Source organism: Citrobacter freundii complex sp. CFNIH9, assembly GCF_002903305.1.
Classification (GTDB): domain Bacteria; phylum Pseudomonadota; class Gammaproteobacteria; order Enterobacterales; family Enterobacteriaceae; genus Citrobacter; species Citrobacter portucalensis.
In genome coordinates, this window is sequence record NZ_CP026238.1 from 3091362 (window position 1) to 3322047 (window position 230686).

The window sequence follows — 230686 nt, forward strand, 5'->3', positions numbered from 1 at the left end:
TACTGAATCGGGAATTGCGTCGGTAACACCCATACGTACCGCCCACCAGCATAGCTCCGCCAGCGACAGTTCTCTGGAAGGATCCTGATTCAGCGCCACCATAATGCTGTTGATAATCCAGCTAATAACATTACATCTCGCCAGCTCTGCAAGTTGTTCGCTGTAGTGGTCGCGCAAATGGTTATCACAATGTCCACACAGAAGAACCGATCCGGGTTCATGGCGCAGGATGGTTAACTCGTGATAATGGTAATCGCTGTGTGGCCACTGACAGCATTGGCCGCCATAACGCATAAGCCAGTAATCAAGGCCACTCAAACCACCAGCAGCCTTAATAACTTTTTCATCCAGGAAGAACAGTCTCAGGGACTCGTCACACGCAAGCGGCTGGCGAACGTCAGGAACACGGCCAGCAGGCAACCGTTCCATCCCTGCCGGCTGGCTTTCCACCAGCACACGCTCAGAACTGAATAATGACATCAGCTCACTGCCCGGCTTGAGCAGCACAATTCCAAGCTCACACGCAACCACGGGTTTAAGCAACGCCCTCATTCTGCTATCTCCCCGATAATTATTTGTCCCTTCTCTCCCCATAATTTTGTTACGCGTGAATCCCAGATGTGAGCGTCATCTTCGTAAATAGCATCCATCAGGGCTTTCATCATGTTGTCGAAATCAGGTTTAGCCTGGTGTGGTTTACCGTTGAACTCAGCCCGTTTCTTTTTGCTCCAGCTCGCTGGCATCGGAAGAATGAAGGTGACATGCGACCCGCTTTCCGCCAGCTCAACACGCTGCAAACGAACTTCATCACAGAAAGCCCGGTAACGCAGAACCTCGGGGCGCTTTTTCCATTTGTCAGCGCGCGTCATTCTGGGCTTGCCCATTGGGGTGATATCGTAGACTTTCACATTCACCTCCAGATCCGTTGTTGCCAGGTTCTGTCCTGGCGAGGAGGCTTAGATGCTTCTGGCAAGAACGCGCTGATCGTCCAGTGAATGAAGTCATTATCCAGACTACGCTCGGTCTTAATATGCTTTGCGCGATAGCGGGCTTCCAGTTCGTCAGCCTGGTCAGTGGTGAGTTGAGTATGTAGAAACCAGCTTTTCTTCATAACGCACCTCTGGATGCGGCAAAAAGAAAATCGCTGGCGTTGGTTAACGTCAGAATGAGGGATTGCTTGAATTGATCTTGCGCCATGGGGCTTTTCTCCTGTGGCGCAGCAGGTATAGGTTGTTCAGGCCTAAGACGGGAGTGTAACAGATTTTTGGGTAACGCGATAACCAGCCCTTTCCAGCATCTGAGTAAACAACGTAGGTGTACCAATAATTTCATTATCCTGAAGAGGCATGAAAGACACCATGTTACCGCGACGGTACATCAGGGCGCGCTCACACTCAGGAAATGATTGCAGCCTGGCAACGATAACTCCATCGTGACATCTTATGACTGCGTAGCCTTTTTTGGGCAATTCTGATTTTTCTTTCACTTAAACTCCCCCATGCAAACGGGATCAAAGTAACACCCAAAATAATTAATAAAACCAGTCGTCAGCACTTTCCCAGGTTTCCTGGAGAATAGTCTCTATTTTCTTTTTATCTTCCTTGTCACCCCCAAACACACTTAAACCATCGGAGCCTGCACGTCGTATGCTCAGGCTGCAGTTCTCATAGTGGTTGCCCAACCTTTTAAGCAATTCTTTCTCCAGTGCCGGAACAGCTCCCTTTGGAAGATCTTTAGTACTATCAATGGTTAGTTCAACTATCATATTAGCCCTCACTGCATATACTGTATGTTTATACAGTACATCGATACTTTGAAATGATCAATGACTTAAGAGCACAAATTGTTAACCTTAGCCTATAGATTTGATGAAAAAAAACCCGCCGAAGCGGGTTCATTTCTATAAGGACTTGTTGTTTTAACACCATTGCAAGTACGGAGCTATCAACGTCCTTAAATTTGGATAACATTTTTGATTAGGAGTGATTTCACAACGTTCATATGCTCGCCCCCTGCAATCTTCACTGGTTCTGTCTAGGGAAGGTGCGAACAAGTTCCTGATATGAGATCATCATATTCATCCGGAGCGCATCCCAGAGGGACATCATGAGCCATCAACTCACCTTCGCCGATAGTGAATTCAGCACTAAGCGCCGTCAGACCCGAAAAGAGATTTTCCTCTCCCGCATGGAGCAGATTCTGCCATGGCAGAATATGACCGCTGTCATCGAGCCGTTTTATCCCAAGGCGGGCAATGGCCGACGGCCCTATCCGCTGGAGACCATGCTGCGTATTCACTGCATGCAGCATTGGTACAACCTGAGCGACGGTGCCATGGAAGATGCCCTGTACGAAATCGCCTCCATGCGCCTGTTTGCCCGATTATCCCTGGATAGCGCCCTGCCGGATCGCACCACCATCATGAATTTCCGCCACCTGCTCGAGCAGCATCAACTGGCCCGTCAATTGTTCAAGACCATCAATCGCTGGCTGGCCGAAGCAGGCGTCATGATGACCCAAGGCACTTTGGTGGATGCCACCATCATTGAGGCACCCAGCTCTACCAAGAACAAAGAGCAGCAACGCGATCCGGAGATGCATCAGACCAAGAAAGGCAATCAGTGGCACTTTGGCATGAAGGCCCACATTGGTGTCGATGCCAAGAGTGGCCTGACCCACAGCCTAGTCACCACCGCGGCCAACGAGCATGACCTCAATCAGCTGGGTAATCTGCTTCATGGAGAGGAGCAATTTGTCTCAGCCGATGCCGGCTACCAAGGAGCGCCACAGCGCGAGGAGCTGGCCGAGGTGGATGTGGACTGGCTGATCGCCGAGCGTCCCGGCAGGGTAAAAACCTTGAAGCAGCATCCGCGCAAGAACAAAACGGCCATCAACATCGAATACATGAAAGCCAGCATCCGTGCCAGGGTGGAGCACCCGTTTCGCATCATCAAGCGGCAGTTCGGCTTCGTGAAAGCCAGATACAAAGGGCTGCTGAAAAACGATAACCAACTGGCGATGTTATTCACCCTGGCCAACCTGTTTCGGGTGGACCAAATGATACGTCAGTGGGAGAGATCTCAGTAAAAACCGGAAATAACGCCAGAAATGGTGGAAAAAATAGCCTAAATAGGCTGATTCGATGTGTTTGCGGGAAAAAAATCGGCCCAGATCCGCGAAATTTTAATCAGCGAGTCAGCTTGGGAAGAAATGACCTGCTTATTCGCACCTTCCCTAACAAAATACTTGCCAGTACGGAAACTGTAGCTGCTATAACAGCGTATAGCAGGGTCACTTTCCAACCAAAAGTAACCCACATCAGACCAATGATTATCGGGTTAAACAGAGGCGAAACAAACAAGAATGTAAGTGTTGGACCAAAGCCTGCTTTTGCTGATAAGAGCCCGCGTAACATGGGAATTGTAGAGCAACTGCAAAACGGTGTTACAGCTCCTAACAACGATGCAAGAATGTACCCTTTCCCCTTTTTCGCACCTAACATTTTTTGAATCTTATGGTCGGGTATCTTTTGTCTTATAAGGCTAACACCTGCACTAATCAGAAAAAAAAGGACTGATAACTCGACAGCCAGAAACAGGAACATCTCTGCTGCGCTAGTAAACATAGAAATCAAGCTATTCATAAAACCTCCAATAAACCACATTTCTAGAATATTCGAATTATATGTGTAAGAGCAACATATTTCTGGTATTATCGAAATATTACTGAATGAGGAAGGCACCATGCAGCTAGAAGAAGTCGCCAAAGCTATGAAAGAGCTAGGCCATCCGACACGTTTGTTTATATTCAAACACCTTGTTAAAGCCGGTGAGCAAGGTTTACCTGTAGGCGATCTACAAAAACAACTTGCGATTCCTGCTTCAACACTGAGCCATCATATCTCCGCTCTAGTTTCTGTAGGATTGGTTAAACAAAATCGCGAAAGCCGCTCCTTAATCTGCGTTTCTCAATATGACAAGTTAGAGTCGATTATTGATTTTCTACGCGAAGAATGTTGCATCAACAGCCTAAAGAATTAAATTGAAGCATTACATTGTTTTCATTTGATAAAGGAGCCACCCAATTATAGGCGGCTCTTTTGTAGGCTATTTCAGTCTTTTACCTGAATCATCAACGACTTTTTCACCGTCTTCCTTGGCGAAAGCTGCTTTCTGAGCATCTGGAAGGATATCCAGAACCACCTCGGAAGGACGACATAGTTTAGTACCTAGTGGAGTCACCACAATCGGGCGGTTAATCAGGATCGGATGCTGCAGCATATAGCCGATTAACTGATCGTCAGTAAACTTATCTTCGGCAAGCCCCAGTTCTTCATAAGGCTCGACATTTTTACGCAGCAGCGCCCGTACTGTAATCCCCATATCCGCAATAAGTTTGACCAGTACATCGCGAGACGGTGGATTTTCAAGGTAATGAATAACGGTCGGCTCATTACCACTGTTGCGGATCATCTCAAGCGTGTTACGCGACGTACCGCAGGCCGGGTTGTGATAAATGGTGATGTTGCTCATATCAGTATCTCATTACAAAGTGAAAGAGAGACGTAGCGCCAGCGCGGCCAGCGTTACAAACAGCACAGGCAGAGTCATGACGATCCCGGTGCGGAAATAGTATCCCCAGGTGATGGTCATATTCTTCTGTGAAAGGACGTGCAGCCAGAGCAGCGTTGCCAGGCTACCAATAGGTGTAATTTTCGGGCCCAGATCGCAGCCAATCACGTTGGCGTAGATCATTGCCTCTTTAATAACGCCAGTTGCAGTGCTTCCATCGATAGAAAGAGCGCCAACCAGCACGGTAGGCATGTTGTTCATGATGGAAGACAGGAAAGCCGTCAGGAAGCCAGTACCCAGCGTCGCAGCCCAGAGTCCTTTATCCGCCAGTACGTTCAGCACACCTGAAAGGTATTCGGTTAGCCCGGCGTTGCGCAGACCGTAGACCACCAAGTACATCCCCAATGAGAAGATGACAATCTGCCATGGCGCACCGCGCAGCACTTTGCCGGTGTTAATGGCATGGCCTCGTTTAGCTACTGCAAACAGGATCACAGCTCCAACAGCCGCAATTGCGCTAACGGGAATACCGAGCGGCTCGAGGACAAAGAACCCAACCAGCAGAAGAATTAAAACTATCCAGCCGGTTCTGAAGGTTGCCAGATCTTTAATCGCCTTTGCCGGTGCTTTCAGGAGAGCCAGGTCGTAAGTCGGTGGAATATCTTTGCGGAAGAACAGATGCAGCATCACCAGCGTGGCGATAATAGCGGCAATATCCACCGGCACCATTACCGACGCATACTCAGTGAAGCCCAGTCCAAAGAAGTCCGCCGAGACTATATTCACCAGGTTCGACACGATAAGCGGCAGGCTGGCCGTATCGGCAATAAAACCGGCAGCCATGACGAATGCCAGCGTGGTGCCTTTGCTGAACCCTAATGCCAGCAGCATGGCAATGACTATCGGCGTCAGAATAAGTGCCGCACCATCGTTGGCAAACAGTGCCGCCACCGCCGCACCGAGCAGGACGATATACGTAAAGAGCAAACGTCCACGACCATTACCCCAGCGGGAAACGTGCAGCGCTGCCCATTCGAAAAAACCGGACTCATCAAGCAGCAGGCTGATAATAATTACGGCAATAAAGGTCGCCGTCGCGTTCCAGACGATATTCCACACCACCGGAATATCGCCCACATGCACAACGCCTGATATCAGAGCCAGTCCCGCGCCCAGCATTGCACTCCAGCCGATCCCTAATCCCTTCGGTTGCCAGATAACCAAAACAATGGTCAGGACAAAAATAGCGCCTGCCAGTAACATAAAACCTCCTGACAGGGCGACTTTGCCGCCCTGTATATGCCAAAAAATTAACTCATCAACTCTCTGAGCTTTTCAATACCGGCGGGCTCTGACGCCAGCACCGGAACAAGCGCTATACGCTCAGCGTGCTGATTCTTAACAGCCTCAATCTGAGGCCGTTCCTGCCGGGCGCGCTGGCAAAGCAACGGAGAACGCGTATCCGCAATGGAAAGGCTGTTATTGATAATCCAGCCCCACGGATGAATCCCCGCTCTTTCAAGGTCAGCCTGCAGGTTTGCAGCTTCCAGAACCGGTGTGGTTTCAGGAAGCGTAACAAGCAGAACTTTGGTTCTATCCGGATCCTGAAGCTGCATCATTGGGGTAGTAAAATGACCTTTACTCCCCATTTTTTTGGCAATCTCTCGGTGGTAAGCCCCGGTCGCATCCAGCAGCAACAGCGTGTGTCCGGTAGGGGCGGTATCCATGACAACAAACCGTTTACCCGCTTCACGAATCACCCAGGAAAAGGCCTGAAACACGGCAATTTCTTCAGTACAGGGAGAGCGCAAATCCTCTTCCAGTAGCCGTTTCCCTGCTTCGTCCAGATCTCTTCCCTTCGTCTCAAGAACATGCTGGCGATAGCGTTCGGTTTCATCGTGAGGGTTGATGCGGCTGACCTGAAGGTTTTTGAGGCTGCCGTTCAGCGTTGTACTCAGGTGCGCAGCAGGATCAGAGGTCGTGAGATGCACGTCAAATCCCATGTCTGCCAGCCTGACGGCGATAGCCGCTGCCATCGTGGTTTTACCTACGCCACCTTTGCCCATCAACATAATCAGGCCGTGCTCACTGCGAGCGATATCATCGACCAGGCCAGAGAGCGATAAGTTTTCAGGCGTGTACTGGATGTTCGTTACCGGGAGCGGTAATGCCTCAGAACCGGTATCCAGCAGTCCCTTCAAGGCTGAAACACCAACCATATTGACTGGCTGTAGTAATAGGGTATCTGTCGGTAGCTCAGATAAACCGGCAGGAAGATTTGCCAGTGCCTCCTGCTCACGTTGCCATATCGCAGCGGCCAGGGAGTCATGTTCAGCTTCGGCTTTAGGCAGCACACCATTAATCACCAGGTATTGGTTTTTCAGGCCAATTGCGGCGAGTTCTTCATGGGTGCGGGCGACTTCCTGCAGCGTAGATTTTTGCAGTCGCGCAACCAGAACCAGGCGGGTACGTTCAGGATCGGATAACGCCTCTACCGCATGAGCATACTGCTCACGCTGCTTTTCCAGCCCGGCCATTGGGCCAAGACAGGAAGCACCATCTGGATTACTTTCAATGAAGCTACTCCAGGCTCCGGGAAGCTGGAGAAGGCGAATCGTGTGGCCCGTCGGCGCTGTATCAAAAATGATATGATCGAAGCGGGTCAGCAGGGAAGCGTCTGTCAATAAGTCGGTGAACTCATCAAACGCCGCAATCTCAGTGGTACAGGCTCCTGAAAGCTGCTCGCTGATACTGTTAACAACGTCATCAGGCAAAAGACCTTTGATAGGATCAACGATTCTGGAGCGGTATTGTTTGGCGGCTTCCTGCGGGTCGATTTCCAGAGCGGAAAGTCCATGAACTGCTGTCACAGGGCGAATGGTGTTACCGATAGCCTGATCGAATACCTGGCCGACATTGGAGGCCGGATCTGTACTGACCAGCAAAACCCGCTTACCTTGTTCGGCAAGGCGGATAGCCGTCGCGCAGGAAATGGACGTTTTTCCTACGCCTCCCTTGCCAGTAAAAAACAGGTAAGGCGGGATGTTCTCTAAGAATTTCATATGTCCTCCTGACATATTCAGCAACAGGAAGTATTACCACCACAGCAGCTGGTGGGAGCTAACCCTACCTTCTCCAGCGGAATACCGAACCAGCGAGCCAGCTCAGCGCGTTTTGGGTATCGCCCAGCCATCACCGTTTCACCGTCCAACAGCAGTAGCGGAAGCCCTTCTGCTCCAGATGCTTCGAGGAATGCTTTCGCTTTCTCATTCTGAACAAAGCTCATGGGCTGCTGCGCCAGGTTGTAACGTTCAACCTGTACGCCACGTCCTTTCAGCCACTGCACATCAGCAGAGAAATCAACCAGAACCTGATCGACATCTGAGCCACATACGCCGGTACTGCAGCACATTGCCGGGTCAAACACCGTTAACGTCTTCATTCTGAATACCTCACATTCGGAAAATCATATATGTTCAGGCAAATTTTTTAGATGCAAACAGCCTTACCGCTACCAGAGCAGTTTGCAGATGCCAGCTTACGGGCGATGGCCTGTACGTCGTCCTGTTGGCTTAACCAGGCCTGCTCAATTACCTGAGCAGCCCATGAAGGAATATGCGGAGATAAGCGGTAGTGAACCCACTTGCCCTGCTTGCGATCCAGCAATAGTCCACTTTCCCGGAGCATTGCCAGATGACGGGAGATCTTGGGCTGCGACTGATCCAGCGCCGTACAGAGATCGCACACGCATAGCTCTCCCATTTCTCTAAGCAGCAACACGATGCCCAGCCGAGTTTCATCGGAAAGGTTTTTGAAGAGTTGTAGAGAAGTTAGTTCAGCCATTTTAGTCTCCTGAATTCTCTCCGTAGTTTCCTGCAATAGTTGAGTGTCGTCAACCATCACATTCGAAAATTCGAATATGATGGCTATGTGGTTTTAATATCAGATTTACTGATTGTTCATTATTCAATTTGTTAATCCTGCCGCTTTTCGACGCCTGTATTCATCTATCAGTAATTGTGCTGGCGTTGGTCCTGCCGGATGGCGCGGCGCTTCCAGTTGACGTCGAATTGGTGGGACACTTAGTCCATTACCAACATGCTTCGACCACTTCGTGAGTAACTTTTCTGCCAGTCGTTTCAGCTCCCCCTCTGTCATTTGTCGTTCTACGCCCGTTCTGCGCATTTCGATGCAGATGTGATACAGCACGGGCTGAGGCCATGGATATTTATCGCTTCCTGAATACCGATATGACTCATTGCGCCAGCGCCGGTATTCCGTCATAACCTGCTCCGATTTCAGTCCGAATGGATTCGCCCCACTCTCTGAAACCAGAGAAACAAACTCAGCCAGGTCAGGCGGCCATGTATTTCCCATCGCGCAGCGCTCCATGCATTGCTGACAGACCAACCTAATTTGCTGTTCAGTCATCGAACCTATCTGGGCTATCCAGATAGGCGAAGGCTCCGCCCCGTTCTTCTGGGTCCATCGGTTCGAATACACCTCCCCCATGACCTGCCACAGTCGCCAGGCTGTTTCCGTCGCCATCAAGTCCATTCCTGCGGCGCCACTCTGCGTGTGCTGACTGAATTTGCTGAACTGCCCGGGATGCTGTTGGTTCTGATCCTGCTCCCACATGACTGTTACCTCCGGTTTCTGGTTTTACCTGCGTTCTCACCCGGGCTACATGTCGGGCAAATTTTTGTTCCCACTGGATTTGTGTAAAAACTTTCCCTTCCGACTCCCAATACGCGGTGAATTCTGCGAGTTCAGTCAGAAGGTAATCTGGTTCAGGCAGGGTGATACCCCACGATGCGGCGCGCTGTCGGAAGTCTCTGGAGGGAAGCCAGCTATCTGCCATGCTGAATTTCCCGATCGGTTCATCAACACCGTCCAGGTATCGGGGCATGGCCGGGGATGGCAGTTCATCCCCATTCAGATTTTTCATCGCACCCGCGTTAAGAGAGGGGTTTAAGATCTGTTTACTGCTAACTGCTTTCTGGATACCTGATGGCAAAGGTTTAGCCAAAGACTTAGCCTTATCCTTAGGCAAGGCGAAAGCCTTATCAAAAGCCATCCCCATAGCGTCAGAAACCCCGTAGCAGGCGGCTTTGAGAGCTTCATATGCTTTATCTTTCAGTGAACATTCAGGCAGTAATTCAAACGATCTTGCCCAGGATTTGATCACGTTTACTGATGCTGGCGGGTTATGTTTCACCGCATTAGGCAACCAAAAAACTCTGGCTTTAAGATCGGCTTCCACCATACCTAACGCTATGGCTTCACCTAAGGCTAAGTCGAAGGCTTCGACATCCCAGTTTAATTCTTCGGCCATAGCCGCCCTTCCCGCCTTATACAGCCCGGGAATAATCCCTGTGAATGGTCCAGTAAGCAGGTAAATAAACAGACTCTGCCCACTTGGCGGGAGTGGTGATAAGGCTCGAAACTTAGGATCATCCCACATGGTAATCTTCACCTTACGGTAAGGCTCGTTACTAGCCTTACTCTTAGGCATGGCCTTAGCCAAAGGATTAGGCATACTTCACCCCGCGAGTTGCAGTAATAATGGTCATTGGTCAAAACTCGATTAAAACAATTGCGGCGCTACGGCGCTTATACTCGCCAGTAGTGGTCCCGCCGCGTCAGCAGGTAGCATGTTGAACAATGCGATTGCCGCTTCACGAATCTCCTTCTCGAGCTTCTGTAACGGAGCACCGATTAATTTCGCCTGGTGTGCCTCACTGCATTCTTTGATAGCGTTAGCCACCAGCTCCGCCTCTGTGCTCGCATTACTTAACCCGTGCTTCCTGGCAATCTGAACTGGCATAGCGGCGATGATTGAGCCTGACAGCTGCATCACGTAAGCCGTGTACTTTTCTGACCCTCCTCCGTTTTTCAGATATCGAAATAAATTCTGTTTATTAACAGCAATTCCACGACCATCTGCCTTGGCCCACTCTTCAGCCACCAGCTGAGCGATCCGTTCCTGTGCCTGTCCTGGTAATGTCGATTCCCATTCACGAACGGCTGCCAATATGACGCGGTGCTGAATGCTGTCGCGTCGCTGGGGTTTAAATTGATTTTGCGATTTCACCGCAGCGGCTACTCGTGGTTTATTATGGGTATAAGCTACTGATTGCATCTTTCAGACCTCGCTTTGTGGCGGAAATACACTATCAAGAGAGCAGGTGCGCCCTAACTCGTTAAGCTTCTCCACAATCAATCTGCATTCCGGTAGGCCAGGCTGACGTGTTCCGTTCTCATAATTTGAGAGCCTTGACTGACGCCACCCGAATAATTTGGCTAATTGCTCTTGAGTTAAACCGAGCGCTTGCCGTTCTTTGGCGATGTTGTTCATCTTGTCCTCACATCTAGTGTTTAGCTGAATTAAACACATAATGTGTTAGATAGTCAAGACGAAACGTTCTTTGAGCGTTAACACGTAACGTGGTAAAAATCAGTAATGAATATAAACACTGCAATTGCCGCCAGACTGAAGCAGCTACGCGAACAGAAAAATATGTCGCAATCTAAACTCGCAGAGTTATGTGGGTGGGCTCAGTCACGCATCGGGAACTATGAAGCGGGTCGCCGCAATGTGGGCGTTGACGACGCTATAACGATATCTAAAGCTCTCGGAATTAGCCCGGCTGAACTGATGTTTGGTGATGATCACGCCGAATCATGGTTAACGCCAAAACATCGTAAGTTGATTACTCTTTTTGACCAGTTGCCGGAGTCTGAACAAGACAGAATGATCGATACCTTTCAATTGCGGCTGAAAGAAATTGATGAGTATGTCGAGAAGTACCTTCGGGGACGATTAAAGCCAACTGACGATTAAGCTACAATTTTTAACAATCTAACCAGCCTACTTGGCTGGTTTTTTTATGCCTTTCACCTTCCCTTTTCCCATATCGTTATCATCCTCGCCACCTTAAACACATGCCGTGTTGACTTTTAAACACATTTGGGGTTTAAATATAAACACAGTTTGAAAAGCGTCATCAAGGCAGGACGCCCACGAAGTAGCTGCCGGCGGCATACGAATCACCGGATGAGATGACAAGCATTAACACGCAGCAGGTTCAACGTTCCGCCAGCCTGGCGACAAGGGCAAAGCAAGAGGATAAATCCATGATCGATTTCGCACGTAAACCAGTGCGGTGTCAGGCCGTACATCTAAACCGTATTGAAGTAATCATTCGACTGATTTGCTACATGCTCGCCCAGAAGGGCGACCCGTCTGCCGACCAACAGACTTCAGTTCGTTCATAACGAGTTTGACCAATGGCTGTTGCCAGCATCAGTAAGGAAGTGACTATGGAGTTTGGAATGAAACGTGTGGTGGCATCTGTTCAGGTGGTTGCCATCCTCAACAGGGTTTATAACGGCAGCCCTGTTTCCGTCGCATCTATCAGTAAGGAATCAAAGCTGTCTGTATCTTACCTCGAGCAGATTTTCTCGAAGCTGCGCAGCAGTGAAATCGTCACCAGCCAGCGTGGCGCTGGTGGCGGGTACCACCTTAGCAAAGCAAACCCCAGCGTGGCTGACGTCGTTCGCGCCGTTACTCACACGCCTGATTCATTTGAACCCGTACTGAATGCTCTGGAGTGGGTCCCCGTTGCACAGCTGGTGCAGGGAAAATCCCCTACCCCATAAAGCACAAAACCCGCGCTTGGCGGGTTAAGTACCCGGTCAGCCGACCAAAGCTTTCCGGAACGAGTTTTGACCAATAACCACTACCTTAGGCGGCGATCATCAGCTGCCGGGTATCTTACAATCCTATGGAGCCCGAACGCAATGTTAACGTATGCGTATCTTATTAAAGCCAAAGCGAAAGCAACTGAGGCAAAAAACCTGTTTTGCTGGATCTCTGCGAAATCAGATTCCCGTGCAGAACGCGAAATCCTCAATATTCTCGAAGACAACAATATTGCCGTCGGTCGTGGCGCCGACTATCAATTACCTGTCCGCACCAACTGGTTTGTTGTTGACGATCTTCCTGAGGAAAGCACACTTGATGACACATGGTGCGATCGTTACGAACTGGCAGAAGACCAGCAAACGTGGCAACTGAAACAGAAGCAGGATAATGAAAATCTGGAGGCTTCCAGCCAGCAAAAACCTGAAACCTCCAGTGCCAATGTACCCACCAGCGATGCGCCAGCATTGCTCCGCCCCATATCTCGCCTGCGCCTGTCTCAGCGGCTGATTGCGCACCTGTTAAATGACGGTGAAGAGAAGGAAATCAGTGAAGCGCGGCACGTCCAGATCGGACAAATGGAACTGGACGAAAATGATCTCTATATACAAAACCTGTTACTGGCCGTTGCAAATGTGCCAGCGGCGAAAGAGCTTTCTGCTCATGTCGAGTGGAACCTGGCAAACGCAATAAAAGAAGTCTTCGACCGTGAGCAGGTCTATAACATTGCTTCATTTGAGGAATTTATTACCGAATGGATTGCGGAACCGAAAGCGCGGACTCAAACCGTGCAGGAGTGGGTTATCGATAAGAAAGCACGAATTGTGGGTGATGAGCCCACCGTTCCACCTGTAACGCCAGAACTCATTACCGTTGCGACTCTCCCGCTACGCCAGCGCCTTTTGGCTCAGTTTATTTCTGATGAATATGCTTACCATATTGATACTGAACAGAAGAAAACCATTCAGGAACTTGAGCTGGATGTGGATAACAGCTATGTGCAGAACCTGCTGCTTGCCGCCGAGAATGTAGAACCATTCAGGAAAGCGCCAGAGATCGATATCTGGAAAATTGTCAGCGCGCTAAAAACTATTTTCCCGGTTGATGGTAAACGAGTGGATCTGTCTACCGTAATTCAGTTTTTTAAGGCCTGGTTCAGTACTGAACACATTGACCGCGGATTGCTGGTTAAAGAGTGGTGTAAGGGAAATCGTGTGTCGCAGATTCAGCGCACTGATACTGGAACGAACGCTGGTGGTGGCAATAAGACTGATCGCAATACCGATTATGCTCATACACTGGATACGCTCGACGTTGAGATTGCGCTGGCCACTCTTCCAATGGATTTCAATATCTACGACATCCCGGGTGGGGTCTACCGCCGGGCAAAAGAGAGCGTCACCAAAAAAGAGAGTCCTTTTAAGGAATGGTCGGAAGCACTGCGAAAAAGCGCTGGCATTCTGGACTATTCGCGAGCCGCTATCTTTGCGCTTATCCGCGGTACATCATCCGAACTGGTTAAATTTCCTGGTCGGCTGCAGGCCTATATCAACGCAAACCTGACAGAAAGCAACCATGAAACACCATGCCAGGAAACCCTGCTGGCGGCTGGTCATGTGCCAGAAAAAAGCTGGGAAAACGAGGTTAACGAGAAAGTCACAGCTGAACAGAAGGCAGGAGTCGAACAACCAGAAATCGCTAACATGGGCAACGGCGTGTTCTCCATCGATGGCCTGATGGGTAACCAGCCAGCACACGCACTTTCTGTCGTAGACCAGGTACGCCAGCGCGCCGTCGAGAATAAGTTACATAATACCAATACAGAGGAAGCCACCAGCAATGTGCAGATGGAAGAAACTGACAACAACGAAATCAAAGCTAATCCTGAAGTGTCTCAGAGCGAAACAACAGTTTTGCCAGTTAAAAGCGCTGATGCAACTGGTGACGCGTCAGCTTCTCTGAATAATGAACCCGTTCACCATATTGATACGGATCCCCTGAACGCTTTTTATACTCACCTGATGGTTGATATGGAAACTATGGGCAACAGTCCTGATGCCCCAATAGTCTCTATTGGCGCAGTATTTTTTGATCCTTCAACTGGTAACACTGGTGCCGAGTTTTACCAGGTTGTCAGTCTGGAGTCATCGATGTCGTTTGGCATGAAACCGGATGCGTCGACGATTCAGTGGTGGTTGAAACAATCATCTGAAGCCCGCTCTGCCATTCTTGTTGATGAAGCCATGGGGTTGCTTGAGACCCTCGAACTCCTGGCTGACTTTATTGCTGAAAACGCTGCTAACGGAAGCCACACAGTTCAGTTATGGGGTAATGGTTGCTCGTTTGATAACGTCATTCTTCGCCGCGCATACGCGTTAACAGATACCCCCTTCGCTGTTCCGTTCTGGAATGACAGGGACGTAAGGACCATGGTCGAACTGGGTAAATCTGTCGGTATAAATCCGCGCTTCGACATCCCGTTTGAAGGTGACATGCACAATGCACTTTCTGATGCCCGGCATCAGGTCAAATACGTATCAGCAATCTGGCAACGTCTGACCGCAAATTGATTTTCTAATTTCACAATTTATGGATCCTGCCTGGTATGTTTTTACAGGCAGGCCATCAGAGAGATGAGCTATGCACGAACTTACACTGTCTCCTCAGGAAATTGCAGAAATTACTGGCTATCAGCGCTACACCCACCAGCAGCGACAACTGCGGTGTCACGGCATACCGTTCACCACTGATGGGCGGAACCGCCCAATTGTATTGCGCAGAAGTATTGATCCCGGAGTTTCTGAATTACCTAAGGTCGATGAATATGTTGCACTTGAGCCAAATTACGACGCAATCAATGGGCAGACCAAGAAAAGATCCTAAAGACAAGCACCTCCCGCCACGCGTAACTAAAAACCGTTATAGCTATGTGTGGAAGCCAAAAGGAACAAAACAAAGCGTAACTCTTGCACCTATTACCGGGACAAGTATGTCCCGGCTATGGGCGCGCTATGAGGAAGAAAAAGCCAAGCGTTCAGACGTAATGACATTTTCTAAATTATGGAAGTTATTCACCAGCAGCCCAGCTTTTGCTGAACTGGCTCCGCGGACACAGACTGATTACAGGTCATATGAAAAAAACCTGGTCCCAGTGTTCGGGAATATGCGAGCAGATGACATAAAAATTGAGATGGTCAGGATCTATATGGATAAACGGGGCCAACGCAGTATTAACCAGGCAAACCAGGAACTCGGCGGGATGTCGCGAGTTTTCTCATGGGGATATGAACGAGGGTATGTGAAAGGAAATCCGTGCAAAGGAGTACGCAAGTTCTCTTTAAAAGCCCGTGACGTGTACGTGACAGACGAAGAATATCAGGCAATTTATGAAGAGGCGGCACCAGCTCTCCGGGTTGGCATGGAGATATCTTACTTATGTGCGGCTCGCGTTTCCGATGTTCTTTCTCTCAAATGGTCGCAAGTAAGCGAGGAAGGCATTTTTATCCAGCAGGGAAAGACCGGGACTAAACAAATAAAAGTCTGGACCGAGAGGCTACATAACGCCATCGAACTTGCAAAGACTCTGGGTGGACGGGAAACCGTTGTTTGTAGCAGTAAAAAAACTAAGTATTCAAAAAGTGGGTTTAACGATCTGTGGGAAACTGCAAGGGAAGCAGCAGGAAAAAAACTAGATAGAAAACTGCCGTGTACATTTCATGATCTCAAAGCCAAGGGAATATCTGATTACGAAGGCTCGAGTAAGGACAAACAACTATTCTCAGGTCACAAAACTGAAAGCCAAGTTGTGGTTTATGACAGAAAAGTGAAAATTTCTCCCACATTGGATCTTCCAGTATTGGGCAAATCAGAAGATGATGATGGCGAGTTTTATACCAAGTGAATATACCAACACTATACCAAGTGTGACATGAGTCGTTGAAAGGAATTGAGCTAAGTGTTTGAATAGTGGCGGAGAGAGGGGGATTTGAACCCCCGGTAGAGTTGCCCCTACTCCGGTTTTCGAGACCGGTCCATTCAGCCGCTCTGGCATCTCTCCGTTTTGGCGGTTGCCATGATGCCAGGTAATTTGGCATTTTAACAGACCCCGTTCCGTCAATTTCGTTCAAGTGACGAGTTTGCGAGCAAAACGATGATTAAGTGGCCCTGGAAAGAGCAAGAAACAACCCGGAGTGACGACTGGCCGTGGGACGACGCCCTGGCTATTCCTCTTCTGGTGAATCTCACCGAGCAAGAACAAGCCAGGCTTATCGCCCTGGCCGAGCGCTTTTTACAGCAAAAAAGATTGGTAGCGCTTCAGGGGTTTGAACTTGATCCACTAAAAAGTTCGCGCATTGCGCTGCTTTTCTGTTTGCCTGTTCTGGAATTGGGGATCGAGTGGCTCGACGGGTTTCATGAAGTTCTCATCTACCCTGCCCCGTTTGTCGTGGACGATGAATGGGAAGACGATATTGGGCTGGTACATAATCAACGTGTTGTACAGTCCGGGCAGAGCTGGCAGCAAGGTCCGATAATCCTCAACTGGCTCGACATTCAGGATTCTTTTGATGCCTCCGGCTTCAACCTGATCATCCATGAAGTGGCACATAAGCTTGATATGCGTAATGGCGACCGCGCCAGCGGTATTCCGGCGATCCCTCTGCGAGATATTGCCAGTTGGGAGCACGACCTGCATGCCGCAATGAATAACATTCAGGATGAAATTGATCTGGTCGGTGAAACCGCGTGCAGTATAGATGCCTACGCAGCGACCGATCCTGCCGAATGCTTTGCCGTTCTATCGGAGTATTTCTTCAGTGCCCCTGAATTATTTGCACCACGTTTTCCGGCATTATGGCAACGTTTCATTCAGTTTTACCGCCAGAACCCCATGGAGCGGTTACGCGATACCCGCTAAGGTGGCCATTGTCGCTCACCAAATGTGCATTAACGCTGAATTTGAAGATTAATTAACCAATTGAAATGACGCGCTAATTTTACTGTTGACACCTCATGGTGAGGTCAGTAATATGCGCCTCGTTCACACGATTCCTCTGTAGTTCAGTCGGTAGAACGGCGGACTGTTAATCCGTATGTCACTGGTTCGAGTCCAGTCAGAGGAGCCATTTTCAAGAAAGCAGACGTTCACTAACGTCTGCTTTCTGCATTTCTATCAATTGGTTATCCCCTCTCAGTCGTTCACCCTCGTTCATTAAAAACCACTCGAAGCCATATCATTTTGATGGTAAAAATGCTGGTAATGCTGGTTCGATTTCCCTTTTACCAACAAATGAGGGGGTGTTTTCATGTCACTGACTGATATTAAAGCAAAAAATGCAAAACCCCTTGAGAAGGAATACAAGCTTACTGATGGCTTTGGTATGTTCCTTCGTGTTACCCCTAAAGGTTCGAAATACTGGCAAATGGCTTACCGCTTCGAAGGGAAACAAAAACTCTTCTCTATTGGTGTTTACCCTGCAGTTTCTCTTTCTGACGCAAGACAACGCCGTGACGAGGCCAGAAGGCTTCTGGCTCAGGGTATTGACCCTAATGCAAAGAAACAGGCAGAGGTTAAAGAGCTTAAAGCCAAACGTGATAATACACGCTCCTTCAGAACAGTAGCCAAAGCGTGGTTCTCCACGAAAACAAAATGGTCTGATGATTATGGTGATGCCGTATGGAAGCGCCTTGAAACTTATGTCTTCCCGGTAATCGGTGACAAAGATGTTGCCGAACTGGATACGGGTGATCTGCTGGTTCCGGTGAAAAAAGTTGAGGCTCTTGGTTATCTTGAAGTTGCCATGCGCATTCAACAATACATTACGGCAATCCTGCGTCATGCCGTCCAGCAAAAGCTGATACGCCATAACCCAGCCTATGATATGGAAGGTGCAGTTCAGAAACCACAAACTGAACACCGCCCTGCACTTGAGCTGGAAGAAATACCCCAGCTACTGAACAAAATTGCCGAATACAAAGGCCGCAGGTTAACCATACTGGCAATACAGCTCAATCTGATGATTTTCATTCGTTCCAGTGAGTTGCGTTTCGCTCGCTGGTCAGAAATTGATTTCAAAAGTAAGTTATGGGTGATACCCGAACAGCGTGAAGCAATTGAAAACGTCAAACATTCGACTCGTGGGGCTAAAATGAAGCGTAAGCACTTCGTTCCCCTTTGTAAGCAGGCCATGAAGATACTCAAAGAGATCCGACAACTGACTTATGAAGAAGGTCAAGATGATGGGTTAATCTTTACTGGCTGTTATGACTCGTTTAAACCCATGAGTGAAAACACCATCAACAAAGCCCTGCGTAATATGGGATATAACACGAAGCAGGACATCTGTGGACACGGTTTCCGCACTCTGGCCTGTAGTGCCTTAATTGAGTCCGGGCTATGGTCAGAAGACGCTGTAGAGCTTCAAATGAGCCATAAGGAAAGCAACAGCGTCCGTGCTGCTTATACCCACAAGGCAAAACATCTTGATCAGCGTCGTCTGATGTTGCAGTGGTGGGCTGATTTCCTTGATGCTAACAGCAACGATATGGTCAGGCCGTTTGAGTTTGCTTCAAATAAATAAAGGGAAAGGCCGTTCGCGGCCTTTCAACTTCATGCTTAATTACAGTCTATGCTGAATATGATACTGAATCTTTCTCTATCGCTAAACCAGCGATTTTTTCCAGCATTATTTCCCAGAGTGCGTATTTTCTTTTGTGCTCAATAAACAGAGATTTTAAATACTCTTCTGTTGAAGGGATTTTTTCAGTCCATGTAATATCTTTACTGTAATCAATGCTTTTTTTCATATCAGATGCCGCATAGCTGTAGTATTTACTCTGAGAACGGCTGATACTGTCCTCTGCCAGCACTCTACGGAGCAGAGTTGCAGAACATGCATAGCCATGCCTGTAAAGCTCACTCGATAAGGTACGAACAAAAGAACTGCGTAATAAAGACATCATCTCTGCGATTTCATTTTCACTCGCATTCATGACTTCAGAATCAAGTTTTCCATAACTATCTGTCCCGGACAAGAAAAGAATAACAAACGGAAAGCCTTTTTTCTTTGCTATGCCAGAGAACAAATCCAGTGAGTCATTATTTTTCTCTACCCGATTATAGATATTATAAAAAATAACATCACACCTGTTCTTAAATCCGTCTATACAAATTGTTTTTGCCTGCTGAATCTCGCCTTCTTCAATCAACGCCAGAGCCAACACCTCAGTCCATTTATCACGAAGCCCTGCCTGATCAACTGATTTATCTTCTTTGATTTTATTGAGAACCTGAATGGCTTCCTCAGTACACAGTTCATCAACCAGCAACTCAGCAAACTTAATGATGTATTCTGGCTGGTTCAGTTTTCTTTTCTCAAAGCATTGCCTGATGAAATCAACATCCCTGATATACAGACTTAACTCAACAGCACCATTGACATCACCTGTCTTAAGAAGACTTTCCCTTAAAACACGAATAACATTGTATCCCAGTTCTTTTTTATACTTATCAAAAATATCAAAGTTAAAATACACATCACCTTTAAGTACGGAAATTATTTTATCCGCAATAACATCAATGCTTTTGTCTTTTTGTAGGGACAGGGATTTTAACCATATTTCGACAGCACCATTATAATAGTCCATCCATGATCCATCTGATGTATCAGCAATTTCGCTGACTTTATCAAATGAGAGCAGTAAATCATGGCAAAACGCCTCGGTTTTTTCAGGCAGCGTTGATACCGTCTTTTCAAGTGGAAATATGACATTCCTGTATAGCCCCTCAAAAAAAATCGCTGCTTCATAATAATCATAAAAGCGTTTTGTTTTAATTACCCTTTTGTATTCAGCCTCAGCCTTTTTCAGTGATTCTTCTGGAGTTAACAGATATTTATTAATAAGAAAGGATTTTGCCTGACCATTATCCTCTGCAATATCACAAATTATTTGCATGAGTTGATCGGCAGGTATTTCTTTGAGTAAAGCAAGTTGTTTCTTGTTCAGTTTAGCCATCATCACATCCTGATAATGTTTGGTAGACGCAGAAAAGCTAATTGTACTAACACGAGGACAGAACATTCAATAAAAGCATTAACATAATGATTTAAAAAGAAATCTGTAGCACGCTGTTCATTGATGAAATGCACTATTTACCGTAAAATATCCCCCATCACACAGTAACCTGATACAGATACGTGGAATGGTCAATGAACAAACTTTCGCCTGAAATGCCCGAACTGCAATCAATGAATATCACTGCTGATAACATCACCAAGCTTAAATCATTGTTTCCTGAAGCTTTTAATGAAGGCAGTGTTGATTTTGAGGTTTTAAAGCAGCTTTTGGGTGAGAATGTAGACGACAAAGAAGAACGCTATGGCCTGAACTGGCATGGTAAGCGTCAGGCTCGTCAGCTTGCGCTTACCCCTTCTCGTGGCACCTTACGCCCATGTAAAGATGAAAGTGTTGATTGGGATAACACCAAAAATCTCATGATCGAAGGTGATAACCTTGAAGTGTTAAAACTTCTTCAAAAAAGTTATGCCGGAAAAGTTAAGCTTATTTATATCGATCCTCCTTACAACACCGGGAAAGATTTTGTTTATTCTGATAACTTCCAAGATAACATGAAAAATTATCTTGAAATGACAGGACAAACAGAAGATGGGGTACGAATCACCACAAACGCAGAAACCAGTGGGCGTTATCACACAGACTGGTTGAATATGATCTACCCACGTTTAAAAGTCGCTCACAACTTACTCATCAAAGATGGTGTAATATTTATATCCATAGATGATTCAGAGTTATACAACTTGAAGGAAGTATGTGATGAAATATTTGGAAGTGAAAATTTCATTGCAACATTAATTTGGGAAAAAGGACGTAAAAATGATGCTAAACTTATTTCCGTAGGGCATGAATACATACTAACTTATGCCAAAAACAAATCATATCTACTTGAAAAAGAAGTAAGATGGCGCGAAGCTAAACCCGGAGCACAAGAAATTCTTGACGAGTACTTAAAGCTTAGAAAAAAATATGGTAACGATAATAAGGCTGTTGAGAGTGGAATCCGTAATTTTTACGAAAGCCTTCCGTCGAACCATCCATCGAAAAACATGTGCGCTATAATAAAGTTGATGACCGCGGGGTGTGGCGTGATGACAATATGTCTTGGCCCGGCGGTGATGGTCCGAAGTATGATCTAATCCATCCTAAAACAGGGTTACCTTGTGCTATCCCTGAAGGTGGTTGGCGTTATAGTACACTCGATAAAATGCTTGAAATGATAAAACTCGGAAAAGTTGTTTTTCGTGATGATCATTCTGAACCTCCGATCAGAAAAACTTATCTTGTAGAAGTTGATGAACTACTAGAAGATGATGAAAATGACTCTGATGAGCAAAACGATGATTTGCCTATTCAGGTAGCTGGAAGCTACTTCTATCGAAGTGCATTGCAAGCAACCAAGGAACTAAGTTCTTTATTTGGAAGTAAGGTTTTTAATAACCCAAAAGATAAAGAAACACTTATTAGATGGTTTTCGTATGTCAATGTAAAATCAGACGACATAATTCTAGATTTTTTTGCGGGTTCTGGAAGTACAGGACATGCTGTATATGATTTGAATGTTAAAGAAGATAAGAATATTCGTTTCATTCTCGTTCAATTACCAGAGACTATTGACCCTAAATCAAAAGGTGTAAAACCAGCTATTGCATTTTTAAATGGTCTTAATAAACCAACAAAGATAAGTGAAATAACCAAAGAGCGCCTACGCCGTGCAGGTAAAAAGGTTAGTGAAGATAATCCAGAATGGAATGGTGATGTCGGTTTTCGTGTGTTTAAACTTGATACATCTAATATTCGTCCGTGGGAAGCCTCCGCCGAAACACTTTCACAACAGCTTGATGCTTATGTAAGCCCAATCCTTGAAGGTCGTAGTGAAGAAGACTTGCTGACTGAACTGATGCTTAAGCGTGGTATTGACCTGAGCGTAAACGTTGAAACCCGGCAATTTGATGGGTTGACCGTTTCTTGTGTTGACGGTGGCAAATTGTTTACCTGCTTTACCAGTCAAATCCCTGCATCTTCAGTCGAAGAACTGACCAAGGGGATCCTTGACTGGCATAAAAGCTTGAAGGCTGGCAAAGATACGGTCTGCTATTTCCTTGATGACGCATTTGAAAATAACGTTGCTAAAACAAATCTTTGCGCCATTCTGGAACAACATGGCCTGACAAACTTGCACAGCCTGTAAGGGAATGAGATGAAACTACATTTTGAATCAGACCTTACCTATCAGCAAAACGCCATAACTTCGGTCTGTGATTTGTTTGTGGGACAGGAGAAGTGGGAGAGCGAAATGACTGTGCTGGCACCAGCTCAGGGCGTTCTCTCATTTGAAGGTTCAACGGGTTCAATGCCTGTTAACCCACAAATACCCGAAGATGATGTTCTGCTGAAAAACCTGAACAATGTTCAGTTAAAAAACCAGCTTCCACCTTCACCTGTGCTCGACAGCCATGATTTTACTGTCGAAATGGAAACAGGGACAGGTAAAACGTATGTTTATCTTCGCACCATGCTGGAGCTGAATAAACGCTATGGCATGAGTAAATTTATTATTGTTGTTCCTTCAGTTGCTATCAAGGAAGGCGTTTATAAAACACTACAAATAACTGAAGAACATTTTAAAAGCCTTTATGCGGGAACTCCGTACGAATACTACCTGTATGATTCAGCAAAACCTGCGGATGTGCGAAATTTTGCAACCAGCTCTGTTATGCAGATCATGGTAATGACTGTGGGTGCGATTAACAAAAAAGATGTTAACAAGCTCTATCAGTCCAGTGAAAAAACAACTGTGGACGATCTGGATAAGCCCATTGATTTAATCCGTGCTACACGTCCAATTATCATTGTCGATGAACCGCAAAGTGTTGATGGTGGCTTGAACGGTGCGGGTAAAACCGCACTTGATGCTATGCACCCCATGTTCACCTTACGCTATTCAGCAACACATGTTCATAAACATCATATGGTGTACCGCCTTGATGCCATTGATGCTTACAATCAGAAACTGGTGAAACAAATCGAAGTTGCCGGGCTTGAAGTCCAGAATGCAAGCAATAGCCCCTATGTAAAACTGGTCAGTATTAACAGTAAGAAGAATAGCATTAGCGCGACTGTTATTGTTGATATAGCCGATAAAAAAGGGAATGTAACTCGTTCTGAAATTACCGTGCATGACGGTATGACACTTGATGACGAAACGGGGCGTGATATTTATCAGGGATACAGGATAAGTGAGATCCGCACGGGCAAAGAAGGCTATCTGACACTGGAGACGCCTTCTAATACCTACTATATGCAAGTGGGTGATGTCGTGGGTGATATTGACCCGATGCTCATCCAGCGTCATATGATTAGGCGTACAATTCGTGAACATCTTGATAAAGAACTTCGCCTGAATTCCCAGCAAATCAAGGTTCTCACCCTGTTCTTCATTGATAAGGTTGATTTCTATCGCCAGACTAATGAAGAAGGACTTCGTGAACCGGGTGAATATGCTCGTATCTTTGAAGAAGAATATCTAAAAGCGATCAAAAGCCCCGCATATAAAGATTTGCTCCCTTCTCATCCAGAACATGCTAAAGACGTTCATGATGGTTATTTCTCCATTGATAAAAAAGGTGGATGGGCTGAAACAACCGAAAGCAATAATGCAGGCCGCGAAAATGCGGAACGCGGTTATAACCTCATCATGAAAAATAAAGAGAAGCTTTTGAGTTTCTCGAATCCAGTGAGGTTTATTTTTTCACACTCTGCTTTGAAAGAAGGCTGGGATAACCCCAATGTATTCCAGATCTGTAGCCTTCGAGAGATGGGAAGTGAACGAGAACGTCGTCAAACATTAGGGCGTGGTCTTCGCCTGTGTGTTAACCAAGAGGGTGAACGTGTTCGTGATGACAGCATTAACATTCTGACTGTAATTGCCAGTGAAAATTATGAAGCCTATGCTGAACGACTACAGAGTGAAATTGAGAACGAAACAGGCATCCGTTTTGGTATCATCGAAAAAGATGCGTTTGCACATCTGATCGCCTCTGATTACCCGCAAGGTGTAGGTATCGCAGGTTCACATGAGATTTGGGCTGAACTCCAGACTGAAGGTTATCTGGAAAAGTCGGGAAAAATAACTAAAGCACTGAAAGAAGCCCTTTTCAAAAACACTTTTGCTGTTGGCGAGAAGTACGCCTTACTACAGGAACAAATTGAAACTATCCTACGTAAATCAGCAGGGCGACTCAATATAAACAATGCTGATGAGCGTAAAACAATCAAATACCGGAAAGAAGTCTTAAACAGCCCGGAATTCGAAGCGTTATGGCAGCGCATTTGTCAAAAAACGCTGTACCGTCTGGCATTTGATGAAGATGAATTGATTAAATCCTGTACGAAATCACTTTCTGAAATGCAGCCTGTAGCGAAAGCAATGGTCAGTTTCAGCAAAGCAACAATCAAACAAAGTCAGTCAGGTCTTGATGTTAAGGCGAAGACTAATGGTACGACAAGCTCTGTTATTGATGTTGCAGAGCAGCCACTACCAGATATTCTTGGTGTTCTACAGGAAAAAACCGGACTGACAAGACGCAGTTTATGCACCATCCTGAAAGAGAGTGGAAGACTCGCTGATTTTGCTAAAAATCCACAGCAGTTTATCAGTGAAGCTATAGGCCGAATCAACTACTGCAAACGCCTGTCAATTGTTGATGGTATTAAATATTATCCACTAAAAGGCGAGGTGTATGCGCAAAGTCTCTTTATGGATAAAGAGCTAACAGGATATGCCCGTAATCTTTTTGAAACCTCGTCTAAGTCAGTTTACGAATACGTTCCTAAAGATTCTGAAGTCGAAAGCCGTTTCGCTCAGGAACTCGAAGAACAGGATGAAGTTAAGCTTTATGTGAAGCTGCCGGGATGGTTTAAAATCCCGACACCATTAGGGACTTATAATCCTGACTGGGCCTTAGTCATTGAGGACAATGGTGAAGACCATATTTACTTTGTTGTTGAGACAAAAAGTAAACACGTTGGTCTTGGTAATGAAGAAGATGCGAAAATAACTTGTGGTAATGCTCATTTTATCTCACTCAAAGATCAGATGAATAATCCTGCTAGATACATGCGCTCTACCAATCTAAATGAGGTTGTGAGCAGCATATAAAAGAAGGGGGCCAAGCGGCCCTTTCTTTTTATTTTTTGAATTAAACCAACTCGATTTCCGTGCCCTTACCCCCAGATAGTGGTGAGTGATTATTTCATGCTCAGGTCGAGACCTGTTATCAAAACTCTTTCAATTATAGTAAGTAAGAGTTAATCTCTTAATTTACAATTCTTATTGCAAAACATCTAACATTGTCCACTGAACAATTATTCCCGTCCTCAGTACAAGCATCAGACCCACTTGCGACCCAACCTTGTGCTGCCATTCCATTACTATTAATGTTGGATTGACAAATATCTCCATAATTACTACCACTAGAAACTAAAAATTGAGTTCTCTCAATTCTTGCAGAACTACTTTTCCACACACCATTAACACAAGATAAAATAGCCCCTTCTGGCGTTCTTCCCTGTAATCCATTAGGTGAACACGTAGCCCCAACCGTAGCCTGACCATTAAGCTGTATAAATTCTCCCACCGTAGCGCGTCCGGTGGATTCTAATGTAGCACCTTTGACATTTTCAGTGGCAGTTATATTACCACTTGCTGTAAGATCCCCCCTGAACTAATCGCACCATTTACCCTAAAAACTACCGTTGATTTTCTATCAGCGACTGGAACTTTAGGAGAATGTATCGTTAATCGTTTTGGAGACTGGAGATTTATTTCATAATCATCGCCAATTGCATCGCCACCCATTCCAATAACGTCACCATAACCATTTTTAGCATAAACCCAATTTCCTGCTGAAATATTACCTCCAGCATCAATTTTTCCAGTAGCTTTAATGTTTCTTGCTTGTAGGTCGCCTGTCGTCGTAATGTTGCCAGTGGCATTGAGCGCATCGACATTGTTGATATTATGCCCATCTAAGTTTAAATCGCCAGTCATTGGCAATGTTCCATCACGTCTTAAATATACAGAATATAACGCACTATTAAAACCAACTCTAAATGCTAACTGTCCAGTGGATGTGATATTATTAAAATTAGCAGACGTTTCTGTCCATTGACCGCTATAACCGTAAGCAATAGATGTTGTTTTAGTCATACCGCTATCTATACCAGCGGTTTGCATGGCATTCCCTAATAAATCATAACGTGTTTTACCGCCTTCAATCCATGCCGTCGATGTCGTTATAAGACCATTAATAACAAAGTTAGGTGAAGTTCCATCTCGTTTTAATATGATTTTATACGAGGATTTATTAGCATTAGTGCCTGTGTAGGTTGAAGGTAGCAAACCTTCGTTAATCAATGTCTGGTAAGTAATTTCACATACTGAACCTGAACAGGTTCTTGGACCCGGATCGGTTCCTGTTCCGGCAGCATTGGATAAGGTTGACAACTTATCATAACGGATATTTATATAGCCATTGACTGCTTCACCGATCTGTTTCATTTGTTGACCGACAGCAGAAGCCAATATACTCTCCTGTTCATTTTTCATATCCTGAAACTTCATAAAAGCCACCATCGTCCCAACACCTAAAACAAGAGTTAATTCTAGTAAAGAGAATCCTTTTTTAATTTTCATTTTCATCGCCATTTTTATATTCACGTATAAATCAATTATCAAATAACAAACAAAAATCAAGATGGAAGAAGAACTATATATAGAAGAATAAAAACCAATAGATGATTAAAAAGGCCCCTTTAAATAAGGAGCCAAAAAAATAATTTATTAAAACATTGTTGTTAAATAGAAGTGAAGATCAATGTATTATCATTTCCACCATTTTGACACTGTGTAGCCGTTCCTGCGACATCCAGCACACCGCCAGCAGGTTTAACATTACCGACCGTGCCTACTCCTGCCGTATAGAAATTGCCTGCCGCTGCTGTAATAATTTTTGTACATTCTGCTGCAGGGACATTCTTATATGTTATGGTGAATGATGACCCTTGCGCTGATGAAGGACCTGTATTTGCTGATTCAACGACAACGTCACCCTTAAAGGCATTAATAGGTGTTGCTGAAGAACCAGAACCACTTAACATGTTATCTGGGAATATTTTCGCCTGAACAGCAACAGTATTTGTCAATCCGGTAAAACTGGATGCTGAAGTATAAAGCGCCTTAACACCCGCTTGGATTGTTGCTATGTTATTACTTTCAGCCTGTGCACGTTGAGAAGCTTGTACTTTTGGATAAACGATAAAAGCAGCTACTACTAATGCTGCGATAATACCAAGAACAAGTAATAGTTCTAAAAGTGAGAAACCTTTTTTACTTTTTCTTTTTTTAATTAACACTGTATTTTTCATTTCTTTTATATCTCCATTGTTTAATAAAATGATATAAAGAAAATAATAAATTTAAAAATAAACGCAACCACTTAAACAATATTATATACAAAGTAGCCGATAAGCGGATTACTTAACAGAAAATAAAAAGACCGCGAGTGAACACGGCCTCTTTATCGGGAGGATACCCCCATGACTTTATTAAATACCACCACAGCTTACAAGATTTGAATATGGAGTTATTCATCTGTGATGATAAAAATAAAATACAATTAATATAAAATAATGTCAAATTTAATTCAATGAAAGTTGAATACATATAACATTTTATATTTATACAATGACTTCTATATTCCATTAAGTTTTTCGGCCTTTCATACTAGCCAGAAATAACATTCCGCTTCTTTTAAATCTTTCTTTATCATCTGGATGTAGGTGAGGTATCTCTAGTAGCATACCTAAAACAAGATCCTTATCTACCGTAAAAATATCACAATCAAGAACCTTGGCAACTTCCGCACCTAAAATTATTTTCTGGCGTGTTTCTATCTGTTTAGACTCTTTCTTAGACTTATGTTGTAAACGATTTAAACGCATCTGAGCAGATGCTAATTGCTGTTCCAGTGTCTTTTTGATTCGTGGTTTCTTTCTGGTTTGTTCTTTATCTGAAATATCACTCATTTTCTATCCTCCTATAGTTCCATGATACATATATATTTCTTATATATATGTTAGTCAATGAGGATATTTGAAAAATTGGATTATTATTTCTTTTTATACGATGGGAACTTTTCTTTTAAAATGTTAAAGCAGTTGATAACATTTTCATGCTCTACTGAAAAATGATCTACACTCCTTTTCAGAAGATCATTGGCAATATCAACGATAAATTGACTTTGTTCACTATGATTATAGACAGTAAATACATCAGCTATCCAGTGGTAGCAGCAAAGCGTCAACAAGATACAATAGTCCTGATACTCTTTAATGCCTGATAAAAAAGTATATCCGTTATAATCTACTTGCCTTGTTCTTCTATAGTATTGTCTAAGCGTGGGTTTCATTATTATTAAATTGTTTTTAACTATATCATAGTGAATGTCATCCTGAACGTAGCCGTTTTTAAGAAAGAAGTTATTGCTATGAACATATAAAGCATAGGCAATTGTTTCAGTAGAGATTCCATATTTCTCGCATAGAGCCGTTGAGACAACAGGATTGTTTTCTATATGTCTTATAAACTCACTTTCCTTCAAGTTTTTTGTTTTGGTTTTCTTCATATATTTCTCACCATTATTATATCCGATTAACGACGGAAGGTTTCTGGTCTTTTCCACTCAAACACTTCAGAATGTTTTTCTTTAGGTCTTACACTTTTAATCTGATTGGCTTTACGCTGAGAACGAATTTGCTCACGCGCCACACCCAACACTTTTCTTCGTTCTTCATCAGTCAACCTCGACTCTTTTACTTTCGTGGCTTCTGATACTGCATCATTTAAAAAATTTCTTTCTGAGAATGAAACTTTTCTCAATCGACCATAGTTGTCTATATTTCTAACTCTTGGTTTTCTTTCTTTTTTTACTTTAATATCATCAGAAACATCCACTTCACTTACTATTTTTTGTTCTGGTACAACATTGTCTTTATTGTTTTTAATCCTATTTGCTTCTCTTAGAGCACGAACAATATCACGAGACTTGAACATAACTTCACGTCTTTCTTTTGGCTTTAATTTTTTACCTTTTGCTATTGTTGCCTCATTCAGCATATTATCAAAAATTGATTTTTCATATTCAGTAAGGATTTTTATCCATCCTTTTCTTTGCTTCGTCTTTTTCTCAATTTTATTTTCCACTTTTTTATCCTTTTTATTTATATTTATTACTTAATACAATTAAAAACCAAAAAACTCAAATTGATCCATGCACTATATTTAGTTTATAAGCCTACTTACCTTTCGTTAGTGCCTTGATGAAATGGCACCTACCTACTGATATTTTTAAAATTATTTTTGTACTAGTAGTACTAGAATTTTATTAGATTAGGTTCTGGGGTTTTAGATGGCGACTTTCAGTCGTAGTAGTTTTCCGTCAGGAAAACTTAGTTTTTCTTGGAGCATTCCCCCCCCTCCCCCCGCGCGAAAAATGGAAATCGCTAAAGAAGATAGAGAAAAGAAAAAGAATGCTCATTGCGCTTTGATTACTCAAAAAGTATTCAAACCGTTTCCAGTCTGATACTCCCCCCCACGACCCGCGCAAACCTTACCATGATCCTTTAAGCACTTCTCGTTTTACTAAAGAAGCTATAATGCTTTATAAATTTTAGGTAAGGCGATTCAGGCTGACAACATCGCTCCCGGTTAACCGTTGTCGCAATAACTATAAGATTCACCATCACTTGAGGGACCTTCGTATTCTTATACCTGATACAGCAGGTTTTAATGTTATTGCTTTCGAGAACTAAAATGTTTTTGGAAATGGTATTTGAAAGGCTTGTAAAAAAGTTGCGATTTAGATTTGACAAATATGAAAAGATTATTTAATACTTTATTATATTTGTAATCACGTTGTCTCTTAACTGATTACAAGGCTTCAAAAGTCGGCAAAACTTTTTTAGTCCTTAAAAAGTCAACTTTGATAAGTTGGCTTTTTTTGTATCTTTATTTTATTTACAACACAATATTTTACTTGTCAAATAAAACAACCTAACTTTATTAAAAAATAAAAAAGACCAGATAAACATATAGTCTTTTTCTCTCTGTTATATTTCACCATACTACTTTAAAACGTTCTGTATGCGATTTTAAGAGGATATTTTTATAGCTTTAGTATTTATATCATTTTTATTCATGTGCTTCCCATAAATGATCTACGCTTGAAATATACTCATCCACCGATTTATTATAAACAACATCGTCTCTGCAAATTAGAGACGTTAAAAAATTATCAGCCCTACCTTCCTCAAGGTATACAAACGATATTAAATAGTAGAAACTTCTGTGTTCTTTACCAATATCATCAAATGAAAAACCATTTAACGTTGACATATAATAGAAGTATCTTGCTAAAACTTCAAACTTAAAATCTTTTGACATGTTTTTTAAAAGTCTTTCAGACATTATTAACCCCTCCATGAAATGGACCTGTATTTCATGTGTTTTATTATTTTTATTCATAAGTATCCTTTTCACATGTAATAACCTGACTGAATCCCCGATAAAACTCCATTCAGGAACACCAATCTATCTTCAAGCGTAGTTTTATAATCATCAAGATCATTCAAATCTTCTTCAAAATTGAAACAAACATCATAGTTCACCATTGATCATAACTCTTCTTCGATATCTTCTATTTCATCCTCGATTGTTTTTATATCTACCATTTGAAACCATCCTTATCTGTTTTTAAGGAGTTAATACAACATTAAACACACCACGTCAAAATTAACATTGAAAATAAATCACTGTATTTTTATTTGATTTTTATCATTTAATAAGCAATAAATTAAATCTAGAAATTAAAGAGGTTGTGAATGAAAGAGAAGATCATAAAAATATCATGGGGTAAAACCTTAGATGGGAAAGTTATCAATGTGAATGATGCTATAAGAGATAAAGATTATTATTGCCCGTGCTGTGATGAAAAGTTAACATTGAGAACAGGAAATATAAAAAGAAAACACTTTTCACACAGGAATGATTCTAAATGCGATCCAGAATCTGTCTATCATAAACTGGCTAAGTTTCTTATTTGTTATGCTATTGATGAAAACTCAAAAGGTCTTAAAAAAATAGAAGTTGTTAGTAAATGTCATGGTTGCAAGAAAGATCATAAAAAAATAATAAAGCCTTGTATTTTCTCAAATGCTAAAGAAGAGGTTCCTATCGATAAATATCGTTGCGATATTGTCGCTTACCTGAATAATGGTAATAAAGTAGCAATTGAGATTTTCCATACTCATGAAATAGATGAGAAAAAAAAGGAAAACCTATCAATACCGTGGATTGAGTTAAAATCTGAAACAGTAATTGAAGATCCTTTTTTGTGGATTTGTGATGACTTTAAATTTAAATTAAGTTTTTGTAGTGATTGCATAAAACACTTCAAAAAAATCATTTCTGTATGTGATAAGTACAAAATAGACAGAAAACTCTATACACCATTGAACATACCTAATGATGAGAAATACAATTATATTGCCGACTTAATTACATGTTATCGTTGTAAAGCTATCACGCCAGTATTCTTTCATAATAATGGAACCGAATATGATGCCCCACATACATTAAAATTTATCAAGACACCTAAAGTTCCAAAAGGCTATTTCACTAATACTTGCGCTAAATGTGGTACAATATTAGGCATGAAATATGTATTTGGGGAAGCATCACACATAAATAAACTTCAAGATTTCGAAATTTTTAGAGACATAGAATTAGAGTCCTTATTCTACGAGAAACAACAGTGGTTTGGAAATATAAGTTCTAAGCAAAAAGAGTTAAACCTGATAAGATGTAAATTAATGGAGAATTGAAAAGTTACTGTACTACCACGTTCAGGCAGCACTTTGTGATTATTTACGATAATCACTGGCTGATAACAGGCTCGTCCTGTTATAGATTGGATTTATCCAAAAATGGTGTTTACAAGAATCTGCACAAAAATGCAACACCACCTGCAAGTAATTACACAACACATATGTATGCAAACACTAACCTTAAACGTCTAACACTCATCGCGTTACTTATTTTATCTCATTCATGATTTTAAAATCACTTCTTAATTCCTGACAAGAATTTCACACATTAATCTATTCTAAATTATCTTTTATCATGTTTTTATAAAATTTATCTTTCCCGCCTACGGCGGGAGACTAATTTAACTACTTTTGCCCTTACGGGCGCTATCTAAAACCCAAACATTCAATATTATTACTCTACCTCAACCGTTTATCCGATTCTAGCCCTGTTAATTTCACAGTCTGTAAAACTAGAGTTATTATTTAACTATAGAAAAACTTAAAACATTGTCGTTATTTTTAGCTCCTTTAGGAGATATAAAAATAAAGCAATGCCCACCTATACACTGCTACGCAGTGTGTGGGGTCTACCGACGGTTGCCTGCCGCAGGCTAACACCGTTTCCTTCGGAAACAAGGTCAACGTCAACACCAGAGTTTTTCTTGCGAAAAACTAAAACCAGCATAGTCGCATTGGAGAGTTATATTTTGGTTTGATATTTAAATTTATATTGAGGTTGTTTTTATTGTATGGCTATTTTTCATCTTGATTTTAAAATTGTGAAACGTTCAGAAGGCAGGTCTTCCGTTGCGAAGGCTGCCTATCATGCTCGTACACGTATAACAGATGAAAGAACAGGTGATACGTATGATTACAGTCGCCGTACTGATTTATATGGGCATTTCATATTAGCTCCAGTTAATGCACCGGAACATATCATAAAAGACTCTACAGCATTGTGGAATGAAGTTGAACGGGTCGAGCGTCAGCAAAATGGTCAAACATCTCGTTATTTCGATGTTGCTATTCCCACCGAGTTAAACAATGACGACAAGAAAAAACTTGTCCTTGAGTATTGTCAGAAAAATTTCGTTGATAAAGGCATGATTGCCGATATCGCTTTTCATGATCTTGATAGCGATAACCCACACGCTCACGTTATGTTGACATTAAAAACCATAGGCCCTGAAGGTTTTGGTAAAAAAGAAAGAAGCTGGAATGACAGAAAAATGTCTGTCCTTTGGCGTGAATCATGGGCATCTATGGCTAACAGCTACCTTGCTGCTGCTGGTTCGTCAGAACGTATTGATCATCGTTCCCTTCAGGCCCAGCATGAAGAGGCATTAGAAAAAGCGGCGGTTGCTCTGGATAATGAAGAAAAAGCACTATGGCTTGCTAAAGCCGCAGAAACAAACCGCCCTGCAATGAAACGTATCCACAGTGCCAAATGGCGTAGTAAGGCTGCTCAGGAGCAAAGGGCCGCAGAACAGGCTGTTCGTGATGCAGCTAAACAGGAAGCTGTTGAAGTCTATAAGACATTCAGTGAACTTGACCTTGAAATTGTTCTTGATGTCAGAAGCTTTACGATTACACATCTTGCTGAACCAGAAGAGGTCATTCTTCTCGACTCCCCAAAAGCAGAAAAACAACAACCGGCTCTTGGAGCACCTGAACCATACAGAAGGCCAGTCGTAAAATCTTACCGCGATCCAAACAAATCCAGTAAGGTTGGTATGGCTGAAGAAGAAACTCCTGTTCTAATTGCTCCTGAGCCAAAAAAATCCACTAAACTGAAAATCCCTTATTCTCAACATACCAGAGCGAGTAAACGCGCTCCTGTTAAAAGTAAGAGGAAGCAGGTTAAATCCCATCATCGTGGCATATTTAGGCGTTTAACCACCTATATCGTCGATTTTTTCAAAGAGAAATTTATCTGGGCCAAGAAGGAACCTGTCCCTATTCCCGTTGATGCTGAACACGATAAGTGTATTGCTGAAAACTATGTCTTTGATGAAGTGCTGGGTGTCTATATTCCACGCTCTACACATGAAAGACGAGTCAGATTTAACAGTGATGACTACAGGCCAACACCTGATGAGGTCAGACGTTTTCCACGTCGTCCGGTTAGCCCAAAACAGTCTGATAGGAAACTAGACTATATACCAACACTAGTAGCAGACAGAAAAAAGCCAATACCTAAATTGAAACCACCGGGTTATTATAACGATTAAACATACAAAATGATCAGCAAAACTCAACAATAACACAAATTATAAATTATTTTATTTAGATGAAGGTATTAGTCTGCCCCCATCGAATTCATCTATGTAAGATGAAGGATGACAATCAATGACATCTATTTTAAAACCATTTATTCAGCCATTATTTATTCGTGCATTAGCTAAATCACAGAGGTATTTGTTTTTATATCCCCCATGTTCCAAGTACATATATGCAGGGCAATTCCTACATGCAGCGTTTAAAACACATTGACCACACTTACTATCATAATATATTTTATGGAAATGTTCACTGATAGAGTTTAGCTCTGCCCATACATCATTAATGTTTCCGTCAATAATATTATATTGCTTCTTTCTGTATACAGCACAAATAGATGCGCGACCAAACTGATCAACAAACAAACTCGAATAACCCCCTGAGCATTTCTTAAAATAGTCTAAATTATCCATTGGTATATTACCATCTTTAATTTTCCGTTCCATTGCAAGATCATTTTCAATCTTAACAATTTCATTCGGTTCCAACCTCTCTTCTAAATTATTTTGATAGTTTAATGATGGAATAAGGTATGTGTTTATCTCAATTTTGTTTTCCGAAAAGAAAGCTAGATCTGATGAAGATACAGATATTGATTTACATAGGGTTAAACCTTTGTATATTGTAATGCCTAACTGTTCTAATCTGGATATATTCGACATTATCCTATGAAGGCTGGCTCTTTTATTTTTAGAAAAGCTACGAAGCTCTCTATTATCTTTGCCATATATAGAGACAGAAACAGAACTTGGTGGGTATTTTCCGAATAGTTCAAAATGTTTTTCAGTCATTAAACTCGCATTAGTAAAGAGTGAAATATCGATTCCCTGCTGATGAATGAATGTATATAATGAAATGAAGTCTTTATAAAGAAGAGGCTCACCTCCAGTAATAATTAATTTCCTGCATCCTTTTAGCATTAATTTAGTTATCACGTTTTTCCATTCGTTCACATTTAATCCTAATGAGGTTTTATTATCAAGATAACAATGCGGACATTTAAAATTACATGATGTTATAATTTCAATGGTAGCAGATGTTAAATCTTTCATTATACCTCCGTAAACGCAGAAATTCTGCGTTGTGCTAACTCGCACATAAAATCTATCGGTTCTGATGAATTTCCATGTTCCAAATTGGCATATGCCGCACACCATCTGCAAATGGATTTTTGATCACATGTAGAGCATTTGCTATTGATATAATAACTTTGCATTTTATTATGTGAATCTTTCAAGTATTTCCTTATGGTTTTCTCATCATTACTCAAAAAACTAATTTTATCTTCCACATATAAAGAACATATAGATGCATATCCTCCAGCATCTATTGAAAGGCTATTAATGCCACCACCACATTTAATACATGCTTGTGAAGTCATATTAGATATTGATTTCCTCCAGAAACTTACAGTTTCTGGATTACTATGCTCAAAGTTAATAATATCATCAATACTAGCTCTTTGAGATAGTTTACCTCTCATTAAATCTTTTTGTGGGAAAATTATGGCATCATACATAATTTCTTTTTTATAAACTCTAGCAATATCATCAAACTTTCCTTCCAAAGCTGCTGGTATGGTTTCTTTTCCTATAATTGCTTTCAACATGAAATCAATATTATTAGAATATAAAAACTTTATATTTTCGATCACTCTTTTAAAAGCACTTTTATTTATAGTGAACTTTGCGTATTCGTCAGCACCAGTACCATATAACGTAATCATGATAACTTTGGGTGGGTATTTGATAAGAATTTTTTTAGTCACATCCGTTATGTAAGATAAATTTGACATAATCGAGATGATAAATCCTTTATTTTTTGCATATGTATATATCTCATCAAATCTTTTATATAAAAAAGCCTCACCACCAGTAAATGTAAGGTACAAAACTCCCATGCTGTATAATTTATCGATACATGCAATAACATCATTATAATCCATATGAACTTTTTTCGTTGGACAATAACAATGGAGACATTTAAAATTACAATGCTGAGTTAACTCAATACTGGCGGTTATTAAATGTTCTCTTTGAAATGCTTTTTCTTTCAAGGAGTCATGATTCATTTAGCTTACCATATATTTTATCTAATACGTTTTGGATTTGAATGTCATCAAATCCATATTTCTTTTCCAACTTATTGTTTTTTATTTCAGTTGAATACATTAAAACATCAAATACTAGTTCGTTAACATTATAGCACTTATTATTAGATTGATTGATGACAATATATTCATCCATTATTTTTCTTGGTATATATATGCTTTTCATCTTAATTTATAACTATCCAATATAATATAAGAGCAATAACCACATTGCTCTTATTTGAGTTATTTTATTTTAACATTGGTTATACCCATCATCTGGGCTAGGCCCCCAACATCCAAGAGTCTTTCTTTTGGATACAGGATCAATATCCTTTACTTCCTCAAACTCACAGATATCAATCTCGTAGTTGTCTACAGTTTGTTGCTCGTTAACATTCATCTTACTTCCTCTCTACATGATACATTCTTTAAATATATATCTCTTGCATGAGAACACATTGACATTAATCAAAAAACAATGATTCTAGAGGAAGTAGACACACTTACTATAAAAAATTCAATTCAGCCAATGACAAAATAAACACAATCTCATGACGCACATCACAAAAATAAACTTAAGCTCTATGTAAAAATGCCGTATAAAATAACTACACAACTTTTTCAAAACACATTAAATAGAAATTAACAAATCATACTTAGTAATAAATTTTCATCCATTTTAAACAATATAATAGAAAAGCTCTCCCCGTGCCATTTACCGACCTTAGGTCGGTTTTTTCCTTCTCATAATGCTAAAGTTGAGCATCGCACATACTTTTTTTTCTGAATCAGGATAGACAGGCCGAAGGTCAATAATATAACCACGAAAGCATACCAGCCGGGGAATGCTCCATCTAAAACCTCAAACAAGGCATCCGGAAGCGCCCCTTACAGTGAAAGAAAGCATAAGACCACTCCACGTCAGGGTAATATCTTTAAACGTTTTACAGCTCTTATGGTTTATTTTATCAGATATAAATTCATATAGCCCAAATGAAATTAAAAAGAGCTATGATAAAACATAGCTCTTTTCACTTTAACTTCTACATCCTTCTCCTGAACACAACATTATCAGAGAAGATCGCCTTACCTGCGACAAACCCAACAGCCGCAATTATCGGTAGGCTGATAGTAGCTCCCGCCATACCTGTAGACATTCCGATCAGAATAGACAGGCCGAAGGTCAATACTATAACAATGAAAGCATACCAGCCGGGGAAGGTTCCATACAGAACCGTCGCCATGCAGCCAGTACAAACATGCACACCGCGCTGGCTCTCTTTCAGGCAAAACGGACACTGGATTGTATTGTTTTCCATGATAGACCCCTTAGAGCGCTTTCCAGCCATTGCTTGTTTTAACTAAATTAATTGCGCCATCTTCAGGTTCATTCATACCCTTGACGTTTGCGAATGCTTTTTTATCCACCCATGAAGGAACATCCGCCAACTTCCATGTATAACTAACATGAACAACCTGCTGATTACCGTTGCCCGGCTCAGTCCATTCCTTCACTTCATCAACTTCACGATGACCAATACACGCACCTTCTGCCCGGTTCCAAAACTCAACATTTTGCCCTTTGTCTGTTACTTCCAGAACATCGACACTGCTAAAGCCATTTGCCTGTTGTGAAACAGTGAGCAACCCTTGTTCAGCAAGTCCTTTAAGGATTTCATCACTAACATTGTATCCTGCAGAACGGTAGCCATGATTAACCTTTATAGGAAAACCTTTATTGAATGCAAAGTCATTGTTCTGCAGTGAGTAGCACAGCTTTGATTGTGAAATTTTCGCGTTGATCGCTTTCTCAAAATCGCCTTTTTCACCGCAGCCTGATAGCAACACAGCAAGGCCAGCAATGGCTAAAAATTGACGCATGGTTCTCATCCCTTTTAATGATTGATAGTGCCGTTTCTCAGAACAACCAGACGAACTGGCATATCGGCATTGTTTACTGTGGCAAATCCACGAACTTCGAAATTGTTTACCGTTCCAGTAACGCTGACTTTCTGGCCTTTCTTGTAAGTAAGAACGGCATCATCAATACCAGAGTAGTAATCCAGCCAAACCATACCGCCGCAGTAGCTTGTATCGGCAGTTTTAAAGAGCAGGTAATAGTGGGGGGCTGATTTGGGCATACCCGTCATCATATCGCTTGCACTTCTGCCCTTAGTAACTTCCAGAACTGTGGCATTGCTGATAGAGATCCTTTTGCCTGTCCATTTCTTTTCTGCTGCCATTGCGTTTTCTTCATAGTCTTTGCAGACAGCACCCAGACCTGATACTGGTGATGCTGGACCAAGATTTTGAGTGGCGGTACTTCCATTCAGCGCTTTACCTACTGAAGACAAAGAAGAGCTGATTGCCCCATTGACTTTACTCACGCCATCGTTGAGTTGCTGGCATCCTGTCAGTGCGGCAGCAGACAGCACCAGTGGCATCACTATCCGTAATTTCATATCTATCCCCAATGTGTGGAAACTTTATATCAAAGACAGCCCTACCCATAGGTTGGTCTCTCTGGGCTGTAAAAAAGCATTAATCAATTGATAGGATTCAATTTATTTTTCTGTTCGTCATATCGTTTGTATCGATCGAATTCAAATCATTTGATAGATTAAAACTATCATATATCTATAATCGATCGATATAAACAATTAAAACACCGATCAATTGACGCTAATTTGATAGTTAAAATCTATCAAATGCAGTTTATTGATCTTTTATATCGATCAATAAGACGTGTAATGTACACGAAGAGCCATGTCAGTAGCTGTTTGCACATGGATGGAGATAGAAAGGTATAGGTCGGAACAGATAATACCCTGTCGACCATTACGCAGACAGGGATTGTTAGATCTCAGGTAATGTAGCTATCTTCAGATATGGTGTTGTAAAAACCTGTATGCAACGCATGTTTTAATATACTGTTTCATATGGAATGGTAGCTACCATTCAGATTTTTCAATCATCTTCCAAAGCACTCACACCACTTGCCGGGAAATTGGTTTTCATATTATTCGATATCTTCGGAACTAAGGACTCTATTGTTTCTTCGCTAACTTGGCTGAGTTCAGAAATCAATCTTCTGTATGTATTAATCATTCGTTCCTGATCAAACTCATTTGCTGATTCTGATAAGAAGAAATAGCCATAATCTTTGACATGGATATTATCACCACTTTCCAAAGTGAGTTTTATTCCTTGTTCATTTTCTTCAACATCTTTAACAATACAAGTCATAAATGGTATTTTTTTATTTGTATGAAAGAGCGTAATAATCTTAATGTTGTTCATCCTTTATTTTCCTTCTTTTTTTATTATTTAATACCATATCGAATCGGTAAAAATCAAATTTAACTCATTTAATAAACGTTCTACCTGTTTTTATTATTCTTTTGAAAAGATATTTATCTTATGAGCTAACGCTCATGTGCTGACGCACGGCTACGCCCTAACGCTGTAAAATATATTTAACGATTTGACAATGGTATTTGCTATGTTTTAGGGGAAAGCCAAAAGGATCAACATCTATTCTTTTATTCATGATTAAATATTTTAGATCCTATATTTCATAACAGTATTAGCACTAAAAAATATAGTATTTGCTCTTAAACGCATAGGAAAACTATATTCATAGAAGCAGCACTTAGTGATTGTTCAAAACAATCACATTGCTGAAACAGGGTTCATCCCTGTTAATGATGGATTTATCAATGAAGAATTGCGGCGACAGCCGCCAATAAAATAAAGGTAAGCAATTGCAGTATTCCTGAAACATCAGCAGCGCTGCGTGATTGTATGAAACAATCACTTCGCTGAAAATACACCCCAAGAAAACCATATGTTTTTACGTAAAACGCTCTGCACATAAGATAAAAGGAAAACTAGACTCTCTTAACTTCTTACTAATTATTTAATTATAAGCACTATCCCAGCCCAATAAAATCGGGGCTTCACACCTTTTTTTCCTATGTTTAAACATAGCAGACACCTATGTTTAAACATAGAACCCTCCTATGTTTAAACATAGCGGAATCTATGTTTAAACATAGTTTTTTTAACATATAGCAACATCATAATAATAAAAGTTCTATTTTATTTATAGTTTAACTATTGACTTTCATTTTTCTGCATAGTATTAAATAGGCATAATAAGAACTATAAGAGAGAATAATATGAATACTAATGACACTGAACTACTTCGCTTATTTGAAACATTAACCACAGAGCAAAAGATTGATATCGCAAGACACTTGCTACAAAACAAAGATATAAAATCAACCACCGTTATTGCAACAGAAGAAGATAAAGCGATCTCATTTGCACAGCCTTATGTTTTTGCTTTTACTTCAAACTTTCGTGTTTTTTCTGATCTGGATATATCTAAGAATGAATTCCGCGTGTTGACTTATATCTTAGAATATATGGAGTTTGGAAACCTAATCAACCTCTCACAGTCATCACTCTGTAAAGCGTTGAATATCGCATCCGGTAATATGTCAAACATATTCAAAAAGCTAAAACAAAAAGGTATTCTCGTTGAACATCATGGACACCTGTATATCAACTCTAATATTTTTGCCAAGGGTATGAGTCATCAACTTGATGAAAAACGTAAAGAGCATTTGAGTAATGCAAAAAGCCTCAATGCTGATATTGAACAATATCCAGAGCATTATGCAGATCTTTCACAGAAAGAAAGACGAAACTTATCTTTGGAAACTGAAAATAAAGAGATCTACACAGATGCCTTTGTTTTTAGCAAGAAGAAGAAAAATAATGCTGTTCCTAATGCTAAAAACAGTGTCCAGATCGATAAGCCGCGAAAGGTATATAAAAGAACAAAAGAAAATGAAGCGGCAAGAAAAGACGTAGGTGATATCGACATCTATTTAAAAGCTGCATCCTAAAACAGGACAACAATAATGGAAAAAACATACTTGATAGTTTTTATTCTACAAAAGTAAAAAAAAATATTTAACCCTTTCCTTAATTTGACACCTTCTCTATACACCTTAATATATAAATATATCCACTATTTATTAACGAGGTATATATGAGAAAAGTACAATTAGACAACACTGATTTATTAGCTTATTTTAATACGATTGAAGAACTCAAAAATCATCCATCAATGGATGAATATAGAGCAGGATATAGTAAGCTACGTGATGATGATGATACATTTGCATATGAAATAAAAAAATATAGGTCTGCACATACCACACTGCGCAGGCTTGATAAGAAAAGACAATCTCTTTTGGATAGCTTTATTAGTGAGCTTAATCCTATAAGTTACTCAGCAGCTAACACCGCTGCTAAATCATCAGGAAACTTTGATTTAATTAATGAACGAATACTTTACAGAAAAGCCATTGAAGAAAAAAGTGATACAGAAATCATTGCTCTGGTGATAAAACAACGCACAGAGGCCGCTCTTGAATTCCAGCGCTCTGTTGAGCAGAGTCTGGAACAGCTTTCTTCTATCTCATCAGATTTTGAGTCCTCAAATAAAAAAAGAAGAAAATTGTCTTTTTAAATGCATCAGTTCTGCATTAATCTGGCATTTACCAAGTATGAACTTAATATATGCCAGAGGAATAACAGTGTAATTTATCTACGCTTGCCTTTTGGATTTTATTTGAGAGAACGTTATCAACGTTTGGCAAAATGCAACTACATCACCCATTGTTCTCAGTGAATGTAATGCAGGTCCCCAATCCGCAGGCTCTCCCTCATAGTGGTGCACTTGTAGCCATCCGCCATCTTGTGCCGACGGATGTGTTGAATGTCTAATTTGAAATGCGATACCGTGCTTTTCTCTAGCAAAGTAAACATCAAAAACTGCATCTTGAGGATTACCAGATACCTGATACTCATATTCCGAACCTACAGCTCTTATTAATTTTTTTGCTAAATCTCGGTCTAAAGATTTCATTTCACGACCTATTTAGAATAGTTAAAAGCCAGAACTGAAAATTATCACCATACAAACATCATTCAGGTATTTTTTCTTCAATGAAAATATTACGGGATATATTCCCAATAGTATTGGTGGATACACTATCAAATGTAGCACCAACGACACCACCAACTAGTGGTATTGCTTTACCAAGATTAATAGCACCTTTTTGCCCAAACTTAGTTATAAGCCTAAATCCTACCGCTTTATTTATAGCTTTTATTGTTTCACCAGAAATATTTTTAATTAAGGTATTTGTCATTTTTGTACTAATTGTTATACCTATATTTTTCACTATATCCTTCGCAGCATTTCCGGTTAAACAAGTATATACAAGTGTCTTAACACGGTCATCTTTTAAATCATACCCGCCCATATGTGCAATTGCTGCGATCATACGAACTTGTATAAATATGACGCTTGAAATGTTAGCTGGAATGGCCACCGGGAGCGTTATTATTCCACCAAGGCCGGTGATAAAGCCTGATGTTCCCGCTTTTGTATTTTGCCATCGTATTAGCGCATTAACCTTATCAACAAGTTCTCCATCACCATTCAAATATGGTGCAGCAAGCTCTTGCGCCGAATCCAAACCTACAACACCATTACAGGCTTTATCATAGGCCCAGTCCAGTACCTGCATGACTTTTGATTCAGTGATTTCACCATCCTCACTTTGGGCGGTATCTTTTTTTGCAAGAACTTTCTTACCGATGCTGCCTAATGCCCCAAAAGCTGCCGTTGCACCTGAAAATTTACCTGATTTTTTATCGTCAGAATCCATAATGACCTCAGAAAAGATAATATTCAGGATAAGTATCGGCAATCACAGATAAAACTTTAGTATTAAAAATCAAACACACACGATCTTGTTAATTGTCATTAACCTATAAGATCCTCCGGTGATACACGATCACGCCCCATTTTCTCAAGCAACTGTTGTAATCTCTTAGCCCTCAAATTTTGTGCTTTCTTCTCACCAATCTCCTGATAGTATTCTTCCCGACGCTCCGCAACAACTTTGCGGAACTTCTTCAAAAGCTGTTCCAGTGTTTTGATGTCGGTAGTAGCAGCTTCAGCTTGGATTTTTTTATACATATACATAACATTGAACTCATCAATCATATTGGTTATCTCCGTTTCATTACAGGATTATTTCCCTCTGCACGAGGGAATATTGCCATTTTCAATACTGATTCACAGTCATTTTTAACTTCCAGTAAATATGCTCATCTGCATCATCCGGTTTTATGTTTTTCAATACAAGCTCAATGACATGCTCTTTATGCCAGTATAAAATCGTTTCCTTTAACTCATCTATATTGATCTCAGATACATCTTTGCCTCGTCCTCTTTTAACATAATCTTCAACTTCACAGGTAATCAAAACATCATAAAGTATCTCTGATAATACCTCTCCTGTTAAAATACTCATGGCTGTTTCAGGTTGCTTTTCGGATATGCTATAGATCGTTTCGCAATATCCCTGTAATACATTTGTAATAATATTTATTGTCATTTTATTACTTTCATTTAAAATAATTTCTTTCATACTGATTCCTTTTATTAAGTTAAATATTAGATACTATTTTGATGATTACAGAACCATATTCCAGATCCATCTCATCATACAGTGTCTCATTTACATAACGATTTAAATCATCTAACAAGGTCTTGTCATTCATGATTTCTTCGACAGAGCTACCTCTTAATGCGATAAATATATCCAAGCTTTCTTGGATAAGACTCATCACTTCAGGTGTTTTTTCACATAACATACTTACGATTACTGTCATATCATTCTTCATCTGTTTTTCCTTTTGTTTATAGTTGGCCCCTTGCGGGGCAAGACTAGTTCTTACTTTCTAAAGTTTTCTGAATACCCTACCAGCAGGGCTGCTACTTGTTCAAAGTTGACCTGATTAATATCACCACAGCTTCCTTCTTGTGTGGTAAATCTTTCAAAGTTATTCTGAATATGGTCAATCACATAAATAATAAATGGACTCATAAAATCCGGATCATCCAGATAGTCATTGGCATCTCCATCACCATTGACTTCCATGAACAGATTCCAGCTTGCGGAAAACGATCTACATGCAAGGTCATAGAACAGTTCGGTTGATTTATTAACACCTATCTTCTCTTTAGACATATTTATACCCTCATAATTAAATGCTTATTTAATTCATTGTGTTTTTTATTAGCCCCTTTCGGGGCCGAATATGCTGTTGTTAACTCATGCTAAAAAGTAATACTTGAGTATGAACATATCTCATTTCATGCATAACTTTATCCATATCAACATAAATCAGTCTTTCTCTTTTACCCATTTCTTCCATGTGTTCATCAAAGCGTTTTGCCAGATAATCTTTAACATGCGAAAGATATAACTCTGTTCTGTCGCTATCCAACATAATAGCCGCTAATACCTCAAGTTCTCCTTGTTCTTTATATATACGTATCCCCGAGATATAAAGATTCTTTGCCATAGTAGTAAAAATATTGGTAGATGACTCATTGATATTTTTCATTTTATTTCCTCTTTTTGTTATTAAAATATTTGTTATTCAGATATAGGTCGTGAATCAGAGATGATTTTTTCAATCCATGCATCAATCTCACTTTCTATAAAGGCAATAGACCTTAAACCCGTTTTAACTTGCGATGGAAAGAGTCCTGCTTTAATAAGCGTATAAATCCATGTCTTTCCAAATCCTGTTCTTCTAATCACTTCTGGTAAACGAATAAGACGTTGTTTTTTATTTGCTACGATTTGAACCATATTTATCTCCTGTGCATTTGATGGAAATAATTGTATGGATATCGCTTGTGAGAAACTAGGTTGGTTCACCAGCCCTGAACAGGCGGGAAGTTCAGGACCAGTGAATTTAGGGGATTTTTATGAACGGCGAGTACCGGGGACGTTCAGGCTCAGCGAACATCCCTTGTTTTCTTTTTGTCTTCAGGTTTGTCATTCATCCCGATGACAGCAAGGATATCGGAACTTTTCACATGCATGTTTTTTATGAAAAAATCATTCAACGACTTGAAATAATTATCATTGTTCAAGAACTCATAGGCTAGAGGGTAATCAGTGTCTTTGATTTGCTCGCTGCCTCTGGCATAACGTATATCGGGGTGCAGGATGCCAGCCAATACTGGATAAGGGATTTTCTGCTTGTTGAGCTGTTCCCAACCGATGAGATCCATCAACGGGATGATTTTGTAATCCAGTATCTTTTGGAATGTTTTATGACCAAAACGGAAATCTTTTTCCGGTGGCTTAGGCACATTCAGGTGCTTCTGCCATTGAGTGATAAGCACTTTTAGGTGTTCTGCCAGATCGTCACTGCTGGCTTCATCCAGATCAATTTCAATCAGCATCTTGTTAGAAGGATTCAGCCCTCCCTGTTTCAGGTATTCAGATATGTATTCAGAACTCACTGATACATCATCTTTAGGCACGTTGTTTTCCAGACGATACATAGCCCGTCCATAGTTAAACAACGAAGTCCTTGTCATTGGCCTGACAGCATAACTGTGTGCCAGCATATGGCTATCAGAAACCCATTTCGTCTCATGTATGACTTTACCTGAACGGATTTGGGCATCATGGTAGATCGCCAGCATTTGGTTCTCTTCGCCTGCTGTTTCCCACTGTTGTCTTGCTTTGTAGGCAAAAATCCGTCTTTCCAGTTCGGCATAGATTTGTTCTAGCATTAAGTCTTTCAGCACATCGTAACGGCTTACATCAAACCACTCGCTTAATGCTTCGACGATTTCCGCTTTAGGCATCTTTTTTGTCATTTTTTTCTCTATAAATGTTGACTTTTAGTTGTGATAACGCTATCTCATTTAACAGAATAGAGAAAGTGAAAAAAATGTCACTCAGCCTAAGATAAGGACATTGAAGAGTTGAATGTAACTTGGCCCCCTTTTGCACATGACTTGACCAATGCTCGCAAATCACTTGCTCATTCATACCTTCAAGAAGTTTAGCCGTGGCCTAAACTGTTCTTCTGCTGAGTGCCAGAAAAAGATATTAAATCGATATTTAGATAGGGTCTCAGAAAGGTAGTGGCATATTATATTAAATAACAATATACTGAATAGCTTCTCATAATAGCGCTACACTTGCAGAAGATGACATCCCGCCAGCGCTGGAGCCGCAAAATGATAGGTGGAGTATCAATGCGAGAAGCTATTTAGAAGAAATGGGCATCATTGAATTCCAAAAGGATATATTAAATGTCATTTAAACCTCAAAGTAATATTATTAGTTTAAAAGAAAAAATTGTAAAAACATTTCAAGATAATATTAATTATTCAAATCCTAATCAAGCAGTAAATCAAGCTGACTCTCTGGATGCTTTATCAAAAGACCTATATGCTGACTCTAAACGTTTCATTTATGAGCTATTACAGAATGCTGATGACTCAGCTGTTGATGGCAAATCCGTTAATGTATGGATAAAAATTATAGGCAATAATTTAATTGTTTCGCATTCTGGAAAACCGTTTGATGAAAGAGATATTCAAGGAATTTGTAATATTAATAATGGTACAAAAAAATCTGATATTACAAAAACTGGTTATAAAGGAATAGGCTTTAAATCTGTATTTGGACAGTCACAAAAAGTAATTATCTTTACTAATAGTGAGTATTTTAAATTTGATGCTAATTATAAACACAACTGGCAGTGGGAAGAATCCTCACAGGATAAATGGGAAAAAGAAAATGATAGAAAATTTCAATATCCTTGGCAGATTATTCCAATTTATCTTCAGTCAAACGAGATAGAGACAAACATACATGAATATCTTCAGTCTATTAAAGCAACTGTTGCAACGGTCATTGAGTTAAAAACTAATAATGACATCATAGCTTCTCTTCAAGAACTTTCTCAAAAAACAAATATGTATCTTTTTCTTAAAAATATTTCTAATATTATTTTTGACACCGAACAACGTGTTAATATTGCGATAGATAGGAAAGCTAATGGTAAAATTCACTTAGAGTGTAATAATAGTTGTCAATCTACTTGGTTATCAAAAACTTTCGAAATTTCAATCCCTAAAGAAATCAAAAATTCTCTATCTTATGACCAAAATATTCCTGATAAATTTAAGTATATTGATAAAGTAGATCTTACTTTATCTGCGCAGGTAAAAGATGGCTCCATTGTTAAACTACATCGTACAGATAAACTACTATATTCTTATTTGCCAACAGATGAAACAAAATATGACTTTCCAGTTTTAGTGAATACGAGTTTTCTGACTACCGCAAATAGAGAGTCTCTTCATGCCAGTTCAACGTGGAACCAATGGTTGTTTACACAAATTGGCACTAAACTATTTGAGTGGATAGCAGAATTAGTCCAATCAGAATATCAATTCCAAGCTTATAATTTACTTCCAAATAAAATTCTTAGTGATACTTTAGGTCAACATTTTAACAAAGCTATGGATATAGCTTTACAAACCATTTCTTTTATACCTGTTAAAAATGGTAATTTAGTAAAAGTAAAAGATGCTATTGTAGATTTCACTTTTTTATCTGATAAGGATTACATTGGTGAAGAACCAATCAAAAAATTATTAACGGCAGAGGATAAACATTTCACTAAAAACACAGGATATGGAAAAAAACTTAATGAGTTAGGAGCAACAACTTTTGAATGGAAAAATGTGCCAGACTTACTTCTTTCAGTTTTTTTTCAAAGTAATCACTCCACTAAAAACAATATTGATTTAATAAATCACTTTCACTATTTATGTCATCTTGAAAAAACCACTGATGTGAAGGCAGAAGATATGAAAAACATATCTTTTATTCTCGATCATAAAAAGGTATTGTGCGTCCCTCAACAAATATCCTTTCCATCATCAGATGATACAAAATGGAATGATCAAACAACTTCTCTATCGTTTGTCCATGAAGATATCCAAATATGGCTTCGGAATAAACCAGATATAAAAAACTGGCTAGAAAGTTTAGGTGTAACTGAAAAAACTGATACAACCTATATTGAGCAAATCATTATTCCTAATATTGAGACATACATTACGAGTGAAAATGCTATTTCAGCCATGCAAGATTTGTTTCGCCTATATGAGAAAGGAGATCTTAAAAGAGATCTAATTGAACGATTATCACAGATTAGGTTATTAACAAAAAACGGCAGTTTAAAGCCAGCAAATGAATGTCATTTATCTAATTTTTATGACCCTAGATTCGCAATAGAAGAAATATCAGATTTAGATATTTTTGTAAGTAATTTATATTGCATAGATGAAAGTAATAGAAGTGGCTGGAAACTTTTTTTTAAAATGATGAGGGTGAGAGATAGCACAACTATTGTATCTTATCCACAAAGAAGGAATAAAAATGACTTCATTAAGGAAGGATACCGTTCAGAGTATTTTAATGCTGAAGATAAACGCTTCAGCCCCTTTCAAAGTACTTTTAGCTCTGATGCATTCCAAAATATTATAGTTATAAGCTACATTGAGGCTATACAAAATAATATAAAATTTTCACGTTTGTTTTGGCGGGATTTTATATCAAATAATGAACCATCTATAATCAGCAATCGTGCGACTGCATTCTGGGGGTATCATGGGAGGCCGGGGCAAAGAAGCGGAGACCCAGTTGGTAACTATATCCCATGGTATATAGAAAATATTTCTTGTATTCCAACCACTGATGGTAATTGTTATTCATCCCCCAATGTTTTTTTAAACACACAAGAAATTATAGATATAGGCACTAATTATTTACCAATATTTGATTGTATAGATCTTACTCCTGAATGGCGTGCTTTTTTTAATTTTAACACTAAATTAGAGTTAAAAGATTACTTATCTGTTTTAGCTAAAATTTCACAAGACACAGAAGATAAGGGAGTAGTAAAAAAAAGCAACATCCAAAGAATTAATATTATTTATAAAAACCTCCTGAATCAATGTCTAAATTGGGGGGGTAATGAAATTACAATAATAAAAACATGGATTGAGTCAAATAAATTATTAAATACCCATAATCAATTTACAAAATGCTGTTCTTTAAAATATTTTATAGATGGCAATGAATCAATCTTTCAAGAGCAATTTAGTTTTATCAATCTTGACGCTGAAAATCGACAACATCCTCGTTTAGAAACACTTTTGAATTACTTAGGCATACAGCTTTTAAGACAAAGTGATTTTGAGTTAATCCCAATAGACAAATCTAAATGTATTGAACTAGAAAAACATTTAACAAACATTATTCCTTATTTTAGAATTTGGATTGAGCATGATGTAAATCATAACATTGAGACATTAAGAGCGTTAGAAGACTTACAGTCTAATATCAATAAATTAAGTATCAATCACGCTACAGAACTAAAAATACAATATTCAGAGATTAATTTTACAAAAGATACAAATGTTCATTTTGATAGGGAGGCGGTGTATGTAACAAATCCTTGGCATTCAAATAGCGTTTTATTAACATTACCTACTCAATTATGTCGTTTTTTAGGTTTGCAAGGGCATGATAAAAAATTGGATTTTTTACTTAGGTCTAAAATTGAAGAGATACAGAAATATTTTTTACAAGAAAATATCACTATTTCTGAAGAAATTTTAAGTCAATATACGCATCAAAACCAAAACAATCAAACAATTACCAGTATTTCAGGGGCCAAATCATCACTAGCAACACATAAAAAAGTATCTTCAGAATATTTCCATATGAGTGAAGCTGATTTAGAGAAATTTAGATATGCAGAATCTATTATTTCTCGATCTATGGCAAAAATTCTTCAGTATCTTAGCACTCATAACGATTATGATTGTACCAACCATTATGAAATTACTAATAGTATCATTGGCGGTATTAAAAAAAATGGACATGAAATTGCTATAGTTGCTCGGCCATCAGATAACAATCAAGTCATACTTTATGATGGATCAGAGTTTGATGTGTTATCACATGCTGATGCGGAGTTTTGGCATGAAGATGGCGAAACTCCACCTAGACAAATACGTATAGGGCAATTAATTACGCAACTAGATATAAATAGAATACCTATCAGAAAGGTAAATATCTCTACAAATAATTTGACAGCATCATTGAAAGCTAAGTCTAAAGTTTTAGATTTTGATGTAATTCCATTTGTTCCAGCAAAAATGGCACGAGTAATCGCATCTTTTGCAAATACTGATGGAGGAAAAATTATGTTTGGAGTTAAAGAAAACACAACAAATTCAGTAGAAATAGTGGGGCTAGATATAAACATTGATGTGGTCGGAATGGTTCAGAAAGCTATTTCAATGTTGTCACACATCCCAATAATTAACTATGAGTGGGTACATGTAGAAGGAAAAAATATATTTTTAATTGAAGTGGAAAAACAAAATAATAATAACATTCTATTGAATGACATGAAGTACATTAGAGCAGGGGTTTCGTCTATTTTAGAAAAGGGCGATACTAATAAAAAAACTCTAAATAACCCTGATATTAAAAGAACTTTTGCCATCATAATATCTATCGAAAATTATGCCCCAAGAGGTGAAAAGACAATTTCACCAGTGAAATATGCAAATAATGATTCGCTAGAGTTCGAAAAATTATTAATTAACAGTATGAATGTGAAGGAAGAGGATATTTATTCATTCACCGATAGTCAGGCCTTAAGATCTGACTTACAGAATGGTTTGAAAAGCATATTTTTTCAACTAACAGAGAATGATCGTTTAGTTTTTTATTATGCAGGGCATGGATTTCATAATGGTATTACAAATTACTTAACTACCTATGATACTTATCCATCAAACTTATTGGATACAACGGTATCTTTACGTGAAATTTTATTAGACCCTCTGAAAGGCACATACTGTAAAAATGCCTTGATATTTATTGATTCTTGTGCAGAACACCTACAAAAAGACAGTCAAAGAAACACCGTTTTTAATATGGATTATGAGGAGTTCATGTTAATAGCAAGTGAGTTTCCTAGCTACAGCATTTTCCTTTCTTGCCAAACTGGAGAAAGTTCATTCTCTTGTGATGAATTAAAACACGGCGTATGGACATACCATTTAATTAAAGCGTTATCAGGTGATGTTAAAAAAATTAATAACTGCGAATTTATTACTGATAAATCATTGCGAGACTATTTATCGACACATGTCTCTAAATATGTAAACGAACAACTCCATCTAAGTCAGAATCCAAAAGCCATATTAGAATCAAGCTATGAAAATATCATCATTTAAAATGTGAAAGTATGGAATTAATATGATCTGACCTCGTTTTTATAAAGAGAATAACGTCACCTCCAGCTCAAAACACTCTGTTGCATAGCATGTCGGTGTTTCAGATGTTGCTGGAGCTGATCGACTGGTTGCGGATCCTCACTCATAGTGAACTCAGCTCCAACCTGCATCAGCTCCAATCTGATGGACAATGTTAAAAATCGTGCTGTCAGTTAATAATCATCTGCTTAGAACGGCATAAAAATCATAATAATGCTGTCAGCGTGATGTTGTTCATCAAGCCTTTACAAGGCAGCAACAGACAACAGGTAATGACAACAACCAATTGTTTTTAATTGACATTTTATGGTTACAGATTAAATAATGATGGTAAAAGTGCTGGTAAAAAATCATAGTATTTCAACAAAACCACTAATAACAGGAGTTATAGATGAAGTTCGAGTCCAGTCAGAGGAGCCATATTTAAGAAGCCTGCTTAGGAAACTAAGCAGGCTTTTTGCTTTTCAGGTCGCTATAAAATCCCTCTCATAAGCCCCCTGCCTGCTCTGCACCGCTGTTACATGCCGCATCACAACGTTGATTAAAGTTATGTAAATGTAAATCGTTTAAACTTTGCAATTATTGTAAGTGCTAGTGATTATCATTTATTGTACGCGAGCCAAAGGAACGAGCCCCCCGCTCGGTTCACTGTACGTTCCAATTACTCTGGGATATAAACGATGAATTCTCTGCCTCGCGCCGGACTGCGCCGTATCACCCTTGCCTCTGCCCTGGTCTTCTCTGTTAGCCTACCGGCTTTCGCTCAGGATACGTTAACGCTCTATACCACCCGTGAACCGGGTCTGATCCAGCCTTTGCTTGATAGCTGGACCAAAACCAGCGGCATCAAAGTCAGTACGGTCTATATCAAGGACGGTATGCTTGAGCGCGTTAAAGCTGAAGGTAAAAATTCACCTGCCGACCTGCTGATGACCGTCGATGCCGGTAACCTCATTGATTTAGTGGAAGCGGGTGTAACTCAGCCAGTAGAGTCAGAAGCACTGAAAACCGCTATTCCGGCTAATCTGCGCGGCGCAGATAATCAGTGGTTTGCGCTGTCGATGCGTGCCCGCGTGCTGTATGCCGAGAAGTCACTGCCAATCGATAACTGGCATTACGAACAACTCGCCAGCCCTGAGTACAAAGGTAAAGTTTGTATTCGTTCCGGACAGCACCCGTATAACACAGCGCTGATCGCCGCAATGATTGCTCATCACGGTGAAGCAAAGACCGAAGAATGGCTGCGCGGTGTGAAAGCTAACCTTGCGCGTAAAGCTACCGGTGGCGACCGCGATGTAGCTCGCGATATTCTCGGCGGCATTTGCGATATTGGTCTCGCCAACTCCTATTACGTCGGCCATATGAAAAACGCCAAAGAAGGCAGTGATGCACGTCAGTGGGGCGATGCGATTAAAGTCGTTAAACCCACCTTTGAAAATGGCGGTACACACGTCAACATCAGTGGCGCAGCTGTAGCCCGCTATGCACCAAATAAAGCCGATGCCGTTAAGCTGATGGAATATCTGGTTTCCGCACCTGCCCAGCAGCAGTATGCGAAAGCGAACTTCGAATATCCGGTATTGAAAGGCGTGACGCTTGACCCGGTTATCAGCGCTACCATCGGTGAAATCGACGTCGATAAAACGCCGTTAACCGAAATCGTTAAATATCGTAAACAAGCTAGTCTGCTGGTAGATAAAGTTGGATTCGATCAATAAACCTCTGCAGTTTCCGACGTTACGCGGCCTGGTTTCCGGGCCGCAGTCATTATTAACGCCGCTACATCTTGGCGCGCTGTGCGTAGCGCTTGGCGTTCTGACACCGATCATTGCGCTGATTTGGCAGGCTACCCAGGCCGATTTATCTCACTGGGATAATCTCCTGACGTATGTACTGCCTGCCGCACTAAAAAATACCGTGCTGTTATTAGCCGGTGTCGCGGTGATAGTCGGCGTGATTGGCGTAGGCAGCGCATGGGCGGTAACGGCATGGAATTTTCCTGGACGTAAAATACTAAGCTGGGCGTTACTGTTGCCGCTGGCGATGCCTACCTACATTGTGGCTTTTGCGTGGCTCGATCTGCTGCATCCGATTGGCCCCCTGCAAACCTTTATCCGTTTTTTATTGGGTTTTGACAGCCCAAGACAGTTCCGACTGCCTGATTTACGCTCACTTTCCGGCGCAATCATCCTGCTCGGATTAGTGCTGTACCCATACGTGTATCTGACAACCCGCGCCATGTTTATTAGCCAACCGGCTCATTTACTGGAAGCCGCACGAACGCTGGGATGCAGCGCAACCGGAACCTTCTTTCGTGTTGCTTTGCCCATGGCACGTCCGGCGTTAGCCGTTGGGATCAGTCTGGCACTGCTGGAAACGCTCAACGATATTGGCGCATCGGAGTTTCTCGGTGTACAGACGTTAACCGTTACCGTGTACACCACATGGATCTCGCGGTCTGATTTATCTGCCGCGGCACAAATTGCCTGCATGATGCTGATGTTTATATTCCTTATTCTGACGCTGGAATTTTATGGTCGCAGAAAACAAGGATTCAGCAGCCGCAGCCTGCGGGAGATTCAACCTACGCGCGTGCAGGGCTGGCGTGGTTGGCTGCTCGGTGGCGTTATTTCACTGCCGGTTGTGCTGGGTTTTCTGGCTCCGGTACTGTTTTTAATGTGGGAAAGCGCCAAACGTATAGGTGATGAGAACCCCCTTTCCTCTTCGTTACTATCAGCATTGCAAAATACGCTATCGCTGGCAGCGGGAACTACGCTAGTGGTGGTTTGCGTCAGTATGCTGGTGGCCTGGAGCGCGCGTCATAGCGCCGCAGACAACGCCATGCCGGGATTTCGTCGCGGCGTGATGCGTCTGGCCTCTTTAGGCTATGCGGTTCCCGGCACAATTCTGGCGATTGGCTTTTTAACCCCCGCCATGGCTGTCGACCGCTGGCTGGCAGATTTACTGGATGTTCGCGGCCTGCCGCTGATGTCCGCCGGGATCCTGCTGGTAATTTGTTGTGCCATGCGATTCCAGGCGATTGCCATTGGCGCGCTGGATTCTGGTCTGGGCCGCATTCCACCTTCGCTGGAACAGGCGTCTCGTCTGTTGGGTGAGAATGGTGCGGGGACGTTTGCACGAGTCCATTTTCCCCTGCTGCGCCCGGCGTTAGTCAGCAGTGCCCTGCTGGTTTTTGCTGATGCCATGAAAGAGCTGCCAACAACGTTGCTTTTGCGCCCGGTCAATTTTGAAACGCTGGCAACGTTGCTGTATGCGGAAGCCGCCCGTGGAACCTATGAAGAAGGTGCTATCGCCGCGCTAATGATTGTTTTAGCTGGCACGCTACCGGTTATTTTGTTGGTGCGTCACCAAATGACTCGCCGTGGTTAAGAGAGCAACAATGTCAGAAATTGCATTACGACTCCAGGATGTACACGTTGCTTATGGCAACAGCCAGCAATCGGTACTGAGCGGATTTTCAATGTCGGTACGTAAAGGTGAAATTGCCTGTCTGCTGGGCGCTTCAGGCTGCGGAAAAACCACGGTGCTACGCGCAGTTGCCGGATTTGAACGCCTGCAAAACGGAGAGATCTATGTTTCACAGCGACGTGTTGCCGGTCCCGGCGTTCATCTGCCACCGGAAAAACGTCATGTCGGCATGGTCTTCCAGGAATATGCGTTATTCCCCCATCTGACCGCGCAGCAAAATGTGGCCTTTGGATTGCGTCGCATGCCGCGTGAGGAACAACAGGCCAGAGTGACTGAGCTGTTGAAAATGGTGGAGTTACACAGCCATGCCAACCGCTATCCGCATGAGCTTTCCGGCGGGCAACAACAGCGTATCGCCCTTGCGCGCGCGTTGGCGCCACATCCGGAAATCCTGTTGCTGGATGAACCCTTCTCCAGCCTTGATAAGCGCACGCGTGAGCGTCTTGGCAACGAGGTACGGGATATTTTGCGCGCCGCCGGGCAAACGGCGCTGTTGGTTACCCACAGTGAACACGAAGCCCAGCTAATGGCTGACCATATTGGCGTGGTAAAAATGGGGCAGTATCAAATTAAAAAAGCGACCCATCCGACCTGAAGGTAAACAGGGTCGCCCTGAAAATTAATAATGCTTCTGTACCAGGCTGATGTTCACCGGCATACCGGAACGTCTTTCCAACGCCTGGCTCCCGCGGCTCACATCCACGTCATTCCCGCTGATAAAGGTGCGCAAAGCGGGAGTGACTGGCAAAGGCACCTTTCTGTCAGACTCGTATTCCGAACGGTTTCGTGACAGCGGCTCATGTACTTCCACCCAGCGACTACCGTCCGGCTCTTCGCTGTATTTCACCGGTCGGTCAATTAATTGTACACGCGTCCCTACAGGCACCGTATCAAACAGGTACTTGATGTCGTCATTCCGCAAACGGATGCACCCCTGACTTACCCGCAGACCAATACCGAAATTGGCATTTGTCCCGTGAATGGCATAAAGCCTGCCAATATAAATTGCATACAGGCCCATCGGATTTTCTGGTCCGGCAGGAACAAATGCCGGCAAGCTTTCCCCGCGAGCGGCGTATTCACGTCGGGTATTTGGCGTCGGCGTCCAGCTTGGTGCTTCCTGCTTACGTTCTACCGCTGTCACCCAGTTACGCGGCGTTTCTCTACCCGCCTGACCAATGCCAATGGGTAAAACCTCAACCGTATTGCTGCCAGCAGGATAATAGTAAAGCCGCATCTCGGCGACGTTGATGACAATCCCCTCACGCACGGTATCCGGAAGTATCAGTTGCTGTGGCACAACCAGCGTTGAACCCGATTTAGGCAGAAAAACATCGACGCCCGGATTGGCTTCAAGCATATTGCTCAACCCCTGCCCGTACTGAGCGGCAAATGCCTCCAGCGGCTTGGTGTTTCCTTGTGGAACCGTAATAGTCAAAGTGCTACCCACCAGGCGACTCCCCTCTGGCGGCAGCGGATAACTCACCGCCTGCACTCCCTGACTCGCAAGTAGCATAATGAGTGAACAAAGCAGTTTTACACGACGCATCTTTTTCCTTTCCTTCGTCGCAACAGATATCCGTTAAGTATAGCTTTTATTATCTGTTTTAGTGGGTTACGACATATTTGCGCATAAAAAAACCTCGCCATCAGGCGAGGTTCAGGTTGAACGGTAACTACGCTTCCTTACCATCTGGAAGCACGATGTTACTGGCGGCGAGCTGCCCCATATTTTTGTACATCGCACAGGCAGCTTCAATAATCGGCATCGCCAGCGCGGCCCCGCTACCTTCGCCCAAACGCATCCCCATATTCAGATAAGGATCCAATTCAAGATGCGCCAGCGCGGTGCGGGCGCCCTTCTCAGCGGAGAAGTGTGACGGAATTAAGTAGGGTTTAATCTGCGGCGCAATCTGGCTGGCCGCCAACGCAGCAGAATACGAAAGAAAACCGTCCAGCACCACAGGCAGACCACAGGAGGCCGCCCCAAGCATCACCCCCGCCATACCGACAAGATCAAACCCGCCAACCTTAGCCAGCACATCGACACCGTCATGGCGATCAGGTTGATTGACGGCAATTGCCCGGCGCACAACGTCTACCTTATTCCCCACCCGAGAAAGAGGAAGGTTAGCGCCAATACCCACGACTTCCTCAGCATCACTGCCGGTCAGCACGCTGACAATGGCCGCCGCAGGTGTGGTATTTGCCATACCAAGCTCCCCGACGCCAAACAGCGTTACACCGTCTTTTGCCAGTTCATGGGTATAGCGGATGACTTCCAGCAACAGCTCCTCGGCCTGCGAACGGCTCATTGCCGGACCTTCGGCTATATTGCCGCAGCCGCGTGCCACTCGCATATTCACCACACCGGGAATAGGTTCAGCATCAATCCCAACATCTATCACATGAACCTTCGCCCCAGCCTGAGCGGCCAGGACGCAGACGCCGGTCGTTCCACGCGTCATATTGGCAGCCTGTATAGCCGTGACAACTTTAGGCGAAACGGCAACCCCTTCATCCCACACGCCGTGATCGGCGCACATCACCAGCATCGCTTTGCCGTTCACATGCGGCACACCCTTCAGGCCAGGCATCCCGGCCAATTGTACGGCGAGAGATTCGAGTCGCCCTAAACTTCCCGGCGGCTTAAGCAAGCCGTCAATATGCTGCTGTGCACGCAGCATCGCGGCACTGTCGGGTGATGGGATCGTGCGGAGTAAAGAGGTTAAAGTCTGCATAAGGGTTCCAGTATGTGGGCTGACTCAGAGCAGAGCCAGCAAGAAAATCAACTCGCCAAGTTCAATGGCAGCGCCCAGCGTATCGCCGGTTTGCCCACCCAACGTGCGTTTTAATAACTGCCCAAGAATAAAAATCGCCACTATTGTGACAACCAGCGCTGCCACGCCGCGCATGCCGGGAAGTAGCACGGCGGCAAGGATCGCCGCTAATCCCAACGTAACGCCGGTTTGACGCCCGGTGACTTTGCCAATAAAAACGTTGCCCAGTCCTTCTTCGCGGGCATAGCGATGCCGATACATCAGCAACACCGCCGTTCCTCTCCCGGCGACACATGCCGCTGCCAGCGCGGCCAGCATCGGCGTGCCACGCAAAGCCAGTTCACTCACCACCAGTACCTTCGCCAGTAAAACGAAAATTAACGCCAGCCCACCGTGGGTGCCCAGACGACTGTCGCGCATGATTTCCAGCATCCGCTCGCGTCGGCGCGCCGAAAAAATGCCGTCACAGGTATCCGCCAGACCATCCAGATGAAATCCCCCGGTCAGCAATGCCAGTGTCAACACCGCAAAAAGGGCCGCCAACGGAATACCGCACCAGGGCTGGAGCGCCATAAAGACCAGCCCCGTCAGCCCTCCCAACACGACGCCAATCAGGGGAAACATTACAATACCGCGGGAATAGTGCTCGAAATCCAGTCCTTGCGACCAGCGAGCAGGAACGGGCAAGCGACTGATAAAAGAGAGCATTGCCCAGAACAACTTACTCATTTAATTTTGACTCCAATTCCTGATACCACCAGCCAGACCTCATCAGCTGCCGCCGCCAGTCGCTGGTTCACGCGTCCTGCAATATCACGAAAATGCCGCGCCAGACGGTTCTCCGGCACAATCCCCATTCCCACTTCGTTAGTGACCAATACGATCTTTGCCGGGCAGCGCTGACAGGCTGCGATCAGCGAACGGATTTCACCTTCGATAGACTGCTCCATCGCCGCGTAATCCCAGCTGTCCGGATCGCTTTCACCGCCCAGCGCAAACAGCAAGTTGGTCACCATCGTGGTGATGCATTCCAGCAGAATAGCTTCCTGAGGATCGTTCATGTCCGTGATCAGTTCATCAAGATGTTGCCAACGTTCGGCTGTCCGCCAGTGCGCAGGACGCCCATCGCGATGATGCTGAATTCGCGCAGCCATCTCCTCATCAAAAATCTGCGAAGTCGCAATATACAAAACGTTTGGGGAATCAGCGATCAGCGCTTCCGCATGCCGACTCTTGCCGCTTCGCGCGCCGCCAGTAACCAGAATCATCATACTGGCTCCCGATGTTGCTGCATGATGGTATAAATTTTTTCAATATCGATGTGTTGTCGCATCGCATCCGCCAGCAGATCAAACTGCTGCGATTTATATTGCGCGTAATGGAAGGTGGAATCCAGCGGAGCTAACCCTTTACGTTCTCGCAGGCCATTGACCAAGGCTCGGGTGAAATCATCGCTGTCGAAAAGACCGTGAAGATAAGTGCCGAACGCCAGACCATCCGGAGTAACCGCGCCGTCAACAACGTTGCCGCCGTCTTTGTGCAACGTCATCACCGACTGGCATTCATCGGTTAATGCTGTTTCGCCCATATGAATTTCATAACCGCGAACGGATAACCCCGCCGTGCCCGCCAGCCAGTCAGGCAGCGATGAAGACATTTGTCCCTCAACCAGGGTCGTGGTTTTGTGCTGGGCAAAATGGGTGACTGTATTAAGTAAGCCCAGACCCGGCAGCGTACCGAGGCCCGACTCTACTTCATCAATGATGGTGTCGCCGAGCATTTGATAGCCGCCACAAATCCCCACCACCGGTACGTTATTACGATGTAATTGCACGACGCCATGCGCCATCCCACTTTCACGCAGCCATACCAGATCGCCAAGGGTATTTTTGCTGCCCGGCAAAATCACCAGATCGGCCCCCGCCAGCTCTTCAGGCTGGCGAACATAGCGCACGCGCACATCCGGCTGCGCAGCAAGCGCATTGAAATCAGTAAAGTTAGAAATGTGCGGTATTTGAACAACGGCGATGTCGATGTCGCGTTTGTCAGTGCGCAAATACTTGCCCTTTTGCAGCGCAACGCCGTCTTCATCTTCCAGATCAACATCCAGCCATGGCATCACGCCCAGTACAGGAACGCCGGTCAGCGCTTCAATTTGCTCGATACCGGAGTGCAGCAGCGTCACATCACCGCGAAACTTGTTGATGATCACCCCTTTTACCCGCGCGCGCTCGTGATCGTGCAACAGCGCCAGCGTGCCGTAAATGGAGGCGAACACCCCGCCACGATCGATATCCGCCACCAAAACGACAGGGCACTGCGCCATCTCGGCCATACCCATATTGACGATATCGCGATCGCGCAGGTTAATCTCTGCCGGGCTCCCCGCTCCTTCCAGCACCAGCACATCGAACTCCTGCGCCAGGCTGTTATAAACTGACAGGATCTGTTCCCGCAGACGTGGCTTGTACTCGTGGTAACTCACCGCGTCCATATCGGTTGCCACTTTACCCATCAGCACTACTTGCGCTTTTCGATCGCTGGTCGGTTTAAGCAACACCGGGTTCATACGCACATCTGGCGTAATGCCTGCGGCTTCGGCCTGAAAAATTTGCGCGCGGCCCATTTCTTTTCCCTCTGGCGTAATGCCAGAGTTCAGCGCCATGTTCTGCGATTTGAACGGCGCGGTATGCAGTCCATCCTGATAAAAAATACGACACAGCCCGGCGACCAATACGCTTTTACCCACATCAGATGCCGTTCCCTGCAACATTATTGCCTGCGTCATGACGCCTCCTTCAGTGCGTTCTCTCGCATACAGCTAAAAAATTTAGCCTCTGTTTTACACAGCGGGAAGCCCAACTCTGTATGCAGCTTCACCAGCCAGGGCTGAGTTAATCCCGCTTGTTCAATAAGATCCGTACGGGCGAAAACGTCGCCTGGCGTACCGTGCGTGAGCACTTCGCCCCGGCGTAAAACGTACACCGCATCGCTGACTTCATAGATAAGATCGATATCATGGCTGGAAATTACGACGTGGTTTCCTTGCGCAACGATGCGTTTGATTATCTCAATCATCTGCGTGCGGCCTGACGGGTCGAGGCCCGCAGTAGGTTCATCCAGCAGCAGATACTGCGCCTGCAACACCAACGCCCCGGCAATCGCTACGCGTTTTTTTTGCCCATGGCTTAAACACTGAATGGGCTGATGGCGAAAATGCTGGGCGTCGACCAGCGTAAGCGCATCTTCCACGCGGCGAGCGATTTCAGCTTCATCCACCCCAAGATTGCGCAGGCTAAAGGCGATATCGCTGTCGATATCGGTATAAAAGATTTGCTGGTCGGGATCCTGAAATACCGTTGCCACCTGTTGACGCAGCGCCAGCAGGCCGCGCTTGCTGTAATCCAGCGGTTTGCCCTGCCACATCACCGCGCCTTGCTGTGGGCGCAGTAAACCACTCAGGTTCATGAACAGCGTAGATTTCCCGCAGCCATTAGCCCCTACCAGTCCGGTGACGGCATGCGTCGAAAAATCCAGCGTTAGCCCTTTGAGGATCGGGTCATCCTGATAGCGAAACCAAAGCGCTGAGGTGGCAAGCATACTTTTCCTTACAGGTGAAAATCACCCTGATACAGTTTGATATCCAGTGTGGTGGTCATTTGCTGGTAGCGGATCAACACACGGGTAAACAGCAATCCCACCAGCATTGCCAGAGAGCGGTAGCCCAACGGCAAGCTACGATAACCAAAACGCAGCGTTTGTGCGCGATGAATAGCCAGCGCCTCGTCTAACAGGATAAAAATAAACCGCCAGGTCAGCAGGATCTGCTCAGTTAGCAGGCGAGGAACGTGCGCGCGTTTGAGTAAGATAATTAATTGCGGAAACGGCAGATTCAGTACCAGCCAAAAAGTTGCCGCCAGCGCGGCAAGGCTGCGCCAGAAGGTTTCATTGGCGGTTACCAGGCCAGGTGCGCTGATCCCCAACCAGTAACTTCCCACAGGTATGCTGGCCAACAGCGTCTGTGGATCGCGGCTGATGCTAAACAAAATGGTCACCACGCCAACCGTGAGAAAACCAAATGGCAATGCCATCCAACGGCACCAGCGCCAGAAGGAAATACGCAGCAGCCAGCAGCTCAGCGCGGCAATAAGTAAAAGCTCAATACCCTGCCCCAATGGGGGCAGAGTAAACGCCAGAATCATCATCACCAGCCAGAGCAGAAATTTCCGCACCGGCGAGACATGAACCCAACGGCTTTGATAGCTAAGCCTGTCAAGCCCGGTCATCACGGCGTTGCCTGCCCTTGGTGTAACCCAGGATATAGAAAATCACGGCTGCGCCAAGCGATCCCTGGAGCGTAAACAGCAGACTTTCAATTTCACCGCTTGCGGGTTCATACAACGGCTGGAACCAGGGCTCATAATGCGGGGCAATAGCCTGAATCTGGCTTTCCGCCTCACCATCTGAACCGCCGTACTCCCCACCGTGGTTGATAAAGAACGGCAGGATCACCAGCGCCACTACCATGCCCAATATAATCAGCGTCTTTTTCATCGTTAATGCCCTTGTGCGGTTATCAACTGGCGTTTGGTTAGCTGATCGTAAATCAGCACGGTAAGTAACCCTTCCGCAATCGCAATTGGGATCTGCGTCAAGCAGAAAATCCCCATGAACTTAATGATTGAGCCGGTAGCGCCAGCAGAGGGATCTGGGAACGCAACGCCCAACTGTACAGAAGTCACAAAATAGGTGACGAGATCCGCCAGCATTGCACACAGGAAGACGCAGACATCACGACGCAATCCGGCGCGGCAGGCCATTTTCCACACCATGTAACCCACTACCGGGCCAATTACCGCCATCGACATGCCGTTCGCGCCGAGCGTAGTCAAACCACCGTGTGCCAGCAACAGAGCCTGGAACAGCAGGACAATCGCCCCAAGGATGGCTACCACGCCCGGTCCAAACAGGATAACCGCCAGGCCTACACCGGTAGGATGTGAGCAGCTTCCGGTAACGGAAGGAATTTTCAGCGCCGACAGCACAAAAATAAAAGCGCCACACAGGGCCAGCAAAACCTTCTGGTGGTTATCCTCCTGCACAATTTGACGCAGACGTACCAGCCCGTACCACAGGCAGGGTAAAAACAGCAGCCACCAGGCCAGCGCCCACATCGGCGGCAAGAAACCTTCCATAATGTGCATGGCGAACGCTTGTTCAGGAACAATCATCAGTAATAGCGCCGCAGCCAACCCGCTGAAAGACAGCTGTTTTAGCTGTTGTTCAAGCTTCATTGTGCATACTCCCACTGTTTATTGACCAGAATGGTCGAGAAATAAGGCAGCGGCTGATCGTCGCTCACCTCATCGAGATGACGCCAGCACTGTTCACCTGGCAGCGTGGCTTCAGACATCATTAATGCACAGTCCAACAAACCCTCTTGTTGTAGCAGCGCTTTAATACGCGCAAAACGACCGTACACTTTCATCAACACCAGACTGTCATGCTGTTTTAATGCCTGCTGGATTTCCGCTTCCGGTGCGGTACAGGAGACCACCGCCAGTGACTGCTGCTCCATAGCGAGCGGCGTTTTGGAACGCGCGGCAATCGCGGCGAAAGACGTGACGCCAGGAACGATTTCCAGCCATTCAGGACAACCAATACGCTGAAGTAAAAAGACCCAGGTGCTGAACAGCATCGCATCGCCGAGAGTGATAAACCCCACCTGCTTACCGGCCTCGACTTCCTGAACCAGCGCGGCAGCAACTTCATCCCAGACGGCCTCTTTTTCAGCGCTATCGGCACTCATAGGAAAATGGCAGCAGCGGACTTCGGTCTGTTCACCGATATACTCACGTACAATCGACAATGCCAGACTGTCACCGCCTTTACGCCCGGCAGGCGCATAGAGAATATCCAGCGCGCCCAGCGTGCGTGCGGCACGCACGGTAATCAAGTCGGAAGCACCTGGCCCGGTGCTCAGTGCATACAGTTTTCCGCTCATGCTGCTTCCTCCAGCGCCACATTAAGCGCCTGCTGTAAATGTGCCACGAACATGGCGCGAACCGCCGGGTTCTCACCCAGACCACTAAGCCACGGCGTAGCCGGTATCCCTGCTGCATTGAACAACGTTTTCCAGGAATCATCTTCATCGGAGGCCATATCGTTGATGGCATGGTCGCCAGCGACTAACATCAGCGGCATCAGATGCACCGCCGTCACCCCTTCCTGAGATAAACTTTCAATCAGCACATCCACTTCCGGATAGCTTTCCACCGCCCCAACCCGCGCCGGAAAGCGCTGCGCCGTCATCATGTGGTCGAGACAGGCATAGGCGGCAAAAGCATGGTGGCTGGCGCCGTGTCCCATAAAGACCACTTTTTCACTTTCGCCAAGCGCCGGCATCTGCTGTTGCAGCGCCAGCATCAACTGTGCGTAATCTTCATGGCTGCTCAGCAGCGGTACGCCGAGCGTCAGGCGTGAAAACAGCGGACGCATACTTTGCACTTCGCGGACAATTTTTTCGTATTCGTCACCATTAATAATGTGCAGTGACTGAATAGCCACATCCTGATACCCCTGCTCCGCCAGTTTTTGCAGCGCCTGCAGCGGCGTGTCGATTTCAATACCATCTCGCTGCTTGAGCTTGCGGATTATCATCCCGGAGGTAAACGCCCGGAACAGGTCGCGGTCAGGGCAGCTAGCTGCAAGATCGCGCTCACAGGCCACGATATTTTTCTCGCAGGTGTCGTGATAGCTGGTGCCAAAGCTGACCACCAGAAGCGCCTTTTTCATTTCAAACTCCTTAAGCAGTGGCCAGCCAGCGCGTTAAACGCGCCCCAAAGGCGGCCTGACTTTCCAGTAACTCTTCTCCCGTCACCAACGGTGCCGGACGTGTAATCACGATGCAGGGGATTCCGGCATCCAGACAGGGTTGAACCTTTTCCTGATAACCACCTTCAGCGCCAGATGCTTTGGTGATCACCACATCAGCCTGGCACTGGCGATAAAACGCGGCGTTGAACTCGGCGCTAAACGGTCCGCACAGTGCGAAGATTTCACCGACGCCAAATCCCAGATCCGCGCATTGCTGAATGACCTCAGGAACAGGCAGAACACGCGCCAGCAGCGTTTTTTCAGGCAACCCTTCGCGCCAGATAGCCAGATCTTTACTGCCGGTCGTGAGCAGCACGCGATCGCCGAAGCGTCGCGCCAACTCACAGGCTTGCTGAATGCTTTGTACGGTATACAGGTGCGGGTGAGTTAAACCACTCAACTGCTCAGGACGCTGGTAGCGGCTCAGCAGTACGCCCGCCGCTTCGCAGGCGCTCATGATGTTGCGGCTCACCACCTCGGCGTACGGATGCGAGGCATCGATCACCCAGCGCGTCCGATTTTCCTGTAGCCAGGCAATCATTTGTTCGCGCTCCAGACGCCCGCAGCGCACCTGGCCTTTGATATCTCCCGCCAGTTGTTTCCCTGTTGGGGTTGCAACTGACAGGGTATAGGCCACGTTTGCCGCATCCAGTTGCTGGCACAGCATGCGCGCATCGCTCGTACCGCCCATGACCAGCACATCACCGTAATTCACAGCACATAACCTCGTGGCGTGATCATCAGGCCGTCCTGAACATAGGTTGTTTTGTTACCCACGATCACAAGGCTGGTCATATCAACCGGTTCGAAATCCATTTCACCGAGCGTGGTTAACCATTTTTCCTGCTTTTTACGTCCGGCAGACTTCACAATACCCACCGGCGTTTGTGCGCTTTTGCTGGCGGAAAGCAGCTCAAATGCGCGCGCCAGATGACCTTCGCGACCCCGACTGCGCGGGTTGTAGAAACAGATAACAAAGTCTGCCTCACCGGCGGCAACGATGCGTTTTTCGATAACCGGCCATGGCGTTAACAGATCGCTTAAGCTGATGTGGCAGAAGTCGTGCATCAGCGGCGCACCCAGCAAAGAGGCCGCGGCAATACTAGCGGTCATGCCAGGTATTAGCCTGACCTCAACATCCAGCTTTTGCTTGCTAACCAGTTCGAGCACCAACCCGGCCATACCGTAAATCCCCGCGTCACCGCTACTGATCAGCGCCACGTTGTGACCCGCCTGTGCCAGTTCGATCGCTGCCTGGCAGCGTTCAATCTCTTTGCACATTCCGGTTTTGATCACCTGCTTGTCACCCGTGAACGCTTTTACCAGATGGGTGTAGGTTTTATAGCCAACGATGATTTCCGCTGCCTGCAGTGCTTCAACGGCTTCCATGGTCATCATTGCCTGCGAGCCAGGGCCAATTCCAATTACGCTTAACATCAGTGTGAAACTCCCAAAGTGATAGTGACGCCCTGTTCTCGCAGGGTCTCGCCTAACAGTTTTCCGTGGCTCAACAGCCAGGCTGCAGGACCGGAAACGCTTCCTGTACCCACCGTTTTGCGAACAAACGATGAAGCTGGAAAACGGTGCTCATGCTCACGCAGCGCGTCAGCAGTAAAGGTTTCGAAAGGAACGCGGCAGCACGAAGCCAGTTGGATAAGTCCCTGTTCATCTTTTTTCAGCGTGATGCTGCCAATCGCTTTTAGCGCCAACGGATCGAGCTGTTGAGCTTCAAGTTGCCGGGCAAGCAGCGCAGCCAGCAGAGGGAACGGCGTATCACGGCGACAGCCAATTCCGGCCACAACCCGCTGTGGCACCAACTTCCAGTGCGGAACAGGCAGGTCAGGTAAATTGGTGCGTAAGGTGATGCACACCAACGCATCCAGTTCAGGGAGCTGGTTGAGATCGGTAACCGTGATAAACCCGCGCCGGTCGCAATGGCTGACATCCTGCGTCAGTTCGTCATCCCACCACAAACCAACCCGCTTATTGCTGACCAGCATCTGGTTCACGATCTTCACCGCCGAACGGAAATCACTCATCCGGGCATTCAGTTGAAATGCCAGCGTATCCAGTGCCGCCATATCGTTCACATCCGTCGCGGTAGTGATAACCGGGTCAGCGCCCAACATGCCCGCCAGATAACGCGCCAACGCATTGGCACCGCCCGCGTGGCCGGAGAGCAGGCTGATGACATGCTGGGCACGTTCATCAATGACCACCACCGCCGGATCGCAAAACTTGTCGTTGACCAGCGGGGCCAGTACGCGCACCGCAATACCGGTCGCACCGATAAAAATCAGCGCTGAGTAATTCGTAAACGCTTCGCGGGCGGTATTCGCAAAGCCGTTTTCAAAGGGAATAAACCCCTCCTCCAGCAGCTTTTCACTGGTAAAACAGGTAACCGGCAGCATAGCTGCCAGACGTTTCGCCAGCACAACGCCGCCAGGAGTCAGGCAAAAAAGCGCAATTGACTCAGGCTTTACGGTATTCATGGCTAAAGTCCGCCGCATAGAGTTTGGAGTAGTGATACTCCGAGCCCAGGAAATTACCGACCAGAATAAGGGCCGTTTTACGGATGCCCGCATCGCGAACCTTGTCGCCAATATCCGCCAGGGTCCCGCGCACGGTCTGGCTTTCCGGCCAGGTCGCTTTATAGATCACCGCCACGGGCGTGGTCGCCGGATAGCCGCCTTCAATCAGACGCTCAGCCACCCGATGAATGCGCTGGACGGAAAGATAAATCGCCATTGATGTCTGGTGGCTGGCAAAAGACTCCAGCTGTTCACGCTCTGGTACCGGGGTGCGGCCTTCCAGGCGCGTAATGATCAGGCTCTGTGAAACTTCAGGTACGGTGTATTCCACGCCCAGCTCCGCCGCCGCGCCGAGGAACGCGCTGACGCCGGGCACCACCTGCCAGTCAATCCCGCGTTTGGTCAGCTCCTCACCCTGCTCGCGTACGGAACCGTACAACGAGACATCACCGGTTTGCAGGCGCACAACGGTCTTGCCCGCTTTCACTCCGGCCTCCATCAGATCAAGGATCTGCTCCAGATGCAGTTCGGCACTGTCGTGACATTCAGCACCGGCAGGGCAATACTCCAGCAATTCAGTGTTAATCAGCGATCCGGCGTAGATAACAACCTGCGCCTGCTGCAGCAACCGGTAACCTTTGAGGGTAATCAGCTCGCGATCGCCAGGACCTGCGCCAACAAACCACACGCTACGGGGATCAAAAATCTCAGACATGGTTTCCTTCCTTCTGACAGGCGATAACAAATACGGGGTTATTCGGTTTAAAATAGTGACCATTGCCAAGCGTGGTAAGCGAGGAAACCTGTAGCTGCAGGCAATCCACTCCCTGTACGCCAAGATGATCCAGATGTGCCAGCGCGGTGTTGAGGTTTTCCTGGAGGATAAACGTCATCACCAAACGCCCTGCGGGATGCAATTGGCGCATCGACCAGTCAATCAGTTCGGTCAGATGGCCGCCGCTGCCGCCCATAAAAATGGCATCGGCTTTTTCCGCGATAGTCATGGGAGCAACGCCGGGAAAAATATCGATATTTGCGCAGGCAAAATGCTGGCGGTTTTCATCCAGCAACCTGAGTGCCGCCGGGTTACGTTCGATGGCCGTTACACGTAATCCGGGATATTGCAACGCGGCTTCTATCGACACGCTGCCGGTTCCGGCACCAATATCAATCAGGTGACTGGCGCGGTGTAATTCAAGTTTTGAGAGGGCAAGTGCGCGTACCGCTTCTTTGGTCATCGGCACTTTCTCTCCACGCAGAAACAGCTCATCTTTCATCAAGGATCACCACTGCATTCATGTCATAGTCAGCGTTAACTTCACGCACAGGCAGGAAATGGATCTGTTCGTTTTCCATCGCCAGGTTTTCGCCAATCACCATCCAGCGATGCCCCTTGCCTCGGGCAATGAGCTGCTGCGCGATTTCACGCGGGCCACACAGCGCATCAGTCACCATCGCCACCTTGTTATGTCGCGCCAGCTCATCAAAACAGACGCTGCGGCCATGGCTACTGGTCAGCCACATATCGTTCATATCAATACCGGACTGCGCGCACAGGTACTGCACCGCACTAATGCCGGGAATAATCCGCACATTCTCAATACCAAAATGCGCCACCATGCGCGTCCCGATGCCGTAAAACAGGGGGTCGCCAGACGCCAGTACCACAACGTGCTTCTCCTGGTGCGCGCTAATCCAGCTCAGGAGTTCCGGGATATTGGCGCCAAGAGCAAACTGTTCACCGGTAAAATCCGGGAATTGCTGCAAATGCCGCTTTCCACCGACCAGAACATCCGCCGCCGCGACCGCTTCACGTGCCGCAGGCGTCATCAAATGCAAACCGGCGGGGCCCATCCCTACAACGGTTAACATTGCATCTCCTCAGCAATCTCTGCGACCGGACGATTACTTCCAAGAACCTGATTATCAAAAGAAAACATGATGGCATCGCAGGTCGGGGGATTTTTGGTAAAGCGCAATGTTTGCAGGACACGCATACAAATGCGCTGAGCCAGATGGTCATAAATGTGCTGGAAACCGTACGCGTCGATATGTTCCATCGCCGCTTCGGTGGTATCGCACTCGCTGACCAACGTCAGCAGTTCCAGCGGTGCGCCAAGTAGCGCGAGGTGGGCCACCAGCGTTTCCATGCGGGCATCGGCAATATGGCTATGGGTATGGAAGATCCCCGCCGCGATTTTGACGAGCTTACCGGGGTGCCCCACCAGTACGATTTGCCGGAACCCCAGACGTACAGCTTCTTCAATCATGTAACCGACAAAGTTGCTCATGGTAACCACAACCTGGGTGTCGATACCCATCTGCTCGCGCACAAAACGCTCGCCGTGGTTTCCCGGCACCAGTACAACACGCTCCAGCCCTGCCGCCCGCTTAATTTCCAGCTCAAGCGACAGCGAACGCTTCCAGCTCTCTTCTGACATCGGCGTGACAATACCCGTGGTGCCGATAATCGAAATGCCGCCAAGAATGCCAAGGCGAGAGTTGTAGGTTTTTTGCGCCCGTTCTTCGCCTTCTGGCGCGAAGATTTCAATCTGCGCCCCACGATTTGGGCCAATCGCTTCGCGGACGGCTGATTCAATGGTCTGGCGAGGTGTACGGTTAATCGCCGAACTGCCCACCGGCAGGCCAATCCCTTTGCGGGTTACCGTACCGACCCCTTCACCGCCCTGTAAGGCAATCACGCCACTATCGTCTAACGTCACGCGGGCAAAAATCAGCATGCCGTGGGTGGCGTCCACATCATCTCCACCGTCTTTGCGGATGGCCGCTATTGCCTGCTGCCCTTCGATATGCGGTGACTCCACGTTCAGGCACAGCGTCACCCCGGAAGGCGTCACGATGGAAACCTGATGGATGAGGTGTTGGCGCAATACCATCAACGCGGCAACTTTTGCCGCCGCCGTGGCGCACGATCCCGTGGTATACCCTTTACGCAGCGCTTTACCGTTGTGCCACACCGGCGTATCGAAGGCCTCGCTCATCGCGCCCCCTGCATGTGATAAAGCATGGCGTTGACGATAGCGGCGGCGACATTGCTTCCCCCTTTGCGGCCTAACGCTGCAATGGCGGGCAAATTGCTTTGGGTCAGGGCATCTTTCGACTCTTCAGCACCAACGAACCCGACCGGTACACCTACCACACCGCTGACGGCAACATCATGCTCAAGCAGGCGGAACAGCGCAGTCGGCGCGTTGCCAAAGACAAACAGCTTTTCCCCCTCTTCCTTCACCGCAATGTCGACTGCCGCCATGGACCGGGTAATACCCTGCTCTTTTGCCTTACGCACAACCCGCGGGTCGCTGATGTAGCAGCGGCATTCACCGCCGAATTTTGCCAGCAGCGTTTTATTGATCCCGGAAAGCGCCATCGTGGTATCGGTGTAAATCACGCTCGAACGGCTAAGCGCCGCACAAAACTGCTCCAGCACATCACTGGAAAACCACAGAATGTCCAGCCAGTCGAAATCTGCCGTCGTGTGAATAACCCGCTTGATAATGGCTTCATGTAACGGACTGGCAAACTGATAGTCCGGACGGGTTTCACGGATGATCTCGCCAATAATGTCGAAACTTTTGGCTTCAATCGCCTGGGGTTGCTGGATGTATTGCATTATGTTGTCCTCAGGCTACACCGACCCACAGCCACCGCAGCGCAATAAACAGCGCCAGTGCCAGCGTCGATGCCACCCACATCAGTCGAATCGTATGGGAAATGTCGTCTACCGAAATGTCGCGTTGTGCATCACCGATCCACGGTTTCTCAACGCGCTCGCCAAAGTAGTCATTAGGACCACCCAGCCGAATGCCTAATGCCCCGGCTACAGATGCCTCTGACCACGCACAGTTTGGGCTGCTGTGGTTATAGCGATCGCGCCAGCCAATCTGTAAAGCTCGCGAGCCGTCTTTACGGCATAAAAATGCCGCCACGCCCAGCAGCAGCCAGCTCAGTCTTGCAGGAATAAAGTTCGCGACATCGTCCAGACGCGCGCTGACCATACCAATAGCGCGGTATTTTTCATGTTTGTAACCCACCATGGAGTCAAGGGTGTTTACCGCTTTGTAGGCCATCGCCAGGGGCGCACCGCCGAGGAGGAGAAAGAACAACGGCGCGATAATGCCGTCTACGGTGTTTTCAGCCACGGTTTCCACCACCGCGCGATTGATCTGCTGCGGTTGCAGCTGTGAGGTATCACGCCCCACAATCCATGACAATTTTTCCCGACTCACAGCAAGGTCACCGGCCCGTAGCGGACGTTCGACATCCTGCGCGGCCTTTGCCAGGCAGCGTCCGGCCAGCACGGTAAAGATCATCCATACCTCTACCACCCACCCCAACCAGGGATGAATAGATTCTGCCAGTGCCAGCACGCCCCAGGACACAGCCCAGGTCAGACCAACCACCACAATCCACATCACCGCGCCGCCGATGCGCAGCGCACGGTCGCTATGGCAATAACGCCGAATAACTCGCTGCACGGCAGAAATCAGATTGCCGATCCAGCGCACCGGATGTGGCCAGTTCTGCGGATCGCCGATGATAAAATCAAGCAGCCAGGCAACACACCATGCAAGGATCGTCATAGCGCACTCCTCGCAGCTGCCAGCCAATGGTTAAGCATCTGCGGACGTTGAGCAAAATGAACGTGTAGATAGCTGGCGAAGGTGTTTCCGACCTGCCAGCCGCCGGACCAGGCTTGCAGCGTTTTACCATCGCGCACTTTGCGACAGTTCATCACCGCTGGCGTTTCAGGGGTAAAATCGGAATAGTGGAATTCATGCCCGCGCAGCACTTCGCCTTCTGCAGCTAACAATGTTTGCTGCGCGGCCTGCGCTTCGCAGTAGCCAAATCGGGTCAGACGTTTCCCCATTTTGCTGTGGCCGGGAATGATATCCGCCATCAGCCAGGTATCGCCGTTGCTGTCCTCAAGCGAACTGCCGAGATACATCAGCCCCCCGCACTCTGCATAAATCGCGACGCCACGTTGATGTGCCTCTCGCAGTTGATTCAGCATCGAGACATTGCGAGCCAGCGCCGCAGCGTGTAGCTCTGGATATCCGCCACCTAACCAGATCATCTGACAGTCCGGTAAACAGGTGTCGTGCAACGGGCTAAAACGGACAACTTTAAGCCCCGTACGTTCCAGCAGCGTAATGTTATCCGGGTAGTAGAAGTTGAAGGCTTCGTCATCGGCAATGGCAACCGTTAGCCCTGCTCCGGCGTCTGCGGCAGGAAGCGCGGGCCATTCGCCAGCAGGAAGATTGGTTGACTGGCTTAATGTCAGAAGTGCGTCGATATCAAGGGTTTGCTCCAGCGTCGCGGCAAAAGCCTGCCACGGTTGCTGATTGATAACCGACTCACGTGCGGTTACTAAACCCAGATGACGTTCGGGAAGGGCAACACCCTCCATACGGGGTACGTAGCCCAAGACGGGTACATCGCAGTAACGTTCGATTGCGACTTTCAGTAACTGGTAATGCGTTTCGCTGTTAACCCGATTAACAATAACCCCGGCGATGTTCAGGGTGGGATCAAAATGCTGAAAACCCATTACCGTTGCGGCGATTGAAGTGGAAACGGCTTTGCCATCAACCAGTAAGATGACCGGACAGCCTAACTGTTTAGCCATCGCGGCGGTGCTGCAGTAGTTTGGGTCGGTACCATAGCCGTCATACAGCCCCATCACACCTTCAATAACGGCGATATCCGCATGTTGCATCTGCTCGTTGAATAGAGCGTTCAGCGTGGGGACGGGAAGCATGAAGCTATCAAGATTGCGGGAAGCGGTACCGCATACCGCTGTATGCCAGCCGGTATCAAGGTAATCAGGACCCACTTTGCAAGGCTGGACGCGCAAACCGCGTTTTTTCAACAAGCTCAACAAGCCCAGCGTCACCGTGGTTTTACCACAGCCGCTTCCGGTACCTGCAAGAACAAATGCGTGAAAATTGGCCGCCATACCCTGATCCTGTTCAGGGTGGTAGGGGTGTAGAGATACCCAGTCTCTCGACTGTATGCATCTGAACCACCCACTTCCCACCGAAGTTGTTGGTAGTCACTGACAGGCAGGTCTTCTGGCTTAGCGTCATCCTCACCCGTCCTTCCCAATCTTGCGATCAGTGGTCCATACGGGGTCGTCAGCATCACAGCAGCGGGGGCTGCGGGGGATTCTCACCCCCTTCCCTACCACAAATGTGGCAAACCTGTCAGTTCAAGAGCCTGGTTAATTAAGCTCTCTGTTATGAGGTAAATTCACGACCTCATGACAATAATTCAATTTAATATCTTTCCGAGTTCATTCAGCCAATTTTCTGGCCTTAACCCACTTATTCACACGTTCACTTTTTGAATGAAAGTATCAGCTAAGAATAAAGAAAGTCATTCACACAGACACTGTATCTCATCACAAAAATAAAAACTGGTGCAGTTTATCCCTCTAATACCATTATTTTGTTGCGCTATGACAATTTATTGACTGCTGTTGTCACATTTCATTTTATAATGACTAACATAGCGCCCGATATCAAAAATCGGCAATAGCAAAATATTGCTATTTAAGCGGATTCACCACGTGAAATGACATTTATTTGCTGGCGAAATGCCTGCGGCGTAACCTGATAGGTCTGGCGGAAAACTTTGCAAAAATAACTTGTTTGCGAAAAGCCTAAATTACGCGCAATGCTGGCTATGCTCCAGTCACTGTGACAAAGCAGCTCTTTGGCACTGGCCATTCTTTGCTGGTTTACCCATGCGTTAAAACCAATACCCTGATATTTTTTGAACAATTTGCTGAAATAGTACGGGCTAAGGAAAACATGAGAGGCAACATCTTCCAGACGTAGATCGTCTGATAAATGTGCATCAATATAGCGCAGGGCTTTTTTCATTTTACTGTCATGAGGGTTAGTACTACGGTTAGCGCGTACCGGCTCTGACTGCTGCGGGTTATCTTTGATAACAACAAAATTAAGTTGTTTCTTAAGGCAATTTTCGACGATGAGCTTGAGTAAATCCGCTGAAGCAATGACTCGAGAATAGTCCATTTCAGGTACATTACGGAACTCGTTGACCAGTTCGGGATCGGCTTGCCAGCGGTCATCGACGTTCAGAATATCAACGAGGCCTACATCGTTACTTAAGCGTACTTGTCCACAAAGCACGAACCCTACCAGGTGTCCCGCGATGACCAGCGGAATTGAGAAATCGGTAAGCCCGGCATGGCAGCGATAAATGCAGGGTTGATCGGATTTAGAGGCTTCCAACCCTCCACAGCGGTCGCTCATACGACAACGCGTACTATGCTGAGGATGCTGGCGCATCAACTGGCAAAAAGGAGTGAAATTAAAAAGCTCAGAAATTTCATCACCGTGAATATTGACAACCACAACAGCCAGACTGGTGGCCTGTGCAAAATCCTGTGCGATTTTATTAATGAGTTCTGAGTTCAGGGCACTCGCAGAAATCATGATAAAACCTCTCAGTTAATTTATTGTTATAAATAAAACATATTATTCACACATTCATTTTCATCTCGCGATCCAGCGCTCTGATGAAAGTCAGCATTGAACATAACAAAAGTCTCCCATTGTTGGGAGACTTTTTAAGCCGTTCAGGAAACCGGATCACGAAAACAGTTTTTACCTTTCAATAATAAACATCTTTCGTGAAGCTAGCTCTCGTTTTCCTCCAACTTACACGAATTACACGGTAAATTTTTGCCAATAAAATAACGATAAATTGCTGCGCCCGCACAGGCGCCGATGATGGGTGCCACAATCGGCACGATGAAATAAGGGATATAGCGCCCCCCGGTCATCGCAACATCACCCCACCCGGCCATCCAGGCAAACAATTTAGGACCAAAGTCACGTGCCGGGTTCATCGCAAAGCCGGTAAGTGGACCGGTTGATGCGCCGATAACAGCAACCAGAATACCAATCAGCAGTGGTGCTAACGGGCCTTTGGGAACACCGTTACCGTCATCCGTTAGCGCCATAATCATCCCCATCAGAATGGAGGTAATCACCACTTCGACCAGTGCGGCCTGCCAGACACTCAGTGCGGCGGCAGGATACGTACTAAAAATGCTGGCAAGTTGCAGGCTTTCCAGACTACCGCGTACCATTTGATGGGCTGATTCATACTCAATAAATAAGCTGCCGTACAACAAATAGGCCAGCATAGCGCCACCAAAGGCCCCCGCTATCTGAGCGACAGAATAAGGTAGTACCTTACGACCCGGAAAACAGGCAAACAACCAAAGTGCGATGGTAATAGCGGGATTGAGATGGGCCCCAGAAATCCCGGCTGTCAGGTAAACTGCAAGCGAGATCCCCAAGCCCCATATGATGCAGATCTCCCACAATCCCAAACTGGCACCCGCGACCTTCAGGGCGCTCAGGCACCCAATACCAAAAAACAAAAATAGTCCGGTACCTAAAAACTCAGCAATACATTGCGCTCTTAGTGAATCGTTCATTGTGACACCTTCTAAGCAGAGTTCGTGTCTTTACCAGCGGACTCCTTGCTGGCAGGAAGATTACTTCAAGGCTTACTATAAAAATCTGTATCGGCAAATTGTTGGCAATCTGCAAGCGACATGCCCTTAAAAATCGTGTTGTGATAGCAAATTCTTGCTATCACCTTTATTAAAGCAGGCGGTAAAACGAGGATTTACCCTATTAAAAGTACATTTTCAAAATAATAAAATATTGCGAAAAGCAGAATTCTATTTTCAAACGATCATCACAATTTCATTTTTCTCGCATAGCAAATGATATTTAAACTGTCACTCGGAAAAGTGTAAATATGGAATTAACATAACCAAATAGTCACATTACTTAAACTAAAAATAACCAACAAAAACAAATTGTTATGATGACATATAGCAATTTTATCTCACCATAACCCCACTATTTTTTCACTCTTACTTTCAACTCAGCCATTCTTTTTCCTCGCTTCTTTTTATAGTCATGAAAATCGGGACAACCCAGGCGAGGTCTTTATGCAACAAGAAGCGTTAGGAATGGTAGAAACCAAAGGCTTAACTGCAGCCATAGAGGCCGCAGATGCAATGGTGAAGTCAGCCAATGTAATGCTGGTCGGCTACGAAAAAATTGGTTCGGGGCTGGTAACAGTCATTGTCCGTGGCGATGTCGGCGCAGTCAAAGCAGCAACAGATGCAGGTGCCGCCGCAGCCCGTAATGTGGGAGAAGTGAAAGCCGTACACGTCATCCCACGCCCGCATACCGATGTAGAAAAAATCTTACCGAAGGGAATTAGCTAATGAGCAGCAATGAGCTGGTTGAACAGATCATGGCGCAGGTGATTGCTCGCGTGGCAACGCCGGAACAGCAGGCTATCCCTGAAAATAATCCTCCAACACGAGAAACGGCTATGGCAGAGAAAAGCTGCAGTTTAACGGAGTTTGTCGGTACCGCGATTGGCGACACCGTCGGTCTGGTAATCGCCAACGTAGACAGCGCCCTACTGGACGCGATGAAACTTGAAAAACGGTATCGCTCCATTGGCATCCTTGGCGCCCGTACTGGCGCAGGCCCGCACATCATGGCCGCCGATGAAGCGGTAAAAGCCACCAATACTGAAGTCGTCAGTATTGAGTTACCACGTGATACCAAAGGCGGCGCAGGTCATGGTTCGCTGATTATTCTTGGCGGCAACGATGTTTCCGACGTGAAACGCGGCATTGAAGTCGCACTGAAAGAACTGGATCGCACCTTTGGCGATGTTTATGCCAACGAAGCCGGTCACATCGAAATGCAGTACACCGCACGCGCCAGCTACGCGCTGGAAAAAGCCTTTGGCGCACCGATTGGCCGTGCCTGTGGCGTTATCGTCGGCGCGCCAGCATCCGTTGGTGTCCTGATGGCCGATACGGCCCTGAAATCCGCCAACGTGGAAGTTGTGGCCTACAGCTCCCCTGCCCATGGCACCAGCTTCAGTAACGAAGCCATTCTGGTTATTTCGGGTGACTCTGGCGCTGTTCGTCAGGCCGTTATCTCCGCCCGTGAAATCGGTAAAACCGTACTCGGGACCCTCGGCTCAGAGCCGAAAAACGATCGTCCGTCCTACATCTGATATCAGTGAGGCTGATTCATGAGATCGAAAAGATTTGAAGCACTGGCGAAGCGCCCTGTGAATCAGGATGGTTTCGTTAAGGAGTGGATCGAAGAAGGCTTCATTGCGATGGAAAGCCCGAACGACCCCAAACCGTCGATTAAAATCGTCAACGGTACAGTCACTGAACTGGACGGTAAATCCGCCAGTGAATTTGACTTAATCGACCATTTCATTGCCCGCTATGGCATTAACCTGGCGCGCGCTGAAGAGGTCATGGCGATGGACTCGGTCAAACTGGCCAATATGCTTTGCGACCCTAACGTGAAGCGCAAAGACATTGTGCCGCTGACCACCGCAATGACGCCGGCAAAAATTGTCGAAGTGGTGTCCCATATGAACGTCGTTGAGATGATGATGGCGATGCAGAAAATGCGTGCTCGTCGTACACCATCTCAACAAGCGCACGTCACTAACGTCAAAGATAACCCGGTGCAGATTGCCGCTGATGCCGCTGAAGGCGCATGGCGCGGGTTTGACGAACAGGAAACAACCGTTGCCGTTGCACGTTATGCGCCATTTAACGCCATTGCGCTGTTAGTCGGCTCACAGGTTGGACGCCCGGGCGTATTAACCCAGTGCTCGCTGGAAGAAGCTACCGAACTTAAACTCGGCATGCTAGGCCACACCTGCTACGCGGAAACCATCTCCGTCTATGGTACTGAACCTGTCTTTACCGACGGCGATGACACGCCATGGTCGAAAGGCTTCCTCGCCTCGTCCTATGCTTCCCGTGGTCTGAAAATGCGCTTTACCTCCGGCTCTGGCTCAGAAGTTCAAATGGGTTACGCCGAAGGCAAATCAATGCTTTATCTGGAAGCCCGCTGCATTTACATCACCAAAGCTGCGGGTGTACAGGGCCTGCAAAACGGTTCAGTAAGCTGCATCGGTGTCCCTTCCGCCGTGCCGTCAGGCATTCGTGCAGTGTTGGCTGAAAACCTGATCTGTTCCTCTCTGGATCTGGAATGCGCCTCCAGCAACGACCAAACCTTTACCCACTCGGATATGCGTCGTACTGCGCGTCTGCTGATGCAGTTCCTGCCGGGTACTGACTTCATTTCTTCTGGTTATTCCGCGGTGCCGAACTACGACAACATGTTTGCGGGTTCGAACGAAGATGCTGAAGATTTTGACGACTACAACGTTCTCCAGCGTGACCTGAAAGTAGACGGTGGTCTGCGCCCGGTTCGCGAAGAAGATGTTATCGCCATTCGTAACAAAGCGGCACGTGCGCTGCAGGCCGTCTTTGCCGGGATGGGATTACCACCAATCACTGATGAAGAAGTGGAAGCTGCGACCTACGCCCACGGTTCGAAAGATATGCCGGAACGTAACATCGTTGAAGACATCAAGTTTGCACAAGAGATCATCAATAAAAACCGTAACGGTCTGGAAGTGGTGAAAGCCCTAGCTCAGGGCGGATTTACCGATGTCGCTCAGGACATGCTCAACATCCAGAAAGCCAAGTTAACCGGGGATTACCTGCATACCTCCGCCATTATCGTTGGCGACGGACAGGTGCTATCCGCCGTCAATGATGTTAACGACTATGCCGGTCCGGCAACAGGTTATCGCCTGCAGGGCGAACGCTGGGAAGAAATCAAAAACATCCCTGGCGCACTTGATCCCAACGAGCTTGGCTAAGGGGTGAAAAATGGAAATTAATGAAAAACTACTGCGCCAGATAATTGAAGATGTGTTGTCTGAAATGCAGACCAGCGACAAACCCGTCTCTTTCCGCGCATCTACAGCGGCAAGCGCACCTCAGGCTGCGGCGACACAGGGAGACAGCTTTCTGACCGAGATTGGTGAAGCCAAACAAGGCCAGCAACAGGACGAAGTGATTATTGCCGTAGGGCCGGCATTCGGGCTCTCGCAAACCGTCAATATCGTAGGTATCCCGCATAAGAATATCTTGCGCGAAGTGATTGCCGGTATTGAAGAAGAAGGTATTAAAGCGCGCGTTATCCGCTGCTTTAAATCCTCCGATGTGGCGTTTGTCGCCGTTGAGGGGAACCGTCTGAGCGGTTCCGGGATCTCTATCGGCATCCAGTCAAAAGGTACCACGGTTATCCACCAGCAGGGGTTACCGCCGCTTTCAAACCTGGAGCTGTTCCCTCAGGCACCGCTTCTGACGCTGGAAACCTATCGTCAGATCGGTAAAAACGCCGCGCGTTATGCCAAGCGTGAATCTCCGCAACCGGTCCCTACTCTGAATGACCAGATGGCCCGTCCTAAGTACCAGGCGAAATCAGCCATTCTGCACATTAAAGAGACCAAATACGTTGTGACAGGCAAAAACCCGCAGGAACTGCGCATGGCGCTTTGATAAAGGATACCTCCATGAATACCGACGCAATTGAATCGATGGTTCGGGATGTGTTGAGCCGGATGAACAGCCTGCAAGGCGAGTCTGCGACTCCGCCCGCGGCGAGTTCATCAGCACATACCGCGAAAGTCACGGATTACCCTCTCGCGAATAAACATCCTGAGTGGGTAAAAACTGCGACCAACAAAACGCTGGACGACTTCACGCTTGAAAATGTTCTGAGCAACAAAGTGACCGCGCAGGACATGCGCATCACCCCTGAAACACTGCGCCTGCAGGCGGAAATCGCCAAAGATGCCGGACGTGACAGGCTGGCGATGAACTTCGAGCGTGCAGCCGAGCTAACCGCTGTTCCTGACGATCGCATTCTTGAGATCTACAACGCGCTGCGCCCGTACCGCTCAACAAAAGATGAGCTGATGGTTATCGCCGACGATCTCGAAAATCGTTATCAGGCAAAAATCTGTGCAGCTTTCGTTCGTGAAGCGGCAGCGCTGTACGTTGAGCGTAAAAAACTCAAAGGCGACGACTAACTCAGGGAAAGGATCATGCGATATATAGCTGGCATTGACATAGGCAACTCATCAACGGAAGTCGCTCTGGCAACTCTCGATGAGTCTGGCGTGCTGAGCATCACCGGCAGCGCGCTGGCAGAAACCACCGGAATTAAGGGCACATTACGTAATGTGTTTGGCATTCAGGAGGCCCTTACGCTGGCGGCAAAAAACGCCGGTATCAATGTCAGCGATATTTCGCTCATCCGTATTAACGAAGCCACCCCGGTCATTGGCGACGTGGCGATGGAAACAATAACCGAAACCATCATCACTGAATCCACCATGATCGGCCATAACCCTAAAACACCGGGCGGCGTCGGGTTAGGCGTGGGCGTCACTATTACGCCGGAAGACCTTCTCAGTCGCCCGGCGGATACGCCCTATATTCTGGTGGTGTCATCGGCATTTGATTTCGCCGATGTCGCTACGATGATTAATGCCTCCGTCCGTGCCGGATACCAGTTGACTGGCGTTATTTTGCAGCAGGACGACGGTGTGTTGGTCAGTAATCGTCTGACTCATCCCCTGCCCATCGTCGATGAAGTCCTTCATATCGACCGTATCCCGTTGGGGATGCTGGCTGCCATTGAGGTCGCCGTACCAGGAAAGGTCATTGAAACCCTTTCTAACCCCTACGGCATTGCAACTGTCTTTGGCCTCAATGCTGATGAGACTAAAAACATTGTTCCGATGGCACGGGCGCTGATCGGCAACCGTTCAGCCGTGGTGGTGAAAACGCCGTCAGGTGATGTGAAAGCACGAGCGATTCCTGCCGGAAATCTGGAGCTACAGTCTCAGGGTCGTACCGTACGGGTCGACGTTGCCGCGGGCGCCGAAGCGATTATGAAAGCGGTCGGTGAATGCCCAAAACTGGATAACGTGACCGGAGAAGCTGGCACCAATATTGGCGGCATGCTGGAGCATGTGCGCCAGACGATGGCTGAATTAACCAACAAACCCAGTCATGAAATTTTTATTCAGGATCTGCTGGCGGTCGATACCTCGGTACCCGTTAGCGTGACGGGTGGACTTGCCGGTGAGTTCTCGCTGGAACAGGCTGTCGGCATAGCCTCCATGGTGAAATCAGACCGCCTGCAAATGGCGATGATTGCCCAGGAGATCACGCAAAAGCTCAACATTGATGTCCAGGTTGGCGGGGCCGAAGCCGAAGCTGCCATTCTGGGAGCCTTAACAACTCCGGGCACAACACGACCACTGGCTATTCTGGATCTCGGCGCGGGTTCAACCGACGCTTCTATCATCAATCCTAAGGGCGAAATTATTGCCACGCACCTGGCAGGCGCAGGCGATATGGTCACGATGATCATTGCCCGTGAACTGGGCCTGGATGACCGTTATCTCGCTGAAGAGATTAAAAAGTATCCGTTGGCGAAAGTTGAGAGCTTGTTCCACCTTCGCCACGAAGACGGCAGCGTTCAGTTCTTCCCTGCGCCTCTCCCACCAACGGTTTTTGCGCGCGTGTGCGTAGTGAAACCCGATGAACTGGTGCCACTGCCTGGTGAACTGGCGCTGGAGAAAGTACGGGCCATTCGTCGCAGCGCCAAGGAGCGCGTTTTCGTTACTAACGCACTCAGAGCGCTACGTCAGGTCAGTCCGACCGGGAACATTCGGGATATTCCCTTTGTGGTGCTGGTTGGCGGCTCATCTCTGGATTTTGAAGTTCCACAGCTGGTCACCGATGCTCTGGCGCATTATCGACTGGTTGCCGGGCGCGGCAACATTCGTGGTACCGAAGGTCCGCGCAATGCGGTTGCGACAGGACTGATTCTCTCCTGGCATAAGGCATTCGCTCATGGAAAGTAATCTCACCACACCAGCCATCGTTATCTTCACCAGTGCTGACTGTGCTGACGTCTGGAATGACGTACTGCTGGGTATTGAAGAAGAAGGGATCCCCTTTGTGATTCAGGAGAGTAGCTCAACTGACGTTATCCACAACGCATGGTTGGCCGCCTGCCAGTCTCCATTGCTGGTCGGTATTGGCTGTAGCCGCGAAAAACTGGTCGTGCACTACAAAAACTTACCCACATCAGCACCACTTTTTACGCTGACGTATCAACAAAATAGCCACGATCGCCGCAGCATTGGTAACAACGCTGCGCGGCTGGTTAAAGGCATTCCGTTCCGGGAATGCCACTCATAACCCACAGGAGAAAAGCAGTATGAATAACGCACTGGGACTGGTTGAAACAAAAGGGCTTGTCGGCGCTATTGAAGCCGCTGATGCCATGGTGAAATCCGCAAACGTGCAGTTGGTTGGTTACGAAAAAATCGGCTCTGGCCTTATCACCGTTATGGTTCGCGGTGATGTCGGCGCAGTGAAAGCAGCCGTAGATGCAGGAAGCGCAGCCGCAAGCGCCGTTGGTGAGGTGAAATCCTGCCACGTTATCCCGCGTCCGCACAGCGACGTTGAAGCCATTTTACCTAAATCCGCATAAGTCGTTGCAACCAAGGAGCACAGCGTGAAGCAATCACTGGGATTACTTGAAGTTAGTGGTCTGGCATTAGCCATCAGTTGCGCGGACGTCATGGCGAAAGCCGCCTCCATCACGCTGGTGGGCCTCGAAAAAACCAACGGCTCAGGCTGGACGGTGATCAAGATAATCGGGGATGTGGCCTCCGTCCAGGCGGCCATTTCCACCGGTGTCAGTTTCGCTGACCAGCGAGATGGACTGGTGGCTCACAAAGTCATTTCCAGACCCGGGGATGGGATCCTGTCGCATAGCGTTGTCCTGGAGCCTGAGCCAACGCCCGAACCCATACCAGCCGTAGCGCATGAAGAGATATTTGTAGACCATGATGTACCCGAAGCACCGCAAGATGCAGAGTTGATTAGCTGCAATTTGTGTCTTGATCCTGCCTGCCCTCGCCAAAAAGGCGAGCCGCGCACGCTTTGTCTTCACTCTGGCAAACGAGGTGAAGCGTAATGGATAAACAGCAACTGGAGACCACTGTCGCTAAGGTTCTGGACGAAATGCGCGGGCGCCCGATTCCGCTGGGGATCTCTAATCGTCATATTCATCTGTGCGCTGAAGATTACGGTCGCTTGTTTCCCAATCACCCCATTAGTGAGAAAAAAGGGCTGCTGCAGCCAGGACAATATGCAGCAGAGCAGACTGTCACGCTGGTGGGGCCAAAAGGTCAGTTAAAAAATGTGCGTTTACTCGGCCCGCTACGCAGTACCAGCCAGGTCGAAATTTCTCGTACCGACGCCCGCACGTTGGGGATTGCTGCTCCGCTGCGGATGTCGGGCAATATTCAGGGCACACCCGGTGTTCGTCTCGTCAGCCCATTTGCTGAACTGGACTTAGCATCCGGGGTGATCGTCGCCCAACGGCATATCCATATGTCTCCGCTCGATGCTCTGATTCTGCGGGTTTCCCATGGCGATAAAGTTTCGGTCGCCATTAATGGCGATGAACGTCGACTGATTTTCGATAACGTCGCCGTACGCGTTTCGCCGGATATGCGCCTCGAAATGCATATTGATACAGACGAAGCCAATGCTGCAGGCGCTGATAATCCCCAGGCATTCGCCACACTGGTGACCTCACGATGAACAACGAACTGCTGCAACGCATTATCGAGGAGGTTGTTTCCCGATTAAAAAAACGCGCGGAAAGCACGCTCACTCTTAGCGTCGCGCAGTTACGGGAAATCGATTCACGGACAGTATGCTGCCAGTACTCGTCGCTCCATCTCCAGCAAGTGGATCTGCCATTACTGGAACAAATTGTCGAAGGCTGCCCAGCCAACATGTCGGTGGGAAAGATTCACGACGCGCTGGCATGCGGAGTCCGCGTGAAAATTTCACTACAACACCGATTGTTACCCGCAATCCCCGTGAAAAAACTCGCACGTCTGCCGCTGGAGTTCAATGACGAACGGGGACGAATCATCTTTTTGCATCCTGAGAAGCTTCTCAGCTATGCCGACGTCGCCCAATTAAGGGATGGCGTACTGGTGTTGCGCCGTCGGTGTGTTGTGACGGCTCTGGCTCAGGAAGCAGTCAGTCTGCGAAATGTCCAACTAATTAAGCAGGAGTGAGCTATGCATCTGGCCCGGGTTACAGGCGTTGTGGTTTCCACGCAAAAATCCCCATCACTGGTGGGAAAAAAACTGTTGCTGGTACGTCGGGTAAGTGCTGACGGAGAGCTTCCTGCATCCCCGGTGAGTGGAGATGAAGTCGCTGTTGATTCTGTCGGCGCAGGGACCGGCGAACTGGTATTACTCAGCAGCGGATCCAGCGCCAGACACGTTTTTTCTGGCCCTAACGAGGCCATCGATCTGGCTATCGTCGGCATTGTCGACACGCTTTCTCGCTAGGAGGAACTATGGCGATTTATACCCGCACTGGTGATGCCGGAACAACAGCCCTCTTTACCGGACAGCGCGTGAGCAAAACGCATCCACGCGTGGAAGCCTACGGTACGCTGGACGAACTGAATGCGGCGCTAAGTCTGTGCATTTGTGCAGCGAAAAACCCGCAGCACCAGCAGTTACTTGAGAATATCCAGCTGCAGCTTTTTTGGTTCAGCGCCGAACTGGCAAGCGAAAGCGAAGAACCAACGCCAGAGCAGCGCTACATCAGCTCGGAAGAAATTGCGGCACTGGAAGCTGCCATCGATACCGCAATGGGAAGAGTACCGCCCCTGCGCAGCTTTATTCTACCTGGCCGCAGCGAAGCCGCCAGCCGACTGCACTTTGCCCGTACGCTGGCACGCCGTGCAGAGAGACGACTGGTCGAGCTCTCCACCGAGATATCCGTCAGACACGTGCTGATGCGTTATATCAATCGCCTGTCCGACTGCTTATATGCGCTTGCACGAGCAGAAGATCATGACGCCCATCAAAACGACATCATTCAGAAAGTGGCTGAGCGCTATCTCGCTGCCGTTCAAGCACCAGCCATAAAGGAGCCGACTATGTCTCTGTCTTTTCAGGAGCTCCACCAACTCACTCGCGCTGCGGTGACGAGAGCAGAAGAACTTCAGGTTCCGGTCGTCATAAGCATTGTTGATGCGAACGGGACCCAAACGGTGGTCTGGCGCATGCCTGACGCATTACTCGTGAGTAGCGAACTGGCACCCAAAAAAGCCTGGACTGCCGTGGCGATGAAAACCGCCACACATGAGCTGACATCGGCAGTGCAACCCGGCGCTGTGCTTTACGGTCTGGAAAGCCATATGCAGGGAAAAGTCGTCACCTTCGGTGGCGGGTACGCATTATGGCGTGAGGGTTTACTCCTCGGGGGTCTTGGCATCAGCGGAGGAAGCGTTGAACAGGATATGGACATTGCAGAAACGGCCATTGCGGCGATTAACGTGAGAACACATCAATGAATACTTCAGAACTTGAAACCCTTATTCGTAACATTTTGAGTGAGCAACTCGCCCCGGCAAAAACAGAAGTTCAGGGTAACGGTATTTTTCCGTCCGTTGGCGAAGCTATCGATGCAGCGCATCAGGCTTTTCTGCGTTACCAGCAATGTCCATTGAAAACCCGCAGCGCCATCATAAACGCCCTACGCGAAGAACTGACGCCTCATCTTGCTTCACTGGCCGCTGAGAGCGCTACCGAAACGGGTATGGGCAACAAAGAGGATAAGTTCCTTAAAAATAAAGCCGCGCTGGACAACACCCCGGGTATCGAAGATCTCACCACCACGGCGTTAACCGGCGACGGCGGCATGGTGTTATTCGAGTATTCACCGTTTGGCGTGATTGGTTCTGTCGCCCCCAGTACAAACCCGACAGAGACCATTATTAACAACAGCATCAGCATGCTGGCGGCAGGGAATAGCGTTTACTTCAGTCCGCATCCGGGTGCTAAAAAGGTTTCACTCAAGCTGATTGCCATGATTGAAGATATTGCTTTCCGTTGCTGCGGAATTCGTAATCTTGTCGTCACGGTCACAGAACCCACTTTTGAGGCTACCCAGCAGATGATGGCGCACCCTAAAATCGCAGTTCTGGCGATTACCGGTGGCCCTGGCATTGTTGCTATGGGCATGAAAAGCGGGAAAAAAGTCATCGGCGCAGGCGCAGGAAATCCACCCTGCATTGTTGATGAAACGGCCGACCTGGTTAAGGCGGCGGAAGATATCATCAATGGCGCATCCTTTGATTACAACCTCCCCTGCATTGCTGAGAAGAGCCTGATTGTTGTTGATGCCGTTGCCGAACGACTGGTTCAACAGATGCAGTCTTTTGGTGCGATGCTTCTCAATAGCGAAGAGGTAGACAAACTGCGCGCTGTCTGTCTACCAGAAGGCATAGCCAATAAAAAACTGGTGGGTAAAAGCCCGGCAACCTTACTGGAAGCAGCAGGAATACCGGTTCCGGCAAAAGCACCTCGACTACTGACAGGCATCGTCAAGGCTGACGACCCGTGGGTTACCAGCGAGCAATTGATGCCAATGCTCCCCGTCGTAACGGTGAGCGATTTTGACAGTGCATTAACGTTGGCCCTGAAAGTTGAAGAGGGATTGCATCACACCGCCATTATGCATTCGCAAAATGTGTCACGTTTGAACCTTGCCGCGCGCACGCTTCAGACCTCCATCTTTGTGAAAAATGGCCCCTCTTACGCCGGGATCGGCGTTGGTGGTGAAGGTTTTACAACCTTCACTATTGCGACGCCAACCGGTGAAGGAACAACATCTGCGCGCACTTTCGCACGCTCTCGTCGTTGCGTGCTGACAAACGGTTTTTCTATTCGCTAATGGGGCCGTTATGAATAGCTTTTCACTGCAAACTCGATTGTACAGCGGCCAGGGAAGTCTGGATGTACTCAAGCGTTTCACGAATAAGCATATCTGGATTATCTGCGATGGTTTTCTCGCACGTTCTCCCCTGATTGAAAAGCTGCGCAACGCTCTGCCAGCGGATAACCGCATCAGCATTTTCAGCGATATCACCCCCGATCCCACCATCGGTACGGTAGTACAAGGGATTGCACAAATGCAGTCCCTGCGACCGGACGTCGTGATGGGTTTTGGTGGCGGCTCAGCACTGGACGCCGCAAAAGCCATCGTCTGGTTCAGCCGACAGTTCGGTATTGAAATTGAAACCTGTGTTGCAATTCCCACCACCAGCGGCACAGGCTCCGAGGTAACCAGTGCCTGCGTGATTAGCGATCCGGATAAAGGCATTAAATATCCATTGTTTAATAATGCACTTTACCCGGACATGGCCATCCTTGATCCAACGTTGGTTGTCAGCGTACCACCTGCCATCACCGCGAATACCGGCATGGACGTGTTAACGCATGCGCTGGAGGCTTACGTGTCCACGAAGGCCAGCGACTTCACAGACGCACTGGCTGAAAAAGCGGCTCAAATCGTCTTCCAGTACCTGCCTGTCGCCGTCAGCAAAGGCGACTGTCTGGCAACCAGGGGGAAAATGCACAATGCATCAACGCTCGCGGGAATGGCATTTAGTCAGGCTGGACTGGGGATCAATCATGCGATTGCCCATCAGTTGGGGGGTCAGTTTCATCTGCCGCATGGACTTGCCAATGCGCTGCTGCTGACCCATGTCATTCATTTTAATGCCCGCGACCCGCGGGCTGCGAAGCGCTATGCCCGTTTCGCTAAAGCCTGCCATTTATGCCCGGATAACGCGAACGATACAGCGGCATTGAATGCGCTCATTCATCATATCGAGCTACTGAAAAAACAGTGTGCGTTGCCTTCTTTTGTTGACGCGCTTAAAGACGGAAAGCAAGCCTGGTCACAACGTATCCCATTGATGGTTCAGGCCGCGCTGGCTGACGTCACGCTGCAAACCAATCCTCGTGTTGCTGATGCCAGTGCCATGCAGGAACTGCTTGAGGAATTATTATGAAGACAGCCATGACGGCAGAGTCCACGCTTTATGATGCGCAGAACATTCGCGAACGCGTTCGCGCAGCGGGTGTTGTCGGAGCCGGAGGCGCAGGCTTTCCTGCTCACGTAAAATTACAGGCGCAGGTCGATACATTTCTGGTCAATGCGGCTGAATGTGAGCCAATGCTGAAAGTTGACCAGCAGTTGATGGCCGTCCAGGCTGAGCGACTTATCCGCGGCGTTCAATATGCCATGACGGCGACCGGAGCCAGTGCCGGAATTATTGCGCTCAAAGAGAAATACCAAAAGGCTATCAATGCATTAACGCCCCTTCTGCCTGCCGGGATCCGCTTACATATTTTGCCTGATGTCTACCCGGCTGGTGACGAGGTTCTGACCATCTGGATGGCAACAGGTCGGAGAGTTCCGCCTGCCGCGCTGCCGGTTAGCGTCGGTGTGGTGGTCAATAACGTCCAGACCGTGCTCAACATCGCCAGAGCAGTTGAGCAGCAGTACCCCGTGACGCGTCGTACCCTGACTGTTAACGGCGCAGTCGCCAGTCCCATCACACTCACTGTCCCTATCGGAATGTCTTTACGTGACGTTCTGGCGCTGGCCGGTGGCGCAACCGTTGACGATCCCGGCTTTATTAACGGTGGTCCGATGATGGGCGGCCTGATTACTTCACTGGATACCCCCGTAAGCAAGACCACCGGGGGCCTGCTGGTTTTGCCTAAGTCTCATGCGTTAATTCAGCGGCGGATGCAGGATGAACGCACCGTGCTTTCTGTAGCAAAAACCGTTTGCGAGCAGTGCCGTTTGTGTACGGATTTGTGCCCAAGGCATTTGATCGGCCATGAATTATCCCCGCACCTGTTGGTTCGTGCGGTTAATTATCAGCAGGCGGCCACACCGCAGCTGCTGCTCACGGCCCTGACCTGTTCAGAATGCAACGTGTGTGAAAGCGTAGCCTGCCCGGTTGGGATTTCACCGATGCGCATCAACCGTATGCTGAAACGCGAGCTGCGGGCGCTCAACCATCGTTATGAAGGGCCGCTAAATCCTGAGGATGAAATGGCGAAGTACCGGCTGATCCCGGTTAAGCGCCTTATTACCAAACTGGGTCTTAGCGACTGGTATCACGATGCGCCACTGGCTGAGACTGATTATTCCACAGATAAAACGACGCTGTTGTTACGCCAGCATATTGGTGCCAGCGCCATCCCATGTGTAGAACAAGGCGAACGCGTTGTTCGCGGTCAATGCGTTGCCGATGTGCCGTCCGGTGCATTAGGCGCGCCTGTTCACGCCAGCATTGACGGTATTGTCAGCGAAATCACTGAGCAATCTATCACGGTAATTAGAGGTTAATCATGTCTCAGGCTATAGGGATTTTAGAACTCACCAGCATTGCCAAAGGGATGGAAGCTGGTGATGCCATGTTAAAAAGCGCGAATGTGAATTTACTCGTCAGCAAGACCATCTGCCCGGGAAAATTTCTACTCATGCTCGGTGGTGACGTAGGTGCCGTACAACAGGCGATTGCCACTGGAACATCTCTTGCTGGCGATATGCTCGTTGACAGTCTGGTACTCCCCAACATTCATGCCAGCGTACTCCCCGCAATCAGCGGACTAAACAGCGTGGATAAGCGTCAGGCTGTTGGAATTGTCGAAACATGGAGCGTTGCTGCCTGCATCTGCGCCGCCGACCGGGCGGTTAAAGCCTCCAACGTCACGCTGGTACGTGTCCATATGGCATTTGGTATTGGCGGCAAGTGCTACATGGTCGTTGCTGGCGATGTATCCGATGTGAATAACGCAGTGACGGTTGCCAGTGAAAGCGCGGGTGAAAAAGGCCTGCTGGTTTACCGCTCTGTCATACCCCGCCCGCATGAAAGCATGTGGCGACAAATGGTGGAGGGATAATGGAAAGACAACCCACCACGGATCGAATGATTCAGGAATATGTACCTGGCAAACAGGTCACGCTGGCGCATCTTATTGCTAATCCAGGTAAAGATTTGTTCAAGAAGCTGGGATTACCAGATGCGGTTTCCGCAATCGGTATTCTGACCATTACCCCCAGCGAAGCCTCAATCATCGCCTGTGATATCGCCACGAAATCAGGGGCGGTAGAGATTGGTTTTCTCGACCGGTTTACCGGTGCGGTGGTACTGACGGGTGATGTTTCCGCCGTTGAGTACGCGCTGAAACAGGTAACCCGAACGCTGGGCGAAATGATGCGTTTTACCGCGTGTCCCATCACCCGGACGTAATCTCATGAAACGTATCATGCTAATTGGCCCCAGCCAGTGCGGTAAAACATCGCTCACGCAGTGCATGCGGGGAGAAGCGCTTCACTATCAGAAGACCCAGGCCATAGTCTGGTCTCCTACGACAATAGACACACCGGGTGAATATCTTGAGAACCGCTGCCTGTACAGTGCGCTGCTGGCCAGCGCCTGTGAAGCAGACATTATTGCGCTGGTACTCAATGCTGACGCGCCGTGGTCACCATTTTCTCCCGGTTTTACCGGACCAATGAACCGACCCGTTATTGGCCTCGTTACCAAAGCCGATTTAGCCAATCCGCAGCGTATTTCTCTTGTGGAGAGTTGGTTAGTTCAGGCTGGTGCGCAAAAAGTATTTGTCACCAGCGCGCTGGAGAATACTGGGGTCGATGAGATGTTCATTTTTCTGAATGCAAAGGAACCTTCATGTCTCACAAAATAATGGCCATTAATGCAGGTAGTTCCTCGCTTAAATTTCAACTACTGGCGATGCCGCAGGGTGAAATGATCTGTCAGGGGTTGATTGAACGTATCGGTTTGTCTGATGCGCAGGTCACCCTAAAAACGCCAGCGCAGAAATGGCAGGAGACTTTGCCCGTAGCCGATCATCGTGAAGCCGTAACGTTGCTCCTGGAAAAACTGCTCAACCACCACATTATCAACAGTCTGGAAGAGATCGACGGCGTGGGTCATCGCGTCGCGCACGGCGGAGAATCTTTTAAAGACTCCGCGCTGGTAACTGATGAAACGCTGGCAGAAATCGAGCGACTCGCGGAACTGGCCCCTCTGCATAACCCGGTAAATGCGTTGGGGATCGCGGTATTCCGCCAGCTATTGCCCAAAACACCAGCCGTTGCGGTGTTCGACACCGCCTTTCATCAAACGCTTGATGAGCCTTCTTTCATCTATCCCCTGCCCTGGCGTTACTATGCAGAGTTGGGTATTCGTCGCTATGGTTTTCATGGTACCAGCCACAAATACGTTAGCTCACAGCTTGCTGAAAAACTGGGTGTACCACTCAGCGCCCTGCGCGTTGTTTGTTGTCATCTGGGCAACGGCAGCAGCATCTGCGCCATCAAAGGCGGACAATCGGTGAATACGTCAATGGGCTTTACGCCGCAGTCTGGCGTGATGATGGGCACGCGAAGTGGCGATATCGATCCGTCCATTTTACCGTGGATTGCCCTGCGAGAAGGCAAAACACCGCAGCAGCTCAACCAATTGCTCAACAATGAGTCCGGATTGCTCGGTGTTTCTGGCATCTCACCTGACTACCGCGACGTTGAACATGCCGCAGATACGGGCAATCACCAGGCTGCGCTGGCGTTGACGCTTTTTGCTGAGCGCATTCGTGCCACCATTGGTAGCTATATTATGCAGATGGGCGGTCTGGATGCCCTGGTGTTTACCGGTGGTATTGGCGAAAACTCCGCACGGGCGCGCGCTGCGATTTGTCGTAACCTGAATTTCCTGGGGCTGGCCGTTGATGAGGAAAAAAATCAGCGTAATGCCACCTTCATTCAGACGGAAAATGCGATGGTCAAAGTGGCGGTGATTAATACCAATGAAGAGCTGATGATTGCGCAAGACGTTATGCGTTTAGCGATATCTGAAACTGTGACATTGGACATTCCTGCATAATACTGCCGCACCGCAAATTGCGGCAAATCATGGTAATAGCGCGATCGCCATGACACTATGCGCCGAAGATTTCTGATCACATAGGTGAAGACGTGGCTGTTGCGCAATGTCCCGCATCGTGCGGAGAACTTATCCAGGGCTGGATTCTGGGCAGTGAGAAATTGGTCTCCTGCCCGGTTGAATGGTATAGCACCGTTGAGGTCACTTCAGGTTCACCGCTGACAGATGAACGTCCACTTTCGCGGGCGATGGTTGAGAGGTTATTGCTGCACTGGCAATACTCGGCACAAATGAGTCAGGATATTCGAATTGATGTCCAGTCAACCATTCCTGTCGCTAAAGGGATGGCCAGCAGCACAGCGGATATCGCCGCCACGGCAATCGCCACGGCGCAGTATCTGGGTCATCAGCTAGACGAATCCACTCTGGCGCAGCTTTGCGTTTCGCTGGAACCTACCGACAGCACCGTTTTCCGCCAGCTTACGCTGTTCGATCACAACGACGCCTCCACGCAAATTGCCTGTGAAGCCCAGCCTCAACTCGATCTGCTGGTTCTCGAAAGCCCGGAAACCTTGCTTACCGCTGATTATCACCGTACTCCACGCCAGTCAGGGTTACTTGCAGGCGCTCCAGCGCTGAAACGCGCATGGGAAAAGGTACAGGAAGCATGTATCAGTCAAAATCCTTATCGGATGGGTGAAGCCGCCACGCTGAGCGCGATCGCCAGCCAGTTGCTGTTACCTAAACCAAATTTTGATTCACTTTTAGCGCTGGTAGAAGAATGTGATTTATACGGTGTCAACGTTGCGCACAGTGGCAGCGTAGTCGGTCTGATGCTCGACAGAAAGCGTCATGATGTGGACTACATTAAATGGATGCTGACGCAGAAAAAATTAACGGAACACTGGCCGGAACAGCATTTGTTGCGGATGGTAACTGGCGGGGTCGAACTGCAATAAGGGCCGCCGCTATGCAGCGACCCGGACAAGCATAAAATCGTTACTCGGCTTTCGCTTCGCCGTTTTTCACTTCGCCCATCGCTTTCAGCTTTTTAGAGATGTCGCGGCGCTCTTTAGAGATCTCAGCGTTTTTGATGATGTAATCATCAACACGATCTTCATAATCGCTTTTCATGCTGGCGATAATGCCCTGAATCGCTTCCACGCTCATTCCAGGCTTGATGTAGTCGCTCAGGTTGTCCAGCAGCAGAACACGTTTCTGGTTGTCACGGATCTTTTTCTCAACGTCCTGGATTTCACGTTGCAGTTTGTTTTTACGACGGAACAGACGAACAAATTCCAGCACGTCCTGGAAAGAAGGCTTGGTAGTTTCCATTTTTACACCCCTGATAATGTGAGATTCGGATTCGTTAAAACAACGGCTAAAGTGGGTCAACATTACTTTCATGCCCGCCATACTTCAAGTTGCATCTGCATCGACCATGCATGGTTGAAACCTGAATTATCGAGGGTAAAGCCATTGCAGTTACCAATGGTTTTAGCCTTTTTCAGTATCATACCTCTATTCGTTGCTGAATCGAAGCAGCAGTAGAACCAATCCCCTCATCTGCTCTTTATTTGCGCAGCGCGCGACAGATCAAATGAGAGAGCAACTCCAGCTGTCGCGCCATTTCCATATTTAGCCAAACGTAGCCGTGAATGGGCGTTTCAGCGACATTATCGCCCTTATGCTCAGCAATAAGCTGACGTAACTCCACCACGGTGTCATTGAGTTTTTCCGTATTGGCAAGCACCGGTTGTGGATTACCTTCATACAATGCGTGGGTTATCGTCAGTAGCGCCTGTTGTGTCCTGAGCTGTGTTTCACGCAAAGTATGCGCATTCAACATAACAAAGTGGCTTGTACGGCTGGCCCAGAGCGCATTGATTTGCAGCTCAAGCATGCAGACCAGGTTACGATTAACCGTCTGAATAGCTTCAAAGATTGATTTTTGAATGCGGGTTTCTTTGCTGGCAGGAACGATGAGCCCACGCATTTTGACAACATCGCTTAAAAGCTGTTGTAAATGCTTTTCCAGTCGCGGTTGCTCCAGCAGGTTGGGAGATAGCGCAGCCTGATACACCCGATTGTACCCCGTTACGCAATGCGCCAGCTGAATTCGCCAGTGTATAAATGCCCGCTGCGGCCAGATACCGGTAAACAGCATTGCCAGTAATGAACCCAGAATAACATCGCCACCGCGCCATAACGCTGTGTTCATATCTCCAGCGGGGGCACCCACAACGACCGCAAGCGTTATACCAATCAGCAACGCCTGATACGGCTTTTTACCCAGTGCCAGCCAGCCGCAGAGAAACATCGCCACCGCGCACCATATCAGCATTAGCGGAAGTGAAAAGAGTTCCAGACGAAGAGCCACCAGCCCAAGTACCGAACCCAGAATTGTCCCGCCAATACGCTCAAACGCTCTGGGGACAACGTTCCCCCAAAAGGAAATAGGCCCCATAATTACCACCAACGTAATCAGAGGCCATGTACCTTCAGGAATGTTCAACAGGCGAACCAACAGAAAAGTAAAAAGAAACGCCAGCGCAATGCGAACACCATGCACCACACGATAATGACGATACAAACGAATTTCAAAAGGACTCAGTGACTTATCTGCACGCACTCATGCACTCCGTCAGGGAATTGCAAAGAACAGAATTGTACCTGTTTTTTGAGTGAAAACATCACCCTGATGACCAGGACATTCATCCTGATTTACACCAAAAACAGTTACTTCGACTGTACCGGCACGTACATTTCAATGTCCCAGTAGCCGTCCTCCATGCCATTGTTCATATAAACTTCAAAGCAAGGTTTAGCGGCTATCGCATACGTCGAATCCTGCAGCAGGCGCTCAAAGAACTGATACCACGGCGTCGCGAAGTCATGATTTTCAACGCGCGCAACGGCGATAGCATAGTCGCCCCCCGCCAGTTCGGTCTGGATCACCCCCTCGCTGTTTTCTGGGATCTCAAAACCTTCAGGCACAGACACCACGGTATCACAACGCAGTTTTTCCGCCGGAACAACGTCAGGATTGTCGTAATAAACAGCTATCCATTCCAGCGGTACGATCTGCTTACCGTCGACCCACATCATTAACTGCTCGAAACCCTGCTTTACCGTTTGTTCCCACGGTCCAACCATGTGAAAACCGGCAATTATGCGTTTCTCGACCTGCTTTATCTCGTACTCCATATAACCTCCGTTATTACACTGTATTTATATACAGTGTAATTTTTAGGTATGACGGCCACAAGGAATCAGTGATTATTATGTGAGCAGATTCGCACTCTTGCCAGTCAGGCACATCAGGAAAAACTACGCCTTGTGGTGGAAGTAATCGCTCAAACGCGAGAAGACGCCGCCTTCGTTGACAGACTCCAGCGTAACCAGAGGCCAGTGCGCCACCAGTTTATCCCGATCGTAGAGTTCAATTTCCCCCACACGTTGATGGGCAGCAATGGGGGCAACCAGTTCTTTCTTATCAAGAACATATTTTGCCTTGATATTAGCGACTTCGGCTTTAGGCAGGGCCATCCAGAAATCCTGCTCTGTGCCAAGGCTAATTTTTTCTTTATCGCCGTACCAGATCCGTTCAATACCAACCTGCTTACCGCTACGTAATACCTGCACGGTATCGAAGTTCTGTTGTCCCCATTGCAGCAGTTTTCGCGCCTGGTCTTCACGCCCTTTCGCACTCTCCGCCCCCATCACAACTGCAATCAGGCGGCGCTGCCCATCAACGGCAGAAGCAATCAGGTTGAATCCAGCGCCGGAGGTATGCCCAGTCTTCAGACCGTCGACGTTCATGGTTTTATCCCACAACAAACCGTTACGGTTTTGCTGCGTAATTCCGTTCCAGGTAAGGCTTTTTTCACTGTACATATGGTAGAAATCCGGCTCTCCATGGATGATAGCTCTCGACAGCACGGCCAGATCGTAAGCTGAGCTATGCTGACCTGGCGCATCCAGACCATGTACCGTTTCAAAATGCGTGTCCCGCAGGTTCAGCTTTTGCACATAGTTGTTCATCATCGCGACAAACTGCGGCTGCCCTCCGGCGATGTAATCCGCCAGCGCCACACAGGCATCATTACCGGAATCAACAATTAGCCCGCGACTCAGGTCGCGCACAGAAACGCGATCACCTTCTTTCAGGAACATTAAGGATGAACCGACAAATACCGGATTATCTTTCGCCCAGGCATCGCGCCCTACGGTGACAATATCTGTCGGACTAATACGCTTGCTGTCGATTGCGCGATCGACAACATATCCGGTCATCAGCTTGGTCAGGCTGGCAGGGTTGCGCTGCTGGTGTTCATTTCCGGCTGTCAGGATTTGGCCCGTAGTGTAATCCATTAATACCCACGCACCGGCATTAATTGCTGGAGGCTGTGGAGCGAAACTGGCGACGTCGGTCGCGTACGCGGGCGAAAAACTCATCGCAAATAGTGAAGCGGCAATAAACAAACGGCGTTTCAACAGCATGTCCTCAGGAAATGGAGAAATAGCCGTTCTTTTTACGGAAGTTCTGGCGAACAAACATGGATAAATTGCAAGAAAATGTGACATAAGGCACATTTTCTTGCTGTAAGGAAAGGATTTCAGATATCGACCGCGTCTGGCGTTACCCTTTGCGCGGTGCTGTCTCTGCGTGATGGCTGCGATGACGATGATAGCCATCTATCATGCTGCGGAAAATTTGCCCCGGTGTGTCACCCAGCGTGCACAGGTAAATATGTGCACAGATGAACAGTAAGCCGACAATCGCCAACACCATATGCAGCACCAGCATCAAAGGCCCAGCCCCTACCACCTGCGGGTAGAGGCATAACAACCCGGTGATGATTAGCAGCGGAATCAGCGCATACATGATGGCCAGATAAGCCAGCTGTTGTAGCGGGTTAAATTTACTCTCTGCCGTTGCGGCAAACGGGTGTGGTTCACCCTTCATGATGCCATACAGATAAAAGCGCGTTTGCAACAAGCAGCGTGATATCAACCCGTTAAACTTCACCCGGTAATGACAACCGTTGCCGCTGGTTGCGTTGATTAGCACAAAACCAACCCAGAAGGCCAGCAAGGCGAAACCGCACCAGGTATGTACCTGCACCATCAATGCCACCGGTCCGACAGAGAAGTGACCAAACAGGCCACTCAGCAAAAGCAGGATAAAAAGCAGCGCATTACCCCAGTGCCAGCGGCGGACTGCCAGAGAATAAAGGTAATCCCGGTGCTCTTCTCCGGTTGCCGTCTTGGGTGCCAGCATCCGACGTAACAGCGCGTGCATAACCAGGCCCGCAATCATCAGCACAACAACAACGCCTGCATAAATGAGCCACAGCGGCCAGTAGTCCGGCGCATAGTTAAGCTCTGCTCCCCAGATAGAATTCATGCTTTACCCTCCTGATGGATCTCTTTACGCCGATAAACACTCACCGGACCGCTACGCGTATCCTGCTGGCGATAAACCTCTTTTTGATTTATCCAGTGCTGAATTTCCGGATCGTCACGACGACCAAATTTCAGCGCATCCGTCGGACAAACGGAAACGCAGGCGGGCGATTGACCGCTCTCGAGTCGGGTATCGGCGCAGAAGTTACATTTGTCGGCAATTCCCGTTTGCGGATTGAGATAACGGACATGGAACGGACAAGCGGCAACGCAGTAGTCACAGCCAATACAGCGAGACTTATCCACTTGCACAATGCCATTTTCGTCGCGAAATGATGCACCGGTCGGACAAACGCTGACACACGGCGCATCTTCACAATGCTGACAGGAAACGCGAACAAACTGGAAGTGGGACAGCACCTCGGGTTCATGTTCGGGTGAACGGATCTGCACCTGTAGACGGCTAAATCCCTCTGGCACATCATTCAGAACTTTGCAGGCAACCGTACATGCCTGACAGCCGATACAGCGTTTCTCGTCATGCAGCATGACATAAGGGTTCGTAGATTGATTCATGATGTTCTCCTTTCTCATGCCCGACGAAGCGTAACGCCAGCGGTGTGGACCACCGTACCGGAAACCGGACTGGTAACATGCGGAAGCAAATTACCGCAATGGATACCGTGCGTTGTCGCTGCGGTTTTGGCTCCCGCCTTGGCGCCAAATCCCATATAAACAAACAGCGTATCGGGCCGAATTCCGGCGGTGACCAGCGCTTTGCCTTTTTCCTTGCCGGTCGCATTTTCCAGCCAGATGTCATCACCGCTTTTGATGCCTTTTTCACGGGCCGTTTGCGGGTGGATCCACACCGCGTTATCCCACATCAACTCGCTAAGCAGTGGCACGTATTGCGTCGCACCGTTGGTATGAACCGCCACTTTTCCCTGGATAAAATAGAGTTCGCTGTCGCCTTTAAGCGCAAAATTGCGCGCGCGCGGAATACCGTATCCAGGCAGGAGCGTTTCCAGCTCTTCGGAATAGAGTTCGATTTTTCCTGACGGAGATTTAAAGCGCAGTTGCTCGCCATAGGTACCGTCGCTGTCAACCGCCACCGCGCCCGGATAGCGTTCCACAAACTGACGCACCGCTTCAGGTTCACGCAGCAGCAACGGAACACCCCACTCCCGATACCCTTTCTGACGCAATTCAGCAGATAGCGCATGATCGCCATTAAGCTGGTATAACTGACGCGTTTGCATATCCTGCCATGGATAGAATTGGCCAAGGCCTAACTGCACGGCCAGCTCTTTCCAGATTTGCCAGCTCGGACGCGCATCCCCAATAGGTTCGACTACCTGCTGACGCAGGGCATAGGCGGGATTCAGACCCGACATGTCTGAAACTTCTTCATCGCGCTCAAGGTAAGTACATTCAGGCAAAAGGTAGTCGGCATACGCCGCGCTTTCGCTTAAATAGACATCACAACTGACCACAAGGTCGAGCTGTTCAACGGTTTTGACCAGATCAGGTCGACAGGTTACGGTTTGGAAAGGGTTGTGTCGGGACATAACCCATCCCTTCACCGGATAAGGCGTCTGGTTTAACACAGCATCAATGATGCTTTGCACCACACCACCGCCCGCCGCGATGTACTTAAACTGCGGGGCTACCAGATCGATACGCTGCGCCGTTGGCTTGGGTAATTTGACATCGGGTTTTGCCAGCACCGGAGCGACCTTCTCTCCAGCCAGCTTATTGTAAGTTGCCGCCGCTTTTTTCTGATACAAACCGCCTTCACGCTCAATATTGCCAAGCAGCACATTGAGGGTAAAAATCATGCGCCGCATATCAATTTCTTCTTGCGAAAACGTCGCGCGATGGCCCGGACTGACGATGGCATGAGGCGCGCAGGCGGCCATTTCGCGGGTGACCCGAACAATGACATCAGCAGGCACATCCGCGAGCTGCTGCGCCCATTCCGGCGTGGTCTCTTGTACCGCTTCTGCCAGTTGCTCAAACCCCGTGGTGTAGCGCGCCACAAAGTCCGCGTCATACAGATTTTCATTGATCATGACGTGACACATAGCCATCAGCACCGGTAAATCGCCGCCCGGCTTGAGCGCATGCCATTCATCCGCCTTGCTGGAGAATACGGACAGACGGGGATCGAAGCTGACCATCTTCGCCCCCTTCTCCTGCGCGGTCATCAGCTCATGCGTATCAGCAACCTCGATCCCTTCATAGAGGTTATGGCCAAAAGAGACCATATAACGGGTATTGGCGATATCCATGGCTAAATCGCCACCCATCATAACTTTAGCGGCAATGGCTTTACCGGCAGGACACGTTGATGCGTGAGTAAAGGTATTCGGTGACCCGAAAGCCGTCGCGAGGTGAAATAAATGGCCAGACAGCGAGCCAGATTTAGACGAGAAGACGACTCCCTGGGGACCATATTGCGTTTTTATTGCCGTCATTTTTTCGGCGATTTCTTTATACGCCTGTTCCCAGCTAAGGAAGGTGCGAACAAGTTCCTGATATGAGATCATCATATTCATCCGGAGCGCATCCCAGAGGGACATCATGAGCCATCAACTCACCTTCGCCGATAGTGAATTCAGCACTAAGCGCCGTCAGACCCGAAAAGAGATTTTCCTCTCCCGCATGGAGCAGATTCTGCCATGGCAGAATATGACCGCTGTCATCGAGCCGTTTTATCCCAAGGCGGGCAATGGCCGACGGCCCTATCCGCTGGAGACCATGCTGCGTATTCACTGCATGCAGCATTGGTACAACCTGAGCGACGGTGCCATGGAAGATGCCCTGTACGAAATCGCCTCCATGCGCCTGTTTGCCCGGTTATCCCTGGATAGCGCCCTGCCGGATCGCACCACCATCATGAATTTCCGCCACCTGCTCGAGCAGCATCAACTGGCCCGTCAATTGTTCAAGACCATCAATCGCTGGCTGGCCGAAGCAGGCGTCATGATGACCCAAGGCACTTTGGTGGATGCCACCATCATTGAGGCACCCAGCTCGACCAAGAACAAAGAGCAGCAACGCGATCCGGAGATGCATCAGACCAAGAAAGGCAATCAGTGGCACTTTGGCATGAAGGCCCACATTGGTGTCGATGCCAAGAGTGGCCTGACCCACAGCCTAGTCACCACCGCGGCCAACGAGCATGACCTCAATCAGCTGGGTAATCTGCTGCATGGAGAGGAGCAATTTGTCTCAGCCGATGCCGGCTACCAAGGAGCGCCACAGCGCGAGGAGCTGGCCGAGGTGGATGTGGACTGGCTGATCGCCGAGCGTCCCGGCAGGGTAAAAACCTTGAAGCAGCATCCGCGCAAGAACAAAACGGCCATCAACATCGAATACATGAAAGCCAGCATCCGTGCCAGGGTGGAGCACCCGTTTCGCATCATCAAGCGGCAGTTCGGCTTCGTGAAAGCCAGATACAAGGGGCTGCTGAAAAACGATAACCAACTGGCGATGTTATTCACCCTGGCCAACCTGTTTCGGGTGGACCAAATGATACGTCAGTGGGAGAGATCTCAGTAAAAACCGGAAATAACGCCAGAAATGGTGGAAAAAATAGCCTAAATAGGCTGATTCGATGTGTTTGCGGGAAAAAAATCGGCCCAGATCCGCGAAATTTTAATCAGCGAGTCAGCTTGGGAAGAAATGACCTGCTTATTCGCACCTTCCCTAATAACCTGCCAGTCACCGCTCCCGCGAGGTCCTGTGCGTTTCATGGGTTTAACAATGCGATGAGGGTCGTTGACCAGGCTAACGCCGCTGCCGCCGCGAGCGCAGACACGTGTCCCCTGCTGTGGCGCATTAGGGTTTCCTTGAATAAAAACCGTTTTATTATTAATCACCTGAGCCTGAATTGGGCAGCGAAAAGAACACATCTCGCACAAACTTGGCGTCAGGGATGTTTTCCCTTTGATGCTCTCTGGAGAATTTCGCGCCAGTGCCCCAGGCGGGAAACTGCCTATCGCACAGGCTGAACAGCCTATACCCACTCCTCGCAAAAAATTACGCCGACTAATGCTCATATAACCTCCTGTTATTAGATATATCCAATAATTATATGGCGTTTGGATTATTTATTTTTTACATCAATCACATTTCATTACAATGCATGACAGCGAATTGACATAAATAAAAACCCATTGTTTATAAAAGATTTTTAAAGTTTCCAGAACACAACTAAGAAGAGGAAAATAACAATAATGGTTATCAGTTAGATTATTTACAACCCCGCAACTTCAAGATGTTTTATTTCCGTAATTTATTTTAACAGTGCGGAATTTATTAATTAATTCCATTAATGTCCTGTTTATCTCAATTTTATTGCGTACACAATCCAGCTTAGATAATGCCATAGCTGATTATCTCGCTATTTTTTGGTATTCTTGAACCAGCGCTAAATTGATCCCGGACATAACTGAACAATGAATGACGGCAAGCAGCAACCTGGTTTTCTCTTCCACGATTACGAGACCTTTGGTACCCATCCGGCGCTGGACAGACCCGCGCAATTTGCGGCTATCCGCACAGATAATGATTTCAACATCATCGGTGAACCAGAAGTCTTTTATTGCAAACCCGCGGACGATTATCTGCCGCAGCCTGAGGCGGTGTTGATTACGGGTATCACACCGCAGGAAGCACGAGAAAAGGGAGAGAATGAAGCCGCATTTGCTGCACGCATCCACGCCCTGTTCACCGTGCCGAAAACCTGTATCCTGGGCTATAACAACGTGCGCTTCGATGATGAGGTGACGCGCAACATCCTGTATCGCAATTTCTACGATCCCTATGCCTGGAGCTGGCAGAACGATAATTCGCGCTGGGATCTGCTGGATGTGATGCGCGCCTGCTATGCCCTGCGTCCTGAAGGCATTAACTGGCCGGAAAACGACGACGGCTTACCCAGCTTCCGCCTGGAACATTTGACCAAAGCCAATGGTATTGAGCATACCAATGCTCACGATGCTATGGCGGACGTATACGCCACAATCGCAATGGCGCAATTAGTGAAGTCGCGCCAGCCGCGTCTGTTTGATTATCTCTATAGCCATCGTAATAAGCACAAGCTGGCCGCGCTGATTGATGTCCCGCAAATGAAGCCGCTGGTCCATGTCTCTGGTATGTTCGGCGCATGGCGCGGCAACACCAGTTGGGTAGCGCCGTTGGCGTGGCATCCGGAGAATCGTAACGCGGTTATTATGGTCGACTTAGCCGGTGATATTTCGCCGCTGCTCGAACTCGACAGTGATGCCCTGCGCGAGCGGCTCTACACGTCTAAAGCGGATCTGGGTGATAACCCGGCCGTACCGGTTAAACTGGTGCACATCAACAAATGCCCGGTACTGGCACAGGCTAATACCCTGCGTCCGGAAGATGCCGACCGTCTTGGCATTAACCGCCAGCACTGTCTGGATAATCTCAAAGTTCTGCGCGAAAATCCGCAAATACGCGACAAAGTGGTCGCGATCTTTGCAGATGCGGAACCCTTTACACCATCAGATAACGTGGATGCCCAACTTTATAACGGCTTTTTCAGCGATGCTGACCGTGCGGCGATGAAAATCGTTCTGGAAACCGAACCACGCAATTTACCGGCTCTGGATATCTCCTTTGTCGATAAGCGCATTGAAAAACTGTTGTTTAATTACCGTGCACGTAACTTCCCGGGAACGCTGGACGAAGCAGAACAGCAACGCTGGCTGGACCATCGCCGCCAGGTATTCACACCGGAGTTTTTGCAAAATTACGCCAATGAACTGCAGTTATTGAGCCAGCAATATGCGGATAACAAAGAAAAGTTGATGCTGCTGAAATCACTCTGGCAGTATGCCGAAGAGATTGTATAAATCCCACGTATAAAAAAACGGAGAACATGTCTCCGTTTTTTTTTAGTTAAATGCTGTTATTACGCGACATCTTCGTCGTACTGCGGTACCGGGTTGCGGAAGCTTTTGGTCACACAAGCCAGGTAAATCAGACCGATACCGGCCCAGATCAGACCCAGAACCATTGAGCTCTCTTCCAGATTCACCCACAGCGCACCAACGGTCAGCGCACCGCACATCGGCAGGAACAGATACTGGAAGTGGTCTTTCAGCGTCTTGTTACGCTTCTCACGGATCCAGAACTGGGAGATCACCGACAGGTTAACGAAGGTAAACGCCACCAGCGCACCAAAGTTAATCAGCGCCGTCGCCATCACCAGGTCGAAGTTGATTGCCAGCAGAGCAATCGCACCAACCAGAATGATGTTCATAGACGGAGTACGCCATTTCGGGTGTACATAACCGAAGAAACTTTTCGGGAACACGCCGTCACGCCCCATCACGTACATCAGACGCGCTACGCCAGCATGCGCCGCCATACCGGACGCCAGTACGGTAATGGTAGAGAAAATCAGCGCGCCAACCTGGAAGAACTTACCGGCGACGTACAGCATGATTTCCGGCTGTGAAGCGTCTGGATCTTTGAAGCGCGAGATATCCGGGAAGTACAGCTGCAACAGATAGGTGGAGACGATAAAGATCAGGCCACCAATCAGCGCGGTCAGGAAAATCGCACGCGGGATCACACGCTCAGCGTCTTTGGTTTCTTCTGACAGGTTGCTGATACCGTCAAAACCGGTGAACGAGAAGCACAGGATGGTCGCGCCCGTGATCATCGGGATCACGTGTGCATCACCTGACCAGAACGGACGGCTGCTCGCCAGCGTACCGGCACCTTCCCCTTCGAACACGCCATAAACGACCATGCCGAGGATCACTGCAATCAGCACCACCTGCAACAACACGATTACGGTGTTGAAATTCGCAACGGATTTAAGGCTGCGCAGGTTGAAGGCGGTCATAAAGGCCACCAGCGCCACCACGAATATCCATGACGGTATCGACGGCACCAGGGCTTCAAAATAAATTTTTGCCAACAGAATGTTGATCATCGGAGCGAACAGGTAGTCCAGCAGTGATGACCAACCCACCATAAAGCCAACGGTCGGGCTAATGGATTTCTGGGCGTAAGTGTAGGCAGAGCCTGCAGACGGATAGCGACGCACCAGTTTACCGTAGCTCAGTGCGGTAAAGAGGATGGCGATCAGTGCAAAGGCGTAAGCTGTCGGGACGTGACCATCGGTCATTCCTGATACGATACCGAATGTATCGAACAGCGTCATCGGCTGCATATAGGCAAGGCCCATCATGACAACCGGAACCAGCGTAAGCGTTTTACGTAATTCCACGCGAGAGGTGTTTGGAGTAGCGTTATGCGACATGGTTATCCCCCATTACGGCGAAAACCGTCGCGTAAGCAAAAAATTGCCCCATTTTTTGTTAATCCTCAGCGACAACAACTGTCGATTTTTAAGTAAGTATCTATCCGGTACGAAGCCCGGCCTCTTTTATGAATGATTGGTTTGATGCAAAAAAATAACCGACGCGTATTAAAACGTCGGTTAATGTCATTTTTTGCAAGCGGCGTATTTTGCCCTAAATTGGGGAGAAATAACAAGAGATTGAAGTAGCCACAAAAGAATATTTTTTCTTAACTGATTGATTTGTCAGCAGCCGTTTTCACATACACCCCCGCAATAGCACTATTTGCTAAAATCTCATCCCGCCACCAGGCACTGGCCAACCCGGCGGTCTGTTCATTCCAGCCTATCCACACGGGTTCAAAGACAATTTGCGCGACCACTTTTTTCTCAATCAGTGCGCCGCTCTCCAGAAATCGCTGCGCCAGGTAGCGCGGAATATAGCCACATCCCAGACCGCTGATTTGCAGTTCCAGCTTGGTTTTGAAGTCAAAAACGGTAATGGCTTCTTGATCGTCAAGCACCTGGGAGCCTGAGACGTTGGCATGCTGCGCATTGTCCCCCACCACAATGGCGCGAAAACGGCGAATGGTACGACGATTTAACGGTTCCTGTTCCTGCGCCAGCGGGTGATGCGGCGCAACCACAAACACCTGTTCCAAAACCCCGAGCCGTGCAAAGCCAAATTCACTCGCTGCAGGGGGTTCATGCATGGCGCCAACGATAATATCCGCCCGGCCCTGAGTGAGGGCATCCCAGGAGCCGCCCAGCACGCCATTGATAAACTTCAGGCGCGTCACGCTGTGGTGTTGATAGAAAGATTCGATGAGTGGGGCCAGCAGTGAAAAGGGAAACGTATCATCTACGCCAATAACCAGTTCATTCTCCCAGCCTTCGTGAAGTTTAATCGCCTGCTTTTCAAGTTCGCGGACGGTGTGCAGCACCTCCCGCCCCTTTTCCAGCAGCATCTGCCCGGTGCGGGTGAACTTAGCCCGGTGTCCGCTGCGATCGAGTAGCTGAATATTAAGATCGCTTTCCAGCTTATGGACGGTGTAGCTAAGCGCAGACGGCGTCTTAAACAATTTTGCCGACGCCGCCGCGAAACTGCCCTCTTTTTCTAATGCATCGAGGATGATAAGAACGTCCAGCAGTGGTTTCATACTCGCCCCCTGGCGGTATACAGCGGCACTCTGCTGGATTGTCACTCCATCGGCATCACCAGCGGGTCAGGATACTGGTACTCAAACCCAAGCTCATTACAAATACGGTTGCCATCAATGACTTTACCTTTACCGTTATCCGTACCGCCGCGAAATTCCGGCGGCCCCATCCCCAACTGGCGGGCCATCTGCGGATAGAACACGTTACGCGCCGGATGCATAGGCGCACATATATTATAGATGTGTCCCCCTTTAGGCGCTTGCAGCAGTAACGTGATGGCAGAAACCACATCGTCCAGATGCACCAGATTGACGCCATGATGTCCGTCTGGTGCCGTCTTGCCGGCAAAGAAGCGACCAGGATGTCTTCCCGGACCGACCAACCCGGCCAGACGCAAAATATCCACCGACGTGCCTGGCAAATTGTGCAACCAGTCTTCAAGTTCTTTCAGGACACGACCGCTCGCCGTGACCGGATTACGCGGCGTCCCCTCTTTCACTGTGCCTTGAACGTCACCATAGACTGACGTCGAACTGGTAAAAATAATTCGTGGGATCCGATACGCCAGCGCGCTGTCGACCAGTTCCTGCATGGCCTGCAGGTAAAATGCTTCCCCAGGACCGCTACGACGCGCAGGCAGCGTAATAACCAGCGCATCGGCGTCCATCAGTGCATCGAGATCGTCAGCCTCACAGACCAGTTCAGGTTCCAGGCGCAGCGAATAACTCTCGATACCGCTCATGCGGGCCGCTTCCACCCCATCCAATGTGGTTTTGCTGCCGGTAACCTGCCAGCCTCTCGCCGCCAGCGACATGGCTAACGGCATGCCTAACCAACCTAACCCGACAATTGCGACCTTTTTCATGCCTTCTCTCCTGACTTTTGGCCTATAACGCAAGGCTACGCCAGCCCACGGTGGCTGACAATTCATAGTATCAATATGAAATGAATTAATGATCAAAAAAAGCCCTTGCTTTCCGTAGCTAAAGTGGTTTAGGTTAAAAGACATCAAATGAATAAACATTCATCGAGAAAATTTATGACACGCGCTCAATTCAAACACCATCATCACCATCATCCTGACTAGTCTTTCAGGCGATGTGTGCTGGGAGACGTTTAAATCTTCCAGCGGTGCATGAGCGTATGAGAAAGCCCCCGGAAGATTTCTTCCGGGGGCTTTTTTTTGTGCGTGACCCAAACTGATTCAGACAGGATAACGAGGAATAAAGAATGTTAGACAACACCCGTTTACGCATAGCTATGCAGAAATCAGGCCGCTTAAGCGATGATTCACGCGAATTACTGGCCCGTTGCGGCATTAAAATTAATCTTCACACCCAGCGCCTGATTGCGATGGCGGAGAACATGCCGATCGATATTCTGCGCGTGCGTGATGACGATATCCCGGGTCTGGTGATGGACGGTGTCGTTGACCTCGGCATCATCGGGGAAAATGTTCTGGAAGAGGAACTGCTCAACCGCCGGGCACAGGGTGAAGACCCTCGCTATTTTACTCTGCGCCGTCTGGACTTCGGCGGCTGCCGTCTCTCGCTGGCTACCCCGGTTGATGAAGCCTGGGATGGCCCGGCAGCGCTGAACGGTAAACGTATCGCGACCTCTTACCCACACCTGCTCAAACGTTATCTCGATCAGAAAGGAGTTTCGTTTAAATCTTGTCTGTTAAACGGCTCAGTAGAAGTCGCTCCCCGTGCGGGTCTGGCTGATGCGATTTGCGATCTGGTGTCCACCGGCGCAACGCTTGAAGCCAACGGTCTGCGCGAAGTAGAAGTGATCTACCGCTCTAAAGCCTGTCTGATTCAGCGCGACGGCGAAATGGCCGAAGCCAAGCAACAACTGATCGACAAACTGCTAACCCGTATCCAGGGGGTTATTCAGGCCCGTGAATCCAAATACATCATGATGCACGCGCCGAGCGAGCGTCTGGACGAGGTCATCGCCCTGCTGCCCGGCGCTGAGCGCCCTACCATTCTGCCTCTGGCGGGCGACCAGCAGCGTGTTGCCATGCACATGGTCAGCAGCGAAACCCTGTTCTGGGAAACAATGGAAAAACTGAAAGCGCTCGGTGCCAGCTCAATTCTGGTGTTGCCGATTGAGAAGATGATGGAGTGATCTGATGCCTGATGGCGCTTCGCTTATCAGGCCTACAAGAATTGTCACAATCATTGATATTACGGGTTTTGTAGGCCGGATAAGGCAGCGCCGCCATCCGGCAACACCCGATAATGGAGTAACGACCATGAGCTTCAATACCCTGATTGACTGGAATAGCTATAGCCCTGAGCAGCAGCGCGAACTGCTGATGCGCCCGGCGATTTCCGCCTCTGAAAGCATCAGCCGTACGGTGGACGAGATCCTTGAGAACGTCAAAAATAACGGCGACCGGGCGCTGCGTGAATACAGCGCAAAGTTCGATAAAACCGAGGTTGGCGCGCTGCGCGTGACCGAGGAAGAAATCCAGCAAGCCAGCAGTCGCCTGAGCGACGAACTGAAACAAGCCATGCAGGCGGCGGTGCGTAATATTAATACTTTCCACACCGCGCAGATCCTGCCACCGGTGGATATCGAGACCCAGCCAGGCGTGCGTTGCCAGCAGGTTACCCGCCCTATCGCTTCCGTGGGCCTGTATATTCCTGGAGGTTCGGCGCCGCTGTTTTCCACCGTATTAATGCTGGCGACCCCGGCGCGCATCGCCGGTTGTAAAAAAGTGGTACTGTGCTCACCGCCGCCGATTGCCGATGAAATCCTCTACGCCGCGCAGCTGTGTGGCGTAAAAGAGGTGTTTAATGTGGGCGGTGCGCAGGCTATTGCCGCGCTGGCGCTGGGCACCGAATCTATTCCTAAGGTCGATAAAATCTTCGGGCCGGGCAATGCATATGTGACCGAAGCCAAACGCCAGGTCAGCCAGCGTCTTGACGGCGCGGCCATCGACATGCCTGCTGGCCCGTCCGAAGTGCTGGTTATCGCCGACAGCGGCGCGACGCCGGACTTTGTTGCCTCTGACCTGCTATCTCAGGCAGAACACGGCCCCGACTCGCAGGTTATTCTCCTGACGCCAGACGCTACGCTTGCCGAAGGCGTTGCCAAAGCCGTTGAACGCCAGCTCGCTGAGCTTTCCCGCGCTGAGACCGCACGTCAGGCGCTCTCCGCCAGCCGCTTAATCGTGGCGAAAGATCTGGCGCAGTGCGTTGAAATATCTAACGCCTACGGTCCGGAACACCTGATTATTCAGACCCGCAACGCGCGTGAACTGGTTGATGAGATCACCAGCGCCGGTTCGGTGTTCCTCGGCGACTGGTCGCCGGAATCCGCAGGCGACTATGCTTCTGGCACCAACCACGTTCTTCCGACCTACGGCTATACCGCGACCTGCTCAAGCCTTGGGCTGGCTGATTTCCAGAAACGGATGACCGTACAGGAATTAACCCCACAAGGTTTCTCTGCCCTGGCCTCAACCATTGAAACACTGGCCGCTGCTGAACGACTGACTGCCCACAAAAATGCCGTCACCCTGCGCGTTAACGCCCTGAAGGAGCAAGCATGAGCACTGACAACTTTCTCAGCGTCACTGATTTAGCCCGTAAGAATGTTCGCGAATTAACGCCCTATCAGTCTGCCCGTCGTCTCGGTGGTAACGGCGATGTCTGGCTCAACGCGAATGAGTACCCAACCGCCGTTGAGTTCCAGCTCACTCAGCAAACGCTGAACCGCTACCCGGAATGCCAGCCGAAAGCGGTGATTGAGAATTACGCGCAGTATGCTGGCGTCAAACCGGAGCAGGTGCTGGTCAGCCGCGGCGCAGATGAAGGGATCGAACTGCTGGTGCGCGCGTTTTGCGAACCCGGTAAAGATGCCATTCTCTACTGCCCGCCGACTTATGGCATGTACAGCGTCAGCGCCGAAACGATTGGCGTCGAATGCCGCCCCGTTCCAACCCTTGATAGCTGGCAACTTGATTTGCAAGGCATCGCGGACAAGCTTGATGGCGTGAAAGTGGTCTACGTTTGCAGCCCTAATAACCCAACCGGCCAGCTGATAAACCCGCAGGATCTGCGTTCACTGCTCGAAATGACGCAGGGTAAAGCTATTGTGGTCGCTGATGAGGCCTATATCGAGTTTTGCCCGCAGGCCACGCTGGCAGGCTGGCTGTCTGAGTATCCGCATCTGGTGATATTACGCACGTTGTCCAAAGCGTTTGCGCTCGCCGGTTTACGCTGCGGGTTTACGCTGGCGAATGAAGAGGTTATCAATCTGCTGTTAAAAGTGATTGCCCCTTACCCGCTCTCTACGCCGGTGGCAGATATCGCCGCCCAGGCGCTGACGCCGCAAGGGATTTCCGCCATGCGTAAACGCGTAGAGCAGATCCTGGAAGAGCGTCAGTATCTGGTAGATAACCTGAAAACAATTCGCTGTGTAGAGCAGGTATTCGATTCTGAAACCAACTATGTTCTGGCGCGCTTCACCGCATCAAGTAGCGTATTTAAATCTTTGTGGGATCAGGGCATTATCTTACGAGATCAGAATAAACAACCTTCGTTAAGCGGCTGCCTGCGAATTACTGTCGGAACCCGTGAAGAGAGCCAGCGCGTCATTGACGCCTTACGTGCGGAGCAAGTATGAGCCAGAAGTATCTTTTTATTGACCGTGATGGAACCCTGATTTCCGAACCGCCAAGTGACTTTCAGGTCGATCGCTTTGACAAACTCGCCTTCGAGCCGGAAGTTGTTCCCGTTCTGCTGAAACTGCAAAAAGCAGGTTTTAAGCTGGTTATGATCACTAACCAGGATGGGCTCGGAACCCAGAGTTTCCCACAGGCTGATTTTGACGGTCCGCATAACCTGATGATGCAAATTTTCACCTCTCAGGGCGTGACATTTGATGAGGTATTGATCTGCCCGCACCTGCCAGCGGACGAGTGTGATTGCCGTAAGCCAAAAGTGAAGCTGGTTGAACAGTATCTGGTTGAACAGGCCATGGATGTGGCAAACAGCTACGTCATTGGCGACCGGGCGACCGATATTCAGCTCGCTGAAAACATGGGGATTAGCGGATTGCGTTACCATCGCGATACCCTGAACTGGGCGATGATCGGCGAGCAGTTGACCAAACGTGACCGCTACGCACACGTTGAGCGTAATACTAAAGAAACGCAGATTGACGTCAAAGTCTGGCTGGACCGCGAAGGCCGCAGCAAAATTAATACCGGCGTTGGCTTCTTTGACCACATGCTGGATCAAATCGCCACCCACGGCGGTTTTCGCATGGAGATTGCCGTCAAGGGCGATCTGTATATAGACGATCACCACACCGTTGAAGATACCGGTCTGGCGCTGGGCGAAGCCTTAAAGCTGGCGTTAGGCGATAAGCGCGGCATCAATCGTTTTGGTTTTGTACTGCCGATGGATGAGTGCCTGGCACGTTGCGCGCTGGATATCTCCGGCCGCCCACACCTGGAGTACCGCGCGGAGTTTACCTACCAGCGCGTTGGCGATCTGAGCACGGAGATGATCGAACACTTCTTCCGTTCACTCTCTTACACTATGGGCGTCACCCTGCACCTGAAAACCAAAGGCAAAAATGACCACCACCGTGTGGAAAGCCTGTTTAAAGCCTTTGGCCGTACGCTGCGTCAGGCGATTCGTGTAGAAGGCGACACGCTGCCCTCCTCAAAAGGAGTGCTGTGATGAACGTGGTGATTCTGGACACCGGTTGCGCCAACCTGCACTCGGTAAAATCAGCCGTCGCACGCCACGGATACGACCCGGTTGTCAGCCGTGACCCGGACGTGGTGCTGCGCGCCGATAAACTGTTTCTGCCGGGCGTCGGCACCGCGCAGGCGGCTATGGACCAGTTGCACGAGCGCGAACTGATTGAACTGATTAAAGCCTGCACGCAACCGGTACTGGGGATCTGTTTAGGTATGCAACTGCTGGGCCGCCGCAGCGAAGAGAGTAACGGTGTCTCCCTGCTGGGCATTATTGAGCAGGACGTCCCGAAGATGACCGATTTCGGTCTGCCGCTGCCGCATATGGGCTGGAATCGCGTCTATCCGCAGGCGGGAAATCGACTGTTCCAGGGCATTGAAGATGGTGCGTATTTCTACTTTGTACACAGCTACGCTATGCCGGTAAACCCGTGGACCATCGCCCAGTGCAATTACGGCGAACCGTTTACCGCGGCAGTACAAAAGGACAATTTCTTTGGCGTACAGTTTCACCCGGAACGTTCGGGCGCGGCTGGGGCACAGTTGCTGAAAAACTTTCTGGAGATGTAATGATTATTCCGGCATTAGATTTAATCGACGGCACGGTGGTGCGTCTTCATCAGGGCGATTACGCTAAGCAACGTGATTACGGTAACGATCCTCTCCCCCGTTTGCAGGATTATGCAGCCCAGGGGGCTGAAGTGCTGCACCTGGTAGATTTAACCGGCGCGAAAGACCCGGCACAGCGCCAGATCCCGCTGATCAAAACGCTGGTCGCTGGCGTCAATGTTCCGGTACAGGTTGGCGGCGGCGTGCGTACGGAAGCAGACGTGGCGGCGCTTCTTGACGCAGGTGTGGCGCGCGTGGTGGTGGGTTCGACGGCGGTAAAATCCCCCGAGATAGTCAAAAGCTGGTTTTCCCGTTTTGGTGCCGATGCGCTGGTACTGGCGCTGGACGTTCGTATTGACGAGCACGGGAATAAACAGGTTGCGGTCAGTGGCTGGCAGGAAGATTCAGGGGTTTCACTGGAAGAACTGGTTGAGACCTATTTACCCGTCGGCCTGAAGCACGTGCTGTGCACCGATATCTCCCGCGACGGTACGCTGGCAGGCTCAAACGTCGCGCTGTATGAAGAAGTGTGCGCCAAATACCCGCAGGTGGCATTTCAGTCATCTGGCGGCATTGGCGGAATCGAGGACGTAGCGGCCCTGCGCGGGACTGGTGTTCGTGGCGTGATCGTCGGACGAGCCCTGCTGGAAGGTAAGTTCACCGTTGAGGAGGCCATTCAATGCTGGCAAAACGCATAATTCCTTGTCTGGACGTCCGTGATGGGCAGGTGGTAAAAGGCGTCCAGTTCCGCAACCACGAGATTATTGGCGACATTGTCCCGCTGGCAAAACGCTATGCCGATGAAGGCGCAGATGAACTGGTGTTCTACGATATCACCGCTTCCAGCGATGGACGCGTAGTGGATAAAAGCTGGGTATCACGCGTGGCGGAAGTGATCGATATTCCGTTCTGTGTTGCCGGTGGCATTAAATCCATCGACGATGCGGCGCGCATTCTCTCCTTCGGGGCGGACAAAATCTCCATCAACTCCCCGGCGCTGGCCGAACCGGAACTTATCACCCGTCTGGCTGATCGCTTTGGCGTGCAGTGCATCGTGGTGGGCATTGATACCTGGTATGACGCCGAAACCGGCCAATATCATGTAAATCAGTATACCGGAGATGAAAGCCGTACCCGCGTCACTCAGTGGGAAACACTGGACTGGGTGCAGGAGGTCCAAAAACGCGGCGCGGGCGAAATCGTCCTGAACATGATGAACCAGGACGGCGTACGTAACGGTTATGACCTGGAGCAACTGAAAAAAGTGCGTGATGTTTGCCACGTTCCGCTGATTGCCTCCGGCGGTGCGGGCACCATGGAACACTTCCTGGAAGCCTTCCGGGATGCCGACGTTGACGGCGCGCTTGCCGCCTCCGTCTTCCACAAGCAAATTATCAATATTGGCGAATTAAAAGCGTACCTGGCAACACAGGGCGTGGAGATCAGGATATGTTAACGAAGCAACAATGCCGCGAGCTGGACTGGGAAAAAACCGACGGACTGATGCCAGTCATCGTGCAGCATGCGGTTTCCGGTGAAGTACTGATGCTGGGGTATATGAACCCGGAGGCGCTGGATAAAACGCTCGAAAGCGGCAAAGTAACCTTTTTCTCGCGGACCAAACAGCGCCTGTGGACCAAAGGAGAAACCTCCGGTCACTTCCTTAATGTGGTGAGCATTGCGCCTGACTGCGACAACGACACTCTGCTCGTTCTGGTTAATCCGATTGGCCCAACCTGCCATAAAGGCACCTCAAGCTGCTTTGGTGACGCAAGCCACCAGTGGCTGTTCCTGTATCAGCTTGAGCAACTGCTGGCCGAACGTAAAACCGCTGACCCAGCTAGCTCCTACACCGCGAAACTGTATGCCAGCGGCACCAAACGCATCGCACAGAAAGTGGGTGAAGAAGGCGTAGAAACTGCGCTGGCTGCGACGGTGAACGACCGTTTTGAGCTGACAAATGAAGCCTCTGATCTGATGTATCACCTGCTGGTGCTGCTGCAGGACCAGAACCTCGACCTGACGACGGTGATTGAGAATTTACGCAAACGTCATCAGTAAGTTGCAGACGTAAAAAACCGGGCAGAGCCCGGTTTTTTGTTATCAGCTTTAGACTTACTCAGCTTTGGCTTTGTAACCACGCAGAGCATTTCGCCCCAGCACCACACCGGCACCAATCATCCCACCGAGCAGAACCGCCAGCACGAGGGTAATCGCTTTTTTCGGGCTGTCACGACGAATCGGTAACGTTGGTTTCATCACATAGCGGTAGGCGTGTAACTCAGCCCCTTCAAGCTTAAGACTTTCAATATCCAAAAGCTTTTGCTTGGTCTGGAAGTAGTTATCAGACAATATCAAAGGACGTGTAGATTCGTGCTCAATCATGGATTTCAGGGCATCACTACCCAACAGGAACATACTGTCCTGCGTCACATCCTGCGTCTGCTGAATTTGCGGCTTAGTCACCCCGGCCTGCTCTGCATAACGCAGCGCTTCCTGAATTTGCTTAATTCGCAGATCTTTTTGCTCCTGCGCGACCACTTCCTGAGTTTTCAGAGAGTCTTGCAACGTGGTTGTTTGCAACTTGATATTATCAACCAGGTCAAGCTCCAGCTCTTTAGCAACCTTTTCATCTGTTTGTTGAATGTATTCAGCCAGTTGACGCTGAGCGTCTTCTGGTGAGCCACTCACATAAGAAATCGCCAACGGCAGTGGTTGACCTTTAACAGACTGATCAATCGTCAGTTTTTCTGGTTTTTCCTGATTATCAAGCATTTCAGCCAATGCAGATAAAGAGGTGCTGAATCGCCCGATCACATTTGCCTGAAGTTCAGTGGTCTTAGGCGCACTGGCACCATACAACACATTGAGAGCGTTGTTATATGTGGCGATCTGACCAACATCCGGTTGAGTAATAATGGCTGTTGAGGTCCATTTCTCCTTAGCAACTGCCAGATAGCCCACAGCAAGCACTATGGCAATAACAATCGCGATAACGATTGTTACTTTCCCACGCCATAACTGTACCAGTAAATCAATCAGATCAATCTGTTCCGGATCGTGACTGCGCCCGGACATGTTGTTATCACTTACAGACATAGAAACCCTAGATAAGGAAAGACTTAAACTGGGATTAGTTTAGCTATAAATTGAGGCAATGCCATAGGATTAATGATAAAAAAATCAAATTGTTTCAGGGATTTTGATTGGTATTTCAATCACTACTGAAAAACGATACGATTAAACAAAAGTGTCAATACTCAAAGAACATCTTTATGCGCAAAAAACCATCAACACACAGGTTTCATGCCCGCTAATCGTTATACTTTACAATTCATTTTATTGAATTCATATCGTGAATACTTACCGTCTGACCAGTAAAAATGGTAGGCATAAATAATATAACAATTAGCTTTTTTACCATCTAAAGGTATCATTCCACTTTTTAGTAGCACCTGTTGGTGCCTGGCTATTATTTAGCCAAAAAGAGGAATAAACATGAAATACCTGGTTACGGGTGCCGCTGGTTTCATCGGCTTCCACGTTAGCAAACGCCTCCTTGAGGCTGGCCATCAAGTAGTCGGTATTGATAACCTGAACGATTACTACGACGTCAGCCTTAAACAAGCTCGTCTGGAATTACTGGCACAGCCTGGTTTCCAGTTTCATAAAATTGATTTAGCCGACAGCGAAGGCATGACTGAACTTTTCGCATCCGGGCATTTTGAACGTGTGATTCATCTCGCCGCACAGGCTGGTGTACGTTATTCACTCGAAAACCCGCATGCCTATGCAGACTCAAATCTAACAGGCTTTCTGAACATACTGGAAGGGTGTCGCCATAATAAAATTCAGCATTTACTCTATGCCTCATCCAGTTCAGTTTACGGCCTGAATCGCAAAATGCCTTTCTCAACGGATGATTCCGTTGATCACCCCGTATCTCTGTATGCGGCAACCAAAAAAGCCAACGAACTGATGGCCCATACTTATTCTCATTTGTACGGATTGCCCACAACCGGGTTGCGTTTCTTTACCGTGTACGGTCCTTGGGGTCGTCCTGATATGGCGCTGTTCAAGTTCACCAAAGCGATGCTAGAAGGAAAGAGTATTGACGTCTATAACTATGGCAAAATGAAGCGTGACTTTACCTATATTGATGATATCGCAGAAGCAATCATTCGCCTGCAGGATGTCATTCCACACGCAGACAGCCTGTGGACCGTTGAAACAGGTACGCCAGCAGCCAGCATTGCGCCCTATCGCGTCTACAATATCGGCAATAGTTCACCGGTTGAGCTAATGGACTATATCCAGGCTCTTGAAGATGCTCTGGCTATTGAAGCGAAGAAAAATATGCTACCGCTACAGCCAGGTGATGTACTGGAAACCAGCGCAGACACTCAAGCGCTGTATGAGGTAATTGGTTTTAAACCTGAAACCACGGTAAATGATGGGGTGAAGAACTTTGTTGACTGGTACCGTGATTTCTACAAAGTTTGATTACTGGCCTGATTAAAATAAAAAAGGCCTTATATAAGGCCTTTTTTATGGAGACGAGATTAATCACTACCAAACAGATCGCGGGTATAAACTTTATCGGCAACATCAGCTAATTCTGACGTCATACGGTTAGAAATAATAATATCCGCTTCATTTTTGAACGCATTAAGATCACGCACAACTCGGGAATGGAAAAATTCATCCTCTTCCATGACCGGTTCATAGATAATAACGGGCACACCCTTTGCCTTAATGCGCTTCATGATGCCCTGAATCGATGATGCCCGGAAATTATCGGAACCACTTTTCATGATCAAACGGTACACGCCAACTACCTTAGGCTTACGCGCAAGAATAGAATCTGCGATGAAGTCTTTACGCGTACGGTTCGCATCAACGATCGCGCCAATAATGTTATTCGGTACAGACGCGTAGTTCGCCAGCAACTGCTTAGTATCTTTCGGCAGACAGTAGCCACCATAGCCGAATGACGGGTTGTTGTAGTGATTACCGATACGCGGATCCAGGCATACACCTTCAATAATCTGCCGTGAGTTCAAGCCAAGACTTTCTGCATAGCTATCCAGCTCGTTAAAGTAAGCCACACGTAACGCCAGATAGGTGTTAGCAAACAACTTGATGGCTTCGGCTTCAGTAGAGTCGGTAAACAGCGTCGGAATGTCTTTTTTAACCGCACCTTCCTGCAGCAACGCGGCAAAACGCTCGGCACGTTTGGAACGTTCGCCAATAACGATACGAGACGGATGCAGGTTGTCGTACAGTGCACTACCTTCACGCAGGAATTCTGGAGAAAAGAATATATTGTCGATGCCCAACTGTCCTTTAATGGAGTTCGTAAAGCCAACCGGAATCGTTGATTTAATTACCATCACCGCATTTGGGTTGATTTCGACCACATCGAGGATCACTGACTCGACGCTGGAGGTGTTGAAGTAGTTGGTCTTCGGATCGTAATCAGTCGGTGTCGCGATGATAACGTAGTCCGCGTCGCGGTAAGCATCATACTTATCGGTCGTTGCACGGAAATTCAGCTGTTTTGTCGCCAGATATTCTTCGATCTCCTTATCAACGATCGGCGATTTTTTCTGATTCAGCATCTCAACCTTAGTCGGGACGATATCCAGAGCAACCACTTCATGGTGCTGGGCAATCAGAATACCGTTGGATAAGCCGACATAACCGGTACCGGAAATAGTTATTTTCATTTGATAGAAACTTTTTTGAGTTAAACCACGGTGAAAGTCCATTGACCATCACAAGAATTAGTTTTTTAACTCTGACATCTAGTTAATGTCAAGGTTGAGTCCTGTTACCGGGAGGATGTTAAGGCCCAATTAACGGTTCGCAATTTCAGCGATACCACAGAACCTCGGCATCTTGGGCACAAAGAAGGCCGATAATAAACTTCGGGGCTGGAAATTATGGATGATTAAATCAGATTAATCTGCAGGTAGTGATTGTATAACTACGCGCTGTGGTTTTGAACGTTAGAACACCCATTCCTCCCCATAATCAAGTTAAAAAGTAGCATTAATCATCATGAAAATGGTGGAATACAGTCGCTCTGGTATACAGTTCTATTCTATGCTCACGATGATACCTATCCGAAGGCTTTCATACTGACACCACCAAAATGACTATGGCGTCGGTTACAGTTGTAGAACACTTCAATGTAATCGAAGATATCCACTGGCCATGCTACAAATTTTATATAACTTCTTCCTGATGTGTTCTTTTCAGAGAACAACTCAGGTACAGGATTTTCCCTGCAGCGGCCCATGCTCAGTGCCTGATTATTAACGCAATAGAACAGTGGCCATGCTCATTCCCCTGATCTCTGCACACCATGATGTTTTCGCCGCCAGACCGCAATTCAAGTGCATCCAACGACAGCACTCGTAACAGTTTGGATTTCATCGTTCAGCCCACCATTTATGACTATGGCCAGATTCAATCAGTCCTGCCAGATACTGATGTAAGTAATATCGGTTGTCCTCACTTGATGAAGCTTCAGAGCAGTAAATTCATGCTGTAAGCAATTAGACACTATAAGTGATGGTCGAGTCGGAGTCCGCCAGGCACCTTATAACCATGTATATCTGTATCCTATTTTCCTCGTAACTCAAGCATCACGGTTGCTGCAGCACACCTCACAGATTTCAGAAAGAACACCATAGATCCGGCGGTAACCATGAACTCCACTTCTCAGCGTATAAGTGCCACGGATGAGGCCGAGAAGCCGCTGGTTATCCTTTTCTCCGGCGGATACAGCTACATGGAACCAGACATAAAATCCATCTCAGACAACATTTTCCATAAATTCAGGGGGAGTCTATAGACTCCTCCGGCATTGTTTTATGATTTAGGGATTTAACGATGATTTTAATCTCTTGGTAATAAACTTAACTGCCAAATTCGCCTGATAGTATTCCGCACCATTTTTACCTAATTCTTTACAATGGGAGGGATTATTCATCATTGTTTGTATACAGTTAACGACCTCATCAATTTGTTTATGGGTAAAACTATATCCAGCACAGGCTACTTTCTCAACAAACGTTCCATAGTCAGTAGATTCCTCAACTAAAGAAATAACGGGGATGGAACACCTAAAATAATCAATAGTTTTTGATGGAAATGTAGGGACATCAACATTATCGACTGTAGCAACTATTCCTAATTGACATGCTGACACCAACGCCAAATATTCATCACGTGGAACATAGTCATATAACAGAACATTTTTAATATTTTCATCAAAGATTCTTTTCTCAACGTCAGACTTTAATGAACCACTTCCCAATATAATAAACTTAACTCTATCAGACTTTATATTTTTTTTAATATCTAATATACTATCAATACCACGTCCAGCTTCTAATTGCCCACCAAACACACAGACAAAATCATCACCAGCAATATGATATTTTTCTTTAATCAAACTTAGGCATGTGTTTTCCTGAAATATTTCATTTGGCCCCCATATGGGAATTATTTTCTTTTCACCGCAATAGTCAGGGTATTTATTATTGAAATACTCCATATTACGCTGACTCATCAACCCAACAAAATCACTTTTATAGATGTAAAATTTTTCAATCAATGAGAAAGGCTTAAGTAACAGTTTGGGCAGCAACCCTATCTGATAGTGATGATAAGGGAAAAAGTCCCATAGTATAAAAACAGATGTGCATTTATATTTTCTTTTAAAAATCCAGTTAAGAAAACCACAAGTCATCGCAGGTGAAAAATGAATAATTAAATCATATCTATCTCTATTTATTTTTTGTGACACATCACGCCACATCCCAACACCAGAAGTAAGCCACTTATGTAATTTACCATATTTATTACTTCTTGGACGAATAAGAAAAACACTCCCATCAGGCAATTCTATAGACTGTTCCACATTAACGGAACTCCAGTCATTAAATATAACATCCACTACATCACCTTCGGTTTTGAATTGTTCTATTAACTCATTAGTTAACCATGGTGATTTCCCAGAAACATCCATTTTACTGCACAATATCAGTATATTCAATTTTTCGAACCTTCTCATAATAAAAATATACATACAACAAAGTAATACTTTGAGTTATTACATATCCTATCAATGGAGCTCGCCACCCAACATATGAAATTAAAAACAAAGTAGCACCTATAAAAACTATAGAATTCAAAAACTCTACCGTAATAGAATATTTAACCTTTCCACAAGAAAGTATGTACATCAGAAGAGAACTATACAGAAGCTTAATGACATCACCAATGATTTGTAATTGTACATAGCTTGCTACTAACTTAAATTCCTTACCGAGCAGCAACCAGACAATAATATCCCTACCAAAATAAACGACAATAAGGCTACTAATTAACATTGGTATATAGAACACCATGAATCCTTTGAAATTTTTAACCTTAATGTCATTTTTATTTACAGATGAAAGCTTAGGATATAGATAACTTAATAAAAATATAGAAAAAAATTGAATATAAGCATCTGAAATTTTTATGCTTGCGAACCAGTAACCTACAACCCCCCACCCTAATTCAGTACCAATTTCCTTTCTCAGAATAAATTGTGAAACAGGCCACAGCACCGCACCTGAAATAGTAACCATTGCGTAACCGGATAGTTTTTTTACATACCCAGACTCTATTCTTGTTAATGAAAAAACTCCACAATATTGTTTTCTTTTTTTAAAGAAATATATTACCCCATATATCCCCATAAATAAATTAACAAACATAGCTGTATAGATCAAACTTTTTTCAGTAAAGAATAAAACCCCAATCAATACAGTAATCAAAAATAAAGCTGAGTTAAAAACTGTCTGCAGACTGCTATTCCACGTATCAACACTACTAATAAAAAACACATTCGAATATAAACCAAAAGCAACAAAAAGCTGCACTATCGCATAATATCGGATTATGTCTGCGTGCAAAACACTTGTAAAAATTAAGAATGAAAATTCATTTGCAAAAAAAAACAAAATAAAAAACAGTAAAATGTTTATAATGGCTATAATTGTAAAATTCTGATTAAAAACCTTAAGCCAACTATTATAATCTCCTTTATTTTCCGACAAATATTTAACCATTCCATTATTTCCTCCTCCCAGAGATAACATGGAAACAATAGCGACAAAGGTTAAAAACTGTCCTAAACTACCAAACTCTTCCGGAGTAATATAACTTGATAAAATCTTAAGATATATAAAACCCACCAACATTTTTATTAAGTTACTGCTACCTAACTTAATAAAATGTAGAGTCATACTGTTTTTTTCCACTTAACATCCTTAATAAAAATAACAATCCAAACTATGAATGCAGTATAGATTTCAGGTGCAATTGCGAGTTGGTTGCTCGCAGTGGAAAAATGACACCATAAAAAAAAATATAAAGACCATCACAGCAGAAAAAAAATCTCTAATACAGCCATCTTCCATGCAATTGCTAAGAACAGAGAAATTAATAATATAAAAGGAACAACAAGATAATAGGAAATATCATTAGCCAACCATGGATAGTTGATACTCCATGTATAACCATCACTCCAACCGACTCCATTTAGTTGTCCCATAAGCGAGCAACTATATAAATCAATATTCAATAGTTTATCAATTGCTGAAACAAGGAATGGAGAATGACCAACAAAGAAGGTAAAACACTAATCCATTTCCAATGTTAAGTAGAGTCCATAATATCCCTGGGGTAGATAAGACGTAACATGCTAACCGAAAAAATATCTCGTCCGACATAAACGAATGAAATATGGAGTTTTGATTGGCGTAAGCAATATTATAAACACAAAAATCAAGACCTCCACTCAACCGCTCATATTTCCTAAAGAAAAAACAATGAAGAACAACAAAACAAAATTATAAGAATGAAGAATACCCTTAAAAAATTAATAAGTCGAAAACTCGCCACTTCTAATTTTTTGAGCAATCTATACAAGCGTTATGCTAACAAGAAGAATGACTAACTCACCAATTTCTCTATCAGTACCTCGGAAGATTAAAAATAAGATCATTCCAATTGCAAATATAAATATAAACCCAAAGAATACTTGCTTTCTTGTTAAGTATTTCCAGCGCATAACCATTAAGGGAATGACCGCATAATACAAAGGAGCCATTATTATGGAGAGTATTATGTAAAGATAAAATCTCCGCTTCCTTTTTCTGCCTCGTATGTCAACATTGTCTGATAGGCTAATCAAGGATCAATCGCTAATTCAAAAATATTACCAAGCGAGTTTCCTGTATAGATAAAGATCGCCATTAGTGTAATGGTGAAAAGAATCGCTGCTATTGTCGAAAAATGCCTTGCTATTTTAGCCCAGAAACATAATTTTTTGATGATATAAATGCTTTCACATTTAGGCCTAAATAAATTCCTAGGTATGATGCACATATAATACAAGCTATAAATAGACTTAGTATCCACACCCCATTTGTATCTATTGGCCATAGAATAATATCTGACAGGAATAGCAAAAAGGTAAATAGCACATATAGCGGTAACAAATAAATTAGTGAGAGAAATTGAAACCTCAATATTTTTTGGTTTGAGAGTTTAGCTTATGATAGGGATTACCTCCACCTACAGCATATAAAACTGAAGAGAGATTTACTATATCTACGAAGTTATCGAAGTTTACACCAGAAAACACCATCACCCACTGAGAGTTAATATCTCTATAGTAAACTCAATGAAAACTTACATGATATTCCAACTATTAGCTATGCCCCGAAAAAAACATACAACTATAAAGATTATATATCAATAGCGATAAAATCACTTTACTAGCGGAATTGAATATAAGTATTGAAATTCCATATTATGTGTAACTTAGTCTCATTCCAATCATTTTTGTATTTGTCGCATAGCAAATAAACTATTAAGCTTAGCAAGATCTTATAGTGAGTAACTGCAAGAATTAACTCAGATATATAAAATGGAGAAATACAGCATCACTTAATTAAGCCAATAAGTAATTCAACTCTACTTATTGGCTATTAATAAAAACGGTTACTCTTGGAACCACTCAGTGTGGAACACACCTTCTTTATCGGTGCGTTTATACGTATGTGCACCAAAGTAGTCGCGCTGGGCCTGGATCAGGTTAGCCGGCAGTACCGCAGAACGGTAGCTGTCGTAGTAGGCTACCGCTGCAGAGAAGGTCGGTACCGGAATACCGTTCTGTACAGCATAAGCCACTACATCACGCAGCGCTTGCTGATATTCGTCAGCGATATTTTTAAAGTACGGAGCCAACAGCAGGTTCGCGATACCTTTGTTTTCAGCATAAGCGTCAGTGATTTTCTGCAGGAACTGCGCGCGAATAATGCAGCCCGCGCGGAAGATCTTCGCGATTTCACCGTAGTTCAGATCCCAGTTGTATTCGTCGGAGGCTGCGCGCAGTTGAGAAAAGCCCTGCGCGTAGGAGACGATTTTACCCAGATACAGTGCGCGACGAACTTTCTCAACAAACTCAGCTTTATCGCCAGCCAGTTTAGCCTGCGGGCCAGACAGCACTTTAGATGCCGCAACGCGCTGGTCTTTCAGAGAAGAGATGTAACGCGCGAATACGGATTCGGTGATCAGCGACAGCGGTTCGCCCAAATCAAGAGAACTCTGGCTGGTCCATTTACCTGTGCCTTTGTTGGCCGCTTCGTCGAGGATCACATCAACAAGGTATTTACCTTCTTCATCTTTTTTGGTGAAGATGTCTTTAGTGATGTCGATTAGGTAGCTGCTCAGCTCGCCTTCATTCCACTCAGTGAAGGTGGTAGCCAGCTCTTCGTTAGACAGGTTCAGGCCGCCTTTCAACAGGGAATAGGCTTCAGCAATCAGCTGCATATCGCCGTATTCGATACCGTTGTGCACCATCTTCACATAGTGACCGGCGCCATCGGCACCAATATAGGTTACGCACGGCTCGCCATCTTCGGCAATCGCAGCAATTTTGGTCAGAATAGGAGCAACCAGCTCATACGCTTCTTTCTGGCCGCCAGGCATGATAGACGGGCCTTTAAGTGCGCCCTCTTCACCACCGGAAACACCGGTACCAATGAAGTTAAAGCCTTCCTCGGACAGTTCACGGTTACGACGGATAGTGTCCTGGAAGAAGGTGTTACCACCATCAATAATGATGTCGCCTTTGTCCAGATACGGCTTCAGAGAATCAATGGCAGCATCGGTGCCAGCACCCGCTTTCACCATTAACAGGATACGACGAGGGGTTTCAAGAGACTCGACGAACTCTTTCACCGTGTAGTAAGGAACCAGTTTCTTCCCCGGGTTCTCGGCAACAACTTCTTCAGTTTTTTCGCGGGAACGGTTGAAGATAGAGACGGTATAACCACGGCTTTCGATGTTGAGCGCCAGGTTGCGCCCCATCACTGCCATACCGACGACGCCTATCTGTTGCTTGGACATTACATACTCCTGTCTGGTGTGGTCGCCGCGCTACTTATGCGCGGCTTGAATGTATTCTAGATGTTAACTCAGGATACTTGAAAGTAGATAGCAGTTGATGCGCTAACTCAACATGTCACATTCAAAGCGCATCCAGAGACATTATGCTTTGCATGCCATACCAGATCACAAATGCCATCAGTAGGCTGAAAACCTGTTGGAATTTTCAGTAAAAGATTACGAATGATATCATGCTCAAATTTAGTACATGCCTCATCCATTTGCTTAAGGTAACTTTCAAGTTCTGTCCAACTGAGCATATCTTCATGTGCAGTCATAATTCTCGGATGAGATGTACCAAGAACTTGCTCGCCAATCAGCAATTCTTCGTAGAGCTTTTCTCCTGGGCGCAACCCAGTGACTCTAATTTCTATATCGCCATCCGGATTTGATTCATCTTTAATTTTTAAGCCGCATAGTTTGATCATACGAGTAGCAAGGTCATATATTCGAACAGGATCACCCATGTCGAGCACAAAGACATCTCCACCTTTGGCCATGGCACCGGCCTGGATAACCAACTGAGAAGCCTCTGGTATTGTCATGAAATAGCGGATGATATCTTTATGCGTCAGAGTAACAGGTCCGCCTTGCTCAATTTGCTTTTCAAACAATGGAACAACCGATCCTGATGAGCCTAAAACATTTCCAAATCTAACCATGCTAAAGCAAGTTGTCGATTGTTCCTGTGCTAATGCCTGTAAGACTAGTTCAGCAACACGTTTTGTAGCTCCCATCGTATTAGTCGGTCTTACCGCTTTATCGGTTGAAACCAGGATAAAAGTCTCTACATTGGACGATATTGCTGCTTGAGCACAATATAATGTTCCGAAAATATTATTTCTGACACCTTCCACAACATTATACTCAACCAAAGGGACATGTTTGTAAGCTGCGGCGTGATAAACAGTATTAACGTTAAAAACTCGCATAATTGTTTCTAAACGATGTAATTTTTGCACTGAACCCATTAATGGGATTATTACAACGTCATTATTGTTATTATGCGCAAGCATAGTTAATTCTTTTTCAATTGAATAAAGTGCAAATTCAGACACTTCAAACAAAATCAATATCTTTGGATGTTGGAAAATAATTTGTCGGCAGATCTCAGATCCAATTGAGCCACCAGCTCCAGTAACCATGACAACTTTATCACGAATATTCTTTGCTAATAATTCTGCGTCAGGAGAAACTGGTTCTCTTCCAAGCAGATCATCAATAGACACTTTTTTGAGTGTCATAATTTGAGCCTTTCCTTCAATAAGATCTACCATACCTGGTATGGATAAGACCTCACATGGAAAATCCTCTAAATATGTAATTACTTCCTTTCTTTTCTCAATTGAAATTGAAGGCATCGCTAGTAGTATCTTTTTAATACCATAGCGATGAACTAATTTTTCAATATTTTTACGAGAATAAACAGTTACACCATGAATAACGACTTTATTCAATAGTGGATTATCATCAATAAATGCAACCGGAAAATATTCATCTACCTGCCTTAGTGCTGTTAAAAGTTGTCTGCCGGAAGCACCTGCCCCATAAATAATGACGGGCGTTCGTCCGCGCACAGCATAGGTAAGCAACATTCTAAATAATAGTCTCGACCCGCAAATGAATAATAAAGAAAAAGCAAAATAAATTATTGGTATTGCTCTTGGAAGAAATATATCAAAGAAATAAGATAATGTTATAAGCAGTACGGTTGATATGCTAAGGCCTAGCAGGACGGTAACAAATATCTTCGCTGTCACATATCTTAAGACTGTACGATATAAACCGGTCCTTGCAAAGATACATACAGTAACAACAATAAGACAAGCCAGTAACTTCCAGTGCTCGTAGCTAGTATAAGGTGCAGAAACATCCATCCGGACCCAAAAAGCTCCCCAGAAAGCGATAAGCAATAAAACAAAATCTATTGCCACCATGATTATGCGTTTTATATTACGAGGCAAACTGAGTAGTTGCGTTAACATTCTATACCACATTTTTAAAAGAGGAGGCGGCGTAATCAGCCACCTCATATCAGATTAATCAATACTTATCGTTGCCAATAGATGTTAATTAAGTGCATTTTTCAAAACCTTATATGCAACTTCGCATGTTAGTTCAATTTCCGAACATGTTAGCGTCGGGTGTACCAGAAACATCAAGCTAGTCTCACCTAATTCAAACGCATTAGGTAGAGGAGTTTCAGGACGCCATGGAGTGTTATCGAATGCTTTTTCTAAATAAATCTCAGAACAACTTCCTTGATAACAAGGAACTCCAGCATTATTAATTTCATTAATAATGCGATCCCTAGTCCACCCTTCTTTTAATGCTGATGGCTTAATAAACACATAATGTTTATATTCTGCATGTTCAATATAATCTGGAATATTAACTAACCTAACACCACTCAGGTCTGCTAATGCTGCATCTATAGCTTTCCCATTTTCCTGACGTCGCTTAGTCCAATCAGCCATTCTTCTTAATTGAATTCGCCCAATCACAGCCTGCATTTCAAGCATGCGCCAGTTGGTACCGAAAGATTCATGCAACCACCGGAAGCCTGGCTTATGTTCACGATTATAGACAGCATCATAGCTTTTCCCATGATCCTTATAGCTCCACATTTTAGACCAAAGGGTTTTATCATTGGTGGTTACCATCCCACCTTCGCCTCCCGTCGTCATGATTTTATCCTGGCAGAATGACCAGGCCGCAATATGACCAATGCTGCCAACACGCTTTCCTTTATAGCTTGCACCATGAGCTTGAGCGCAATCTTCAATAACATAAAGTCCATGTTTTGCAGCCAGATCCATAATCGGATCCATTTCAGCAGGCATCCCAGCCAGATGAACTATAATAACTGCTTTCGTATTTGGCGTTAATACAACCGAGATAGTTTCAGCTGTAATACATTGACTATTTAAGTCAACATCAGCAAAAATCGGATTAGCACCAGCAGTAACAATGCATGATGCAGAAGCCAGGAATGTACGTGAAGTAACGATTACGTCATCACCATGAGCAATATTTAATGCCTTGAGGGCAACATCTAAAGCTAATGTACCATTACTTAATGCTACTGCATATTTAGTTCCTACCCATTCAGCAAATTCAGTCTCAAACAAACGACATTCATTGCCAGTCCAGTAGTTTACTTTATTAGACAATAGTACTGAGGAAACCGCATCTGCTTCCTCTTGAGTAAATGATGGCCATGGAGAAAATGATGTATTAAGCACAATATTATCCTTTTTGACTTATTAACTTTGCGGGATTACCCACAACGGTTGTATGAGGTTCCACATCAAGTAGTACATTGGCGCCAGCACCTACAGTAGCTCTAAATTCAATATTTATACCTTGAATCACTTGCGCACCAATACCGATCATCACTTCGTTACCAACATATACTGCCCCAGCCAAATGTACACCAGGACAGATATGAACGCCATCATTCAAGATAGAATCATGATCTATTGTGGCAGCCGTGTTGATAATGACCGCATTGCCGATGGTAACAAATGGATTAACGACTGCATGAGCCATAATCACAGAACCTAGGCCAATCTCAGAATAACGGCTAATATATGCTGTTGGATGGATAAAGGTTTTAAGTGGTGCACCTATTTTTATTAAATAATTGGTTTTTTCCAAGCGGGCTCTATTATTCCCAATAGCTACAACAACTCCATCATAGTCGTTTATTGTTTCAACCAATGAATCAAAGTCCCCAATAAGCGGCCAATGTTTATTCAAAGTAACTGAAGGCCATTGTTCATCAAAAAAAAATACTTGATTATATCCCGCTAATTCAACCAACTCGGCAACAACTTTGCCATGCCCTCCCGCACCATAAATTGCTATTCTATTCATCTTGATTACCTTTGAAAGGTTCCACTGTAACATGGCCTTCCGAGGAAATACCCTCTCTCTTATACGTCTTTTTTAGTGTTAATATAAGTATTTTAAGATCTAGCAACAACGACTGATTATCCACGTACCATACGTCAAGTTTAAATTTATCATTCCAACTGATTGCATTCCTACCATTGACTTGTGCCCATCCAGTAATTCCGGGACGGACTTCATGACGACGTTTTTGCTCCATACTATAAAGTTCAAGATAACTCATAAGAAGTGGTCTGGGGCCAACGAGACTCATATCACCTTTAAGCACATTCCAAAGTTCAGGTAATTCATCAAGACTCAACGCTCTAATTTTTCGTCCAAATTCAGTTAATCGCACTTCATCAGATAATATTTTCCCAGTGGAATCATAAGCATCTTTCATGCTACGAAATTTAATCATCTCAAATGGACGGCCATCTTTTCCTGGACGAATTTGCCTAAAAAGTGCTGGCTTACCAAGTTTTCTTCTGACAAGAATATATGTAACCACAAGAATAGGGGATAAGCATATAATAAGTATTAGTGATGTAAATATATCAAATAAACGTTTAAGCATTTTATTTTACAACCTGTTCAAAAACAGAAATGAATTTTTTGACACCAGCCTCAAGGCTTAACTTTGAGCGATAAAACTCAGCGCCATTAGCACCTAATTTTTTAAGTTCAGCTTCAGATAGCAAAGTGAGTGTCTGAATTCCATCTGCGATCGATATAGGATCGTCAGATTTACACACAATACCAGCATTAGCATCTCTGACAAGATCCGCTGCATCACCGTCTACAGCCATAATAATAGGTTTACCACTTGCCATATAAGCCTGAGTTCTAGAAGGAATAGTAATTGAAAACAATTCATCTTTAATTAAATGAACAAGCAATGAATCGGCTTGCTGCAAGATATCACCAATCTCTGAAACAGGGACCCGTGGAATAAATATTACGTTTTCAATGCCTCCATCTTCAACAAGCTTTCTTGCCTCGGGCTCCGCCACCCCAGAACCAACAAAAACGATATTAGCTCCAACACATTTTTCTTGTAATAACTTTGCTGCAGAAATGATTGACGGTAATCCTTGTGCTAGGCCTAAATTTCCGGCGAAGACGATGTTGAATTTATCGGAAGGAAGGGTAATTGAAGAGTTTTTAAAGTTTCGAATATTTTCTTCATCACACCAATTATAAATAACTTCAATTTTATTAGCTGGAACTCCCCTCGATATTAATTTATTTTTAAACCCAGGGGAAAGGACAACAATTTTAGCCGCACGACGATAGATAAAATTACAAACACCATCAACTATTTTGAGTATTTTCTTATTTGTAAGCATTCCTGTGGTTGCCAATGTATCTGGCCATAAATCCTGAATATCCACAACAAAAGGCGTTTTACGGAATGATGAAATAATTGCAGCAGAAAGTGCTGTAGTAAGAGGGGGATGATACGCATAGATAACATCCATCCTCTGCCTACGAAACATGCCATAAATAACACTTGATAAAAAAAATGAAGTATAGTTAAAGACTCTCTTTAGTGCAGAACGGCCATGATGCGGATAAATTGGAACACGATTTATAATTATATTTTCAATTATTTCTTGTTGATAATATTTTATCTTATAACCGTCATAAACTTTCCCACCTGGATAATTAGGGAAGCCAGTAATAACATCTACTTCAACATTCAGCTTTGTTAATTCTCTAGCAAAAGCAAGACCTTTAAAGGTAGGTTCAGGATCAAACCATTGTGTCAACAATAAGACTTTCACTTTAATCTATACACCATCAAAAAGTCACTCTGGACTCGCCAGAGTGATGGCCTTATTAGTATTTACGCCAAACAACACGTTTAACATAATCAGTATAGGAGAGGATAATTCTTGCCACTTTATCAGAGACATTTGGCATTGAATAGTCACTCACTTGGCGTAGGAGTCGTTCATTATCACGTGGCTGATTTTTTATCATATCAAGAGCCTGAAGAATACGCTCAGGATCAACACCGGTCATAATTACCGTGCCTTCTTCCATTCCTTCTGGACGCTCGTGCGCCTCACGGATATTGATAGCAGGAAAATTGAGAATCGATGACTCTTCAGTAATTGTACCGCTATCAGAAAGGACTGCTCGTGCTTCCTTCTGTAATTTTACATAATCTTTAAAGCCAAGCGGCTTTAACAATTGTACGTGCGAGTTAAATACAATCCCTTTTGCATCAATTCTTTTCTGAGTTCTCGGGTGTGTAGAAACAATTACGGGTAACTGATAAGTTTCTGCTACTTTGTTTAACGACTCGACAAGATTCATTAAATTCTTATCTGAATCAATGTTTTCTTCGCGGTGAGCACTTACTACAAAATATTCGCCGGATTTGACATTAAGACGCTCAAGAATATTTGATGCTTCAATACCATCGGAATAATGAGTAAGAACTTCAAACATTGGGCTGCCAGTCTTAATGATACGGTCAGCTGGTAATCCCTCCGCAAGAAGATATTCTCGTGCTATATCACTATAGGTAAGATTAATATCAGCTGTATGATCAACAATACGGCGATTTATCTCTTCTGGTACTCGCATATCAAAACAACGATTTCCCGCTTCCATATGGAAGATAGGAATCTTGCGGCGTTTAGCCGGAATAGCAGCTAAGCAGCTATTTGTATCACCAAGGACTAGAAGTGCTTCTGGTTTGATGGATTCCAGCACTTCATCAATTTTGATAATAATTTGCCCAATAGTCTCTGCAGCATTTTTACCTGCTGCATTCAAAAAGTGGTCAGGTTTGCGGACGCCGAGATCGTCGAAAAAAATTTGATTAAGTTCGTAATCGTAGTTTTGACCAGTATGAACAATCGTATGTTCAAAATAATCATCTAGTTTAGCCATAACACGCGACAATCTGATAATTTCAGGTCGTGTACCAACGACAGTCATAACATGCATTTTTTTCATCTTTTACTCATCAGAGATTTTATAGTTAACTGTATCAGGATTCTCAGGATCAAAAATTTCATTTGCCCAGAGCATGACTATCATTTCATCATCACCAATATTCGTGATGTCATGCGACCAGCCAGGAACAGTCTCGACTATTTTCGATTCATCTCCATCAATAAATATTTCGTAATAGTCATTCGAATCAATATGTCTGAATGCAAATTTTGCTTTGCCCTTAATAACCAAGAATTTCTCATTTTTAGTATGATGATAATGCCCACCTCTTGTAATGCCAGGATGTGCAGTAAAAAATGAAAACTGACCAGACTCTTTGGTTTTGAGCATTTCAACAAACGTCCCGCGAGGATCACTATGACGTTTGACTGAATAAGCAAATTCTGAGGGAGAATAATAACTCAGATAAGTTGCATACAGCGCTCTGGTTAAACCGGTACCAACGTGGTCGATTAGCAGGCCATGCTGCTTATTCTTAAATGACCTGATGGTGTCAACAACGTTACCGACACTCGTACTATAAACAGGTGTGACTTCTGCGCTTTTCTCATCAACTTTGCCTTTTAAGCAATCAACGAATGATTTGCAGACATCATCAATATAAACCAGTTTTAGCGGGGCATCCGGATTATTTATAGTCACGTCTAACCCGTTAAGAATATTATAGCAAAAAGTTGCAACTGCTGAGTTATAGTTAGGTCTACACCATTTTCCAAACACATTAGGTAAGCGATAAATATACGTTTTTGCGCCAGTCTCTTTCGCATATTTGCTTACTGAATATTCTGCTGCCGCCTTACTTTTTCCGTAATGGTTGTCGAGTTCAGCTTGAATTGATGAAGTTATGAGTAAAGGAGTTTTATTACCAAAATAAACTAATTTATTTACAATGTAATCAGTTAAGTTAGCATTGCCCTCATAAAACTCTGAATCACTTGTTGGGCGGTTAATCCCAGCAAGATGGAAAACAAATTCCGCAGATTGCAATGCTTCATCAAGCTGCTCAAGTGAGTTGTCTCGATCGATACAAATTACATCGTCATACCCGTTTTCACGTAAATGGACACGCAGATTTTTTCCGATGAACCCATTAGAACCAGTAATGACAATCTTCATATTATTCATCCAGTTGATATTCTTTTTTATCGCAAATAGCTCTAATAAAAGCCAATTTTAGCAATAATTTTTTCATACCTTCTACATCAAGACGTTCTGTATTGTGTGAATTATAATCTTCAATTTGCGAAATTCGCTGATCGCCCTGTTCTACGTATTTCCCATAATTGAGGTCTCGAAGATCAGGTGGAACACGGTAATATTCACCCATATCTTCAGCAGCGACCATTTCTTCACGGCTCAGTAATGCTTCATACAATTTTTCACCGTGGCGGGTACCAATAATATGTACAGGATGTTCTGGAATCTCCATCAGTTCTTTGAGTGCAATAGCCAATGTTTCAATTGTTGCAGCTGGTGCTTTTTGAACAAAAATATCACCATTATTGCCATGTTCAAAGGCGTATAATACGAGATCAACCGCATCATCTAAAGTCATCATGAAACGTGTCATATTTGGGTCAGTAATCGTCAGAGGTTTACCCTCTCTAATCAAGTCCACAAATAATGGAATAACCGAACCGCGCGAAGCCATAACGTTTCCGTATCGAGTACCACAAATTACGGTTTTAGACTTATCAACATTTCGGGATTTAGCTACGATAACTTTCTCCATCATAGCCTTGGAAATACCCATCGCATTGATAGGATAAACTGCCTTATCTGTACTCAGGCAGACAACACGTTTCACACCATTTGCAATTGCAGCCTCGAGTACATTTTCAGTACCTAACACGTTCGTTTTTACTGCTTCCATGGGATGGAATTCACAAGATGGTACTTGCTTCAAGGCCGCTGCATGGTAAAGGAAATCTACACCACGAGTTGCATTTAAGATTGATTGATAGTCACGGACATCGCCAATATAAAACTTCAATTTCGAGTTATTATATTTTTTTCGCATGTCGTCTTGCTTTTTTTCATCACGACTGAAAATACGAATCTCTGCAATATCCGTATCTAAAAATCTTCTTAAAACCGCATTCCCAAAAGAACCTGTACCACCTGTAATTAACAAAACCTTATTTTTAAACATATAAAATTTCTCTCATTAGCTTTTTAGACGCTTAACGTCTTTTCCTACAACGTCTTTGACTGTAGTAAATTAAATATTAATCTTATAAAAATGAAATCTACTGGAAGTGTATGCAGTTTTGCTTTTTCTGATCGTTTATTAATCAACAAAGTTCAGAATTACGTTTAGAAAGATCAGGCATCGATATGCCTTCACGATCAAGCACGCTACCGCCCCTGGCTTTACAGCTACCAGATCACTAGCTAGATTCCAAAGATGATGGTCACTGCCAACTCAGGCAAAGACGCCAAAATCAAGCACTAATTGTCTTACCAAATGCTGACAGAAACAAGGAAAAACCCAACAAAAAACAGATTAAACTTAGTAGGTTAACTTATTATAATTAGTTGCTTTTCATATAAAAAACGACAGTAACACTCCGCTGCATAAAGCATAGACACCGGAATGTTAACTGCCGCTCTTTTTTCGGGCATACATCACAAAGACGTGAACATCTTCTACTCGCTCAACAACTTCTCAATGCCCTTACGGAACTTCGCCCCTTCTTTAAGGTTGCGCAGCCCATACTTAACGAATGCCTGCATGTAGCCCATCTTTTTACCACAGTCGTAGCTGTCGCCTGTCATCAGCATAGCATCAACAGACTGTTTTTTAGCCAGCTCTGCAATGGCATCCGTCAACTGGATACGTCCCCAGGCACCTGGAGCAGTTTTTTCCAGCTCTGCCCAGATATCAGCAGAAAGCACATAGCGTCCTACGGCCATCAGATCGGAATCCAGCGTTTGCGGCTGATCCGGTTTTTCGATGAACTCAACGATACGGCTGACTTTACCTTCGTTGTCCAAAGCCTCTTTGGTTTGAATAACAGAGTATTCAGACAGATCGCCCTCCATACGCTTAGCCAGCACCTGACTGCGCCCGGTTTCATTAAAACGAGCAACCATAGCAGCGAGGTTGTAGCGCAGCGGATCCGCACTTGCGGTATCCAGAACAACGTCAGGTAATACCACGACAAACGGGTTATCACCAATGATAGGACGAGCACAAAGGATGGAATGACCCAGACCCAGCAACTGAGCCTGACGGACGTTCATGATGGTCACGCCCGGAGGACAGATAGACTGCACTTCGGCTAAGAGCTGGCGCTTAACACGCTGCTCAAGGAGTGATTCGAGTTCGTAAGAGGTGTCGAAGTGGTTCTCAACTGCGTTCTTAGACGCATGAGTCACCAGAACGATTTCTTTGATACCGGCAGCTACAATCTCGTCGACAATGTATTGAATCATCGGCTTGTCTACGATCGGCAGCATCTCTTTAGGGATTGCCTTCGTGGCAGGCAACATGTGCATCCCCAGACCTGCTACCGGAATAACTGCTTTCAAATTAATCATTAAGTCATTCACCTATTCAATTGTTGCTGAATTATAGCTTTTTAGCTTGTTTTAGCCAGTATGAATTACATTACTCCGATGCCGCGTATGTTACGCCGCTTAGCTGCGGAATGCAGTAATCTTAATCCCAGGCGGGTACAACTTTTGCCAGGAATGGTCGCAAAGTTACCTCCCCTGCCCCGGCAGTCGAAAATTCACCGCTTCAACATTCACCACCTGATGGCTTACCCGGTCAATGTCAACTGAACTTTGCCCGCTTTCGTTTACCGCATGGATATTCGCCAGTGATAGCAAGGTGTCCTGCTTAGCCATAAACTTGCCGCGCACATCCTGGCGTAGATCGAATTGCATCTTGAGCGCGGGTCCTGTTGCGGATTGCTGCATCACTCTGATGTTACGTAAAAAAAGATGCTGCGGTTGGTTGTGCAACTCAAGCGTGGCTCGCTTCATCTCCACGTTGGTAATGGCCACGAACGACGTTGCATTACCTGATGAGATCTGAATGCCGCGTAATTTATATTCAAGTTTCGTGTTATCCAGATGGATATTATTTAACTTAAAGTTCTGCGGTATGGATAAATATCGTCCTTTAATAACACCGTAGCCAATGAGCATACCTGCGCTATTTTCCATATTGATATTATCAATCACGAAATTATCACAGCCATAAATAGCAACCGTCGCATTATCAATACCTGCTTTCTTACTAAAATCTGGGGTAATATTTCGTGCGGTGATATTACGAATGATAAAATGTTTACCGTTCTCTACATGGACTAGCTGTCGACAGTCGGTACCGGTGATATTCGCCACCACAAAGTTTTTTACCGCCAGCTCATCGGGATAGGAATTGTCATAGGTACTGCCCGCCAGTCCGATGCCGATGCCCCAGTTCACGTTGCCGTTGGTACAGTTAATACGTTCAATGACATGGTCAGAAATGAGGATGTTGCTGTCGTTGATCGCCACATTCCACTCAATGGCATCTCCCTGTAGATCGCTAAAACGGCAGTTTGTAATCTTTACGCCATCCATCCGGTTATGAAAGCCCTGACGCAGGATCCCATAGTTGGCGCGCGTGACGGTAATATCATCGATAACCAGATTGCGCATCAGCCTTGGTGTTTTGCCGCCGACATAGACTTGTGTCACTGGGCCAAAACCACTCATGGCAATCCCTTTTATCACACAGTCTGAACCGCGCACATCGAGGGTAACATTCCTCAGGCTCCCGCCCTGCTCACCCACTACCTTACATCCATCCTGCAGAACAAAGCGACCACGGCCATTGCCGCTGATTCTGCCTTGCAGGTGTAGCGTTTTGCCAGGAGGAATAACGATAGCGGTATTGAGATCCTTACATTCCAGTCCATTTGGTACGACTACCGTTTGTCCTTCTTTGAACGCCTGCCGGAAAGAAGCGACCCAATCCTTTGGGTTGTAATCCTGAATGTTAACACTGTCCGATGATTCAAGCGCCCGGACAACGGGAGAATGCAGTACGACAAGCGCAGAGCCTGCCGTCAGAAAAGTACGGCGTGAGAGTTTTTTCTCTGACATACAACCTCGGTTTACATCGTTTGCAGCAGACTGGCTAACTGTTTATTGATCGCTAACTGATTAAATTCAGTTTCAATTTTTTCGCGCGCACACTGCACAATCGGCTGTACCTGCTCACTGTCGAGCAGGCTAAATGCCGCTAAACGCTCTGCCAGTGCCTGCGCATCGTTTTCCGGTGCCAGCCAGCCAGACTTACCCGACTCGACCAGCTCCGGGATCCCACTGTGGACAGTTGAAATTACCGGGATACCCACCGCCATCGCCTCCATCAGCGCCACCGGGATCCCCTCCATATCGCCGTCTCTTCCGGTAATCGACGGCAGTAAAAATACATCCGCCTGCTCAAGCATCTCCTTTACCTGATGGCTGGGCTTAAAGCCGGGCATCTCAATCACGTCATCGAGTTGATATTGCTCGATCAGCGTACGTAAACGACGCTCCCAAGGGCCGATACCCAGAATGCGATAACGAAATGAAACGCCCTGCTCTTTTAACTGACGACAAGCTTCGATGGCGACGTGCAGTCCTTTTTTCTCGGTTAACCGGGCGACAGAGATAATTTCCAGCGGTGCAGCTGGTGCTTTCAGTTGGCGAGGGGTAAAACGCGTCATGTCGATACCCATACGCGAAACCGCGATTTTATGCGGCGGGCATCCCATGTTTTTTAAACGTCCGGCCCAGAGATTGCTGATGGGTAACATCAAATCTCCGCGTTGAAACAGCTGCTGATACTCAGGGGTATAGCGGGTAAGCACATCCCGATGCGAAACATCGACGCCGTGAAATACCGTGGCGATTTTTCCGCGGATCATCCCAAGCTCACGCAGCTTAGCGGCCGTTACGCCTGCTGGCCCAAAATGAGCAATAAAGACATCCGCTTCAAACGCCCGCGGATTCCCACCGCAAATGGCCGCCAAAATCAGATTACGCGCTTCTTCGCCATAGCGTGCAACATTAAGCGCTTTCCAGGTCGCTGCGCGGGTGAGACCGTGCAGAGCCCCCGCCGCCCTATATTTCAGCTTCGCCAGTTTGCTTTCCGGTTCATTCAGCAACCAGCGCGTTTTTTCACCCAGCCGGTAGGTATTAAATGAGTCATGCGTATTTTCAAGATCGCCCTTCTGCAAAGCGACAATCTCCACGTCGTAGCCCATATCAATAAATGCGGTTATCTGATTGAGTACAAAGGTCTCAGAAGAGAGCGGAAATTTAAGCAGGAAAAAGCCAATCTTCATTTTTCCCCCTCAATACGCGTTAAAACCGACTGCACCATGTGTACCCCGCGTTCGCGTTCGCGTGTCACAGCATCCCCAAGCCGTATGTTCAGTTCAGGTAGCTGTCCGAGGGTATCGGCGACCTTTCCTTCCAGACTGCCATCGAGCAGATGGCGAATATCGACAGCCATCTCCGGCAACCCCAACTGTTGCATAATTCCTGCCGATTTATGCTCGTAGTTAATGGCGATGGCTGGCGTCATAAAATTCATCGAGATAATGGCCGAGTGCAACCGAGTACCCACCGTCAGATCGCATGCCCCCAGAATCTTCCCCATCTCCAGATCGTTAAGTTCATCCATCACCACGTGATATCGGGTAGGATCGTTAACATACTGGCGCAGGTTTAACGCCACCATGCGATCATCTTTGTTGTAACTATCAATACCGGTGCAGGTTGACAGTGCAATCACTTGGTAACCTTCATCAAGGATGCGGTTCACCACCCCGGCAAAGGCTTGCTCATAGGCCTGCTGCGTTGTCCCCAGACGCTTATCAAAAGGCGCCAGCTCGCGCAATGTAATGGCAACGGTCTTCTGTTTAGCCGCCATGTCTAACCAGTGCTGTACCGCATAACCTGGCTCAAAATCCTCATGATGATTGTCGACCAGCCAGGCCGTATCTACGCCTGTTTCGACTTTATCCGTGGTAATTGCGCTGCGCTTCATCAGATCCAGACTGACGGATTCACGTAAAATCAATGCATTACAGTGGCCAAACACGTAGTTCGCCAGTTGATTAAACTGCTCATCCTGGAATGGCCCCACGCTATGACCAATCATGTACAGCGGTTTTTTCGCCATAAACGAACACAACGCATGTTCAAACTGCGGCACACCATACAGATCGACAAAGAACGATCCGCCGACCTGGATGATGGCGTCATAGCGCGACAACAAACGAACAAAATCGGTAAAGCCCTGGGCGATAGCGATATTGCGCAGATTACCGGAGTCGGTAACACGCGAGAGCAGTACCTGGTGCTGATAGCGACGACGCAGCACTTTCTTCACGCGCCCCATAACACCTACTGCATTGTTGTGTTGATTCATCTGCGAATACAGCGGATCGCCCATCACCGGGCGGTTCAGTAACCATGAGGAGCTCACTGGGTAACGGCTCATAACATCCACTTCAGTCTCGGGACGCAACGCGTTAATGGCATCCAGCAAACCGCGCAGGATCGCGCTATCCCCTCGGTTCCCGCATGTATGGTTGCCCAAAATTAATAGTTTCATTTTGACCTCTTAAAGCGTTGTTCTTATCCTGCACGGAGCAAGGTTTTCATTTTTTCACTGCGACAGAGCTGGCGTTTTATTTCCACCACCAGCGGATGACGCGACAGCACCATCATTAGCGCAAACGCCAGCGCCCCTGCCGCTATCTGGCTCCCCAACAACACGCCCAACGACAGCTGGTCATGCAGCATTACGCCCAGCGCATAGCTCACTACAAGGGTTGGCAAGGAGAGATACAACGGCAGCCAAAGACTGAGCATGTACTGGCGGTAGCTGGGGCCAAGAACAGGTTTAATCATCACGAAATAGCTGAGGACTGTGTTAATCACCTGGACCAGCAAAAAGCCCAGCGTCACGCCAATTGCCCCGGCCAGATGTCCACCGATGAAAATGGCGGGAATAAACAGAAAGGTTTTGAACACATTGAATTTGAAACTGATATCGACCCGCGCTTTCGCCATCAGCAGTGAACCGATTGGATTCCCCACCGAGCGCAGCAGCCCAACAATGCACAGCAGTTGCAGGATGGGGATAATGCCGTTCCACTTCTCGCCGAATACCAGCGGCACCACGTTATTCGACACCACCATCAGTCCCAGCAGCGTCGGGAAGTTGATAATCCCAACCACCGACAGCAGCTTGTAAAAATTCACCCGTAGCTTTTCGCTGTCGTCCTGGATTTTGGCAAACGCCGGAAACAGCACGCGGGTGATAATCGGGTTCAGTTTGATCGGGGGGACAACCGCCACATTCCAGGCGAGATTGAATCCGCCCGCCACGCCAGCTCCCAACGTGCGGGCCAAAACCAGCGTGGAAAGGTTGGTATTGATGTAATTGATGATACTGTCTGCCGTCAGCCACGCACCAAAACGCAGATTCGACGAAACGGATGCCAGCGAAAAATGCAGCCCCGGACGGTAAATCCGGCGACCAAAATAGCCGAACAGCAGCGTACGTAGCGTACTGTTTACCAGATACCCGAGAATGGCCGTCAGTGCGAGCGGCCAGAAATGGGCGCTGACTACGGTAAAGGTAAAACCGGCCAGTACCGAACTGGTTTCAATCATGCCAATTTTGTTGAAGGCCAGCTCTTTTTGCATCAGCGCACGAAACTGCTGCCCGTGCGGTATCACCACAAACGCCAGCGATAACGTTTTGACGAGCGGTGCCAGTTCTGGGTTATTAAGTACGCTGGCAATCGTCTCGCTCAGCAGAAACATCGCCACGCATACCACAATACCCAACCCCACGTTGAGCCAGTACAGCGTGGTCAGTTCAAGATAGCCAATCTCTTTGCGCTGAATAATTGAGTTGGCAATACCAAAGTCAGACAACGTATCGGCCAGCGCGATGATCACCAGCGCCACGGTTAACAACCCGAACTGGTGGTTATCAATAATCCGTGCCAGTACGGTCATCTGGATAAGACCCAGACCAATGATGATCACCGTGGCAATCGCCGACCACTTTGCGCCGTTCAGCGTTTTTTCTCGTAAACTCATGTTAATACGCCGCTTTGTTGACAAAGCCTTTGAATACCGTCAGAAAAACAATTTTGATATCGAACCACACGCTCCACTCGCGAATGTATTCGAGGTCAAATTCCACACGTTTTTCCATTTTTTCCAGCGTATCGGTTTCACCGCGCCAGCCGTTGATTTGCGCCCAGCCGGTAATACCCGGTTTCACCTTATGGCGTAACATGTACCCCTCGATCAGCTGGCGGTACTGTTCGTTATGCGCTACCGCATGCGGGCGTGGCCCAACAATAGACATGCCCCCGGTCAGCACGTTAATAAACTGCGGCAGTTCATCGAGCGACGTTCGGCGCAGGAAATTCCCCACAGGGGTAACGCGCGGATCGTTTTGCGTCGCCTGCGTCACCACCGCGTCGTTTTCCATCACTTTCATCGAACGAAACTTCCAGACTTTGATCGGTTTTCCGTCCATGCCATAGCGGGTCTGGCGGAAAATCACCGGTCCTTTGGAGGTCAGTTTTACCAGTAGCGCTATGCCACACAGCACCGGAGAAATAAGCAGCAGGATCAGCGAAGCCAGCACGATATCTTCCGCACGTTTCAACAGGCGATTAATTCCCGAGAGCGGCGTGTCATACAACGGCACCACCGGAACGCCATTCATCTCTTCAATCCGTGAATGCAGAATGTTGAAGGTAAAGACATCAGGAATAAGGATCACCGAACAGGTGGTGTCGGCCAGCTCACGAACCAGTTTTTTGACGCTGGCGCCATCGCTCATCGACATGGCGATATAAACGTTATGAATACGTGAGGCTTTGGCGTCATCCACCAGCTGTTGCAGATTACCGGCCCAGTCGCGGGAGTTTTTTCCAGGGATAGGATCGTGATAGACCCCCGCCACTTCAAATCCCAGCCACGGTTCATGGCGAAAGCTGTCCAATAGCATTTGTCCGGCGGGCAGGTCCCCTGCCACCGCCACCCGGCGCGTGTTATACCCGCGATTACGCAACCATCCCGCGCCGTAGCGAATAAACGAACGGCTCAACACCAGGCCAACGCTGGATAGCAGATACCACGCCAGCCAGACAGCGAGACGGTTATCAAAATCGTTATTAAAGGCGATCAGACCTGCGCAAAAAATCAGACTCAGCGTCCAGTTTTGCAGCAACAGCACCAGCTCAGTGGAAATTTTGACACCGCGCCAGGAGCGATAAAAATCCGTTATGCCACCGAGCATCTGAAAAACGACCAGCGTGATCAGCGCCACCAGCAGGTGCATGTACAGGAAAGGCAAACCGCTTAATTCGCAGATTACCCACAACCCGCCAAACATGATGGTGATATCTGAAAAGCGTTGCACCATCGAAATTAACGACGCATTGGTTTTGGCGCGTTCGCGCTTTTTTAGATGTGTCATCGTGGTTCCTGTTAGTCACCCTTTGCCCAGAATCGGGCAAAGGAAGCACCAGCATTACTGATTCAGTAACGCCAGAAGAGTGCGCGTTCGCGCTTCCATCAACGGAATATCTCCGCGCGATTCCACGTTCAGGCGCACCACCGGTTCGGTATTGGAAGAGCGTAAATTGAAGCGCCAGTCGACAAACGACATGCTGATACCGTCCGTTCTGTCCACCGACAGCGCCTCACGAGAAAAATGCTGCTCCACGCGCGCAATCGCTGCCGTCGGCTCTGCCAGCGTACTGTTTATTTCACCACTCGCCGGGTAGGCCACCATCCGGTCACGGACCAGTTCGCCCAGCGACTGTCCTTTCAGACACAGCAGTTCCGCCACCAGCAGCCACGGGATCATTCCGCTGTCGCAATAGGCAAAATCGCGGAAATAGTGGTGCGCGCTCATTTCGCCACCATAAATGGCATCTTCATGGCGCATCCGCTCTTTGATAAACGCGTGCCCGGTTTTAGACATCACCGGTTTACCGCCTGCCGCCGTCACCACATCCACGGTGTTCCAGGACAGGCGTGGGTCGTGGATAATTTTCGCCCCCGGATTCTTCTCCAGAAACGCTTCCGCCAGCAGGCCAACAATGTAGTAGCCCTCAATGAACTGACCTTTTTCATCGAACAGGAAGCAGCGGTCAAAATCACCGTCGAAGGCAATCCCCATATCCGCGCCGTGTTCAATCACCGCGTTACGCGTGTCTGCCCGGCATTCCGGCAGCAGAGGATTGGGAATACCGTTGGGGAAGTTGCCATCCGGCGTGTTGTGAATTTTGATGAACTCGACCGGCACGCCCAGCGCCTTAAAACGGGCTTCAATAGCGTCAACCACCGGACCTGCCGCGCCGTTGCCGGAATTGAGCACCAGCTTCATCGGTTTCAGGTTGGCGGGATTGATGTAACCCAGCAGGTGATCAATGTAGGCATCGCGGGTAGTAATGCGCTGGTAGCGGCCACGTTTTGTCTCATCAACCGCCGGGAAGTCATTGGCTTCCGCCAGGCGCTGCACGTCGCGCAGACCGGTATCACCGCTGATGGGCCGTGCCCCTTCCCGCACCAGCTTCATTCCGTTGTAATCCATCGGATTATGGCTGGCGGTCACTTCAATACCGCCGTCAATGTCCAGGTGGAAGGTGGCGAAGTAAATCTCTTCGGTGCCCGACATGCCAATATCCAGCACATCCACCCCCGCATCCTGCAGTCCTTTCGCCAGCGCCAGCTTTAGCGTCTCGCTGGTCAGGCGCACATCGCCGCCAAGGACAATCGTTTTTGGCTTCAGGAACTCACCGTAAGCGCGGCCAATACGCCACGCGATATCTTCATTCAGCTCTTCGCCCAGCCTGCCGCGAATATCGTAGGCTTTGAAACAGGTTAATTTCGTCATGATTTACCCTTCTTCAGGCAACAGGAGGCCCTGACTCTTAATGAGCCTTTTAATGAGTGTTAAATGCATTTCCCGGCGAGCTTCGCTTATCGGGCCTACGGTGTTGTAGGCTAGATAAGCGCAGCGCATCCGGCATCAGGTACGCCCGTATCTGTCCGCAAACCGCACCACATCATCCTCATCGAGATAAGATCCGGAACGCACTTCAATCAGATCGAGCGGGATTTTCCCCGGGTTCTCCAGACAATGGGTAGCCCCCAGCGGAATATAGACAGACTCGTTTTCAGCGAGCAGTTTGATGTCATCATTGATTGTCACCTTCGCGGTCCCAGCCACCACAACCCAATGTTCAGCCCGGTGATGATGCATCTGCACGGACAATCCCTCACCGGGTTTAACGGTAATCCGCTTCACCTGGTAACGGTCTCCGGCATCAATAGAGTCGTACTTGCCCCATGGACGGTAAACTTCACGGTGAATATGGTGCTCATGACGTCCGTCAGCTTTAATTTGCTCCACCACTTTTTTGACGTCCTGCACCGCGTTGCGATCGGCGATCAGCACCGCATCTTTGGTCTGCACCACCACCAGATCCTTCACCCCGACGGTCGTCACCAGGCCAGACTCGGCATACACGTAGCTATTTTCCGTTTTATGGCTAATGACGTCACCATGATGCACATTACCTTCAGCGGTATGGGCGCTGATTTCCCACAATGATGACCAGGAGCCTACATCGCTCCAGCCTGCGTTCATGGGCATCACCACCGCATCGGCCGTACGTTCCATTACCGCATAGTCCACAGACTCTTCCGGGCAGGCGAGAAACGCCTGTTCATCAACGCGGATAAAATCGAGATCGGGATCAACCGTACTCATGGCGTTTTCGCAGGCCTCAAGAATGTCGGAGCGATATTTTTTCAGTTCTTCCAGATAGCGCCCGGCCCGGAACAGAAACATGCCGCTGTTCCAGTAGTAGTCGCCGCTCGCCACGTAAGCCTGCGCGGTTTCCAGATTGGGCTTTTCAACAAACTGCGCCACCTCAAAAGCCACGGCGTCGGTATTGGTCGGCGAAACCTCGCCGCGACGTATATAGCCGTAGCCGGTCTCCGGCTGGTCCGGCACGATACCAAACGTCACCAGCTTACCCGCGCTGGCATACGGCATTGCATTGCGAACCGCCTCTCGAAATGCCTCTTCATCGGCAATCATGTGATCGGCCGCCAATACCAACAGCAGCGGATCTTCCCCCGGACTTTGACGTTTTGCCGCCAGCGCGGCCAGCGCTATCGCCGGTGCCGTATTGCGCCCGGCGGGTTCGAGAATAATGTTCTCAGTCAGCTTGTGCAGTTGTCGTAGCTGTTCCGCCACAATGAAACGGTGTTGTTCATTACAGATAACTACCGGACTTTCGCACTCCACACCGTTCAGACGACAAATCGTTGTCTGCAGCATGGTGAGATCGCCTTTCAGGCACAGAAACTGCTTTGGATACAGCACGCGGGACAGAGGCCATAAACGGCTACCCGAGCCACCGGCCATCACCACCGGAAAGAGTTTGTTTTGACTCATCATGTACCCCGAATATCTGCAATAAATTGGCTCAGCACGTTTTCTTTATCCAGCGTGCGTTCGGCATACTCACGTGCCACCGTGTTAACTTTTGGCATGGTTAGCGCCTGTTGAATCCCGCCAACCAGCGCATTCACTGATTCAGGCTCGACACACACCGCGATGCCTGGGTGAACGTCACACAGCTGACCCAACTCGGTCTCAGGTTCGGCGGTAATCACCGCGTTACCGCCAACGGCGAGGATATTGGTCAGTTTGGAGGGCAATACGGCATCCGCCGCACCGCGCTTTTGTACCACCAGATGGCAGTCCGCCATCTTGAGCAGCGCAGGCAGCGCGTCATAAGATTGCAGCGGAAAGAACATCACATTGTTCAGGCCGCGTTCGCCAGACATACTCTCCAGCTGTGCTTTACCTCCGCCCTGCCCGACAATCACAAACAGCCAGGGCTGTTCGCTCAACAGGGCCGCTGCGTCGATCACACTCTCCAGCCCTTGCTTTTCACCGATATTGCCTGAGTAGAGAATGATTTTTTTATCATCAGGCAAGCCCAGTTGCTGGCGCAACGCCAGAGCATCGGCATCGTTCACGTCACGAAAACGCGCTACTTCTGACCAGTTCGGAAAGAAAATGACCTTCTGTGCATCAACGCCCTTCTCCTGCGCTTTATTCATCATTGAGCGAGAAATGGTCGAAATATGGTCCATATTCAACAGCCCACTGCGCTCAAAGGCGCTGGCCAGTTTTGCCACCGCGCCACGCTTGCCTTTGCCCGCCATGCCAAGCCCCAGCATGGCATCGACTTCGTAATCCTGAATATGCAGCAGCGTGCGCGCCCCGGACAGCTTCGCCAGCAGGCGCATGCCCGGCGTACAAAACAGCGTCGGCACTACCCCAATGATGCGATCCGGCTTCCAGCGGCGCTGCGCCAGCAGCGGGAAGAAACTGCTCAGGGCGAAACTGCCTAGATGCAGCAAGCGCTTGAGCGTAGAAGGCTGCTCAGGCACATACAGCGGACAACGCCAGACGATGGCATCGCCCTCTTCACGACGATAGCGCCAGGATGAATAGCGACCGTTGACCTTCCACTGCGGATAATAAGGCGGCGCAGTGATCACCCGTACGTCATGCCCCTGTTGCGCCATCCACTCCACCATTTCACCGGTGTATTTACCGATACCGGTCAACTCCGGCGAATAGTTGATGCCATACACAAGGATCTTCATAGCCCGGGTACTCCGGCCTGACTCTTCTCACAGAAGTAAGCCCGGCTGTTGTCATGCACGTGGTCACTGGTCAGAATCTCTTCAATTGCCAGCCAGCGGTACGCGTCATGTTGAACGTCAGGCAGTTGCAGGTCGTATTCCGACACCCGCAGACGAAATCCCAGCACGATGTAATGCGTTGAGAAATCTTCCCCGGAAAAGTTGTCGTCATAGAAGTGCTGCCAGACCCCGTAAAACTCTGCAGCGGACAGCGGTAAACGTAACCCCAGCTCAGCTTCAGTAAGCCGCTCAAAAGCCGCGCGCAGCGGTTCATCTTTTTGCACCCGACCGCCGGGCACGAACCAGTACCCCTGCGCTGGACGATTGAGGCGCTTGCCAAGCAAAAATTCGCCCTGGGCGTTTTCCACGATCAAATCGATGGAAATCAGCGGAGTTGAACGTACAACGGTGGCAAAATCCTCATGACGTAAAAACATGCTTACCCCCGGTAACGGTGCTGGTTTTCAAGGAACCACTGATATGTACTGGCAAGCCCCGCTTCCAGAGATATCTCGTGATACCAGCCCAACTGATGCAGACGCGTAACATCGAGCAATTTTCGCGGCGTGCCGTCCGGTTTGCTGGCGTCAAACACCACGCGCCCCTTGTAACCCACGACCTGCGCGATAGTCTGGGCCAGTTCACGGATGGTGCAGTCCACGCCAGTGCCCACGTTGATATGCGACAGCATTGGTTGGGTATATTCCTGCAACACTTCCTGAGCCAGCTCCATCACGTGGATACTGGCCGCCGCCATATCGTCGACATGCAGAAATTCACGCATTGGCGTCCCGCTTCCCCACACCACCACATCCGGCGTATTTTGCTCGCGAGCCTCATGAAAGCGGCGCAGCAGCGCCGGGATCACATGCGAATTACTCGGATGAAAGTTGTCATGCGGTCCGTACAGATTGGTCGGCATCACCGAGCGATAATCACAGCCATACTGTCGGTTATACGATTCGCACAGCTTGATACCGGCAATTTTGGCAATCGCATACGGCTCATTGGTCGGTTCAAGTGCCCCCTGCAACAGTTCACTTTCGGCGATTGGCTGGGTAGCTTGTTTGGGATAAATACAGGATGATCCGAGAAACAGCAGTTTATTCACGTTATGCAGATGCGCCGCATGAATAATGTTGCTCTCAATCATCATATTTTCATAAATAAAATCAGCAGGATAAGTATTGTTCGCCACAATCCCCCCCACTTTTGCCGCCGCCAGATAAACCTGGTCAATACGTTCAGCGGCAAAGAACGCCTGCACCGCACCGGCGTCCAGCAGATTAAGCTGGTCGCGGGTACGCAGCACCAGCTCTACGTTATTTCGTTGCGACAATTGTCTGACGATGGCGGCCCCCACCATCCCGCGATGGCCCGCCACAAAAATACGTTGTGTCTTCATCCTCAGTACTCCAGCGCGATGGCGACCTCGTAACCGTGCGACTTGAGCAGGGAATGTTTCTTCGCCGCATCAAGATCGTTGGCAACCATTTCCGAGATCATCTGGCGCAGCGTGATTTCCGGTTTCCAGCCCAGTTTTTCATGTGCTTTGGCCGGATCACCCAGCAGCGTTTCCACCTCAGCCGGACGGAAGTAGCGCGGGTCAACGGCAATCATGACATCCCCGGGTTTCACCCCCGGCGCATCGTGTCCGGTCACAGAAACCACGATGCCTTTCTCATTCACGCCCTCGCCTTCAAAGCGCAATTTAATCCCCAGCTGAGCGGCCGCCATTTCTACAAACTGGCGCACGGAATACTGCACGCCGGTGGCAATCACGAAATCTTCTGGCTTATCCTGCTGCAGCATCATCCACTGCATCCTGACGTAATCTTTGGCATGCCCCCAGTCACGCAGTGAATCCATGTTGCCCAGGTACAGGCAAGACTCCAGCCCCTGAGCGATGTTGGCGATCGCCCGGGTAATTTTGCGAGTGACAAAGGTTTCGCCGCGGCGCGGAGATTCGTGGTTGAACAGAATGCCGTTACAGGCATACATCCCGTAAGACTCGCGGTAGTTGACGGTGATCCAGTAGGCGTACAGCTTGGCAACGGCATACGGTGAACGCGGATAGAACGGCGTGCTCTCTTTCTGTGGGATTTCCTGTACCAGACCGTACAGTTCAGAGGTGGACGCCTGATAAAAACGGGTCTTTTTCTCCAGACCAAGGAAGCGGATCGCCTCCAGCAAACGCAAGGTGCCGATCGCATCAACGTCTGCGGTGTATTCCGGTGAATCAAACGACACCGCAACGTGGCTCATGGCGCCCAGGTTATAGACTTCATCCGGTTGGACTTCCTGTAAAATACGGGTCAGGTTGGAGGAGTCGGTCAAATCGCCATAGTGCAGATGAAATTTGGGATTGCCTGAATGCGGATCCTGGTAGATGTGGTCCACACGTTCGGTGTTGAATGATGAAGCGCGACGCTTAATACCGTGTACTTCGTACCCTTTTTCCAGCAGGAGTTCTGCCAGGTAAGAACCATCCTGCCCGGTTACGCCAGTAATGAGAGCAACTTTTGACATGTTATAACCTCTTCAGTGATCCCCTCAGGGAGTAACTTTCTCGACGCGTTCGCGCGTGACTACTGCGGGATTTCCCCGACAAACAACATTTGCTGGCAGCGATTTAAATACGCTGCTTCGTGCTCCAACGACGGTGCCATCACCAATCGTCACGCCAGGCGCGACAAAGACATCTGTCGCCAACCAGCATTTAGCGCCAACCACAATCGGCGTGGCGTTAATATCAAAATGTTGACTGGCATAATCATGACTCCCGGTGCATAAATAACTTTTTTGCGAAATAACCGCATGGGCGCCAATCGTAATATCACCTAACGTATATAAAACCGCGTCGTCACCCACCCAGGCATAATCTCCCAGGGTTAATTTCCACGGATAAGTAATTTTTACTGAAGGCCGAATGACTACGTTTTTTCCTATTTTTGCACCAAACATTCGTAATAAAAACGCACGCCAGCGATACATGACCTGCGGTGACCAGCGAAATAATGTTGCTTGCACCGCCCACCATAATTGCACTTTAATAGCACCACCGCCGCGAAAACCTCCAGGCACTTTAAATCCGCTTAAATCCTGCATAATATGCCCTTACGTTTTCCCATATAAGGTTTTTGTTTTACCGGTTGTGCGCAGACGTAAATATTCTGACAAGCCGGTCCAAAAACCTGGCATGTGTAATATCTGGCGCTGTACTTTTTTGGCATCCCGACACAATTCCAGATTATTCGTCGTTGACACTCCGCCCATAGAAAACTCCGATACCAACCCGCTCAGCTTTTTAAAAGCATAACCGGACTTGTATAATTGGGCTGCCAACGCGTAATCAGACGATATTTTATATTGCAAATCATAATGCCAGACATTCAGTCCTGAGAGTGGAAAGAATATCGCCTGATGGCTGGCGGGCAGGCTGTGATAAATATACCAACCTGGTTTTGCCCGGCGCTTAATTTTGTTGCCATTGCCGAAATCCAGCAACGCATCGCCAATGACCATGGTTTGGTCGCTCTGCATTTTTAGCTGGCGGATAAAATGTGCCGCATCCGCATGCAAAATATCCCCGGAGTTGAGGAACAGCGCGAACCGCCCGCGCGCCATCGCGATGCCTTTGTTCATCGCATCATAGATGCCGTTATCCGGCTCGCTGACAAACCGTAACCGGTGTTCCCCACTGAGCCCTTCAAGAAACTCCGACGTACCATCCGAGGAGCCGCCATCAACAACAATCCACTCAAAACTGATATCACCCGCTTGCGCCAGATGTGCCAGCGATGCGTGAGTTTTGACGATCCCTTCCAGATTGCGAAAGGCGACGGTAATGATACTGAGCAGCATGTGAGTTACCTCGCGATATTCAGCGCCTTGCGCAATATAAACGGACACACAATTAAAAATGCGTATTCCGGACTAAATACTGAACCTGTAAAAAACAGTGACAACGGTGTAAAAAGATAAAGCTGCACCCGATAATTCTGATTATCGCCAAACGCATTGATCATCATTTTCATGACCTTCCCCATGTACCACAGGGCTAATATCACCGCGAACCATGAAAAATAAATAATCAGCAGATACAAACCATTGTCTATTGTTTTACCGACATCTGCACCGTTAAAAATTCCGAATGACGCAACGTATTCATAAAGTGAGCCAAATCTCACTACGCCATCAACATTCAGTAATGAATAACCGACCATCACCAATGGTCCTACGATACGATAATACGATGACGAACCTTCAGTTCCTAAATCACCAAGCCGCGTTGCGATGTACGGAAAAGCAAATATCACCCCAACTAAAAACACGCTTAATGAGATTATCGCCAGCGGTAGCTTCTTTTTTATCGCATCCTTATTCAGGTACTGGAACGCCCACTCCAGGAGATAAAACAAAATAAACGTCATCACCCCCGAAAAAGATCCTGATAATATTATCCCTGCCAGAATCATAGCATCGGACTTAGGTGTTTTGATACCAAACTGTTTGATGCTGAGCCAAATTGAGATTAACGCCAGAGCGAAGAATGCCGGTTCGAAATAGAGCGCAGTGGTACGTTTCCCACCAAACTTAATAAAGTTCAGAACATAGCTGTTACTGTAAATAAGATATTTCGAAATAACTTCCATTAAACTGCTGCCGCCGCTGAGAATTATCTGTGCCATTTCAACCGCAGCTAACCCCACCACCAGTCCCACCACCAGCCAGAAAAAACGCAAAATCTTAATGTAGTTATGCGGTGAAATGGTTTTGAAGCGAATACTCCACACCATGCCAATGATCACCACGGTATAAACAAACAGCATCGCTGACGTTACGTACTTACTGGCATCCAGTGATTGACCGAACAGGTAGTTAAACGCCGTCAGCCCGCCCCCTACCCCCAGCGCGATCATTAATTTTTTGATATTGATGCGCTCGACAAACAGCAACAGCAGAACGGGTAAGAAGGTGACGATAGTTATCGGGAAGCTCTCGCCAAGCTGGGCGAGTTTGACGTTAACCAGCAGATAAAGCAGCGGTAGCACCAGATAGCTACAGATTCTGATAGAACGAGACATATTCCTCCAGCATCTGTTGCCCACTGTATGCCACCCGACTGCGTTGACTGAACGCGGTAAGGGACGTGTCAAATACCGCCTGCGCAATGTCTGATTTTTTCAGCTGCACCAGCTGCAATACGTCCGCTTCGCTGAACGTTTTGCCGCCAGATTTAGCCAGCACTTCCTGCGCGGCATCGCTGTGCGTGGCAATTACCGGTACGCCGATGGAAAGCGCTTCACACAAAATCAGCGGGTAGTTATCGACACGGGAGCTGAACACCAGTCCATCCATCTGGTTAAGCGCACTCATCAACGTGCGCTTATCGCTCTCAAAACCGTGATTGATGACGTTATCTCCCGCAAATGGCGAAAATTTGCCGAAGGTATGCAGCTCAATTTTTTCTCCCAACGCCATCAACTCCTGCACCAGCTGCTGATTGGTTTTACCGTCATAGCGCAGGTCATGAGCCACCACGGCAATTTTCGGCCGACCGCTCTCCGCAGGCATCGCGGGTAGTTCGGCAAGAATGGCTTCGGTTGCCACATCAATGCCATTATTGATAACGCGGCAGCGTCCCACGCCATACAGGCTGTTGAATGCGTCGGCCACATGTTGACTGGGCGAGATAAACTGGCAGCCCAGCGCCAGCATGGCACGGAACATCTGCCGCTTACCGGGCAACTGCTGATGGGCTTTATCGACTTTTACCGGCGGATAGTTGCTGAGCGTTGGGCATTTCTGGCAGCCCGTTTTCCAGCCTTCGCAACCATCGGTAAAGGCACAGCGCCCGGTCACGCTCCAGTGATCGTGCAGCGTCCAGACGAAGGTGATATCCGGTTTATGCGCCTTCACTTTTTGGCAAAAGGTCACCACCTCTTCCAGGTTCAACCAGTAGCTGTGCAACACATGAAAATGCAGCACCAGCGGGCCGCAGGTGCGGGTAACCGTGCGATATAGCTTGTCGAGATTGCCGAACATGTCGCGATTTGCAAAACGAAACAGCGCAATGTTAGCCGCCGACGTCAGGCGCGGCGTATATTTGATAACCTGCGGGTAATTCGCATGACTGGCGCTTTTTTTACCACCTTTGCCATAGCCATAGACAAATCGCGACGACAGCCCTTTTTCCAGCGACCTCAGATGCAAATCTAACGCCACGCCTGCCGCCCCACCTTCTGCGAGTCGCACATTAAACTGTAATATCTTCATTTTATTACCTTCACCCGTGCCTTCTCGCCCACGACCAGCGTATTGTCCGGAACGCTATCCACCACAACGCTCCCGGCGCCAATCGTCACGTTATCGCCAATAGCAACGTCGCCGAGCAGAGTGACATTGGCCCCCAACTCAACGCCGTTACCGATGACCGGACAGGATGGGTCGTTGGCACCAAGATTGCCGATGGTGACGCCGTGGCGTAGGGTAAAATCATCCCCCGCCACCACGTGTTTATTGATAACCACCCCATAGCCATGATGGATGGTGAAACGACGACCAATTGATGCAGCAGCCTGAATTTCATAGCCAAACAGGCATTCGGTGATAAAGCGGTACATCACCAGCACCGGGGCAGCCCACAGGTTGTTTATGATATTTTTTTTACGCCAGACGGAGCAAAAATGGGCAATCCGATAGGCCGCCACCATGCAGCAGGGGCGCAGACTCCAGCCGTTCGCGCGTAAATCTTCCAGCATAATTAGCGTCCTCGCAGTCCGTCGGCCAGACGCTTACTGTTGCGAACAGAAAGCAGCGTCAGCAGCGTGCGCCAGTTCATCCGTTTGTTGCGGATCTGATAGAGGGTAAACAGCTGATATTTCTTGCTGGCCCGGTCAAATTTGCCTTTGTGCTTGCGGTAAAACTGAAAGTAGCCGGAGAATTTATTCGGCGATGAGGTAATACGCATCTCGCCGTGATTCACATGCAGGATCTGCGTCGCCTCTTTGACCTTCCACGGTTTGCCATACGCCACCACCATGCGCAGGAAGATGTCGTAATCCTGCGCCGCTTTCAGCGTGGTATCGAACAGGCATGCTTTAAACCGCCATGCCCAGGTAAATACCTGATTACCGATGATGTTGCGCTTATAAAACCTGCGGCGTGAATAAACGGACTTCGGATAGAGCGGCAGACTGGTCGGCTGCGAATACACTTCGCCCTCACAGACATAGTCATTGGCATACAGAAACGCCCGTGTGACCAGTTGATGCCGATACTGCAGGAACACGCTCAGGCGGTTCGGCGTCCATTCATCATCATCATCAATCCCCGTAATGTATTGCCCGTTGGCCTGCATAATGGCCTGATTACGCACCGCACAGGCCCCAGAGTTGGTGGAATTATGCGTATACGACACGCGCGGATCGTTGAGTTCCTCAACAAACTGCTGCAACTGCTCATATGAGGAAGAGCAATCATCCACAATGATCATCTCCCAGTGAGGGTAGTCCTGGCGCAACACCGATTTAATCGCCCGAATGGCCAGCTGCTGGCGGTTCCAGGTTGGCATATAAATTGAAATTAGCGGGTTTTCTGTCGTCATTTTCGTTTCCGGATAGATACGCTTTTGTAGGCCGGATAAGGCGTTTTCGCCGCATCCGGCAGGGTTGGTGATTTATTTCGCATCCGACGTGTATTCGTATTCGTAGTAGCCGTAATCCTGATACCCGCTGGCACGGCGGAAGATCGAGTTGAGGATAACCCCTTTTACCTGAATGCCGTTTTGCTCGAAGCGACTCAGGCTGGTTTCCACCTCTTTCAGCGTGTTGACCGCATAACGCGCCACCATCAGCGTGGTGCCGACATGACGGCCAACAATCGCCGCGTCGGTCACCGCCAGAATTGGTGGGGTGTCAATCAACACCAGGTCATAGTGCGAGCTGGCCCAGGCAATCAGTTCGCCAAAACGCTCGCTCATCAACAGCTCGGAAGGATTGGGAGGGATTTGACCGCGAGGGATCAGATCAAAATGCGGAATCGATGTCGGTTTGGCGCTGGATGAGATATCCCCCTTGCCAATCAGGATCTCAGACAGGCCGTTGACGTTATTGGTCCCCAGCAGTTCGTGGGTATAGCCTTTGCGCATATCGCAGTCGATCAACAGCACGCGTTTGTTGGTCTGGCTGATGACTGCCGCCAGGTTGGCGCAGACAAACGTTTTGCCAATCGACGGGCTGACGCCGGTCAGCATCAATACGTTGTTACGCGCCTGCATCATGGCAAAGTGCAGGCTGGTACGCAGGCTACGGACCGCTTCTATGGCGAGATCGGTTGGATTACCCACGGCCAACAGCTGGCTTTGCTTGTAGCGTTTCACACCTTTAATGGTCTGAACGTTATCACGTGCTTTTTGCCATTCGGACAGCGGAATACTGGCATACACGCTGATACCATGCTCTTCCAGCGCCTGCGGGCTTTCAATACCGCGATTAAACAGAGAACGCAGCAGTACGCCCACCACGGAAAGCATCAAACCAAGAATGATACTGCCGAGGATAATCAGCGCCGTTTTCGGCTTCAGCACGCCAGGCTGGGCAATCGCGGGATCGACAATGCGCACATCGCCAACCGTACTGGCCTCAGTAATCTTGAGTTCCTGTTGCTTGTTCAGCAACTGCATATAGACCTGCTGACCGGACTCCACATCACGCGTCAGACGAACAATTTCCTGCTGCGTTTTCGGCATCGCCGTTACGCGCCCGTTCAGCTTACTTTTCTCATCTTCCAGCGCCTGGCGTTTTTCCAGCAGCGTGCGGTACGCCGGATGCGCTTTGGTGAACAGCTTGGAAATCTCCGCTTCTTTGAAGGTCAGTTCATTCAGCTGCGCATCGATATTCACCATCGAATCCAGCACCGCTTTGGCTTCCAGCGGCAAATCCACGGAATCTTTATCCTGACGAAAGGCGTTCAGCTTGTTTTCAGCAACGTCCAGCCGATTACGCACCTCAGGCAGTTGCTTTGCCAGAAACGCCAGACTTTTGGCGGCCTCTTCAGATTTACGTTCCACGTTTTGTTGCAGATAGTTGCGGGTAATACTGTCGAGGATCTGGCGGATTTGCTCGCGGTCTTCGCCGGTAAAGGTCAGGCTCAATACGCCGGTGTCTTTGCCCGTTTCCGTCACCATCAGGTTATTTTGCAGGGTGTTTATCATGCCCAGCGTGGAGAATTTGCTGACGGTAAATTGGCTCTCCGGGCTGGCATGAATCGCCTCAACCAGCATCGTCACGCCATCGTGTTCCAACACCTTGCCGACTTGCCCCCGGGCACTAAAACCCCCGTCACTCACCAGTTGATAGCTTTTGTCATTCAGCACATTGAGCGTGAAGGTCTGTTCATTCATTGCCTTTGGCAGCGTGAAGGTGGTCACATTAACCGTTTCGTTCTGGCGGCCCATCAGCCGGTCCCAGCCCGCGCCAAAAATAGGGAATGTATCTTTGGTAACGGCGATATCGAGGTTAAGATCGTCTACCGTTTTCCCTAATACCAGACGCGACTGGATGAGCTGAATTTCCGCTTCCGAGGCCGGCGGTTTGTTCGACAACGCCGAGCCAATATCCTGCACCAGTGAATTTCCGGTATTTTGCTCAATTTGCACCAGCGCGTCCGCACTGTAGATGGGTGTGGCGAACAGCGTGTAGACCGCGGCACACAATGCAAAAGCCGTGGTAATGCCTAATACCCACCAGCGGGCTTCCACCACCGTTGCAACCAGACGACCAATATCGATTTCATCATTGCCCGTTACCGGCGCAGCAGACTGTTTAACTTTTTCTGTCATTGTTTTCCCTGCTCTGCGTTCAGTGCCTGAGCCCATTGGCGGGCAGACCGTTCAAGTAATGCGTACACCGCGTCAAACGCATCACGGCTTTTACGATACGGATCGGGAATTTCGCGCTCGCTGTCCCAGTGCCCAAAAAGCATCACTTTGCCGCGCATCTCCGGCACCATTTCACACAGGGCAGAGATATGGCGCTTCTCCATGGTCAGGATCAGGTCATACTCCCGGCACATGCGTCCCGAGATCTGCCGGGCACAATGATTATCCAGTGACAGGTTGTGCGCCTGTGCCACGCTAATAGCACACGGATCCGCGCCTTTCCCCACCAGCGCCCCAAGACCGGCTGAAGAGACCGTTAACGCCGGATGAAATTGCCTTAATAAGCGCTCTGCCGTCGGGGAACGACAAATGTTCCCCACACAGACAACTAATATTTTGTTAAACATGATGATTACCAGTTGTGAAGGTCGCTGGCCGTGTCCGTCATATAGCGAACACCGCTAATAGTCGGCAGCAACTGATTGATCAAACGGTTCCAGCGAGCAACCGGCGCGGTAGTGACATACACCACATCGTATGGCTGGAGTCGGAATGATGTTGCCATCACCAGCGACGTCGCATCGGACATATCAAGCTGATAGATATTGGCGATCTTGCCGTTGTTCCCGCCCTCACCTTTCAATGGTCGAATAACGAAAATGCCGCTGGCGTTGGAGGTGGTCAGGTCAATACCTTCGGCATTGCCCAGCGCTTCGGTAAGCGTCATGCCGCTGAAGTCCATTTTGAGGGTGCTCTGTTTTTTCACTTCCCCCATTACGAAGACTTTCAGATCGTCATTACGCGGAACAAACAGAATGTCGCCAGGATAGAGCAGACGGTTCTGGCTCAGGTCGCCATTTTGCATCAGCGCTTGCAGTGAAATGCGTTGCTCCTGCCCTTTATGAGTCAGCACAACGTTGCGCCAGTCTGCTGCCTCGGTGAGACCGCCAGCGGCGTTAATGGCATCGAGAACGGTAAGCGGCACGTTGGTGATGGCCTGCTGGCCGGATTTGTTCACCTGCCCGGAGACATAGGCCTTCTGCGAGCGGAAAGCGGCGATATTAACGTCCACCTGCGGGTCAGCAATGTACTTCGCTAAGCGCCCGGTAATATCACTACGAATCTCTGCCAACGTTTTTCCTACCACGCTGACTTTGCCGATGTAGGGGTAAAACATGGTGCCATCAGGCTGCACCCAGTTGCCGGTATCGCTTGAGCTACGGTACTGCCCGGCTGGCGTGGTGAGTTCAGGATGGTCCCAGACGGTCACATTCAGGACATCCCCCGGGCCTACCCGGTACTGATATCCGGAAATCTCCTGGTCCAGTGACATATTAGGCTGTGCAACATTTGGTCGAGGACGTAATTGTTCGACCAGCCGTGGCGTGAGTGGATAAACATTCACCATGCGATCGATATCAAAATCAGCGTCCTGCTGTTTAATCACATCTTTGCCCATCGTAGACATATTGCTGCCCGGAAGCACGGTACAACCGTTTATCAAGATCACCGATACCAATACTGGCATCAATTTAAGTTTGGATTTCATCATTGATTATTTATCACTTTGGCAGAGTATTTATCACATGCAATCTAAATAGCGACTTCGCCTGTACGTATTTACCTTGCCGTTAATTGAAATGGAATTTAACTGGCATCAGTCCTAAAAAAAATGAATTCATCTGCGGTCTCTTGACAGAATAATTTAGGCTTGTTTCAGGCGACCAGACACGCTACCGCCCCTGGCTTCACTAGCTACCAATGCACTGATTAATTTAAATTTTTATCTTCTCCTTTATTTTCATCACATTTACAGCGTTAACGCATCGGGAATGGCGCCACTGATTGATGAGGAAATATTTATCTTTTGATTATTACCGCAAGAATTGTTGCAGCTATGCGAATATCAGGCAAGATAACAAACCGCCGATACCTGGCTTTTAAGATTAATATTAAGCGTCGGATTTATATATTTTTAGGATTTTATTGATATTGACAATATTGATATAGAAATACTCCACCTGCGATATTTCCTAAATATATTTAGATTAATAAAATCATTTCCTGTAGTTACATTAAGGCTATTATCCTGCATCAGTTCTGATATAACCGACAGAGAAATCCCTTCTCGCCATTGCATTTTTCGCCAGTTTTACCCATGATCGAATTGTGACAATTGTCATACAACTATGGGTATAGCATTTACTATGGAATGGATTGCCGATCCGTCAATCTGGGCCGGACTGGTCACGTTAATCGTGATCGAACTTGTTCTTGGCATTGATAATCTTGTTTTTATTGCCATCCTCGCGGAGAAACTACCTCCTGCCCAGCGGGATAAGGCGCGTATTACCGGGCTACTGCTGGCGATGGTTATGCGCCTGCTGCTGCTGGCATCAATATCCTGGCTGGTAACGCTGACCACGCCGCTGTTCAGCATTCGCGATCTCAGCTTCAGCGCCCGCGATCTGATCATGCTGTTCGGTGGTTTCTTCCTGCTGTTTAAAGCCACTATGGAGCTCAACGAACGGCTGGAAGGGAAAGACAGCGATAACCCCACCCAGCGTAAAGGCGCTAAGTTCTGGGGTGTGGTCGCGCAGATCGTGGTGCTGGACGCCATCTTCTCTCTGGATTCCGTCATTACCGCTGTTGGCATGGTCGATCACCTGGCGGTGATGATGGCGGCAGTCATTATTGCCATCAGCCTGATGTTGCTGGCCAGCAAGTCGCTGACGCGCTTTGTTAACAGCCATCCAACTATTGTTATTCTGTGTCTGAGCTTCCTGCTGATGATTGGTTTCAGTCTGGTGGCCGAAGGGTTTGGTTTCCATATCCCGAAAGGTTACCTGTACGCGGCCATCGGCTTCTCGGTCATGATCGAAGCATTGAACCAGTTGGCTATCTTTAACCGTCGTCGCTTCCTCTCTGCCAACCATACTCTGCGCCAGCGCACCGCCGAGGCGGTAATGCGGCTGCTGAGCGGGCAAAAAGAAGATGCCGAACTGGATGCCGAAACCGCGGCGATGCTGGCGGATCATCATGAAGGTCAGATTTTTGCGCCTCAGGAGCGGCGGATGATTGAACGTGTGCTGAACTTCAATCAGCGTACCGTCAGCAGTATCATGACCTCGCGCCACGATATTGAACATATCGACCTCAATGCGCCCGAAGCAGAAATCCGCGCCTTACTGGAAAAAAACCAGCATACGCGTCTGGTGGTCACTGGCGAAGACGAGCAGGAGGAACTGCTGGGCGTGGTGCATGTCATCGATTTGCTGCAACAGTCTCTGCGCGGCGAACCGCTCGACCTGCGTGTATTGATTCGCCAGCCGCTGGTGTTCCCGGAGACCTTGCCGCTGCTTCCGGCGCTTGAGCAGTTCCGTAATGCCCGGACGCATTTCGCGTTTGTAGCCGATGAATTTGGTTCCGTCGAAGGGATTGTGACGCTGAGTGATGTGATGGAAACCATCGCCGGCAATCTGCCAAACGAGGTAGAGGAAATCGACGCCCGTCATGATATTCAGAAAAACGCCGATGGTTCGTGGACCGCTAACGGACATATGCCACTGGAAGACCTGGTGCAGTACGTGCCTATCCCGTTAGACGATAAGCGTGAGTATCACACCATTGCCGGACTGTTAATGGAGTATTTGCAGCGCATCCCGAAAACCGGGGAGGAAGTCCAGGTTGGCGACTATCGGCTAAAAACCCTGCAGGTGGAAAATCATCGCGTGCAAAAGGTCCAGCTGATACCGCTACACAGTGAAGAAGAGATGGATTACGAGGTGTAAGTCACGAGCCGGATGGGGCATTAGCCACCATCCGGCAATATGAATCAGAGCTTATCCAGCAACTTTTTAACATCTTTGCCGTTGCGGGAATCTTTATTGCGATCTGCCCAGTCATTCAGACGACGTTTTGCTTCATCCTGCAGATGCTTACGCAAAAGCTGATCAACTTGCAGACTGTAGTTCAGTGATTGCCACTGGCCATAGACCCTGAGAGGAACCGGGGTGGCCTTCAGGAAACTAATCAACTTACTTTCGCCATCCCAACCGCCCAGCACGCGAATGTTAAACAGCGTGTCGCAATTCTGCTTCACCAGATCTAACGTTCCTTTGCCGGTTAGCGCCAACATCGCGGACTCGCCTGCCATGTTATCCAGCGTCACCTCTCCGTTATCCAGCGTCATATCGGTTACAAAATGATCCAACCGGGTCACGTTATCGAGGTTTTGCTGAGATTTAACATCCCCACCGCTGCGTTCTACAGCCTGTTGAATCATCTGCTGGAAGTTCATCCCTTCCATTCGCGTATCGTTCATTTCGACATGGGCCTGCCCTTGCCAGCTATGGCGAAACGCCTGGGCATCAATATCTGAGCCGGAAAAATCTCCCGCCAGCGACAGCTTGCCGGTGAGTGCGATGGGGTAATCAAAGGCCTTCAGAATCGTGCCAATTTCCACACCTTCCAGGCGCGGATGAAAGACCGCTCGCGGTTCTCCCTTTCTGGCATCCAGCGTGCCGGGCAGTGAGATCAGCCCGCCATCACTTTTTCCCTGCAACTGCGCAATGTTCAGTAAGCCGAACTGGTTGTCTATTTTTGCCGAAACATTCTCAAACGCCATTTTCCGCCACAGCACTTTGTCAGCCTGCAAAGCGATGTCTGCCGAAAAACCCTTGAGTCCCTGATACGAAACGGCATCAACCTGGGAAGCAATGACGGGGCGCGCCAGCGTTGACTGACTCTGACCTTGCTGAACGTCACCTTTTGCTGTCGCCGCTGCGTCATGCTGTACGAGCAGGTTATCCAGATTGAGCTGACCAAATTTCAGGTCGACGGCCCATTCCGGTTTTTCCAACAAGGATACGTGCGCTTGCCCGGAGAACGAAGAGTCATTGGCGGTCAAATTTATCTGGCTAAACGAAAGCTGTTTTTTCTCTTCCAGCCATTGCGCCTGAAGATGTCCCTGACCGTTGATCCCCTGCGGCGGCAAATCGGCCCCCTGCAATTGCCAGCTTAACTGCTCGATATTCGCAGATAAGTTGTGCGGATAATCGGAGGCATCGACCGTACCGTTAAAGGATAACGCGAGATCGCGCTGATCGCGGTTCACACGCCCGGAAAAATCAAACGTACCGCGGTGCTGGCTATCTTGTTCCATCTCCAGACGAATATCACGAACGGTAACTTGTTCGTCGTCTTCATGCTGGAATACCAGAACACTGTCGGCAACCCGCAAACGGGCGATATCAAACGACCATCCTTTGTCTTCCGCCAGATCGGGCAACATATTGTCTTTTGGGGCAACGGGCGCATCTTTACCGCGCACCGCCTCAGTTTGCGGGGTCAGTTGAATCACTGCGCCTTTGAGCATCACCTGCTTCACGCTGAGCTGGTGGCTCAACAGCGGCCACAACGCGACGTCGAGACGCATATTGTCGGCACGAACCAGAGGTTCGCTGGCACCTTCAGCCGTTAACACCACTCGCCCTGAGAGGATACTCAGTTGCGGCCATACGTGCCAACGCAGGGGGCCATCCAACTGCAGCTGATACCCGCTACGTGCGGCAACCTGCTTGACCATATACGCGCGGAAATCATTCGGATTCACCAACAGTACTAACGCAGAAAAGCCGGCCACCAGCACGACCAGAAGAATCATCAGCGTCGTCAGAAATCGTCTCATGCTATCCCCAATGGACTGATAAACACTCAGTCTTTATCGATCCGGCTGGCAACGGCGCCCTGCTGGTCGCGATACTTCGCATCCTGACGACGGTTGTATGGTCGCGCTGCCGGACCGGAAAGCGGTTCGAAACTTAGCGCACCAATCGGCATGCCCGGACGCAGAGCCAGCGGTAATTTTCCGGAGTTGTAAAACTCCAGTACGATACAGCCAGACCAGCCCGGATCGATACGGTGTGCGGTGACGTGTACCATCAGTCCCAGACGCGCCAGAGATGAACGGCCATCTAACCAACCGACGAGATCGGAAGGCAACGTCACGGATTCGAATGTTACTGCCAGCGCTAGCTCACCCGGATGCAAGAAGAATGCCTCGCCGTCCTTGAGGACGATTTCATCACTCATCACGCGATCCAGCGCGGCGCTGACTTCATCTTTCGGTCCGCTCAAATCGATATACGCCGCCGTATGACCGCGGAACGTACGGAATTTGTTGCCAAGACGCACATCTACCGTGGCGCCATTGATTCGCTCGACAGGAGGGCGTGGAGTGATCGACAGGCGACCTTCATCCAACCAGGCTTCAATATCTCGGTCACATAAACGCATGGCACTTTCTCCTTTCGTGCTTCAAACCCTTAATGCCAGGTGCGTTAAGGGTGAACCAGGTTATCACTGAACGGTACACAATTCGCTGAACTTATTCAAAGAACTGACTGATTTTAGCCTTCAGAATATCGATGGCGATGCGGTTTTTACCCCCGCGCGGCACAATGATGTCGGCGTATTGCTTTGAAGGCTCAATAAATTGCAGGAACATTGGACGGACGGTTTTCTGGTATTGCGCCATCACCGAATCCATTGAACGACCACGTTCATTCACATCGCGCTTAATACGGCGCATCAGACAAATATCCAGCGGCGTATCAACAAAAATAGAAAAGTTCATCTCATCGCGCAAACGCGCATCCGTCAGCAGCAAAATGCCTTCCAGGATAATGACTTTCTTCGGTTCGATATGAATAGTGTCTTGCGTACGCGTGTGCTCAACATAGCTATAAACCGGCAGCTCAATGGCAGAGCCGCGTTTCAGCGTTTGCAGATGTTGAAACAGCAGGCTGTGGTCCATCGCGTTCGGATGGTCGTAGTTGGTTTTTACACGTTCTTCCATCGACAGATGGCTTTGATCTTTGTAATAGCTGTCTTCGGGAATAACGCCAATATGTTCGTCACCGACTTGTTCACGCAATTCGCGATAAAGAGTACTGGCAATAAGGCTCTTGCCGGAAGCCGATGCGCCGGCAATGCCGATAATGACGCACTGATGGGACTGATCAGTCATAAATTTAGCGACCTGATTAACCTGGATGTAAGGAAGGGCGGCGCCGAAACGCCAAACGCGGCAATTATAGGGATTTCAGCGGCGCGATGCCACCCCAGGCTGCACCAATGCTGTCCCTGTCGCAAATTAAAATGGTCAGATTTAAAACAGCCGCTATATTTATTCACCTGCCTTAGGAATTAATAGCTTGGGAGTGTTAATTTATGAGCAGCTGGCGTATAAATTGTAAATTGTTTGTACTAGCATAATCCCAGATTAAATGTGATGCGTCCGGCATCTCTGCTGGGCGACAACGGCTATTTGGGTAGAGTGGTAATGAGTAAACAATCCCAACATGTTTTAGTTACCTTACCCCATCCTCTACTGCGCCTGGCCAGTTTAGGTCTGGTGGCTTTCATCTTTACGTTGTTCTCGCTGGAACTGTCACGTTACGGCGCACAGCTTGCGCCGCTATGGTTTCCAACCTCTATCATGATGGTGGCGTTTTACCGTCACGCTGGAAAGATGTGGCCGGGGATCGCGCTGGCTTGCTCATTCGGTAGCATCGGCGCCTCTTTGCTGTTCTTCCCGGGTGAGTCGCTTAACTTCACTTATACGGTCATTAATATTATTGAGGCTGTTGTTGGCGCAATGTTATTGCGTAAACTGCTGCCCTGGTACAATCCCTTACAAAATTTGAATGACTGGGCGCGCCTGGCATTTGGTAGTGCCGTTGTTCCGCCGCTGTTGGGCGGCATATTAATGTGGTTATTTTTACCGCATGAAACCTCGTTAACGTCTTTTTTCATTTGGGTGCTGTCAGAATCCATTGGCGCACTGGCGCTGGTGCCGCTGGGTTTGTTGTTTAAGCCGCATTATTTACTCCGCCACCGCAACCCACGCTTACTGCTTGAGACCCTGATTACCCTGCTGGTGACCTTAACGCTCAGTTGGCTGTCGATGATGTACATTCCGTGGCCATTTACCTGCGTTATTGTCCTGCTGATGTGGAGCGCTGTCCGTCTGCCGCGTATGGAGGCATTTTTAATATTCCTCAGCACCGTAATGATGGTTTCGCTGATGCTGGCCGCCGACCCTTCGCTGCTCTACACCCCTAAATTGACCGTATTGACCAGCATACCGTGGCTACCGTTTTTGATGATCCTGTTGCCCGCCAATATGATGACCATGGTGATGTACGCATTTCGAGCCGAACGCAAGCACATTTCAGAAAGCGAGTCACGCTTTCGCAACGCCATGGAATATTCCGCGATTGGCATGGCGTTAGTCGGTACCGAGGGGCAATGGTTACAGGCCAATAAAGCCTTATGTCAGTTTCTGGGCTATAGCCAGGAGGAGTTACGTTCACTGACCTTCCAGCAATTAACCTGGCCGGAAGATTTGAACAACGACATTGAACAGCTGAACATGCTGGCACGCGGAGAGATTAATAGCTATTCCATGGAAAAACGCTATTACACCCGTTCGGGCGACGTCGTCTGGGCGTTGCTGGCCGTTTCGTTGGTACGTCATAGCGACAATACCCCACTCTATTTTATCGCGCAGGTTGAGGACATTAACGACCTGAAGCATACCGAGTGGATTAACAAACGGTTGATGGAGCGCATTACCCTCGCCAATGAAGCCGGGGGGATTGGGATCTGGGAATGGGAACTCCAGCCTGACGTGATCAGCTGGGATAAACGGATGTTCGATCTCTACGAAGTTCCTGCGCATATCAAGCCCAGTTGGCAAGTCTGGTATGAGTGCGTGGTACCCGAAGATCGTGAGTACGCCGAAAATGTGATTCGTGACTCACTGGCCGCACGGGCTCCGTTTAAGCTTGAGTTTCGTATCGCGGTAAAAGATGGCATACGCCATATCCGCTCGTTGGCCAACCGGGTACTGAATAAAGACGGTGAAGTTGAACGCTTACTTGGTATCAATATGGATATGACCGAAGTCAAGCAGCTTAACGAAGCGCTGTTTCAGGAAAAAGAGCGCCTTCACATTACGCTGGATTCAATCGGCGAAGCGGTGATTTGTATTGATGTCGATATGAACGTGACCTTTATGAATCCGGTTGCTGAGAAAATGAGCGGCTGGCAGCAGGACAGTGCCATCGGCATTCCGCTATTGACGGTACTACATATTACTTTTGGCGAGAACGGTCCGCTGATGGAAAATATCTACAGTGCTGACATGTCACGTACGGCAATCGAACAGGAAGTGGTCCTGCATTGTCGTAACGGCAACAGTTATGACATTCAGTACAGCATCACGCCCCTCAGCACCCTCGACGGCGGCAGCATTGGCTCGGTGTTGGTTATTCAGGACGTCACAGAGTCGCGGAAGATGCTCCGCCAGCTTAGCTACAGCGCCTCGCATGATGACCTGACCCAGTTGGCAAACCGCGTCAGCTTCGAAAATCATCTAAAACAGTTACTGCATACGGTTCACGACACGCACCAACAGCATGCTTTGGTTTTTATCGATCTCGATCGTTTTAAAGCCGTAAACGATAGCGCCGGTCACGCCGCAGGCGATGCCCTGCTACGCGAACTCTCTTCACTGATGCTCAGCATGCTGCGTTCCAGCGATATGCTGGCGCGTCTTGGCGGTGACGAGTTTGGTCTGTTGCTACCAGATTGTAATATCGAAAGCGCCCGCTTTATCTCAGGTCGCATGATCAGCGCCATCAACGATTACCACTTTATGTGGGAAGGCCGGTTACACCGCATTGGCGCCAGTGCGGGGATTACGCTCATTGATGAAAAAAATCATGTCGCCAGCGACGTCATGTCTCAAGCGGATATTGCCTGTTATGCGGCGAAAAACAGTGGGCGTGGACGCGTCTGCGTTTATGAACCGCAGCAAAGCCAGGGTCATGCCGCGCGTAGTCAACTGACATTGGATGAGCAAAGACACAGCATTTTGCACAACCCAATGCTGATGATCGCCAGGGGCGTGGCCTCCCCGCGTATACCGGAGACGTTCAGCTTTTGGCTCCTCTCGCTACGTTTAGGGACAGCTGAAGGGGAGATTATTGAAGAACACGCTTTCCGTGCCGGGCTGGTCGATCCTACATTGAATCAGGCGCTTGACCGCCGGGTATTTACCGAATTCTTCCAGAGTGCTGCACCGGCCGTCGCCAGTAAGGGACTCAGCATTGCCCTGCCCCTTTCCGCCGCCGGGCTGCTGAATACAGAACTTGTTGACGAGCTGCTGGGGCAACTGCAAAGAAGTCCGTTATCACCACGACTGCTGCACCTGACCGTTCCGTCTAACGTGATAAAAACAAACCCAACGCAGGCTATATCCACACTACATCGACTGCGTCAGTGCGGATGTCGAATTATTCTAAGTCATGTCGGTCGCGATTTAGATCTTTTTGACAACCTGAAATATCACATGGTTGATTACCTGCTGCTCGACAGCGAGCTAAGCGCCAGCGTCCACGGTAACTTGATTGACGAAATGTGGGTGTCCATTATCCAGGGCCATGCTCAGCGTCTGGACATTAAAACCATCGCCGGCCCGGTGCAGTTGCCGCTGATCATGGATGCGCTTTCTGGCATCGGGATTGATATGATTTATGGCGATATCATTGCCGACGCCCAACCGCTGGACCTGTTACTGAATACCAGTAATTTCGCCATCAACTGACGGCTGCCAGCCATCCGTATACCAGATATGTAATAACGCATAGGAGCGCCAGGGTTTCCAGCGCTCTGCATACCGTCGGATCTGGGCCGGTGTCATGCCGGGAAAACGCTGCTTAATCAGATAATCATCCGGCAGAAAAACATCTTTCGCCTGCCAACCACGAAGCGCGAAATAGTTGGCGGTCCAGCGCCCTATCCCGGGAAACGTTTGTAGCTGCTTAACGCCTTGTTCGATATCGGCAGGGGCTGTTGTCGCGAGCGTTCCTTCAAGGGTTGCATGAGCCAGGTGAATCAACGCTTCAGCGCGTTTGAGCGGCATTCCTAACGCTTTCAGGTGCAGCGGATCGGCATTGGCAAGCGCTTCCGGCGTAGGAAAACACACATACTCGGGCGCATCCTCCAGCGCTTCCCCGTAAGCGTGCGCCACTTTCGCCGTCAGTTTCGCGGCCATCAATACGCTGACTAACTGCCCTAAAATCGCCCGCACCCCTTGCTCAAACGCATCGACACTGCCCGGCAGGCGCAGTCCCGGACGCGCCGCACCGAGGCTACCCAACGCGCCGATAATTTGCTGCGGGCAACAGCCCAGATCGAACAAGCGCGTTATTTTTGCCAGGCACTCGGAGGCGACCGGCTGTAACCCTGTGCTCAATGTCACGTGTAGCACGTTGGCGTGCAGATCCGGGACAACGCGCACCAGACCACGATGCTCCCCTACGGACAGGCTTCTGACATAGCTCAGTTCCTCTACGGTTTCGACACCGTCAACCGCACGGGCGGCAAGAAATCCCAGCATCCAGGGCCAGTCATAAGGCGGTTGCCAGCTCAGCGTGAACATTTAGTTTTCCTTTTTACGCAAACCTAAAGCATAAACGGTATTCAATCAGTACGCCTTGCTTTCATATTCCAGTTGTCGGGGCGTCAACTATTCGTTAAAGTCACGCCCCTTCTTCACTGGCATGGGGATTTTTACGGTGTTTATTGGTTTTGACTACGGTACGGCAAACTGTTCAGTGGCCGTTATGCGTGATGGGCAGCCTCACCTGCTCAAAATGGAAAATAACAGCACGTTGCTACCCTCAATGTTGTGCGCACCAACGCGCGAAGCGGTTAGCGAGTGGCTGTATCGCCATCACGACATCCCAACTACGGACGATGAAACGCAGGCGCTGCTTCGCCGTGCGATGCGCTACAACCGCGAAGAAGACATCGACGTTAACGCCAACAGCGTGCAGTTCGGTCTGGCATCGCTGGGTCAGTATATTGAAGACCCGGAAGAGGTGTACTTCGTTAAATCGCCAAAATCATTTTTGGGTGCCAGCGGTCTGAAGCCGCAGCAGGTTGCGCTGTTTGAAGATCTGGTCTGTGCAATGATGCTGCACATTCGCAACCAGGCGCAAAGCCAACTGCCGGAAGCTATCACTCAGGCCGTGATTGGTCGGCCCATCAACTTCCAGGGATTAGGTGGCGATGACGCCAACACCCAGGCGCAGGGTATTCTTGAACGTGCGGCCAAACGCGCCGGTTTTCAGGATGTCGTCTTCCAGTACGAGCCGGTAGCGGCGGGACTGGATTACGAAGCGACGCTGCAGGAAGAAAAACGCGTGTTGGTGGTGGATATTGGCGGGGGTACGACCGACTGTTCACTGCTGCTGATGGGGCCGCAATGGCATCAGCGTGCCGATCGCGAAAACAGCCTGCTGGGACACAGTGGCTGCCGCGTAGGCGGGAACGATCTGGATATCGCGCTGGCGTTTAAACACCTGATGCCACTGCTAGGTATGGGCGGTGAGACAGAAAAAGGTATCGCCTTACCGATTCTCCCGTGGTGGAACGCGGTCGCAATCAACGACGTTCCCGCGCAAAGTGATTTCTATAGCAGCGCCAACGGTCGACTGCTCAACGATCTTGTCCGCGACGCGAGAGAAGCCGATAAAGTCGCTCTGCTGCTTAAAGTCTGGCGCGAGCGTCTGAGCTATCGCCTGGTGCGCAGTGCAGAAGAGAGCAAAATCGCACTCTCCGACCAGACGATTGTAACGGCGGCGATACCGTTTATCAGCGACACGCTGGCAACCGATATCAGTCAACACGGACTGGAAGCTGCGCTCAATCAGCCCCTGGCGCGTATTCTCGAGCAGGTCCAGCTGGCGCTGGACAACGCACAGGAAAAACCAGACGTGATTTATCTGACCGGCGGCAGCGCGCGTTCGCCGCTGATTAAAAAAGCCCTCGCCCAGCAGCTTCCCGGGATCCCTATCGCGGGTGGCGATGACTTCGGTTCTGTCACCGCCGGACTGGCCCGCTGGGCTGACGTTGTTTTCCGCTAAGCCGCTCGCATGCTGAAAAGTGTGCGTATTGACATCATCCTTGCTGTGGCTTATTTTCAGGAGTGAGGGTTAGGGAAGGTTTCCCCTCCCCCTGGTGTCTTAGTAAGCCGGTAAGCTAATGACTAAGAGTATCACCAGTATGATGACGTACTTCATCATAACCCTTTCCTTATTTTGGCCCCTTCCTCGGGAGGGGCTTTCCCGTTCCAGCGTCCCGCTGAAATCTCTGGCTTTCCTCCTTTTTGCCTTGTCAGCACTCTATCGCACAATTGCGTATTCGCTATCTTCACCACCGATTGTTGCGTAACGCCTCGCAAAGCCGCGTCAGCATTCAGACGAATCCCGACAGTGTTTCATAATTCCTCCATTTTTCTCCCTTGTTCGCTGGCTAAACTAGTATCATTCCGCGAATCGTTTCAGGATGAGAAACTCATAACAATGAAAGGCAGTAATAAATCCCGCTGGGTGATAGCAATCGTGATCGTCGTGGCCGCCGTCGCCGCCATCTGGTTCTGGCAAAGCCGTAGCGCATCCCAGGGAACCGCACCGGGCGCAACCAAACCCGCGCAGCACACTGCGGGGTCAGGACGGCGTGGAATGCGCTCCGGACCGTTGGCTCCCGTGCAGGCTGCCACCGCCACCGAGGAAGCCGTGCCACGTTACCTGACAGGGCTGGGGACCGTTACTGCCGCAAATACCGCCACGGTGCGTAGTCGGGTGGATGGTCAACTCATCGCCTTACACTTTGAGGAAGGACAACAGGTAAAAGCCGGCGACCTGCTGGCAGAGATAGATCCCAGCCAGTTCAAAGTTGCTCTGGCTCAGGCGCAGGGACAACTGGCAAAAGATAAAGCCACGCTGGCGAATGCCCGTCGCGATCTTGCCCGCTATCAACAGTTGGTTAAAACCAATCTGGTCTCCCGCCAGGAGCTGGACGCACAGCAAGCGCTGGTCAATGAGACGTTAGGCACAATCAAAGCAGATGAAGCCAGCGTCGCCAGCGCTCAGTTGCAGCTCGACTGGAGCCGGATAACCGCACCTGTCGATGGTCGTGTCGGCCTGAAACAGGTCGATGTCGGTAACCAAATATCCAGCGGCGATACCACCGGAATCGTCGTCATTACGCAAACGCATCCCATCGACCTGATATTTACGTTGCCTGAAAACGACATTGCTACCGTGTTGCAGGCACAAAAATCGGGGAGCCAGCTGAAGGTCGAAGCCTGGGACCGAACCAATTCGCAAAAGCTGAGCGAAGGCGTCCTGCTCAGTCTCGACAATCAGATTGATGCCACCACCGGAACAATCAAAGTAAAGGCTCGTTTTAACAATCAGGATGATGCTTTATTCCCTAACCAGTTCGTTAACGCCCGCATGCTGGTCGACACACAACAAAATGCCGTTGTGATCCCAACTGCCGCCCTGCAAATGGGTAACGAAGGCCACTTTGTCTGGGTACTGAATAGCGACAATAAAGTGAGCAAACACCTGGTTAAACCGGGTATTCAGGATAGCCAAAAAGTGGTGATTGCCGCCGGGCTTTCTGCGGGCGATCGGGTCGTGACCGACGGGATTGACCGTCTGACGGAAGGCGCAAAAGTCGAAGTCGTTGAGGCGCACGACGCCTCTGTTTCCGACGAGAAAACAGCGCCACGCGGATACGGCAAAAAAGGAGCTAACTCCTGATGCAGGTGTTACCTCCGGACAACACAGGCGGACCATCGCGCCTGTTTATTCTGCGCCCCGTCGCCACCACGCTGCTGATGGTCGCGATTTTGCTTGCCGGAATTATCGGTTATCGCTTCCTGCCAATCGCCGCCTTACCTGAAGTGGATTACCCCACGATTCAGGTCGTTACGCTCTACCCTGGCGCCAGCCCGGACGTCATGACCTCGGCGGTAACCGCGCCGCTTGAACGCCAGTTTGGACAGATGTCTGGCTTAAAACAGATGTCATCACAAAGCTCCGGTGGCGCATCGGTCGTTACGTTACAGTTTCAACTGACGCTCCCGTTGGATGTTGCCGAGCAGGAAGTTCAGGCCGCGATTAACGCCGCCACCAATTTATTACCCAGCGATCTCCCTAACCCTCCGGTCTACAGCAAGGTAAACCCGGCAGATCCACCGATCATGACGCTGGCGGTCACATCCAGCGCCATGCCGATGACGCAGGTGGAAGATATGGTCGAAACCCGCGTCGCGCAGAAAATCTCTCAGGTCTCCGGCGTGGGTCTGGTAACACTTTCTGGTGGGCAACGTCCGGCGGTCCGCGTGAAGCTTAACGCTCAGGCTATTGCCGCACTCGGTCTGACCAGCGAAACCATCCGTACGGCCATTACCGGTGCCAACGTCAATTCGGCAAAAGGGAGTCTTGATGGCCCAACGCGTGCCGTTACCCTTTCAGCCAACGACCAGATGCAGTCCGCGGATGAATATCGTCAGCTCATTGTTGCCTATAAAAACGGTGCGCCGGTTCGTCTGGGCGATGTCGCCACCGTCGAACAAGGGGCCGAAAACAGCTGGCTGGGCGCATGGGCCAATAAGCAACAAGCTATAGTGATGAATGTTCAGCGTCAGCCTGGCGCGAACATCATCTCCACGGCAGACAGTATCCGCCAGATGCTGCCGCAGCTCACCGAGAGCCTGCCCAAATCGGTTAAGGTCAGCGTACTTTCCGATCGTACAACCAATATTCGTGCGTCCGTAGCGGATACCCAATTTGAGTTGATGCTGGCGATTGCGCTGGTAGTCATGATTATCTACCTGTTTTTGCGCAATATTCCGGCAACTATTATTCCTGCGGTCGCCGTACCGTTATCGTTAATCGGTACTTTCGCGGTGATGGTATTTCTTGATTTCTCCATCAATAACCTGACCCTCATGGCGCTAACCATTGCGACAGGTTTTGTGGTGGATGACGCTATCGTGGTTATCGAGAATATTTCACGCTATATCGAAAAAGGAGAAAAACCGCTGACTGCTGCCCTGAAGGGGGCGGGCGAGATTGGTTTTACCATCATCTCTCTGACATTTTCACTGATCGCCGTACTGATCCCACTGCTGTTTATGGGTGATATCGTAGGTCGATTATTCCGGGAGTTCGCTGTGACGCTGGCCGTGGCGATTCTGATTTCCGCCGTTGTCTCGCTCACTCTTACGCCGATGATGTGCGCGCGTATGCTGAATCAGGCCTCATTGCGTAAGCAAAACCGCTTCTCCCGTGCCTCAGAGCGCATGTTTGATCGCGTTATTGCCGGGTACGGCCACTGGCTGGCGAAAGTGCTCAACCATCCGTGGCTCACGCTGAGCGTTGCGCTCGGCACGCTGGCGCTGAGCGTTATGCTATGGGTCTTTATCCCCAAAGGCTTCTTTCCGATCCAGGATAACGGCATTATCCAGGGCACGCTGCAGGCACCGCAGTCCAGCTCATTTGCCAGCATGGCCCAGCGCCAGCGTCAGGTTTCAGATGTCATTCTGAAAGATCCGGCGGTAGAAAGCCTGACCGCTTTTGTCGGTGTGGACGGCACTAATACGGCATTGAACAGCGCGCGCTTACAAATCAACCTTAAGCCGCTGGATGAACGCGACGATCGGGTGCAGAAAGTGATTGCGCGCTTACAAGACGCGGTTGACAGAGTTCCCGGCGTTGACCTCTATCTTCAGCCCACTCAGGACCTGACGATTGATACTCAGGTCAGCCGGACGCAATATCAGTTCACGCTGCAAGCGACATCCCTTGATGCCCTCAGCACCTGGGTTCCACAGCTGATAGCAAAACTAAATCAGCTACCGCAACTGTCCGATGTCAGTAGCGACTGGCAGGACAAAGGGCTGGTAGCATATGTGAACGTCAATCGTGACAGCGCCAGCCGTTTGGGCATCAGCATGTCAGATGTCGACAACGCCCTGTACAACGCCTTCGGCCAGCGACTGATTTCAACCATCTACACCCAGGCAAATCAGTATCGCGTGGTGTTAGAACATGACACCAACAATACGCCAGGGCTTGCGGCACTGGATACAATACGTCTGACCAGTAGCGACGGCGGCATAGTACCGCTCAGCGCGATCGCCAGTGTTGAACAGCGTTTTGCCCCGCTGTCGATTAACCACCTCGATCAGTTCCCGGTCACCACCATCTCGTTCAACGTGCCAGACGAGTGGTCGCTGGGTGATGCGGTACAGGCCATTCTGGATACCGAAAAAACGCTTAACCTGCCCGCCAATATTACCACCCAGTTCCAGGGCAGCACGCTCGCCTTCCAGGCCGCGCTGGGAAATACCATCTGGTTGATTGTGGCTGCGGTTGTCGCGATGTATATCGTCCTCGGCGTGCTGTATGAGAGCTTTATTCACCCAATTACTATTCTCTCCACGCTGCCGACGGCGGGCGTCGGGGCGCTTCTGGCGTTAATGATTGCCGGGAGCGAACTGGACGTCATCGCGATTATCGGCATTATTTTGCTCATCGGTATCGTTAAGAAAAACGCCATCATGATGATCGACTTTGCCCTTGCCGCGGAGCGCGAACAGGGAATGTCACCACGCGATGCCATTTTCCAGGCTTGTCTGCTGCGTTTTCGCCCGATCCTGATGACTACACTGGCGGCACTGCTCGGCGCGTTGCCGCTGATGTTGAGTACCGGCGTGGGCGCAGAGTTACGTCGTCCATTAGGTATTGGCATGGTCGGTGGGCTGCTGGTGAGTCAGGTATTAACCCTGTTTACCACCCCGGTGATTTATCTGCTGTTTGACCGTCTGTCGTTGTACGTGAAAAGCCGCTTCCCGCGTCAGGAAGAGGAAGCGTAAATGAAATTTTTCGCGCTTTTCATTCATCGTCCGGTGGCGACCATTCTCATTTCGGTAGCCATCACCCTGTGCGGCATACTCGGATTTCGTCTGCTGCCGGTCGCTCCGCTACCGCAGGTGGATTTTCCGGTGATCATGGTCAGCGCATCGTTACCGGGTGCCTCACCCGAAACGATGGCGTCCTCGGTCGCAACTCCGCTGGAGCGCTCGCTGGGGCGCATTGCGGGCGTGAACGAAATGACTTCGAGCAGTTCACTTGGCAGTACGCGTATTATTCTCGAATTCAAATTCGACCGTGACATCAATGGCGCGGCGCGGGACGTTCAGGCCGCAATTAACGCCGCGCAAAGTCTGCTACCCAGCGGGATGCCGAGCCGACCAACGTATCGCAAAGCCAACCCTTCCGATGCGCCAATCATGATCCTGACGCTAACATCGGACACGTACTCGCAAGGTGAATTGTACGATTTCGCATCAACACAACTGGCGCAGACCATCGCACAGATCGACGGCGTGGGCGACGTGGACGTTGGAGGCAGCTCACTGCCTGCGGTGCGTGTAGGGCTTAATCCGCAGGCGCTGTTTAACCAGGGCGTGTCGCTGGACGACGTGCGTAGCGCAATTGACAACGCCAACGTGCGTAAGCCGCAGGGCACTGTCGAGAATGATACCCACCGCTGGCAGGTCCAAACCAACGATGAGCTGAAAACCGCCGCCGAATACCAGCCGATTATCATCCACTACAATAACGGCGCGGCGGTGCGACTGGGCGACGTTGCGTCTGTAACCGACTCGGTGCAGGACGTACGCAACGCGGGGATGACCAATGCCAAACCGGCCATTCTGCTGATGATCCGCAAGCTACCGGAAGCCAATATTATTCAGACGGTAGACAGCATTCGCGCCAAATTGCCGGAGCTACAAACGCTGGTCCCGGCCGCTATCGATCTGCAAATAGCCCAGGACCGCTCGCCGACTATTCGCGCCTCGCTGGAAGAAGTCGAACAGACGCTGATTATCTCCGTGGCGCTGGTTATCCTGGTGGTCTTTATTTTCCTGCGCTCCGGGCGCGCGACGCTGATCCCCGCGGTAGCTGTTCCGGTCTCGCTGATCGGTACCTTTGCCGCCATGTATCTGTGCGGATTCAGCCTGAACAACCTGTCGTTGATGGCGTTAACCATTGCCACGGGATTTGTCGTCGATGACGCCATCGTGGTGCTGGAAAATATTGCCCGCCACCTGGAAGCAGGAATGAAGCCGCTCCAGGCGGCGTTACAGGGTACACGCGAAGTGGGATTCACCGTGCTCTCCATGAGTCTGTCGCTGGTGGCGGTATTCCTGCCACTGCTGTTAATGGGCGGATTGCCTGGGCGCTTGCTACGCGAATTTGCCGTCACGCTGTCGGTTGCTATCGGTATCTCGCTGCTGGTGTCGCTGACATTAACGCCAATGATGTGCGGCTGGATGCTCAAATCCAGCACCCCGCGCGAACAGTCTCGCAAACGGGGTTTTGGTCGTATGCTGGTGGCGCTGCAACAGAGTTACGGTACCTCGCTTAAATGGGTGCTGCGCCATACGCGGCTGGTAGGCGTGGTGTTACTCGGTGCCATTGCGCTGAATATCTGGCTTTATATTTCCATCCCCAAAACCTTCTTCCCGGAGCAGGATACGGGTGTATTGATGGGTGGGATCCAGGCCGACCAGAGCATCTCATTTCAGGCCATGCGCGGCAAACTGCAGGACTTTATGAAGATCATCCGCGACGACCCGGCGGTGAATAACGTCACCGGTTTTACCGGTGGTTCGCGGGTCAACAGCGGGATGATGTTTATTACCCTCAAGCCACGTGATGAGCGCCATGAAACGGCTCAGCAGGTGATCGACCGCCTGCGCGTCGCGCTTTCAAAAGAGCCAGGTGCGAATCTGTTTTTAATGGCGGTGCAAGATATTCGCGTTGGTGGACGCCAGGCCAACGCCAGCTATCAATACACATTGCTGTCCGACGATCTCGCGGCGCTGCGTGAGTGGGAACCGAAGATCCGTAAGGCGCTTGCCGCACTGCCCCAACTGGCAGACGTCAACTCCGATCAGCAGGACAATGGCGCGGAGATGAATCTGATTTACGATCGCGACACCATGTCTCGTCTGGGGATCGACGTGGCAGCCGCCAACAGCCTGTTGAATAATGCTTTCGGACAACGACAGATCTCTACCATCTATCAGCCGATGAACCAGTACAAAGTGGTGATGGAGGTCGATCGACGTTACACCCAGGACATCAGCGCACTGGACAAAATGTTCGTCATCAACAATGACGGTAAAGCGATCCCGTTATCGTACTTTGCTAAATGGCAGCCGGCGAATGCGCCACTGTCTGTGAACCATCAGGGCTTGTCTGCCGCCTCAACCGTGTCGTTTAACCTGCCGACAGGTTCTTCACTGTCAGAAGCGACAGAGGCCATCAACAGAACCATGACCCAGCTCGGCGTCCCTTCCACGGTTCGCGGTAGCTTTGCCGGTACCGCACAGGTATTTCAGGACACCATGAATTCGCAGGTGATCCTGATTATCGCCGCCATCGCCACGGTCTATATCGTGCTGGGTATGCTGTATGAAAGCTATGTCCATCCGCTGACCATTCTCTCCACGCTACCTTCGGCTGGCGTCGGGGCGTTGCTGGCGCTGGAACTGTTCAATGCCCCATTCAGCCTAATCGCCCTGATAGGGATCATGCTATTAATTGGCATTGTGAAGAAAAACGCCATCATGATGGTCGATTTTGCGCTGGAAGCGCAGAGAAACGGCAAGCTACAGCCGGAAGAAGCTATTTTCCAGGCCTGCCTGTTGCGCTTTCGCCCAATAATGATGACCACGCTGGCGGCGTTGTTTGGCGCGTTGCCGTTGGTGTTATCCGCAGGAGATGGCTCTGAACTGCGTCAGCCTTTGGGGATAACCATTGTCGGTGGGCTGGTCGTGAGCCAGCTCCTGACGCTGTACACCACACCCGTGGTCTATCTCTTTTTCGACCGTCTGCGTCTGCGTTTTTCGCGTAAAAACAGCAAACCGGTAGCAGAGTTATGACAGAACTTCCCGACAGCACCCGCTGGCAACTTTGGATTGTGGCATTTGGCTTTTTTATGCAGTCGCTGGATACCACCATCGTTAACACCGCGCTTCCCTCGATGGCGGCAAGCCTCGGGGAAAGCCCGTTACACATGCATATGGTCATTGTGTCATATGTTTTAACTGTTGCCGTGATGCTGCCCGCCAGCGGATGGCTGGCGGACAAAGTTGGCGTGCGTAATATCTTCTTCACCGCCATCATCCTGTTTACGCTTGGCTCGCTGTTTTGTGCCGGGTCTAGCACGCTCAACGAGCTGGTGATGGCGCGCGTCTTACAAGGCGTTGGCGGCGCGATGATGGTGCCGGTCGGCAGGCTAACGGTGATGAAAATCGTCCCGCGTGAGCAATATATGGCGGCAATGACGTTTGTCACTTTACCCGGTCAAATCGGCCCGCTGCTGGGCCCAGCGTTAGGCGGGATTCTGGTTGAATACGCCTCCTGGCACTGGATATTTTTGATTAACATTCCGGTAGGCATTGTCGGCGCAATAGCGACGTTAATGCTGATGCCCAACTACACCATGCAAACCCGACGTTTCGACCTCTCTGGGTTCGCGATGCTGGCGGTCGGCATGGCGGTACTGACGCTGGCGCTCGATGGCAGCAAAGGAACCGGCCTCTCCAGTATCACGCTGGCGGCGTTGGTTATCTGCGGGGTGTTGGCTATTGCGCTGTATCTGAAACACGCCCATCGTAATCCACGTGCGCTATTCAGCCTGAATCTGTTTCGCACACCAACCTTCTCGCTAGGTCTGTTCGGCAGTTTTGCCGGACGCATCGGCAGCGGCATGTTGCCGTTTATGACACCGGTGTTTTTACAGATTGGCCTCGGTTTTTCACCTTTTCATGCCGGGCTGATGATGATCCCGATGGTGCTGGGCAGTATGGGCATGAAGCGCATTGTGGTGCAGGTCGTTAACCGCTTTGGTTACCGTCGTGTGCTGATTACCACTACGCTTGGCCTGTCGCTGGTCAGTCTGTTGCTAATGACCACGGCACTGCTGGGCTGGTATTACGCCCTGCCCTTCGTGCTGTTTTTACAGGGAATGGTCAACTCAACGCGTTTTTCATCCATGAACACGCTTACGTTAAAAGATCTGCCTGACGATCTGGCCAGCAGCGGTAACAGCCTGCTGTCGATGATCATGCAGCTGTCGATGAGTATTGGTGTGACCATCGCAGGCCTGCTGCTGGGCATGTTCGGCCAACAGCATATCGCCATCGACAGCGGAAGTACGCATACCGTCTTTATGTATACCTGGCTGTGCATCGCCTTCATTATTGCGCTGCCCGCCATTATTTTTGCCCGCGTGCCGAACGACACGCAAACCAACGCGGTGATTTCACGGCGCAAAAGGAGCACCTGATGAAGTTCTGGCGGCCCGGTATCACCGGCAAACTGTTTCTGGCGATTTTCGCCACCTGCATTGTGTTGCTGATCAGCATGCACTGGGCCGTACGCATTAGCTTCGAACGTGGTTTTATTGACTATATCAAGCACGGCAACGAGCAGCGGCTGCAAATGCTCAGCGACGCATTAAGCGAGCAGTACGAGCAACATGGCAACTGGCGATTCTTACGCAATAACGATCGTTTTGTTTTCCAGATCCTGCGCTCTTTTGAACACGACAACGACGATGATAAACCGGGTCCAGGCATGCCGCCGCACGGCTGGCGTACACAGTTTTGGGTTGTCGACCAAAACGCCCGTGTGCTTGTCGGCCCGCGCGGCCCAGTTCCTCGCGACGGCATGCGCCATCCCATACGCGTTAACGGTAGCGAAGTGGGCGCCGTGATTGCCTCTCCTGTGGAACGCTTAACGCGGAATACGGATATCAATTTCGACATGCAGCAACGACGATCCAGTTGGCTTATCGTTGCGCTCTCCACGATCCTGGCCGCGCTGGCGACGTTTACGCTGGCGCGCAGCCTGCTGGCCCCGGTTAAGCGGTTGGTGGAAGGCACGCACAAACTGGCAGCGGGCGATTTCACCACTCGCGTTACGCCAACCAGTACGGATGAGCTGGGCAAGCTGGCGCAGGACTTCAACCAGCTCGCCAGTACACTGGAAAAAAACCAGCAGATGCGTCGTGACTTTATGGCCGATATTTCTCACGAACTGCGTACGCCGTTGGCGGTGTTGCGCGGTGAACTGGAGGCCATTCAGGATGGTGTCCGCCAGTTTACCCCTGACTCCGTTGCCTCGTTGCAGGCTGAAGTCGGTACGCTCACCAAACTGGTTGACGACCTTCATCAGCTCTCCATGTCAGATGAAGGCGCGCTGGCCTACCAGAAAACATCGCTGGACCTCATCCCCCTATTGGAAGTGGCAAGCGGCGCATTTCGTGAACGCTTCGCCAGCCGTGGATTGACCATACAGCTTTCGCTCCCCGACAGCATGACGGTATTTGGTGACAGGGATCGTCTGATGCAGCTGTTCAACAACCTGCTGGAAAACAGTCTGCGCTACACCGATAGCGGTGGCGGGTTGCATATCAGCGCCGAACAACGCGAACGCATGGTGTTATTAACCTTCGCTGATTCCGCTCCCGGCGTAAGTGACGAGCAGTTACAGAAGCTGTTTGAACGATTTTATCGCACCGAAGGCTCGCGCAACCGCGCCAGCGGAGGTTCCGGGTTGGGGCTGGCGATTTGCGTCAATATCGTACAAGCGCATAATGGTCTAATCCGCGCCGCCCATTCGCCTTTTGGTGGGGTTAGCATTACAGTAGAGTTACCGCTGGAACGCGATTTACAGAGAGATGTATGACTGAGTTACCCATTGATGAAAACACACCACGTATTCTGATCGTGGAAGATGAGCCTAAGCTGGGGCAACTGCTGATCGACTACCTGCGAGCAGCGAGCTATGCCCCTACGCTGATCAACCACGGCGACCTGGTTCTGCCTTACGTGCGCCAAACGCCGCCCGATCTGATCTTGTTGGATCTGATGCTGCCCGGTACCGACGGTCTGACTCTGTGTCGGGAAATCCGCCGCTTCTCAGAAGTCCCCATCATGATGGTAACCGCTAAAATCGAAGAGATTGATCGCCTGCTGGGGCTGGAGATCGGTGCTGATGATTATATTTGTAAACCTTACAGCCCGCGCGAAGTTGTCGCGCGCGTAAAAACGATCCTGCGTCGTTGCAAACCGCAGCGCGAACTGCAACAAATGGATGCAGACAGCCCGCTTATCGTCGATGAAGGCCGTTTTCAGGCCTCCTGGCGTGGGAAGATGCTCGATTTAACGCCCGCCGAATTCCGCTTACTTAAAACGTTGTCACATGAGCCGGGAAAAGTGTTCTCCCGTGAACAGTTGCTCAATCATCTCTATGACGATTACCGCGTCGTTACCGACCGCACCATCGACAGCCATATTAAGAACCTGCGACGCAAGCTGGAGTCGCTGGATGCCGAGCAGTCGTTTATCCGCGCGGTCTATGGCGTGGGGTATCGCTGGGAAGCCGACGCCTGCCGAATTGCTTAAACTCTCCTGCACTTCAGGGCTCCGCTGCTCCGTGAGCCCTGGTAACTAGCAACTCTCCAAATATCGCTCATACTCTTTCTGACAATACTGTCGTCAATAACTGTTTGATATAAAACTTTTAATCAAGGAGTTCATATGGCTGGTTGGTTTGAATTAAGTAAGAGTAGCGATGATCAGTACCGCTTTGTTCTTAAAGCTGGGAACGGGGAAATAATCCTTACCAGTGAGCTTTACACTACAAAAGGCGCTGCAGAAAAAGGGATCGCATCTGTCCAGGCTAACAGCCCTCTGGATGAGCGTTATGAGAAAAAAACAGCGTCTAATGGCAAATTACATTTCAACCTGAAAGCTGCAAACCACCAGATTATTGGTAGCAGTCAACTGTATGCGAATGAACAGTCACGCGAGACAGGTATTGCTTCAGTTAAGACCAATGGTGTCAGTCAGACGATAAAAGATAAGACCTGATAATTATTTGCTCAGCCGGGTAACGCAACGCTGTCGCCCGGCGTTTTTCTTTACCTGACTTCCTCGCAGCGCTACAATGCCCGCCCTTAATATGGGGGCACTCCCCTAACCGCCTCATTGAGTGAGGCGAGTCTGACCTGTCATCAGAACGAGAAAATTATGTTTAAACCGGAACTCCTTTCCCCGGCGGGAACGCTGAAAAACATGCGTTACGCTTTCGCCTATGGCGCTGACGCTGTGTATGCGGGCCAACCGCGTTACTCACTGCGCGTACGCAACAACGAATTCAACCACGAAAACCTGCAGCTCGGCATTAATGAAGCCCATGAACTGGGTAAAAAATTCTATGTGGTGGTTAACATTGCCCCACACAATGCCAAGCTGAAGACCTTCATTCGTGATCTGAAACCGGTGGTGGAAATGGGGCCGGATGCACTGATCATGTCAGACCCTGGTCTGATTATGCTGGTGCGCGAAAACTTCCCTGACATGGACATTCACCTTTCAGTACAGGCTAACGCCGTAAACTGGGCGACGGTGAAATTCTGGAAGCAGATGGGGCTGACCCGCGTGATCCTCTCCCGCGAGCTGTCGCTGGAAGAAATCGAAGAGATCCGCACCCAGGTGCCGGATATGGAGCTTGAGATCTTCGTTCACGGCGCGCTGTGTATGGCCTACTCCGGCCGTTGCCTGCTTTCTGGCTATATCAACAAGCGTGACCCTAACCAGGGTACCTGCACCAATGCCTGCCGCTGGGAATACAACGTGCAAGAAGGCAAAGAAGACGTGGTGGGCAATATCGTGCATAAATACGAGCCCATCCCGGTACAAAACGTTGAGCCTACGCTGGGTATTGGCGCACCGACAGACAAAGTCTTTATGATTGAAGAAGCCCAGCGTCCGGGTGAGTATATGACCGCGTTCGAAGACGAACATGGCACTTACATCATGAACTCAAAGGATTTGCGTGCCATAGCCCACGTTGAACGCCTGACGCAGATGGGCGTGCATTCCCTGAAGATCGAAGGCCGCACCAAGTCATACTATTACTGTGCACGTACCGCGCAGGTCTATCGTAAAGCCATTGATGATGCCGCAGCCGGTAAACCGTTCGACCCGCAACTGCTCGAAACGCTGGAAGGTCTGGCGCATCGTGGTTACACCGAAGGGTTCCTGCGCCGCCATACGCATGACGACTATCAGAACTACGAATACGGCTTCTCTGTTTCCGAGCGTCAGCAGTTTGTCGGCGAGTTTACCGGCGAACGTAAAGGTGAACTGGCAGCCGTACTGGTGAAAAACAAATTCACCATCGGCGACAGCCTGGAGCTGATGACCCCACAGGGCAACATTAACTTTACCCTCGAACAGATGGAAAACGCGAAAGGTGAAGCCATGCCGGTTGCGCCGGGCGATGGTTACACCGTGTGGATGCCAGTACCAGAGGATATCGATCTGAATTATGCATTGTTGATGCGTAATTTTACCGGTGAGTCCACGCGCAACCCGCATGCTAAGTAGTTAATTACGGTTATTTTTCAGCGTTCGGAAGATTCTTAGAAATCGATCACATACCGTTGCGTTCATTAAGGGTATTATCCCCTCCGCTGAAAAACATAACCCATAAATGCTAGCTGTACCAGGAACCACCTCCTTAGCCTGCGTAATCTCCCTTACGCAGGCTTATTTTTTGCCTGCCGTTTAAACTCCCTGAATATCCCAATTCAAATCACTTTTATCAGGCGAAAAAAAACCGGGCATTACGCCCGGCTGATTAGGTGATTAAAGATTAATGTGCGGCTTCTGGCTTGTGCTTTTGCGCACTCTGGAAGCCATAGGTCAGCTCATTTTTCTCTTTATCCAGCGCAACGGTCACCTGGCCACCATCCACCAGCGAACCAAACAACAGTTCGTTAGCCAATGGTTTTTTCAGGTTATCCTGGACCACACGCGTCATTGGACGTGCGCCCATTGCGCGGTCGTAGCCTTTCTCTGCCAGCCAGTCACGTGCTTCCTGGCTCACTTCCAGAGAGACACCTTTCTGATCCAGCTGAACCTGAAGCTCGACGATAAACTTATCAACAACCTGATGAATCACCTCGGTAGAGAGATGATCAAACCAGATAATGTTGTCGAGACGGTTACGGAATTCCGGCGTAAACACTTTTTTGATTTCGCCCATTGCATCAGTACTGTTGTCCTGATGAATCAACCCAATCGATTTACGCTCAGTTTCACGCACACCGGCGTTGGTGGTCATGACCAGCACCACGTTGCGGAAATCCGCTTTACGCCCGTTATTGTCGGTCAGCGTGCCGTTATCCATCACTTGCAGCAGCAGGTTAAAGACATCCGGGTGCGCTTTTTCGATTTCATCCAGCAGCAGTACCGCATGCGGATGCTTAATAACAGCATCGGTCAGCAAACCGCCCTGGTCGAAACCGACATACCCCGGAGGCGCACCAATCAGGCGGCTGACGGTGTGGCGTTCCATATATTCGGACATATCAAAACGCAGCAGTTCAATACCCAGCGCTTTGGACAACTGTACCGTGACTTCGGTCTTACCGACGCCAGTTGGTCCGGCAAACAGGAACGAACCGACCGGTTTATGCTCGTGTCCCAGACCGGCACGGCTCATTTTGATCGCTTCAGTCAGCGCCTCAATGGCTTTATCCTGTCCGAATACCAGCATTTTCAGACGGTTGCCCAGGTTTTTCAGCGTGTCGCGATCGCTCTGCGAAACGCTCTTCTCCGGGATCCGCGCAATGCGGGCCACAACGGACTCGATATCCGCCACGTTGACGGTTTTCTTGCGCTTGCTGACCGGCATCAGACGCGCACGCGCGCCCGCCTCATCGATCACGTCAATCGCTTTATCCGGCAGATGACGATCGTTAATGTATTTCACCGCCAGTTCGACCGCTGCACGCACCGCTTTGGCGGTATAGCGGACGTCATGGTGCGCTTCGTATTTCGGCTTCAGACCGTTGATTATCTGCACGGTCTCTTCTACCGATGGCTCAGTGACATCGATTTTCTGGAAACGGCGCGCTAACGCACGATCCTTTTCAAAGATATTGCTGAATTCCTGATAGGTTGTGGACCCTATCACACGGATCTTACCGCTGGAGAGCAACGGCTTGATCAGGTTAGCCGCATCCACCTGGCCGCCCGATGCCGCACCCGCACCGATAATGGTGTGGATCTCATCGATAAACAGAATGCTGTTAGTATCCTGTTCCAGCTGTTTCAGCAGCGCCTTAAAGCGTTTCTCAAAATCACCGCGATATTTGGTGCCAGCCAACAGCGAGCCGATATCCAGGGAGTAAAGGGTGCAATCAGCCATGATTTCAGGCACATCACCCTGGACGATACGCCAGGCAAGGCCTTCAGCAATGGCGGTTTTACCGACACCAGACTCTCCCACCAGCAGCGGGTTGTTTTTTCTGCGACGGCACAGTACCTGAATGGCGCGCTCCAGCTCTTTGTCCCGGCCAATGAGCGGATCAATTCCGCCCACTCGGGCAAGCTGGTTAAGGTTAGTCGTGAAGTTTTCCATACGGTCCTCCCCGCCAGCTTGCTCTTCGTTATTTGGCTGATTCCCAGAGTCAGAAGACTGACTGGGTTCGTCTTTGCGCGTGCCATGAGAAATAAAATTCACCACATCAAGGCGGCTCACTTCATGCTTACGCAGCAGATAAGCCGCCTGAGATTCCTGCTCGCTGAAGATAGCGACCAGCACATTTGCGCCGGTAACTTCATTACGCCCGGAGGACTGAACATGAAAGACCGCACGTTGCAGTACGCGCTGAAAACTCAACGTTGGCTGCGTGTCGCGTTCTTCCTCACTGGCAGGCAATACAGGTGTGGTCTGTTCAATGAAGGCTTCGAGTTCCTGACGGAGCGCCACCAGATCCACAGAACACGCTTCCAGCGCTTCGCGGGCCGATGGGTTACTGAGCAACGCCAGTAACAAGTGCTCGACGGTCATAAACTCATGTCGGTGCTCGCGCGCTCTGGCGAAAGCCATGTTTAAACTGAGTTCCAGTTCTTGATTGAGCATAGGCACCTCCCCCAATGTTTATGCCTGCATTCAGGCTTTTTCCAGCGTACACAGCAACGGATGCTCGTTCTCCCTCGCATATTTGTTCACCATCGCTACTTTGGTTTCAGCCACTTCGGCAGTAAACACGCCGCAGATAGCTTTGCCTTGATAGTGAACTGCAAGCATCAGTTGCGTTGCACGTTCTACATCATAAGAAAAGAATTTTTGTAACACGTCAATAACAAACTCCATCGGAGTGTAATCATCATTGACTAATATCACTTTATACATAGATGGCGGTTTTAGCGCGTCGCGCAATTTGTCTTCCGCCAGCAGATCGAAATCCAGCCAGTCGTTCGTCTTACCCATTGTCAGTCGTCATCTTCAGTTACGGTTTCCGGCAGAAAATCTTGCCGCTGACAAGCAGCCTATGCGCACAATCAATCTACCTCAAGTATTAGATAACTATCATCTATTAGTGCCATCCGCGACATCTGTCACATAACCGACAATAGCGTTAACTGCTTCAAATTTTGATGCATTTTTACCCTATTCCGTCTGCATGGCGCTTGACGCCCCGCCTGATTTCTCTAAATTGTAGTCTCGAGAGTTGGCGAGGTTTTGAACAGCCCCCACTCCGCCACCGGTTCATTCCATCTTACTTATATAAGATTTACGAAGGATGTCGAAGTATGGAAACGGGTACTGTTAAGTGGTTCAACAACGCCAAAGGGTTTGGTTTCATTTGCCCCGAAGGCGGCGGCGAAGATATTTTCGCCCATTACTCCACCATTCAGATGGATGGTTACAGAACGCTAAAAGCCGGACAGTCTGTCCAGTTTGATGTCCACCAGGGGCCAAAAGGCAATCATGCCAGTGTCATCGTGCCTGTCATTGAAGCAGAAGCTGTCGCATAGCTCTTCTGTCTCATTGTGTACATCCCGCAGTCAAAATGCCAGCCCTTGCGGCTGGCATTTTTATCTCTGTGGCATTATTCCCGCGCCAGAGCATCTACCGGATCCAGACGTGCCGCATTCCGCGCCGGTAGCCAGCCAAACAACACCCCGGTTGCAGTCGAACACAGGAACGCCGTCAACAGCGCGACGGGTGAGAATCCAATTTCCCAGCCCGGCAGAAATAGCTGTAGCGTAAAAGCGATCAGCATCGACAGGCTAATGCCCAACGCGCCGCCAACCAGACACACCAACACAGCTTCAATTAAGAACTGTTGCAGCACGTCACTGGCGCGAGCGCCAACCGCCATACGAATGCCAATCTCACGCGTTCGTTCGGTTACTGAAACCAGCATAATATTCATCACGCCAATCCCACCGACCACCAGCGAAATCACCGCCACCAGCGTCAGGAAGAGTTGTAATGTACGTGTGGTCTTTTCGGCGGTTTTCAAGATGCCGTCCATATTCCAGGTGAAGAAATCCTTCTTACCGTGGCGCAACGTCAACAGTCGGGTCAGTTGCTGTTCGGCCTGGGCACTGTCAAAACCATCCTTCACTCGCACGGTGATCGAGTTCAGCCACGACTGTCCCATAATGCGCCCGGACATAGTGCTATAAGGCAGCCAGACCCGCAGGATCTTGCTACTGCCAAACATCGACTGTTTCTCTTCTGCAACACCAATCACCGTGGCAGGCATATTCCCCACCAGCACGACTTCGCCAACAACTTTCGCTTTATTGGGGAACAACTGACGACGGGTATTGCTGTCGAGCACCACCACCTGAGCACGGCCCGCCAGTTGCTCGGCGTTAAAGGTGGTCCCTTCGCTAAATGTCATGCCATAGACGTTGAAATAGTCGCCGCTAACGCCATTAGCACTGGCAGCAACGTCGATATTGCCATAGCGTAACCGCAGGTTCTTCGACACCGCAGGCGTTACTGAACTGACCCAGGGCTGCTTCTGTAGCGCCGTCAAATCGTCATACTTCAACGCCTGTTGATATTGCGGATCGTCGTCGCCGAAGTCTTTGCCTGGATAGATATCAATGGTGTTAGTACCAATAGCGCGAATATCTGCCAGTACCAGTTGTTTAGCCGCATCGCCTACCACCACGATCGATACCACCGAAGCAATACCGATGATGATCCCAAGCATGGTCAGTAGCGTACGCATCTTATTCGCGGCCATTGCCAGCCAGGCCATGGTAAGCGCTTCACGAAAACCGCTGACAAACTGGCTCCAGCCGGATGCCGTTTTCACCGTTGGCTCCGCGATATCGCGTCCGCCAGAGGGGTTCTGTGGCGGTGGATTGCGCACAATCTCGCCGTCACGAATTTCAATGACCCGTTCGGCCTGCGCGGCGACCTGGCTGTCGTGAGTAACGATAATTACCGTATGCCCGCGATCGCGCAGCTGATGCAAAATCGCCATCACCTCTTCGCCGGAATGGCTATCCAGTGCACCGGTGGGTTCGTCGGCAAGAATAACCTGCCCTCCGTTCATCAGCGCACGCGCGATACTGACCCGCTGCTGCTGACCACCGGAAAGCTGGGAAGGTTGATAGTCAACCCGGTCACCCAACCCCAGCCGCTGGAGTAATTCCTGCGCACGCGCCAGGCGCTGCTTACGTTCAGTGCCCGCGTAGACCGCCGGTACCTCAACGTTTTGTGCGGCGGTTAAATGCGACAGCAGGTGATAGCGCTGGAAGATAAAACCAAAATGCTCACGACGGAGTTGCGCTAGCGCATCGCTATCCAGCGTAGAGACATCGCGTCCGGCAACCCAATACGTACCGCTGGTTGGCTTATCCAGACAGCCGAGAATGTTCATCAGCGTCGATTTACCCGAACCCGACGCCCCGACAATCGCCACCATTTCCCCGGCCTGAATGCTCAAGGATACGTCCTTCAACACCTCAACCTGGCCTTCACCTGACGGATAGCTGCGGCGGATATGGCTCAGCTCAAGCAAAGCTGTCATTTTGCAGCTCCAGCGTTGCCCTCACCGGTAATGACTTCATCCCCCTCTTCCAGCCCTTTCACGATCTCCACATCGGTGTCATTACGCGCGCCGATAACCACTTCACGTTCGCGGGTTTCGCCGTTACGCAGCAACCTGACGTTATAACGATTATTGCCGATAGGATCGCCCAGCGCCGACAGCGGGATCGTCAGGACATTTTTGACATCAGTGAGCTGGATATGGACCTGCGCGGTCATATCCAGGCGCAGGATCCCTTTCGGGTTGGGAACTTCGAAGCGGGCATAGTAGAAAATCGCATCATTCACTTTCTCTGGCGTCGGGAGAACATCTTTGAGCTTACCTTCGTAGCGCGTCTGCGGATCGCCCAGCACGGTAAACCAGGCCTTTTGCCCCGGATGCAGGTGAATTACATCAGCCTCAGAAACCTGCGCTTTTACCAGCATGGTGCTCATATCCGCCAGGGTCAGAATATTAGGGGCCTGCTGGGCGGCAATAACGGTTTGCCCTTGCAGGGTAGTAATTTGCGTTACTTCGCCAGCCATTGGCGCAACGATGCGGGTGTAATCAAGGTTGGTTTTTGCCGTATCGAGAGAGGCCTGATTACGCTTAATTTGCGCGTCAATTGTGCCAATTTGCGCCTGTTTGACCGCCATTTCGGTGGCCGCCGTGTCGAGATCCTGCTGTGAAACGGCCTGAGTTTTCGCCAGCTGTTGTTGGCGGGAGAGAGTGACCCGCGCCAGCTTCCACTCAGCTTCGGCTTGTAAACGCTGGGCGCGCAATTCCATTAGCGTCGCTTCAACCTCTTTGATTTGGTTTTGCGCCTGTTCAGGATCGATAACACCGAGCAACTGATCTTTTTTCACTTTATCGCCAATCGCGACCGACAGCGTTTTTAACTGCCCGCTGACCTGCGCCCCGACGTCAACTTTACGCAGCGCATCCAGCTTACCGGTCGCCAGCACGCTTTGTTGCAGATCGCCAGGACGAACAATTAATGTTTGATACTGAGGTAAAGGCGCATTAAGCGTTCGCCAAAGTGCAATTGCCGCCACAATAAGGACAACGGCGAACAGAAAATAGCGTTTTTTGATTTTTCCCTTGAGCTTCATAAATGTCCCAATTCCCCCAATACGCCCACCAGAGTGGAGTGCTAAACATCAACGTTAAATAAATCGCCGTTGAAAAGCGCAAGAATAACAGAGTTATTGATGAATGGTTAAGATCCGCTGTGCTGAAATTAGTACAAAGGTATCAATCGGATTTATATTATGAGCCAGCTAACTGAAAGCACTTTTCTTTCCACCAAACCAGTCACGCGTTTTGGCCTTTTTTTCAGCCTGAGCAGCGGTCATTTACGGCCCGCACATTGCTGGGATAAACGGAGCTTTCGTCGTAAGTTTATCTGGCGTTCATTATTGATACCCCGCCTCACTCAGGAATGGATGACTGAACTGGCCCAATGGCCGGATCTTGGCCCTCTGCTCGCCCGTCAACCCCGACTGCCGGTTCGTTTGCACCGTCCTTATCTTGCGGCAAACTTCTCCCGCAAAATGCGTTTAGATGCGGTGCGTTTTCATTACCATTTTATCCGCCACGCATTCTTACCCGCTGAATTTAACGCCTTATTAAGCAATGACGGCTTACATCTGGCGCAAACCGAAGGTAAAGACGGCGATATATTTACCATCACCATGATGATGTTTCCGGTACTGGATAAAGAGGGTGAAGCCACCATTCAGGTGCGCAATGGTGACGGAGACGTGCTAAGGAAGGTGCGAATAAGCAGGTCATTTCTTCCCAAGCTGACTCGCTGATTAAAATTTCGCGGATCTGGGCCGATTTTTTTCCCGCAAACACATCGAATCAGCCTATTTAGGCTATTTTTTCCACCATTTCTGGCGTTATTTCCGGTTTTTACTGAGATCTCTCCCACTGACGTATCATTTGGTCCACCCGAAACAGGTTGGCCAGGGTGAATAACATCGCCAGTTGGTTATCGTTTTTCAGCAGCCCTTTGTATCTGGCTTTCACGAAGCCGAACTGCCGCTTGATGATGCGAAACGGGTGCTCCACCCTGGCACGGATGCTGGCTTTCATGTATTCGATGTTGATGGCCGTTTTGTTCTTGCGCGGATGCTGCTTCAAGGTTTTTACCCTGCCGGGACGCTCGGCGATCAGCCAGTCCACATCCACCTCGGCCAGCTCCTCGCGCTGTGGCGCTCCTTGGTAGCCGGCATCGGCTGAGACAAATTGCTCCTCTCCATGAAGCAGATTACCCAGCTGATTGAGGTCATGCTCGTTGGCCGCGGTGGTGACTAGGCTGTGGGTCAGGCCACTCTTGGCATCGACACCAATGTGGGCCTTCATGCCAAAGTGCCACTGATTGCCTTTCTTGGTCTGATGCATCTCCGGATCGCGTTGCTGCTCTTTGTTCTTGGTAGAGCTGGGTGCCTCAATGATGGTGGCATCCACCAAAGTGCCTTGGGTCATCATGACGCCTGCTTCGGCCAGCCAGCGATTGATGGTCTTGAACAATTGACGGGCCAGTTGATGCTGCTCGAGCAGGTGGCGGAAATTCATGATGGTGGTGCGATCCGGCAGGGCGCTATCCAGGGATAATCGGGCAAACAGGCGCATGGAGGCGATTTCGTACAGGGCATCTTCCATGGCACCGTCGCTCAGGTTGTACCAATGCTGCATGCAGTGAATACGCAGCATGGTCTCCAGCGGATAGGGCCGTCGGCCATTGCCCGCCTTGGGATAAAACGGCTCGATGACAGCGGTCATATTCTGCCATGGCAGAATCTGCTCCATGCGGGAGAGGAAAATCTCTTTTCGGGTCTGACGGCGCTTAGTGCTGAATTCACTATCGGCGAAGGTGAGTTGATGGCTCATGATGTCCCTCTGGGATGCGCTCCGGATGAATATGATGATCTCATATCAGGAACTTGTTCGCACCTTCCCTAACTAAAATGACGTTTACGTTCTGCGAATATAATGGGAAAAGGACATTATTTATTGGCGGTGTGCAGGGCAATGCGCAACTACCGCACGAAGCAATCCAAAAAGCGACGAAGTCCTGCCATGGAATTTTCCCAAAACGTATTGTGATGGAAACCATTTGCCGTTTAGCCGAACAGTTGAATATTGAAAAAGTTATGGCTGTAAGTAATGAACAGCATATCTTTCGCAGTCAACGCTACCACGATAAAAACAAGGTGATCCATTCTGACTACAACGCTTTTTGGGAGTCGGTTGGCGGTGAGTGCGACAGCAACGGGTACTACCATATTCCGCGCACGCTGGCGCGAAAAAGCGAGGCGGATATTGCGAGCAAAAAACGCGCAGAATACCGCCGCCGCTATCAGCTACTGGACAGCATCCATTCGCAGCTGTCGTCGATGTTTCGCCACTAATCCGCTCTGCCGCGTGCCAGCCACAGCACGCGGGAAAACATTTTTCGCAGCAGCGTTGGCACCGCATCAACGCCCCGCCGCCCGGCTTCCATCGCCACCTCAATGGCCAAATCCGGTTTTGACGAACGATGTATCGCCTTGGAGATTATTTTGCGCATATTCATAGGCACATTCTCCGGAATTTGCGCCACCCGGTGAAAGACGTCAGCAAATCCCTGGCGATACATAAAGTGTTCCATATCCAGCGCGGGGAGCATGGTCAAATGCTCACGCTCTTCCTCTCTGTCGTCATTCAATAAGCTACGTACCGTGGCCGCGTACTTTTTCCCGGCTTCATCGCCATCGACCAGCACATGCCACTCTATCCCCATCCGGCGGGCGAATTTAACCAGCGGCTTAAGACCGGACTGGGCAAATTCAATGACTTTAATCCCTTCTGCATCAAAGTGATGTCCGCACTGGCGGGCCAGTTCGTTAATAACCCAGGTTTCCGTTTCACCTTCCACCAGCAGCCAGCAGCGGGCAAACAACGATGACGCACGATTAAAACGAATATGAAATGCGATTCGCCGACCATCTTCTGCACTGATCCCACCCGGCCCCAGCCGCCAGGCAGCGACGCGGGATGATTCACGTACCAGACGAACAACATGCTCAACAGGCGTAAGGGACAGCAGCTCACCGGAGTTGGTGGTCGCCACTCGCTGCAGAGGCAGTAAATTCAACAAGTGCCAGGCCACCGACAGCATGATGGGATGTAAACGCGTTTCCGGATCTTCCACCAGCAGTAAAGGTCGGGCGTCTTTATCGAGCCTTAGCGTGCCTTTGGCCTGCAACAAGGTCGAAAACAGGCCCAACAGAATAACCCGGTGCGTACGTCCGCCGGGTTTATCAATCATGCGGTTAATAATGTCCAGATAGCGCCAGCTCCGTTGTTCGTTATTGGAGCGACGGCGCATCAGACGGTAGCGGGACTGGCCAGCCCCCTGCTCGGAAAAATAGTGCTCCAACAACTGAACCATGGCCGATAACCCCTGGCGGATCTGCCCGTCAGTCAGGTTTTGCGGCCGGGTAGCCAGCTCACGCGCCAGAAAATCCAGTTGGCGGGCGGTGACTTCGACATCCGCCGAGTCCGGCACGGTACCGTTGCGGATCCGTCGCATGAATCGCGCGTCGCGCAGACGCAGTACCGGCATCAGACGCACAAGGTGCCGCGCCTGATCGTTAATGTCATCGAGAGGTAATGGATGGCCGTCACCATCAAGAAAACTGCGCAAGGTCAGAACGCTACCGTCATCCGCACACTCGCCTTCCAGGCGATAAAAAATGCGGTGATAGCCATCCTGGCAAGGCGTCCAACTGGCTTCCAGAGGACGATAGCGACGCACCCGGTGACGACCCGGCTGGGATTCACGAAACGTCAGGATAATGTGCAGGTGGTGTTCCCGGCCCTGTATATCACCCGGCGGGAACCAGAAATCCTCGCGGACAAAATGATACAAGTCTGACTCCGGCGACAGCAGCAGGGTTAAGGCATCCAGCAGACTGGATTTACCCCACGCGTTCTCCCCAATCAGCACGTTGCTCTGCTCCAGCATCAACGACAGACGGTTAATACCACGAAATCCAACAATCTCAACGCGTTCGAGAATCATATAGCCTCCGGAAATGCTAACTTTTTCCTTCAAGTTATCAGGAGTATAACGGCAAGCGAGCGCTCAGGACACCCGATATCAATCTGGCGTGAATCGCAAAAGCAAAAAAAATAAGAATATTCTTCTTATGTTTTCTCCTGAATATAATTTCAGAACTTAATCATCGTCCTTTCGCTAATTGAACTATGCTTCATTCACCCAAGATTCAAAAAGGAATCGCAACATATTGCCTTAAATCAAATTTTTTCATCAATTTAACTGGCGAAGGGATGATGTTTTTTTCTAAAATACCCGCTCTTTCATCATCGTCCCTTTTAGCGATGAATTACCGGGCAAGGAACACGAACCCGGAACTTTTAATTGAGGTGGTTATGTTCAGGAAATTAGCAGCTGAATTCTTCGGTACGTTTTGGCTCGTTTTTGGTGGGTGCGGTAGTGCAGTGCTGGCAGCCGCATTCCCGGAATTGGGAATTGGATTTGCCGGTGTCGCGCTGGCATTCGGCCTGACAGTATTAACCATGGCATTCGCTGTGGGTCATATTTCAGGTGGGCATTTTAACCCGGCGGTAACCTTCGGTTTATGGGCTGGCGGTCGTTTCCCGGCAAAAGATGTTATTGGTTACGTTATTGCTCAGGTTGTGGGCGGTATTGTTGCAGCTGCGGCACTGTATCTTATTGCCAGCGGTAAAGCAGGTTTTGATGCAACGGCCAGTGGTTTTGCTTCGAACGGCTTTGGTGAACATTCACCAGGCGGTTATTCCATGCTTTCTGCCGTCGTCATTGAAATTATTCTGACCGCAGGTTTCTTATTAGTGATCCACGGCGCGACCGATAAACATGCTCCGGCAGGTTTTGCACCTATCGCAATTGGTCTGGCGTTAACACTGATTCACTTGATCAGTATTCCGGTCACCAACACCTCCGTAAACCCGGCACGTAGTACCGCAGTAGCCATTTTCCAGGGCGGCTGGGCATTGCAACAATTGTGGTTCTTCTGGGTCATGCCGATTATCGGTGGGGTTCTCGGCGGTCTTATTTACCGCACCCTGCTCGAAAAACGCGATTAATCGCTAACAAAAAGGCCTGGCGAAAGTCAGGTCTTTTTGTTCCTCTCTATATTTCCTTTTATTTGCAACTTTACTCCCCTCTTTGCATTGAGTAGTGTGTATACCCGTTATACTTCAAGTTGCAGATGTGTTGACTGCGCTCGCTCCCCCCAGTCACGTACTTATGTACGCTCCCGGGGATTCACTCCCTTGCCGCCTTCCTGCAACTTGAATTATTTAGGTTATAGTGACGCATTTCGTCTTACTTCTCAGCAAGGATCTGGTTTTCATGTTTTCAGGGCTGTTAATCATTCTGGTTCCCCTTATTGTGGGCTACCTTATTCCGCTCCGGCACAGGACTGCATTACAACTTATCAATCGCCTGTTAAGCTGGATCGTCTACCTTATTCTCTTTTTTATGGGTATTAGCCTGGCGTTTCTGGATAATCTCGCCAGCAACCTGTTAGCCATTCTTCATTATTCTGCGGTCAGCGTGACGGTCATTATACTGTGTAATATTGCGGCGCTGTTCTGGCTGGAGCGTTCGCTGCCCTGGAGACACAACCACAAGCAAGAAAAGCTCCCCTCGCGAATTGCAATGGCGCTTGAGTCGCTTCAGCTTTGCGGCGTCGTCGTCATCGGTTTCCTGCTCGGCCTCACTGGGCTTCCCATTCTGCAGCATGCCACCGAAGCCAGCGAATATACGTTAATCTTTTTACTGTTCCTGGTGGGGATTCAACTGCGCAATAGCGGCATGACCTTAAAGCAAATTGTGCTGAACCGTCGGGGGATGATCGTGGCCGTCGTCGTCGTCGCCAGTTCGATGCTGGCGGGGGTTATCAATGCCTTGATCCTCGGTCTACCGCTGAAAACCGCGCTGGCTATGGCATCAGGTTTTGGCTGGTATTCCCTGTCCGGTATTCTGTTAACCGAATCGTTCGGGCCCGTAATTGGTAGTGCCGCCTTCTTTAACGACCTGGCCCGTGAGCTGATCGCCATTATGTTGATTCCAGGAATGGTGGGCCGCAGCCGCTCTACCGCGCTGGGATTATGCGGCGCGACATCAATGGATTTCACCCTGCCCGTTTTACAACGCAGCGGCGGTCTGGAAATGGTCCCGGCAGCCATCGTCCACGGCTTTATTCTGAGTCTGTTAGTGCCTCTGCTAATGGCGTTTTTCTCCGCCTGACGCCGGGACAAATACCTCTCTGGCGGTAGTCAGCTACCGCCAAAATTGCGCTAAATCAATCTCCCTGCAAGTAGTAGCAGAAATCCCTTTTATCCCTTCGCGCACAGGCATAACCTTAAACATGTATATTAAATATAACTTTAAAAGGTGTGACCATGTTTTGTGTGCAATGTGAACAAACCATCCGTACTCCGGCAGGAAACGGCTGCTCTTACGCGCAGGGTATGTGCGGTAAAACGGCTGAAACCTCCGATTTGCAGGATCTGCTGATTGCTTCCCTACAAGGTCTGTCTGCATGGGCTGTTAAAGCACGTGAATACGGCATCATCGACCATGAGGTTGATAACTTTGCGCCGCGTGCATTCTTCTCCACGCTGACTAACGTTAACTTCGATTCCCCGCGTATTGTTGGCTATGCCCGTGAAGCTATCGCCATGCGCGACGCCCTAAAAGCGCAATGCCTGAACATCGACGCGAACGCAGCGGTCACCAACCCGATGGCCGATCTGCAACTGGTCAGCGACGATCTGGGCGACCTGCAACGTCAAGCCGCTGAATTTACCCCGAACAAAGACAAAGCAGCCATTGGCGAGAACATTCTCGGCCTGCGTCTGCTGTGTCTGTACGGCCTGAAAGGTGCGGCAGCTTACATGGAGCACGCGCACGTTCTCGGTCAGTACGACAACGAAATCTACGCTCAGTACCACAAAATCATGGCGTGGCTGGGTACCTGGCCTGCCGATATGAACGCTCTGCTGGAGTGTTCAATGGAAATCGGCCAGATGAACTTCAAAGTGATGAGCATTCTGGACGCCGGTGAAACCACCAAATACGGTCACCCAACCCCGACTCAGGTCAACGTAAAAGCGACCGAAGGTAAGTGCATCCTGATCTCCGGTCACGACCTGAAAGATCTGTACAACCTGCTGGAGCAGACCGAAGGTACTGGTGTTAACGTTTATACCCACGGTGAAATGCTGCCGGCGCACGGCTACCCGGAGCTGCGTAAGTTCAAGCACCTGATCGGCAACTACGGCAGCGGCTGGCAGAACCAGCAGGTAGAGTTTGCCCGCTTCCCAGGTCCGATCGTCATGACCTCTAACTGCATCATCGACCCGACCGTTGGCGCGTACGACGACCGTATCTGGACCCGTAGCATCGTCGGTTGGCCGGGTGTGAGCCACCTCGAAGGCGACAACTTCGGTCCGGTAATCGCTCAGGCACAGCAGATGGCTGGCTTCCCGTACAGCGAAATCCCGCACCTTATCACCGTAGGTTTCGGTCGTCAGACCCTGCTGGGCGCTGCTGATACCCTGATCGACCTGGTGAGCCGCGAAAAACTGCGTCACATCTTCCTGGTTGGCGGTTGTGACGGTGCACGTGGTGAACGTAACTACTTCACCGACTTCGCCACCAGCGTGCCGGATGACTGCCTGATCCTGACCCTTGCTTGCGGTAAATACCGCTTCAACAAACTGGAGTTCGGCGATATCGAAGGCCTGCCGCGTCTGGTGGATGCTGGTCAGTGTAACGATGCTTACTCTGCCATCATCCTGGCGGTAACCCTGGCTGAGAAACTGGGCTGTGGTGTGAACGATCTGCCGCTGTCTCTGGTGCTCTCCTGGTTCGAACAGAAAGCGATTGTTATTCTGCTGACCCTGCTGTCTCTGGGCGTGAAAAACATCGTCACTGGCCCGACTGCACCTGGTTTCTTCACACCGGATCTGCTGGCAGTTCTCAACGAGAAATTTGGTCTGCGTTCCGTGACCACCGTTGAAGAAGACATGAAGCAACTGCTGAGCGCGTAAGGAGTAAAGAATGACAATGCCAACTCATCAGTGCCCATGGCGGATGCAGGTTCACCACATCCATCAGGAAACGCCGGATGTATGGACAATTTCGTTGCTATGCCACGATTATTATCCTTACCGCGCCGGGCAGTATGCACTGGTCAGCGTACGTAATTCAGCGGATACGCTGCGTGCTTACACCATTTCTTCAACGCCGGGCGTTAGCGAGTACATCACGTTGACCATCCGCCGGATTGACGATGGCGCAGGTTCACAGTGGCTAACCCGCGACGTGAAGCGCGGCGACTATATCTGGCTGTCGGATGCAATGGGTGAGTTCACCTGTGAAGATAAAGCTGAAGACAAGTTCCTGATGCTGGCCGCCGGCTGTGGTGTTACGCCAATCATGTCAATGCGTCGCTGGTTGGCAAAGTACCGCCCACAAGCGGATGTACAGGTAATCTTTAACGTTCGCTCGCCGCAAGATGTCATTTTTGCCGACGAGTGGCGCGAATATCCGGTGACATTAGTTGCTGAAAACAATGCCACAGAAGGTTTTGTTTCCGGCCGACTGACGACCGAACTGCTGAAAAGCGTACCGGATCTGACCTCGCGTACCGTGATGACCTGTGGCCCGGCACCGTATATGGATCTGGTCGAGAAAGAAGTCAAAGCGCTGGGTGTGACGCACTTCTTTAAAGAGCAGTTCTTCACACCTGTTGCCGAAGCCGCCACCAGTGGCCTGAAGTTTACCAAGCTACAGCCGGCGAAAGAGTTCTACGCGCCAGTGGGCAGTACGCTGCTGGAAGCGCTGGAAAGCAACAAGGTTCCGGTTGTCGCCGCATGCCGTGCAGGTGTTTGCGGCTGCTGCAAAACCAAAGTGGTTGACGGTAACTACACGGTCAGCAGCACCATGACGCTGACCGACGCAGAAATCGCTGAAGGTTATGTGCTGGCTTGTTCCTGTCATCCGCAGGGTGATTTAGTGCTGGCGTAATTGGCCGGTATCTGATGTGCAAAAGGCCGCCTGGCTGTACCGGGTGGCCTTTTTTTATGCTGTCAGGCGTTGCAAAATTCTGATGTTTTCACTCTCCCCGCAAATTATCGACCACACTTACCCTGCGCAGATTAAACATAATCCCCGACTAACACGTCGAACTTTCTACAAGGATCCCCATGAAAAAAGTGGCCATTGTCGGCGTCGGTCCCACCGGGATTTATACGTTTCATGCCCTGGTTGAGCGCGGTGAACCGCTGGAAATAGAGCTTTACGAGCAAGCTGAAGAGGCGGGCGTTGGCATGCCTTACAATAGCGACAACAACGCAGACCACATGCTGGCAAATATAGCCAGCATTGAGATCCCACCGATCTATATCAGCTATCTGACGTGGCTACAAAATCAAAGTGATGACTATCTGGCCCAGTTTCAGATTGAACGCGCGTCTTTGCATGAGCGGCAATTTTTGCCCCGCGTGATCCTCGGCGACTATTATCGCGATCGTTTTTTAGCCATTGTCGAGAAAGCGCAACAAGCCGGTTTCACGATTCGCGTACATGAATCAAGCGAAGTCACCGACCTGCAAGCGACCCCGAATGGGGTCTCTGTGTGGACCAACTGCGTATCACAACCCGTTGAGGTGGATTTCGCCGCTATCGCCACTGGTCATCTGTGGCCTGAAACGGATGCTCAGGCATACAAATTTTTCCCCAGTCCATGGACCGGTCTGATGGACGCGCAGATTGGTGCTTGCCGGGTAGGGATTCTGGGCACCTCGTTAAGCGCTATAGACGCCGCGATGGCTGTGGCCAGTCAGCATGGCACCTTCACTACCAATACCGACCATTCACTGCAATTCACACCTAAATCCGACAGTCAAAACCTGAAACTGACCCTGATGTCGCGCAGCGGGGTACTGCCTGAAGCGGATTTTTACTGCCCCCTTCCGTATGAATCGCTGAATATCGCGACGCCAGAAGCGATTGAAGATGCCATTGCCCATGGCCAAAACGGATTACTGGACTGCATCTTTCAGCTTATGGCGCAACAACTGCAAGACGCAGCGCCAGGCTGGTGCCAACAGGTGGCGCTTGCGACGCTTAACGCCGACACGTTCCCCGAGGCCTATTTCGCCGACAGGCTCAGGCATGACCCTTTTGACTGGGCGAGACGTAACCTGGTAGAAGTTGAGCGCAACAAGCAGAAACAACATACCGTCGCCTGGCGCTATACCTTGCTGCGCCTGCACGAGGTTATCGAGGAGATAGTCCCTCATCTTGATACCCGCGACGAAAAACGTTTCAGGCGCGGACTGGCGCGGGTATTTATTGATAACTATGCGGCAATCCCGTCAGAGTCAGTTCGCCGACTGCTGGCGCTGCACGAAGCCGGGCTGATTGAGATCCTCGCGCTCGGCACAGATTATGAGCGCATGAATGAACAGGAAATGACGGTAATTTCCCACCACGGTCAGCGCTGCGAATTTGATGTGTTTATTGACGCCCGAGGACAACGGGCATTGCAGAGCAAAGATATCCCGTTCCCAACACTACGCGATCAACTGCTGGCCTGTGGCGATGAGATCCCGGATATCGGCGAAGATTACACGCTGCAAGCGCCGGAAAACGCCCGCAATCGCATCGCTTTTGGCGGGCTGCCGTGGTTGATGCACGATCGTCCGTTTATTCAGGGACTGGTGGTCAGCGCTGAAATAGGCGCCGCGATGGCAAGGGCATTGACGCAGCGAGCGCTGAGACGTCGGCACAAACTATGGAACAGTGACGACATATAGATTAGCGACAAATTGAACGACGAGGCGGAGCAATGCTACGCTTTCCCGCCTCGGTATTGACTCTCAGATGGTAACTATCGCCAGGCAGAATTCCCGGCAACGGAGTAACGCCCCGCTCCCAAAAACGCCACGGCCAGCGCGCCGATAAAGAAATAAACCAGACTTTCAATCGCCCATGCACCGGTTTTATCCAGTGTCCAGGTTTCCCCCATCCCGACCATCAGCCATGCCACAACCATCGTAAACGCCAGCCCTAACGCCGCCGGACGCGTCAGGATGCCAAGAATAATCAGGCACGGTGCCACAACCTCTCCCAACAGAACGCCATACGCAATAAAGCCTGGGAAACCTTTCGCTATCAACATACCGCTGATGCCATCAATACCCGCAAAGAGTTTATGCAGCCCATGAAACAGCATCAGCCCACCGACGGCAAAGCGTAACAATAACTTGCCAAAATCTTCGTGAGTCAGTACTCGGTTAACTGAATTTAATAGTTTTATAACCATTTGAATTTATTCCTTGTTTCACCATGTCCAATAACAAACTACGCTTAATACAGGTTAAATGAAACCTGCCGGAAATAAGGGGGAAATGAGAAGCATAACTATTATCTTCATCTAAACTTGTAACCGGTATCACATTAGAGGAGAAGGAAAACCATGAAACAAACGGTTGCCGCTTTTATTGCTAAAACACTCGAACAGGCTGGTGTAAAACGCATTTGGGGTGTAACGGGTGACTCACTTAATGGTCTGAGTGACAGTCTGAATCGTATGGGAACAATTGACTGGATGCCAACCCGTCATGAAGAGGTTGCAGCCTTCGCTGCGGGCGCTGAGGCGCAGTTGACGGGCGAACTGGCCGTCTGCGCAGGCTCGTGCGGGCCAGGCAACCTGCACCTGATCAACGGGCTGTTTGATTGTCACCGTAACCACGTCCCGGTACTGGCAATCGCCGCGCATATTCCCTCCAGTGAAATAGGCAGCGGTTATTTTCAGGAGACCCACCCGCAAGAGTTGTTCCGCGAATGTAGCCACTATTGCGAGCTGGTTTCCAGCCCAGAACAAATCCCACAGGTGCTGGCAATTGCCATGCGTAAAGCCGTATTAAATCGTGGCGTCTCGGTGGTGGTTTTACCCGGTGACGTGGCGCTAAAACCTGCACCTGAAAGCGCCACCACGCACTGGTATCATGCGCCGCTCCCGGTGGTGACTCCACAAGAAGAAGAGCTGAGAAAACTGGCGCAACTGCTGCGCTACTCCAGCAATATCGCCCTGATGTGCGGTAGTGGCTGTGCCGGTGCGCATAAAGAACTGGTTGAGTTTGCGGCTAAAATCAAAGCGCCGATTGTTCACGCCCTGCGTGGTAAAGAGCATGTTGAGTACGATAACCCCTATGATGTGGGTATGACCGGGCTGATTGGCTTTTCATCCGGCTTCCATACCATGATGAATGCCGACACACTTATCCTGCTTGGCACCCAGTTCCCCTATCGCCCGTTCTACCCCACCGACGCCAAAATTATTCAGATTGATATCAATCCGGCGAGCATTGGCGCGCACAGTAAAGTTGATATGGCGCTGGTAGGCGATATTAAATCTACGTTACGTGCCCTACTGCCGCTGGTGGAGGAAAAAACCGAGCGGCAGTTCCTGGACAAAGCGCTGGAGCACTATCGCGAGGCGCGCAAAGGGCTGGATGATTTAGCCAAACCCAGCGATAAAGCCATTCACCCGCAGTATCTGGCGCAACAGATCAGCCACTTTGCCGCTGACGATGCCATCTTTACCTGCGACGTTGGTACGCCAACGGTGTGGGCAGCACGCTATCTGAAAATGAACGGCAAACGTCGCCTGCTCGGATCGTTTAACCACGGGTCGATGGCGAATGCCATGCCGCAGGCACTCGGCGCACAAGCCACAGAACCAGGACGCCAGGTTGTGGCAATGTGCGGTGACGGCGGCTTTAGCATGCTGATGGGAGATTTTCTGTCGGTTGTCCAGATGAAGCTGCCGGTGAAGATTATTGTCTTCAACAACAGCGTACTGGGATTTGTCGCAATGGAGATGAAAGCGGGCGGTTATCTGACCGACGGCACCGAACTGCACGACACCAACTTCGCACGGATTGCCGAAGCCTGTGGCATTACAGGCATTCGCGTGGAAAAATCCTCAGAGGTTGATGAAGCGCTACAAAGGGCGATGTCGATTGACGGCCCGGTGCTGGTCGATGTGGTCGTGGCGAAAGAAGAGCTGGCGATCCCGCCGCAGATCAAACTCGAACAGGCCAAAGGTTTTAGCCTGTATATGCTGCGTGCAATCATCAGTGGACGCGGTGATGAAGTGATCGAACTGGCGAAAACGAACTGGCTCAGGTAAAACATCCTTATTAAATCACACACAAAATCATTCATGATGCATCAAGGCGGCTAGCCCGAAAATCCCCAGGAGCATAGGTATACTATGTGACTGGGGTTTAAGGGTGCGGCCAACGCCGAAGCAGCCTGAAGGATGAAGTGTAATAAGGAGACACCATGATTGATTTACGCAGTGATACCGTCACCCGGCCGAGTCGCGCCATGCTGGAAGAGATGATGGCAGCCCCGGTCGGGGATGACGTGTATGGAGACGACCCTACCGTTAACGCCCTCCAGCAATACGCCGCAGAACTTTCTGGTAAAGAAGCCGCTATTTTCTTACCTACCGGTACTCAGGCTAACCTGGTGGCGCTGCTCAGCCATTGTCAGCGTGGCGAAGAGTACATTGCCGGCCAGGGCGCGCATAACTATCTCTACGAAGCAGGTGGCGCAGCGGTGCTCGGTAGCATTCAACCGCAACCTATCGACGCCGCACCGGATGGCTCCCTGCCTCTGGACAAAGTAGCTGCAAAAATCAAAGTGGACGATATCCATTTTGCCCGCACCCGCTTGCTCAGCCTGGAAAATACCCACAACGGCAAAGTGCTGCCGCGCGAGTATCTGAAAGACGCCTGGGAATTCACCCGTGAGCGTAATCTTGCCCTGCACGTCGACGGCGCACGTATTTTTAACGCCATCGTCGCCTACGGCTGTGAACTTAAAGATGTCACGCAATACTGTGATTCGTTCACCATTTGCCTCTCCAAAGGCCTCGGTACCCCCGTTGGTTCACTGCTGGTCGGCAGCCACGAGTACATCAAACGCGCTATTCGCTGGCGCAAAATGACCGGCGGCGGAATGCGTCAGGCCGGTATTCTGGCAGCGGCCGGGCTGTATGCGCTGAAAAATAACGTGGCGCGGTTACAGGAAGATCATGACAACGCCGCCTGGATGGCGGAGCAGCTGCGCGAAGCAGGGGCGGACGTCATGCGCCACGACACCAACATGCTGTTTGTTCGCGTTGGCGAAGAGCACGCTACCGCGCTGGGCGAGTATATGAAAGCGCAAGGTGTGCTGATTAACGCCTCCCCGATTGTGCGCCTGGTGATGCACCTGGACGTATCACGTGAACAACTTGCTGAAGTCGTCGCCCACTGGCGCGCTTTTTTAACCCAATAAGGAGATGGGCGTGCCGCAACGGATTTTGGTTCTTGGCGCCAGTGGCTACATTGGTCAGCATTTGGTACAGGCGCTCAGTCAGCAAGGGCACCAGGTGTTGGCTGCGGCACGTCGCATTGAACGGCTGGAAAAGCAGCAACTGGCCAATGTCAGTTGCCACAAGGTCGATTTGAATTGGCCAGATAACCTCACCCCGCTGCTGACGGGTGTTGATACGGTTTATTATCTGGTTCATGGTATGGGCGAAGGCGGTGATTTTATCGCCCACGAACGTCAGGTCGCGATGAACGTGCGCGATGCGCTGCGTAATACGCCAGTTAAACAGCTTATTTTCCTGAGCTCATTGCAGGCTCCCCGGCATGAACAATCCGATCATCTGCGTGCGCGACAGATAACCGCAGACACCCTGCGCGAGTCAGGCGTGCCAATGACGGAATTGCGCGCGGGCATTATCGTGGGGGCTGGTTCCGCTGCTTTTGAAGTCATGCGCGATATGGTTTATAACCTGCCGGTTCTCACCCCTCCACGCTGGGTACGCTCGCGTACCACGCCTATCGCGCTGGAGAATTTAATGTACTATCTGGTGGCATTGTTGGAAAATCCCACACCACATCACCGCGTCCTCGAAGCCGCCGGGCCGCAGGTGTTGAGCTATCAGGAACAGTTCGAGCATTTTATGGCGGTCAGCGGTAAACATCGCCTGCTCATCCCCATCCCCTTCCCTACCCGCTGGATTTCGGTCTGGTTTTTGAACGTCATTACGTCAGTGCCGCCAACCACGGCCAAAGCGCTGATCCAGGGCTTAAAACACGACCTGCTGGCCGATGACACCGAATTACGTGCGCTGATCCCACAAAAACTGATTGCCTTTGATGACGCGGTGCGCAGCACGTTGAAGGAAGAAGAGAAGCTGGTCAACTCCAGCGACTGGGGTTACGACGCACAGGCGTTTGCCCGCTGGCGTCCAGAATATGGCTATTTCGCCAAACAAGCTGGCTTTAGCGTTGAAACCTCTGCCAGCACAAAAGCGCTGTGGCAGGTTGTGAATCGACTCGGCGGCAAAGAAGGCTATTTCTTTGGCAATATTCTATGGAAGACGCGCGCGGCGTTGGACCTGCTGGTCGGCCATAAGCTGGCAAAAGGTCGTCCCGAACACCCACTATTGCAAGTTGGCGACACCGTTGATAGCTGGAAAGTCATCATCGTTGAGCCGGAGAAACAGCTGACGCTGCTGTTTGGAATGAAAGCGCCGGGACTGGGTCGTCTGAGCTTCACACTGGAAGATAAAGGTGACCACCGACGCATTGATGTACGCGCGTGGTGGCATCCGCACGGTATGCCTGGCCTCTTCTACTGGCTGTTGATGATCCCCGCCCACCTGTTCATTTTCAGGGGGATGGCGAAGCGTATAGCCAAACTTGCAGAACAAATCACAGACTAATGATAAAAAGAGCCTGTATTCTTTCATGTTTCCCATTGCATACAGGCGTAATTCACGGAAGAATGCGCACGACGTTTTTTAAACACAGTGGATTGATATGAAGGTACTGGTTACCGGAGCCACCAGCGGCTTGGGCCGAAACGCGGTTGAGTTTTTATGCAGCAAAGGCGTCAGCGTCAGAGCCACCGGTCGCAACGAAGCGATGGGCAAGCTGCTGGAGAAAATGGGCGCAGAATTTGTGCATGCGGATTTGACCGAGCTGGTTTCTTCGCAGGCAAAAGTGATGCTGGCCGGCATTGACACGCTGTGGCACTGCTCCAGTTTCACCTCTCCATGGGGAACTCAGGAAGCTTTTGATCTGGCCAACGTTCGTGCTACCCGCCGTCTGGGCGAGTGGGCCGTAGCCTGGGGCGTACGTAACTTTATTCATATCTCCTCTCCGTCGCTGTATTTTGATTATCACCATCATCGCGATATCAAAGAAGACTTCCGTCCCCATCGCTTCGCCAACGAATTCGCCCGCAGCAAAGCGGCTGGTGAAGAGGTGATTGCGCTGCTCGCCCAGGCTAACCCGCAGACTCGCTTTACTGTCTTGCGCCCACAAAGCTTGTTCGGACCTCACGATAAAGTCTTTATTCCCCGCCTCGCCCATATGATGTACCACTACGGCAGCATCCTGTTGCCGCATGGCGGGAGTGCGCTGGTGGATATGACCTATTACGAGAACGCAGTTCACGCGATGTGGCTGGCGAGTCAGGAAGCCTGCGATAAGCTGCCGTCGGGTCGCGCGTACAATATAACCAACGGTGAACATCGCACCCTGCGCAGTATTGTGCAGAAACTTATCGACGAGCTGAATATTGATTGCCGTATCCGTTCCGTGCCCTACCCGATGCTGGACATGATTGCCCGCAGCATGGAACGCTTAGGCAATAAATCGGCGAAAGAGCCAAAGCTTACGCATTACGGCGTTTCGAAGCTGAATTTTGACTTTACGCTGGATACCAGCCGCGCCCAGGAAGAGTTAGGTTATCAGCCAGTTGTGACGCTGGATGAAGGGATTGAGCGTACCGCGGCCTGGCTGCGCGACCACGGTAAGCTGCCGCGTTAGGCTGATAGCCTTTGCAGGGTGGCGGCACAAGCGCCACAAAATCCTGCCAAATTAACCGTAGGCCTGATAAGCGAAGCGCCATCAGGCATTGGTGTCTGCGTTAACCCTGCCCGTATTTCTCCAGTAACGCTTCAGCAATCGCCTGCGTTTCAGCGTCCGCCACGCCATTCCACAACGTCGGGCGGAAGTGCATCTGGAACGCCATAATCACCCGCTGCTGTTCACGCGGCGTCATCTCAGGTTTTACCTCATAACCATAGCGTGACAGCAGATCGAGCAATGACGCGGTTTCTACCGGCGTATGGGGCGCTCGTCCAGCGAGATAAAATGCCACACGCTGAGCATCCGGCCATGCGCCAATGCCCTGAGCGGCCAGTGCTTGCCACGGAAACAGCGGACCGGGATCGTCCTTACGCTGCGGCGCAATGTCTGCATGAGCCACCACGTTTTGCGGTTTTATGTCGTAGCGGGCGATGATATCTTTCGCCAATGGGATTAACGCCTGAATCTGCGCGGGCTCAAACGGCGCAAAATACTTGCTGCCCGCTGATTTTTGCCAGCCGCGGTTTTCCAGCTCAATACCAATTGAGGTATCGTTAATACGCGTAGCGCCGCGCCAGAAGCTAATCCCCGCATGCCAGGCCAGATCTTTTTCCGGCACCAGTTGCCAGATACGCGGTTTACCATGGTAAAGCGGCGGCACTGCGGGGATCAAATAGTGTGAACTGACGTTTTTATCGGTCAGCGTAGCCAGGGAAGAGTCAAAATCATCGGCCGTGTAATGGATAACCAGTACTTTAATGCGCGGATAAGCAGCCTGGGCCTGACGGCGGGTATCTAACTGATACCCGTCTTTGTCGACAATCCCTTTTTCGCCAGCACATCCCACCAGCAACAGCGTAAATGCCAGCAGACACAACAGACGTTTCATCGGCGAGTTTTCACCGCGGTACCGCTGACGCTCACCATCAGCATGCTACCGTCTTTGCCTACGGTTTCGTAATCGATATCGATACCGACCACCGCATCAGCACCCAGCGCTTTCGCCTGTTCGCCCAGCTCCTGAAAAGCAATTTCACGCGCTTTACGCAATTCTTTTTCATACGCGCCGGAGCGTCCGCCGACAATATCACGAATACCGGCAAAAAAATCGCGGAAAATATTCGCGCCTAAAATGGCTTCACCGGTAACAACACCGCAGTACTCCACGATGCTCTGTCCTTCCAGCGTAGGGGTTGTCGAAAACTGCATGATTAATCTCCTTTTTGCGCCAAGAGCACAATCTCAAAAGCATTATAAAACCAATATACTATGACACTCAAAGGAAAGCCCGCCAAATAAAACTGCTATCGTTGTTGATGTGTAGCGGTTTCAGGTGGTGCGTTTTTTATTTTTATTTGACTGGCATGCCGCCAGAAATAAAAAAGCCCCCAGATGCTTGGGGGCCTGAAGTTATTATTTTCTAAAATCTAATGGCGCCTGGCCGGACTGAATGTACATTGCTACGTTATCAAATGTAATCATTTTTGATTTACAAAAAATACATTTTGCCCCGAACGGATTTCCCTCAGTAACATCAAAGGTTGATGTTCTGTATTGGGAACCATGGCAACATGGACAGCGAAAGTGAATATGATTAGTAATAATAGTTACCTCAAAGCGCCACAACATTAATTGCGGATGGACCTTTAGGTCCCTGCTCCACACCGAATTCGACTTTCTGGTTTTCATTCAGCGTCTTAAACTCATTACTTTGAATCGCTGAGAAATGGACAAAGACATCTTTGCTGCCATCTTCAGGCGTAATGAAGCCAAAACCTTTTTCAGGATTGAACCATTTAACTAAACCAGTCATTTTAGTAGACATATATTTATTCCTTAATTTGAGCCTTTCGGCAAGCTTGGTTTTTATGACAGAAACTTCGTAGTGCTTAATGAAGAGACTCAAAGAGGGGATAAACGGATTACACCTGAAAATGAGAACTGCTTGAGTAAACTACTTTGTATATCGTCTGTTATTCAAACCGACCGGATCATTAACGCACGGGCACCGAGATTAAGCAACTCTTATTTTAGCCATCCGGAGTCCCTTATAGCCAACAACACGGCATGAGTTTTGTTTAGCCAGGCGTAAAGCGCGGCAAATGGAACATGCAAATGCTCAGATGGTCTATACAGTATAAGAAGCATGAATGGCCGCCAACGCCCCGTTGCAGGTTGATATACTAAAGCTGAAGCTGGCAACGAGCGCCACCAACATGCTTCAGGTGGGGTGTCCGCGAATTTGCTTTAGCAAAAACAATGTGTTAATCGATCATACAATCTTTAGTGAGACCGAATTGTTCATCATAGAACACAATTAGTAGGAAGCTTATAAGGAAATCATTATGCGCTATTCGAAACTCTCTCTGCTGGTTCCATGTGCACTACTTCTCAGCGCCTGTACGACCGTGACGCCGGTCTATAAAGATAACGGCACGCGTAGTGGTTCATGCATAGAAGGTGGGCCAGACAGCGTGGCTCAACAATTCTATGATTACCGTATTCAGCATCGAAACAATGATATTACCGCCCTTCGTCCGTACCTGAGCGACAATCTGGCTAAACTGCTGACCGATGCCAGCCGTGATAATGCACACCGCGATCTGTTTAACAGCGATCCGTTCTCCAGTCGCGCTACGTTACCAGACAGCGCCAGTGTCGCCAGCGCATCGACTATTCCGAATAGTGATGCACGCAACATTCCACTGCGCGTAGAGCTGAAACAGGGTGACCAAAGCTGGCGTGATGAAGTGCTGATGATCCGTGAAGGTCAGTGCTGGGTCGTTGATGATGTACGCTATCTGGGCGGCAGCGTACACGCGCCAGCCGGGACGCTGCGCCAGTCAGTCGAAAACCGCTAACCGCCCCATTCACCCGCTTAAATCATAACCCCCATAAATTGTCTGGCATTCTGCATAGAATGCCGACATTTATTCTTGCCCACTGGTGGCCCCGCTATTTTGTGCTATGTTTAGAGAAGAATGCGGTTTGCATTTAACTTTTAACGCATAAATATTGCATAACTATTCTGTCAAAGGTAGTATCTGCGGCTTCAATAGCTATCAGACTGCCAGTATCGAGTGTCAATGAGTATTCAATTAAACGGCATTAACTGCTTCTACGGCGCACATCAGGCGCTGTTCGATATCACGCTGGATTGCCCTCAGGGTGAAACACTGGTGTTACTTGGCCCAAGTGGAGCCGGGAAAAGCTCGCTGCTGCGCGTACTCAACCTGCTTGAGATGCCGCGCTCGGGCACGCTCTCTATTGCAGGCAACCGTTTCGACTTCACGAAGACCCCGTCAGATAAAGCCATTCGGGATCTGCGTCAGAACGTAGGCATGGTCTTTCAACAATATAATCTCTGGCCGCATCTCACGGTTGTGCAGAACCTGATTGAAGCACCCTGCCGCGTACTGGGTCTGACAAAAGAGCAAGCGATGGCGCGCGCCGAGAAACTGCTGGAACGTCTGCGCCTCAAGCCTTACAGCGATCGTTACCCATTACATCTTTCCGGTGGCCAGCAACAGCGTGTAGCCATTGCCCGCGCGTTGATGATGGAGCCGCAGGTGCTGCTGTTTGATGAACCGACCGCCGCGCTTGACCCGGAAATTACCGCCCAAATCGTCAGTATCATTCGCGAACTGGCGGAAACCAACATTACTCAGGTGATCGTCACCCACGAAGTGGAAGTTGCACGTAAAACGGCCAGTCGTGTGGTGTATATGGAAAACGGTCATATCGTCGAGTTTGGGGATGCGAGCTGCTTTGCCAACCCGCAAACCGAAGCGTTTAAAAACTATCTTTCTCACTAAGATTCGGGACAATACAATGAAAAAAGTTCTGATTGCCGCGCTAATCGCAGGTTTTAGTCTTTCCGCTACCGCAGCCCAAACCATTCGTTTCGCCACCGAAGCGTCTTATCCTCCGTTTGAATCTATCGATGCGAATAACAAGATCGTAGGTTTTGACGTTGATCTGGCAAACGCGCTGTGTAAAGAGATTGACGCTACTTGTACCTTCACCAATCAGGCCTTCGACAGCCTGATTCCGAGCCTGAAGTTCCGTCGTTTTGACGCGGTAATGGCCGGTATGGACATCACCCCTGAGCGTGAAAAACAGGTGCTGTTCACCACCCCTTACTACGACAACTCTGCGCTGTTTGTGGGCCAGCAGGGTAAATACACCAGCATTGACCAGCTGAAAGGTAAAAAAGTCGGCGTTCAAAACGGTACCACGCACCAGAAATTCATCATGGATAAACATCCGGAAGTGACCACTGTGCCGTATGACAGCTACCAGAATGCCAAACTCGATCTGCAAAATGGTCGTATTGACGGCGTCTTTGGTGATACCGCAGTAGTAACCGAGTGGCTGAAAGACAATCCTAAGCTTGCCGCGGTTGGTGACAAAGTGACGGATAAAGATTACTTCGGTACCGGTCTGGGCATTGCTGTGCGCCAGGGCAATACCGAGCTGCAGCAGAAATTTAACGCTGCGCTGGAAAAAGTGAAGAAAGATGGGACTTACGAGACCATCTACAACAAATGGTTCCAGAAGTAATATTTGATGAATGAATTTTTTCCTTTAGCAAGCGCCGCCGGGATGACCGTCGGCCTTGCCGTTTGTGCGCTGATCATTGGCCTTGCGCTCGCCATGTTTTTTGCCGTCTGGGAGTCAGTAAAATGGCGCCCGGTGGCATGGGCGGGCTCGGCCCTGGTCACCATCCTGCGCGGTCTGCCAGAAATTCTGGTGGTTCTGTTTATCTATTTCGGCTCCTCACAGCTGCTGCTGACGCTGGCCGATGGCTTTACGATCAATCTCGGGTTTGTACAAATCCCGGTTCAGATGCAGATCGAAAACTTCGACGTCAGCCCGTTCCTGTGCGGTGTCATTGCACTGTCATTACTGTACGCCGCTTACGCATCACAAACGCTGCGTGGCGCGCTGAAGGCCGTGCCACTCGGACAATGGGAATCAGGTCAGGCGTTGGGTTTGTCTAAAGCCGCGATCTTCTTTCGTCTGGTGATGCCGCAAATGTGGCGTCATGCCTTACCGGGACTGGGTAACCAGTGGCTGGTATTGCTGAAAGATACCGCGCTGGTCAGCCTTATCAGCGTGAACGATCTGATGCTGCAAACGAAGAGTATTGCCACCCGTACCCAGGAGCCGTTTACCTGGTACATTGTGGCGGCCGCTATTTACCTGGTGATTACGCTGGTGAGTCAGTACATTCTCAAACGCATTGACCTGCGCGCGACACGTTTTGAGCGGAGACCAGGCTGATGCTTGAGTATTTACCTGAATTGTTGAAAGGGCTGCATACCAGCCTGACGCTGACGGTCGCCTCCATCGTGGTTGCTCTGGTGTTGGCGCTAATCTTCACCGTCATCCTTACGCTGAAAACGCCGGTGCTGGTGTGGCTGGTTCGCGCTTATATCACGCTGTTTACCGGTACACCGCTGCTGGTGCAAATCTTCCTGATCTACTACGGACCAGGACAGTTTCCGGCATTGCAAGAATATCCGGTACTGTGGCATCTGCTCTCTGAACCCTGGTTATGCGCCTTAATTGCGCTGTCGTTAAACAGTGCGGCCTACACTACGCAACTGTTTTACGGCGCTATCCGTGCAATCCCGGAAGGCCAGTGGCAGTCCTGCGGAGCGTTAGGGATGAGCAAAAAGGATACGCTGGCGATTCTGTTGCCGTACGCCTTTAAACGCGCCCTCTCCTCGTATTCCAACGAAGTGGTGCTGGTATTTAAAAGTACCTCACTGGCTTACACTATCACGCTGATGGAAGTCATGGGTTATAGCCAGCTGCTGTACGGTCGTACTTATGACGTTATGGTCTTCGGTGCGGCAGGTGTGATTTATCTGATCGTCAACGGTTTGCTGACGCTGATGATGCGCTTAATCGAACGTAAAGCGCTGGCGTTTGAACACCGGAATTAAGCATATGCCTGATGGCGCTACGCTTATCAGGCCTACGGTTCATGCACCTTTTGTAGGCCGGATAAGGTGCTAGCACCGCCATCCGGCAAATATGCATAAAGCAAAATAATGAAGACGGACAACAACCTAAATTGTCCGTCTTTTTTTATACTATAAAAAATATTTAATCATTTTTATTGCATACAAATTCATAAAATGGCATTGTTACTCCACGCCGCAGACACGGTAATAATCATAAGATTGACAGACGGGAGTTCCACCATGAAAAAGTTAGTACTGGCCGCATTACTTGCTACTTTCGCCGCTGGCGCCTCAGCTGCTGATAAAATTAGTTTCGGTGTATCAGCCACGTATCCGCCATTTGAATCACTGGACGCGAGCAATAAAATTGTCGGTTTTGACATCGACCTGGCAACGGCGCTGTGCAAACAAATGCAGGCAGAATGTACTTTCACCAATCACGCTTTCGACAGCCTGATCCCCGCGCTGAAATTCAAGAAATATGATGCGGTAATTTCCGGAATGGATATCACACCTGAGCGTAGCAAGCAGGTTGCATTTACTCAGCCTTACTATGCCAACTCCGCACTGGTGATTGCGAAAAAAGACACCTATAAAACCTTTGCCGACCTGAAAGGTAAGCGCATCGGTATGGAAAACGGCACCACCCATCAGAAATACCTGCAGGACAAACATCCTGAAGTGAAAACCGTGGCCTACGATAGCTATCAGAATGCGATTATCGACCTGAAAAATGGCCGTATTGATGGCGTATTTGGCGATACCGCTGTGGTTAACGAATGGCTGAAAACCAACCCGCAGTTAGGTGTAGCCACTGACAAAGTAACCGATCCGCAATACTTCGGTACTGGCCTTGGCATTGCGGTTCGCCCGGATAACAAAGCCCTGCTGGAAAAACTGAACAGCGCGCTGGCGGCAATCAAAGCTGACGGCACGTACCAGAAAATCAGCGATCAGTGGTTCCCGCAGTAACGTCTGCCCAATCTGAAAAGCCGCGCTCTGCGGCTTTTTTTATCTCTTCGCCTGCGCTTTCAGTCAGTTCTTACGCCATAAACGCTTTCCTGGCATACACTTGTTAAAACGAAAAAAGTGAGGCAAACGGATGATAGCGTTCCCTGCCAGTTTACTGATCCTCAATGGAAAAAGTGCTGATAATCTCCCCCTGCGTGATGCCATTGCGAAGCTTCGCGATGAAGGCGTGGAAATCCATGTTCGCGTGACCTGGGAAAAAGGCGATGCCCAACGCTACGTTGATGAAGCTCGTCAGCTAGGCGTTGCTACGGTGATAGCCGGCGGCGGTGACGGCACCATCAACGAAGTTTCGACAGCGCTGATTCAGTCGCAGGGTGGCAATATTCCAGCGCTGGGTATTTTACCGTTGGGAACGGCGAATGACTTTGCCACCAGCGTTGGTATACCCGATGACCTTGATAAGGCGTTAAAGCTGGCTATCGCTGCAAATGCGACTGCAATCGATATGGTGCAGGTCAACGATAAAACGTGTTTTATCAACATGGCGACCGGCGGGTTTGGCACTCGCATCACCACCGAAACGCCGGAAAAACTCAAGGCCGCGCTGGGCGGTGTATCGTATTTTATTCACGGATTAATGCGCATGGATACGCTCAAGCCCGACATCTGTGACATTCGTGGAGAAGATTTTCACTGGCAGGGTAAAGCGTTAGTGATTGGTATCGGTAACGGTCGCCAGGCCGGTGGAGGGCAACAGCTTTGCCCGACGGCGCTGATCAACGACGGTCTGCTGCAACTGCGCATCTTTACCGGCGAAGAACTATTGCCAGGACTGCTTTCGGCGTTAACGCAATCCGAAGACAACCCTAACATTATTGACGGCGCATCGTCGTGGTTTGATATCCGCGCCCCACACGAAATTACCTTTAATCTCGATGGTGAACCACTCAGCGGACAAGAGTTTCATATTGAAATCCTGCCCGCTGCGCTACGTTGCAGACTGCCGCCGGGTTGTCCGCTATTGCGCTAACCCAACGACAATCCGAGGGATCAGGCAATAGTGACTTTGCTGTCCAGATAAACGTCCTGTACGGCGTTAATCAACTTAACGCCGTCGGCCATGGTTTTCTTGAACGCTTTACGCCCCAGAATCAGCCCCATACCACCCGCACGTTTGTTAATAACCGCCGTACGCACTGCATCGCTCAGGTCGGTGTCGCCGCCGGCCGCCCCGCCAGAGTTAATTAACCCGGCACGCCCCATATAACAGTTCGCCAGTTGGTAACGCACCAGGTCAATTGGATTCTCGCTGGTCAACTTGGTATAGACGCGATCGTCGGTATAGCCAAAATTAACCGCTTTATACCCGCCGTTATTTTCCGCCATTTTCTGCTTAACGATATCCGCTCCGATAGTGGCAGCCAGATGGTTAGCCTGCCCGGTAAGATCGGCGGAAACATGGTAATCCACGCCATCTTTTTTAAACGCGGAGTTACGCAGATACGCCCACAGCACGGTAACCATACCCAACTCATGGGCGCGCTCAAACGCTGCTGAAATCTCTTCAATCTGGCGGCGAGATTCCTCAGAACCGAAATAGATGGTTGCCCCTACCGCAACCGCACCCATATTGAACGCCTGCTCTACGCTGGCATACAGCGTCTGGTCAAAGGTATTCGGATAGCTGAGCGTTTCGTTGTGGTTAATTTTAACGAGGAACGGGATACGGTGCGCGTAGCGGCGGGAGACAGAAGCCAGCACACCGTAAGTCGATGCCACGCAGTTGCACCCTGCTTCGATAGCCAACTCCACAATATTCTTCGGATCAAAGTACAGCGGGTTAGCGGCAAACGAAGCCCCAGCAGAATGCTCTACACCCTGATCCACCGGTAGGATCGACAGATACCCTGTCCCGGCAAGTCGCCCCGTGTTATACAGCGTCTGCATATTACGCAGCACGGCAGGCGGCCGGTTGTTATCCACCATCACGCGATCGACGTAATCATGTCCAGGCAGGTAAAGTTGGTCAGAAGGAATGGTCATACAACGATGCTGTAAAAGGCTGTCGGCATCTTTGCCAAGCAACTGCGCAATATCAGTCATAGCTATGCTCCCGTAAGTTCCGGTTTAAAACCGGAATATGGATTGTCCTGACCCGCCTTTTTGCGGGCAGCATTAAGCCTGGTACCGACTGCGCTTTTTTTCCATCTTTAGCGCACTTTTCAGCAACTTCTGCTGGCTCGATTCAGGAAAAAATAATGTTAAGACGGTCAAAGTTTAATCTCAAAGGTATTTTAAAGGTATTATTGAATGATACTATCAGCGCGTACCTTACCTGTCATGAAGGATTTAAAGATGAAAACTACAGTTAAGCTGTCGTTCATGATGTTTGTAGAGTGGTTTATCTGGGGCGCCTGGTTTGTACCACTGTGGCTGTGGCTAAGTAAAAGTGGCTTTAGTGCCGGAGAGATCGGCTGGTCCTACGCCTGCACCGCCATTGCGGCGATCCTGTCGCCCATTCTGGTCGGTTCAATCACTGACCGCTTTTTCTCCGCGCAAAAAGTGCTGGCGGTGTTGATGTTCGTCGGCGCTATTCTGATGTACTTCGCCGCCCAGCAAACCACCTTTAGCGGATTCTTCCCTCTGTTACTGGCCTATTCGTTGACCTATATGCCGACGATTGCACTGACCAACAGTATTGCTTTTGCCAACGTACCGGATGTTGAACGTGATTTCCCGCGCATCCGCGTGATGGGGACCATTGGCTGGATTGCCTCCGGTTTGGCCTGCGGTTTCTTACCGCAAATGCTTGGCTATAACGACATCTCACCCACCAATATTCCCCTGCTTATCACTGCCGGAAGCTCCGCATTATTAGGCGTTTTTGCCTTCTTTTTACCGGATACGCCGCCAAAAAGTACCGGCAAAATGGATTTCAAAGTTATGCTGGGTCTGGATGCGCTGATCCTGCTGCGCGATAAGAACTTCCTCGTCTTCTTCTTTTGCTCTTTCCTGTTTGCGATGCCACTGGCGTTCTATTACATCTTCGCCAACGGCTATCTGACAGAAGTCGGAATGAAAAACGCCACCGGCTGGATGACACTGGGCCAATTCTCTGAAATCTTCTTTATGCTGGCGCTACCGTTTTTCACCAAACGCTTTGGCATTAAAAAGGTATTGTTGCTTGGTCTTATTACTGCGGCGATCCGCTACGGATTTTTCGTTTACGGCGGTGCGGAAGAATATTTCACTTACGCCCTGCTGTTTCTCGGCATTCTGCTGCACGGCGTCAGTTACGACTTCTATTACGTCACGGCTTACATCTATGTCGATAAAAAAGCGCCGGTCCACATGCGCACCGCAGCGCAAGGGCTTATCACCCTCTGCTGTCAGGGGTTCGGCAGCCTGCTCGGTTATCGTCTGGGCGGCGTGATGATGGAAAAAATGTTTGCTTATCAGGAACCGGTTAATGGTCTCACCTTTAACTGGGCTGGCATGTGGGGATTTGGCGCGGTCATGATTGCCGTCATTGCCGTGATGTTTATGATTTTCTTTCGCGAATCAGACAAAGAAATCACCGCCATTAAGGTGGACGATCGCGATGTAGCGTTGAAACAAGGGGAAGTAAAATGAAAGCAGAACGTATTCTCGGTGCTCTTTATGGGCAGGCGTTAGGGGATGCGATGGGTATGCCGTCGGAACTGTGGCCAAGAACCCGGGTTAAAGCACACTTCGGTTGGATCGACCGTTTTTTGCCCGGCCCTGCGGAAAATAATGCCGCCTGCTATTTTAACCAGGCGGAGTTCACTGATGACACGTCCATGGCACTGTGTCTGGCAGATGCCCTGCTTGAGTGCGACGGCGAAATTGTGCCAGACGTTATTGGTCGCAATATTCTGGCCTGGGCCGAGCAGTTTGATGCTTTTAATAAAAACGTGCTCGGCCCGACCTCGAAAATTGCGTTGAAAGCTATTCGTGACGGTAAACCGGTCGCCGAACTGGAAAACAACGGCGTGACCAATGGCGCGGCAATGCGCGTTTCCCCGCTGGGATGCCTGCTGCCCGCCCGCGATCTTGATGCCTTTATCGATGATGTGGCACTGGCCTCCAGCCCAACGCATAAATCGGATCTGGCTATCGCGGGAGCCGTTGTCGTCGCGTGGGCGGTATCGCGCGCCATCGACGGAGGAAAATGGTCAGAGATTGTCGACGCGCTACCTGCCGTTGCCCTGCATGCGCAGCAAAAACGAATCACCACCTTTAGCGCATCGCTTTGTGCACGCCTTGAACTGGCGTTGAAAATCGTCCGTAACGCCGATGGCGTCGAGTCCGCCAGCGAGCAGTTGTATCAGGTTGTGGGGGCAGGAACCAGCACCATTGAGTCCGTGCCTTGCGCTATCGCCATGGTTGAGCTGGCACAGACCGATCCTAACCGCTGCGCCATTTTGTGCGCTAACCTCGGCGGCGATACCGACACCATCGGGGCGATGGCAACTGCCATTTGTGGTGCATTACACGGCGTGAGCGCGATCAACCCAGCATTGAAGCAGGAGTTGGATGCGGTGAATCAGCTGGACTTTACCCACTACGCCAACGGGTTAATGCGACTGCGCGAGCAGCGGGAGGCGCTATGAGCAACACGCATCTGCAACAACTTCTCTCGCAGTTACGTACACAGCGGCCAGTAACGGTGGTGGGTGCGGCGGTGATTGATGTCATTGCCGATGCGTATGCCCTCCCCTGGCGCGGCTGTGACATCGAGCTCAAGCAGCAAGGTGTTAACGTTGGCGGCTGCGCACTCAATATCGCCGTCACGCTTAAGCGTTTAGGTATCGATGCCTGCAATGCTCTACCACTGGGTCAGGGAGTGTGGGCCGACATTATCCGCAACCGGATGGCAAAAGAGGGACTGCACAGCCGGATCGACAATGCCGAAGGCGATAACGGCTGGTGTCTGGCGCTGGTGGAGCCGGATGGCGAGCGTACCTTTATGTCTTTTAGCGGCGTTGAGAATCAGTGGAATGCCGCCTGGCTGGCACAGCTGGATATCCCGCGTCATAGCCTGGTGTATCTTTCGGGTTATCAGCTAGCGTCCCCGTGCGGTGAATTGCTGGTGCAGTGGCTGGAAGGTCTGGAAGAGGTGACACCATTTATCGATTTTGGCCCGCGCATCGGCGACATTCCCGAGCCCTTACTGGCAAGAATTATGGCCTGTCGTCCGCTGGTGTCACTTAATCGTCAGGAGGCGGAAATTGCTGCCGAGCGGTTTGCATTAAGTCAGGATGTGGAAGGTTTTGGCGCAGAATGGGTGCAGCGTTTCACCGCGCCGGTGGTCGTGCGTCACGATAAAGACGGCGCATGGTATTTCAGCGCACAGACATCCGGCTGCGTACCGGCATTTGCAACGGCGGTCGTTGATACTATCGGCGCAGGTGACAGCCACGCTGGCGGCATGCTGGCTGGGCTGGCGTCTGGCTGGACGCTGGCCGACTCAGTGCTGTTAGGTAACGCGGTGGCGTCTTGGGTAGTTGGGCATCGCGGTGGCGATTGCGCCCCGTCACGCGAGGAGCTACTCCTCGCACACAAAAACGTATAGATCGCTACGACAGTAACTGATGCTGTATTCAATAGGCCGTTGCTGCTGGTCAAGCGCTACCTGCTTGATCACCAGTACCGGCACTTTGCTATCCATTTGAATGTGCGCCTGGAACTCTGCGTCAGGCATTCTAGCGCTAACACGTGAGCGCGTGCGCTGCGGGAAAATATGCTGGCTACGAAAATAGTCATACAGCGAAACACCGATGGCATCCACGTCATGAATTAGATGTGCGGGTACCCAGGACTCTTCAATAGAGACTGCGTCTTCGTCAACGTAACGAATGCGTTTGAGCAAGAAGACATCACTCCCTGCGACAACAGCCAACTGCTGTGCCACCTCTTCCGGGCAAGGCACAATTCTTTTGTTAACCCACAACGTATCCGGTTTTTTACCGCGCAACACCACCTGCTGAGAAAAACCGCGCGCTTCTTTAAGCGAATACTCGAAGATATTGTTAATTTGCGTTCCGTAACCGCGGGCACGTGTTACTACACCTTCTTCTTCCAGAGCCTGCATCGCCTTGCGTACCGTAATCCGAGAAACGCCGGTCAACTGGCTGAGGTCGCGCTCGCCGGGCAGGATATTGCCGTGCTCCAGGATCCCACTGCGCACAGCATTCTTCACCGTCTGCGCAAATTTCATATACAGCGGCGTGTTATCCGCCGCTGAAATACGTTCATTCAGTTGTGCGATAAGCTGGGTATGCGCTTGTTCCATTTATCTTTTTCCTGGCCGCCGTTTCTGCAGCCAGTATACCCATTACCACCACGCGTGGAAATGATGCACCGGACCGATTCCTTCGCCAACTTCCAGCGTGTCGGCCTGTGCCAGCGCCGCTGAAAGCCACAGTTTGGCTTCCTGTACGGTATCGGCCCAGTTGTTATGGCGCGGACGCAGGGCTGCCAACGCCGCCGATAGCGTACAACCGGTGCCATGGGTATTTTTGGTCATCACCCTTGGTGCGGTAAAACGCTGCTCACCATCGCGCGTAAAGAGCCAGTCGGGGCTTTGTGCATCATCCAGATGACCGCCCTTCATCAACACTGCCTCGCAGCCCAGCGCCCGTAGCGCCCTTCCCTGCTCTAACATCTCCTGCTCAGTCTGCGCATGCGATGCCCCGAGCAGTGCAGCAGCTTCGGGTAAATTAGGGGTGATAATTGAAACCTGCGGCAGCAAACGGGTACGCAACGTTTCTACCGCCGAGGGCGACAGCAACGGATCGCCGCTTTTCGCCAACATCACCGTGTCCAGCACCACATTTTGTACCCGATGGCGACGTAAACGTTCGGCGACAGCTTCGACAATGTCCGTCTCCGCCAACATACCGATTTTAGTCGTATCAATACGCACATCATTGAACACAGAGTCCAACTGCGCGGCGACAAAATCAGGTTCAATGCGATACACCGACTGCACCCCACGCGTATTTTGCGCCACCAACGCCGTGATAACGGAACAGCCGTAAGCGCCCAGCGCCGAGAAGGTTTTTAAATCAGCCTGAATACCCGCGCCACCGCTTGGGTCGGTTCCGGCGATCGTTAATGCGTTAATCCGTTTCATGCTTGCTCCTGGGCGTTCAGATTATAGAGGGCGTCGAGAAATGCCGGGACAAAGCTGCCCGGTCCGTTTGATTGTTGTGTGGCTATTTGCCCGGCCTGTTTCATCCAGCTACAGGCGGAGGCGACGTTATCAAGTCGGTCACCACGTAAAGCGCAACTGGCCGCAACAACCGCTGATAGCGCGCATCCGGTGCCCACCACGCGAGTCATCAACGGGTCACCACCGTCCACGCAAACGGTACGCTGACCATCGGTGACGTAATCCACTTCGCCGGTAACCACGACAATGGTCCCAATCTGACGAGCCAGCGCCTGCGCTGCCGGAAGCGCAGCGACAGCCGTATCGGTTGTATCCACGCCGCGTCCCCCACCGTTCATGCCGGCCAGAGCAAGTATTTCCGAAGCGTTGCCACGAATAGCCGCAGGCTGTAGTGACAATAATTCCAGGCAGAAGCGGCGGCGAAACTCAAGCGCGCCTACGGCAACGGGATCGAGCGTCCACGGGGTTTTAGCATAATGAGCCTGCTCAACTGCGGCACGCATCGCCGTGGCCCGTTCCCGAGTTAAGGTGCCGACATTAACCAGCAATGCACTGGCAATAGCGGCGAATTGGCTGGCTTCTTCAGGCTCGATCACCATCGCAGGCGATGCGCCCAGCGCCAGTAAGGTATTGGCAGTAAAGCTTTGCACGACCTCATTGGTCATACAGTGTGTGAGCGGGGATAAGGTTCTAAATTGGTGCAAAGTGTGAGCCGCGAGCGCGCGGCTGTGCAGGTCAGGCTGCATGGTTCAGCTCCTGCCCGCGCGAAGAAGGGACACGAGCAGTGTCAGACTTCCCTACGCTGGCATTATCCAGATCAGGTGGTACGGGTATTTCTCAGCCTTTACCAGAAGGGCACCCCGAGTCGTTGAAACACAAACGTAATACGCTGGTTTCAGTAACAGGATACTGCCTGTGCTTAACGATGTAAATTGGCGCACTCCCCACTCCCGCAGTGAAACTACTGGTCAAGGTTGCTGCAATTCTGTACTTTCATTTACACTTTTTACGAAATGACTGGAGTGATCACAAAATAGTGCTTGTCAGACATCCGGTATGCCAGGAATGATACATGACTGATTTTGATGACCCGAAGAGGTAGAGAGGATGGGTATGAAGAATAAAATGTTGCTGGGTGCACTTCTGCTTGCAAGCAGCGTCGTCTGGGCCGCACCAACTGCAACAGCTGCCCCCACCGGTATCGATAAGTATGAACTGAGCAGCTTTATTGCTGACTTCACCCATTTCAAACCCGGTGACAAGGTTCCACCACTGTATCTCACCGAAGAATACACCATTAAACAGTGGAATCTGCGCAACCTGCCCGCACCGACAGCAGGTACCCACTGGACCTACATGGGCGGCGCATATGTGCTGGTCAATGATGCCGATGCTAAGATCATTAAAGCCTACGACGGCGAGATTTTTTATCATCGATAATAAAATAAAAACACGTACTTTCAGCAAGAAAGTACGTGAAATACTGCAAATCAATTAGTCATAAGATACTGCAAATATGACTTTACTTTGTACCTCACCTGGTCGTAAAGATTCTCCTGTCACGCGAACATATTTCGCAGTGATAGGGAAAATGTACTGATTATTGATTGTTTCCAATTTAGCTATTCTGTTCATCAGAGTATCCCCCAGTTTTAGGGGAGTAGTCGCGGTGCCGTTATATATCTGGAACCCCACCCCTTTTGCGCCATTCGTTATCGTATTATTTAGTATTTTCCCGCTTTCATCCCAGTCACCGCGAACCACCTTAAAACTCACGGGATTGGTAGTGACATTGTAAACACTGTTGCAATTTAGTACCAAATTTGTAGACCCTGATTTAGTATTGTTTGCGCTTAACATTTCGTTTAACGTCGTATCCGGCATTTTGATTTCATATGTCGGCTGAGAGAAACGACAGGTTGTTGGTTTGTGTATGACTGTAAACGTCAAATGTTGTGAGTAAGCATTACCACTATTCAATAATCCTAATGCCGAGCAAAACCACCATGCTATAATATTCGAATTACAGGAATTATCAGATAAAAAATTGACTGCGGGCTGAGATAATCCAAACGAGTTCCCATACACTATTTCACCACTATCTGAACTATATGTGGTTGGTGCCACATATGATGCCTCAATAGACATTTTTTTATTATTAATAACATCATTTACCGTGTAATTTTTAGGTGAAAATAAAGACCCATTTGTATCTACTGGAAAACCTGTACCTGTAAGCGTCAATTTAATAAAAATGCTCTTACCAGCAGCGGAGTCCTTCATTTCAACAATATAATCCTTCAAATTTGTTGCATAATACATTTTATCGCCTGTCGAGTTACAGTCGAATGTCCCTTGGAGATTAGGATTGAAACTCACTGTTGTTGAACCCGTGGTCAAATCCAATGTAATTGACTGTGTCGCGCTCGGACTTCCTTTGGGGGTACATTTAGCCTGCCCCAAAAAAGGGAACAACAGTAAAATTAAAAACCAATACTTCTTCATAAACGGATCCCTTATCGGCAAATATAAACTTTATTCTCATCAATTGCCTTATCGAAGGTAATCGTACAGAATTGTCCCTGTTGTTTATTAACTGCGACGCGTACCGAGGTAGGAATATCGTTAGTACGAATAAATAACCGGCTACCCTGCCCCACCAGGCCAACATTATTACCAATATCATCTTCCACTTCATAACCGAACGATAACGGAGAGCCGTCCGGACGCTCAGCAATGAAGAACCAGGGTTTACGCCTATCGGTTTCAAACTCCGTCATCACAACCGCGCCGCGATAAGGCACTGCGCCTTTGCGATTGCCAAGCAAGGCGACATCGCTATTACTGTCGGAAAGATCCAGCACCAGCATATTCTCACGATACGGCGTCAAACTGTCGTAAACCGCGTAACCTTTGCTGTTGGTTGTTAAATAACGATGCCCCTGCACAGCTGCCCCCTGCAATCCAGGCGCTTTGATAATGGCGAATGTATCTGAAAGCCGAGGAGCTAACGCAACACCATCTGACCATACCACTAAACCCCCCTGAATATTGCCGCTGGCCTGTTGATACTTATTCGATTGGCTGTAACTACCGCCTACAGTCGCAACTGGCGCGCGCCAGACCAGGCTACCACCCGCTGTTGTCTCATTCCCCTGTCGTTGGTGACTGAGATTGGCACCATAGCTGAATTGATTGCGATTACCCGCCACCCCGCTTAAGCTGGTGTTGTTCGATTGATAACCATCGTCATCAAACGTCGTTGAGTTAGAGACAAACAGATCGCGTCGAGGAGTTGAAATACCGTCACCCCACGAGAACGGGATGGAGATATACAGGTTAAAACGTTTATCCTCGTGGTTGTCCTCATCATAGGTCTGGCTGACGGACAAGGTATAGCTGACACGCTGCCAGGCGTTCGAGTAGCTCAGCTGATAATCTTTGCCGGTTCCACTGCGCTGCCAGTAGTCGCGCCACAGGCCGCTGACGGCCAAGGATCCCCAGTTTTCGGGTAATACTTGATTGATATTCAGCGAAAAGCTGTTCTTTCGGCCAAAGTCATTTTGATAGTAGTCTGCAACGTCATAAACATCATTTTCATCGCGGTCATAGTGATTTTTGTTATTCGCCCATACGTAGTCATTAAAGGTACGATAATCCCGCGAGGAGTAACGAAAAGCTGCCAGCGCAAACTGCGTGCCGGTCTGTGCGACATACTTGTTCCACGCAACCTGATAGCTCTGGCCATCAAATACATCGCCATTGTCTTGCTCGCTATGCGATCGCGTGACATCTACCGATACCGCGCCAATGGGTGTATTCCAGCCGGTCCCGAGTACAAACGAGGTATAGTTTTGTGACAGCATTGTACCGCCATAGACCGTTAGCAGATTGTTCAAGCCATACTGATAGCTGCCTTGTAGGAAATCATACTGATTGCCAGCCCCCTCAATATGACTGCGCCCCGCAGCAAAATCATATTTCGATACGCCCGACTGCAGCATATTCGGCACAGATGAATAAGGCACCAGATAATGAGATACCGAACCGTCGGCCTCTTTCACGCTCACATCTAAGTCCGCACCGCCGCCGGCGAGTTGCAGATCATCAATTGCAAATGGGCCTGGAGGAACTTCTTTCTGGTAAATAACAAAGCCGTTTTGTTCGATGGTTACCAGCGCGTTGCTCTGGGCGATCCCACGTACTACAGGGGTAAAGTTCTGTTTTGAGTTCGGTAACATTTGCATATCGCGCCAGATACGCACACCACGAAAACGTACCGCATCAAAGATATCCGACCCGGTGTACATATCCCCGGTACGTAGCGTGCCAAGTATTTGCGGGATACCTCGCTCCATATATAGCGTGTTGCTTTTCCAATTGCCGCTGCCCTCATTGCCTTTCGTGTAGTTAGCATTTGAGTGCAACTGCCACCCTAGCAAGTTCAACCCGCTATTCAGGTTCACATAGCTACTTTTATCATCACCACCGTGTTTATAGCTACTGTAATACTGACTGGCGTAATAAGAGGTATAAAAAGCATTAACCCCGCGATCCCAGGTTTCAGGCGGCATATATCCCGGTTCATATTCAACCACAAATGCCTGAGGCACGCTTAAATTCAGAATAAATTGCCCAATATCATAACCAATACTGCCGCCCTGCACTGCTTCACGTAGCGGCACACAATCTTCTTTTTTATCCGTTTTAATGTTATTGGTACGAATACCAATTTGCTGTAATTGCGCCCAGGATAAACATGTCGCATCAGGGTCTGCTTTGATATTAATATCGTATCGACCACGCCACTGATTGTTAAGATAAACATCCATTTCATATATGCCCGGCATTGGCTTATCACCATCAATTTGATAGCGAGAGATTTTCTCACCGTTCAAACCGCCGATCATAAAGTGGGTATCAAATGTGTCTTCTTCAGCCGATGCGGATGAAGTGACCAACACCGACAGGATTGCCAATGTAATAGAATTTATCTTTGACATGATCAGTCCTTGACTATTTTTCCGTTTTTATTTTTTCACTCAAGTAGTTTCCGTGATCATCAATAAGAGTGACCTTGTAATGATTAACAACAGCAGCAGTGATAACTTTTTATCTGACCACGGAGCAAGTAACACTGTCTCACTATTTATTTTAGAGTTACCTACTAATTCAGGAATAGTTATCCAGTTGGCTGAATTATTTTTAATATTAATACCACCACTGACGTAACTGACGCTTAGGCGAGAGAAGCTATTTTCATCTACACCAGTGATACCTTGTGGACGATATATAAATTTGATGCGATTCTGCATGGCGAATTTAATCATATTCTTTCCTTCTGATTCCGCAGAATTAGGAGGAATATCCAGAACGTTAAGAAAAAAAAGGCTTTCACGATCTTTTGGCAGCGTATTTGCCAATTGCTTAATTTTTAATTGTTGACCGGAACCTCCGCTGACTTTAGCTACAGGAGGGGTCATCACAAATGGCACCTGAATTTTTTCTGGTGGCAGACTGGTATCTCCGTCGTCTATCCAGGATTGAACCAGTGAACTGCGGCTACCTTCATTCATTAACTGCACTGTAATTTCTTTTTTTTGTGCCGGATAAATTACACGCGTGCCGTAAATGTAAACCCCTCCCCAAGCAGGCAATACTGTGCCAGCCAATAATAATGCTAATATTTTTTTCATTATAATTATCCTTACTGCGGGAATAATCGGCGGCAAGAGCCGCCGACAAACAGGATAGTAATCTTAATCTGTAACAACGGTCATCGTCAGCGAAGAGGCCACGTCACCAGCGGTGACAGCGGCGGCACCAATTCTTGCATAACGTGCGCTAAAGTTGAGCGTATATTTATTGTCTGAAGTTTTAGTTAACTCAATACCTGTATCGGGGTTAACCTGTTTAGTAAAGTCATCACCATAGTAAACGGAGAAGCCAGCACCATTATTTGCGGCAGTATTTCGTGTAATATATTTATTAGAACTATCAAATTGAGAACTGGAGAAAGTAATTTTCGGTGCTTTATCCCCCGTACATTCAACAGTTAATGGCACAGTAGTCTTATTTGAATATCCTTCATAAACACCACCAGCATCTAAGTTATTTAATCTGTCAGCACCAATTTGGTTCATGCCGATGGTTGCAGTGGTATCACCCGTAAATTTACAGGTTGTTCCAACTACCTTACCAGTAATAATCAATTCACCCTGATCGGTATCCGCAGCAAAAGCCCCAGCGCTCATAAACACAGCAGACAACACAGCAGCAGAAATAATTGAACGTTTCATAGTATCTTCCTTAATCAAGTAATTTCTATTTATTAAGAGTTGTTATCTCTTGAAATTAAATTCGCACAACAAAAACGTTATCGCAATGTGAACGCGTTGTTTTGTTGATTTAAAACAAGTTACTAATTGCAATATAATTGCAACAAATAAGTGAAGATAAACACTATTTATATATTTAATAAATTAGCGTTATTAATTGTCGTTTTTTATTTGTTAGAGAAATAGAAAAGCACTCATCATTCATATAAATGATGAGTGCTTAATATCAACGCTGAGATTCTTAGTCTAATCGTAACGGTTTAACACTATCTGTCGCAGAGAATCCCCTGGTACAGAAACGATCTCGGTCACGACGCCCTTCGCTGGAACAGGATCCACATGACTGACATTTGAAAGATGAAGAGATTGACCACATTTCTGTTGAACGTTGTTATTCACGACGTCAGCACTACAGGTTGGTTCAACGACTCGCCCACTGATTGTTAAGGTCGCAGTATCGGAAGCAAAGGTAGGGGCGCTCATTCCATAAGTCAGAGCTATAATTCCCATCAGTAAACTTTTTTTCATTTTAATCGTTATTCCTGTGGTTAGCATCAAATAGCATACAGAGGACCTGTTCAGCAGATTATGGGCATAACACCCTATTTGAACCAATTGAAATTGTAGATTAATGAGATAGATTTGATCAATTATAATGATGCATCGAGGTGATTTATTCGGAAAAAGGCATGAATTATAAACGCAGAGTGAACAATATCGTAAGATTTTTAAATTTAATATATTCACCGCATCAATAATACATTGATGCGGTGAATATCTGTAACGCTATAAATTACACCGCGCGGAAGGCAATCTCGCCCGGAATAACCTCTCCCTGCCAGTAGAGCTGTGCAGCCACTCGTCCTGCCAGGTCGCGGTAAATAGCAGTAAATTCGCTATCAGGACGGCTAATCACCGTCGGCGTACCACGATCGAGGTCCTCACGCAGAGAAATATGCAGTGGCATCTGTCCCAGCAGTTGAGTGTGATACTGCTCGGCCAACTTCTGTGCCCCACCGGTACCGAAGATCGGTTCATGGTGACCGCAGTTGCTGCAAATATGCATACTCATATTCTCAACAATACCCAGTACCGGCACTTCGACTTTTTCGAACATCACGATGCCCTTTTTCGCATCGATCAGCGCGATGTCCTGCGGCGTAGTGACAACAACTGCGCCCGTTACCGGAATGTTCTGCGCCAGCGTCAGCTGGATGTCACCGGTGCCCGGCGGCATATCCAGTACCAGATAATCAAGATCCGGCCATAAGGTTTCCTGCAACATCTGCAGCAGCGCTTTGCTGGCCATCGGGCCGCGCCATACCATCGCGTTATCGTCAGTGACCAGATAACCAATGGAGTTCGTTGCCAGACCATGAGACATGATCGGTGCCATGTGGGTACCATCTGGCGAGGTTGGACGCTGGTTTTCCGCGCCAAGCATTGTCGGGATAGACGGACCATAAATATCGGCGTCCAGAATCCCTACCTTCGCCCCTTCTGCAGCCAGCGCCAGCGCCAGGTTCACGGCGGTAGAGGATTTACCCACGCCACCTTTACCTGAACTGACGGCGATGATGTTTTTCACACCATTAATACCCGGCTGGTTTTTCACGCGTTTCAGCGTCGCGATGTTATGCGACAGTTTCCAGTCGATCGCTTTCGCACCGGTAATACGCAGCAGATCGGCGCTACATTGCTCTTTTAAGTCCTCAAACGCGCTATGCCAGACAAACGGCATGACCAGCTCAACGTGCAACGTGTCATCCATCCAGGCGACGTGGTGCAACGCTTTAAGCGTCGTCAGATTATGCTTCAGGGTTGAATGCTGAAAATTCGCCAGCGTCCCGGCAACCATGGCGCGCAGGGTCTCTGGTGATTTGGCCTGGGATTGTGCGTTCATCCCGACTCCTTTTTGTTGTTCTGAATATACAATAGTCACCAGGTAGTTTACTCCAACCGCAACAATTATTCATTTACGGATAAATGCCCTTATCGCTTGGCGCAGTAATTACCATTTTGGTACTATCAAAGCCCTTTTCACTACAAAAGAAGTAATTGCCCACTATGACTCAAGTCGCGAAGAAAATTCTGGTAACGTGCGCGCTGCCGTACGCCAACGGCTCAATCCACCTCGGCCATATGCTGGAGCACATCCAGGCTGATGTCTGGGTCCGTTACCAGCGAATGCGCGGCCACCAGGTTAACTTCATCTGCGCGGACGACGCACACGGTACGCCAATCATGCTGAAAGCACAGCAGCTTGGGATCACGCCAGAGCAGATGATCGGTGAAATGAGTCAGGAGCATCAGACTGATTTTGCAGGTTTTGACATCAGCTATGACAACTACCACTCGACGCACAGCGAAGAGAACCGTGAGTTGTCTGAGCTGATTTATACTCGCCTGAAGGAGAACGGTTTTATTAAGAACCGTACAATCTCCCAGCTTTACGATCCGGAAAAAGGCATGTTCCTGCCGGACCGTTTTGTTAAAGGCACCTGCCCGAAATGTAAGTCTCCGGATCAGTACGGCGATAACTGTGAAGTCTGCGGCGCAACCTACAGCCCGACCGAACTTATCGAGCCGAAATCCGTCGTGTCTGGCGCAACGCCGGTGATGCGTGACTCCGAACACTTCTTCTTTGATCTGCCGTCATTTAGCGAAATGCTGCAGGCGTGGACGCGCAGCGGCGCGTTACAGGAGCAGGTCGCCAACAAAATGCAGGAATGGTTCGAATCCGGCCTGCAACAGTGGGATATCTCTCGCGATTCCCCGTACTTCGGTTTTGAAATCCCGAATGCGCCTGGCAAGTACTTCTATGTCTGGCTGGACGCGCCAATTGGCTATATGGGTTCATTCAAAAACCTGTGCGATAAGCGCGGTGACACCACCAGTTTTGACGAGTACTGGAAGAAAGATTCTGACGCCGAGCTGTATCACTTCATCGGTAAAGATATCGTTTACTTCCACAGTCTGTTCTGGCCTGCCATGCTGGAAGGCAGCAACTTCCGTAAGCCGACCAACCTGTTTGTACACGGTTATGTGACGGTGAACGGCGCGAAGATGTCCAAATCTCGCGGCACCTTCATTAAGGCCAGCACCTGGCTGAAGCACTTCGATGCCGACAGCTTGCGCTACTACTACACCGCGAAGCTTTCTTCACGTATTGATGACATCGACCTGAACCTGGAAGACTTTGTCCAGCGCGTTAACGCCGATATCGTCAACAAAGTAGTCAACCTGGCATCCCGTAACGCTGGCTTTATTGCTAAGCGTTTTGACGGCATTCTGGCGGCTGAGCTGGCCGACCCGGCGCTGTATAAAACCTTCACCGACGCCGCAGCGGTGATTGGCGAAGCATGGGAAAGCCGTGAATTTGGTAAAGCTATCCGTGAAATCATGGCGCTGGCCGACGTGGCAAACCGCTACGTTGACGAACAGGCACCGTGGGTCGTAGCTAAACAGGAAGGCCGCGATGCCGACCTGCAGGCGATCTGCTCCATGGGTATCAACCTGTTCCGCGTGCTGATGACCTACCTGAAACCGGTTCTGCCAACGCTTGCTGAACGTGTTGAAGCTTTCCTG

The 230686-nt window shown here is 48.7% G+C and carries 214 protein-coding genes, 2 tRNA genes, 9 pseudogenes, 2 riboswitches and 1 other annotated feature (2 of these 228 only partly in view); of the genes and pseudogenes, 90 read left to right on the top strand and 135 right to left on the bottom strand.

Features of this window, described 5'->3' with window-relative positions; all coding sequences use genetic code 11:
• The 5 genes from C2U43_RS15920 to C2U43_RS15940 all read right to left on the bottom strand — a co-directional run.
• A protein-coding gene (locus C2U43_RS15920; RefSeq protein ID WP_103285476.1) for a DUF968 domain-containing protein crosses the window boundary here: on the bottom strand, positions 1-552 show its 5' portion. 489 nt of this gene lie to the left of the window's left edge; 552 of the gene's 1041 nt are visible here — the first part of the coding sequence; its start codon is at positions 550-552; its stop codon lies off the left edge, out of view.
• A complete protein-coding gene (locus tag C2U43_RS15925) occupies positions 549-908 on the bottom strand; it encodes a RusA family crossover junction endodeoxyribonuclease (protein WP_065554932.1) in 360 nt (119 codons plus the stop codon). The genes C2U43_RS15920 and C2U43_RS15925 overlap by 4 nt, the downstream gene beginning before the upstream one ends.
• 2 nt (positions 909-910) lie before the next feature.
• Positions 911-1111 (bottom strand): hypothetical protein, encoded by a 201-nt coding sequence (locus tag C2U43_RS15930; RefSeq protein ID WP_065554933.1) that lies wholly within the window; start codon positions 1109-1111, stop codon positions 911-913.
• A gap of 129 nt (positions 1112-1240) precedes the next feature.
• Positions 1241-1486, bottom strand: a complete 246-nt coding sequence (locus C2U43_RS15935; protein WP_100272205.1) for a hypothetical protein — start codon at positions 1484-1486, stop codon at positions 1241-1243.
• A 45-nt stretch (positions 1487-1531) separates the two neighbouring features.
• Positions 1532-1765 carry a DinI family protein gene (locus C2U43_RS15940; RefSeq protein WP_065554934.1) on the bottom strand — a complete coding sequence of 78 codons (234 nt, stop codon included), beginning with the start codon at positions 1763-1765 and terminating at the stop codon, positions 1532-1534.
• A 341-nt stretch (positions 1766-2106) separates the two neighbouring features.
• Between C2U43_RS15940 and C2U43_RS15945 the strand changes: the two genes are divergently transcribed.
• On the top strand, positions 2107-3087 hold the full coding sequence (locus C2U43_RS15945; RefSeq protein ID WP_000019450.1) for an IS5-like element ISKpn26 family transposase: 981 nt from the start codon (positions 2107-2109) through the stop codon (positions 3085-3087).
• Positions 3088-3205: 118 nt separating this feature from the next.
• Here C2U43_RS15945 and C2U43_RS15955 read toward each other — a convergent pair.
• Positions 3206-3643: pseudogene (locus tag C2U43_RS15955) on the bottom strand (permease); the annotation flags it as partial.
• A 100-nt stretch (positions 3644-3743) separates the two neighbouring features.
• Between C2U43_RS15955 and C2U43_RS15960 the strand changes: the two are divergent.
• The gene (locus C2U43_RS15960) at positions 3744-4040 is read left to right on the top strand and encodes an ArsR/SmtB family transcription factor (RefSeq protein ID WP_065554936.1); all 297 of its coding nucleotides are present in this window, start codon (positions 3744-3746) and stop codon (positions 4038-4040) included.
• A 66-nt stretch (positions 4041-4106) separates the two neighbouring features.
• Here the strand turns inward: C2U43_RS15960 and arsC are convergent, their stop codons facing one another.
• The 9 genes from arsC to C2U43_RS16005 form a co-directional block, all read right to left on the bottom strand.
• Positions 4107-4532, bottom strand: a complete 426-nt coding sequence (arsC, locus tag C2U43_RS15965) for a glutaredoxin-dependent arsenate reductase (RefSeq protein ID WP_103285477.1) — start codon at positions 4530-4532, stop codon at positions 4107-4109.
• Positions 4533-4544: 12 nt separating this feature from the next.
• Complete coding sequence (gene arsB, locus C2U43_RS15970; protein WP_023305191.1) at positions 4545-5834, bottom strand: arsenite efflux transporter membrane subunit ArsB; 1290 nt, start codon at positions 5832-5834, stop codon at positions 4545-4547.
• A 47-nt stretch (positions 5835-5881) separates the two neighbouring features.
• On the bottom strand, positions 5882-7633 hold the full coding sequence (gene arsA, locus C2U43_RS15975; protein WP_103285478.1) for an arsenite efflux transporter ATPase subunit ArsA: 1752 nt from the start codon (positions 7631-7633) through the stop codon (positions 5882-5884).
• A gap of 17 nt (positions 7634-7650) precedes the next feature.
• Positions 7651-8013, bottom strand: coding sequence for an arsenite efflux transporter metallochaperone ArsD (arsD, locus tag C2U43_RS15980; protein ID WP_000855179.1), 363 nt, complete (start codon positions 8011-8013; stop codon positions 7651-7653).
• Positions 8014-8060: 47 nt separating this feature from the next.
• Entirely contained in the window at positions 8061-8414 is a 354-nt protein-coding gene (gene arsR, locus C2U43_RS15985) for an As(III)-sensing metalloregulatory transcriptional repressor ArsR (protein ID WP_044700602.1), read from the bottom strand.
• 123 nt (positions 8415-8537) lie between these two features.
• The gene (locus tag C2U43_RS15990) at positions 8538-9083 is read right to left on the bottom strand and encodes a replication protein P (RefSeq protein ID WP_122984015.1); all 546 of its coding nucleotides are present in this window, start codon (positions 9081-9083) and stop codon (positions 8538-8540) included.
• Entirely contained in the window at positions 8995-9906 is a 912-nt protein-coding gene (locus C2U43_RS29820) for a DnaT-like ssDNA-binding domain-containing protein (protein WP_224759863.1), read from the bottom strand. Before C2U43_RS29820 ends, C2U43_RS15990 begins: the two co-directional genes overlap by 89 nt.
• A gap of 252 nt (positions 9907-10158) precedes the next feature.
• The gene (locus C2U43_RS16000) at positions 10159-10713 is read right to left on the bottom strand and encodes a toxin YdaT family protein (protein ID WP_103285479.1); all 555 of its coding nucleotides are present in this window, start codon (positions 10711-10713) and stop codon (positions 10159-10161) included.
• Between the two features lie 3 nt (positions 10714-10716).
• Positions 10717-10968: a helix-turn-helix domain-containing protein gene (locus C2U43_RS16005; protein ID WP_306458484.1), complete on the bottom strand. Its 252-nt coding sequence runs from the start codon at positions 10966-10968 to the stop codon at positions 10717-10719.
• 66 nt (positions 10969-11034) lie between these two features.
• Here C2U43_RS16005 and C2U43_RS16010 point away from each other — a divergent pair, with 66 nt between their 5' ends.
• The 6 genes and pseudogenes from C2U43_RS16010 to C2U43_RS16035 all read left to right on the top strand — a co-directional run bounded on the left by C2U43_RS16010 (position 11035) and on the right by C2U43_RS16035 (position 16177).
• Positions 11035-11415, top strand: coding sequence for a helix-turn-helix domain-containing protein (locus C2U43_RS16010; protein WP_003832307.1), 381 nt, complete (start codon positions 11035-11037; stop codon positions 11413-11415).
• Positions 11416-11702: 287 nt separating this feature from the next.
• Positions 11703-11849: pseudogene (locus C2U43_RS16015) on the top strand (hypothetical protein); the annotation flags it as partial.
• A 45-nt stretch (positions 11850-11894) separates the two neighbouring features.
• A complete protein-coding gene (locus tag C2U43_RS16020; RefSeq protein WP_225280726.1) occupies positions 11895-12233 on the top strand; it encodes an RrF2 family transcriptional regulator in 339 nt (112 codons plus the stop codon).
• 141 nt (positions 12234-12374) lie between these two features.
• Positions 12375-14846 carry an exonuclease gene (locus tag C2U43_RS16025; protein ID WP_103285480.1) on the top strand — a complete coding sequence of 824 codons (2472 nt, stop codon included), beginning with the start codon at positions 12375-12377 and terminating at the stop codon, positions 14844-14846.
• Between the two features lie 70 nt (positions 14847-14916).
• Positions 14917-15159, top strand: coding sequence for a DUF4224 domain-containing protein (locus C2U43_RS16030; RefSeq protein ID WP_071667664.1), 243 nt, complete (start codon positions 14917-14919; stop codon positions 15157-15159).
• Positions 15134-16177, top strand: coding sequence for a tyrosine-type recombinase/integrase (locus tag C2U43_RS16035; RefSeq protein WP_103285481.1), 1044 nt, complete (start codon positions 15134-15136; stop codon positions 16175-16177). Before C2U43_RS16030 ends, C2U43_RS16035 begins: the two co-directional genes overlap by 26 nt.
• A 66-nt stretch (positions 16178-16243) precedes the next feature.
• Here the strand turns inward: C2U43_RS16035 and C2U43_RS16040 are convergent.
• A tRNA-Ser gene (locus tag C2U43_RS16040) sits at positions 16244-16333 on the bottom strand.
• 93 nt (positions 16334-16426) lie between these two features.
• On the opposite strand from C2U43_RS16040, the gene mtfA reads away from it, so the two are divergent.
• From mtfA to C2U43_RS16055, 3 genes are all read left to right on the top strand, one after another.
• The gene (mtfA, locus tag C2U43_RS16045) at positions 16427-17191 is read left to right on the top strand and encodes a DgsA anti-repressor MtfA (protein WP_048235118.1); all 765 of its coding nucleotides are present in this window, start codon (positions 16427-16429) and stop codon (positions 17189-17191) included.
• 132 nt (positions 17192-17323) lie between these two features.
• Positions 17324-17399, top strand: a tRNA-Asn gene (locus tag C2U43_RS16050).
• 180 nt (positions 17400-17579) lie between these two features.
• On the top strand, positions 17580-18854 hold the full coding sequence (locus C2U43_RS16055; RefSeq protein WP_032104532.1) for a tyrosine-type recombinase/integrase: 1275 nt from the start codon (positions 17580-17582) through the stop codon (positions 18852-18854).
• A 46-nt stretch (positions 18855-18900) separates the two neighbouring features.
• On the opposite strand, the gene C2U43_RS16060 is transcribed toward C2U43_RS16055, so the two are convergent.
• Positions 18901-20289, bottom strand: a complete 1389-nt coding sequence (locus C2U43_RS16060; protein WP_045338628.1) for a hypothetical protein — start codon at positions 20287-20289, stop codon at positions 18901-18903.
• A 194-nt stretch (positions 20290-20483) separates the two neighbouring features.
• On the opposite strand from C2U43_RS16060, the pseudogene C2U43_RS16065 reads away from it, so the two are divergent.
• Together C2U43_RS16065 and C2U43_RS16070 are read left to right on the top strand one after the other, a co-directional pair.
• Positions 20484-22540, top strand: a pseudogene (locus tag C2U43_RS16065) (site-specific DNA-methyltransferase).
• Between the two features lie 9 nt (positions 22541-22549).
• Positions 22550-25510 (top strand): type III restriction-modification system endonuclease, encoded by a 2961-nt coding sequence (locus C2U43_RS16070; RefSeq protein WP_103245487.1) that lies wholly within the window; start codon positions 22550-22552, stop codon positions 25508-25510.
• A 157-nt stretch (positions 25511-25667) separates the two neighbouring features.
• Here the strand turns inward: C2U43_RS16070 and pilV are convergent.
• From pilV to C2U43_RS29825, 5 genes and pseudogenes are all read right to left on the bottom strand, one after another.
• Positions 25668-27058 (bottom strand): annotated as a pseudogene (pilV, locus tag C2U43_RS16075) (shufflon system plasmid conjugative transfer pilus tip adhesin PilV).
• A 149-nt stretch (positions 27059-27207) separates the two neighbouring features.
• Complete coding sequence (locus C2U43_RS16080) at positions 27208-27777, bottom strand: type 4 pilus major pilin (RefSeq protein WP_085445032.1); 570 nt, start codon at positions 27775-27777, stop codon at positions 27208-27210.
• A gap of 336 nt (positions 27778-28113) precedes the next feature.
• Positions 28114-28437 carry a conjugal transfer protein TraD gene (locus C2U43_RS16085; protein ID WP_001280265.1) on the bottom strand — a complete coding sequence of 108 codons (324 nt, stop codon included), beginning with the start codon at positions 28435-28437 and terminating at the stop codon, positions 28114-28116.
• Between the two features lie 83 nt (positions 28438-28520).
• Positions 28521-29036, bottom strand: coding sequence for a hypothetical protein (locus C2U43_RS16090; protein ID WP_024262687.1), 516 nt, complete (start codon positions 29034-29036; stop codon positions 28521-28523).
• A 26-nt stretch (positions 29037-29062) separates the two neighbouring features.
• Positions 29063-29614 carry a hypothetical protein gene (locus tag C2U43_RS29825; RefSeq protein WP_233899543.1) on the bottom strand — a complete coding sequence of 184 codons (552 nt, stop codon included), beginning with the start codon at positions 29612-29614 and terminating at the stop codon, positions 29063-29065.
• 205 nt (positions 29615-29819) lie between these two features.
• On the opposite strand from C2U43_RS29825, the gene C2U43_RS29410 reads away from it, so the two are divergent.
• Complete coding sequence (locus C2U43_RS29410; protein WP_158654545.1) at positions 29820-29993, top strand: hypothetical protein; 174 nt, start codon at positions 29820-29822, stop codon at positions 29991-29993.
• A gap of 608 nt (positions 29994-30601) precedes the next feature.
• Here C2U43_RS29410 and C2U43_RS16100 read toward each other — a convergent pair.
• Complete coding sequence (locus tag C2U43_RS16100; RefSeq protein WP_001515496.1) at positions 30602-30934, bottom strand: hypothetical protein; 333 nt, start codon at positions 30932-30934, stop codon at positions 30602-30604.
• Between the two features lie 356 nt (positions 30935-31290).
• Between C2U43_RS16100 and C2U43_RS16110 the strand changes: the two genes are divergently transcribed.
• A complete protein-coding gene (locus C2U43_RS16110; protein ID WP_089614576.1) occupies positions 31291-32292 on the top strand; it encodes a competence protein CoiA family protein in 1002 nt (333 codons plus the stop codon).
• A gap of 734 nt (positions 32293-33026) precedes the next feature.
• Positions 33027-34508 (top strand): MobQ family relaxase, encoded by a 1482-nt coding sequence (gene mobQ, locus C2U43_RS16115; RefSeq protein ID WP_000974114.1) that lies wholly within the window; start codon positions 33027-33029, stop codon positions 34506-34508.
• A 144-nt stretch (positions 34509-34652) separates the two neighbouring features.
• Here the strand turns inward: mobQ and C2U43_RS16120 are convergent, their stop codons facing one another.
• The 7 genes from C2U43_RS16120 to C2U43_RS16150 form a co-directional block, all read right to left on the bottom strand.
• A complete protein-coding gene (locus tag C2U43_RS16120) occupies positions 34653-35609 on the bottom strand; it encodes a radical SAM protein (RefSeq protein ID WP_103245484.1) in 957 nt (318 codons plus the stop codon).
• Positions 35609-36628, bottom strand: a complete 1020-nt coding sequence (locus tag C2U43_RS16125) for a radical SAM protein (RefSeq protein WP_001015146.1) — start codon at positions 36626-36628, stop codon at positions 35609-35611. The genes C2U43_RS16120 and C2U43_RS16125 overlap by 1 nt, the downstream gene beginning before the upstream one ends.
• Positions 36618-36803, bottom strand: coding sequence for a hypothetical protein (locus tag C2U43_RS16130; RefSeq protein WP_000344776.1), 186 nt, complete (start codon positions 36801-36803; stop codon positions 36618-36620). Before C2U43_RS16130 ends, C2U43_RS16125 begins: the two co-directional genes overlap by 11 nt.
• Positions 36804-37692: 889 nt before the next feature.
• Positions 37693-37968, bottom strand: coding sequence for a membrane protein (locus C2U43_RS16135; RefSeq protein ID WP_000430100.1), 276 nt, complete (start codon positions 37966-37968; stop codon positions 37693-37695).
• A gap of 10 nt (positions 37969-37978) precedes the next feature.
• On the bottom strand, positions 37979-38530 hold the full coding sequence (locus C2U43_RS16140; RefSeq protein ID WP_001248726.1) for a hypothetical protein: 552 nt from the start codon (positions 38528-38530) through the stop codon (positions 37979-37981).
• Between the two features lie 14 nt (positions 38531-38544).
• The gene (locus C2U43_RS16145; RefSeq protein WP_001588078.1) at positions 38545-39111 is read right to left on the bottom strand and encodes a hypothetical protein; all 567 of its coding nucleotides are present in this window, start codon (positions 39109-39111) and stop codon (positions 38545-38547) included.
• A gap of 505 nt (positions 39112-39616) precedes the next feature.
• Positions 39617-39949, bottom strand: a complete 333-nt coding sequence (locus C2U43_RS16150; protein WP_020239715.1) for a hypothetical protein — start codon at positions 39947-39949, stop codon at positions 39617-39619.
• Positions 39950-40830: 881 nt separating this feature from the next.
• Between C2U43_RS16150 and C2U43_RS16155 the strand changes: the two genes are divergently transcribed.
• Both C2U43_RS16155 and C2U43_RS16160 read left to right on the top strand, forming a co-directional pair.
• Positions 40831-41565 (top strand): DNA-binding protein, encoded by a 735-nt coding sequence (locus C2U43_RS16155; RefSeq protein WP_103245483.1) that lies wholly within the window; start codon positions 40831-40833, stop codon positions 41563-41565.
• A gap of 146 nt (positions 41566-41711) precedes the next feature.
• A complete protein-coding gene (locus C2U43_RS16160; protein ID WP_100280100.1) occupies positions 41712-42194 on the top strand; it encodes a DUF4756 family protein in 483 nt (160 codons plus the stop codon).
• A gap of 78 nt (positions 42195-42272) precedes the next feature.
• Here C2U43_RS16160 and C2U43_RS29415 read toward each other — a convergent pair whose 3' ends face one another.
• The 9 genes from C2U43_RS29415 to C2U43_RS16205 all read right to left on the bottom strand — a co-directional run bounded on the left by C2U43_RS29415 (position 42273) and on the right by C2U43_RS16205 (position 46427).
• Positions 42273-42593, bottom strand: coding sequence for a hypothetical protein (locus C2U43_RS29415; RefSeq protein WP_126502050.1), 321 nt, complete (start codon positions 42591-42593; stop codon positions 42273-42275).
• A gap of 58 nt (positions 42594-42651) precedes the next feature.
• Positions 42652-43401 (bottom strand): EcsC family protein, encoded by a 750-nt coding sequence (locus tag C2U43_RS16170; protein ID WP_084831986.1) that lies wholly within the window; start codon positions 43399-43401, stop codon positions 42652-42654.
• A 98-nt stretch (positions 43402-43499) separates the two neighbouring features.
• Positions 43500-43742 (bottom strand): H-NS family histone-like protein, encoded by a 243-nt coding sequence (locus C2U43_RS16175; RefSeq protein WP_103245482.1) that lies wholly within the window; start codon positions 43740-43742, stop codon positions 43500-43502.
• A 61-nt stretch (positions 43743-43803) separates the two neighbouring features.
• Positions 43804-44169, bottom strand: a complete 366-nt coding sequence (locus C2U43_RS16180) for a hypothetical protein (protein ID WP_103245481.1) — start codon at positions 44167-44169, stop codon at positions 43804-43806.
• A gap of 19 nt (positions 44170-44188) precedes the next feature.
• On the bottom strand, positions 44189-44425 hold the full coding sequence (locus C2U43_RS16185) for a hypothetical protein (protein WP_048221736.1): 237 nt from the start codon (positions 44423-44425) through the stop codon (positions 44189-44191).
• A 50-nt stretch (positions 44426-44475) separates the two neighbouring features.
• Complete coding sequence (locus C2U43_RS16190) at positions 44476-44772, bottom strand: hypothetical protein (RefSeq protein WP_103245480.1); 297 nt, start codon at positions 44770-44772, stop codon at positions 44476-44478.
• A gap of 79 nt (positions 44773-44851) precedes the next feature.
• Positions 44852-45151: a hypothetical protein gene (locus C2U43_RS16195; protein WP_103245479.1), complete on the bottom strand. Its 300-nt coding sequence runs from the start codon at positions 45149-45151 to the stop codon at positions 44852-44854.
• A gap of 32 nt (positions 45152-45183) precedes the next feature.
• The gene (locus tag C2U43_RS16200; RefSeq protein ID WP_103245478.1) at positions 45184-45402 is read right to left on the bottom strand and encodes a helix-turn-helix transcriptional regulator; all 219 of its coding nucleotides are present in this window, start codon (positions 45400-45402) and stop codon (positions 45184-45186) included.
• Positions 45403-45551: 149 nt separating this feature from the next.
• On the bottom strand, positions 45552-46427 hold the full coding sequence (locus C2U43_RS16205; protein ID WP_103245477.1) for a DUF6387 family protein: 876 nt from the start codon (positions 46425-46427) through the stop codon (positions 45552-45554).
• Between the two features lie 441 nt (positions 46428-46868).
• Here C2U43_RS16205 and C2U43_RS16210 point away from each other — a divergent pair, with 441 nt between their 5' ends.
• From C2U43_RS16210 to C2U43_RS16225, 4 genes are all read left to right on the top strand, one after another.
• Positions 46869-51890: a sacsin N-terminal ATP-binding-like domain-containing protein gene (locus tag C2U43_RS16210; protein WP_103245476.1), complete on the top strand. Its 5022-nt coding sequence runs from the start codon at positions 46869-46871 to the stop codon at positions 51888-51890.
• 719 nt (positions 51891-52609) lie between these two features.
• Positions 52610-53647, top strand: coding sequence for an extracellular solute-binding protein (locus C2U43_RS16215; protein WP_048235116.1), 1038 nt, complete (start codon positions 52610-52612; stop codon positions 53645-53647).
• Positions 53631-55319 carry an ABC transporter permease gene (locus tag C2U43_RS16220; protein ID WP_103285482.1) on the top strand — a complete coding sequence of 563 codons (1689 nt, stop codon included), beginning with the start codon at positions 53631-53633 and terminating at the stop codon, positions 55317-55319. Before C2U43_RS16215 ends, C2U43_RS16220 begins: the two co-directional genes overlap by 17 nt.
• Before the next feature lie 10 nt (positions 55320-55329).
• Positions 55330-56013: an ABC transporter ATP-binding protein gene (locus tag C2U43_RS16225; RefSeq protein ID WP_032669186.1), complete on the top strand. Its 684-nt coding sequence runs from the start codon at positions 55330-55332 to the stop codon at positions 56011-56013.
• A gap of 24 nt (positions 56014-56037) precedes the next feature.
• Here C2U43_RS16225 and ldtA read toward each other — a convergent pair whose 3' ends face one another.
• The 23 genes from ldtA to pduF all read right to left on the bottom strand — a co-directional run bounded on the left by ldtA (position 56038) and on the right by pduF (position 76102).
• Positions 56038-56967, bottom strand: coding sequence for a L,D-transpeptidase (ldtA, locus tag C2U43_RS16230; protein ID WP_103285483.1), 930 nt, complete (start codon positions 56965-56967; stop codon positions 56038-56040).
• A gap of 127 nt (positions 56968-57094) precedes the next feature.
• Positions 57095-58159 carry a nicotinate-nucleotide--dimethylbenzimidazole phosphoribosyltransferase gene (gene cobT, locus C2U43_RS16235; protein ID WP_008785130.1) on the bottom strand — a complete coding sequence of 355 codons (1065 nt, stop codon included), beginning with the start codon at positions 58157-58159 and terminating at the stop codon, positions 57095-57097.
• Between the two features lie 24 nt (positions 58160-58183).
• The gene (gene cobS / locus C2U43_RS16240) at positions 58184-58927 is read right to left on the bottom strand and encodes an adenosylcobinamide-GDP ribazoletransferase (RefSeq protein ID WP_103285484.1); all 744 of its coding nucleotides are present in this window, start codon (positions 58925-58927) and stop codon (positions 58184-58186) included.
• Positions 58924-59469 (bottom strand): bifunctional adenosylcobinamide kinase/adenosylcobinamide-phosphate guanylyltransferase, encoded by a 546-nt coding sequence (cobU, locus tag C2U43_RS16245; protein WP_003834083.1) that lies wholly within the window; start codon positions 59467-59469, stop codon positions 58924-58926. The genes cobS and cobU overlap by 4 nt, the downstream gene beginning before the upstream one ends.
• Positions 59466-60986 (bottom strand): cobyric acid synthase, encoded by a 1521-nt coding sequence (locus C2U43_RS16250; RefSeq protein WP_071697578.1) that lies wholly within the window; start codon positions 60984-60986, stop codon positions 59466-59468. The genes cobU and C2U43_RS16250 overlap by 4 nt, the downstream gene beginning before the upstream one ends.
• Positions 60983-61798: an energy-coupling factor ABC transporter ATP-binding protein gene (locus C2U43_RS16255; protein ID WP_103285485.1), complete on the bottom strand. Its 816-nt coding sequence runs from the start codon at positions 61796-61798 to the stop codon at positions 60983-60985. Before C2U43_RS16255 ends, C2U43_RS16250 begins: the two co-directional genes overlap by 4 nt.
• 8 nt (positions 61799-61806) lie before the next feature.
• Positions 61807-62484 (bottom strand): energy-coupling factor ABC transporter transmembrane protein, encoded by a 678-nt coding sequence (locus tag C2U43_RS16260; RefSeq protein ID WP_003834087.1) that lies wholly within the window; start codon positions 62482-62484, stop codon positions 61807-61809.
• On the bottom strand, positions 62471-62752 hold the full coding sequence (locus C2U43_RS16265) for an energy-coupling factor ABC transporter substrate-binding protein (RefSeq protein ID WP_003030289.1): 282 nt from the start codon (positions 62750-62752) through the stop codon (positions 62471-62473). The genes C2U43_RS16260 and C2U43_RS16265 overlap by 14 nt, the downstream gene beginning before the upstream one ends.
• Positions 62753-62754: 2 nt before the next feature.
• Positions 62755-63492 (bottom strand): cobalt ECF transporter S component CbiM, encoded by a 738-nt coding sequence (gene cbiM / locus C2U43_RS16270; RefSeq protein ID WP_003834098.1) that lies wholly within the window; start codon positions 63490-63492, stop codon positions 62755-62757.
• Positions 63489-64202 carry a cobalt-factor II C(20)-methyltransferase gene (locus C2U43_RS16275; protein ID WP_100272195.1) on the bottom strand — a complete coding sequence of 238 codons (714 nt, stop codon included), beginning with the start codon at positions 64200-64202 and terminating at the stop codon, positions 63489-63491. Before C2U43_RS16275 ends, cbiM begins: the two co-directional genes overlap by 4 nt.
• Positions 64199-64993, bottom strand: a complete 795-nt coding sequence (gene cbiK, locus C2U43_RS16280; protein WP_008785135.1) for a sirohydrochlorin cobaltochelatase — start codon at positions 64991-64993, stop codon at positions 64199-64201. Before cbiK ends, C2U43_RS16275 begins: the two co-directional genes overlap by 4 nt.
• A gap of 10 nt (positions 64994-65003) precedes the next feature.
• Complete coding sequence (locus tag C2U43_RS16285) at positions 65004-65789, bottom strand: cobalt-precorrin-6A reductase (protein WP_008785136.1); 786 nt, start codon at positions 65787-65789, stop codon at positions 65004-65006.
• Positions 65786-66511, bottom strand: a complete 726-nt coding sequence (locus tag C2U43_RS16290; protein ID WP_003030278.1) for a precorrin-3B C(17)-methyltransferase — start codon at positions 66509-66511, stop codon at positions 65786-65788. Before C2U43_RS16290 ends, C2U43_RS16285 begins: the two co-directional genes overlap by 4 nt.
• Positions 66511-67566 (bottom strand): cobalt-precorrin 5A hydrolase, encoded by a 1056-nt coding sequence (gene cbiG / locus C2U43_RS16295; protein WP_003834107.1) that lies wholly within the window; start codon positions 67564-67566, stop codon positions 66511-66513. Before cbiG ends, C2U43_RS16290 begins: the two co-directional genes overlap by 1 nt.
• On the bottom strand, positions 67547-68320 hold the full coding sequence (locus C2U43_RS16300; protein WP_003030275.1) for a cobalt-precorrin-4 methyltransferase: 774 nt from the start codon (positions 68318-68320) through the stop codon (positions 67547-67549). Before C2U43_RS16300 ends, cbiG begins: the two co-directional genes overlap by 20 nt.
• Complete coding sequence (locus C2U43_RS16305; protein ID WP_008785138.1) at positions 68313-68882, bottom strand: decarboxylating cobalt-precorrin-6B (C(15))-methyltransferase; 570 nt, start codon at positions 68880-68882, stop codon at positions 68313-68315. Before C2U43_RS16305 ends, C2U43_RS16300 begins: the two co-directional genes overlap by 8 nt.
• The gene (locus C2U43_RS16310) at positions 68872-69477 is read right to left on the bottom strand and encodes a cobalt-precorrin-7 (C(5))-methyltransferase (RefSeq protein ID WP_100272193.1); all 606 of its coding nucleotides are present in this window, start codon (positions 69475-69477) and stop codon (positions 68872-68874) included. The genes C2U43_RS16305 and C2U43_RS16310 overlap by 11 nt, the downstream gene beginning before the upstream one ends.
• Complete coding sequence (cbiD, locus tag C2U43_RS16315; protein WP_003030269.1) at positions 69471-70607, bottom strand: cobalt-precorrin-5B (C(1))-methyltransferase CbiD; 1137 nt, start codon at positions 70605-70607, stop codon at positions 69471-69473. The genes C2U43_RS16310 and cbiD overlap by 7 nt, the downstream gene beginning before the upstream one ends.
• On the bottom strand, positions 70604-71236 hold the full coding sequence (locus tag C2U43_RS16320) for a cobalt-precorrin-8 methylmutase (protein ID WP_103285486.1): 633 nt from the start codon (positions 71234-71236) through the stop codon (positions 70604-70606). Before C2U43_RS16320 ends, cbiD begins: the two co-directional genes overlap by 4 nt.
• Before the next feature lie 10 nt (positions 71237-71246).
• Positions 71247-72206, bottom strand: a complete 960-nt coding sequence (gene cbiB, locus C2U43_RS16325) for an adenosylcobinamide-phosphate synthase CbiB (RefSeq protein WP_032943894.1) — start codon at positions 72204-72206, stop codon at positions 71247-71249.
• Complete coding sequence (locus C2U43_RS16330; RefSeq protein WP_103285487.1) at positions 72203-73582, bottom strand: cobyrinate a,c-diamide synthase; 1380 nt, start codon at positions 73580-73582, stop codon at positions 72203-72205. The genes cbiB and C2U43_RS16330 overlap by 4 nt, the downstream gene beginning before the upstream one ends.
• 88 nt (positions 73583-73670) lie before the next feature.
• Positions 73671-73845, bottom strand: a riboswitch (cobalamin riboswitch).
• A gap of 332 nt (positions 73846-74177) precedes the next feature.
• Positions 74178-75089 carry a transcriptional regulator PocR gene (gene pocR / locus C2U43_RS16335; protein ID WP_003834122.1) on the bottom strand — a complete coding sequence of 304 codons (912 nt, stop codon included), beginning with the start codon at positions 75087-75089 and terminating at the stop codon, positions 74178-74180.
• A gap of 203 nt (positions 75090-75292) precedes the next feature.
• Positions 75293-76102, bottom strand: a complete 810-nt coding sequence (gene pduF / locus C2U43_RS16340) for a propanediol diffusion facilitator PduF (RefSeq protein WP_103285488.1) — start codon at positions 76100-76102, stop codon at positions 75293-75295.
• A gap of 525 nt (positions 76103-76627) precedes the next feature.
• On the opposite strand from pduF, the gene pduA reads away from it, so the two are divergent.
• The 21 genes from pduA to C2U43_RS16445 all read left to right on the top strand — a co-directional run bounded on the left by pduA (position 76628) and on the right by C2U43_RS16445 (position 93388).
• Complete coding sequence (gene pduA / locus C2U43_RS16345; RefSeq protein ID WP_003030255.1) at positions 76628-76909, top strand: propanediol utilization microcompartment protein PduA; 282 nt, start codon at positions 76628-76630, stop codon at positions 76907-76909.
• The gene (pduB, locus tag C2U43_RS16350) at positions 76909-77721 is read left to right on the top strand and encodes a propanediol utilization microcompartment protein PduB (protein WP_003834129.1); all 813 of its coding nucleotides are present in this window, start codon (positions 76909-76911) and stop codon (positions 77719-77721) included. The genes pduA and pduB overlap by 1 nt, the downstream gene beginning before the upstream one ends.
• Before the next feature lie 18 nt (positions 77722-77739).
• On the top strand, positions 77740-79404 hold the full coding sequence (pduC, locus tag C2U43_RS16355; protein ID WP_003030249.1) for a propanediol dehydratase large subunit PduC: 1665 nt from the start codon (positions 77740-77742) through the stop codon (positions 79402-79404).
• A 10-nt stretch (positions 79405-79414) separates the two neighbouring features.
• Positions 79415-80089 carry a propanediol dehydratase medium subunit PduD gene (gene pduD, locus C2U43_RS16360; RefSeq protein WP_103285489.1) on the top strand — a complete coding sequence of 225 codons (675 nt, stop codon included), beginning with the start codon at positions 79415-79417 and terminating at the stop codon, positions 80087-80089.
• 14 nt (positions 80090-80103) lie between these two features.
• On the top strand, positions 80104-80622 hold the full coding sequence (pduE, locus tag C2U43_RS16365; protein ID WP_103285490.1) for a propanediol dehydratase small subunit PduE: 519 nt from the start codon (positions 80104-80106) through the stop codon (positions 80620-80622).
• A gap of 15 nt (positions 80623-80637) precedes the next feature.
• Complete coding sequence (locus C2U43_RS16370) at positions 80638-82470, top strand: diol dehydratase reactivase subunit alpha (protein ID WP_103285491.1); 1833 nt, start codon at positions 80638-80640, stop codon at positions 82468-82470.
• The gene (locus C2U43_RS16375; RefSeq protein WP_003834139.1) at positions 82460-82810 is read left to right on the top strand and encodes a glycerol dehydratase reactivase beta/small subunit family protein; all 351 of its coding nucleotides are present in this window, start codon (positions 82460-82462) and stop codon (positions 82808-82810) included. The genes C2U43_RS16370 and C2U43_RS16375 overlap by 11 nt, the downstream gene beginning before the upstream one ends.
• A gap of 19 nt (positions 82811-82829) precedes the next feature.
• Positions 82830-83105, top strand: a complete 276-nt coding sequence (gene pduJ / locus C2U43_RS16380) for a propanediol utilization microcompartment protein PduJ (RefSeq protein WP_001057752.1) — start codon at positions 82830-82832, stop codon at positions 83103-83105.
• Positions 83106-83129: 24 nt separating this feature from the next.
• Positions 83130-83594 carry a BMC domain-containing protein gene (locus C2U43_RS16385; protein ID WP_048235096.1) on the top strand — a complete coding sequence of 155 codons (465 nt, stop codon included), beginning with the start codon at positions 83130-83132 and terminating at the stop codon, positions 83592-83594.
• Positions 83594-84226, top strand: coding sequence for a phosphate propanoyltransferase (locus C2U43_RS16390; RefSeq protein WP_103285492.1), 633 nt, complete (start codon positions 83594-83596; stop codon positions 84224-84226). The genes C2U43_RS16385 and C2U43_RS16390 overlap by 1 nt, the downstream gene beginning before the upstream one ends.
• On the top strand, positions 84223-84714 hold the full coding sequence (pduM, locus tag C2U43_RS16395) for a microcompartment protein PduM (protein ID WP_103285493.1): 492 nt from the start codon (positions 84223-84225) through the stop codon (positions 84712-84714). Before C2U43_RS16390 ends, pduM begins: the two co-directional genes overlap by 4 nt.
• Before the next feature lie 3 nt (positions 84715-84717).
• On the top strand, positions 84718-84993 hold the full coding sequence (locus tag C2U43_RS16400) for a EutN/CcmL family microcompartment protein (RefSeq protein ID WP_003030211.1): 276 nt from the start codon (positions 84718-84720) through the stop codon (positions 84991-84993).
• Between the two features lie 8 nt (positions 84994-85001).
• Positions 85002-86009, top strand: coding sequence for a two-domain cob(I)yrinic acid a,c-diamide adenosyltransferase PduO (pduO, locus tag C2U43_RS16405; RefSeq protein WP_103285494.1), 1008 nt, complete (start codon positions 85002-85004; stop codon positions 86007-86009).
• Positions 86006-87391: a CoA-acylating propionaldehyde dehydrogenase PduP gene (gene pduP, locus C2U43_RS16410; RefSeq protein ID WP_103285495.1), complete on the top strand. Its 1386-nt coding sequence runs from the start codon at positions 86006-86008 to the stop codon at positions 87389-87391. Before pduO ends, pduP begins: the two co-directional genes overlap by 4 nt.
• A gap of 10 nt (positions 87392-87401) precedes the next feature.
• Positions 87402-88514, top strand: a complete 1113-nt coding sequence (locus C2U43_RS16415) for a 1-propanol dehydrogenase PduQ (RefSeq protein ID WP_103285496.1) — start codon at positions 87402-87404, stop codon at positions 88512-88514.
• On the top strand, positions 88511-89866 hold the full coding sequence (gene pduS, locus C2U43_RS16420) for a cobalamin reductase PduS (protein WP_103285497.1): 1356 nt from the start codon (positions 88511-88513) through the stop codon (positions 89864-89866). The genes C2U43_RS16415 and pduS overlap by 4 nt, the downstream gene beginning before the upstream one ends.
• Before the next feature lie 2 nt (positions 89867-89868).
• Positions 89869-90423 (top strand): propanediol utilization microcompartment protein PduT, encoded by a 555-nt coding sequence (pduT, locus tag C2U43_RS16425; RefSeq protein ID WP_003030201.1) that lies wholly within the window; start codon positions 89869-89871, stop codon positions 90421-90423.
• Positions 90423-90773, top strand: coding sequence for a propanediol utilization microcompartment protein PduU (gene pduU, locus C2U43_RS16430; protein ID WP_008785151.1), 351 nt, complete (start codon positions 90423-90425; stop codon positions 90771-90773). The genes pduT and pduU overlap by 1 nt, the downstream gene beginning before the upstream one ends.
• A gap of 4 nt (positions 90774-90777) precedes the next feature.
• Positions 90778-91230: a propanediol utilization protein PduV gene (pduV, locus tag C2U43_RS16435; RefSeq protein ID WP_008785152.1), complete on the top strand. Its 453-nt coding sequence runs from the start codon at positions 90778-90780 to the stop codon at positions 91228-91230.
• Positions 91215-92429, top strand: a complete 1215-nt coding sequence (locus C2U43_RS16440) for an acetate/propionate family kinase (RefSeq protein ID WP_103285498.1) — start codon at positions 91215-91217, stop codon at positions 92427-92429. Before pduV ends, C2U43_RS16440 begins: the two co-directional genes overlap by 16 nt.
• A gap of 92 nt (positions 92430-92521) precedes the next feature.
• Positions 92522-93388, top strand: a complete 867-nt coding sequence (locus tag C2U43_RS16445; RefSeq protein ID WP_103285499.1) for a GHMP family kinase ATP-binding protein — start codon at positions 92522-92524, stop codon at positions 93386-93388.
• A 40-nt stretch (positions 93389-93428) separates the two neighbouring features.
• Here C2U43_RS16445 and C2U43_RS16450 read toward each other — a convergent pair whose 3' ends face one another.
• From C2U43_RS16450 to phsA, 7 genes and pseudogenes are all read right to left on the bottom strand, one after another.
• Entirely contained in the window at positions 93429-93764 is a 336-nt protein-coding gene (locus C2U43_RS16450) for a DUF496 family protein (protein WP_003834176.1), read from the bottom strand.
• Between the two features lie 238 nt (positions 93765-94002).
• The gene (locus C2U43_RS16455; protein ID WP_008785155.1) at positions 94003-95061 is read right to left on the bottom strand and encodes an FUSC family protein; all 1059 of its coding nucleotides are present in this window, start codon (positions 95059-95061) and stop codon (positions 94003-94005) included.
• Between the two features lie 107 nt (positions 95062-95168).
• A complete protein-coding gene (gene sbmC / locus C2U43_RS16460) occupies positions 95169-95636 on the bottom strand; it encodes a DNA gyrase inhibitor SbmC (RefSeq protein ID WP_008785156.1) in 468 nt (155 codons plus the stop codon).
• Positions 95637-95759: 123 nt separating this feature from the next.
• Positions 95760-96932: a serine-type D-Ala-D-Ala carboxypeptidase DacD gene (dacD, locus tag C2U43_RS16465; protein ID WP_032941959.1), complete on the bottom strand. Its 1173-nt coding sequence runs from the start codon at positions 96930-96932 to the stop codon at positions 95760-95762.
• A 139-nt stretch (positions 96933-97071) separates the two neighbouring features.
• Positions 97072-97839 carry a thiosulfate reductase cytochrome B subunit gene (gene phsC / locus C2U43_RS16470; RefSeq protein WP_032943904.1) on the bottom strand — a complete coding sequence of 256 codons (768 nt, stop codon included), beginning with the start codon at positions 97837-97839 and terminating at the stop codon, positions 97072-97074.
• Positions 97836-98414, bottom strand: coding sequence for a thiosulfate reductase electron transport protein PhsB (phsB, locus tag C2U43_RS16475; protein WP_003834185.1), 579 nt, complete (start codon positions 98412-98414; stop codon positions 97836-97838). Before phsB ends, phsC begins: the two co-directional genes overlap by 4 nt.
• Before the next feature lie 14 nt (positions 98415-98428).
• A pseudogene (gene phsA / locus C2U43_RS16480) lies at positions 98429-100354 on the bottom strand (thiosulfate reductase PhsA); the annotation flags it as partial.
• A gap of 67 nt (positions 100355-100421) precedes the next feature.
• Between phsA and C2U43_RS16485 the strand changes: the two are divergent.
• Entirely contained in the window at positions 100422-101402 is a 981-nt protein-coding gene (locus C2U43_RS16485; RefSeq protein WP_000019450.1) for an IS5-like element ISKpn26 family transposase, read from the top strand.
• Positions 101403-101503: 101 nt separating this feature from the next.
• Here the strand turns inward: C2U43_RS16485 and C2U43_RS16490 are convergent.
• Positions 101504-101902, bottom strand: a pseudogene (locus C2U43_RS16490) (twin-arginine translocation signal domain-containing protein); the annotation flags it as partial.
• Positions 101903-102301: 399 nt separating this feature from the next.
• On the opposite strand from C2U43_RS16490, the gene sbcB reads away from it, so the two are divergent.
• Positions 102302-103726 (top strand): exodeoxyribonuclease I, encoded by a 1425-nt coding sequence (gene sbcB, locus C2U43_RS16495; RefSeq protein ID WP_048215987.1) that lies wholly within the window; start codon positions 102302-102304, stop codon positions 103724-103726.
• A 59-nt stretch (positions 103727-103785) separates the two neighbouring features.
• On the opposite strand, the gene plaP is transcribed toward sbcB, so the two are convergent.
• From plaP to C2U43_RS16515, 4 genes and pseudogenes are all read right to left on the bottom strand, one after another.
• The gene (gene plaP, locus C2U43_RS16500; protein ID WP_003834188.1) at positions 103786-105147 is read right to left on the bottom strand and encodes a putrescine/proton symporter PlaP; all 1362 of its coding nucleotides are present in this window, start codon (positions 105145-105147) and stop codon (positions 103786-103788) included.
• Positions 105137-105199 carry a membrane protein YoeI gene (gene yoeI, locus C2U43_RS30225; RefSeq protein ID WP_099045591.1) on the bottom strand — a complete coding sequence of 21 codons (63 nt, stop codon included), beginning with the start codon at positions 105197-105199 and terminating at the stop codon, positions 105137-105139. The genes plaP and yoeI overlap by 11 nt, the downstream gene beginning before the upstream one ends.
• A gap of 162 nt (positions 105200-105361) precedes the next feature.
• Positions 105362-106346 (bottom strand): annotated as a pseudogene (locus C2U43_RS16510) (LysR family transcriptional regulator).
• Positions 106347-106387: 41 nt separating this feature from the next.
• Complete coding sequence (locus tag C2U43_RS16515; RefSeq protein WP_103285501.1) at positions 106388-107212, bottom strand: SDR family oxidoreductase; 825 nt, start codon at positions 107210-107212, stop codon at positions 106388-106390.
• Between the two features lie 174 nt (positions 107213-107386).
• Here C2U43_RS16515 and hisL point away from each other — a divergent pair, with 174 nt between their 5' ends.
• The 9 genes from hisL to hisIE all read left to right on the top strand — a co-directional run bounded on the left by hisL (position 107387) and on the right by hisIE (position 114739).
• Entirely contained in the window at positions 107387-107434 is a 48-nt protein-coding gene (hisL, locus tag C2U43_RS16520; protein WP_100250077.1) for a his operon leader peptide, read from the top strand.
• Positions 107410-107532, top strand: a sequence feature (His leader region). It overlaps the preceding gene by 25 nt.
• 45 nt (positions 107533-107577) lie before the next feature.
• A complete protein-coding gene (hisG, locus tag C2U43_RS16525) occupies positions 107578-108477 on the top strand; it encodes an ATP phosphoribosyltransferase (RefSeq protein WP_003834191.1) in 900 nt (299 codons plus the stop codon).
• A gap of 127 nt (positions 108478-108604) precedes the next feature.
• The gene (hisD, locus tag C2U43_RS16530; RefSeq protein WP_103285502.1) at positions 108605-109909 is read left to right on the top strand and encodes a histidinol dehydrogenase; all 1305 of its coding nucleotides are present in this window, start codon (positions 108605-108607) and stop codon (positions 109907-109909) included.
• Positions 109906-110985, top strand: coding sequence for a histidinol-phosphate transaminase (gene hisC, locus C2U43_RS16535; protein ID WP_103285503.1), 1080 nt, complete (start codon positions 109906-109908; stop codon positions 110983-110985). Before hisD ends, hisC begins: the two co-directional genes overlap by 4 nt.
• On the top strand, positions 110982-112049 hold the full coding sequence (gene hisB, locus C2U43_RS16540; RefSeq protein WP_100272178.1) for a bifunctional histidinol-phosphatase/imidazoleglycerol-phosphate dehydratase HisB: 1068 nt from the start codon (positions 110982-110984) through the stop codon (positions 112047-112049). Before hisC ends, hisB begins: the two co-directional genes overlap by 4 nt.
• The gene (gene hisH, locus C2U43_RS16545; protein ID WP_001103544.1) at positions 112049-112639 is read left to right on the top strand and encodes an imidazole glycerol phosphate synthase subunit HisH; all 591 of its coding nucleotides are present in this window, start codon (positions 112049-112051) and stop codon (positions 112637-112639) included. The genes hisB and hisH overlap by 1 nt, the downstream gene beginning before the upstream one ends.
• Complete coding sequence (gene hisA, locus C2U43_RS16550) at positions 112639-113376, top strand: 1-(5-phosphoribosyl)-5-[(5-phosphoribosylamino)methylideneamino]imidazole-4-carboxamide isomerase (protein ID WP_103285504.1); 738 nt, start codon at positions 112639-112641, stop codon at positions 113374-113376. Before hisH ends, hisA begins: the two co-directional genes overlap by 1 nt.
• Positions 113358-114134, top strand: coding sequence for an imidazole glycerol phosphate synthase subunit HisF (hisF, locus tag C2U43_RS16555; RefSeq protein WP_103285505.1), 777 nt, complete (start codon positions 113358-113360; stop codon positions 114132-114134). Before hisA ends, hisF begins: the two co-directional genes overlap by 19 nt.
• Positions 114128-114739 carry a bifunctional phosphoribosyl-AMP cyclohydrolase/phosphoribosyl-ATP diphosphatase HisIE gene (gene hisIE / locus C2U43_RS16560; RefSeq protein ID WP_103285506.1) on the top strand — a complete coding sequence of 204 codons (612 nt, stop codon included), beginning with the start codon at positions 114128-114130 and terminating at the stop codon, positions 114737-114739. The genes hisF and hisIE overlap by 7 nt, the downstream gene beginning before the upstream one ends.
• Before the next feature lie 54 nt (positions 114740-114793).
• On the opposite strand, the gene wzzB is transcribed toward hisIE, so the two are convergent.
• Positions 114794-115777, bottom strand: coding sequence for an LPS O-antigen chain length determinant protein WzzB (gene wzzB / locus C2U43_RS16565; RefSeq protein ID WP_103285507.1), 984 nt, complete (start codon positions 115775-115777; stop codon positions 114794-114796).
• A 399-nt stretch (positions 115778-116176) separates the two neighbouring features.
• Here wzzB and C2U43_RS16575 point away from each other — a divergent pair, with 399 nt between their 5' ends.
• Positions 116177-117181, top strand: a complete 1005-nt coding sequence (locus tag C2U43_RS16575; RefSeq protein ID WP_103285508.1) for an NAD-dependent epimerase — start codon at positions 116177-116179, stop codon at positions 117179-117181.
• Positions 117182-117240: 59 nt separating this feature from the next.
• On the opposite strand, the gene ugd is transcribed toward C2U43_RS16575, so the two are convergent.
• The 33 genes from ugd to C2U43_RS16755 all read right to left on the bottom strand — a co-directional run bounded on the left by ugd (position 117241) and on the right by C2U43_RS16755 (position 158271).
• Complete coding sequence (gene ugd / locus C2U43_RS16580) at positions 117241-118407, bottom strand: UDP-glucose 6-dehydrogenase (protein ID WP_103286003.1); 1167 nt, start codon at positions 118405-118407, stop codon at positions 117241-117243.
• A 1157-nt stretch (positions 118408-119564) separates the two neighbouring features.
• Positions 119565-120746 (bottom strand): glycosyltransferase family 4 protein, encoded by a 1182-nt coding sequence (locus C2U43_RS16585; protein WP_158654547.1) that lies wholly within the window; start codon positions 120744-120746, stop codon positions 119565-119567.
• Positions 120721-122001, bottom strand: coding sequence for an oligosaccharide flippase family protein (locus C2U43_RS16590; protein ID WP_103285510.1), 1281 nt, complete (start codon positions 121999-122001; stop codon positions 120721-120723). The genes C2U43_RS16585 and C2U43_RS16590 overlap by 26 nt, the downstream gene beginning before the upstream one ends.
• Before the next feature lie 1747 nt (positions 122002-123748).
• Positions 123749-125158 carry an NADP-dependent phosphogluconate dehydrogenase gene (gene gndA / locus C2U43_RS16605; RefSeq protein ID WP_071445354.1) on the bottom strand — a complete coding sequence of 470 codons (1410 nt, stop codon included), beginning with the start codon at positions 125156-125158 and terminating at the stop codon, positions 123749-123751.
• A gap of 107 nt (positions 125159-125265) precedes the next feature.
• Positions 125266-127182, bottom strand: a complete 1917-nt coding sequence (locus C2U43_RS16610; RefSeq protein ID WP_103286004.1) for a polysaccharide biosynthesis protein — start codon at positions 127180-127182, stop codon at positions 125266-125268.
• An 84-nt stretch (positions 127183-127266) separates the two neighbouring features.
• Positions 127267-128442 (bottom strand): DegT/DnrJ/EryC1/StrS family aminotransferase, encoded by a 1176-nt coding sequence (locus tag C2U43_RS16615; protein ID WP_103285513.1) that lies wholly within the window; start codon positions 128440-128442, stop codon positions 127267-127269.
• Between the two features lie 4 nt (positions 128443-128446).
• Positions 128447-129076 carry an acetyltransferase gene (locus C2U43_RS16620; RefSeq protein ID WP_103285514.1) on the bottom strand — a complete coding sequence of 210 codons (630 nt, stop codon included), beginning with the start codon at positions 129074-129076 and terminating at the stop codon, positions 128447-128449.
• The gene (locus tag C2U43_RS16625; RefSeq protein WP_103285515.1) at positions 129069-129668 is read right to left on the bottom strand and encodes a sugar transferase; all 600 of its coding nucleotides are present in this window, start codon (positions 129666-129668) and stop codon (positions 129069-129071) included. Before C2U43_RS16625 ends, C2U43_RS16620 begins: the two co-directional genes overlap by 8 nt.
• Position 129669: 1 nt before the next feature.
• Entirely contained in the window at positions 129670-130878 is a 1209-nt protein-coding gene (locus C2U43_RS16630; protein WP_199771086.1) for a glycosyltransferase family 4 protein, read from the bottom strand.
• Between the two features lie 55 nt (positions 130879-130933).
• Positions 130934-132064: a non-hydrolyzing UDP-N-acetylglucosamine 2-epimerase gene (gene wecB, locus C2U43_RS16635; RefSeq protein ID WP_071444761.1), complete on the bottom strand. Its 1131-nt coding sequence runs from the start codon at positions 132062-132064 to the stop codon at positions 130934-130936.
• Between the two features lie 3 nt (positions 132065-132067).
• Positions 132068-133180, bottom strand: a complete 1113-nt coding sequence (wbjC, locus tag C2U43_RS16640; RefSeq protein ID WP_071444762.1) for a UDP-2-acetamido-2,6-beta-L-arabino-hexul-4-ose reductase — start codon at positions 133178-133180, stop codon at positions 132068-132070.
• Position 133181: 1 nt separating this feature from the next.
• A complete protein-coding gene (fnlA, locus tag C2U43_RS16645) occupies positions 133182-134216 on the bottom strand; it encodes a UDP-N-acetylglucosamine 4,6-dehydratase/5-epimerase (protein ID WP_071444763.1) in 1035 nt (344 codons plus the stop codon).
• Positions 134217-134713: 497 nt separating this feature from the next.
• The gene (gene galF, locus C2U43_RS16650) at positions 134714-135607 is read right to left on the bottom strand and encodes a UTP--glucose-1-phosphate uridylyltransferase GalF (RefSeq protein ID WP_103285517.1); all 894 of its coding nucleotides are present in this window, start codon (positions 135605-135607) and stop codon (positions 134714-134716) included.
• A 165-nt stretch (positions 135608-135772) separates the two neighbouring features.
• Positions 135773-137167: a colanic acid biosynthesis protein WcaM gene (gene wcaM, locus C2U43_RS16660; protein WP_103285518.1), complete on the bottom strand. Its 1395-nt coding sequence runs from the start codon at positions 137165-137167 to the stop codon at positions 135773-135775.
• Between the two features lie 11 nt (positions 137168-137178).
• Positions 137179-138399, bottom strand: a complete 1221-nt coding sequence (gene wcaL, locus C2U43_RS16665; protein WP_103285519.1) for a colanic acid biosynthesis glycosyltransferase WcaL — start codon at positions 138397-138399, stop codon at positions 137179-137181.
• On the bottom strand, positions 138396-139676 hold the full coding sequence (gene wcaK, locus C2U43_RS16670; RefSeq protein ID WP_103285520.1) for a colanic acid biosynthesis pyruvyl transferase WcaK: 1281 nt from the start codon (positions 139674-139676) through the stop codon (positions 138396-138398). Before wcaK ends, wcaL begins: the two co-directional genes overlap by 4 nt.
• A 23-nt stretch (positions 139677-139699) precedes the next feature.
• Positions 139700-141178: a colanic acid undecaprenyl disphosphate flippase WzxC gene (gene wzxC, locus C2U43_RS16675; RefSeq protein ID WP_103285521.1), complete on the bottom strand. Its 1479-nt coding sequence runs from the start codon at positions 141176-141178 to the stop codon at positions 139700-139702.
• 1 nt (position 141179) lies between these two features.
• The gene (gene wcaJ / locus C2U43_RS16680; RefSeq protein ID WP_008785190.1) at positions 141180-142574 is read right to left on the bottom strand and encodes an undecaprenyl-phosphate glucose phosphotransferase; all 1395 of its coding nucleotides are present in this window, start codon (positions 142572-142574) and stop codon (positions 141180-141182) included.
• 54 nt (positions 142575-142628) lie between these two features.
• A complete protein-coding gene (cpsG, locus tag C2U43_RS16685; protein WP_103285522.1) occupies positions 142629-143999 on the bottom strand; it encodes a colanic acid biosynthesis phosphomannomutase CpsG in 1371 nt (456 codons plus the stop codon).
• A gap of 135 nt (positions 144000-144134) precedes the next feature.
• Positions 144135-145571, bottom strand: coding sequence for a mannose-1-phosphate guanyltransferase (cpsB, locus tag C2U43_RS16690; protein WP_048225800.1), 1437 nt, complete (start codon positions 145569-145571; stop codon positions 144135-144137).
• Positions 145571-146797 carry a colanic acid biosynthesis fucosyltransferase WcaI gene (gene wcaI, locus C2U43_RS16695; RefSeq protein ID WP_103285523.1) on the bottom strand — a complete coding sequence of 409 codons (1227 nt, stop codon included), beginning with the start codon at positions 146795-146797 and terminating at the stop codon, positions 145571-145573. Before wcaI ends, cpsB begins: the two co-directional genes overlap by 1 nt.
• The gene (locus C2U43_RS16700; RefSeq protein WP_103285524.1) at positions 146794-147273 is read right to left on the bottom strand and encodes a GDP-mannose mannosyl hydrolase; all 480 of its coding nucleotides are present in this window, start codon (positions 147271-147273) and stop codon (positions 146794-146796) included. Before C2U43_RS16700 ends, wcaI begins: the two co-directional genes overlap by 4 nt.
• 2 nt (positions 147274-147275) lie before the next feature.
• Positions 147276-148241, bottom strand: coding sequence for a GDP-L-fucose synthase (gene fcl / locus C2U43_RS16705; RefSeq protein ID WP_103285525.1), 966 nt, complete (start codon positions 148239-148241; stop codon positions 147276-147278).
• 2 nt (positions 148242-148243) lie between these two features.
• Entirely contained in the window at positions 148244-149365 is a 1122-nt protein-coding gene (gene gmd, locus C2U43_RS16710; RefSeq protein ID WP_003036748.1) for a GDP-mannose 4,6-dehydratase, read from the bottom strand.
• 24 nt (positions 149366-149389) lie between these two features.
• Positions 149390-149944 carry a colanic acid biosynthesis acetyltransferase WcaF gene (gene wcaF, locus C2U43_RS16715; RefSeq protein WP_001153539.1) on the bottom strand — a complete coding sequence of 185 codons (555 nt, stop codon included), beginning with the start codon at positions 149942-149944 and terminating at the stop codon, positions 149390-149392.
• Between the two features lie 9 nt (positions 149945-149953).
• Complete coding sequence (gene wcaE, locus C2U43_RS16720) at positions 149954-150700, bottom strand: colanic acid biosynthesis glycosyltransferase WcaE (RefSeq protein WP_103285526.1); 747 nt, start codon at positions 150698-150700, stop codon at positions 149954-149956.
• 5 nt (positions 150701-150705) lie between these two features.
• The gene (gene wcaD, locus C2U43_RS16725; RefSeq protein ID WP_020996654.1) at positions 150706-151923 is read right to left on the bottom strand and encodes a colanic acid polymerase WcaD; all 1218 of its coding nucleotides are present in this window, start codon (positions 151921-151923) and stop codon (positions 150706-150708) included.
• Entirely contained in the window at positions 151898-153115 is a 1218-nt protein-coding gene (gene wcaC / locus C2U43_RS16730) for a colanic acid biosynthesis glycosyltransferase WcaC (RefSeq protein WP_103285527.1), read from the bottom strand. Before wcaC ends, wcaD begins: the two co-directional genes overlap by 26 nt.
• A complete protein-coding gene (gene wcaB / locus C2U43_RS16735; RefSeq protein ID WP_069219544.1) occupies positions 153112-153600 on the bottom strand; it encodes a colanic acid biosynthesis acetyltransferase WcaB in 489 nt (162 codons plus the stop codon). Before wcaB ends, wcaC begins: the two co-directional genes overlap by 4 nt.
• A gap of 2 nt (positions 153601-153602) precedes the next feature.
• On the bottom strand, positions 153603-154445 hold the full coding sequence (gene wcaA / locus C2U43_RS16740; protein ID WP_000206145.1) for a colanic acid biosynthesis glycosyltransferase WcaA: 843 nt from the start codon (positions 154443-154445) through the stop codon (positions 153603-153605).
• A gap of 72 nt (positions 154446-154517) precedes the next feature.
• Entirely contained in the window at positions 154518-156680 is a 2163-nt protein-coding gene (gene wzc / locus C2U43_RS16745; protein ID WP_103285528.1) for a tyrosine-protein kinase Wzc, read from the bottom strand.
• Complete coding sequence (gene wzb / locus C2U43_RS16750) at positions 156677-157126, bottom strand: low molecular weight protein-tyrosine-phosphatase Wzb (RefSeq protein WP_032949610.1); 450 nt, start codon at positions 157124-157126, stop codon at positions 156677-156679. The genes wzc and wzb overlap by 4 nt, the downstream gene beginning before the upstream one ends.
• A gap of 5 nt (positions 157127-157131) precedes the next feature.
• On the bottom strand, positions 157132-158271 hold the full coding sequence (locus tag C2U43_RS16755) for a polysaccharide export protein (RefSeq protein WP_003834266.1): 1140 nt from the start codon (positions 158269-158271) through the stop codon (positions 157132-157134).
• Positions 158272-158926: 655 nt separating this feature from the next.
• On the opposite strand from C2U43_RS16755, the gene C2U43_RS16760 reads away from it, so the two are divergent.
• Positions 158927-160510, top strand: coding sequence for a TerC family protein (locus tag C2U43_RS16760; RefSeq protein ID WP_032943936.1), 1584 nt, complete (start codon positions 158927-158929; stop codon positions 160508-160510).
• Between the two features lie 44 nt (positions 160511-160554).
• On the opposite strand, the gene asmA is transcribed toward C2U43_RS16760, so the two are convergent.
• From asmA to udk, 3 genes are all read right to left on the bottom strand, one after another.
• Positions 160555-162408 (bottom strand): outer membrane assembly protein AsmA, encoded by a 1854-nt coding sequence (gene asmA, locus C2U43_RS16765; RefSeq protein WP_048215954.1) that lies wholly within the window; start codon positions 162406-162408, stop codon positions 160555-160557.
• A 26-nt stretch (positions 162409-162434) separates the two neighbouring features.
• On the bottom strand, positions 162435-163016 hold the full coding sequence (gene dcd, locus C2U43_RS16770; RefSeq protein ID WP_003834269.1) for a dCTP deaminase: 582 nt from the start codon (positions 163014-163016) through the stop codon (positions 162435-162437).
• A 91-nt stretch (positions 163017-163107) separates the two neighbouring features.
• On the bottom strand, positions 163108-163749 hold the full coding sequence (udk, locus tag C2U43_RS16775) for a uridine kinase (RefSeq protein ID WP_003036776.1): 642 nt from the start codon (positions 163747-163749) through the stop codon (positions 163108-163110).
• 315 nt (positions 163750-164064) lie between these two features.
• Here udk and C2U43_RS16785 point away from each other — a divergent pair, with 315 nt between their 5' ends.
• Positions 164065-167394 carry a diguanylate cyclase gene (locus C2U43_RS16785; protein ID WP_103286005.1) on the top strand — a complete coding sequence of 1110 codons (3330 nt, stop codon included), beginning with the start codon at positions 164065-164067 and terminating at the stop codon, positions 167392-167394.
• Here C2U43_RS16785 and alkA read toward each other — a convergent pair.
• Positions 167362-168231 carry a DNA-3-methyladenine glycosylase 2 gene (alkA, locus tag C2U43_RS16790; RefSeq protein WP_103285530.1) on the bottom strand — a complete coding sequence of 290 codons (870 nt, stop codon included), beginning with the start codon at positions 168229-168231 and terminating at the stop codon, positions 167362-167364. The genes C2U43_RS16785 and alkA overlap by 33 nt on opposite strands.
• A gap of 136 nt (positions 168232-168367) precedes the next feature.
• On the opposite strand from alkA, the gene yegD reads away from it, so the two are divergent.
• A complete protein-coding gene (yegD, locus tag C2U43_RS16795; protein WP_020996657.1) occupies positions 168368-169720 on the top strand; it encodes a molecular chaperone in 1353 nt (450 codons plus the stop codon).
• A gap of 99 nt (positions 169721-169819) precedes the next feature.
• On the opposite strand, the gene C2U43_RS29420 is transcribed toward yegD, so the two are convergent.
• Positions 169820-169879: a type I toxin-antitoxin system Ibs family toxin gene (locus tag C2U43_RS29420; RefSeq protein WP_106672390.1), complete on the bottom strand. Its 60-nt coding sequence runs from the start codon at positions 169877-169879 to the stop codon at positions 169820-169822.
• A gap of 279 nt (positions 169880-170158) precedes the next feature.
• Between C2U43_RS29420 and C2U43_RS16800 the strand changes: the two genes are divergently transcribed.
• From C2U43_RS16800 to trhP, 8 genes are all read left to right on the top strand, one after another.
• Positions 170159-171406, top strand: coding sequence for an MdtA/MuxA family multidrug efflux RND transporter periplasmic adaptor subunit (locus C2U43_RS16800; protein ID WP_020996658.1), 1248 nt, complete (start codon positions 170159-170161; stop codon positions 171404-171406).
• A complete protein-coding gene (locus tag C2U43_RS16805) occupies positions 171406-174528 on the top strand; it encodes an MdtB/MuxB family multidrug efflux RND transporter permease subunit (protein ID WP_008785211.1) in 3123 nt (1040 codons plus the stop codon). The genes C2U43_RS16800 and C2U43_RS16805 overlap by 1 nt, the downstream gene beginning before the upstream one ends.
• A complete protein-coding gene (gene mdtC / locus C2U43_RS16810; RefSeq protein ID WP_103285531.1) occupies positions 174529-177609 on the top strand; it encodes a multidrug efflux RND transporter permease subunit MdtC in 3081 nt (1026 codons plus the stop codon). It abuts the gene before it with no gap.
• Positions 177606-179018, top strand: coding sequence for an MFS transporter (locus C2U43_RS16815; protein WP_003834276.1), 1413 nt, complete (start codon positions 177606-177608; stop codon positions 179016-179018). The genes mdtC and C2U43_RS16815 overlap by 4 nt, the downstream gene beginning before the upstream one ends.
• Entirely contained in the window at positions 179018-180421 is a 1404-nt protein-coding gene (gene baeS, locus C2U43_RS16820) for a two-component system sensor histidine kinase BaeS (protein ID WP_003834277.1), read from the top strand. The genes C2U43_RS16815 and baeS overlap by 1 nt, the downstream gene beginning before the upstream one ends.
• Positions 180418-181140 carry a two-component system response regulator BaeR gene (gene baeR / locus C2U43_RS16825; protein ID WP_032943946.1) on the top strand — a complete coding sequence of 241 codons (723 nt, stop codon included), beginning with the start codon at positions 180418-180420 and terminating at the stop codon, positions 181138-181140. Before baeS ends, baeR begins: the two co-directional genes overlap by 4 nt.
• Before the next feature lie 135 nt (positions 181141-181275).
• Positions 181276-181608 (top strand): YegP family protein, encoded by a 333-nt coding sequence (locus C2U43_RS16830; RefSeq protein ID WP_048224506.1) that lies wholly within the window; start codon positions 181276-181278, stop codon positions 181606-181608.
• A gap of 159 nt (positions 181609-181767) precedes the next feature.
• Positions 181768-183129: a prephenate-dependent tRNA uridine(34) hydroxylase TrhP gene (gene trhP, locus C2U43_RS16835; protein WP_103285532.1), complete on the top strand. Its 1362-nt coding sequence runs from the start codon at positions 181768-181770 to the stop codon at positions 183127-183129.
• A 268-nt stretch (positions 183130-183397) separates the two neighbouring features.
• Here the strand turns inward: trhP and clpA are convergent, their stop codons facing one another.
• Positions 183398-185674, bottom strand: a complete 2277-nt coding sequence (clpA, locus tag C2U43_RS16840; RefSeq protein WP_003036804.1) for an ATP-dependent Clp protease ATP-binding subunit ClpA — start codon at positions 185672-185674, stop codon at positions 183398-183400.
• 30 nt (positions 185675-185704) lie between these two features.
• Positions 185705-186025, bottom strand: coding sequence for an ATP-dependent Clp protease adapter ClpS (clpS, locus tag C2U43_RS16845; protein WP_003036810.1), 321 nt, complete (start codon positions 186023-186025; stop codon positions 185705-185707).
• A gap of 323 nt (positions 186026-186348) precedes the next feature.
• Between clpS and cspD the strand changes: the two genes are divergently transcribed.
• A complete protein-coding gene (cspD, locus tag C2U43_RS16850) occupies positions 186349-186573 on the top strand; it encodes a cold shock-like protein CspD (protein WP_003036813.1) in 225 nt (74 codons plus the stop codon).
• A gap of 74 nt (positions 186574-186647) precedes the next feature.
• Here cspD and macB read toward each other — a convergent pair whose 3' ends face one another.
• On the bottom strand, positions 186648-188594 hold the full coding sequence (gene macB / locus C2U43_RS16855; RefSeq protein ID WP_103285533.1) for a macrolide ABC transporter ATP-binding protein/permease MacB: 1947 nt from the start codon (positions 188592-188594) through the stop codon (positions 186648-186650).
• Entirely contained in the window at positions 188591-189706 is a 1116-nt protein-coding gene (macA, locus tag C2U43_RS16860) for a macrolide transporter subunit MacA (RefSeq protein ID WP_071444783.1), read from the bottom strand. Before macA ends, macB begins: the two co-directional genes overlap by 4 nt.
• 159 nt (positions 189707-189865) lie before the next feature.
• Between macA and C2U43_RS16865 the strand changes: the two genes are divergently transcribed.
• A complete protein-coding gene (locus C2U43_RS16865) occupies positions 189866-190411 on the top strand; it encodes a DUF535 family protein (RefSeq protein ID WP_233899544.1) in 546 nt (181 codons plus the stop codon).
• Here C2U43_RS16865 and C2U43_RS30095 read toward each other — a convergent pair.
• Positions 190333-190530, bottom strand: coding sequence for a hypothetical protein (locus C2U43_RS30095; RefSeq protein WP_327003478.1), 198 nt, complete (start codon positions 190528-190530; stop codon positions 190333-190335). The two genes, C2U43_RS16865 and C2U43_RS30095, sit on opposite strands and share 79 nt — an antisense overlap.
• Positions 190512-191492, bottom strand: a complete 981-nt coding sequence (locus C2U43_RS16870) for an IS5-like element ISKpn26 family transposase (RefSeq protein WP_000019450.1) — start codon at positions 191490-191492, stop codon at positions 190512-190514. The genes C2U43_RS30095 and C2U43_RS16870 overlap by 19 nt, the downstream gene beginning before the upstream one ends.
• A gap of 68 nt (positions 191493-191560) precedes the next feature.
• Here C2U43_RS16870 and C2U43_RS16875 point away from each other — a divergent pair.
• Positions 191561-192013: pseudogene (locus C2U43_RS16875) on the top strand (VirK/YbjX family protein); the annotation flags it as partial.
• Here the strand turns inward: C2U43_RS16875 and C2U43_RS16880 are convergent.
• The gene (locus C2U43_RS16880; protein ID WP_003834292.1) at positions 192010-193668 is read right to left on the bottom strand and encodes an ATP-dependent endonuclease; all 1659 of its coding nucleotides are present in this window, start codon (positions 193666-193668) and stop codon (positions 192010-192012) included. The pseudogene C2U43_RS16875 and the gene C2U43_RS16880 sit on opposite strands and share 4 nt — an antisense overlap.
• Before the next feature lie 371 nt (positions 193669-194039).
• On the opposite strand from C2U43_RS16880, the gene aqpZ reads away from it, so the two are divergent.
• The 5 genes from aqpZ (at position 194040) to C2U43_RS16905 (ending at position 200483) form a co-directional block, all read left to right on the top strand.
• Positions 194040-194735, top strand: coding sequence for an aquaporin Z (gene aqpZ, locus C2U43_RS16885; protein WP_003840208.1), 696 nt, complete (start codon positions 194040-194042; stop codon positions 194733-194735).
• Between the two features lie 268 nt (positions 194736-195003).
• Complete coding sequence (locus tag C2U43_RS16890; RefSeq protein WP_016150624.1) at positions 195004-195903, top strand: lysine exporter LysO family protein; 900 nt, start codon at positions 195004-195006, stop codon at positions 195901-195903.
• A 155-nt stretch (positions 195904-196058) separates the two neighbouring features.
• Positions 196059-197711 (top strand): hydroxylamine reductase, encoded by a 1653-nt coding sequence (gene hcp, locus C2U43_RS16895; protein ID WP_008785224.1) that lies wholly within the window; start codon positions 196059-196061, stop codon positions 197709-197711.
• A gap of 10 nt (positions 197712-197721) precedes the next feature.
• A complete protein-coding gene (gene hcr, locus C2U43_RS16900; RefSeq protein WP_103285534.1) occupies positions 197722-198690 on the top strand; it encodes an NADH oxidoreductase in 969 nt (322 codons plus the stop codon).
• A 179-nt stretch (positions 198691-198869) separates the two neighbouring features.
• On the top strand, positions 198870-200483 hold the full coding sequence (locus tag C2U43_RS16905; RefSeq protein WP_103285535.1) for an FAD-NAD(P)-binding protein: 1614 nt from the start codon (positions 198870-198872) through the stop codon (positions 200481-200483).
• 74 nt (positions 200484-200557) lie between these two features.
• On the opposite strand, the gene C2U43_RS16910 is transcribed toward C2U43_RS16905, so the two are convergent.
• Positions 200558-200992: a DoxX family protein gene (locus C2U43_RS16910; RefSeq protein ID WP_003834302.1), complete on the bottom strand. Its 435-nt coding sequence runs from the start codon at positions 200990-200992 to the stop codon at positions 200558-200560.
• Between the two features lie 153 nt (positions 200993-201145).
• Between C2U43_RS16910 and poxB the strand changes: the two genes are divergently transcribed.
• The 4 genes from poxB to C2U43_RS16930 all read left to right on the top strand — a co-directional run bounded on the left by poxB (position 201146) and on the right by C2U43_RS16930 (position 206573).
• Positions 201146-202864 (top strand): ubiquinone-dependent pyruvate dehydrogenase, encoded by a 1719-nt coding sequence (poxB, locus tag C2U43_RS16915; RefSeq protein ID WP_032943955.1) that lies wholly within the window; start codon positions 201146-201148, stop codon positions 202862-202864.
• A gap of 155 nt (positions 202865-203019) precedes the next feature.
• Complete coding sequence (gene ltaE, locus C2U43_RS16920; RefSeq protein WP_048234951.1) at positions 203020-204021, top strand: low-specificity L-threonine aldolase; 1002 nt, start codon at positions 203020-203022, stop codon at positions 204019-204021.
• Between the two features lie 10 nt (positions 204022-204031).
• A complete protein-coding gene (locus C2U43_RS16925; protein ID WP_048216410.1) occupies positions 204032-205462 on the top strand; it encodes an SDR family oxidoreductase in 1431 nt (476 codons plus the stop codon).
• A gap of 97 nt (positions 205463-205559) precedes the next feature.
• A complete protein-coding gene (locus tag C2U43_RS16930; RefSeq protein ID WP_003834312.1) occupies positions 205560-206573 on the top strand; it encodes an NAD-dependent epimerase/dehydratase family protein in 1014 nt (337 codons plus the stop codon).
• 100 nt (positions 206574-206673) lie between these two features.
• Here the strand turns inward: C2U43_RS16930 and C2U43_RS16935 are convergent, their stop codons facing one another.
• The 4 genes from C2U43_RS16935 to cspG all read right to left on the bottom strand — a co-directional run bounded on the left by C2U43_RS16935 (position 206674) and on the right by cspG (position 208440).
• A complete protein-coding gene (locus tag C2U43_RS16935) occupies positions 206674-207504 on the bottom strand; it encodes an N-acetylmuramoyl-L-alanine amidase (protein WP_032943958.1) in 831 nt (276 codons plus the stop codon).
• Positions 207501-207824, bottom strand: a complete 324-nt coding sequence (locus tag C2U43_RS16940) for a heavy metal-binding domain-containing protein (protein WP_001160725.1) — start codon at positions 207822-207824, stop codon at positions 207501-207503. The genes C2U43_RS16935 and C2U43_RS16940 overlap by 4 nt, the downstream gene beginning before the upstream one ends.
• A 204-nt stretch (positions 207825-208028) precedes the next feature.
• The gene (gene ymcF / locus C2U43_RS16945) at positions 208029-208217 is read right to left on the bottom strand and encodes a cold shock small protein YmcF (RefSeq protein ID WP_071692589.1); all 189 of its coding nucleotides are present in this window, start codon (positions 208215-208217) and stop codon (positions 208029-208031) included.
• A gap of 10 nt (positions 208218-208227) precedes the next feature.
• Entirely contained in the window at positions 208228-208440 is a 213-nt protein-coding gene (gene cspG, locus C2U43_RS16950) for a cold shock protein CspG (protein ID WP_103285536.1), read from the bottom strand.
• Between the two features lie 520 nt (positions 208441-208960).
• On the opposite strand from cspG, the gene C2U43_RS16955 reads away from it, so the two are divergent.
• From C2U43_RS16955 to yegS, 7 genes are all read left to right on the top strand, one after another.
• Positions 208961-209476: a lipoprotein gene (locus C2U43_RS16955; RefSeq protein ID WP_003834409.1), complete on the top strand. Its 516-nt coding sequence runs from the start codon at positions 208961-208963 to the stop codon at positions 209474-209476.
• A 225-nt stretch (positions 209477-209701) separates the two neighbouring features.
• Complete coding sequence (artP, locus tag C2U43_RS16960; RefSeq protein ID WP_003027295.1) at positions 209702-210430, top strand: arginine ABC transporter ATP-binding protein ArtP; 729 nt, start codon at positions 209702-209704, stop codon at positions 210428-210430.
• A 16-nt stretch (positions 210431-210446) separates the two neighbouring features.
• Positions 210447-211178: an arginine ABC transporter substrate-binding protein ArtI gene (gene artI, locus C2U43_RS16965; protein WP_003027298.1), complete on the top strand. Its 732-nt coding sequence runs from the start codon at positions 210447-210449 to the stop codon at positions 211176-211178.
• 6 nt (positions 211179-211184) lie between these two features.
• Entirely contained in the window at positions 211185-211901 is a 717-nt protein-coding gene (gene artQ, locus C2U43_RS16970) for an arginine ABC transporter permease ArtQ (protein WP_003027301.1), read from the top strand.
• On the top strand, positions 211901-212569 hold the full coding sequence (artM, locus tag C2U43_RS16975; protein WP_003840185.1) for an arginine ABC transporter permease ArtM: 669 nt from the start codon (positions 211901-211903) through the stop codon (positions 212567-212569). The genes artQ and artM overlap by 1 nt, the downstream gene beginning before the upstream one ends.
• 261 nt (positions 212570-212830) lie before the next feature.
• Positions 212831-213562 carry an arginine ABC transporter substrate-binding protein ArtJ gene (artJ, locus tag C2U43_RS16980; protein ID WP_003027308.1) on the top strand — a complete coding sequence of 244 codons (732 nt, stop codon included), beginning with the start codon at positions 212831-212833 and terminating at the stop codon, positions 213560-213562.
• Between the two features lie 130 nt (positions 213563-213692).
• Positions 213693-214592: a lipid kinase YegS gene (gene yegS / locus C2U43_RS16985; RefSeq protein WP_048215937.1), complete on the top strand. Its 900-nt coding sequence runs from the start codon at positions 213693-213695 to the stop codon at positions 214590-214592.
• Between the two features lie 20 nt (positions 214593-214612).
• Here the strand turns inward: yegS and fbaB are convergent, their stop codons facing one another.
• On the bottom strand, positions 214613-215665 hold the full coding sequence (gene fbaB, locus C2U43_RS16990) for a class I fructose-bisphosphate aldolase (RefSeq protein WP_003834421.1): 1053 nt from the start codon (positions 215663-215665) through the stop codon (positions 214613-214615).
• Between the two features lie 252 nt (positions 215666-215917).
• On the opposite strand from fbaB, the gene C2U43_RS16995 reads away from it, so the two are divergent.
• Genes C2U43_RS16995 through C2U43_RS17005 form a run of 3 tightly spaced genes read left to right on the top strand, consistent with a single transcriptional unit; the run spans position 215918 to position 219158 of the window.
• Positions 215918-217195: a nucleoside permease gene (locus C2U43_RS16995; protein ID WP_008785233.1), complete on the top strand. Its 1278-nt coding sequence runs from the start codon at positions 215918-215920 to the stop codon at positions 217193-217195.
• Positions 217192-218196, top strand: coding sequence for an ADP-ribosylglycohydrolase family protein (locus tag C2U43_RS17000; protein WP_103285537.1), 1005 nt, complete (start codon positions 217192-217194; stop codon positions 218194-218196). Before C2U43_RS16995 ends, C2U43_RS17000 begins: the two co-directional genes overlap by 4 nt.
• Positions 218193-219158 (top strand): PfkB family carbohydrate kinase, encoded by a 966-nt coding sequence (locus C2U43_RS17005; protein WP_008785235.1) that lies wholly within the window; start codon positions 218193-218195, stop codon positions 219156-219158. The genes C2U43_RS17000 and C2U43_RS17005 overlap by 4 nt, the downstream gene beginning before the upstream one ends.
• On the opposite strand, the gene C2U43_RS17010 is transcribed toward C2U43_RS17005, so the two are convergent.
• The 3 genes from C2U43_RS17010 to thiM are packed head-to-tail and all read right to left on the bottom strand — an operon-like array spanning position 219132 to position 221506.
• Entirely contained in the window at positions 219132-219878 is a 747-nt protein-coding gene (locus tag C2U43_RS17010; RefSeq protein WP_008785236.1) for a GntR family transcriptional regulator, read from the bottom strand. The genes C2U43_RS17005 and C2U43_RS17010 overlap by 27 nt on opposite strands.
• A gap of 42 nt (positions 219879-219920) precedes the next feature.
• Positions 219921-220721 (bottom strand): bifunctional hydroxymethylpyrimidine kinase/phosphomethylpyrimidine kinase, encoded by an 801-nt coding sequence (thiD, locus tag C2U43_RS17015; protein WP_048234945.1) that lies wholly within the window; start codon positions 220719-220721, stop codon positions 219921-219923.
• Positions 220718-221506 (bottom strand): hydroxyethylthiazole kinase, encoded by a 789-nt coding sequence (gene thiM / locus C2U43_RS17020; protein WP_103285538.1) that lies wholly within the window; start codon positions 221504-221506, stop codon positions 220718-220720. Before thiM ends, thiD begins: the two co-directional genes overlap by 4 nt.
• A gap of 31 nt (positions 221507-221537) precedes the next feature.
• A riboswitch (TPP riboswitch) is annotated at positions 221538-221633 on the bottom strand.
• A gap of 234 nt (positions 221634-221867) precedes the next feature.
• Here thiM and C2U43_RS17025 point away from each other — a divergent pair.
• Positions 221868-222200 (top strand): RcnB family protein, encoded by a 333-nt coding sequence (locus C2U43_RS17025; protein WP_016150637.1) that lies wholly within the window; start codon positions 221868-221870, stop codon positions 222198-222200.
• Positions 222201-222254: 54 nt separating this feature from the next.
• Here C2U43_RS17025 and C2U43_RS17030 read toward each other — a convergent pair whose 3' ends face one another.
• From C2U43_RS17030 to apbC, 6 genes and pseudogenes are all read right to left on the bottom strand, one after another.
• Positions 222255-223265 carry a fimbrial protein gene (locus tag C2U43_RS17030; RefSeq protein WP_103285539.1) on the bottom strand — a complete coding sequence of 337 codons (1011 nt, stop codon included), beginning with the start codon at positions 223263-223265 and terminating at the stop codon, positions 222255-222257.
• An 11-nt stretch (positions 223266-223276) separates the two neighbouring features.
• Complete coding sequence (locus C2U43_RS17035) at positions 223277-225763, bottom strand: fimbrial biogenesis outer membrane usher protein (RefSeq protein WP_103285540.1); 2487 nt, start codon at positions 225761-225763, stop codon at positions 223277-223279.
• A 13-nt stretch (positions 225764-225776) separates the two neighbouring features.
• Positions 225777-226456: pseudogene (locus tag C2U43_RS17040) on the bottom strand (fimbrial assembly chaperone).
• 63 nt (positions 226457-226519) lie between these two features.
• Complete coding sequence (gene yehD, locus C2U43_RS17045; protein ID WP_103285541.1) at positions 226520-227059, bottom strand: fimbrial protein YehD; 540 nt, start codon at positions 227057-227059, stop codon at positions 226520-226522.
• Between the two features lie 285 nt (positions 227060-227344).
• Positions 227345-227626, bottom strand: coding sequence for a DUF2574 family protein (locus C2U43_RS17050; RefSeq protein WP_103285542.1), 282 nt, complete (start codon positions 227624-227626; stop codon positions 227345-227347).
• A gap of 265 nt (positions 227627-227891) precedes the next feature.
• Positions 227892-229001, bottom strand: a complete 1110-nt coding sequence (gene apbC, locus C2U43_RS17055) for an iron-sulfur cluster carrier protein ApbC (RefSeq protein ID WP_003027343.1) — start codon at positions 228999-229001, stop codon at positions 227892-227894.
• A gap of 164 nt (positions 229002-229165) precedes the next feature.
• On the opposite strand from apbC, the gene metG reads away from it, so the two are divergent.
• Positions 229166-230686: the 5' portion of a methionine--tRNA ligase gene (gene metG, locus C2U43_RS17060; RefSeq protein ID WP_048215927.1), read on the top strand. 513 nt of this gene lie beyond the right edge of the window; the window shows 1521 of its 2034 coding nt (coding positions 1-1521); it begins with the start codon at positions 229166-229168; the stop codon falls past the right edge of the window.

Excerpts from the sequence above, each read along its gene's own strand:
- pduF (WP_103285488.1), bottom strand. The coding sequence starts at position 76,102 with ATGAACGATTCACTAAGAGCGCAATGTATTGCTGAGTTTTTAGGTACC.
- C2U43_RS16515 (WP_103285501.1), bottom strand. The coding sequence starts at position 107,212 with ATGAAAAAGGTCGCAATTGTCGGGTTAGGTTGGTTAGGCATGCCGTTA.
- C2U43_RS16160 (WP_100280100.1), top strand. The coding sequence starts at position 41,712 with ATGAGAAAAGTACAATTAGACAACACTGATTTATTAGCTTATTTTAAT.
- C2U43_RS16290 (WP_003030278.1), bottom strand. The coding sequence starts at position 66,511 with ATGTTAAGCGTAATTGGAATTGGCCCTGGCTCGCAGGCAATGATGACC.
- cbiD (WP_003030269.1), bottom strand. The coding sequence starts at position 70,607 with ATGAGCGAGGCCTTCGATACGCCGGTGTGGCACAACGGTAAAGCGCTG.
- macA (WP_071444783.1), bottom strand. The coding sequence starts at position 189,706 with ATGAAGCTCAAGGGAAAAATCAAAAAACGCTATTTTCTGTTCGCCGTT.
- C2U43_RS16145 (WP_001588078.1), bottom strand. The coding sequence starts at position 39,111 with ATGAAATTACGGATAGTGATGCCACTGGTGCTGTCTGCTGCCGCACTG.
- mobQ (WP_000974114.1), top strand. The coding sequence starts at position 33,027 with ATGGCTATTTTTCATCTTGATTTTAAAATTGTGAAACGTTCAGAAGGC.
- C2U43_RS17050 (WP_103285542.1), bottom strand. The coding sequence starts at position 227,626 with ATGAAAAAAAGTTTACTGATGGGAATTATAGCTCTGACTTATGGAATG.
- C2U43_RS16755 (WP_003834266.1), bottom strand. The coding sequence starts at position 158,271 with ATGATGAAATCCAAACTTAAATTGATGCCAGTATTGGTATCGGTGATC.
- wzxC (WP_103285521.1), bottom strand. The coding sequence starts at position 141,178 with ATGAGTTTACGAGAAAAAACGCTGAACGGCGCAAAGTGGTCGGCGATT.
- C2U43_RS16215 (WP_048235116.1), top strand. The coding sequence starts at position 52,610 with ATGAATTCTCTGCCTCGCGCCGGACTGCGCCGTATCACCCTTGCCTCT.
- pduV (WP_008785152.1), top strand. The coding sequence starts at position 90,778 with ATGAAACGTATCATGCTAATTGGCCCCAGCCAGTGCGGTAAAACATCG.
- cbiG (WP_003834107.1), bottom strand. The coding sequence starts at position 67,566 with ATGAATACCGTAAAGCCTGAGTCAATTGCGCTTTTTTGCCTGACTCCT.
- C2U43_RS29410 (WP_158654545.1), top strand. The coding sequence starts at position 29,820 with ATGGCGACTTTCAGTCGTAGTAGTTTTCCGTCAGGAAAACTTAGTTTT.
- C2U43_RS16085 (WP_001280265.1), bottom strand. The coding sequence starts at position 28,437 with ATGAGTGATATTTCAGATAAAGAACAAACCAGAAAGAAACCACGAATC.
- C2U43_RS29415 (WP_126502050.1), bottom strand. The coding sequence starts at position 42,593 with ATGAAATCTTTAGACCGAGATTTAGCAAAAAAATTAATAAGAGCTGTA.
- C2U43_RS16865 (WP_233899544.1), top strand. The coding sequence starts at position 189,866 with ATGAGCCAGCTAACTGAAAGCACTTTTCTTTCCACCAAACCAGTCACG.
- C2U43_RS16100 (WP_001515496.1), bottom strand. The coding sequence starts at position 30,934 with ATGAATAAAAATAATAAAACACATGAAATACAGGTCCATTTCATGGAG.
- arsA (WP_103285478.1), bottom strand. The coding sequence starts at position 7,633 with ATGAAATTCTTAGAGAACATCCCGCCTTACCTGTTTTTTACTGGCAAG.
- C2U43_RS16175 (WP_103245482.1), bottom strand. The coding sequence starts at position 43,742 with ATGATTGATGAGTTCAATGTTATGTATATGTATAAAAAAATCCAAGCT.
- pduM (WP_103285493.1), top strand. The coding sequence starts at position 84,223 with ATGAACAACGAACTGCTGCAACGCATTATCGAGGAGGTTGTTTCCCGA.
- sbmC (WP_008785156.1), bottom strand. The coding sequence starts at position 95,636 with ATGGAGTACGAGATAAAGCAGGTCGAGAAACGCATAATTGCCGGTTTT.
- cobU (WP_003834083.1), bottom strand. The coding sequence starts at position 59,469 with ATGATGATTCTGGTTACTGGCGGCGCGCGAAGCGGCAAGAGTCGGCAT.
- C2U43_RS16265 (WP_003030289.1), bottom strand. The coding sequence starts at position 62,752 with ATGAAAAAGACGCTGATTATATTGGGCATGGTAGTGGCGCTGGTGATC.
- yegS (WP_048215937.1), top strand. The coding sequence starts at position 213,693 with ATGATAGCGTTCCCTGCCAGTTTACTGATCCTCAATGGAAAAAGTGCT.
- C2U43_RS16260 (WP_003834087.1), bottom strand. The coding sequence starts at position 62,484 with ATGACCGGGCTTGACAGGCTTAGCTATCAAAGCCGTTGGGTTCATGTC.
- mdtC (WP_103285531.1), top strand. The coding sequence starts at position 174,529 with ATGAAATTTTTCGCGCTTTTCATTCATCGTCCGGTGGCGACCATTCTC.
- C2U43_RS16125 (WP_001015146.1), bottom strand. The coding sequence starts at position 36,628 with ATGAATCATGACTCCTTGAAAGAAAAAGCATTTCAAAGAGAACATTTA.
- C2U43_RS16180 (WP_103245481.1), bottom strand. The coding sequence starts at position 44,169 with ATGAAAGAAATTATTTTAAATGAAAGTAATAAAATGACAATAAATATT.
- C2U43_RS16010 (WP_003832307.1), top strand. The coding sequence starts at position 11,035 with ATGAATATAAACACTGCAATTGCCGCCAGACTGAAGCAGCTACGCGAA.
- wzc (WP_103285528.1), bottom strand. The coding sequence starts at position 156,680 with ATGACAGAAAAAGTTAAACAGTCTGCTGCGCCGGTAACGGGCAATGAT.
- artQ (WP_003027301.1), top strand. The coding sequence starts at position 211,185 with ATGAATGAATTTTTTCCTTTAGCAAGCGCCGCCGGGATGACCGTCGGC.
- pduE (WP_103285490.1), top strand. The coding sequence starts at position 80,104 with ATGAATACCGACGCAATTGAATCGATGGTTCGGGATGTGTTGAGCCGG.
- ldtA (WP_103285483.1), bottom strand. The coding sequence starts at position 56,967 with ATGCGTCGTGTAAAACTGCTTTGTTCACTCATTATGCTACTTGCGAGT.
- macB (WP_103285533.1), bottom strand. The coding sequence starts at position 188,594 with ATGACAGCTTTGCTTGAGCTGAGCCATATCCGCCGCAGCTATCCGTCA.
- pduD (WP_103285489.1), top strand. The coding sequence starts at position 79,415 with ATGGAAATTAATGAAAAACTACTGCGCCAGATAATTGAAGATGTGTTG.
- C2U43_RS16225 (WP_032669186.1), top strand. The coding sequence starts at position 55,330 with ATGTCAGAAATTGCATTACGACTCCAGGATGTACACGTTGCTTATGGC.
- clpA (WP_003036804.1), bottom strand. The coding sequence starts at position 185,674 with ATGCTCAATCAAGAACTGGAACTCAGTTTAAACATGGCTTTCGCCAGA.
- artP (WP_003027295.1), top strand. The coding sequence starts at position 209,702 with ATGAGTATTCAATTAAACGGCATTAACTGCTTCTACGGCGCACATCAG.
- cobS (WP_103285484.1), bottom strand. The coding sequence starts at position 58,927 with ATGAGTAAGTTGTTCTGGGCAATGCTCTCTTTTATCAGTCGCTTGCCC.
- wcaJ (WP_008785190.1), bottom strand. The coding sequence starts at position 142,574 with ATGACACATCTAAAAAAGCGCGAACGCGCCAAAACCAATGCGTCGTTA.
- cspG (WP_103285536.1), bottom strand. The coding sequence starts at position 208,440 with ATGTCTACTAAAATGACTGGTTTAGTTAAATGGTTCAATCCTGAAAAA.
- C2U43_RS16200 (WP_103245478.1), bottom strand. The coding sequence starts at position 45,402 with ATGGTTCAAATCGTAGCAAATAAAAAACAACGTCTTATTCGTTTACCA.
- arsC (WP_103285477.1), bottom strand. The coding sequence starts at position 4,532 with ATGAGCAACATCACCATTTATCACAACCCGGCCTGCGGTACGTCGCGT.
- pduU (WP_008785151.1), top strand. The coding sequence starts at position 90,423 with ATGGAAAGACAACCCACCACGGATCGAATGATTCAGGAATATGTACCT.
- C2U43_RS16020 (WP_225280726.1), top strand. The coding sequence starts at position 11,895 with ATGGAGTTTGGAATGAAACGTGTGGTGGCATCTGTTCAGGTGGTTGCC.
- ugd (WP_103286003.1), bottom strand. The coding sequence starts at position 118,407 with ATGAAAATAACTATTTCCGGTACCGGTTATGTCGGCTTATCCAACGGT.
- C2U43_RS16195 (WP_103245479.1), bottom strand. The coding sequence starts at position 45,151 with ATGAAAAATATCAATGAGTCATCTACCAATATTTTTACTACTATGGCA.
- hisB (WP_100272178.1), top strand. The coding sequence starts at position 110,982 with ATGAGCCAGAAGTATCTTTTTATTGACCGTGATGGAACCCTGATTTCC.
- baeS (WP_003834277.1), top strand. The coding sequence starts at position 179,018 with ATGAAGTTCTGGCGGCCCGGTATCACCGGCAAACTGTTTCTGGCGATT.
- wcaA (WP_000206145.1), bottom strand. The coding sequence starts at position 154,445 with ATGACGACAGAAAACCCGCTAATTTCAATTTATATGCCAACCTGGAAC.
- C2U43_RS16815 (WP_003834276.1), top strand. The coding sequence starts at position 177,606 with ATGACAGAACTTCCCGACAGCACCCGCTGGCAACTTTGGATTGTGGCA.
- C2U43_RS16910 (WP_003834302.1), bottom strand. The coding sequence starts at position 200,992 with ATGGTTATAAAACTATTAAATTCAGTTAACCGAGTACTGACTCACGAA.
- C2U43_RS15940 (WP_065554934.1), bottom strand. The coding sequence starts at position 1,765 with ATGATAGTTGAACTAACCATTGATAGTACTAAAGATCTTCCAAAGGGA.
- pduJ (WP_001057752.1), top strand. The coding sequence starts at position 82,830 with ATGAATAACGCACTGGGACTGGTTGAAACAAAAGGGCTTGTCGGCGCT.
- artI (WP_003027298.1), top strand. The coding sequence starts at position 210,447 with ATGAAAAAAGTTCTGATTGCCGCGCTAATCGCAGGTTTTAGTCTTTCC.
- C2U43_RS17030 (WP_103285539.1), bottom strand. The coding sequence starts at position 223,265 with ATGAAGAAGTATTGGTTTTTAATTTTACTGTTGTTCCCTTTTTTGGGG.
- hisH (WP_001103544.1), top strand. The coding sequence starts at position 112,049 with ATGAACGTGGTGATTCTGGACACCGGTTGCGCCAACCTGCACTCGGTA.
- C2U43_RS17010 (WP_008785236.1), bottom strand. The coding sequence starts at position 219,878 with ATGGAACAAGCGCATACCCAGCTTATCGCACAACTGAATGAACGTATT.
- C2U43_RS17025 (WP_016150637.1), top strand. The coding sequence starts at position 221,868 with ATGGGTATGAAGAATAAAATGTTGCTGGGTGCACTTCTGCTTGCAAGC.
- sbcB (WP_048215987.1), top strand. The coding sequence starts at position 102,302 with ATGAATGACGGCAAGCAGCAACCTGGTTTTCTCTTCCACGATTACGAG.
- C2U43_RS16330 (WP_103285487.1), bottom strand. The coding sequence starts at position 73,582 with ATGGCGGCCAATTTTCACGCATTTGTTCTTGCAGGTACCGGAAGCGGC.
- galF (WP_103285517.1), bottom strand. The coding sequence starts at position 135,607 with ATGATTAATTTGAAAGCAGTTATTCCGGTAGCAGGTCTGGGGATGCAC.
- baeR (WP_032943946.1), top strand. The coding sequence starts at position 180,418 with ATGACTGAGTTACCCATTGATGAAAACACACCACGTATTCTGATCGTG.
- pduA (WP_003030255.1), top strand. The coding sequence starts at position 76,628 with ATGCAACAAGAAGCGTTAGGAATGGTAGAAACCAAAGGCTTAACTGCA.
- fcl (WP_103285525.1), bottom strand. The coding sequence starts at position 148,241 with ATGAAGACACAACGTATTTTTGTGGCGGGCCATCGCGGGATGGTGGGG.
- C2U43_RS16090 (WP_024262687.1), bottom strand. The coding sequence starts at position 29,036 with ATGAAGAAAACCAAAACAAAAAACTTGAAGGAAAGTGAGTTTATAAGA.
- C2U43_RS16150 (WP_020239715.1), bottom strand. The coding sequence starts at position 39,949 with ATGAACAACATTAAGATTATTACGCTCTTTCATACAAATAAAAAAATA.
- C2U43_RS16955 (WP_003834409.1), top strand. The coding sequence starts at position 208,961 with ATGCGCTATTCGAAACTCTCTCTGCTGGTTCCATGTGCACTACTTCTC.
- arsB (WP_023305191.1), bottom strand. The coding sequence starts at position 5,834 with ATGTTACTGGCAGGCGCTATTTTTGTCCTGACCATTGTTTTGGTTATC.
- C2U43_RS16205 (WP_103245477.1), bottom strand. The coding sequence starts at position 46,427 with ATGACAAAAAAGATGCCTAAAGCGGAAATCGTCGAAGCATTAAGCGAG.
- wcaC (WP_103285527.1), bottom strand. The coding sequence starts at position 153,115 with ATGAAGATATTACAGTTTAATGTGCGACTCGCAGAAGGTGGGGCGGCA.
- C2U43_RS15930 (WP_065554933.1), bottom strand. The coding sequence starts at position 1,111 with ATGAAGAAAAGCTGGTTTCTACATACTCAACTCACCACTGACCAGGCT.
- gndA (WP_071445354.1), bottom strand. The coding sequence starts at position 125,158 with ATGTCCAAGCAACAGATAGGCGTCGTCGGTATGGCAGTGATGGGGCGC.
- C2U43_RS16305 (WP_008785138.1), bottom strand. The coding sequence starts at position 68,882 with ATGAAAGATGAGCTGTTTCTGCGTGGAGAGAAAGTGCCGATGACCAAA.
- C2U43_RS16805 (WP_008785211.1), top strand. The coding sequence starts at position 171,406 with ATGCAGGTGTTACCTCCGGACAACACAGGCGGACCATCGCGCCTGTTT.
- gmd (WP_003036748.1), bottom strand. The coding sequence starts at position 149,365 with ATGTCAAAAGTTGCTCTCATTACTGGCGTAACCGGGCAGGATGGTTCT.
- cspD (WP_003036813.1), top strand. The coding sequence starts at position 186,349 with ATGGAAACGGGTACTGTTAAGTGGTTCAACAACGCCAAAGGGTTTGGT.
- wecB (WP_071444761.1), bottom strand. The coding sequence starts at position 132,064 with ATGAAAAAAATGCATGTTATGACTGTCGTTGGTACACGACCTGAAATT.
- C2U43_RS16800 (WP_020996658.1), top strand. The coding sequence starts at position 170,159 with ATGAAAGGCAGTAATAAATCCCGCTGGGTGATAGCAATCGTGATCGTC.
- C2U43_RS29820 (WP_224759863.1), bottom strand. The coding sequence starts at position 9,906 with ATGGCCGAAGAATTAAACTGGGATGTCGAAGCCTTCGACTTAGCCTTA.
- C2U43_RS16055 (WP_032104532.1), top strand. The coding sequence starts at position 17,580 with ATGTCACTGACTGATATTAAAGCAAAAAATGCAAAACCCCTTGAGAAG.
- hisIE (WP_103285506.1), top strand. The coding sequence starts at position 114,128 with ATGTTAACGAAGCAACAATGCCGCGAGCTGGACTGGGAAAAAACCGAC.
- C2U43_RS16255 (WP_103285485.1), bottom strand. The coding sequence starts at position 61,798 with ATGCTTGCCACCTCAGCGCTTTGGTTTCGCTATCAGGATGACCCGATC.
- C2U43_RS16870 (WP_000019450.1), bottom strand. The coding sequence starts at position 191,492 with ATGAGCCATCAACTCACCTTCGCCGATAGTGAATTCAGCACTAAGCGC.
- C2U43_RS16000 (WP_103285479.1), bottom strand. The coding sequence starts at position 10,713 with ATGCAATCAGTAGCTTATACCCATAATAAACCACGAGTAGCCGCTGCG.
- C2U43_RS16785 (WP_103286005.1), top strand. The coding sequence starts at position 164,065 with ATGAGTAAACAATCCCAACATGTTTTAGTTACCTTACCCCATCCTCTA.
- cpsB (WP_048225800.1), bottom strand. The coding sequence starts at position 145,571 with ATGAGTCAAAACAAACTCTTTCCGGTGGTGATGGCCGGTGGCTCGGGT.
- C2U43_RS16930 (WP_003834312.1), top strand. The coding sequence starts at position 205,560 with ATGAAGGTACTGGTTACCGGAGCCACCAGCGGCTTGGGCCGAAACGCG.
- wcaM (WP_103285518.1), bottom strand. The coding sequence starts at position 137,167 with ATGTCAGAGAAAAAACTCTCACGCCGTACTTTTCTGACGGCAGGCTCT.
- C2U43_RS16250 (WP_071697578.1), bottom strand. The coding sequence starts at position 60,986 with ATGACGCAGGCAATAATGTTGCAGGGAACGGCATCTGATGTGGGTAAA.
- C2U43_RS16890 (WP_016150624.1), top strand. The coding sequence starts at position 195,004 with ATGTTTTCAGGGCTGTTAATCATTCTGGTTCCCCTTATTGTGGGCTAC.
- yehD (WP_103285541.1), bottom strand. The coding sequence starts at position 227,059 with ATGAAACGTTCAATTATTTCTGCTGCTGTGTTGTCTGCTGTGTTTATG.
- C2U43_RS16070 (WP_103245487.1), top strand. The coding sequence starts at position 22,550 with ATGAAACTACATTTTGAATCAGACCTTACCTATCAGCAAAACGCCATA.
- apbC (WP_003027343.1), bottom strand. The coding sequence starts at position 229,001 with ATGAACGCACAATCCCAGGCCAAATCACCAGAGACCCTGCGCGCCATG.
- C2U43_RS16610 (WP_103286004.1), bottom strand. The coding sequence starts at position 127,182 with ATGTTAACGCAACTACTCAGTTTGCCTCGTAATATAAAACGCATAATC.
- alkA (WP_103285530.1), bottom strand. The coding sequence starts at position 168,231 with ATGTTCACGCTGAGCTGGCAACCGCCTTATGACTGGCCCTGGATGCTG.
- hisC (WP_103285503.1), top strand. The coding sequence starts at position 109,906 with ATGAGCACTGACAACTTTCTCAGCGTCACTGATTTAGCCCGTAAGAAT.
- pduO (WP_103285494.1), top strand. The coding sequence starts at position 85,002 with ATGGCGATTTATACCCGCACTGGTGATGCCGGAACAACAGCCCTCTTT.
- hcr (WP_103285534.1), top strand. The coding sequence starts at position 197,722 with ATGACAATGCCAACTCATCAGTGCCCATGGCGGATGCAGGTTCACCAC.
- C2U43_RS16025 (WP_103285480.1), top strand. The coding sequence starts at position 12,375 with ATGTTAACGTATGCGTATCTTATTAAAGCCAAAGCGAAAGCAACTGAG.
- C2U43_RS16700 (WP_103285524.1), bottom strand. The coding sequence starts at position 147,273 with ATGTTTTTACGTCATGAGGATTTTGCCACCGTTGTACGTTCAACTCCG.
- C2U43_RS17035 (WP_103285540.1), bottom strand. The coding sequence starts at position 225,763 with ATGTCAAAGATAAATTCTATTACATTGGCAATCCTGTCGGTGTTGGTC.
- wbjC (WP_071444762.1), bottom strand. The coding sequence starts at position 133,180 with ATGAAGATTGTCATTACTGGTTCTAATGGGTTCATCGGAAAAAATCTG.
- C2U43_RS16485 (WP_000019450.1), top strand. The coding sequence starts at position 100,422 with ATGAGCCATCAACTCACCTTCGCCGATAGTGAATTCAGCACTAAGCGC.
- poxB (WP_032943955.1), top strand. The coding sequence starts at position 201,146 with ATGAAACAAACGGTTGCCGCTTTTATTGCTAAAACACTCGAACAGGCT.
- hcp (WP_008785224.1), top strand. The coding sequence starts at position 196,059 with ATGTTTTGTGTGCAATGTGAACAAACCATCCGTACTCCGGCAGGAAAC.
- arsD (WP_000855179.1), bottom strand. The coding sequence starts at position 8,013 with ATGAAGACGTTAACGGTGTTTGACCCGGCAATGTGCTGCAGTACCGGC.
- C2U43_RS16440 (WP_103285498.1), top strand. The coding sequence starts at position 91,215 with ATGTCTCACAAAATAATGGCCATTAATGCAGGTAGTTCCTCGCTTAAA.
- dacD (WP_032941959.1), bottom strand. The coding sequence starts at position 96,932 with ATGCTGTTGAAACGCCGTTTGTTTATTGCCGCTTCACTATTTGCGATG.
- C2U43_RS16210 (WP_103245476.1), top strand. The coding sequence starts at position 46,869 with ATGTCATTTAAACCTCAAAGTAATATTATTAGTTTAAAAGAAAAAATT.
- C2U43_RS16320 (WP_103285486.1), bottom strand. The coding sequence starts at position 71,236 with ATGCAATACATCCAGCAACCCCAGGCGATTGAAGCCAAAAGTTTCGAC.
- C2U43_RS16110 (WP_089614576.1), top strand. The coding sequence starts at position 31,291 with ATGAAAGAGAAGATCATAAAAATATCATGGGGTAAAACCTTAGATGGG.
- phsB (WP_003834185.1), bottom strand. The coding sequence starts at position 98,414 with ATGAATCAATCTACGAACCCTTATGTCATGCTGCATGACGAGAAACGC.
- C2U43_RS16575 (WP_103285508.1), top strand. The coding sequence starts at position 116,177 with ATGAAATACCTGGTTACGGGTGCCGCTGGTTTCATCGGCTTCCACGTT.
- thiD (WP_048234945.1), bottom strand. The coding sequence starts at position 220,721 with ATGAAACGGATTAACGCATTAACGATCGCCGGAACCGACCCAAGCGGT.
- C2U43_RS16625 (WP_103285515.1), bottom strand. The coding sequence starts at position 129,668 with ATGCTTAAACGTTTATTTGATATATTTACATCACTAATACTTATTATA.
- C2U43_RS16140 (WP_001248726.1), bottom strand. The coding sequence starts at position 38,530 with ATGCGTCAATTTTTAGCCATTGCTGGCCTTGCTGTGTTGCTATCAGGC.
- C2U43_RS16995 (WP_008785233.1), top strand. The coding sequence starts at position 215,918 with ATGAAAACTACAGTTAAGCTGTCGTTCATGATGTTTGTAGAGTGGTTT.
- C2U43_RS16760 (WP_032943936.1), top strand. The coding sequence starts at position 158,927 with ATGGAATGGATTGCCGATCCGTCAATCTGGGCCGGACTGGTCACGTTA.
- C2U43_RS16415 (WP_103285496.1), top strand. The coding sequence starts at position 87,402 with ATGAATAGCTTTTCACTGCAAACTCGATTGTACAGCGGCCAGGGAAGT.
- C2U43_RS16310 (WP_100272193.1), bottom strand. The coding sequence starts at position 69,477 with ATGTTAACCGTTGTAGGGATGGGCCCCGCCGGTTTGCATTTGATGACG.
- C2U43_RS15960 (WP_065554936.1), top strand. The coding sequence starts at position 3,744 with ATGCAGCTAGAAGAAGTCGCCAAAGCTATGAAAGAGCTAGGCCATCCG.
- cpsG (WP_103285522.1), bottom strand. The coding sequence starts at position 143,999 with ATGACGAAATTAACCTGTTTCAAAGCCTACGATATTCGCGGCAGGCTG.
- udk (WP_003036776.1), bottom strand. The coding sequence starts at position 163,749 with ATGACTGATCAGTCCCATCAGTGCGTCATTATCGGCATTGCCGGCGCA.
- C2U43_RS16390 (WP_103285492.1), top strand. The coding sequence starts at position 83,594 with ATGGATAAACAGCAACTGGAGACCACTGTCGCTAAGGTTCTGGACGAA.
- C2U43_RS16620 (WP_103285514.1), bottom strand. The coding sequence starts at position 129,076 with ATGAATAGAATAGCAATTTATGGTGCGGGAGGGCATGGCAAAGTTGTT.
- plaP (WP_003834188.1), bottom strand. The coding sequence starts at position 105,147 with ATGTCGCATAACGCTACTCCAAACACCTCTCGCGTGGAATTACGTAAA.
- wcaB (WP_069219544.1), bottom strand. The coding sequence starts at position 153,600 with ATGCTGGAAGATTTACGCGCGAACGGCTGGAGTCTGCGCCCCTGCTGC.
- wzzB (WP_103285507.1), bottom strand. The coding sequence starts at position 115,777 with ATGTCTGTAAGTGATAACAACATGTCCGGGCGCAGTCACGATCCGGAA.
- C2U43_RS16880 (WP_003834292.1), bottom strand. The coding sequence starts at position 193,668 with ATGATTCTCGAACGCGTTGAGATTGTTGGATTTCGTGGTATTAACCGT.
- C2U43_RS16370 (WP_103285491.1), top strand. The coding sequence starts at position 80,638 with ATGCGATATATAGCTGGCATTGACATAGGCAACTCATCAACGGAAGTC.
- cbiB (WP_032943894.1), bottom strand. The coding sequence starts at position 72,206 with ATGACGATCCTTGCATGGTGTGTTGCCTGGCTGCTTGATTTTATCATC.
- hisF (WP_103285505.1), top strand. The coding sequence starts at position 113,358 with ATGCTGGCAAAACGCATAATTCCTTGTCTGGACGTCCGTGATGGGCAG.
- C2U43_RS16905 (WP_103285535.1), top strand. The coding sequence starts at position 198,870 with ATGAAAAAAGTGGCCATTGTCGGCGTCGGTCCCACCGGGATTTATACG.
- hisD (WP_103285502.1), top strand. The coding sequence starts at position 108,605 with ATGAGCTTCAATACCCTGATTGACTGGAATAGCTATAGCCCTGAGCAG.
- C2U43_RS16830 (WP_048224506.1), top strand. The coding sequence starts at position 181,276 with ATGGCTGGTTGGTTTGAATTAAGTAAGAGTAGCGATGATCAGTACCGC.
- artJ (WP_003027308.1), top strand. The coding sequence starts at position 212,831 with ATGAAAAAGTTAGTACTGGCCGCATTACTTGCTACTTTCGCCGCTGGC.
- fbaB (WP_003834421.1), bottom strand. The coding sequence starts at position 215,665 with ATGACTGATATTGCGCAGTTGCTTGGCAAAGATGCCGACAGCCTTTTA.
- C2U43_RS17000 (WP_103285537.1), top strand. The coding sequence starts at position 217,192 with ATGAAAGCAGAACGTATTCTCGGTGCTCTTTATGGGCAGGCGTTAGGG.
- hisA (WP_103285504.1), top strand. The coding sequence starts at position 112,639 with ATGATTATTCCGGCATTAGATTTAATCGACGGCACGGTGGTGCGTCTT.
- pduB (WP_003834129.1), top strand. The coding sequence starts at position 76,909 with ATGAGCAGCAATGAGCTGGTTGAACAGATCATGGCGCAGGTGATTGCT.
- C2U43_RS16190 (WP_103245480.1), bottom strand. The coding sequence starts at position 44,772 with ATGTCTAAAGAGAAGATAGGTGTTAATAAATCAACCGAACTGTTCTAT.
- wcaI (WP_103285523.1), bottom strand. The coding sequence starts at position 146,797 with ATGAAGATCCTTGTGTATGGCATCAACTATTCGCCGGAGTTGACCGGT.
- wcaF (WP_001153539.1), bottom strand. The coding sequence starts at position 149,944 with ATGCAGGATTTAAGCGGATTTAAAGTGCCTGGAGGTTTTCGCGGCGGT.
- pduC (WP_003030249.1), top strand. The coding sequence starts at position 77,740 with ATGAGATCGAAAAGATTTGAAGCACTGGCGAAGCGCCCTGTGAATCAG.
- trhP (WP_103285532.1), top strand. The coding sequence starts at position 181,768 with ATGTTTAAACCGGAACTCCTTTCCCCGGCGGGAACGCTGAAAAACATG.
- C2U43_RS16030 (WP_071667664.1), top strand. The coding sequence starts at position 14,917 with ATGCACGAACTTACACTGTCTCCTCAGGAAATTGCAGAAATTACTGGC.
- C2U43_RS16940 (WP_001160725.1), bottom strand. The coding sequence starts at position 207,824 with ATGCAGTTTTCGACAACCCCTACGCTGGAAGGACAGAGCATCGTGGAG.
- wzb (WP_032949610.1), bottom strand. The coding sequence starts at position 157,126 with ATGTTTAACAAAATATTAGTTGTCTGTGTGGGGAACATTTGTCGTTCC.
- cbiM (WP_003834098.1), bottom strand. The coding sequence starts at position 63,492 with ATGAAGCTTGAACAACAGCTAAAACAGCTGTCTTTCAGCGGGTTGGCT.
- asmA (WP_048215954.1), bottom strand. The coding sequence starts at position 162,408 with ATGAGACGATTTCTGACGACGCTGATGATTCTTCTGGTCGTGCTGGTG.
- thiM (WP_103285538.1), bottom strand. The coding sequence starts at position 221,506 with ATGCAGCCTGACCTGCACAGCCGCGCGCTCGCGGCTCACACTTTGCAC.
- dcd (WP_003834269.1), bottom strand. The coding sequence starts at position 163,016 with ATGCGTTTATGTGACCGAGATATTGAAGCCTGGTTGGATGAAGGTCGC.
- wcaL (WP_103285519.1), bottom strand. The coding sequence starts at position 138,399 with ATGAAGATTGGCTTTTTCCTGCTTAAATTTCCGCTCTCTTCTGAGACC.
- wcaE (WP_103285526.1), bottom strand. The coding sequence starts at position 150,700 with ATGCTGCTCAGTATCATTACCGTCGCCTTTCGCAATCTGGAAGGGATC.
- C2U43_RS16035 (WP_103285481.1), top strand. The coding sequence starts at position 15,134 with ATGGGCAGACCAAGAAAAGATCCTAAAGACAAGCACCTCCCGCCACGC.
- C2U43_RS16155 (WP_103245483.1), top strand. The coding sequence starts at position 40,831 with ATGAATACTAATGACACTGAACTACTTCGCTTATTTGAAACATTAACC.
- pduT (WP_003030201.1), top strand. The coding sequence starts at position 89,869 with ATGTCTCAGGCTATAGGGATTTTAGAACTCACCAGCATTGCCAAAGGG.
- C2U43_RS16275 (WP_100272195.1), bottom strand. The coding sequence starts at position 64,202 with ATGAGCGGAAAACTGTATGCACTGAGCACCGGGCCAGGTGCTTCCGAC.
- wcaK (WP_103285520.1), bottom strand. The coding sequence starts at position 139,676 with ATGAAACTATTAATTTTGGGCAACCATACATGCGGGAACCGAGGGGAT.
- artM (WP_003840185.1), top strand. The coding sequence starts at position 211,901 with ATGCTTGAGTATTTACCTGAATTGTTGAAAGGGCTGCATACCAGCCTG.
- pduS (WP_103285497.1), top strand. The coding sequence starts at position 88,511 with ATGAAGACAGCCATGACGGCAGAGTCCACGCTTTATGATGCGCAGAAC.
- C2U43_RS16185 (WP_048221736.1), bottom strand. The coding sequence starts at position 44,425 with ATGAAGAATGATATGACAGTAATCGTAAGTATGTTATGTGAAAAAACA.
- C2U43_RS16120 (WP_103245484.1), bottom strand. The coding sequence starts at position 35,609 with ATGAAAGATTTAACATCTGCTACCATTGAAATTATAACATCATGTAAT.
- hisG (WP_003834191.1), top strand. The coding sequence starts at position 107,578 with ATGTTAGACAACACCCGTTTACGCATAGCTATGCAGAAATCAGGCCGC.
- C2U43_RS16450 (WP_003834176.1), bottom strand. The coding sequence starts at position 93,764 with ATGGAAACTACCAAGCCTTCTTTCCAGGACGTGCTGGAATTTGTTCGT.
- mtfA (WP_048235118.1), top strand. The coding sequence starts at position 16,427 with ATGATTAAGTGGCCCTGGAAAGAGCAAGAAACAACCCGGAGTGACGAC.
- clpS (WP_003036810.1), bottom strand. The coding sequence starts at position 186,025 with ATGGGTAAGACGAACGACTGGCTGGATTTCGATCTGCTGGCGGAAGAC.
- C2U43_RS16400 (WP_003030211.1), top strand. The coding sequence starts at position 84,718 with ATGCATCTGGCCCGGGTTACAGGCGTTGTGGTTTCCACGCAAAAATCC.
- C2U43_RS16170 (WP_084831986.1), bottom strand. The coding sequence starts at position 43,401 with ATGGATTCTGACGATAAAAAATCAGGTAAATTTTCAGGTGCAACGGCA.
- wcaD (WP_020996654.1), bottom strand. The coding sequence starts at position 151,923 with ATGTCTCGTTCTATCAGAATCTGTAGCTATCTGGTGCTACCGCTGCTT.
- cbiK (WP_008785135.1), bottom strand. The coding sequence starts at position 64,993 with ATGAAAAAGGCGCTTCTGGTGGTCAGCTTTGGCACCAGCTATCACGAC.
- C2U43_RS15945 (WP_000019450.1), top strand. The coding sequence starts at position 2,107 with ATGAGCCATCAACTCACCTTCGCCGATAGTGAATTCAGCACTAAGCGC.
- C2U43_RS17005 (WP_008785235.1), top strand. The coding sequence starts at position 218,193 with ATGAGCAACACGCATCTGCAACAACTTCTCTCGCAGTTACGTACACAG.
- fnlA (WP_071444763.1), bottom strand. The coding sequence starts at position 134,216 with ATGTTTAAAAATAAGGTTTTGTTAATTACAGGTGGTACAGGTTCTTTT.
- C2U43_RS16300 (WP_003030275.1), bottom strand. The coding sequence starts at position 68,320 with ATGTCTGAGATTTTTGATCCCCGTAGCGTGTGGTTTGTTGGCGCAGGT.
- C2U43_RS16935 (WP_032943958.1), bottom strand. The coding sequence starts at position 207,504 with ATGAAACGTCTGTTGTGTCTGCTGGCATTTACGCTGTTGCTGGTGGGA.
- aqpZ (WP_003840208.1), top strand. The coding sequence starts at position 194,040 with ATGTTCAGGAAATTAGCAGCTGAATTCTTCGGTACGTTTTGGCTCGTT.
- C2U43_RS15990 (WP_122984015.1), bottom strand. The coding sequence starts at position 9,083 with ATGGGGGAGGTGTATTCGAACCGATGGACCCAGAAGAACGGGGCGGAG.
- pocR (WP_003834122.1), bottom strand. The coding sequence starts at position 75,089 with ATGATTTCTGCGAGTGCCCTGAACTCAGAACTCATTAATAAAATCGCA.
- C2U43_RS16130 (WP_000344776.1), bottom strand. The coding sequence starts at position 36,803 with ATGGATGAATATATTGTCATCAATCAATCTAATAATAAGTGCTATAAT.
- phsC (WP_032943904.1), bottom strand. The coding sequence starts at position 97,839 with ATGAATTCTATCTGGGGAGCAGAGCTTAACTATGCGCCGGACTACTGG.
- C2U43_RS16375 (WP_003834139.1), top strand. The coding sequence starts at position 82,460 with ATGGAAAGTAATCTCACCACACCAGCCATCGTTATCTTCACCAGTGCT.
- C2U43_RS16135 (WP_000430100.1), bottom strand. The coding sequence starts at position 37,968 with ATGGAAAACAATACAATCCAGTGTCCGTTTTGCCTGAAAGAGAGCCAG.
- C2U43_RS16060 (WP_045338628.1), bottom strand. The coding sequence starts at position 20,289 with ATGGCTAAACTGAACAAGAAACAACTTGCTTTACTCAAAGAAATACCT.
- arsR (WP_044700602.1), bottom strand. The coding sequence starts at position 8,414 with ATGGCTGAACTAACTTCTCTACAACTCTTCAAAAACCTTTCCGATGAA.
- C2U43_RS16005 (WP_306458484.1), bottom strand. The coding sequence starts at position 10,968 with ATGTGTTTAATTCAGCTAAACACTAGATGTGAGGACAAGATGAACAAC.
- cobT (WP_008785130.1), bottom strand. The coding sequence starts at position 58,159 with ATGCAGACTTTAACCTCTTTACTCCGCACGATCCCATCACCCGACAGT.
- ltaE (WP_048234951.1), top strand. The coding sequence starts at position 203,020 with ATGATTGATTTACGCAGTGATACCGTCACCCGGCCGAGTCGCGCCATG.
- C2U43_RS16080 (WP_085445032.1), bottom strand. The coding sequence starts at position 27,777 with ATGAAAAATACAGTGTTAATTAAAAAAAGAAAAAGTAAAAAAGGTTTC.
- pduP (WP_103285495.1), top strand. The coding sequence starts at position 86,006 with ATGAATACTTCAGAACTTGAAACCCTTATTCGTAACATTTTGAGTGAG.